The organism is Saccharopolyspora gregorii, from assembly GCF_024734405.1.
Taxonomy (GTDB): Bacteria; Actinomycetota; Actinomycetes; order Mycobacteriales; family Pseudonocardiaceae; genus Saccharopolyspora_C; species Saccharopolyspora_C gregorii.
In genome coordinates, this window is record NZ_CP059556.1 from 4467111 (window position 1) to 4697796 (window position 230686).

The following is a 230686-nucleotide window of genomic DNA, read 5'->3' on the forward strand; positions in this document are numbered from 1 at the left end:
CTGGACACCAGGTGCTCGTCCAGCGGATCCGCCCCGTCCGGCGCGGCGAACGAGTCCAGGTAGCCGCCGGTGAGCCGCACCGCGCACAGCGGCAGCCCGCGCAGCCGCGCCACCTCGCGGTGGTCGTGGCCGAAGTCGTGCACGCCCAGCGTCAGGCCCATCTCGGCGAAGATCTCCAGCGCGTCGATCGGATCGCCGTACTGGTCGAACAGCGCCGCCTCCGGCACCCCGATGATCAGCTTGCTGGCCGGCAGCCCGCTGTCGGCGAGGATGCGGCGCATGTCGCCGACCAGCTCCGGGTCCCGCAGCTGCCGCGCCGACAGGTCCACGGCCGCCACCGGCCCCCGATCGCCGAACCGCTCCTGCCAGTGCACGGCGTGCGCGCACACCTGCTCCAGCATCCAGGTGCCGAGCCGGGTGATCAGGCCGGTTTCCTCCGCCAGCCCGAGGAAGTCCTCCGCGTCGAGCTCGCCGAACTCCGGGTGGTCCCAGCGCAGGTGCGCCCGCACCCCGACCAGCGAGGCGTCGTCCCACCACAGCACCGGCTCGTACTCCACGTACAGCTCGTGCTCGTGCAGCGCGCTGGGCATCGCCGCCGACAGGTGGAACCGCTCCTTGGCCGCCGCGTTGTGCTCCGGGTCGAACAGCGCCCACTGCGCCCGGCCCTCGTTCTTGGCGCGGTACAGGGTGATGTCGGCGTCCTGCAGCAGCTCGTCCGGCCCGGTGGCGGCGACCGCGGTCTCCACCACGCCGACGCTGGCGGAGGCGGTGAGCAGGTGACCGCACACCGACACCGGGCGGGTCACCTCCGAGAGCATGTGCTCGACGATCTCCACCAGCCGCGCCGCGCCCTGCGAGTCGGGGACGAGCACCACGAACTCGTCGCCGCCCATCCGCGCCGCCAGCCCCGACTCCAGGGTGGCCAGGGCGTTGAGCCGTTGCGCCATCGCGCGCAGCAGCTCGTCCCCGACCGGGTGCCCGAGGCTGTCGTTGATCGCCTTGAACCCGTCCAGGTCGAAGTAGCACAAGCCGACCCGGCGGCCCGGGTACGCCGGTTCCAGCGCCGCGTCCAAGGTGGTCTTGAGCAGGGTTCGGTTCGCCAGCCCGGTCAGCGGGTCGTGGGTGGCCTGCCTGCGGAACTGCTCCTGGAGCATGTGCCGGTGGGTGATGTCCTCGTAGAGCAGCACCTGGTAGTCCGGCGTGCCGTGCGAGTCGCGCACCAGCGAGGCCGACACCTGCGTCCAGATGTGCGCGCCGTCGGCGCCGCTGAGCCGCGTCTCGGACTGGAACCGGTCCACCTCGCCCACCGAGAGCGATTCGACGTTCTCCACCAGGTCGTCCACCCAGTCCGGGTCGGCGAGGTCGAAGACGCTGCGGCCCACCAGGTCCTGGCAGACCGGTTCGAAGATGCCCTCCATCGGGGAGTTGACCTCCTCGATGATGCCGTCGAGCGTGACGATCGCGATGCCCAGCGCGGAGGAGGTGAACACCGCGCGGAACGAGGCCTCGCTGGCGCGCAGCGCCTCCTCGGCGGCGTCCCTGGCCTGCAGCACGGCGCGCTTGATGACCTCCTGCTCGTCGAGCGTCTGCTCGCGCAGCTGCCCCGCGTAGGCGGCGGCGACGGCGCTCAGCACCGGCACCAGGTCACCGCGCCCGAACCGCGCGGACCGCAGCTCCGGCAGCCCGGAGCCGAGCACCCGCAGCGTGCGGTCCAGCGCGGCGGGACCGGTGAAGTGGATGCGCACCAGCCGCGCGCCGAGCTCGGCGGCGGCCTCCAGCAGCCGGTCCGCCTCGCCCGCGGCGTCCAGCAGCGCGTCGAGCCGCTCCAGCAGGAAGTCCTCGATGTCGGCGCGCGCCATCGGCACGTAGCTGGTGCGGATGATCTCGCGGGTCCAGCGGCGGACCAGCGCGGCCCGTTCCGCCCCGGGGCCGTCGCCGGGCCCCTCGGAAGACTCCGTCATGACCCGGCACCGCCGATTCGGCCGCGGATTCCGCCATTTCCGAGGATTTCGGGACGACTGTTCGCGCATGGGCATATTCCCCGGAGGAATGAGGGCGGGATACCACCCCGGGCGCGGCTGGGGCGAGGCCCGCGGCGGCCCGCGGGGCGCTCCGCGGGCTGGTGCTCGACGCGGTCGGCGGACCGCCGGGCGACGGCTCCCGGAACGGACCGGGACCGACGCCGCGCGGCGCGTTCTTCGAGGTGAACACCATCAGGCAGCCGTTCCGGCCGCTGGTGCATCGTTGCCTCCCGAGTGCCGGTGTCCACGATGGTCGACCCGACTAAAGTCGGTACTCTACAAGATCTTTTTAAGGTACAGGCACCAACGCCGAACGTGATCGTACTGTGACGGTCCGCGCCCGGTCATCCATCGATTTCGGGGACGCCACCCGGTCGAGCGAGAAGCGCTATGAGGCTTCTCACCGTCCGCATTCCGGGATTTCCGGTAAGGGGAACCTAAGCTGGAGGGTGGTCGGATCGCGCCGCACGCGACGGGCACCCTAGAACGGAACGCCCGGCACCCGCCGCGGCACATCCACGACGGCCCGGGGCCACCCCCGGCGCCACCTTTGAAGTCGAGCAGGAGGACACGCATGACCCGCCCACTGCGAGTTGCGATCGTCGGGGCCGGCCCCGCCGGCGTGTACGCCGCGGACATCCTGACGAAATCCGAGACGCCAGTGGACATCGACCTGCTCGACCGGATGCCCGCCCCCTACGGGCTCATCCGCTACGGCGTCGCTCCCGACCACCCGCGCATCAAGGGCATCGTGAACGCGCTGCGGCGCATCATGGAGAAGCCGGAGATCCGCTTCCTCGGCGGCGTGAACTACGGCGAGGACATCAAGCTCGAACAGCTCCGGCACCACTACGACGCGGTGATCTTCTCCACCGGCGCCGACAAGGACCGGGCGCTGGACATCCCCGGCATCGACCTGGCGCACAGCCACGGCGCCGCCGACTTCGTCTACTGGTACGACGGCTACCCGGAGGCGACCCGCGACTGGACCTTGGACGCCAAGGAGGTCGCGGTCGTCGGTGCGGGCAACGTGGCGCTGGACGTGGCGCGGGTGCTCGCGAAGCAGGCCGACGACCTGCTCAGCACCGAGATCCCGGACAACGTCTACCAGGGCCTGAAGAACTCGCAGGTCACCGACGTGCACCTGTTCGCCCGCCGCGGTCCCGCGCAGGCCAAGTTCACGCCGCTGGAGCTGCGCGAGCTCGACCACCAGCCGGGCGTGGAGCTCATCGTGCACCCGGAGGGCTTCGAGCTCGACGAGGCCAGCGAAGAGGCCATCCGCAGCAACAACCAGGTCAAGACGATCGTCAAGACCTTCCAGGACTGGGCGCTGCGGGACCCGAAGAACGACACCCCGCGGCGGCTGCACTTCCACTTCCTGCGCGCGCCGGTCGAGGTCCAGGGCACCGACCGCGTCGAGGGCCTGCGCACCGAGATCATGGAGCTCACCGGCGACGGGAACGTGCGCGGCACCGGCGAGTTCGAGACCACCCCGGTGCAGGCGATCTACCGCGCCGTCGGCTACCTGAGCTCCCCGGTGCCGGACATCCCGTTCGACCACGGCACCGGCACCGTCCCCAACGACGGCGGCCGCGTGCTCGACCTCGACGGCGAGCACATCACCGGCGTCTACACCACCGGCTGGATCAAGCGCGGGCCCGTCGGCCTCATCGGCCACACCAAGGGCGACGCGCTGGAGACCATCGGCAACCTGCTGGACGACCTGGACTCGATGCCGACCGCCGAGGAACCGGACCGCGAGAGCGTGCTGCGGCTGCTGGACGACAACGGCGTCCGCTACACCACCTGGGACGGCTGGAACCTGCTCGACGCGCACGAGCAGGCGCTCGGCGAGGCCCAGGGCCGCGAGCGCATCAAGGTCGTCGAACGCGACGACATGATCAACATCTCCCGCTCGGAGAGCTGATCCCGCAACCAGAACGGCCCGCCGGAGTTCCGGCGGGCCGTTCCGCGTTTCAGGGGGTGTAGTCCGGGAAGAACTCGGTGACCTTGCAGGTGTCGCAGTGTCCGAGCAACCGGTACCAGCGGCAGGTTGCCGGCCAATCATCCGAACGACGCGATCTTCCACCGCCGCCCGATTCGAACAGCTTCACCAGTCCGCGCAGCGACGTCCCGTATTCCTTAATGCTACTCACACTCGGATAGACGAAGTTGGCATGACTGGAGTCATTCAGTAAGTAATCCTTACTCTTGCTGATCACGTCGAGAACTTCCGCGATTCGCAGATTCGATTCCCGATGCTTGATACTATTGCATTGCTGGTACATTTCGCTAATCGTGGAGATACATAACTCCACCTTTTTTGCGCGATCACCAAGCGGCTCAGACCTAGCTCTCAGCACGATCGACACGTCATCGATGTAGCCGCGACCATGCGGCCCCAGGACCTCGATCAAATCCCCGGTGATAGATTCCAGAACCTGCCTGGCCAGGTTTCCGGCGGCACTCCGCAACCACATTCGGTTGTGATCACCACCGTTCCTCGCAATGAGCTCGTTGAGCCGGTCGAGGTAATCACGCGGCGAGCGCGGCTTCATCACCGTCCGCGCCTCGCACTCATCCGAAGACTCGATCTCGAGGTACCACTGCGCGGTGCAGGGAAGACGGTTTCCATGATGCTCCCAGAGCCGCTTCACGAGCTGCTGGTCATGGGTGAGGATGACAACCTGCCGCCTCGGATCCTGCCCGGCAGGACCGAGGAGTTCACCGATCCCATCGCTCGCGAGCTTCTTCGCGGTTTCCACGTCGAGCATGTCCGTCGGATCGTCGAGGATCAACGGTGCCCCGACGTGCTCCCGCTCGATCGTCGCGAGGTGACAGGCGAGTCCGAGCATGTCGAGCTGCGAATCGGACAACCGGCCGATGGCCGTCACCTTGCCGCCTTCGATCAACACGTTCAGCCGCGGAGCTCCACTCCCCGACGCGACCTTCAAACTGATCGGCGGAGTGCGCTCCGGGGCCAGCTTGCGAATCCACGAGTTGATCGGTTCCGCCAAGTCGACGAGCTTCGCCTCCAGCACGTCAGTACGCCGGGCTTTGAGGTGACCAGCAGCAGCTCTGAGGGCGGCTTCACGATCCCGGTCCTTGCCGTGTTCGACGATTGCTTCAGCCACGTGACGAGCATCCTTGACCGCTTGCTCCGCAGACCGCAATTCGTCCCCACGGCGTGCGTGCACCGCTTCCGATCGCTGCACTTCCAGCTCGTTCGCCCGATCTTCCGCAGCAGGGCGGACAACGAGCAGTTCACCCAAGCTCCCAGCGACATCGTGCAGGGCCCCCTGGGAGAGCTGGTTCTTCGCCAGCTCGATCGACTTGCACAGCCTCGCCCGATGCTCGGCCCACGCACCTGCGAACTGCTGCAGCTCTCGATAACCGGCTTCGAAACCAGCACCGCCAGGAAAGGGACGCAAGGCCTGCTCGTCCCACACCGGCAGATGCCAGGCCAGATCCCGTCCTGCGAGCCTGTTCAGCTCATCGCGGATCTCGTTGCGGAGCTGTTCGTGCCGACGCAGGCGCTCGCGTTCGGCCGCGGTGGCGGCCAGTAACCGTTGCACCTCGCCGATCCGGGTGGTGGTCACCGTGCCTACCGCACATGCGGGGCACAGCTCCCCATCTCCCGCAACGGCCAGGAACGACTCGAACAGCGCTAGGAAGCCATCGCCGCCGATCACGGCCTCCGAAGCACTCGCGTCGTATTCAGCAAGGCGTTCGGCGAGACCATTCACATGCGTGACATCGGGGACCGATGGAGGCGGATCGAACCTGTGGTTCCAGACATCGGGGAGAGCTCGATCTCCGAGAGCTCGACGGAGATCGTCCACCCTGATCTGCGCTTCCGATTCGATCAGTTTCGCTATCTCGTCGACTTCTCGCCCCAGCCGGGACCCCCTCTCCTCTAGAAATTTCGCGACCGCGTCTTTGATGGAATTGGTGGCAGCGGAAATTCCGGACGACTTCAGTTGGTCAGCCGCACCACCCACGGCCTTCTGGGCTTTCGCCCACTTCTCGTCCGTGGGCGCCAATCCGACCGCGTCCCCGAGGATGACTGCTCGATCAACACCCTTCGAGTGGATGATCTCCCGGAGGCGACGTCGAGCTAGGAGCTGAATCGAAGGGACGTCGACTACCCCAACACCCCATGCACCCGTCCAACTCGCCCCCAACTTGCGTTCCCCGTCAACCCAGTTCACGGACACGTGCGGATCGCAGAGCGGCTTCCCATCCAGCGTGGCGTGCGGGATGTGGTCCTCGTCCTTGACCTCGTTCTTCAGGTCGGGCGTCTGCCTGGCACGAGTTGTCACTCCTGCCGTGAGCAGCTCGACCGCATCGACGAAGCTGGTCTTTCCGGTTCCGTTCTCGGCGTAGACGATCGTGAGGCCGCGGGAGAGCTCCAGTTCCTGTTCTTCACCGAAGGAGCGGATGCCCTGCACTCGGATGGATTCGATGTGCCCGTCGAATGGTGGCTGCGGCTGCGCTTCGTCCTCGGCAGTGAGCTCGTCGACGATCTTCCTCGCCTCGTCATCGTTAGGATCGTCGAGCTCCTCGATCCGCCGGATGATCTCGCGCCCCAGGTCTTCTTCCACGGACACCGCACCTCGTTTCAGCATTCGACACACTGATTGCGACGAATGCGAACACTACTGGTGCCGACGGCCTAGGTTTTCATTTCCCCATTCAGCCGAATGAAAGGAATATGCCGACGCAGACCGTGCCCGGGTCGGCGGAACGGATTGCTCCGTCAGCGGCGCCGGTACGTCGACAGGGTGATGGAGGCGGTGACCGGGAACGGGGTGGGGAGCTCGGCGATGCGGGCCGGGAGGGTGCCGGCGGTGTGCCAGGCGTTGGGGCCCATGCCGACGAGGGTGGCGAGCTCGGCCGGGCCCAGGTGCAGCGGGAACTCGCGGGTGGTGGTGGCGATCGGGTCGAAGTGCCCCGCGAGCTGCTCGGCGAGCCGCTGCGGTTTCCGCTCGTCCACGCTGAGCAGGCCCAGCGCCGAGACGAGTTCGCCCAGGTGACCGGAGTTCGGGGTGACCACCAGCAGGTGCCCGCCGGGGCGCAGCACGCGGTGCGTCTCGGCGGGGTTGCGCGGGGCGAACGCGTTGAGCACCGAGCCGACGGCGGCGTCGCGCAGCGGCAGCCCCTGCCAGGCGTCGGCGAGCACCGCGGACGCGCGCGGGTGCGCCTTCGCGGCACGGCGGGAGGCGAACTTGGAGACGTCCAGCGCCACGCCGACCTCGCCGGGGACCCGGTCCAGCACCCGCGCCAGGTAGTGCCCGGTTCCGGCGCCCAGGTCCAGCAGCGGCCCGCCGGTGTGGACTTCGGCCGCCGCGTCGGCCAGCGCCGCGGCGATCGGGTCGTAGTGGCCCGCGGCGAGGAAGTCCGCGCGGGCCGCGATCATCGGGGCGGTGTCGCCCGGCGCGGGGGCGCCCCGGCCGCCCAGCAGGCTCACGTAGCCCTGCTTGGCCAGGTCGAAGGAGTGGTTCGCGGCGCAGCGCAGCGCAGCACCATCCGGTTCCAGGCCCGCCCCGCAGTGCGGGCACGCCAACAGGCGCGCGATTTCGTCCAGCACTCGTTCCCCGCCTCCCCGACGCGGAATTCTAGGCGGCGCGCCGGGGCGCGATGACCGGGCCGCTCCCCCGTCGGCCGGCGCTCGGGTGCCGGGCCGCCGCGGTCCGGCGGCGGAGTAGGTTCCTCGGGACCGGGGAGGTGGGTGGGATGGGCAACGGCCTGCGTTGCGTCCGGCTCGACGACGGGTTCAGCTGCTACGTGCCGGAGAACTCGTCCGGCAGCACCGACGAGATCGGCTTCATCCACGCCGAGATCTTCCGCGACGAGTGCTACCTGCGCGGGGGCGCGGTGCTGCCCGCCGACGCGGTGGTCGTCGACGTCGGTGCCAACGTCGGGCTGTTCAGCCTGTTCGTGAAGCGGCGGTGCCCCGCCGCCCGGATCCTCGCGCTGGAGCCGATGCCGGAGACGTTCCGCGCGCTGTGGGCGAACCTCGCGGGTGTCGACGGGGTGCGGGCGGTGCGGCAGGCCGTGGGCGCCGGCGCCGAGGACGCGGTCGCGTTCACCTACTTCCCGGACCTGCCGGGCAATTCGACCCGCTACCCGGGCACCAAGAAGCTCGCCCGGCAGCACCCCACCGCGGGTGCCCTGCTGGCGGACGCCCGCGAGGTGGTGCTGCCGGTGCGGCGGTTGTCCGAGGTGCTCACCGAAGCCGGCCTGCCGGAGCGCATCGACCTGCTCAAGATCGACGTGGAGGGTGCCGAGGCCGACGTGCTCGCGGGGATCGACGACCGGGACTGGCCGCGGGTGCAGCAGGTCGTCGCCGAGGTGCAGGGGCATCGCGGCGAGGCCGAAGCCGTGCTGGAACTGCTGCGGGGCAAGGGTTTCAGCGCGGACGCGGGCGCCACCGAGGACGAGCTCGACGACCTCGGCACCCGCCTGATCACCGCCCGGCGACCGCCGTGCGCGTAGTCCTGACCTGCCTGCCGTTCCGCTCGCACCTGGTGCCGCTGCTGGCGCCGTGCGCGCACGCGCTGCGCCGCGCCGGGCACCGGGTGGCGGTGGCCTGCGCCGCCGGGATGGCGGACGTCGTCGCCGAGTGCGGGCTGGAGCACCTGCCGCTGCCGCGGGTGCGGACCCTCGACGCGCTGCTGCGCGATCCGGCGGTGTCCGGCAGCCCCGGCATGCCCGAGCACGCCGAGGCCACCGGTTCCGACCGGACCACCGTCGAAGCCCGCCGGGCTCCCGGCCCGCTGACCAGGACGTTCGCCGGTCCGCTCGCCGGGGTGCTCGCCGACGACCTGATCGGGGCCGCGGCCCGCTGGCGGCCGGACCTGGTCGTGCGGGAGTGCAACGAGTTCGGCGGCTACCTCGCGGCGGAACGGCTCGGGCTGCCGCACGCCGTGCTCGACATCGCCCCGCACAGCGCGCTGAACCTGCCGTTCGTGCGCGGTGCCGTCGACGAGCAGCGGGTGCGGCTCGGCCTGGACCCGGTGGACGACGTGCGGCACTCGTACCGGACGCTGGTCGCCGGGGTCGTCCCGCAGGAGTGGTACCCGCCGGAACTGCGCACCGCTCGCACCTACCGGCCGGTGCCCGTGGCAGGCGCCGACCGGCTGCCCGCCGAGTTCGCCGACCTGCCCGGGGACCGGCCGCTGGTGCTGGCCGGGTTCGGCACGCTGGCGCCGGTGCTGATCCCGGAACTCGCGGCCGTGCAAGGGCTGCTGGTCGAGGCGCTGGGCCGGGTGCGCTGCACGGCGGTCGTGGCGCTCGGCAGCGACCCGCGGGAGTGGCGCGGGCCGCGGCCGGGCAACGTGCGGCTCGTCGAGCGCACCCCGCAACGGGCGCTGCTGCACCGCGCGGACCTGTTCGTCTCGCACGGCGGGTTCGGCGGCGTGTTCGAGTCGCTGCTGGCGGGGACCCCGGTGGTGGCGCTGCCGCTGTTCTCCGACCAGCCGGACAACGCGCGCCGCACTGCCGAACTGGGGCTCGGCGCCGAAGTGGACCTCGGGACGACGAGCCCGGCGGCGCTGGCGCGGGTGTGCGCCGAGGTGCTGGGCGACCGCGCGGTGCGGGACCGGGTGGAGCGGATGTCCCGGTCGCTGCGCGCGGCCCCGGACCTCGACGCGCTCGCCGCGGACCTCGTCGCCCACGCCCGCTGACCGGCGGGGCCCGCATTCGGCCGCGGCCACGTGGGCACCCCGAGTGGGAGGAGGGAGCGCGATGGGTTCCTGGTTCTGGGCGCCGGAGTACGCGCAGGCGCGGGAGGTGTGCACCCGACTGGTCGGCCTGGCGTACCTGCTGGGCTTCGCGGCTGCGGTGCACCAGTTCCGCCCGCTGGCCGGGGAGCACGGGCTCACCCCGGCGCCGCGGTTCCTGCGCGCGGTGGGGTTCCGGCGCAGCCCGAGCCTGTTCCACCTGCACTACTCGGACCGCGCGTTCGGCGCGGTCGCCTGGACCGGGGTGCTGCTGGGCCTGGCGGCGGTGCTCGGCGTGGTGGCGGCGCTGCCGCTGTGGGCGTGGATGCTGGTGTGGCTGGTGCTGTGGGCGCTGTACCTGTCGATCGTGAACATCGGTCAGGTCTGGTACGGCTTCGGCTGGGAGTCGCTGCTGCTCGAAGCGGGCTTCCTGGTGATCTTCCTGGGCCCGGCGCACACCGCTTCCCCGGCGCCGGTGCTGTGGCTGCTGTGCTGGCTGCTGTTCCGCGTGGAGTTCGGCGCCGGGCTGATCAAGCTGCGCGGCGACTCCTGCTGGCGCGACCTGACGGCGCTGCACCACCACCACGAGACGCAGCCGATGCCGGGTCCGCTCAGCCGGTTCTTCCACCGGTTGCCCGGGCCGCTGCACAAGGCCGAAGTGCTGGCGAACCACGGGACGCAGCTGGTGGTGCCGTTCGCGCTGTTCGCGCCGCAGCCGATCGCGGACGTGGCGGCGGTGCTCGTCGTGCTCACCCAGTGCTGGCTGCTGCTGAGCGGCAACTTCGCCTGGCTGAACCTGGTCACGATCGCGCTGGCGTGCTCGGCGATGGACGACCGGCTGCTGCGGTTCCCCGCCCCGGAGATGCGGGATTCCCCGCTGTGGCACCAAGTCCTCGTGCTCGCGCTGGCGGCGGGGATGCTGGTGATCGCCCGCCACCCGGTGCGCAACATGCTCGGCCGCCACCAGGTGATGAACCGCAGCTTCAACCGGCTGCACCTGGGCGGCACGTACGGTGCGTTCGGTTCGGTGACCCGCACCCGCTACGAGGTCGTCGTCGAGGGAACTCCCGACCGCAGCGGGGAATCCGGCTGGCGCGAGTACGAGTTCCCCGGCAAACCGGGAGATCCGCGCCGCCGCCCGCCGCAGGTGGCGCCGTACCACCTGCGGCTGGGCTGGCTGCTCTGGTTCGTGGCGATCTCGCCGGGCTACGGCCGCGGCTGGATGCCCGCCCTGCTGCGCGGATTGCTGCGCGGCGACCGCGGGATCCGCCGCCTGCTGCGGCACGACCCGTTCCCGGACGAGCCGCCGGTGCTGGTCCGCGCGCGGCTGTACCGCTACCGCTTCGCGGACCGCGCCGAGCGCCGGGCGGGCCGCTGGTGGTCCCGCGAACCGGCGGGCGACCTGCTCCCGCCGATGTCGGCCGCGGACCTGCCCGGCTGACCGGTCACCAGGTGGGGCGCAGCGGCATGCCGGCGGCTCCGTCGTCGAGGCGGACGGCGAGCATCTGGTGCAGCTGGATGTTGTTGAGCTCGAAGCCCAGCCGCGAACCCGCCATGTACAGCCGCCAGATCCGCGCCCGCGCCGGGCCGACCTCCCGCACCGCCTCGTCCCAGTGCGCCTCCAGGTTCGCGCACCAGTCCCGCAGCGTGAGCGCGTAGTGCTCGCGCAGGTTCTCGGTGTGCCGGACCTCGAACCCGTTGTCGTGCATCGCCGACATGAGCGTCCCGGGGCCTTCCAGCTCGCCGTCGGGGAACACGTAGCGGCCGATGAACTTGCCGGGCTTGGAGGCCCGGGTGCCGTCGGGCCGGGTGATGGAGTGGTTGAGGAACCGGCCGCCGGGCCGCAGCTTCGCGCGCATCGCGGAGAAGTAGGCGGGCAGCTGCGCGAGTCCGATGTGCTCGGTCATGCCGATGGAGCTGATCGCGTCGAAGTCGGTCTCGGGCACGTCGCGGTAGTCCAGGTGCCGCACCTCGGCGAGGTCGGCGAGGCCGCGGTCCACGATGGCCTTCTGCGCCCACTGCGCCTGCTGCCGGGAGAGGGTGACGCCGATGGCCCGCACCCCGTAGTGCTCGGCCGCGTGCATCACCATGCCGCCCCAGCCGCAGCCGACGTCGAGCAGCCGCATGCCCTCCTGCAGCCCGAGCTTGCGCGCCACCAGGTCGTGCTTGCCGAACTGCGCCTGCTCCAGGGTGGCGTCGGCGTCCGGGTACACCGCGCAGGTGTAGGCCATCGACGGGCCCAGCACCCACTCGTAGAACCGGTTCGACACGTCGTAGTGGTAGGACACGGACTTGCTGTCCCGCAGCTTCGAGTGCCGCAGGCCGCCGCGCGGCCGGTACTCCTCCGGCGGCGGGCCGACCGGCCACCAGAACCGCTGCGCGCCGAGCCGCACCGCCAGGTCGAGCTTGGTGCGGGCGGGAACTTCCGCGATGGCGATCGACGGGAACCGGGACAGCGCCTCGTGCATGTCGCCGTGCACCTCCAGCGCCCCGGTGACGTAGGCCCTGGCGAGCCCCAGCTCGTCCGGGGAGGCCGCCAGGTGCGACAACGCCAGCGGAGAGCGGATCTCCACCGCGACGTCGGCTCCGGCCCGTCCCGCGCGGCTCCCGTCGTAGGCGCGGAACTCGACGTCGAGCCCTTCGCCGAGGATCCGCGGGAACACCTCTGCCCAACCCATGTTCGGTTCTCCTCCCTCTTGGCCCTATCGGTTGCCGACGCACTTCTCGTACAGGCCGGGAAGGCGGTCGTCGGGGTCGTAGCGCCGCTTCAACTCCTCGTAGGCGGGACGGTTGTAGAGCCGCCAGAACTCGTCCCGTTCGTAAAACGAGTCGGAGTACAGCGACTTGTGCCCGTCCAGTTCGCCGACCACGTCCTCGATGGCGCGGTTGTACTCGCCAGGGACGTCGCCCGGTTTGGTGTCCACTGCGGACCAGAAGCCCACGTTCACGTAGAGCTCCGCCGGATCCATCGGGTACAGCGACCAGCCCTGCGGGTCGCGCAGCCGGACCGGGCACAGCCAGATCGGTTCGATGCCGATCTCGCGGTGGAAGAACTCCAGGAACTCGGGCAGCCGGCGCACCGGGATCTCCACGTCCTGGATCACCGGTTCGCTGCCCGCGGCGCCGCGGGCGCGGGCGAGCCGGTCGGAGAACCCGGCGCGGCGGTCCCAGGCCACGATGCGGCGGTACACGTCGGAGCGGCGGTACTTGCGCGGCCACAGCGCGCGGACCGCGGGCCGCTGCACGCCGAACGCGCGGGAGCACCAGAACCAGTCGGTGTCCCAGCGCCACAGGTAGTCGTGGGTCGTCAGGTGGTCGGTCTGCTGCTCGCGCAGCGACCGGTAGTAGATGCGCCGGCCGGTGTAGTCGCTGGTGCCGGGTGCTTCGTCCACGTAGGTGCCGACGGTGAGGTACTGCTCGTCGGCGGCGAACACGGTGCCGTCGACGAAGTCGACGCGGTGGCCTTCGAACTCGCCGTCGCGGCAGATCTCCTCGATGGCGGCGGTGCACTCCTCGGCGGTGGAGAACCGGATGTGCCGCAGCCGCACGTAGGGCCGGGTGCGTTCGACCTCCACTTCGAGGCGCAGCGCGTAGCCGAGCGTGCCGTAGGAGTTCGGGAAACCGCGGTAGAGGGCGGCGTGCTCGTTGTCCGGCCGGGCCACCACGACCTCGCCGGAGCCGGTGAGGATCTCCATCTCGCGCACCGATTCGTGCGGCAGGCCGCTGCGGAACGAGCTGGACTCGATGCCGAGCCCGGCGACCGCGCCGCCGAGGGTGATCGTCTTGAGCTGCGGGACGACCAGCGGCATCCGCCCGGTGGGCAGGTGCGCGGCGACGACGGTCTCGTAGGTGGCCATGCCCTGCACCTGCGCGGTGCCCGCGTCGGGGTCGACGGACAGGACGCGGTTCAACCTGCCCACGTCGAGGCCGGTGGTGCTGCTGGGGGCGCGGAACCGGAACAGGTTGCTGGTGGGCTTCGCGAGCCGCACCTGCTGTCCGGGCGGGATCTTCGCGTACTGGTCGACCAAGGCGGCGACCTCGTCGGAGTGGTTCGCTGACACGGCTCCCGAGGTACCCGGATCGACTCCCATGGCTTCGACCCTATTGCTCCGGCCGGGACCCGGCATCCCACTTCTGCCAGCTCGTCGGCCTGCGAGCACCGGCGCGTCCGGGCAAATCGCCCATTTCCCGATCGGCCGGCCTGCGGCGGGCGGAACCCGATTCAGTTGCGCCACGCAACCGATTTCGCAGGTCACCCGACCATGCGAGACCCGGTGCCCCCGGCCCGCGGCAGTCGCCCGACCAGGCCCGTTGCGCCGATCGAGCGATCTCGATCACACCGGTCGCCGCGGCCGCCCGAACGGCCCAGCCCGTGCCCGCCCGGCCACCGAGCGTGCGCCGGACGGCGGACCCGCGCGGACGGGCCGTCCGCGGCGGGGTCAGCGGGCGCGGCGCAAGGCGTAGGCGCGCAGGCCCCGGAAGCTCTGCACCTTCGTCGGGCCGATCGAGGTCAGCGAGTACGCCGGGTGCGCCCGCAGCGAGGTCGCCAGCTCCCGGTCCACCAGCGCCGACGCCGGCCGCGCCACCGAGGTGAGCCTGCTGGCGATGTTCACCGTGGACCCGTAGACGTCGCCGAACCGCGCCAGCACCGGGCCCTGCGCCAAGCCGATCCGCAGCGGCGGCAGCTTGCCCGAACCGGGGATCCGCTCGTTGAGCGTCAGCGCGATCTCGGCCGCCTCGGCCGCGGTGTCGGTGACGAACAGGACCTCGTCGCCGACGGTCTTCACGATGCGGCCGCGGTTCTCCGCGACCACGGCGGTCGCGGTCTCCTCGAACTCGTCGATGAGCCTGCCCAGCTCGACCTCGCTGAAGTCGCGGATCAGGCGGGTGTAGCCGACCAGGTCGGCGAAGCCGATCACCTGCAGCCGCTCGTCGCCGTCCCCGACCTGCTCGGTCAGCTCGCGCGCCGCGGTCGCCGCGAGGTGCCTGCGCCACACGTAGCCCTGCAAGTCCTCCATCACCGGCGTGATCGCCTCGGCGAACTGCGCGGTCACGTCCAGGTCCTCGGCGAAGCGGTCGCCGAGCACCGAGCGGAAGATCGCCACCTGCCACTCGGCGAGCCGCGACATGGTCTGCGCCAGGGTGCGGGCGACCGCCGTCTCCAGCTCCGCGGTGATCACGTCGGCGGAGACGAGCTGCACGAGCATGCGCACCGCCCGCACGTCCGCGTCGGTGAACACGACCTCGTGGTCCTCGACGTGGGCGAAGCCCATCGCCTGCCACAACCGCTCCGCGCGGGCGAGCTCCACGCCTGCCGCCTCGGCGACGGCCGCCTTGGTGTACTTCGGTTCGCCGCCTAGCAGCGCCTTCTCGACCTCGTGGCCCAGCGGGGATTCCGCCTGGCCGCGAGGCCCGTCCTCATCGCGAGGTCCGGACAACGAGCACATCACAATCCGCCCGGCGGGAGACCTCGGAAGGCACCGAGCCGAGCAATCGGCCTTTGAGCGTGTTCAAACCCCTGCTGCCCACCACGAGCAGATCCGCCGACACCTTGCCCGCGACCTCCACCAGCGACGTCACCGGCGCGCCCACCACCGCGACCGTCTCCACCTCGGTGGCGCCGGTCTGCGCGGCCAGGTCGGCGGCCTCCAGCAGCGTCTGCTCCGCCGGGGCCGAGCCGATCACCTGGAACGCCTCGCCGCCCAGCTCGTCCTGGGCCTGCTCGACCTCGCGCTCGCTGCTCGGGTAGTAGGCGCACACGATGACCAGTGTGGCCGACGTGTCGGCGGCCACCGCCGCCGCCTTCGTCACCGCTCGCAACGAGGGCGTCGACCCATCCGTTCCGACGACGACACTCCGGTAGCTGGACATCAGCCGATCACCCTCCATCGCGTGACGCGCGCGGCGCGCGGACGTGAACACTAACGACCGGGCGGCGCGCGCGTCACGCCGTTCGGGCAAGACTTCCCCAGGAGCACGCGCGCGCTCGCGCGAACGCGTCGAATCGTGATCTCGATCGATCATCGTGTGGGTCGACAACGGGCGGCCCGGAACGTCGTCGCGCCCCACAACCACCCGGGTGGTGCGGGGCGCGTACGTTTTCCGCCAACTTCGAAGATGATCAGGAGGACGCGATGGCGGAACCTGGGCTCAGCCCCGGCAAGGGGATGTTGCGGCGCAAACCCATCGACGCGATCAGCGAGGACGACGGCGAGTCCGGCGGGCTCCAGCGCACCCTCGGGTTGTGGCAGCTGACCGCGATCGGCGTCGGCGGCATCATCGGCGCGGGCATCTTCTCGCTCGCCGGGGCCGTCGCCCACGGCAAGGCCGGCCCCGCGGTGCTGGTCTCGTTCCTCATCGCGGGGATCGCCAGCGCCGCGGCGGCGTTCTCCTACGCCGAGTTCGCGGGGATGATCCCGAAGGCCGGTTCGGCCTACACCTACGGCTACGCGGTGCTCGGCGAGATCGTCGGCTGGCTCATCGGCTGGGACCTGCTGCTGGAGTACACCGCGATCGTGTCCGTGGTGGCCATCGGCATCTCCGGGTACTTCACCGAGCTGCTCGGGTTCCTGCACGTCGAGCTGCCGCTGTGGATGGTCGGTGCCCCGGGCACCGAGGGCGGGGACGCGCCACCCGGCAGCTACAAGATCAACCTGTTCGCGGTGCTGCTGTGCCTGCTCATCGCGTTCGTGCTCAACCAGGGCATGAAGAACGCCGCCCGGTTCGAGACCGCGCTGGTCTACCTCAAGGTCGGCGTCGTGCTGCTCGTCGTCATCGTCGGCGCGTTCCACATCAACGCGGGCAACTACACGCCGTTCTTCCCGTTCGGCATCGGCGGTGCCATCACCGGCGCGGCGACCGTGTTCTTCGCGGTGTTCGGCTACGACGCGATGTCCACCGCGGCGGAGGAGTCCAAGGACTCGCAGAAGCACATGCCGAAGGCGATTCTGTACTCGCTGATCATCTCGATGGTGCTGTACGTGCTGGCCTGCCTGGTGCTCACCGGCATGATCCCGTACCAGGAGATCAGCGAGGAGAGCGCGTTCGCCACCGCGTTCGCCGACGTGGGCCTGCCCGTGGTCGGCGCGATCATCGCCGTCGGCGCCATCCTCGGCATCCTCACCGTGCTGTTCACCTTCATGCTCGGCGCCACCCGCGTCGGGTTCGCCATGTCCCGCGACGGGCTGCTGCCGAAGTGGTTCTCCCGCACCCACCCGGTGCGGAAGGTGCCGTCCCGGTTCACCTGGCTCATCGGCATCGTCTCCGCCGTGTTCGCCGGGCTGCTGCCCATCGAGGAGGCCGCGGAGCTGACCAACATCGGCATCCTGCTGGCGTTCGTCGTGGTCTGCGCCGCGGTGATCGTGCTGCGCTACAAGCGGCCCGAGCTGCCGCGCGGCTTCCGCACGCCGGGCATGCCGGTGGTACCGCTGATCGGCATCGTGTTCTCGCTGTGGCTGGTGACGTTCCTGGCGCCGGAGACGTGGCTGCGGTTCGCCGTCTGGTTCGCGATCGGGCTGGTGGTGTACGCGGCGTACGGCTACCGCCACTCGAAGCTGAACCAGCCTTCCGACGACTGACAGGCGGTCTCCCCCCCGCTTCTGGTGCGTAGGGGTGGGGTGGCGGAACCTCAGCCGCTTCCTCGCTGCGGGATCTTTTTCCCGAGTGGCTCCGCCACGAGGGAAAAAGCTGTCCTCGCGAGGAAGCGGCTGAGAACCCGCTGGTGGTCCGGTTGCTTGCTGGGTCGCCGCTCAGCGGCTTCGCCGCTGACAGGAGACAGGCACGGCCTGCCCGGCGGGTTCGCGAGCCGGCGATGAGTCGGGCTTCCGGTGGGTGGTGAGTCGACGATCACCTGATCGGCCCCGGGTGCGGTGCAGTGCGTCACAGCGCGCCCGGGGGGCCGAGATCTAGGGTTGCCGGTGCCGTCGAGCTCGGCGGCACCGGTGCGGACCGGCCGAAGCAGCCGAGAACCGGCCGGTCCTCAACGTCGAGGGGTGTGCGCCGTGACGCGAGTCCGCGAACTGAGCCCGTACGTCGAACTGCACCGCAAGCAGTGGCGGGAGCTCAGCGACTCGCTGCCGCTGCCCCTCACCCACTCCGAGCTGGAGGCGCTGCGCGGCCTCGGCGAACCCGTCGACCTCGACGAGGTCGCCGACGTCTACCTGCCGCTGTCCCGCCTGATCAACCTCCAGGTCGCCGCGCGGCAGCGGCTGCACGACAGCACCACCACCTTCCTCGGCGAGACCGCGCCGAAGGTGCCGTTCGTGATCGGCCTCGCCGGCAGCGTCGCCGTCGGCAAGTCCACCACCGCGCGCATCCTGCGGGCGCTGCTGGCGCGCTGGCCCGACCACCCGCAGGTCGACCTGGTCACCACCGACGGGTTCCTGCACTCCAAGGCCGAACTGGTCCGGCGCGGCATCATGCACCGCAAGGGCTTCCCGGAGAGCTACGACCGGCGGGCGCTGCTGCGCTTCGTCACCGAGGTCAAGTCCGGGGCCGAGTCGGTGACCGCGCCGGTGTACTCGCACCTCGCCTACGACATCCTGCCCGGGCACGAGCAGGTGGTGCGGCAGCCGGACATCCTCATCGTGGAAGGGCTCAACGTCCTGCAGCCCGGGCCGAGCCTCGCCGTGTCCGACCTGTTCGACTTCTCCATCTACGTGGACGCGCACACCGACCACATCGAGCGCTGGTACACCGACCGGTTCCTGGCGCTGCGCTGCACCGCGTTCGCCGACCCCGAGTCGCACTTCCACCACTTCGCCGGCCTCTCCGACGAGGACGCGCGGGCCGAGGCGCACCACCTGTGGCACACCATCAACCGGCCCAACCTGGTGGACAACATCCTGCCGACCCGGCCGCGCGCCACCCTGGTGCTGCGCAAGGACGGCGACCACGCCATCAACCGGGTGCGGCTGCGCAAGCTCTGATCAACGGCCCTGCCTGCGGTGCAGGAGCAGGTGCAGCTGCGTCGTCAGGCGTTCGGCGGGGTCCGCGAGGTCGATGCCGGTGATCTCGCCCGCGCGGCGGATGCGGTGCCGCAGCGTGTTCGGGTGCACGTGCAGCGCGGCGCTCGCGGACCGCACGTCGCCGAAGTGCTCCAGGTACGCCAGCACCGACCGCGCCAGCGCCCCCGAGTGCTCGGCGTCGTGGGCGAACAGCGCGTCCAGCCGCGGGTCGCGGAACCGCTCGTTGCCGCCGAGCACCGTCAGCAGCTCGCTGAGCACCACGCGGGAGCGCACGTCGGCGATGGTGGCGATCGGCGCGTCCAGGTCGTGGCCCATCGCGTCCAGCACCCGGTCCGCCTCGGCGCGCGAGTGCGGCACCTCGTCCAGCCCGGCCACCACCGAACCCACCCCGGCCTGCACCGCGGCCCGCAGCTGCTGCCCGGCGGCGGCCGCGATCTCCCTGGTCATGCCGAGCACCCCGGGCAGCGCGTGCACCGGCAGGTCCGGCAGCAGCACGTACACCCGCGAGCCGAGCGTCGTCACCAGCGCGCTGCGCCGGTAGGCGGCGGCGTGCACCGAGATCAACCCGGTCATCTCGGCGCGCTCCAGCTCCAGCTCCGGCCGGTTCGACACCCCGGCCCGGCCGCGCAGCGCGAACACCACGACCACCGCGGGCCGGGACGCGTCGGCGCCGATGTTGCCCGCGACGCTGGCCGCGTCGACCTTGCCGTCGAGCAGCCCGATCAGCAGGTTCTCCCGCAGCCGGGGGGCGGCGCTGGCCTCGGCGCGCTGCCGGATCAGCTGCACGGCCGCGACCCGGGCGGCGCCGAGCAGCGCGCGCCGGGACCGCTCCTCCAGCGGCCGCGAGCCCTCCTGCACCCAGATGGTGCCCAGCGGCTGCGCGCCCGCGTGGATGCCGACCGCCATCCGGCGCCGGATGCCCAGGTCGGGGCGTTCGTCGACGCCCACGACCTCCTCGCCGGAGCGCAGCCGCTCGTACACGCCCCACTCGCGCAGCATCGCCAGGTACGGCTCCGGGCCGCGGCGGCCCAGGATGGACAGCCTGCGCAGCTCGTCCACCTCGTCGTCGGAGCGGGAGTAGGCGAGGACCCGGCTGGCGGTGTCCTCGATGCTGACGCTGCCACCGGTCATGGCGGCGACGGTCTGGGCGAGCGCGAACAGGTCGCCCGGCGCCTCCCCCGCGTCCGCTTCGACGGTGAGCCGCGCGTTGTCCACGACGGTGCGCACCAGCGATTCCAGCTGCTCCCAGCGCACCTCCGGCCACACCCCGAACAGCGCGATGCCGGCGTCCAGCGCGGCGTCCCGCAGCACGGCCGCGTCCTGCTCGGCCTGGGTCTTCACCGCCACCGCGGCCGCCCCGTCCCGCGCGGCGGACCGGACCTGGCGCAGCGCGGAGCGGCCGCGGGCGCCGATCACCAGCACCAGGTCGCCGGGGTTGGCCGCCGCGTCCTCGTCGGGTTCGGCGATCACCACGTCCCGCACGTCCACGTCCAGGCCGGCCGGGGCCGCGAGCAGGTCGATCAGCGGTTCGCCGACGGCGACGAGCAGCTGCCGCAGCGGCGCTCCGGGCGCGGCCGGGCCACGCGGGTCCTCGTCCAACCGAACAACACGCTCCCCTCAACGATGGCCGATCGTACAGCCGCAGCGGCCCGTCCCGCTCCTACTGTTCTGGGTATTCCAAAACCCCAGCCGACCCGCGAGGAGGCGACAGGCATGGACGCCATCACCACCGTCCCGGCCCCGAGCAACGAACCGGTCAAGTCCTACGCCCCCGGCTCCGCCGAGCGGGAATCACTGCACAAGCGCATCGCCGAGCTCGAATCCGAGCGCCTCGACCTCACCTCGACGATCGACGGCGTGCAGCGGATGGCGGGCGGCGACCGCTTCGACGTGGTGCAGCCGCACGACCACGCGCACGTGCTCGGCACCTCCGCGCAGGCCACCCGCGAGGACGTCGCCGACGCGGTGCGCGCCGCCAAGAACGCCGCCCCCGGCTGGGCCGCCACCCCGTTCGACGAGCGCGCCGCGGTGCTGCTGCGGGCCGCCGACCTGCTCGCCGGGCCGTGGCGGGACACCATCAACGGCGCCACCGTGCTCGGGCAGTCCAAGTCGGTGCAGCAGGCCGAGATCGACGCGGCCTGCGAGTTCATCGACTTCCTGCGGTTCAACGTGCACTACGCGCGCCGCATCCTCGCCGAGCAGCCCACCTCGGTGCCGAACGAGTGGAACCGGATGGAGTACCGGCCGCTGGACGGCTTCGTCACCGCCATCACCCCGTTCAACTTCACCGCCATCGCCGGGAACCTGCCCACCGCGCCCGCGCTGATGGGCAACACCGTGGTGTGGAAGCCGACGCCGTCGCAGCAGTTCGCCGCGCACTTCACCATGCGGATGTTCGAGGCCGCCGGGCTGCCCCCGGGCGTGATCAACCTGGTCACCGGCGACGGGCAGGCCGTCAGCGAGGTCGCGCTGGCCGACCCGGACTTCGCGGGCCTGCACTTCACCGGCTCGACCGGCACGTTCAAGAAGCTGTGGCGCACCGTCGCCGAGAACCTCGACTCCTACCGCAGCTACCCGCGGATCGTCGGCGAGACCGGCGGCAAGGACTTCATCGTGGTGCACCCGTCGGCGGACCCGGCCCCGCTGGCCACCGCGTTCGCCCGCGGCGCCTTCGAGTACCAGGGGCAGAAGTGCTCGGCGGCGTCCCGCGCCTACGTGCCGCGCTCGATCTGGGAGGGCGGGCTGCGCGACGAGCTGGCGGAGCTGACCCGGACGATCAGCTTCGGCGACGTCACCGACTTCGGCCACTTCGGCGGCGCGGTCATCGACGCGCGGGCGTTCGCGAAGCACAAGACCGCGCTGGAGCGGGCCCGCACCACCTCCTCGATCGAGGTGCTGGCCGGTGGCGGCTGCGACGACTCGGTCGGCTACTTCGTCGAGCCGACGGTGCTGGTCTGCGACGACCCGGCCGACGAGGTGTTCACCACCGAGTACTTCGGGCCGATCATCGCGGTGCACGTCTACGACGACGCCCGCTACGCGGAGATCCTCGACGTGGTGGACGCGTCCAGCCCGTACGCGCTGACCGGCGCGGTGTTCGCCACCGACCGGTCCGCGATCGAGCTGGCGCACCGGAAGCTGCGGCAGGCGGCGGGGAACTTCTACGTCAACGACAAGCCCACCGGGTCCATCGTGTCCCGCCAGCCGTTCGGCGGGGGCCGTGCCTCCGGCACCAACGACAAGGCCGGGTCGATGTTCAACATCCAGCGCTGGACCAGCCCGCGCGCCATCAAGGAGACGTTCGTCGCGCCCACCGGGCTCGGCTACCCGCACATGGACTGATCCGATCCGCTTCGCACCTGAGGAGACCCGATGCTGCGCTCTGCTCTGCTGGCTGCGGCGCGTTCCACGAACGTGCGGCGGATCGTGGAATCCAACCCGCTGACCGGCCCGGTGGTGGACCGGTACGTGGCCGGGACGACCGCGCTGGACGCGGTCGCGGCCACCCGCGCGCTCGCGGCGCGCGGCATGCGCACCACGCTGGACCACCTCGGCGAGGACACCCTCGACGCCGGGCGGGCCGCGGACACCGTGAACGCCTACCGGGCGGTGCTCGGTTCGCTCGGCGACGCGGGCCTGGCCGACCGGGCCGAGGTGTCGGTGAAGCTCTCCGCCGTCGGGCAGTCGCTGCCGGTGGACGGGGAGAAGATCGCGCTGGACAACGCGCGGCTGATCTGCGAGGCCGCCGCGGCGGCGGGCACCACGGTCACCCTCGACATGGAGGACCACACCACCACGGACTCCACGCTGGGCATCCTGCGGGACCTGCGGGTGGACTTCCCGTGGGTGGGCGCGGTGCTGCAGGCGTACCTGCGGCGCACCGAGCAGGACTGCCGGGACCTGGCCACGGCCGGTTCCCGGGTGCGGCTGTGCAAGGGCGCCTACGCCGAACCCGCCTCGGTCGCGTTCGCCGAACGGTCCGAAGTGGACAGGTCGTACGTGCGGTGCCTGCGGGTGCTGCTGGAAGGCGCGGGCTACCCGATGGTGGCCACGCACGACCCGCGGATGATCGAGATCGCGCTCGACCTGGCGGCGCGCGCCGGGCGGTCCGCGGAGGGCTTCGAGTTCCAGATGCTCTACGGGATCCGGCCCGACGAGCAGGAGCGGCTGGCCGCCGAAGGCCACCGGCTGCGGGTGTACGTGGCCTACGGCGACCAGTGGTACGGCTACTTCATGCGACGGCTGGCCGAACGCCCGGCGAATCTCGCGTTCTTCGCCCGGTCGTTGCTCGGCCGCGGCTGATCCATGCTGTTCCACTCCTCTTGTGCAGCACTGGGGTGGCGGAACCTCAGCGGCCCTCTCGCTGCGGGATCGTTTTCACAGGTGGCTCCGCCACATGAGAAAACGCTGTCCTCGCGAGGGGGCCGCTGAGAACCCGCGGGTGGTCCTGCTGCGTGCGTGGTCGGCGGCTCAGCGGCTTCGCCGCTGACGAGCAACGGACACGACCCGCGGCGCAAGTTGAAGACGAGCAGTGTGGTTCCGCTACCCGAGTGCTCCGCAAACCGAGCTGAAAGCTCCGGAACCCGTTTTCAGACCCAGAACTCCTGGTGTGCGAAGTGGTGTCCGGGCACCGGGATCGGGGTTCCGGTTCCCGTCCGCCGCCAGCCGACGGGGATTCCGCGCACGTGCAACCAGGCCAGCACCCGTTCCAGCGCTTCGGGCCCGCCGTGCTCCGGCAGTGCGATGACGTCGGCGTTCCCGGCGAGCTCTCCGCCGGTGCCGAGCACGACCGCCGAGCAGGTGCCGGACCGGGTCCGCTCCCGGACGGCCCCGGCGCAGTCACCGGTCGTGGTGACCGCGTCCGGTCCGAGCCCGGCGGCCGCGGCGACGTCCGCCGCCACCGACCCCGCCTCGACGGCGGCGACCACGTGGTCCGGGCGGACGCCCCAGTCGGCGAGTTCCGCGGCCAGCTCCACCTGGGCCTTGCCGGGCAGCGCGACCGGCAGCACCAGCACGACGTCCCGCGCGGTGCGGTCGCCCACCGGCACGTCGGCGGAGTCCGCGCCCGCGGCGAGCGCCCGCAACGCGCGCACCCCGTCCGGGGTGCTGCGGGGCAGGATCGCCGCCCGCCACGGGAATCCGCGTCGCGGCGTGATCGAGACGGCGACGTCGGCGGTCAGCGGATCGCCCGCGTCCTCGATCGCCCCGGCCAGCGCGCCCGCCTGCGCGCGCAGGCCCCGCTCGGTGCGCGCGTGCAGCAGCCACGGCGTGGTGCCCGCGGGTGCCGTCGACGCGGGCACGTCCTGCTCCTCGGCCTGCTCGACGATGACGTGGGCGAGGGTGCCGCTGATGCCGAATGCGGAGACCGCGGCGCGGCGCGGCCTGCCGACCTCCGGCCACGGCCGCGATTCGTGCAGCAGCGCCACTCCCCCGCCGTCCCACGCCACGTCGGTGGAGGCCCGCTCCACGTGCAGCGTCTTCGGCAGCACGCCCTCCCGGATCGCCCAGATCATCTTGATCAGGCTCGCCGCGCCGGCGGCGGCCTGGGTGTGGCCGAGGTTGGACTTCACCGAACCGAGCCACAGCGGGTGCTCCGCCGCGCGGCCCCGGCCGTAGACGGCCTGCAGGGCGTGCGCTTCGATCGTGTCGCCCAGCGGAGTCCCGGTGCCGTGCGCGTCGATCGCGTCCACGTCGGCGGGGGTGAGCCCGCCGCGGCCCAGCGCCTCCTCGATGACGCGCTGCTGGGCGCGCCCGTTCGGCGCGGTGAGCCCGTTCGACGCCCCGTCCTGGCTGACCGCGCTGCCCCGCAGCACCGCGAGCACCCGGCGGCCGTTGCGGCGCGCGTCGGACAGCCGCTCCAGGACCAGCACCCCGACGCCCTCGCCCCAGCCGATGCCGTCGGCGTCGGCGGAGAACGCCTTGCAGGTCCCGTCGGCGGCGACGCCGTGCTTGCTGAACTCCAGGAACATCGACGGCGAGGCCATCGACGTGACCCCGGCGGCCAGCGCCAGCGAGCACTCCCCGCCGCGCAGCGCGTTGCTCGCCAGGTGCACCGCCACCAGCGACGAGGAGCACGCCGTGTCCACGGTGACCGCGGGCCCTTCCAGGCCGAACGCGTAGGCCACCCGCCCGGAGGTGACGCTCCTGGTCACGCTGGTCAGGTAGTTCTCGTCGTGGTTCAGGCCCGCCGCGTCGATGCGCGCGGTGTAGTCGTTGTACATCACCCCGACGTAGGCGCCGGTCGAGCTGCGCCGCAGCGAGGTCGGGTCGACTCCGGCGTGCTCGAACGCGTGCCAGGACGCCTCCAGCACGAGCCGCTGCTGCGGGTCCATCATGCGGGCCTCGTCGGGCTCGATGCCGAAGAACTCCGGGTCGAAGCCCTTGATGTCGATGAACCCGCCGCGTTCGGTGTTCGACTTGCCGGGGCGCCCGGGCACCGGGTCGTACAGGTCCGCCGGCCAGCCGCGGTCGGTGGGGAAGTCGCCCACGGCGCACCGCTCCCCGGCCACCAGGTCCCACAGCTGCTCCGCGGTGCCCACGTCACCGGGGTAGCGGCAGGCGACGCCGATCACGGCGATCGGCTCCTCGGCGGGTCGCGCCCGTTCGGCGCGCAGCCGTTCGTTCTCCAGCAACGCGGCCCGGAGGGCTTCGACGAGCTGCTCGGTCATCAGCGATCACCTTGTTTCAGCGCCATGGCGACGAGTTGGTCGGCGGTCATCTCCGCGATGGCCGACACCGGTTCCGGTTCCGCCGGTGCGGGCGCGGGGGCCGGTTCCGGGGCGAGCAGGTCGAGCACGTGCTCGGCCACGGAGGTGATGTCGGGGTGGTCGAACAGCAGCGTCGGCGGCAGCGACGTGCCGGTGGCGGTGGCCAGCTCGTTGCGCAGCTCCACCGCGGACAGCGAGTCGAAGCCCATGTCGAAGAACGCGGTGCCCACGTCCACCTGGGAGCCCGAATCGTGCCCGAGGATGCGCGCGACGTGCCTGCGGACCACGTCCACGACCGCGGCCAGCCGGGCCTGCCCGGGCAGCCCGCGCACCCGCTCCGCGAACGACGCGGCCGATCCGTCCGCGGCACCGGCGGGGGCGATGCCGCGCATCAGCGCGGGGAGCCCGCCGCTGCCCGCGAGCCTGCGCAGCTGCGCCCGCTCCACCGGCACCGGCAGCAGCACCGGCAGGTCCGCGGAGATCCCGGCGCTGAACGCGGTCACCGCCTCGGCGGTGGTGATCGGCCGGAACCCGGAGCGGTGCAACCGGGCGATGTCGGCGTCGCCGACCCGCCCCCGCATCCCGTCCTCGGTGGCCCACATGCCCCACGCGAGCGCGGTGCCCGCGAGCCCGCCCGCGCGGCGCTGCGCGGTCACCGCCTCCAGGAAGGCGTTGGCGGCGGCGTAGTTGCCCTGCCCGGCGGAGCCGACGGCGGCGGCCGCGGAGGAGAAGGTCGCGAACATCCGCAGGTCGGCACCCGCGGTCAGCTCGTGCAGGTGCACCAGCGCGTCCACCTTGGGCGCGACGACCCGGTCGATCTGCTCGGCGGTCATCCCGCCGACGGTGGCGTCGGCCAGCACCCCGGCGAGGTGCACGACGCCGATCAGCGGCTGCGCCGGGTCGATCGAGCCGAGCAGGTCCGCGACCTGCTCGCGCCGGGTCACGTCGCAGGACGCGAGGTCGACCCGCTGGGCGCCGAGCTCCAGCAGCCGGGCCCGCAGCTCCTCGGCCCCGGCGGCGCGCGGACCGCGGCGGCTGGCCAGCACCAGGTGCGTCGCCCCGCAGGCCGCCACCAGGTGCGCGGCGATCTCCGCGGCGAGTCCGCCGGTGCCGCCGGTGAGCAGCACGGTGCCGCCGTCCAGCCGGACGTCGCCGCCACCCCCGGCGGTGCGGGCGAGGCGGGCGGCGTGGAAGCGGCCGTCGCGGACCGCCAGCTGCGGTTCGCCGTCGGGCAGTTCCGCGAGCACGTCCGCGAGCCCGTCGTGCTCCTCGACGTCGACCAGCACGAACCGGTCGGGGTGCTCCGACTGGGCGCTGCGGACCAGCCCGGCCGCGGCGGCGTGCGCGGCGTCGCCGACGGTTCCGCCGCCGACGTCCGCCGCTCCCCGGGTCACCACCACCAGGCGGGAGGCCGCGGCGCCGGGCGTGGCCAGCCAGGCCCGCACCAGTTCCAGCGCGGAGCCGATCGCGGCGCGGGTCGCCGCGGCGAGCCCGTCGTCGCCGATCCGGGCCGCGCCGAACTCCGGCAGCGCGACGGCCACCAGTTCCGGCAGCACGCCGTCCGCGCCGAGCGCGGCGAACGCGACCGCCGGATCTCCGCCGACCTCGACCACGGCGGGCCGGCCGGACGCGGGCCAGGAAGCGGGTTCGACGGCCACCCACTCCTGGGCGAACAGCACGTCGCGCAGGTTCACCCCGGGGTCGGCCTGCAACGAGCGGAAGGTCAGCGCGTCCACCGCCAGCAGCAGCCGCCCGGAGAGGTCCTCGACCACGAGCGTCGCGGTGTCCGGCCGCACCTTGGTCAGGCGCACCCGCACTTCGCCGGCGGGCGGGCCGTCCACCGCGGTGACGCCGCTCCACGCGAACGGAACCCGCACGTCGTCGCCGTCGTCGAGCACGCCCATCGCGTGCAGGCAGGCGTCCAGCAGCGCCGGGTGCAGCACCAGTTCGCCCGCGTCCCGGGCCACGTCGGCGGGCAGCGCCACCTCGGCGGCGACCTCGTCGCCGGTGCGCCAGGCGGCGCGCACGCCGCGGAAGGCGGGCCCGTACTCGTACTCGCGCTCGGTGAAGCCCTCGTACATGGCCGCGACGTCCACGGCTTCCGCACCGGGCGGCGGCCACTGCACGGACGGGACCTCGACCGGTTCGACGTCGGGTCCGAGCTCACCGGAGGCGTGCAGCGTCCACTCCGATCCGCCCGCCGCCGCGGAGTGGATCTTCAACGGCCGCCGCTCCCCCGCGCCGGGGGCGCCTACCGACACCTGGATGCGGCGGTGCCCGTCGCCGGGCAGCAGCAGCGGGCTGTGGTGGGTCAGCTCGACCAGGCGCGGGCAGCCGAGCTCGCGACCGGCGCGCAGCGCCAGCTCCACGTGCCCGGTGCCGGGGAAGATCGTGTCGCCGCGCAGCACGTGATCGGCCAGCCACGCCTCGGCGGCCACCGACACGCGGCCGTTCACGACCGCCCCGGACCCGTCGGCGAGGTCGATCGGCTCGTCCAGGAAGGGGTGCCCGGTGCTCGGCTCGCCCGCGTCCAGCTCCAGCCAGTACCGCTGCCGCTGGAACGCGTAGGTCGGCAGTTCGTCGAGGAATTCGCCGGTCGGGAACACCGCCGTCCAGTCCACCGGCGCGCCGTCCACGTGCCGCTGGGCGAGGTCTTCCAGCGGCCCGGACGCGGTGGTGGCGGGCGCGTCGCGGCCCTGCCCGGACCACACGCCGTTCCCGGTGCGCCCGCGCGCCAGCAGCTCCAGGCCCTCCCGCAGCTGCTCGACCGAGGAGCCGACGACGACGCCGCGCCAGCGGAACGCGGTGCGCCGGGCGAGGGTGTGCGCCACGTCCGCGACCCGGTGCGCGTCCAGCTCGGGGTGCTCCAGCAGGTGCCGCGCCTGGTCCTGCAGGGCGGCGGCGGTCTGCCCGGACAGCACCCAGGCGACGGGACGACCGGCGGGGGCCGGGCGGGGCCGCTGCGGTGCGGGCGGCTCCTGCAGGATCGCGTGTCCGAGGGTGCCGCCGATGCCGAACCCGGAGATCGCGGCGCGGCGCGGACCGTCGGTCGCGGGCCAGGACCGCTGCTCGGCGAGCAGCGACAGTCCGCTGCTGGGCCAGTCGATCAGCGGCGTCGGTTCGTCCGCGTGCAGCGTCTTCGGCAGCACCCCGTGGCGGAACGACTCCACCAGCTTGATCACCCCCGCGACGCCGGCGGCGGTCTGCGGGTGCCCGATGTTCGACTTGATGGAGCCGACGAACAGCGGCCGGTCCGGGGCGCGGTCGCGGCCGTAGGTCTCGACCAGCGCCTGCGCCTCGATCGGGTCGCCGAGCTTGGTGCCGGTGCCGTGCGCCTCGACGACGTCGACGTCCCGGCCGGAGATGCCCGCGGTGCGCAGCGCGGTGCGGATGGTGCGCTGCTGCGCGAGCCCGTTGGGGGCGGTGAGCCCGTTGGAGGCGCCGTCGGCGCCGACCGCGGTGCCCAGCACCACCGCGTGGACCTTGTGCCCGTTGCGCTGCGCGTCGGAGAGCCGTTCCAGCAGCAGCACGCCCGCGCCCTCGCCCCAGCCGGTGCCGTCCGCGTCCGCGGAGAACGACTTGCACCGGCCGTCGGGGGACAGCGCGCGCAGCCGGGAGAACTCGACGAACGGCTGCGGCGTCGGCATCACCGTGGCGCCCCCGGCGAGGGCGTACCCGCACTGCCCGCCGCGCAGCGCCTCCACCCCGAGGTGCAGCGACACCAGCGAGGACGAGCACGCGGTGTCGATGCCGATCGACGGGCCCTCGAAGCCGAAGAAGTACGACAGCCGCCCGGTGGCGATGCTGCTGGCCGTGCCGCTCTGCAGGTAGCCCTCGTGGTCGCGGACCGCGCGCGGCCGGTCCACCCAGCGCGGCGTGTAGTCCTGGTAGGTGATGCCGACGAAGACGCCGGTGTCGCTGCCGCGCAACGAGATCGGGTCGATGCCGGCGCGTTCGAAGGCCTCCCACGAGGTCTCCAGCAGCAGCCGCTGCTGCGCGTCGGTGACCAGCGCCTCCCGCGGCGCGATGCCGAAGAAGTCGGAGTCGAACATCGCCGGGTCGCGCAGGAACCCGCCGCGGGTGCAGTAGGTCTTGCCGGGCCGGTCCGGGTCCGGCGAGTGCAGGCCGGTCGGCCAGCCGCGGTCGGTGGGGAACTCGGAGACCACGTCGCGGCCTTCGGCGACCAGGTCCCACAGCTCGCCGGGGGTGGTGACCCCGCCGGGGAAGCGGCAGCCCATGCCGACGATCGCGATCGGTTCCGGCCCGTCGTCGGCGGGCCGCGGCTCGACGACCTCGGTGCGGGCGACCGGTTCGGCCCGCTGCCGGACGGCCGGGTCGAGCCGGCCCAGCTGCTCGGCCAGCGCGCGCGGCGTCGGGTGGTCGTAGGCCGCGGCGGCGGGCAGCTCCAGCCCGGTGGCGGCGACCAGCCGGTTCCGCAGCTCCAGCAGCCCGACGGAGCCGAGCCCGGTCTCGGCGAACGTCAGCCCCGGTTCCACCTGGTCCCGCTCGCTGGTGCCCAGGCACGCGGCGGTCTGCTCCAGCACCAGTTCCAGCAGCCGGGCGCGCCGCTGCTCGCCGGTGAGGCCGTCGATGGCGGGAACGCGCGGCGCGGGCGGGAGCTCGGTGACACCGGTGCTCCGGCCCGAGGAGGTGAGCCAGAAGTGCTTGCGCTGGAAGGCGTACGTCGGCAGCTGCGGCAGCGCGGTGCCGCAGCCGGGGCCCGCGACGGCGTCCCAGTCGACCGGCTGCCCGGCCACGTGCAGCTGCGCCACGCCGTGCAGCAGCGCGGTGGTCTCGTCCCGGCCCTGGCGCAGGGTCGCGGCCACGACCGCGGCCGGATCCAGCTCGGCCAGGCACGCGCGGGCCTGCACGGTGAGCGCCGCCCCCGGCCCGACCTCGACGAAGGTGCGGGCACCGAACTCGCGCGCGGTGCGCACCCCGTCGGCGAACCGCACCGCCCCGAGCACGTGCTCCAGCCAGTAGTCCGGTGCGGACATGCGTTCGTCGGCGAGCTCCCCGGTGACGTTGGAGACCACCGGCAGGTTCGGCCGCCGGAACGTCGCGGTGCGCAGGACGGCGCCGAACTCGTCGAGCATGCCCGCCATCAGCGGCGTGTGGAACGGGTGGCTGACCCGCAGCGGCCAGATCTGACGCCCCTGCGCGGAAAAACGCCCGGCCACGGACTCGACGAGCTCGCGGCGGCCGGACACGACGGTGCTGCGCGGCGCGTTCACGGCGGCCACGGCGATCCCGTCCGGGTGCTCGGCGAGCACCGCGCGGACCTCGTCCTCGGTGGCTTCCAGCGCGGTCATCGTCCCGTCGACGTCCACGGCCTCCATCAGCCGGGCGCGGGCGGCGACGACGCGGACCGCGTCCGGCAGGTCGAGGATCCCGGCGACGTGCGCGGCGACGAGTTCGCCCAGCGAGTGCCCGAGCACCACGTCCGGGCGCAGGCCCCAGGACTCCAGCAGCCGGAACAGCGCCACCTCGATCGCGAACAGCGCGGGCTGCGCCCAGCCGGTGCGGGTGAGGGCGCGTTCGTCGTCGGCGATGACGGCGCGCAGATCACCACCGGTCTCGGCGTCGAACAGCGCGCACACCTCGTCGAAGGCGGCCGCGAACACCGGGTGCTCGGCGTGCAGCAGCCGTCCCATCCCGACGCGCTGGCTGCCCTGCCCGGAGAACAGCACCGCGGTGCGGCCGTCCAGGGCGCGACCGGACCACGCGCCGGGCGCGGGCCGCTGCTCGGCGAGCGCGGTGAGCCCGGTGACGAGCTCCGCCGCCGAGCCGCCGACGGCGACCGCGCGCCACGGGAACGACGAGCGCCGGGCCATCGCCCGGGACCACTGCCGCAGCGCCGGGCGGTCCGCGGCGGCGAGGTGCGCGGCGAACCGGCGCGCCTGCTCGGCCAGCGCGGGCGCGGTCTTCGCCGACAGCGGCAGCGCCACCACCCCGTCGTCGTCCGGTTCGGGCCCGGCCTCGACCGGCGGCGCCTCCTCGATGATCACGTGCGCGTTGGTGCCGCTGATGCCGAACGCGGACAGCCCGGCCCGGCGCGGGGTGGTGCCCCGCGGCCACGGGGTGCGCTCGGTGAGCAGCGCGATCCGGTCCGCGTCCCAGTCCACGTGCGGCGAGGGCGCGTCGACGTGCAACGTGCGGGGCAACACCTCGTGCTGCAGCGCCAGCACCATCTTGATCAGCCCGGTGACGCCGGCCGCGGTCTGGGTGTGCCCGACGTTCGACTTCACCGAGCCGAGCCGCAGCGGGCGTTCCGGGGCGCGGTCGGCGCCGTAGGTCGCCAGCAGCGCCCGCGCCTCCACCGGATCGCCGAGCCGCGTCCCCGTGCCGTGCGCCTCCACCGCGTCCACTTCGGACGGTTCGAGCCCCGCCCCGGCCAGCGCGGAGCGGATCACCTCCTGCTGGGCCAGCCCGTTCGGCGCGGTCAGCCCGTTCGAGGTGCCGTCCGAGTTCACCGCGCTGCCGCGCACCAGCGCGAGCACCGGGTGCCCGTTGCGCCGCGCGTCCGAGAGCCGCTCCAGCAGCAGCACCCCGGCGCCCTCGCCCCAGCCGGTGCCGTCCGCGTCCGCCGCGAACGCCTTGCACCGGCCGTCCGGGGCGAGCCCGCGCTGCCGCGCGAAGGTCACCAGCATCCCCGGCGTGGCGAGCACCGCCGCACCACCGGCCATCGCCATCGAGCACTCGCCCCGCCGCAGCGACTGCACCGCCAGGTGCAGCGCGACCAGCGACGCCGAGCACGCGGTGTCCACGGTCAGCGCCGAGCCGTGGAAGCCGAACTGGTAGGCCACCCGCCCGGAGAGCACGCTCGGCGTGGTGCCGGTGAGCACGAACCCGTCCAGCGCACCCGCCGGCTCGTCCAGCGCCGGCCCGTACGGCTGCGCGGTCGCGCCGAGGTAGACGCCGGTCCGGCTGCCCCGCAAGGATTCCGGGACGATCCCGGCCCGTTCCACGGCCTCCCAGCAGACCTCCAGCAGCAGCCGCTGCTGCGGGTCCATGGCCTGCGCCTCGTACTCGGAGATGCCGAAGAACTCGGCGTCGAACAGGGCCGCGTCGTGCAGGAACCCGCCCGCCGACGCGTAGGTCCGGCCGCCGCGGTCCGGGTCCGGGTCGTAGAGGTCCTCGGTCCAGCCGCGATCGGTCGGGAAGGACGACACCACGTCCCGCTCCGCCAGCAGCGCTTCCCAGAACTGCTCGGGCGAGGCGATGCCGCCGGGCAGCCGGCAGCCCATCCCGACGATGGCGATCGGCTCGTCGTCGGCGTCGGTGCGGTCCGCGGTGCGCGCGCCGGTCACCGCCGGGACGCCGTCGCGCAGCCCCGCCACGTGGTCCACCAGGGCGGCGGGGGTGCTGTGGTCGAACAGCGCCGCCACCGGCAGGTCGAGGCCCGCGTCCCGGTTGAGCAGCGCGCAGAACTCGACGGCGGCCGCCGAGTCGAAGCCCTGCTCGAAGAAGCTGGTGGTCGCGTCGACCTCCTCCGGGGTGGCCTTGCCGAGCACTCCGGCGGCGTGCGCGCGGACCAGCTCGGCGAGGTCGGCGGCCCCGGCCGGGCCCGGTTCGGCATCGGCGTGCCCCTCCGGAAGCGGGCCGCCGTGCAGCCAGAACCGCGCGCACCGCAGCGCGTGCCCGGACGGTGCGGGCGGCTCGGCGAGCGGGGCGAGGTCGACGCCGCGCACGTGCAGCTGCGCCGCGGCAGCGGCCAGCGAATCGGCGACGGGCCGCCGCTTGCGCAGCAGCGGCACCGCCGCCACGTCGTCGTGCGCGGGCACGCAGTCGGCGAGCATCGAGCTCAGGACCGCATCCGGCCCGATCTCCACGAAAGTGCGCACGCCCTGCCCGTGCAGCCAGCCGATGCCGTCGGCGAACCGCACCGGCTCGCGCAGGCTGCGCACCCAGTAGCCGGGGGTGGCGACCGCGTCGTCGGCGGCACCGGCGACGGCGGAGACCACGGGCACGCGCGGGGCGGTGAAGGTCAGGTCGCTGATGTCGTCGGCCAGCTCGGCCAGAATCGGGTCGACCCGGTTCGAGTGCACCGCGACGTCCACGTCGAGCCACTTGACGCCGCGGCCCAGCTCCTCGAACCGCGCGGCCACCTCCAGCACCGGGTCGGCGGCTCCGGAGATCACCGTGGCGCGGGGGCCGTTCACGACGGCGATGGAGACCTCGTCGGCAAGCTCGCCCAGCTCGGCGGCGACCTCCGCCGCCCCCGCCTGCAGCGACACCATCGCGCCGCCGCCCCGCAGGGTGCGCATCAGCCGGGCCCGGGCCACCAGCAGCCGGGCGGCGTCCTCCAGGTCGAGCACGCCCGCGACGTGCGCCGCGGCCGGTTCCCCCGCCGAGTGGCCGAGCACGTGCGCCGGTTCGAGGCCGCGCTCGCGCAGCACCGCGCACAAGCCGACCTGCACGGTGAACAGCGCGATCTGCGCCCAGTCGATCCGGCGGAGCAGCTCCGCCTCGTCCGAGCCGCCTTCGAGGACGGCGCGCAGCGACCGGCCCAGCGCGGGCGCCACCACCGCGTCCACCCGGTCCACGACCGCCGCGAACTCGGGGTGCGCGGCGATGAGCGGGGCGGCCATGCCCGCCCACTCCACGCCGATCCCGGTGAACAGGAAGGCGACCGGCGAGGGACGCACGACGCCGGTGCTCAGACCGGGGAACGGCCGGCCCGCGCCGAGCGCCGCCAGCCCGCGCACGGCCTCCGCGCGCGTGGCGGCGACCAGCGCGGCGCGGGCGGGACCCGCCGGGGCGGACGCGAGGGCCGCGGCGACGTCGTGCGGCTCCAGCTCCGGGTCCCGCAGGCACGCGCCGATGCGCGCGGCCCGGTCGCGGACGGAGTCCAGGTCGGCACCGGTGAACAGCAGCGGAGTCGCGAATGTCTGGTCCAACGTCGGTCGTTCCCCTGTCGAATAGGAGGAGGGATGTCTCTGGGTGCACCGGCCGGGCGCGTTCGCGCCGCACGACCGGGATGGCGAATCCCGGTCGTGGCAGCACGAGACCACGCGCTCTCAGCCCGCGGTGTTCGACGACCACTGGCGCGATTTCAGGAGTCGAGCACAGGATCGGGCGGTGACGTGCCGCGCCGAACCGCGCGACGACACGATGCGGGAACGGCGATCGGACCGGTCGGAGAGCTCACCCGCACGTCTCCCCCTCCGGCCGAAGATCGCTGGTCGGGGCCCGGTCGAACGGTTTCCGACATCGCGGCGGGCGGAACTCCGACGATACGAGGACATTCTGATCGAGAAGCGGAAAACCATTCGAGGAATCGATCGCCGACGACTCCCGGTCCGCGATCCGGGACGAATTCGGGTTTCGGCCCCGTCCCGATGCGGGCACCGCAGCCGAAATGGCGGATGATTGCGCGGAGAACGATGCGCCCCACCGCCCGGACCACTTCCGCCGGGGCGCGCCCGGCAGCGGCACCGCACGCCCGCGGGCGTGCGGCACCCGGCCCCGGACCGCTCCGGCGCCCCGACGGCACCCGAGCGCCCGCCGCGCCGCGGCCTTCCTCAGCGGCCCGGCGCGGCCGGACCGGGAGCCCGGCGGACCGACGGGGCCGACCTCGCCCGGAGAAAGCCCCGACAGCTTTCCCACCAGCGCGAAACGATCCACGACGACGAACTCCGGCAATCCCGTCCGACGAACGCCACCGCGCGCTCGTCCCGCTCACGCGGCGTCCGCACGAGCCGCACCACCCACCGGCGGCGCCCGGAACACCGCCGTGCGGGCTCGGCGAGCCCCTCTCACACATGTCACAACCCTCCGCCGCCGAGAACGGCTGGCACACCGCGAGCGGACGCACCCGAATCGACCCGCAGCAGCGCGGATGCACGCGTCCGCAGGTCCGACCAGGCGCCGCCCGTTCAGGCGCTGGACGAACTGCGAACACCAACTAATCATTCGATCGGACTACCCCATTTGTCAAGCACGAAATTATCGTCCGAGTTGTTGCGCACCGGCCGTCACAACCCCACCGAAGCAACCTCCATCCGGGTAATCGCCCACCATTTCACATGTGATGATCAGCACCTCATCCAGAGATGTGAGCGAGCCCAGCGGAGAGGTGGCCCGTGCACCATTCGGACCAAAGCGATCAGAACTCGCAGTAACACAGAAACTGATTCTCTGAGCCGTTCCCGAACCGGGGCTGATCCGAACGGAGCAATGGCATTGATCTCGGAGCAGTGGAATGCAGGAATCGCAACTGTGAGCACACGCCGAGACCACCAGAACTGCGCCCCGCGCCCGGCCCCGGAAAGCACGGGAGGGATGGGGCCGAGGTCCGGCCCCATCCCTCCCGCCCATCCCTCCCGCCCAGCGCCTCAGCCCGCCGCGGCGGCCAGGTCCCGCTGCTGCAGGGCGTGCTTCACGAGCGTGACGAGCACCTTCTTGCTGGAGTCCCGGTCCCGCGCGTCGCAGAACAGGATCGGGGTCTCCGGTCCCATCGCGGCGGCGGTGCGGACCTCCTCCTCCGTGTACGAGAACTCCGTGTTGTCGAAGCAGTTCACCGCCACGACGAACGGGATCCCGCGCCGTTCGAAGAAGTCGATGGACGGGAAGCCCATCGCCAGCCGCCGGGTGTCCAGCAGCACCACCGCACCGATGGCGCCGGTGGACAACTCCGTCCACAGCGAACCGAACCGCGCCTGCCCCGGGGTGCCGAACAGGTACAGCACGATCTCCTGGGAGATCGTGATGCGCCCGAAGTCCAGCGCGACCGTGGTGGTGCGCTTGGTCTCGGTACCGGTGAGGTCGTCGACGCCGACGCTCGCCTCGGTCATTTCCTCTTCTGTGCTCAGCGGCGTGATCTCGCTGACCGACCCGATGAAGGTCGTCTTGCCGACGGCGAAGCCACCGGCGACGACGAGCTTCACCGAGTCCGGCATCACGGGCGTGGCGCCGTCAGAGCCTGTTGAGTCCGGCAAGCACTGCCTCCAAGATGTCGCGGTCGCGCGGCTGCACCATGCGGGAACGCGCGAGTGAGCCGTGTTCGAGCAGGTCGGAGCAGAGCACCCGGATGACGCCCAGCGGGAGGCCCAGCCCGGCGGACAGCTCCGCCATCGACTGCGGAGCGCCGCAGCGCTCCAGGATCGCCTCGTGCTCGGGCGTCGCGGCGGCGCTGCGGCCGGTGTCGGCCAGCGTCGCCACGACCTGGGTTGCCCGGTCCAGGTTGATGGCCGCGTCAGGGGTGCGGCCGCCGGTCAGCGCGTACGAACGCACCATCCGGCCGGCGTCGTCGTCGTACCACGCGTCGGGATCGGGGCCGGTCAATGCTTCTCCGCACCGACGGGGTTCCGCGCGCCCTTGCCGAGCCGCTCACCCACGTTCTTGATCAGGCGGCGCATCTCGTACTGCAGCTGTTCGGCGTCGACGCTGCGGCCCGCGACGACGAGCACGGAGTTCCGCGGGTCGACGGCCAGCACGTACATGGACATCGTCTCGGTGGCGAGCAGGTTCATGTCGATGTCCCCGCCCTCCAGCTCGTAGCTGAGCGCCTTGCTGGTGGCGCGCAGCGTGCCGCAGGCGGCCGAGATCTTGTCCGCCTGGTCCTGGTCGAGGTTCTTGGAGAACGCCGCCGGCAGGCCGTCATGGGTGAGCACCAGCGCGTGCAACGTGTCCGGCACGTTGTCCAGCATCTGATCGAGGAGCCAGGCCAGGTCCAGGTCCGGCTTCCGGGAGTTCATCAGTTCGTTCACGCTTTCCTCACTGCATGTCGTCGTCGGAATCGGGCTTGTTGCCGGACTCGTCGCGCGAGCGCCGGTCGGCGTTGAAGAAGGTCATCAAGCCCGGGGCGAACTCGGGAGCGCTCTGCCGGTCGGTCGGCTCGTCCTCGCCGAAGCCGGCGGGCAGATCGGCGTAGGGAACCCGCTGCGGCAGCGGCGGTCGTTCCATGTCCTTGCCTTCCGTGCTCGCGCTGGGGGCCGCGTCGGGTTTCGGCTGCCGCACGGCTGGTTCGGCGACGGCGGTGCTCGCCGAGGCCGACGGCACCCGGGTGGGCAGCGGCTGCGCCGGAGCGCCCGCCTTGGCCACAGGCACGTCCCCGCTCCACGAGTCGCGGCGCTCCTCGTCCTCATCGGTGACGATGTGGGCCTGCGGGATGAAGATCTCGGCCCGCACGCCCTGGTAGATCGAGGTGCCGAACTCGACGACCCACTCGTTGCGCTCGGCGAGCTGGGCGACGGTGAACAGGCCGAGCTGCTCGCCGCGGTCACCGAGCTTCACCAGCGAGGCGAAGCCGGGCGGGTTCTTCATGGTCTCGTTGGCGTTGCTGCGCGCCTCCGGGGTCATGCCCACGCCGCGGTCGGAGATCTGCACGACGAGACCGCTGCCGACGGAGACCGCTTCGACGTGCACATCGGTGCCGGGCGGCGAGAACGACGCCGCGTTCGCGAACAGCTCCGCGAACATGCGCAGCATGTCGCCGATGACGCCCGGGGTGACGCTGACGTTGGGCACGTGGCCCAGCCGCAGCCGGTCGTGGTGCTTGGTCTCCGCGGCGGAGGCCCGGAGGATCTCGGTGAGGTCCCGCGGCCTGCTCCAGCGGCGGCCGGGGGCGGCACCGCAGAGCACCAGCTGGTTCTCCACGACGTGCCGGGCCTGCGTGACCGATTCGTCGAGCGCGAACAGGGCGCCGAGCCGGTCCGGGTCCTCCTCGTTCTGCAGCAGCGCGTCGAGGCGCTGCGGCAGCGGGCCGAGCGCGGACTGCACGCGCCGGGTCTGTCCGATGTAGAACGTGAGGGCGCCCTGCTGGGTGTCGGCCTCGTTCACCGCCGCCTGCAGCGCTTCCTGCTGGAACGCGCGGAAGGCGTCGGCGACCTGGCCGATCTCGTCGCCGCCGTAGCCCTGCAGCGAGGTGGACTCGACCTGGACCCGTTCGCCCGCGCGAACGCGGGACATCATCGAGGGCAGCGTCTTCTCGGCCAGTTCGCGGGCCTCCGCGCTGAGCCGCTGCAGACGCGGCAGCAGCGAGCCGTCGATGACGGAGCGGTACCGGCGGCGCGTCCAGAAGAAGAAGCCGAGGGAGAACAGACCGGCGGCGATGGCACCGGCGACGGCGATCGTGATCGCCTGGTCACCGTTCTCGACGGTCTCCGCGGACAGCAGGTCGACCTGCTCGCTGGTGATCGAGGTGAGCTCGCGGTTGACCGCTTCGGTGAGCCGCTGCCACTCCTCCAGCGAGACGCCCGCTTCGGTGAGGTCGGCGCCCGGGCCGCCCTGCATGAGGGAGTTCTCGATCGAGACGAGCCGGGCCCAGTCCGGGTTCTCCGTGATGAGCTTCTGGTAGCGCGCCTGCACCGAAGGCTTCAGGTACGAGACGTTCTTCTCGATCTCGGAGTGGTACGAACCGTTGAGGCGCAGCAGTTGCAGGTGCTGCTCCGGCGTCAGCTGCCCGGCGGTGAGGCCGCTGGAGATCAGCGCCGCTTCCCGGGACATCAGGTCGGTCGAGCGGAACAGCGCGGTACCCGCGATGCCGCCCTGCGCCGTCGTCGAGTCCGGCACCAGTCGGGACTGGGTGTCGAACAGGTCGGTGGCGATGTCGAAGACGTTGTCGTAGTAGTCGGTGACCTCGCCGGCCGAGATCTGCCGGTTCGCGAGCCTGCCGCGGATCTGGTCGAGCTTGCCCAGCTCGCCGCTGAGCTCGTCGACCGGGCCGGCGATCTCCGCCGGGGCGGTGCTCATCGCGGCTTGGACGGCCTCGTTCATCCGGTCCAGCAGGACGTCGGTCCGGGCCTGCTGCTCGCTCAGCTCCGCCTGGTCGGTGGTCCCGCCGGAGGCCAGGTCCTGGCTCAGCCGCCGTTCGGACTGCAGCGCGTCGAGCGCGGCCACCGCGGGCAGGGAGACCTGCCGGACACCGGAACCGATCACCCGGGTGTAGACGCCGTCGGTGACGAACGTCGCGCACCAGACCAGCCACAGCACCAGCACGACGATCCAGGGGATCGTGACCGCCAGCGTCAGGCTGGAGCGGATCGATCTCTCCGAGGTGCTCTGCGGCTCACCAGGTGGCTTGGTGACGTTGTCGGGATCTGTTGTACTCACAGCGCTCCACGTTGTCGGTCATCTGACTGGTGTGTTGCGGGAACGCGCGCGTCCCGGCGGGCGCGGCCTGGGCCGCTGGACTCGTCCGCCCGGATGGCAACGGGCAGGAGGTCTCGCCGATGGATGGCCTGAACAGGCGTCTTCCCGGGGACACGGCTCCTTCCACACACCGTCGTCTTCCGCTCTTGCCGAGCACGAGCGGAAGTGCATTCCCCCCCTGCGCGAGACACTTTAACGGAAGATGATCAGAGCACCGGTGTTCGGCCCCGGAGTCGTCCACCATTTCCGCGCCGACCGACGTCACGCTCCGCTTTCGGTTGGCAGCGCGGCGAAAACCCCCTACCGCACCGGGCGCGCGAAAAGCGGTCCCGGACCCGTCGAGAACCCGGGACCACCACCCGGTCCGCGACCACCGCCGCTCGGCCCACCCTTCCGGCGGAGCCGGACACGGAATGCACATCCGGAAAGGAAGCGGGTCGTGCGGCCCATTTCCGCATTCGGTCCAACGGAATGCGTCCCACCATTTCACCCGTACGGCCGCAGCCGGCTTCGCACGATCGGCGGCAGGGAGCCGGCGCGCCGGCCATTCCGCCACGAACTCCGGCGCAGCGGCGCGCGCGGCGCGGCGCGGCAACCGTCCGGACGAACCAGGAGCAGTCCGGGCCGCGCCGCGAGGTCGCGGACGGTCGCTGAATCGGTCCCGCGGCCGCTCCGGCTCCACCGCGATCGCACCGCCGTCGACGGACACGTGGTCGCAGATCTCTTGCAGCTCCCCGTTCTCCGGCGGGACGGCGCCCTCGCAGCATGGCCGGCTCCTCGGCGCACGAGTCAACCGTTGGCGACCTGCTCCGCAGCCACGCCAGCCGGACCAGGTCAACGCGCGGTGACTTAGGCTGGGGGCATGGCCGCACCGCGTTCCCGCAACGCCGAGCAGACCCGCGCCGAGCTGCTGGCCGCCGCCCGCGCCCGGTTCGCCGCCGACGGCTACGAGCGCACCACGCTGCGGGCGGTGGCCGCCGACGTCGGCATCGACCCGGCGCTGGTCATCCGGTACTTCGGCGGCAAGCAGGAGCTGTTCGCGGCCGCCGCCGACTTCACCCTCGACCTGCCCGACCTCACCGGCCTCGCCCCCGACGAGCTGGCCGGAGCGCTGCTGCCCCGGTTCTTCGCCGCGTGGGAGCGGGACGGCACCTTCCTCGCGCTGCTGCGCGCCGCCACGACCAGCCCCACCGCCGCGGAGAAGATGCGCGAGGTCTTCACCGCGCAGGTGGCCCCGCGGCTGACCGCCATCGCCCCGGACCACCCGCGGCAGCGCGCCGGGCTGCTCGGCGCCTTCGTCATCGGGCTCGCCACCAGCCGCTACGTGCTGGCCGACCCGGGCGTCGCCGAGATGGGCCACGAGGAGCTCACCGCCTGGGCCGCGCCGATCGTGCGCCACGTCCTCACCGGCCCCGCGCCGGTCGGCTGATCGAGCGGGTACCCGCGGTCAGCGGCGGAAGGGCTGCACGTCCCACCAGGTGAAGCAGCGCCAGGCCCATTCGAGGGGTCCCTGCCGGAACCGCGCGAGCCAGAACCGGCTCCACAGCAGCTGGAGCAGCAGGATGCCGGTCGCCAGCAGCGCCATCGCCCCGTACGCGCTGGACCCGTGCAGCCCGGCCAGGTGCCCCAGCGGGATCAGCAGCAGGGTCGCGGTCACGTAGTTCGTCAGCGCCATCCGCCCGAGCGGCTCCAGCACCGCCCCCAGCACCCCGCGCAGCGGCGTGCGCAGCAGCAGGAGCAGCCCGGTCGCGTACGCGGTGGCCAGGCAGATCCCGGCCACGCCGGAGGGGGTGGCGAACCCGGCCATCAGCGGATCCCGCTCCTGCACCGGCAGCGCCACCGCCGCGCCGAGCACCGCGAGCGCGAACACGGCGCCGATCCACCCGCCGAGCCGCGGCAGCGCCTCCGGGACCCCGAGCTGGGCGAGGGCGAAACCGAGCACCAGCAGCCCCGGGATCAGCGGCAGGCCCCCGCCGAACAGCACCAGCGCGGTGCTCACCCCGCCCAGGCCGAGCACCAGGTTCACCCACCGGTTCGCCCAGCTCAGCGGCAGCAGGAACACCAGCCCGAACAGCGCGTACGGCGTCAGCGCCTCCCCCGGGTGCAGCAGGGAGTGCAGCAGGCCGACCCCGAACAGCGCCAGCAGCCTGCGGACCAGCAGCACCCGCGGCCGCGGGTGCCGGGAGCCCGCGCTGCGCAGGAACAGCCCGAAGCCGACGCCGAACAGCAGCGAGAAGATCGGGAAGAACCGCTCCTGCACGAACAGGTCGAGGACGTGCCGCCCGGGCAGCACCTGCTGGTCGACGATGCCGCTCATCTCCATGATCGGCGGGATGTTCACGAAGAGGATCCCGCACAGCGCCAGGCCGCGCACCGCGTCGATCTCGCCGATCCGCCGGCGCGGCGCGGTGCTGGCAGGTGGGGCGGTGCGGGTGGGAGAGGACATCGTGGTTCGCCTTCGAGGTGCGCAGCGGGTGCCGGGAGACCCCGGCTCACCATCGATCGTCACCCGGGCGTCCGGTCGGGCGGATCGGCCATCCGGCCGGGCGGTCCGGCTGTTCGGCCGGAACCGCCCGGCCCGGGAGCCGTCATTCCGATGTGGACTTCGGCGGCCTGCCGCGCTTGGCGGGCCCGCCCGCGTCGGAGGGCAGCCGGCCCGCGTCGGCGAGGGCGCGCCGGAGCAGGAACTCGATCTGCGCGTTGGTGCTGCGCAGCTCGTCCTGCGCCCAGCGGGCGAGCGCGTCGTGGATCGCCGGGTCCAGCCGGAGCAGGAAACCCTTGCGTGCGGCCATGTTCCCGCCTTCACCTCTCTCGGCCGTCCGAGGATTCGGGCCGCACCGGCGGCCCCGCGCCCGATCAGTGGTAGAGCGAACCCGTGTTGACGACGGGCTGGGTGTCGCCGCAGAGCACGACCAGCAGGTTGCTGACCATGGCCGCCTTGCGCTCCTCGTCGAGCTCGACGACCTCGCGTTCGGACAGCCGCTGCAAGGCGAGGTCGACCATGCCGACGGCGCCTTCGACGATGCGCTGCCGGGCGGCGACGACGGCTCCGGCCTGCTGCCGCTGCAACATGGCTTGGGCGATCTCGGGGGCGTAGGCGAGGTGCGTGAGCCGGGACTCGACCACGTCGACCCCGGCGGCCCGCACCCGGGCCGCGATCTCGGCGGAGAGCTTGCCGGTGATCTCGTCGGCGTTGTCCCGCAGCGAGAAGGGCTGCTCCCCGTCGCCGTCGTAGGGGTAGCTGGTGGCGATGTGGCGCACGGCGGTCTCGGTCTGGGTCTCGACGAACTCGACGAAGCTGTCGACCGCGAAGGTGGCCTGCGCGGTGTCGGCGACCTGCCACACCACGACGGAGGCGATCTCGATCGGGTTGCCGTCGGAGTCGTTGACCTTCATGACGGCGGTCTCGTGGTTGCGGATCCGGGTGGAGACCTTCGTCTTGCTGCTGAACGGGTTCACCCAGTGCAGCCCGGCCGGGCGCACGGTGCCGGTGTAGCGGCCGAGGAACTGCAGCACCCGCGCCTCACCGGGCGCGACGGCGACGAGCCCGCCGGAGAGCACCAGCCCGACGACGCCGAGCACCACCCCAGTGGCGATCAGGGCGGCGGCTTCGTCCGCGAGCCCGGGGACCAGCACCCCGGCACCGCCGAGCACCAGCACGAGCGAGAGCACGGCCATCAGCACGCCGGGCAGCCGGAACGCCTGCTGTTCGACGACCGGGGATTCGGGCATCCGCACCGGCCTGGTCTCCGCCTCGCGGTCTTCGAGTTGAACGGTCATGAGTCCCCCTGACGTCGGTGATCGTTCTCCTGGCAACACAGTAGCACAGTGATATCACTTTTCATCGGCACGAGCCCCCGCCCGATCCGATCCACAATGGACGATCACCGGAATCCCCCACCCCCGCGGGGATGTCCGAGACGGCCAGTTCCCGGGAGCGTCGTACCGGTTCTGCCCGCGGCGAAGCCGCTGAGCCGCCGACCACCCGATCAACCGGGCCGCCCGCGGGCTCTCAGCGCGGACAGCGCCGCCGCCGTAGCCGAGCCACCGGTGACAACGATCTCGCAGCGAGGAAGCGGCCTCAGCCCTCCAGGGCCAGCTTCGCCTCCGGACGGGGCGTGCTCCAGGCCTCCCACAGCCGCGCGTAGTGCCCGCCCGCGGCGAGCAGCTCGTCGTGCGCGCCGGACTCGACGACGCGCCCGTCGTCCATCACCAGCACCCGGTCGGCGATCGCGGCCTGCCGCAGCCGGTGCGCCACCACGAGCCCGGCGCGGTCGCGCAGCACCGCGGCCGCGGCGTCCTCCAGGCGGCCGGCTTCGCGGCTGCTCGCCTCTGCGGTCGCCTCGTCCAGCAGCACCACGGCCGGGTCGGCGAGCAGCGCGCGGGCCAGCGCCACCTGCGCGACCCGGTCCGGGCCGAGCGGGTGGCCGAGCTCGCCCACGGCGGTGTGCACGCCCTCGGGCAGCTCCTCGATCCAGTCGGCGCCGACGACCTCCAGCGCGTGCCGGACCTCCGCCTCCGTCGCGTCCTGCCGGGCCAGGCGCAGGTCCTCGATCAGCGGGCCGCTGAACACGTGCGCCTCCTGCGGCACCAGCAGCACCGCGCCCGTCCCGGCCACCGGGCCTCCGCCGAAGGTGACGGTGCCCTCGTCCGGCTCGACCAGTCCCGCCAGCAGCGTCGCCAGCGTGGACTTGCCCGCACCGCTCGCGCCGACCAGCGCGATCGTCTCCCCCGGTTCGATCCGCAGCGACACCTCGTGCAGCACCGGCTCCGCCGAACCCGGGTAGCGGTAGGTCACCCTGTCGGCGACGAGCGCGGCGGGCGCGCCGTCGTGGGCCCCGGCCGGCCGCTCGCGCGGGATGCCGAGGACGCCGACGATGCGCTGCAGGCTCGCGAACGCGGACTGGACCTGGTCGAAGCTGGCCACCAGGAGGCTCAGCGGGTTGAACAACCGGTGGAAGTACAACGCCGCCGCGGTGACCGCGCCGACGGTCGCCGCACCCACGTCGACCAGCACGAACCCGGCGACGACGATGGCGGACAACCCGACGAGCTCGGCGATGTTCATCCACTTGCCCCAGCGGGTGGAGAACCACACGACGCTGCGGGACAGCCCGCGCGCCCGGTCCGAGGACCGCTCCACGAGCCCGACGTGCTCGGCTTCGGCGCCGTAGGCGCGCAGCGTGGGCAGCCCCTCCAGCGCGGAGACCAGCGACTCCGCCCGGTCGGCGAACGCGGCCCGCTCCGCGGAGTAGCGGCGCGCGGCGCGCGGCAGGTACCAGCGCAGCGAGAACCCGTACACCGGCAGCGCCAGCATCCCCGCCACCATCAGCCACGGGTCGAGCGCGAACAGGCCGCCCATCGTCAGGGCCACGGTCAGCAGGGCGGTGATCCACGGCGCCAGCAGCGCGGCGACGACCTGGCTGATCACCGCCACGTCGTCGCCGACGCGGCTGAGCAGGTCGCCGCGGCCGGAGCGCTCGATCACCGCCGACGGCAGGTGCAGCGCGGCGGAGACGGTGTCCTCCCGCATCCGGGCCAGCACCCGCTGCCCGAGCTTCGCGACGAGGGCGGCGCTGACCGCGGTGAGCACCGCGCTGAGCAGGCCGGCGACCGCGACGACGGCGGTGCGCACGACGATCTCCGCCGGCGTGGTGCCCGCCAGCACCCCGTCCACCAGCCCGCCGATCGCCCACGGCGCGACCAGCCCGGCGAGCGCGGCGAGCACGGCCGTCGCCACCATCGCCGCGGACAGCCCGCGGTGCGGGCGCAGGTAGGCGGCGACGGTGCGCCGCACCTCGACGGCCCCGGCGAGCGGAAGTGCGCGAGTGGTCCCGCTCATCCCACGACCTTTCGGTAGTAGTCGGCGTGCTCGTCCAGCAGGGTCCGGTGCTCGCCGGTGACGACCTCCCCGTCCGCGGTGAGGAACCGCACCCGCTCGGCGCGCGCGAGCAGCACCGGGCTGGTGGTGATCAGGACGGTGGTGCGGGGTTCGCCGTCGCCGTGGCGCAGCGCGTGCAGCCCGTCGGCGACGGCCTCCTCGGTCACCGAGTCGAGCGCGGTGGTCGGGTCGACCAGCACCAGCACGTCGGGGTCGGCGTGCAGCGCGCGGGCGAGCGCGAGCCGCTGCCGCTGCCCGCCGGACAGGCTCAGCCCGCGCGCCCGCACGTGCTCGTCGAGGCCGTCGGGCTGCGCGTCGACGAACGGCGCCGCGCCGGAGGCGACCAGCGCGGGCCGGGGTTCGCCCGCGGTGTCCCGGCCGAGTGCGAGGTTCTCCGCGATGGTCCCGGTGAACAGCTGCGCCTGCCGCGGTTCGACGTGCACCGCGTCCGGTTCGCCGCCGGTCCAGGTGACGGTGAGCCCGTTGCGCGCGCCCGCCGGGTCGCCGCGCAGCACTTCGAGGATCCGCTCGACGTCGCGGCCCTCGGCGACGACGCCGGTGCAGCCGCCCCGGTCCAGCCGCAGCTCCACGCGCGGTCCGGTCGCGGGCCCGGTGTCGCCCGCCGCGTCCTCCTGCTCGTCGAGGACGGCGTCGACGCGCCGACCGCTGGCCAGCGCGGCCGCCCCGATCTGCAGGTACATCCCGGCGGCGGAGAGCGGTTCGGCGATGAACTGGGCCGCGCCGACGGCGGCGACGAAGGACCCGACGGTGATGACCTGCTCGACGGCGAGCAGCCCGGCGGCACCCACCGACACCGCCAGCACCAGCGTCCCGGCCAGCACCGTCGCCCCCAGCTGCAGCGACCGCCCGACGCCCGCGCGGATCGCGGCGGCTTCCGCGCGCCTGCTGACCTCCCGGTACCGGGCGACGGCGCCGTCCTGCGCGCTGAGGCCGCGCACCACCCGCATCCCGGTCACCAGGTCGGTGGCGAGCGCGGAGGCGGCGGCGAGGCCGTCCTGCTGCCCGGAGACCCGGCGGGACAGCATCGGCGAGACCATGTTCAGCCCGAGGGTGGTGACCACCGCCGTGACGATCAGCAGCACGCCCAGCCGCACGTCGATGCCGAGCAGCACGACGCAGCTGACGCCGAGCGCCGAGATCGACCCGGCGAGCCCGGCCACCCAGATCACCGCGCGGGAGACCTGGTCGGCGTCGGAGGAGGCGATCGCCAGCAGCTCACCGTGCCTCCGGCGCGTCCCGGAGCCCAGCAGCGACCGGCCGGCCAGCTGGACCCGCAGCGCGTGCGACTCGTCGATCGCCGCGGCCCGGCCGAGCCGGGAGAACCAGCGGTAGCAGGTGGTCAGCGCGGTGAACAGCAGCACCAGCCCGCACACGCACCACAGCAGCGCCCGCGGTTCGCCGGTGGCCACGGCCTCGTCCACGGCGAGCCCGATCGCCAGCGGGACCAGCGCCTCGCAGGCTTGGTGCCCCATCAGCAGCAGGGAGGCGATGAGCACCCGCACCCGTTGCCTGCGCAGCACGAGGCGGCGTGCGCGCGACGTCCCGCCGCGTTCCTTCGCGTCCACGCTTGCGGTCCCGATGATCGGCCCCCTTCTCACGGCCAGTAAGGCTTACCTAATTCGGACGCGGAACGCCAGGTATCGCTGATCACACGTCCGCGGAACTCGCCTCAGCGGGGGCGCACGGCGTCGAGCACCAGGTCGAGCACCCGGTCAGTCCGCTCCGGCGCCCCTTCCGCGACGGCGGAGTGGAAGGCGCCGAGCAGCATCGCGAGGACGTCCTCGGCTTCGACGTCCGCGCGCAGCGACCCGTCCCGCGCCCCGGCGTCGAGCAGGGTGACGAGGGCTCCGGTGATCCGCTCCCGGGTGGTCGACACCGACATGCTCCCGGCGGACCAGCTCGCGGAGAGCGCGTCGAACATGCCCCGCTTGGTGGCGACGAAGGCCGCGTACCGCCGCATCCAGGCGCGTAGCGCCGCGTCGGGCGGAAGTTCGGCGAGCAGCGCGGCGGCACTGCTCGCGACGTCGTCGAGCTCGGTGGCGTAGACGGCCTCGACCAGTGCTTCGCGGGTCGGGAAGTGGCGGTACAGGGTACCGATCCCGACTCCCGCCTCGCGGGCGACCGCTTCCAGGGAGACGGTGCCACCGGCGGCGAAGGCGGCGGACGCGGCCGCGAGGAGCCTCTCGCGGTTGCGGCGCGCGTCGGCGCGGGCGGGTCTCTCGGATCCAACCAAAGCGGAGGCACCTCCGGTCGTGCTACGGTCGCCATACCGGAGGCCCCTCCGCCTCCGTGCCCCCATCTTCCCACACGGACAGGAACCCCCATGTCAGCGTCCACACCCACCCCCGGCGGCCGCGCCGAACTCGCCGGCCGCACCGTCGCCCGGGTCGGCTACGGCGCGATGCAGCTCGAACGACTGCACGACGACCGGGCCGCGGGCCGCGCCGTGCTGCGCCGCGCGCTCGAACTCGGCGTCGACCACATCGACACCGCAGAGTTCTACGGCCACGGCCTCGCCAACGAGCTCATCCGCGACGCGGTCGGCGACGGCGCGCTCGTCGCCAGCAAGGTCGGCGCCACCCCGAACCCGGACGGGCCGATCCCGCTGCGGCTCGCGCAGCGCCCCGAGGAGCTGCGCGCCGACCTGGAGGCGAACCTGAGCAGCCTCGGGCTGGAGCAGATCGCGCTGGTCAACCTGCGCCGCGCCGAACGCGGCCCCGGCCTGATCGCCGAGGACGACCAGCGCGTCGACCTCGACGACCAGCTCGCCACGATGATCGCGCTGCGGGACGAGGGCAAGATCGGCTCGTTCGGGATCAGCAACGTCGGCCTCGACGAGCTGCTGCGCGCGCTGCCCGCGGGCATCACCTGCGTGCAGAACGCCTACAGCCTGCTCTCCCGCGACGACGAGGAACTGCTGCGGCTGTGCCGCGCCGAAGGCATCGCGTGGGTGCCGTACTTCCCGCTCGGCGGCTCGTTCGCCGGGATGCCGAAGGTGACCGAGGAACCCGCCGTGCTCGACGCGGCCCGCGCGCTGGACGCCACGCCCGCGCAGATCGGCCTCGCCTGGCTGCTGCAGCACGCGCCGAACGTGCTGCTCATCCCCGGCACCGCCACCCTCTCCCACCTGGAGGAGAACGTGGCCGCCGGCTCGGTCGTGCTGGACGAGCGGACCATCGCCGCGCTCGACGCGATTCCCGGCCGCTCCGGCGACATCGTCGTCGACTGACCGGTCCCGGCGCGGTCCGCGGCTGCGCGAGCCGCGGGCCGTGCCGGACGGGAACCCCGGCACTAGCGTGGATCCGGGGGGGGCGGACGACGTCCGCGGTGGTGCATCCGCGCAGGTCCTGTTCGGCCCCGATGTTCCGGAGGAACGGAGGAGCCGTGGCCAGGATTCCGACCGCGCTGCGCGACCCGCTGCACAACCGCGGCACCGCGTTCACCCCGGCCGAACGCGCCGAGCTCGGGCTGACCGGCCGGCTGCCGTCGGCGGTGGAGACCCTCGACCAGCAAGCGGCCAGGGCCTACGCCCAGCTCGGCAGGCAACCCACGGACCTGGCGAAGTACATCTACCTGGACACGTTGCACGACCGCAACGAGATGCTGTACTTCAAGCTGCTGGTGGACCACCTGCCGGAGCTGCTGCCCGTGGTCTACGACCCGACCGTGGGCGAGGCGATCCAGCAGTGGAGCCGCGACTACCGCCGGTCCCGCGCGGTGTACCTGTCCATCGACCGCCCGCAGGACGTGGCGGCCTCCTTCGAGAACCTCGGGCTGGGCTCGGAGGACGTCGACCTCATCGTCGCCTCCGACGCGCAGCAGATCCTCGGGATCGGGGACTGGGGCGTCAACGGCACGGACATCTCCATCGGCAAGCTCGCCGTCTACACGGCCGCCGTGGGGATCCACCCGGGGCGGGTGCTCGCGGTGAACCTCGACGTCGGCACCGACAACCAGCTGCTGCTCAACGACCCGATGTACCTGGGGAACCGGCACGCCCGCACAACCGGCCAGGCCTACGACGACTTCATCGAGCTGTACCTGTCCACCGCCACCGAGCTCTTCCCGCGCGCACTGCTGCACTTCGAGGACTTCGGCCCGGCCAACGCCCGGCGCATCCTGGTGGACAACGCGAGCACCCGCCGCATCTTCAACGACGACCTGCAGGGAACCGGCGCCATCGTCCTGGCCGCCGTCCTCTCCGCGCTCCAGGTGACCGGGCAGCCGTTCGCCGAGCAGCGGCTCGTCGTCTTCGGCGCGGGCACCGCGGGCACCGGCATGGCCGACCAGATCTCGGCCGCGATGGTCCGCGACGGCCTCACCCCGGAACAGGCGAGAGCGCGCGTGTGGCTGGTCGACGAGCACGGCCTGGTCACCGACGACATGGCCGGCCTGCCCGAGCACCAGTCCGCCTACGCCCGGCCCGCGGAGCAGGCGCGCGACCTCGACCGCGTCGACGGCGAGATCGACCTGCTCAGCACGGTCCGGCAGGTCCGGCCGACGATCCTCATCGGCACCTCCACCGCCCACGGCGCGTTCACCCGCGAGGTCGTCGAAGCGCTCTGCGCCGGGGTCGACCGGCCGATCCTGCTACCCCTGTCCAACCCCACCTCGCGCATCGAGGTGCTGCCGCAGCAGGCGATCCCGTGGTCCGGGGGCAAGGCCCTCATGGCGACCGGCATCCCGGTGGACCCGGTGACCTACGAGGGCACCACCCACACCATCGGGCAGGCCAACAACGCGCTGCTCTACCCGGGCCTCGGGCTGGGCACCGTCGTGGCCCGCGCCGGGCGCATCACCGACGGCATGCTGCTGGCGGCGGCGAAGGCGGTCGCCGACCAGACCGACGTCTCCGAACCGGGCGCCTCGCTGCTGCCCCCGGTCCGGAACCTGCGCGCCTCGTCGGCCGCCGTCGCCGTCGCGGTCGCGGCGGCGGCCATCCAGGAGGGCGTCGCCACCACCGAACCCGACAACCTCGTCCAAGCCGTGCAGGACGCGATGTGGCAGCCCACCTACGGACCGCCGGTGACCCGCTGATCCCGCGCGGCACCGGGCCCGGACTCCACCGCCCGAAGCAACCACCCGACCTGGAGTGACGACGTGAGCGAGCGCAGGCACGGTCCGTGGACGGCGTTCCGGAACTCGCCGTTCCTGCCCGCGACCGTCCTGGTCCTCATCCTCGCCGCCGCGGCCGGCCTGTTCGCCGGGACGTACACGTTCGCCATGGCCGACCCCACTCCGCACCGCATCCCGGCCGCGGTGGTCGACGGCCCCGCCCCGCCCCCGCAGGCCGGGTTCGTCGCCGGGATGGAGGACGCGCTGAACGCAGGGATCGAACTCCACCGCTTCGCCTCGCACGCCGAGGCCGTCGCCGCCGTCGAGCAGCAGAAGGTCCTGGCGATCCTCAGCGGACAGGACGGCGGCATCCGGCTCGACGTCGCCGGCGCCGCCGGCTCGACGGTGGCGCAGGTCCTCGCCGGCGCGGGCCCCCGGGTCGGCGCGTCGATCGGCGTGCCGGTCACGGTGGTGGACCTCAAGCCGCTGCAGCGCGGCGATCCGCGCGGGCTCGCCCTCTTCTACGTGTCGCTGGCCGCCGTCATCATCGGTTTCGTCGGGGCCATCCAGCTCAGCGTGCACGCGCGACGGCTCGACCCGCTCGAACGGATCGGGTTCACCGCGGCCTACGCGTTGCTCGGCGGCTTCTCGATCACGGCGACCGTGGACTGGTTGCTCGGCGCGGTCTCGTTCCCGTTCGTGGAGTCGTGGTTCATCCTGGCGCTCACCATGTTCTCGTCCGGCATGGTGTTCACGATGTTCAACACCCTGCTGGGGCGCTGGGCCATGCTGCCGACCTGGGGCCTGATGGTGCTGATCGGCAACCCCTCGTCCGGCGGGGCGGTGTCCTGGCCGCTGCTGCCGTCGGTCCTCGGCTGGATCGGCCGCTGGCTGCCGCCGGGAGCCTCGGTCAACGCCCAGCACACCGCCGTCTACTTCGGCGAGTACCAGCACGCCCAGCCCTTCCTCGTGCTCGCGGCGTGGGCGCTGGTGTCCTGCGCGGTCTTCTGGACGTGGCGCCACCGCCACCCTGGCGGGCGGGACACCGCCGACGCGACCGACCGCGAGTAGTCCCCCTGAGCACTCGGCGCCTGAGGCCGGGACGCCCGGACGTGCGAAAGCCCCTGCCGGTGATGACCGACAGGGGCTCGGAACCGCTAGTGCGCGCTACGGGAAATCTGGTGCGCGTACTGGATTTCTGGTGCGCGATACTGGGATTGAACCAGTGACCTCTACCGTGTCAAGGTAGCGCTCTCCCACTGAGCTAATCGCGCGAGGCGGAGGCGGGAATCGAACCCGCGTACAGGGCTTTGCAGGCCCTTGCCTAAGCCACTCGGCCACTCCGCCGGGTTGGGCCGCTGGGCCGGACTCCGAGCGACCGGGTGCCGATACCCGGAAACCCGAGTTCGACCCGATCGGTTTCCCAGAGCGGATGACGGGACTCGAACCCGCGACCCTCACCTTGGCAAGGTGATGCGCTACCAGCTGCGCTACATCCGCGTGCACCGCGGTGAACCCTCCGGCTCGGCTCCGGAGTCACCGCCGCGTTGCACGGAGAACTTTAGACCACGCCGCCCCCGGCGATCAAAGGGGGGTCGATCGCCGCCCGCGCCGGCCCGCGCCGAGCCGGACCGCGCAGGTCACGGGCGTGATCGTCAGGACAGGTCGTGCGGCAGCAGCCGGGTCAGCGCGTCGTCGACGTTGACCCACAGGTTCTCGTTCCCGGGGACCACGACGTCGTAGGTGCGGTCCAAGAAGTCCGCCAGCTCCTGCGCCGAGGCCTCGAACACCGCGTGCCCCGACGGCGAGCTGAGCTCGATCGCGACGACCTCGGGGTCGTCCACCGCGGGCCGGATGCTCACATCCCCCTCACCGGCGTGCGCGATGAGCCCGTCCGCGAGCAGGTCGCGGGCGAACACCCACTCGACCCAACCGGCACGGCCGGTGCGGAACGCGGCCACGACCGCGTAGGGGTCGCGGGTGTCGTAGCGCAGTTCGACCTGGACCGGCACGGCCGGCGTCTGCGGGGCCAGCAGATCGAACACCGCCGTCGAACGGAGTGTCACGTGATCGTTTCGCATTGTCCTCGCCTTCCTAACTCCCTCCCGGTCCGCTTATCGACCGAGCAACACAGTTGTGACGCCTCTGCGGGGTCATCTGCTCGCCACCGGGCCTTACATCACCCGGTCGGGGCATACTGAACTTCGGAACGCGGTCGGTGAACTGCGCAGCGTGGCCACATCGCACCCCCCGATCGAACATCGGTCCGAGTCATCGGCACCGGTTCCCGGCGCCGTCCGGAGCACCGGTCGGACCATCCCCACAACGCTTCCGGCACCGTCGTCGAACTCCCGCTCCGCCGCTGCCGGGCACGGTTTCCAGGATAGGCGATGAGCCTGCGCCCACAGGGGTTTCCGCGGGTCGTGCTGAGACACTCGCCACGAGCGTTCGCCGAGACGGACTAACCCCGACATCCGGACGCGGAAGCCCTCACGCCTGGCCGCCACCCGGTCGAGGAGAGCGGTGCCACAGTGTGACCAGGCTCGAAGCGGCGCGGCCGATCCCGGTGCCAGAACTGGGAAAAACCACGTCATGACGCACGTCACATTCTGTCGGCCCGCGCAACCCTTCTCGGACCTGCGCCGACCGGGCCGCCGGGAGCACGGCCCGTATCCTGGTCCCGCGACCCGGCGCCGCGCCGCATCCGCGGACGCGCTGCGGCGAACCCGCAGATCACAGCCCCGCCGGGCCGCGCAGGCGCCCGACACGACGTGGCAGGTGGACTCTGAGCAGGACAGCCGAACCGGGAGCGAGCGAGACCGACGTGGCCCGAGCCGACGACTCCCCGCGCGATGCCCCGCAGCCCCGCCGCAGGCTCCACCGGCTGCGACGCGCGCTCCGCGCCCGCCGCGAACGCATCCGCGCCAACCCGACGCTCAACACGACCTACCGGGTCGGGCTCGGCGCCTTCGGCACCCTGGTGCTCATCGTCGGCATCATCGCCATCCCCTACCCCGGTCCCGGCTGGCTCATCGTGTTCGCCGGGCTCGGCATCCTCGCCACCGAGTTCCACTGGGCGCACCAGGTGAACGTCTTCACCAAGCGCCACTACCGCCGCTGGAGCAACTGGGTCTCCCGCCAGCACTGGACCGTCAAGCTCGGCATCGCCGCCCTGACCGGCATCGTCGTCGTCCTGACCCTCTGGTTGCTGGGCATGTACGCCACCATCGGACGCTGGTTCGGAGTCGACTGGCCGTGGTTGACCTCCCCCCTGCTCGGACCCTGAAACGGGTGTTGTAGAGTTCTCCACGTCGCCGGGAACGGCGGCACCGGGCGATTAGCTCAGGGGGAGAGCGCTTCGTTCACACCGAAGAGGTCACTGGTTCGATCCCAGTATCGCCCACAGTCCGGATGTGGCCCTCGACCAGCATGGTCGTGGGCCACATCCGTTTTTCATGCGCGGCGCTAGTCCTGGAATTCGCCTCGCGGTGCCTGAAACGGTGCCTGACCGGCCGCAGAAGCCCCTCTCTCCGGTCGCTGTCGAGCCGAGGCGGGGAGAGCCCGCCGGGCACGAAGGTCCGAAGTGGTCGAAGACCGCTCGTGCTCCACGACTCGCTGCGCCACGTCGGCGGCTGACGCGCCGCGTCGGTGATCACGGACGCCGAGTCGAGGTTCGCCGGTTCGGCGTTTCGCTCCGAAGGCGATCAGAGCTCTTCCTCGAACAGCCTGGCGCTGAGGAGTCCGTCGGTGAAATCGCGACGCCCGACCTCGCGGAAACCGAGGTCGCGGCAGGAGGAGCTGGTTCGATTCGCCGCAGTCGAGCCGCAGGGCCCGCACCTGTTCCGCCCGGCCCCGGTCACCGGCCCGCTGCGGCAACGAAGAGCCGAGCCCTCCCCCGGTACTCGTGTCGAACAGGCCCTGTCGTCCCGGAAAATCCGGCTTCAGCGCGACCGACGGGGTCGGCAGCAGATCAGCGGCGCCCCGAAGCGCTGTAGGGTTCCGGTGGGAGCCCGAGGGGCGCTGCAGCGGGTTCGACCTGTCACGCTCGGGTTCCTGTTTCCGGCCAAGGGCGTCTTCCGTGGTGGAGGAGACCGCTGTGGCACTGCGCTCGAACGAGATCACCTACTCCGCTCCCGAGGTCGGCGAGCACGCGGCGTTGCGCGCGATGGCCCGGGAGTCGTTCGCCGCGACGTTCGGGGCGCGGTACGACGCGGGACCGTTCGGGGAGTTCCTCGACGAGACCTACGGGCCCGGTGGGTCGATGGATCGAGATCTGGGGAACCCGGACGTGCGGTGGCTGGTGGCGTTCCACCGGTCGGCGCCCGTCGGGTACGCGAAGGTGACGCCGTTGCGGGCGCCCGCGGTGGACCCCGCGCCGGGCGCCGTGGAGCTGCAGCAGATCTACGTGCTCGCGGAGTGGCACGGTCGCGGGGTGGCCGTCGAGCTCGTGGAGTGGGCGCTGCGGACCGCGGTCGCGCGGCGGGCTCCGGAGATCTACCTGACGGTGTTCGACCACAACGAGCGGGCGAAGCGGTTCTACCGGCGGTACGGGTTCGCGGAGGTCGGGCGCTGCACGTTCACGCTCGGCGACCGGGTCGACGACGATCGGATCTGGCGGCGCGAGCTCTGACGTCCGGGCCGGGCCGCGGTACCGCACGGCCGAGCGGAGCGGCCGGGGAAACGCGCTGCCGAACCCCTTCGCGACTCCGACCCCGGCTCGACCGGGGCTCCGCCCGCGACTCCGACCCCGGGTCGACTGAGGCTCCGCCGCGACTCCGACCCCGGCTCGACTGAGCCGCCGCGATTCCGATACCCGGCGCGGCCCGGCCTCCGCCGGCGATCCCGGATCCGGCACGACCCGACCCGCACCCGCGATCCGGCGCTGCCGGGCCGGGCCCCCGTTCGCCGGGGCTCGTGCCGATGGGGGAAGGGCGGTTCGCGGACCTGCACCGAGCGTGCTCACCAATCCAATCCGCGCATCACTCGATGCGAAACAAGTCTTGGACGGGATCGTTCGCTGCTCCTTACGCTCACCTGCAATCGCAGTCCGCTGTCAGCCAGGAGGAACGCACATGCCGGCCATCGCTCCCAGCGAGCTCGCCCACCGCCTCGGTTCGGGGCTGTTGTCGTTCCCGGTCACCCACTTCACCGATGATCTCGCGTTCGACGAGGCCGCGTACCGGGACAACATCGCCCGGTTGGCGAAGTACGACGTGGCGGGGTTGTTCGCGGCGGGCGGCACCGGCGAGTTCTTCTCGCTCACCCCGGCCGAGGTCGGCCGGGTCGTGCGCGCCGCCGTCCAGAGCGCCCCGGAGAGCACCCCGGTGCTGGCCCCGGCGGGCCACGGCACCGCTCAGGCCGTCGCGTTCGCCGAAGACGCGGAGGCCGCCGGGGCGGACGGCGTGCTGCTGTTCCCGCCCTACCTGACCGAGGCGTCCGCGGCGGGCCTGGTGGCGCACGTGCGCGCGGTGTGCGCGGCGACCTCGCTCGGCGTGGTGATCTACAGCCGGGCGAACGCGGTGTACACGGCGGAGGCGGTCGCGGAGCTCGCCGACAGCTGCCCGAACCTGATCGGGTTCAAGGACGGCGTGGGAGATCTGGAGAACATCACCCGCATCCACTCGCGGCTCGGCGACCGGCTCGTCTACATCGGCGGGCTGCCGACCGCGGAGACGTTCGCGCTGCCCTACCTGGAGCTGGGCGTCACCACCTACAGCTCGGCGATCTTCAACTTCCTGCCGGAGTTCGCGCTGGCCTTCTACGCGGCGGTGCGCGCGGGCGACCGCCCGCGGGTGCGGCGGCTGCTCGACGAGGTCGTGCTGCCGTACACGGCGATCCGGGACCGCAGCCCGGGCTACGCGGTGAGCATCGTGAAGGCGGGCCTGGACCTGACGGGCCACCCGGCGGGCCCGGTGCGGCCGCCGCTGACCGACCTGGACGAGCAGGAGCGCGCGCTGCTGTCCGAGGTGATCGCGGTGTCGCGCACGCTCGCCCCCTGAGCCGCGGGGCCGGGCGTCGACGCGGATCCCGGCCCTGCCCCCGCTCCGTGCACCTTCCAACGCTGTGAGGAACGCATGACTCCACCCCCACCCCCGGAGACCGGCCGGTCCGTGCTCGACCCGCCCGGCACGGGGCGCCCCGGTCAGCACGAACGGGGCGCCCCCGACGCCGCACCCGCGCGGCGCCGCCGCGGTCCGGACCGGGAGTCCGTCCTGGCCGCCGCGAAGGCCGTCGCGGGCATCGTCGGGCTGTTCGCGCTGTGGGAGATCGCCGTGCGGGTCTTCGACCCGCCGGAGTACCTGATGGTCGGCCCGCTTTCCGCGTTCGTGGAACTGGCCGAACGCCCCGGCTACTTCGCGGAGAACACGTTCATCACGGTGCAGGAGGCGCTGGCCGGGTTCGCGCTCGGCACCGCCCTGGGAGTGCTGTGCGGGGCGGCGCTGCACTACTCGACGACGGTGCGCAGCTTCCTGTACCCGGCGCTGATCGCGATCGACACGGTGCCGAAGGTGGCGCTGGCGCCGCTGTTCATCGTGTGGTTCGGCTTCGGCTTCGAGTCGAAGGCGTTCGTGGCGATGGCCATCGCGTTCTTCCCGCTGGTGATCAACACCTACGACGGGTTGCGCTCGGTGCCGCACGAGCTGCAGGAGCTGGCGCGGATCAACAAGGCCTCGCAGTGGAAGAAGATGACGAAGATCGAGTTCATCCACGCGATCCCGTCGATCCTCTCCGGCGCGAAGATCTCCATCTCGCTGGCCGTCGGCGGCGCGGTCGTCGGCGAGTTCATCGCCGGGTCGAAGGGCCTCGGCTACGTGATCATGCTGGCGAACAGCCAGATCGACCTGCCGTCGATGTTCGCCGCGTTCATCGTGCTGGCCGCGATCGCGCTGGTGCTGTTCTTCCTGGTCGACCTCGCCGGGCGCAAGCTCGTCCCGTGGAAGCAGCACACCCGATGAGGCCGCGGACGCTGCTCGCGCTGGGCTCGGTGCTGGCGCTGCTGGCGCTGGTGTCCTGCGGCGCCGATACCGGGCGGGAGCGGATGTCGCTGATGCTCGACGTCAGCTGGCTGCCGAAGCACGCGCCGTTCGTGTCCGCCGTCGAACGCGGCTTCTTCGCCGCCGAGGGCATCGACCTGGAGGTCATGCCGGGCTCCGGCTCCACCAACACCGTCACCGCCGTCGACACCGGCAAGGTCGACTTCGGCTGGGCCGACTACGGCTCCTCGGTGCTCAGCCAGGGCCGGGGCGCCGAGGTCAAGCAGGTCAACCTGGTGCAGGCGCGCTCCGCCTACGCGGTCATCGCGCTCGCGGGCACCGGCATCGACGACTGGCAGGACCTCCGGGGCAAGACCGTCGCCACCGAAGCGACCGGCGCGATGACCGCGATGTGGCCGTACGCGCTGAGCAAGCTCGGCATGGCCGTCGAGGACGTGAACGTCGTGCACGCCACCGGAGCCGCGAAGATGCCCGGCCTGGTCGCCGGGCAGTGGGACGCGAACCTCGCGCTCTACGTCTCCGACCAGCCGACGCTCGACGCGCTGGACCGGGAGGCCACCGTGCTGAAGTGGTCCGACCTGGGCATCGACCTGTACGGCAACGGCATCGTGGCCTCCGACGAGAAGCTGCGCACCCACCCGGACCAGGTACGGCGGTTCAACCGCGCGATGCAGCGGGGCTTCCTCTGGGCCTGCGAACACCCGGAGCAGGCGGCGCAGGACTTCGGCGAGGAGGTCAGCGGGTACGAGGACCGCACCGTCGTGCTCGCCATCGACGAGCAGTGCGAGCTGAACTGGGGCGCGGGCGACGCCTACGGCGAGATGGACGACGCCGGCGTCCAGCAGATGATCGACGTCGCGCGGGACTTCCTCGGGCTCAGCCCGGACGCGCACCTCACCCCCGCCGACGTCTACAGCAACGACTACCTCGAACCGCTGCACCGCGGCCAAGCGATCACAACGCCGTGACGGAGAGCCAGATGAGCCACGAATACGCGATTTCGGTGAACGACGTCGGCAAGACCTTCCGGTCGCGGGACGGGCAGCACAACACCGTCCTGCGCGGCATGGACTTCCGCGTGCGGCCAGGGGAGTTCGTCTCCATCGTCGGCCAGTCCGGCAGCGGCAAGACGACCCTGCTCAAGACCATCTCCGGGCTCCAGGACCCCACCGAGGGCGAGATCCTGGTGAAGGGGCGCCCCATCAAGGAAGGGCTGGAGGACATCGCGATGGTGTTCCAGAGCCCGGTGCTGCTGCCCTGGCGCAACAACCTCGACAACGTGCTGCTGCCGCTGGAGTTCCGCGGCACCCGCGACCGCGCGGCCGAGGACTACGCGCGGGAGCTGCTGGAGATGGTGGGCCTGGGCGACCGCGCCACCCGCTACTCCTACGAGCTCAGCGGCGGCATGCAGCAGCGCGTCGCCATCTGCCGCGCCCTCGTGTCGCGGCCCGAGCTGCTGCTGATGGACGAACCGTTCGGCGCGCTCGACGCCATGACCCGGGACTCGATGAACTTCGAGATCCAGCGGATCTGGCGCAACACCGGGTGCAGCGTCCTGTTCGTCACGCACAGCATCCCGGAAGCGGTGTGGCTGGCCGATCGCGTCGTCGTGGTCGGCGGCAAACCGGGCCGCATCGTCGCCGACGTCGGCGTCGACCTGCCGCGGCCGCGCGGCAAGGAGCACCGCTTCTCCCCCGACTTCTCCGAGTACGCGACCGAGATCGAGTCGCACATCGGCGTCACCACCGGCATCAGCTGATCACCACCCAGGAGGAACACATGTTGCACCTCACCGCGGACGAGGCACTGGTCGAGCAGCACTACGGGCTCGACGCCCGGCGCAGCCTGCTGTTCTCCGCGATCCGCCTGGACTCGCACCCGCTGGTGAGCCCGCTGATCGCCGAGCGCGACGGCGAGCGCCACCTGCTGGTGCGCCAGCAGGAACAGGGCAACGCGCTGTCGGCGGGCGTGCCCGCGGAGCAGATCCGCTTCTACGCCCCGTGGGTGACGATCGATCCGCGGGTCGTCGAAGGCACCCGGGTGGCGGGTTCGCTGCCGGAGCTCGTCGCCGAGCTCGCCGGGGACGGGCGGGTGCACCTGGCCGCGGACGTCGTGCTGGCCCACCACCGGGCGTTCACCGCCACCGGCGCGCTGGAGGTCACCGCGGACGCCACCACGCCGCGACCGGTGGTCGCCCACGAGGTGGACACCGCATCCGTGCTGGGCCGGTTCGCCGAATGGCGGTCCGAGGGCGCGCGGGTCGCGGAGAAGCTCATCGACGGGGTCGAGCACCTCGACGGGCTCGCCGCGGAGATCCCCGACGGCACGGACACCCGGTACGCGGCGCTGACCGAACTGGCCACCGAGCGCGCGCTGGACGCGGTGCTGCTGGCCGCCACCCCCAACCACACCGAGGTAACCGGGCACGAGCAGCCGGCCGGCGCGGTCGCCGTGTGGCTGCCCGCCGCCGGGCGCCTCCTCGTGCTCGCCCCGGAAGGCACCTCCGGGCTGCCCGGCACGCCCGTCGGCCGGTACGACTCGTTCGGGGCCGCGGTCGCCGAGCTGAGCCCCGGCTCGCGCGTCGGCGTCGAGGAGGAGTTCGTCGGCATCGGCTTCGCCCAGGAGCTGGAGCGGGCGGGCAGCGAGCTCGTCGGCGTCTCCGCGGCGCTCGGGCACTGGCGCGACGTCCGGGACCACGAGGACCTCGCGTTCCAGATCATCGCCGCGCGGACCAGCGTGTTCGCCATCGAAGCCGCGCTGGCCTGGGCGGAGCGGGGCATCGAGGAGGGCCGCGAGTTCACCGAGCTCGACATCTACGCCGTCTACCTCGACAAGATCGTCGAGTTCCGCACCGAGCGCGACATCCCGTTCGGCATCGAGCCGTACTTCACCAACCTGCACTCGTCGAACCGGATGCTGTTCCCGGGACCGCCGGTGGACTTCCCGATCAACCGGGACACCACCTGCATCCAGCTCGACGCGGGCGTGCGGATCGTGGCGGGCGGCGTCACCGTCGCCACCTCCGACATGGCCCGTTCGCTGCCGCGCACCGCGGGCGCGAAGGAGGCGTACGCGTTCTTCTTCGACGTGGTGCGCGAGGGCATCATCGGGCAGCTGCGCCCCGGCGTGGTGTGCCAGGACGTGCACGAGGGCACGTTGGAGTACTTGGCGCCGCACCTGGACCGGATGCGCGAGATCGGCGTGCTCGGCACCGAGGTCGACTTCAACACCGAGTACCGCAAGCGCAACGTCGGGCACCTGATGGGCAAGCAGGAATCGTTCGCCAACGAGCTGCGGCCCGGCTACGAGCACGTGCTGCGGGTCGGTTCGTTCGGCGCCGCCGAGATCCCGTGGCGGTACGACGACGTGGCCATCGGCACCGAAGACCTCTGGTACATCGGCGCGGACCGGACCTACGTGGTGAGCAAGTGGTGAGCGCCGTCCGCAGCAGGCTCGCCGAGCTGTCCCTGGAACTGCCGGTGCTCGGCCCGCCGAAGTACGCCTACGAACCGGCGGTGCTGTCCGGGGAACTGCTGCACGTGTCCGGGCAGATCTCCCGCACCGCCGCCGGCGAGGTCCTCGGCGGGCGGCTCGGCGCGGACGCCGACGTGGCAGCCGGGGTCGCCGCCGCGCGGGTCAGCGCGCTGAACCTGCTGGCCCGGGTCGACGACGCGGTCGGGCTGGAGAACGTGGTGCGGGTGCTCAAGCTGAACGCGTGGGTGAACAGCACCCCGGACGCGATCCAGCAGCCCGAGGTGGTCGACGGCGCCTCCCGGCTGCTGATCGACGTGCTCGGCGACGCGGGCAGGCACGCCCGCACCGCCCTGCCCGCACCGACCCTCCCGCAAGGAGCCCTGGTCGAGCTGGACGCGACCATCACCGTCCGCCCCTGATCGCCCGATCCACACCCGAGGTCCGGTTCGGGAGGCGGAACCCCGCCCCCTGGGCCGGGCCTCGGCACGTCCGTCCACGATGGACACCCGGTCCGCCGGACGCGGGTCCGCGTTCAGTCCTCCGCTGCCGGGGACGGTGCCGGGTGCGCCGCCCGGCGTCGCCCGGTGACGAGCCGCGGGCGGGTTCCGGGCGTCGGGGCGGTGAGCACGACGAGGCAGCCGAGGACGAGGGCGATGCCGCCCCAGCCCGCGGCGGGCAGCCGTTCCCCGACGACGAGCACGGCGAGCACCGCGGCGACCGCCGGTTCCAGCAGCGACAGCGTGGTCGCGGTGCTCGCGGCGACGTGCCCGAGCCCCCAGCCGAACAGCAGGTAACCCAGGAACATCGGCACCAGCGCCAGGTACGCGCCGACCGCCGCGTTCGCCGCCGACGCGAGCAACGGCGCCCCGGTCGCCACCAGCACCGGCAGCAGCAGCACTCCGCCGAGCCCGAAGATGCCGCCCATCGCCACCGCGGACGAGACACCGCCGCTGATCAGCCGGTGCGCGGCCCACGAGTACGTCGCGTAGGTGCCCCCGGCCACCAGGCCGAGGACCACGCCCAGCGCGCTCCCCCACCCGGGCGCGACCGCGGCCGCGCCGCCTTCGGCGGCGCACAGCAGCACCGTCCCGGACAACCCGAGCCCCGCGCCGAGCAGCCAGCGGCGGCTCAGCCGCCGCCCGTCGACCACGCGCTCGACCAGCGCGGACGCCAGCGGCGCCGACCCGATCGACACCACGGTGCCCGCGGCGACCCCGGCCAGGTGCATCGAGCTGTAGAACGCCAGCGGGTAGACGGCGACCGCCACCGCGCCCAGCAGCACCGGTCCCGGCCGGGCGCGCAGCAGCCGCGCCCCGCGCACCAAGCGCGGGCCGGCGACCAGTGCTTGCAGCAGGCCGCCGGTGCCCATCGCGACGGCCCCGATCGCCAGCGGCCCCACGTCGGGCGCGAAGCTCGCCGCGGTCCCGGTCGTCGCCCACAGCACCGAGGCGAGCAGCACGGCCACCACTCCGAGCGAGCTGCCGTTGCGGCTCACAGCCGGTCCACCAGGTCCGCCGCCATCGTCCGCGCGTGCCGCAGCCGTTCCCCGTCGCCTTCGAGCCCGGCGCGGGCCATCGCGCCTTCGAGCAGGAACGCCAGGTGTTCGGCGGCGGCGCGCGCGTCCTCGGGCCGGTCGGGCAGCTGCTCGCCGAGGGCGTCGGCGAGCAGCGACTCGACCTCTTCCTTGTGCCTGCGCACCACCGCCCGGCCGTCGTGCCCGGCGGGCAGCTCGGCGGCCGCGTTGAGCAGCCCGCAGCCGCGGAACCCGTGCTCGTGGGCGAGTTCCGCGTGGTCCGCGTACGCGTCGAAGACGGCGAGCACCCGGCCGCGCGCGTCCGCGGCCCGCGCCAGCCGCCGCCGGTGCAGCTCCCGCCACTCGTCGTGCCGCGCTTCGAGGTAGGCGCGCACCAGGTCCGCCTTGGAGGAGAAGTTGTTGTAGAGGCTCATCTTCGCGACACCGGCTTCGGTGGTGATCGCGTCGATCCCCGTCGCGGACACCCCGTCCCGGTAGAAGCGGCGCGCCGCCGCCGCGAGCAACCGCTCGCGCGCGCTGTGCCGAGCACCCGCACCGACCACCGCGACCTCCTCGCCACCGCGACTGGGTAGACCAGTCTACCCAGCCAGTTGCCGAGGACCAGCTCGCCCCGGACGGCCGAGCACTCGACCGGACGACCTCGCGACGACCCGGACGATCGGCGATCAGCACAGGTCGTAGCGGGGGATGGTGCCGAGCAGGTGGGTCAGGTCGGTGCCGGGCGCGAGGTCCCGCGCCGGGGCGCGGCGGGTGAACAGCCGGGCCGCGTCGGCGCCGCCCAGCTCGGCGCGGCGACCGCGGACCCGCAGCCAGGCTCCTTCCCGCAGGGCGAGCACCGGGACGTCGTTGTGCTCCAGGAACTCGGCGATGCGCTCGTCGCGGGTCTCGCCGCGGTGCGTGCTCGCCGGGTCCGGCGGCAGGTAGTGCGGGTTGATCTGGAACGGCACCAGGCCGAGCGCGGCGAACGAGGCCGGTTGCACGATCGGCATGTCGTTGCTGGTGCGCAGGCTCGGGCAGGCCAGGTTGGTGCCCGCGCTGGAACCCAGGTACGGCACACCCGCCAGCACGGCGCGGCGCAGCGCGCGGACCAGGCCCTGCCGCTGCAAGGTCGCGAGCAGCCGGAACGTGTTGCCCCCACCCAGGAACACGGCTTCCGCCGACGCGATGGCGCGCACCGGATCGGTGGCGCGGTGCAGGCCGTCGACCTTGATCCCGGCGGAGCTGAGCACCGAGTGCGCGATGCGCGCGTAGTCGTCGAAGTCGCGGCGGGCGTAGGGGATGAACAGCATCCGCTCCCGGCCGGCCATCAGCTCCGCGATCGCGGGCAATGCGTGCCCGAGGAAGCCCGGCGACCCGTGCACCCGTGAGCTCGACAGCAGGAGCAGCTGCACCACGGCATTCCCTCCCCGCACCCGTGAACCGGAGCGAACCCTACCGCCGCCGCTGGAACCGGTGGGGCGGGACGGGCAGGATGACCGGCATGGCCGGAGACGAGGACGTGACGATCATCGGCGGCGGCATCGTGGGCCTGGCCACGGCGCGGGCGCTGGTCCGCGGGGGCGCGGCCGGGCGGATCGTGGTGCTGGAGAAGGAGCCGGCCGTGGGCGCGCACCAGAGCGGCCACAACTCCGGTGTGCTCCACAGTGGACTGTACTACCCGCCGGGCAGCGCGAAGGCGCGGTTCGCCCGCACTGGAGCGGAAGCGATGCACCGGTTCTGCGCCGAGCACGGGGTTCCGGTGCGGCGCACCGGCAAGCTCGTCGTGGCCACCCGGCCGGAGCAGCTGCCGCGGCTGGCCGAGCTCGCCCGCCGCGGCACCGCCAACGGCGTTCGCCTGTCCGAAGTGGACGGTTCGGCGATCGCCGAGCGGGAACCGCAGGTGCGCGGGCTGCGCGCGCTGCTGGTGCCGGACGCGGGGATCACCGACTTCGGCGCCGTCTGCGCTGCGCTGGCCGCGGAGCTCGCCGCCGACGGCGTCGAGGTCCGGGCCGGCTGCGAGCTGCGCTCGGTGCGCCGCGACGGCGACCGGCTCGTGCTGGGCACCACGACCGGCGAGGTGCGCACCCGGTTCGCGGTGAACTGCGCCGGGCTGCACAGCGACACCGTGGCGGAGCTCGCGGGCACCCGGCCGGCCGCGCGGATCCTGCCGTTCCGCGGCGAGTACTACGAGGCCGCGCCGGGGCGCCGCGACCTGGTGCGCGCGCTGGTCTACCCGGTGCCGGACCCGGCGTTCCCGTTCCTCGGCGTGCACTTCACGCGGATGGCCGACGGCGGGCTGCACGTGGGACCGAACGCGGTTCCGGCGCTGGCCCGCGAGGGCTACGACTGGCGGACCTGGTCGGCACCGCACCTGCGGCGGCTGCTGCGCGACCCGGCGTTGCGGGCGCTGGCGAAGCGCTACTGGCGGACCGGTGCGGCGGAGATCGCGCGCTCGGCGGTGAAACCGCTGTTCGTGCGGGCCGCGCGGGAGCTGCTGCCGGGGTTGCGCGGGACGGACCTGGTGCCCGCGCCCGCGGGGGTGCGGGCGCAGGCGGTGCGCCCGGACGGCACCCTCGTCGACGACTTCCTGGTGCACGAGGACGACCGCTGGGTGCACGTGCTCAACGCGCCCTCCCCGGCGGCGACCGCGTCGCTGCGCATCGGCGAGGACATCGCGGACCGGGTCGGCGCCAAGCTCGCCTAGGCCCGGCCCGCCGGACGCGTGCGGATCAGTAGTAGCCGCGATCCCGGTAGTCGCGGTACTCGCGGTACTCGCGCTCCCGGTTCTCCGCGGCGTTGATGCTGATCCGGCGCACCACGCCGTGCAGCACGCTGCTGACGATCGTCACGACCAGCGCGCCCCAGAACGCGGCCCAGAACCCGTCCACGTGGAACGGCATGTTCAGCTCGCCCGCCACGTACCCGGCGAGCCAGAACAGCAGCGCGTTCACCACCAGCCCGAACAGCCCGAGCGTGACCAGGTACAGCAGGCAGCCGAACGTCTTCGCGATCGGCTTCAGCACCGCGTTGATCACGCCGACCACGACCGCGACCACCAGCAGGGTGACGATCTTCGTTCCGGCGTCCGTGCTCGCGTCGCCGAGCTCGATGCCGGGCAGCGCGGTCGTCGCCCACACGGCGACCGCGGTGATCAGGATGTGTAGCAGGACCGTCACGAAGTGGCCTCCCGAGTTCGCCGTGGAGCCTTGCACGCTACCGTTCCGGCCCCGCCCGGGAACCGCCCACCGCGAGACGCGGGGATGCACCTGTTCAGGCGAACATCTCGTCGGTCAACCGGCGGATCGCCTCGGCGCGGGTGCACTGCCCGGCCCGCTCGTAGGCCTCGACGAAGCGGAAGACGAGCCCTTCGCGCAGCCCCCACGGGCACAGGTCGATCTCGTCGACGCCGAGGGCGCGCAGCAGCGAATCGGCGGTGATCGCGCCGGCGAGGATGCGCCGCGCCCTGCTGCGGGAGACGCCGGGGAGCTTGGCGCGCTCGGCCTGGCCGAGTTCGGCGAGCTGCGGGATCCACCGGGTCAGGTTCGTGCGCGCCAGGGTGTCCGGGTGCCGCACCAGCCGCTTCGACGAGCTCGCGGCGAGCACCGCCAGCTGCCGCAGCACCTTCGACTGGCCGACGGGCTGGCCGAGCCTGCGCCCGCGGAACGGGGCCAGCTCGACCGGGGCGACCGCTTCGACGGCCGCGTACAGGGCGGCGACCTGCTCCGGCGGCGGCGGGTCGGCGGGCAGGTGTTCGCGGGTGAGCCGGGCGGCGCCCAGCGGCATCGACACCACTTCGTCCGGGTAGGGACCGGATCCGGTGGCGACCTCGGCGGTGCCGCCACCGATGTCGATGGTGGTCAGCGGGGTGTCCTCGCGGCCGTGCCAGCGACGGGCCGCGTGGTAGCAGAGCGCGGCTTCGGCGTGCGGGGTCATCGAGCCGATGCGGGTGCCCGCGGCGTCGGCGAGGCGGGCGCGCAGCTCGGTGCCGTTGGTGGCGTCGCGCACCGCGGCGGTGCCGAACGCGACGAGCGGTCCGCGCAGGTCGGTGCCGACGGCGCGCACGCAGCACGCGACGGCGCGAGCGGCCTGCTCGATGCCCTCCTCGGTCACCGAGCCGTCGGCGAGGGTGTTCTCGCCGAGGCGGGTGCGCTCCTTGTGGCTCCAGGAGGCGCGGGGCAGCCTGCCGCGGTCGAGGTCGACCAGTTCCAGCCGCGCCGCGGTGGAACCGATGTCGAGGAGTCCGAGCTTCATACCACCCTCACGTGTAGTCCGGACGGGCCTTCGAGGCGTAGGACGTTCCTCCAGGAGCAGCAGCGCAGAACCATCGGCATGGCCGAATCATGCCGTATGCACAGGTTTTGTTCATCGCCCGTTCGGACTTTCTTGATCCGTAATTGATGTCACTGGTACATGAGCACTTCCGATGTCACACCAGGTGGTGTTACAAAGGAGTCACCCCTGACCGCTACCAAGCGGTAACCTCGGGGCGACCAGGTGCTGCGGCTGGAACGCGAGGTGCGCCCACCCGCAACGTCAGCGACGGAGAGGACCACCATGCGCATCGGGATGCCGCTGAACTACAGCGGAGGCTTCAAGGAGACCGTCGACGAACTGGCCACCTACGAGAAGGCCGGACTCGACATCGTCTACGTAGCCGAAGCCTACTCGTTCGACGCGGTCAGCCAGATGGGCTTCATCGCCGCCCGCACCGAACGGCTCCAGATCGCCTCCGGGATCCTGCAGATCTACACCCGCACGCCCACCCTCACCGCGATGACCGCGGCCGGGCTGGACTTCGTCTCGGACGGCCGGTTCACCCTGGGCATCGGCGCCTCCGGGCCGCAGGTCATCGAAGGCTTCCACGGCGTGCCCTACGACGCGCCGCTGGGCCGCACCCGCGAACTGGTCGACATCTGCCGCCAGGTGTGGCGCCGCGAACGCGTGCAGCACGACGGCAAGCACTACCAGATCCCGCTGCCCGAAGGCCAGGGCACCGGGCTGGGCAAGCCGCTGAAGCTCATCAACCACCCGGTGCGCCCGAACATCCCGATCATGGTCGCGGCGATCGGCCCGAAGAACGTCGCGATGGTCGCCGAGATCGCCGAGGCGTGGGAACCGATCTTCTACGTCCCCGAGAAGGCCCACGAGGTCTGGGGCGAATCGCTGGCCGCCGGCAAGGCCAAGCGCGACCCCGAGCTCGGCGAGCTCGACGTCGTCGGTCAGGCCCCGCTGGCCATCGGCGACGACGTGGAGGCGCTCGTCGACTCGATGCGCCCGATGCTCGCCCTCTACATCGGCGGCATGGGTGCCAAGGGCAAGAACTTCTACAACGACCTCGCCCGCCGCTACGGCTACGAGGCCGAGGCCGAGGAGATCCAGGACCTCTACCTGGACGGCAAGAAGGACGAGGCCGCGGCGAAGGTGCCGGACGAGCTGGTCGCCGCCAGCACCCTCATCGGCTCCGAGGGCCACGTGCGGGAACGCCTCGCCGCGTTCAAGGAGTCGGGCGTGACCACGATGAACGTGACGCCGCTCGCCGGGTCCTTCGAGGAGCGCACCGAGCTGATCGAGAAGATCCGCGGCATCGCCGACGACCTCTGATCCGCCCCGCGGCCGGGCGCACCCGCCCGGCCGCGGCCCGGTCAGCCGTTGAGCACCCGCACCGGCGCCCCGTCCAGGAAGGCGCGCACGTCGGCCACCGTCTCGGCGTAGAACGTCCGGTAGGTGCCCTCGGTCACGTAGCCGACGTGCGGGGTGAGCACGGTGCGCGGCGTGGTCCGCCACGGGTCGCCTGCGGGCAGCGGCTCGGTCCCGTACACGTCGAGGCCCGCCCCGGCGAGCCGTCCCGCGTGCAGCGCCTCGCGCAGCGCCGCCTCGTCCACGATCGGCCCGCGCGAGGTGTTCACCAGGTACGCGGTGGGCCGCATCAGCGCCAGCTCCGCCGCGCCGACCAGTCCGCGGGTGCGCTCGCTGAGCACCGTGTGCACGGTGAGCACGTCGGAGCCGCGGAACAGCTCCTCCTTCTCCACCCGGCGCGCCCCGGCCTCCGCGGCGGCCTCCGCGGTGAGGTTCCGGCTCCACGCGATGACGTCCATGCCGAACGCGGCGCCGACCTTCGCGACCTGGCTGCCGAGCCTGCCCAGCCCGAGCACGCCCAGCGTGCGCCCGGCCAGCTCGAACCCGACGCCGCGCTGCCAGCCGCCGTCCCGGATCGCGCGGTCCTGCTCCGGGATCTGCCGGGTGACCGCGATGATCAGGCCCCAGGTGAGCTCCGCCGTCGGTCCCCACGCCCGGTCCGGTGCGGCGCCGCTGCCCGTCCCGCACACGGTGATGCCGAGCTCGGCAGCCGCGTCCAAGTCGATCGACGCGTTCCGCATGCCGGTGGTGACCAGCAGCTTCAGCTGCGGCAGCGCGGCCAGCACCTCCCGCGGGAACGGGGTCCGCTCCCGCATCGCGGCGATCACGTCGAACGGGGCGAGCCGCCGCACCAGCTCCGCGCGATCAGCGGGGGTGTCGTGGAAGAACTCGACCTGCGCGGGCAGCGAGTCCCAGTCCGCGTAGTCCCGCGCGACCTCCTGGTAGTCATCGAGCACCGCGATGCGCATGCACTCCTCCTTCGACGGCGTCCGGCGCGATCGTAGTGCGGCCGCCCGGCGGGGTGATCGACCCGCGGGGCGGGGCGCGCGACCTGACAACGCGCGGTGCGGACAGGCAGACTGCCGACGTGACTCGATCCAGACTGCTGCACCTGCTGCCGTTGAGCGCGTTCCACGCGGCCGCGGACCACATCGGCTCCCCCTCGCTGGAGACCGACGGGTTCGTGCACTGCTCGCCGGACATGGCCACGGCGCTGGCGGTCGCCAACGCGCTGTACGCGGACGCGGACGAGCAGCTGGTGGCGCTGGAACTCGATCCGCGGCGGCTGTCCGCTCCGGTGCGCTGGGAGGCGGCGGCACCGCACCCGCCGGCCGGGGTCGCCGCCGACGTGCTGTTCCCGCACGTCTACGGCTCGCTGGAGCGCTCGGCGGTGATCGGCCTGCACTACGCGCGGCGCGACGTGCGCGGCCGGTTCGCGGCGCTGGAGACGCGCAGCCGCACCGCGGAGGAGCTGAACCTGCTGCCGCACCCGGAGGGCGGCTGGTTCCGGCGGACCTGGACCAGCGACGTCGAGGTGACGCCCGACGAGCGGGGCACCCGGCCGACCGCGACGGCGATCTACTACCTGCTCTCCGCCGGGCACACCTCGGAGTGGCACCGGATCGGTTCGGCCGAGCTGTGGCTGTGGCACCGGGGCGGCCCGCTGACGCTGGTGCTGGGCGGGGACGGCGACGCGCCCGCCGAGCAGCCGCGCAACCACGTGCTGGGCGCGGGCGCCGGGCAGGACCCTCAGGTCCTGGTGCCCGCCGGGACGTGGCAGCGGGCGGTGGCCTCGGCGACGGTGGAGTCGCTGGCGACCTGCGTCGTCTCGCCCGGGTTCGACTTCGCGGACTTCAGCACGCCCGGCTGAGGCTCGGCGGCGGCCTGCGCGGGCACCCGCTGCTCCGGTTCGGGCCGCAGCACGGCGACCCGTTCGGGCGTGGTCTCGGCGGGCTCCGGTTCGACGCCGAGCCGGCGGTCGGGCACCGGACGCGGTCGTCCCCCGAGCAGGTGTTCCTCGAACCAGCACAGGGCGATCAGCGATCCGATGATCGTTCCGATGGCCACCGAAGCCACCAGCGCGAAGACCGCCAACGTGTTCAGCACCGACCTCACCCCCGAGAGAAACGCGTGCACGGCACCGGGTTCTCGTCCGGCGCGCGCCGGCGACGAGGACCTCGCCGGAATTCACCGTAGGGCGGGGCCCCGAACGGTGCCGGACGCCGGACCGGGTGCCCTCCGATCGAGGGAATTAAGTGCCGGGGAGGTGTCGGGTGCGCCCCTCTCCCGAGCGATCAGACGAACGTGGCGAACGCCCTTGATCAGGCAATTCGACCATAGGCGGCGCTACTATCGGGTGAAGGTGCGCGCCTTGCGGTGCCGCGGCGACCCGTAGTCACCGCTTCCACCCGAAGTCGTGATCGTTGCGCGGTTCGGGACAACGGGAACCGGGTGGCGCGCGTGCGCACAGTGGTCGCCACGATCGGACAGCAACGCGTCGGGAGGTAGCGGTGAAGGGCTACGCGGTGCACCTGCTCTTCCACGCGCTCGCCGTGCTCTGCGGCGCGGCGCTGGGGATCGCCGGCACGTTGTGGTGGGTCGGCGGCGCCCCGCCGGTGCTGTGGGCGGCGCTGGCCGCGCTGGTGCTCGGCGTCGTGGTGCTGGTGGTGCAGGGCCGCCAGCTCGCCGCCGAGCCCCGTCCGGCCCGCCCGGCGGCGGAACCCCGGCCGCGGCAGGGCACCCGGCCGGAGCTGGCGGCGACGGCCGTTCGCGACCCCGACGACCGCTGGCGCGGCTGACCCGGCACCGTTCCGCACGAGGTGCCGGCCCGACCGACCGCGGGGCCGGCGGGCCGCCCACCCGCGCGGTGGATCAGCGCAGCGGGGCGTGGGCCCAGCCGACGGCGGTCTTCACCCCGTCCACGTTCTCCACCCAGACCTCGCTCTCCAGGTGCCGCTGCCCCTCGTGCTCGATGGCGCCCAGCACCGCGCCGCGGGCGGTGACCTCCTCGTCCACGTAGAACGGGTGCACGAACTTCACCGCCAGGTGCCCGCCGTCGATCCACGCGCCGCCGTGGAACGCGGTGAGCATCTCGGAGAGGTAGCCGACCTGCTGCATCGCCTGGGCGACGGTGCGGTCCATCCCGGAGCGCCGCGCGCCCGCCGCATCGGTGTGGATGTTGGAGAACCCGCGGCCGCCCCAGGAGAAGACGTACATCTGCTCCTGCGAGATCTTCTTGCGCACCGGCCGGATCGGGGTCCGCTCGTCGAGGTCCCCGCTCGCCGCGGCGGCCGGGGCGACGTCGAGGAGCTCACCGGTGACCAGCCGGGACGGGGCCGGCGCGGTGCTGCCGCCCACGACGTCGGCGGCGTGCACCCGCATGATCTCGGTGCCGCGGTGGCGCAGCAGCAGCCTGCCGTCGGCACCGCGCGCTTCGGCCTCCATCACGACGTAGCCGTTGCCGCGCCGCACCTCGGTGTGCACGTACCGGCCGCTGAGGGTGACGGTCTCGCCGATCACGACCGGCGAGTGCAGCGAGAGCTCCTCGTGGGTGTGCAGCCCGCGCGCCGTGTTGCCGTCGTAGGCGGCGTAGAACAGGAACAGCAGCTCGTTGGACAGCACCGCGGGACTGGCCGCCGGTCGCCCGTCCGCGTCGGTGAGCCGCCCGGCTCCGTCGTCGTCCTGGGCGAAGGCGTAGTTGCGCACCATCCGCTCGTCGACGACCACGTCGAACGGGCCGAACACCTCCGGGACCTCGATGTTCTCGAAGATCGCTTCCTTGGTTCCGGTCCACCACCGGTTCATGGCCAGCTCCTCTGGGCGTGGGGCATCGCCGTCCCGCGGCGGGCGGGACGTGGCGACGGGGTGCGCGGCTCGTGCCGCGAAGGGTCAGGTGTCGAGCCGGACGACGAACGGGAATTCCGGCCGGGTCCAGCTCCGGGCGTGCTCGACGGCGCGCCCGGTGTCGTCGTGCGTGGTCCGGTGCGCCTCCACCAGCGGGGCGCGCACGGCCACCTCCAGCAGGCCGGCGAGCTCCTTCGTCGCGGCGCAGGCGGTGATCTCCTGCTCGGCCCAGCTGACCGCGATGCCGCAGCGCTCGGCGAGGGTGCGGTACAGCGAGCCCGCGACCAGCTCGGCGCGGGCGAGCCCGGGAGCGGCGGCGACCGGCACCCAGGACTCCTGCACGGCCGCGGGCGTTCCGTCGACGGTGCGGAGCCGGAGGAGCCGGACCGCTTCCGCCGCATCGTCGAGGTCGAGGACCTCGGCGATCTCGCGCGGCGGGACGAGCACGGCGCGGCGGATCTCGGTGGTGACCACGTCCTCGGTGACCTCGTCACCGAAGGGCACCAGCCGGTTCAACCGCCGGGACCGGGCGCGCCGCGGGGCCACGAAGCTGCCCGCGCCGCGCCTGCGCACCACCAGCCGTTCCCGCACCAGCGCGTCGAAGGCCTGCCGGACCGTCATGCGGCTGACGCCGTAGCGCTCGGCGAGTTCCTTCTCGCTCGGCAGCCGGCTCTCGGGGGCGAGCGCGCCGGTGTTGATCCGGTCGAGCAGGTCGTCTCGGATGACCTCGTACATCGGGCGCGTGGCCACGGCGGGGAACTCCTCGGGGTGGTGTGATCGGCTCTCAGGGTATCCGCCCGGTGCGGACGCTCAGGTCCGCCGCGGGGCGGTTGCGGGTGCTTCGGCGCGCGCCCAGCCGACGGTGCTGAGCTTGCCGTCGGCGCGGCGCACCCACACCTCGACGTCGATCGCGAGGCGCCCGGGGCCCGCTTCCCGCACGGCCGTGACGGCACCGCCCACCTCCAGGGGTTCGAAGACCTCGACGGGATTGATGAACTTGACCCGCAGCCATCCACCGGTGAACAGGTCGGCGCCGAAGAAGCGGGTGAGCATCCCGGTGATCAGCCCGCACTGCTGCTGGCCCTGCACGATGGGGATGCGCAGCCCTGCCTCCCTGGCCACGGCCAGGTCGCTGTGGGTGTTGCGGACGTACTCGCCGCAGCGGGAGAACACCGACGCCTGCTCCTGCGTGATCGTGACGTGCAGCGGCGGCAGCGGCGCCCCGGGCCGCACGGTCGGCGTTCCGGCGACCGCGGTGGGGGCGTCCGGGTCGAAGGTGCCGTCGACGGTCCCGGCCGTGCCGCCGCCACCGGTCCGGTTGCGGCCTGCGACGTCGCCGGGCCGGGTGCGCAGGATCTCGACGCCGCGGTGCCGCAGGATGCCGCGTCCGTCGGCGGCGGTGGCGCTCGCCTCCATCACCACGTAGTCCTGGCCGCGCCGGGTGTAGGAGTCCACGTAGGACCCGGCCAGCACCACCTCCTCGTCGAGGTGCGCGGGCCCGTCGAACCACAGCTGCTCCTCGGTGTGCAGCCCGACGGTGCGGCTCGCCCGGTAGGCGGTGGTGAACAGCTGCACGAGGTCGTTGGACAGCAGCCCCGCGTGCGCGATGCGGCCGCCGAACGGGCTCGGGCCGAAGTGCCACGGGTGGTGGTCGTCCTGGGTGAACGCGTACCGCTTGATCTTGTGGTCGTCGACGAGGACGGTGACGGGCCCGAAGTGCTCCGGGATGCTCAGGTTCTCGAAGACCGGTTCCTTGAGCCCGGCCTCGTGGTCCACGCCGTGGGCGACCGCGCGCGGATCGGTCAGATCTCGCCAGGTCATGCGGTTCTCGCTTCCTGTCGGGGGTCAGATCACGCCGTCGGCGCGCAGCGCGGCGAGCTCGTCGGCGTCCAGGCCCAGCAGTCGGGAGTAGACCTCGGCGTTGTCCTCGCCGGGCAGCGGCGGTGCTTTGCGGACCGAGCCGGGCGTGCCGCCGAGCTTGAGGGCGAGCCCGGGCAGCACGAGGGTGCCGAGCTCGGGGTGCTCCACCTCGATCATCATGTCCCTGGCCCGCACCTGCGCCGAGTCGGTCGCCTCGGCGACGCTGTTGACCGGGGAGTACGGCACGCCCGCCGCGGCGAGCAGCGCCCCGATCCGCTCCGAGGTGTGCCGCCGGGTGAAGCCGCGCACCACGTCGTCCAGCGCTTCGACGTGCACCAACCGGGCTTCCTGGTCGGCGAACCGCGGGTCGCCGGTCAGCTCGGGCATCCCCATCGCGGCGGCGAGCCGCGGGAACAGCGCGTCGGTGCCCGCGTGCAGGTACAGGTACCCGTCGGCGGTGGGATAGGCGTTGGCGGGCACCGTGATGTGGTCCCGGTTGCCGGTGCGCCCGACCTCCTCGCCGAGCATCCGCCAAGCCGCGGGCAGCGTGCCCATGCAGGAGAACAGCGCGTCCAGGCAGGAGATGTCGACGTGCTGCCCGTCGCCGGTGCGGGCGCGGGCGGCGAGCGCCATCATCGCGCCCATCACGCCGTGGAAGGCGGCGATGTGGTCGGCGACGAACGCCCCGGCCATCGTGGGCGGGCCGTCGGGGGTGCCGGTCATGCTCATCAGCCCGGAGGCGGCCTGCGCGATCGCGTCGAACAGGGCGCGCTCCCGGTTGGGGCCGGTCTGGCCGAACCCGGAGATCGACACGAGGACGGCGCGCGGGTTGAGCTCGTGGATCCGCTCCCAGCCGAGTCCCATCTTCGCGAGCGTTCCGGGCCGGAAGTTCTCCACCACGACGTCGCTGCCGCGCACGAGTTCGTCCAGCACTCCCAGCGCTTTCGGGTGCCGGGTGTCGAGGGTGACGCCGTGCTTGCTGCGGTTGTAGTTGAGCGTGTAGAGGCTGTGCCCGCGGTGGTGCGGCACGTTGCGCCGCGAGTCCTCGCCGCCGGGCCGCTCGACCTTGACGACCTCCGCCCCCATGTCGCCGAGGATCTGGCAGCACAGCGGTCCGGCAATGAACCGGGACAGGTCGAGCACGCGCAGCCCGTCCAGCGGTGGCGCGGTCATCGCACTCCTCCCCCGTAGACGGCGGGAGCGGCGGCGGGTGCGTCGGTGCCGCCGGTGCCGTCGATGTCGAGCCTGCTGGTCTCCGGCGCCAGCCACGCGCACACCAGTCCGATGAGGACGAAGCCGCCGGTGATCGCGGCGACCGGCCACGGGTCACCACCGGTGGCCAGCAGCAGCGCGGTGGAGGCGGCGGGCCACAGCCCGATCAGGATGCCGGGCAGCTGCGCGGCCAGCGAGATGCCGGTGTAGCGGACCTTGGTGCCGAACAGCTCCGCGAAGAACGCCGGTTCCACCCCGTACATCGGTCCGACGGAGAGCACGTAGAAGCCCACGTAGACCACGAACATCAGCGCGACCGACCCGGTGTCGAGCGCCCAGAAGAACGGGAACACCAGCACCAGCCCGGCGACGGCGCCGAACGCGAACACGGCGCGCCTGCCCCAGCGGTCGGAGGCGAGGCCGGAGGCGCCGTAGCCGAACAGCGCGAGCACCGCGGCGACCGTCCCGGCCAGCAGCACGTCGGTCTCGGGCAGGTCGGTGTAGCTCTTGGCGTAGGCCAGCCCGATGGTGAGGATGAGGTACCCGGCGAAGACCTCGCCGAGCCGCATCCCCATCGCCAGCAGCAGCGGCCGCCGGAAGTGCCGCAGCACCTGGCCGAGCGGCGGCTTCTCCGCCGCGTCGGCGTCGGCGTCGAGGCTGCGCTGCGCGGCCTGGAAGGCGGGCGTCTCGGTGAGCTTGAGCCGGATGACCATGCCCAGCGCGATCAGCACCCCGCTGAGCAGGAACGGCACCCGCCAGCCCCAGGACAGCAGCTGCGGTTCGGGCAGCGTGGACACCCAGGCGAAGACGCCGGTGCTCAGCACGAGTCCGACGGCGTTGCCGATCTGCGGGAAGGTGCCGTAGAGGCCGCGCTTGCCCGGGGGCGCGAACTCGACGGCGACCAGCGAGGCCCCACCCCACTCGCCGCCGACGCCGAGCCCCTGCACCAGGCGGCACAGCACCAGCAGCACCGGTGCCCAGATCCCGATGACCGCGGCGGTGGGCAGCAGCCCGATGAGGAACGTCGCCGTCCCCATCATCAGCAGCGTGGTGACCAGTGCGGCCTTCCGGCCGATCTTGTCGCCGAGATGCCCGAACACGATGCCGCCGACGGGGCGGGCGAAGAAGCCGACGCCGAACACCGCGAACGCGGACAGGGTGCCGACGACCGGGTCGTCGCCGGGGAAGAACAGCGTGCCGAACACCAGCGCGGAGGCGGTGCCGAAGATGAAGTAGTCGTACCACTCCACGGCGGTCCCGACGAGGCTGGCGAACGCCGCGCGCCGCGCCAGCCGCCGCCGGTCGGGGGCGTGCTCCGGTGGGGAGGTGGGTGGTGGGCCACTGACCATGTGCTGACTCCGTTGTCGCTGTGGTTCAGGTGTCGTCGGCCGGTCCGGTCGCGGCAGGCGCGCGCGTCCGGTGCCTGCGCCGCGGAGCGCGCCGGGATCTCCGCTGGTCGTGCGCGGGGTGCTCGACGATGCCCGGTCATCGCACCGAACAAAAGACTAGACAACTAGCCGTTTCGAGCTACAGTAAAGCCCGGCGCACCGCCCCGGTCAAGAGGCGACCCGCCCGGCGCGAGCCGGCCGAGGAGGAACCCCGCGCACCCCCTGGAGATCCGGACACCGGCCGGGGCGGAGCCGGGACGCGAACCCGCCGCGCGCCACCGGCGGACCTGCCCAACGCGAAGTGAGGATGCACGGATGTCGGACAAGCCCACCGGCGGTCAGCTCGTCGTGACGATGCTCGAATCGCTCGGGATCACCCACGTCTTCGGCGTGGTCGGCGGCCAGACCCTCGCGATCACCGACGCGCTCATCGACACCCCGTCGATCGAGTTCGTGCACACCCGGCACGAAGGCGCCGCCGCGGTCATGGCCGACGCGCACGGCCGCCGCACCGGGCGGCCCGCGGTCGCCATCGCCACCACCGGCCCGGGTGCCACGAACCTGCTCACCGGGGTCGGCGGGGCGTTCCGCGACTCCAGCCCGGCGATCATCATCACCTGCAACAACAACGGCGAGAACATCCACAAGGACGACGCGCAGAACGCCGACCACGTGCAGATCTTCGCGCCGTTCACCAAGTTCTCCCGGCTCGTCGCGCACGGCTCCTCGATCAAGCAGGCGATGGAGGAGGCCTACGTCAACGCCATGACCGGCAATCCCGGGCCGGTGCACCTCGACTTCGCCCGGGACACCATCGAGCAGGTGCTCGCCGACGCGCCCGAGGTGCCCGCGGTGCACCCGGCGCGTTCCTGGGTCGAGGACCGGCCGGTCGTCTCCCCCGCCCGCATCGCCGAGATCGCCGAACGGGTGCTCGCCGCGGAACGCCCGGTGATCTGGCTCGGCAACGGCGGCAACCGGTCCCGCGGGGGAGCCGAGGTGCTGGCGCTGGCCGAGGCGCTCGGCATCCCCGTCGTCACCACCTTCAACGGGATCGGCGCGGTGCCCACCACGCACCCGCTGGTGTTCGGCGCGCTGTCCCGGATGGGCACCAACCTCAGTTCGCGGGTCGTCGCCGAGTCGGATCTGGTGCTGGCGCTGGGCAACAGCCTCAACGCGGTGTCCACCGGGCGCTGGCGGCTGCGGCTGCCGCAGGTCGTCCAGGTGGACGTGGACCCGGCGATGATCGGGCGCTACTACGCGGAGAGCACCACCGGCGTCGTCGGCGACCTCGCCGCGTTCAGCCGCGACCTGCGCACCGCCACCGCCGACCGCGCCGAGCAGGCGCGCGCCGGCCGCGCCGGCTGGCTCGACGAGCTGCAGGGCGCCGAGCGCGAGTGGTGGGCGCGCTCGGAATCCCGCGCACCGGTCACCGCGGGCACCATCGCGCCCGCCGCCGCGGTCCGCGCGCTGCGCGAGGTCGCGCCCGCCGAAACGGTGCTGATCCCGGACGCGGGCAACCCCGGCGTGTGGTCGTTCCTGTGGGAGATGGACCTGCCGCACCGCTACCTCAAGCCCGTCGGCTTCGGGAACATGGGCTTCGCGCTGCCCGCGGCCATCGCCTGCGCCGCCGCCGACCCGGAATCCCCGGTGCTGGCGCTGATCGGCGACGGTTCGCTGGGCATGAGCCTCGGCGAGCTGGAGACGCTGGCCCGCACCGGCGGCCCGGTCGTGCTGGTCGTCCTCAACGACTCCAGCTACGGCAACATCCGCCAGGAGCAGGAGCTGCACTTCGACGGGCGCACCACCGGCGTCGACTTCGGCGACGTGGACTTCGCCCGGGTCGCGGCCGGGATGGGCGTCGCCGCCGCGCGCGTCACCGAGGTCGACGAGCTCCTGACCACCGCGAAGGACGCGTTCGCCGCGGGCCGCCCGTTCCTGATCGACGTGGTGCTGGACCGGGCCGCCAACGCCTGGACCTACCCCGCGTTCACCCCGCACCGATCGCAGAGCTGAGCCGACCGGACCGCGCGCTCGCTCCGGCGGAACCGCCGCGCGGAGGGCGGCGCACCATGGGAACGCCGGGCGATGCGGCCCGGCGGCACTGAGGAGGAGGGCGACGATGCCATCCGGATCACCCGGCCCGCTCGACGGGCTGAAGGTCCTGGACCTGTCCAGGTTCATCGCGGGACCGATCTGCGCGCAGATCCTGGCGGACTTCGGCGCGGAGGTCGTCAAGGTCGAACGGCCCGGCGGCGAGGACGCGCGCCACCACGAGCCCTACTACGAGGGCGAGAGCGTCTACACGATGCTCTACAACCGCAACAAGCACGGCGCCACCCTCGACACCCGCCACCCCGAGGCGCTCGCCGTGCTCGAAGACCTGGTGCGGTGGGCCGACGTGGTGGTGGAGAACTACCGGCCCGGCACGGTCGAGCGGATGGGCCTGAGCTACGAGCGGATGGTGGAGCTCAAACCGGACGTGATCCTGGTGTCGATCTCCGGCTACGGCCAGACCGGTCCGATGTCGCAGCGGGCGCTGTTCGACGCGATCTCGCAGGCCTCCTCCGGACTGATGTCCATCACCGGGGAGGCCGACGGGAAACCGACGCTGACCGGCACCTACATCGCCGACTACGTCACCGGTTACCAGGCGGCGATCGGCGCGTTCGCCGCGATCGCGCACCGCAAGGCCACCGGGGAGGGCCAGCGGGTCGACGTGGCCTCGCTGGACTCGATGTTCGCGACGCTGGGCACCCGGTTGATCGCGCACCTGATGCTGGACCTGGACATGCCGCGCAGCGGATCGCGGGACCTGCTCACCGCACCGGTCAACGTGTACCCGGCGCTCGACGGCGACATGTACGTGCAGGCCGGCACCAACGGCCTGTTCCCGAAGCTGTGCCGCGCCATCGGCCGGGAGGACCTGCTGGAGGTGCCCGAGTACCGCACCGTCGCGGGCCGGATGGCCGATCAGGAACCGCTGGAGCGGGCCGTCGCCGAGTGGGCGGAGCACCGCAGCTGCGCCGAGATCGGTGCGGTGCTCGGCGACGCGGGCATCCCCTGCGCCAAGGTGGCGACCGTCCCCGAGGTCGCCGCCTCCCCGCAGATCGCCGCCCGCGACATGGTCGTGGACGTCGAACACCCGGAGCTGGGAAGGCTCCGGCTGCCGGGCAACCCGGTGAAGATGGACAAGAGCCCGCCCACCACTCGCAAGGCACCGCCGACGGTCGGCGAGGACAACGACTACGTCTACCGGGAACTGCTCGGCCGCAGCGCCGAGGAGCTGGCGCGGCTGCGGGACGGCGGTGCGGTGTGAGCGAGCGCCGATGAACCGGGGTGCGCGCTGCATCGTCGCCGTCGACGTGGGCACCTCCGCGATCCGCGCGGCCGCGGTCGGCGAGGACGGCGCGATCCGCGGCCGCGCTCGGGTGGAGCGGCCGGCGGGGAGCGGGGAGCGGTTCGACGCGGAGCGCTTGTGCGCCGACGTGGCCTCGGCGCTCGCCGCCCTCCCCCGCTCGCCGGTCTCGGCGCTGGTGGTCTCCGCCCACCTGGGCGTGGTCGCCGTGGACGAGCGGCTGCGGCCGGTGGACGAAGCGGGCGGCTGGTCGGATCCGCGCGGACTCGACGAGCTGCGCGCGGTCGACCCGGAGCTGCGGGACGCGCTGCTGCGGGCGGCGCGGCGCCCGGCGCTCACCGGTGGCGCACTGGCCCGCGCGCTCGCGCTGCGCCGCGATCCGGCGGTGGCCTCCCGGGTGCGCCACCTGCTGAGCCCGAAGGACTTCCTGGTGGCGCGGTTGACCGGCCGGGTCGGCACGGACCCGGTGCACGCCGCGTACACGCTGCTCGCCGACGTGCCGGGCCGGACGTGGAACCTGCCCACGGTGGAGGCGCTGGGCATCGACCCGCGCTGGCTGCCGGAGCAGGTCCGGGCGACCGACGTCCTCGGCGAGGTGCACCGGGAAGCCGCAGAGCGCTGCGCGCTGCCCGCGGGGACCCCGGTGCTGGCAGGCGGGCCGGACGGGTCGATCGGCATCGGCTTGCTGCTCGGGTCGCACGTCGGGGGCATCGCCGACGTCGCGGGCACCACCGATGTCGTGGGGCGGCTGCTCGACGACACCGCGGCTCCGCCGTCGGCGCTGCTCAACCCGGCGCTGCTCGGGGATCGCTGGGTGGCCGGGGGCGCCACCGGCATGACGGGCGGTGCGGTCGCCGGGTGGCGCGAGCTGGTCGGGCCGGTGGCGGACGAGGACGTGGCCGCGGTGCCGCCCGGCGCCGACGGGCTGCGGGTGCTGCCCGCGACCACCGGCAGCCGGTTCCCGCGCTGGCGGCCCGAGGATCGTGGCGCGCTGCTCGGTCAGGAACCGGCGCACTCGGCGGCGCACCTGGTGCGCGCGGCCCAGGAAGGCGCCGCGTTCGCGGTGCGCGAGGGCGTGGACCTGCTCGACCCGCCGGGGTCCGGGCGGCTGCCGGTGCTGCTGGCCGGTGGCCTCACCCGCTCACCGGTGGCGACGCGGCTGCGCGCGGACGTGCTGGGGCGGCCGGTGCTGGTGTGCGCCGAACCGGACGTGACGCTGCTCGGGGCCGCGGCGGTGGGCCTGGTCGGCACGGGCGCGACCGCGAACCTGGACGAAGCGCGGTCGCTGCTGGGCTGCGAGCTGCGGCGGGTCGAGCCCGATCCGGTGCGGGCGCGCCGGTACGAGGAGCTGTTCGCCGGGTGGCTCGCCGACCGGGAGGGCACGCCGAGCTAGCCGGCGCGGCCCGCTCACCCGGTCGGCACCGGCTCGGCGGTGAGGGCCCGCGCGGTCTGCCGGGCGATCTCCAGGTCCTCGCGGGATTCGACGACGACGCTGCGCACCCGGGCACCCGCCTCGCCGATGTCGGCGTCCGCGTCGGCCGCCGCGTTGCGCTCCGGGTCCACCGCCACCCCGAGGAAACCGAGCCGGTCCGCGACCTCGGCGCGCAGCCGCGGCTGGTGCTCCCCCACGCCGCCGGTGAACACCAGCAGGTCCAGCCCGCCCATCGCCGCGACCATGGCGCCCGCGTGCCGCACCAGCGAGTGCACGTACACGTCGTAGGCGAGTTCGGCGTCCTGGTCGCAGTCGGCGCTCGCGGTCAGCACGTCCCGCAGGTCGCCGGACCCTCCGGCGAGCCCGGCCAGCCCGGACCGCTTCCGCAGCGCGTCGCACAGCTCGTCCACGCCGACCTTCCCGCTGGTCAGCAGCCACTCCAGCAGTCCCGGATCGACCGAGCCGCTGCGGGTCGCCATCACCAGCCCCTCGTCCGGGGTGAAGCCCATGGTGGTGTCGACGCAGCGCCCGTCGCGCACCGCCGCCAGCGACGCGCCCGCGCCGAGGTGGCAGCTGAGCACCCGCCCGCCGGTGAGCCCGGCCAGTTCGGCGCCGCGCCGGGACGCGTAGCCGTGGGAGAGGCCGTGGAAGCCGTACCGGCGCAGCCCCCACCGCTCGTTCCACTCCTTCGGCAGCGCGTAGGTGCGGGCCGCCTCCGGCAGCGTGGTGTGGAACGCGGTGTCCACGCACGCCACCGCCGGGGTGCCGGGCGCGCACTCGGCGGCGGCGCGCATCGCGTCGAGGGCGCGCGCCTGGTGCAGCGGCGCGAGCTCGGTGAGCTCGGACAGGTAGCGCAGCAGCGCGTCGTCGAGCACCGCGGGCCCCTGCAGCTTCGGGCCGCCGTGCACCACGCGGTGCCCGATGGCCTGCGCGCCGTGCTCGTGGAAGAAGTCCCGGACCGGGTCCGGCTCGCCCCGCCAGTGCTGCACGTCGTGCCCGGCGACCTGTTCGTCGTCGTGCAGCAGGCGCAGCTTGAGGCTGCTGGATCCGGCGTTGACCGTCAGCACCCGCATGATCAGCTCCACTTCCAGTCGCGGACTTCCGGCAGGTCCTCGCCGTGCGTGGTGACGTACCGCCGGTGTTCGACGAGCTTGCCGAGCAGTTCCTCCCGCGCGTGCGCCGCCCGGTACCCGAGTCCGGGGACGCGGTCGATGACCTCGATGGCGAGGTGGAACCGGTCGATCTCGTTGAGCACGCACATGTCGAACGGGGTCGTGGTGGTGCCCTCCTCCTGGTAGCCGCGCACGTGCAGGTTCGCGTGGTTGTGCCGCCGGTAGGTCAACCGGTGGATCAGCCACGGGTAGCCGTGGTAGTCGAAGATCACCGGCTTGTCGGTGGTGAACAGCGCGTCGAACTCCACATCGGACAGTCCGTGCGGGTGTTCCCGCGCGTCCTGCAACCGCATCAGGTCCACCACGTTGACCACCCGCATCCGCAGCTCGGGGAACCGGCGGCGCAGCAGGTCCACCGCGGCGAGGGTCTCCATCGTCGGCACGTCCCCGGCGCAGGCCAGCACCACGTCCGGTTCGCCGTCGCGGTCGGTGCTCGCCCACTCCCAGATGCCGATCCCCTTGGTGCAGTGCACTTCCGCGTCGTCCACGCCGAGGTACTGCGGGGCGGGTTGCTTGCCGGCGACGACGACGTTGATGTAGTCCCGGCTGCGCAGGCAGTGGTCGGCGACCGACAGCAGCGTGTTGGTGTCCGGGGGCAGGTAGACCCGCACGATCTCGGCCTTCTTGTTCACCACGTGGTCGATGAACCCGGGGTCCTGGTGCGAGAAGCCGTTGTGGTCCTGGCGCCACACGTGCGAGGTGAGCAGGTAGTTCAGCGAGGCGATCGGCTGCCGCCACGCCAGCCCGGTGCTCACCTTCAGCCACTTCGCGTGCTGGTTGAGCATCGAGTCCACCAGGTGCGCGAACGCCTCGTAGGAGGAGAACAGCCCGTGCCTGCCGGTGAGCAGGTAGCCCTCCAGCCAGCCCTGGCAGGTGTGCTCGGACAGCACCTCCATCACCCGCCCGTCCGGGGCGAGCGAGTCGTCGCCCGGGTCGGGCTCCCCCATCCACGCGCGGGAGGTCGCCGCCAGCACGGCGCCGAGCCGGTTCGAGTTGTTCTCGTCCGGGGAGAACAGCCGGAAGTTCGCGGCGAGCCGGTTGCGGGTCAGCACGTCCCGCAGGAACCCGCCGAGCACCTGGGTGGCCTGCCCGCTGGTGGCGCCCGGTTCGGGCACCGGCACGCCGTGCTCGCGGAAGTCCGGCAGCCGCAGCCCGCGCAGCAGCAGCCCGCCGTTGGCGTGCGGGTTGGCGCTCATCCGCCGCGTGCCGCTCGGGTTGAGCCGCCGGATCTCCTCGACCGGCGCGCCGTCGGCGGTGAACAGCTCCTCCGGCCGGTAGCTGCGCAACCAGTCCTCCAGCTGCCGCAGGTGGTCCGGGTCGCCGCGCGGGTCGGAGAGCGGGATCTGGTGCGCCCGCCAGGTGCCTTCGACCTGCTGCCCGTCCACCACGTCGGGCCCGGTCCAGCCCTTCGGGGTGCGCAGCACGATCATCGGCCAGCGCGGGCGCTCCACCACGCCCTCGTGCCGGGCGCGGTAGCGGATGCGGTCGATCTCGTCGAGGCAGCCGTCGAGGGCCGCGGCGAAGGACCGGTGCATCACCGCCGGGTCGGACCCGGACACCACGCGCGGTTCGTAGCCGTAGCCGCGCAGCAGCTCCAGCAGCTCGTGCTCGGGGATGCGGGCCAGCACCGCCGGGTTCGCGATCTTGTAGCCGTTGAGGTGCAGCAGCGGCAGCACCGCGCCGTCCTGCGCCGGGTCGAGGAACTTGTTGGAGTGCCAACCGGCCGCGAGCGGCCCCGTCTCCGCCTCCCCGTCGCCGACCACGCAGGCCACCGTCAGGTCCGGGTTGTCGAAGGCGGCGCCGTAGGCGTGCGCCAGCGAGTAGCCGAGCTCGCCGCCCTCGTTGATCGACCCGGGCGTCTCCGGTGCGGCGTGGCTGGGAATGCCGCCGGGGAAGGAGAACTGGGTGACCAGCCGCTGCAACCCCGGCACGTCCTGCGCGACGTCCGGGTAGATCTCGCCGTAGGTGCCTTCCAGCCAGGTCGCGGCGACCACGCCCGGCCCGCCGTGCCCCGGACCCGTCACGTAGATCATGTCCAGGTCGCGGCGGCGGATGGCGCGGTTGAGGTGCGCGTACAGGAAGGTCAGTCCGGGCGTGGTGCCCCAGTGGCCGAGCAGTCGCGGCTTGACGTGCTCGGGTCGCAGCGGTTCCCGCAGCAGCGGGTTGCCCATCAGGTAGATCTGCGCCGCGGACAGGTAGTTCGCGGCCCGCCACCACTGGTCGACGCGCTGCAGTTCGCGCGCGTCGAGATCGGCGGGTGCGTCGGCGGTGCGGGTGGCCATCCGGAACCTCCGGGGAACGCCGTGCGGGATCGCTTCACCCCGCAGCGTTCCCAGCCCGCCGCCACCGCAATCCCCGCTCCCGCCGGAGATCGATCAGGACGGTCGGGCCGCGGCCCGGTCAGAGGTGCACGACTCGGCCTTCGGCGGCGGAGCGGCGGGCCGCTTCGATGATCTCCAGCCCGGTGATGGCGTCGGCCGGGTCCACCGGCGGTGCCGAACCGTCGCGCAGCGCGGTGCCCAGCAGGTCGTAGAACTCCGGGTAGGCGCCGGGCGCGGTCGGCACCCGCCGCGACTCCTCGACGGTGCCGAGCTCGCCCCACAGCGACTCGGCTTCCACGCCCCAGTCCGCGCCGGGCAGCGCCCCGGCCTTCAGCGCCGCCTCCTGCGGGTCGAGCCCGTACTTCGTGTAGCCGGCGCGGTCACCGAGCACCCGCAGCCGCGGGCCGTGCTGGGCGCTGAACTTGCCGACCCACAGGTGCGAGCGGACGCCGCCGGTGTGGGTCAGCGCGAGGAAGGTGTCGTCGTCCACCGCGCTGCCGGGGCGGCGCGCGTCCACTTCGGCGTAGACGCTCGCGACCGGGCCGAACAGGGCGAGCGCCTGGTCGATGAGGTGGCTGCCCAGGTCGTAGAGCACGCCGCCCGCCTCCTCGGGCCCGCCGGATTCGCGCCAGCCGGTCTTCGGCGTCGGCACCCAGCGTTCGAACCGGGACTCGAAGCGGTGCACCGCGCCGAGTTCCCCGGCGTCGATCAGCCCGGCGAGGGTGCGGAAGTCGTTGTCCCACCGGCGGTTCTGGAACACGGTCAGCAGCAGGTCGCGGCGCCGGGCCTCGGCCACGAGCTCCCGCGCCGCCGCCGCGGTGGGTGCGAACGGCTTGTCCACCACCACGGGCAGCCCGGCGCGCAGCACCTCGGTGGTGTGCTCGACGTGCAGCCGGTTCGGGCTGGCCACCACCACGAGGTCGAGCCCACCGCGGTCGAGCAGCGCGGGCACGTCGTCGACGACGGCGGTGCCGGGGTGCGCGGCGTCGAGCGCGGCGCGCCGCTGCGGGTTCCGGGTGACCACAGCGGACAGTTCGAGCCCCGGGTTCGCCGCGATCAGCGGTGCGTGGAACACCGCCCCGGCGATGCCGTACCCGACCAACCCCACCCGCAGCGCAGCACTCATCCCCCCATTACACCGCGCGCCAGCGGTGACGCGGCGCCCGGCCTCACCCCACCAGCGAACCGCCCGGCAAGTCCTACCGCCTTCCTGTCAGCGGCGAAGCCGATGAGCTGACGACCACGCACGCAACGGGACCACCCGCGGGTTCTCAGCTGTTCCCTCGCGAGGACAGCTTTTTCGTATGTGGCGGAGCCACATGCGAAAAAGATCCCGCAGCGAGGGAACAGCTGAGGTTCCGCCACCCGCCCCACAACGCAGCAGAAGAGCCGAAAAGTCCTAAACCGAGGCCTCGGGACCGTTCACCTGGCCCGGCGAGACGAGCCCCGTCTCGTAGGCGGTGATCACCAGCTGGGTCCGCGAGCTCAGGTGCAGCTTCTGCATCACGTGGTACAGGTGCGATTTCACCGTCAGCTCGGCCAGCCCGAGGTTCCGCGCGATGTCGGCGTTCGAGCCGCCGCGCGCCACCTCCAGCAGCACGTCCAGCTCGCGGTTGGTGAGCCCGCTGAGCTCGGTGGAGGCGTCCCGGACGCCGAGCGAGGCGAACCTGGTCAGCAGCCGCCGCGTCACGCGCGGCGCCAGCAGCGCCTCCCCGGCGGCGACGGTGTGCACCGCGCGCACCAGCTCCTCCGGCGGGGCGTCCTTGAGCAGGAACCCGCTGGCCCCGGCGCGCAGCGCCGCGTACACGTACTCGTCGAGGTCGTGCACGGTGAGCATGATGACCGAGGTCCCGCCCTCGGTGGCGGTCATGATCTCGCGGGCCGCGCTGATGCCGTCCATCCCGGGCATCCGCACGTCCATCAGCACCACGTCGGGGCGCCGCCTGCGCACGGAGGCCACCGCGGCGGCACCGTCCTCGGCTTCGGCGAGAACTCGCAGGTCGGGCTCGGCGGACAGCAGCGCCACCAGTCCCGCGCGGATCATCGCCTGGTCGTCGGCGACGAGCACCGTCGTCTCCGCGGGGTGCTCCACCACGGACCTCCTCGGTTCGGGCCGCCGCGCACCGGCCGGAACCGGCTTCAAATACGGGTCAGGCAAGGTCCGAATTTTCCGGGCACGGTAGCACGGCCGCCAAGTGGAACCCGTTCGAAACCGGGTGCGCGGTGAACGTCCCGCCCAGCAGCGCGACGCGTTCCCGCAGGCCGATGAGCCCGCGGCCCGATCCACCGCCGCGCACCGGGGACAGTCCGGGCACCTTCTCGGCGAGTCCGCGCGCGAAGCTGTCCGGCCCGGTGGCGTGGTTGGTGACCTCCAGGCGCAGCGCGCCGCTGCCGTAGTCCAGCAGGACCCGGGCGTAGCCGCTGCCCGCGTGCTTGAGCACGTTCGTCACGGCTTCCTGCACGATGCGGTAGGCCGCCATCTCCACGCCGGGCCCGAGTTCGCGCACCTCGCCGCGGCGGTCCAGCCGCCACACGACACCGGTGCCGCGCACCGATTCCACCAGGTGGTCCACCCGGTGCAGGCCGGGTGCGGGATGCCGACCGGGATCGTCGCCGGAAGCGGCGCCCTGCTCCGCGGGTTCTTCGCGCAACCTGCCGAGCAGGCCGCGGAGTTCGCCGAGCGCGGCCCGCGAGGTGTGCTCCAGTTCGCGCAGCGTCTGCTCCGCGTGCCCCGGGTCCCGGTCCACGAGCGCCCGGGCGACGCCGGCGCGCAGCGCCACCACGGACAGGTTGTGCGAGACGATGTCGTGGAACTCGCGGGCGATGCGGGCCCGCTCCCCCGCGACCGCCTCGGCCGCGAGCTGGTCCCGAGCCTGGTCGAGCAGTTCCACGGTGTGCTCCAGCTGGGCGGCCCGCTGCCTGCCGAAGCGGACGGCGTAGGCGAGCCCGACGACCATGAACAGGTCGATGGACGCCATCACGGTGCTCACGAACGCGGACAACGGCGGGTCGTACCACGAGTACAGCACCGGCCAGAGCATCGCGAGCACGGTGGCCGTCACGGCCCCCACGGTCCCACTCCGCTGGCAGACCGAGTACACGCCCACCAGGATCGTGAAGTTCAGCGGGTTCTCCGGCACTCCCACCAGGGTCAACGTGGTCGCCGCGGCCAAGCCCGCCAGCAGCGACACCCACGGCCACCTGCGCCGCACCAGCAGCAGCGCGAAGGCGGGCACGGTGACCAGCATCATCGACCACCAGGGCCGCCCGGGCGGCCCTGGTGATTCGAGATGCAGGATCAGGGCGTGCATGACGGTGAACAGCACGACCATGGCGAGGTCGAGCAGGAACGCTCGTTTCACCAACGCATTCGGCACGCCCCGCAGTATGCGCACACCGAGTGCCCGAAATCAGTAGCCGCGGGCGACCCATTCATCGAACTGGGGCAAAACCTCGGCAATCGTCGTGCTCTCTCCGTGACCGGGGTGCACGGTGGTCACCTCGGGCAGCGTGAGCAACCGGTCCCGGATGGACTCGACGAGCACGCCGAAGTCCGAGTAGGACCGTCCGGTGGCGCCGGGTCCGCCCGCGAACAGGGTGTCGCCGGTGAACACGGTGCCCAGGTCCGCCGAGTACAGGCACACCGAGCCAGGCGCGTGCCCCGGGGTGTGCAGCACCTGCAGCCCGGTGCCCGCGACGCCGATGACCTGCCGGTCGGCGAGGGTGCGCTCGGGTTCCCGGTCCGGGTGGGTGAGCTGCCACAGCACCTGGTCGTCGGGGTGCAGGAAGATCGGGGCGCCGACCTCCGCCGCGAGCTCGGGTGCCTTGCGCACGTGGTCGTCGTGGGCGTGGGTGGCGAGGATCGCCAGCACGGTGCGCCCGTCGATCAGCTTCTTGATCGCGTCGACGTCGTGCGGGACGTCGATGACGACGCACTCCTGGTCGTCGCCGACGACCCACGCGTTGTTGTCCACCTGGTGGGTCTCGCCGTCGAGCGAGAAGGTGCCCGACGTCGTGGTGTGGTCGATGCGGGCGCTCATCAGAACACCACCACCGAACGGAGGACCTCTCCGTCGTGCATCTTGGTGAAGGCGGACTCGACCTGGTCCAACGAGATCTCCTCGGTCACGAACTTCTCCAACGGCAACCTGCCCTGCAAATACATCTCCACCAGCATGGGGAAATCCCGGCTCGGCAAGCAATCCCCGTACCAGGACGACTTCAACGCACCACCCCGCCCGAACACCTCCAGCAACGGCAACTCCAGCTTCATCTCCGGAGTCGGCACCCCCACCAGCACCACCGTCCCGGCCAGATCCCGCGCGTAGAACGCCTGCTCATACGTCGCGGGCACCCCCACCGCGTCGATCACCAGATCCGCCCCGAACCCATCGGTGAGCTCCCGGACCGCCGCCACCGTGTCCACCTCGGCCGCGTTCACCGTGTGCGTGGCACCGAACTCCTCCGCCCACGCCAACTTCGCCGGATCCTTGTCCACCGCGATGATCCGCCGCGCACCCGCGAAACTCGCCCCCGCGATCGCACCATCACCCACACCGCCGCAGCCGATCACCGCGACCGAATCACCCGGACCCGCACCACCGGTGTTCACCGCCGCACCGATCCCCGCCATCACACCGCACCCCAGCAACCCCGCCACCGCAGGCCGCGCCGCCGGATCCACCTTCGTGCACTGACCCGCATGCACCAACGTCTTCTCCGCGAACGCACCGATCCCCAACGCCGGCGACAACGCAGTCCCATCCAGCAACGTCATCGGCTGCGCCGCGTTGTGCGTGTCGAAGCAGTACTGCGGACGACCCCGCCTACACGCCCGACACACCCCGCACACCGCACGCCAGTTCAACACCACGAAATCACCGGGTTCGAGATCCACCACCCCGGCCCCCACCGACTCCACCACACCGGCCGCCTCGTGCCCCAGCAAGAACGGGAACTCGTCATTGATCCCGCCCTCCCGATAATGCAGATCCGTGTGGCACACCCCGCACGCCTGCACCCGCACCACCGCCTCACCCGGACCGGGGTCGGGGACGATGATGTCGACGACCTCGACCGGTGCTCCCTTGCCGGTCGCCACGACGGCGCGAACCTCGGACACGTACACCTCCAGGAGTGGGTTTCCGCCGCCCGAACAGCCGCAGTCGCGCGGCCGCGGGCGCTCTTAAGAACAGGGCCGGACATGCGCATACCGGCATCTCCGGACGATCACGACCATACCCCCCGATCGGCCGTAGCCACCGGGTGCTCGACTGCGGTTCCGTCTGTGAGGGCCCCGCTCGGACCCGCCCCGCTTCGACACGGTGTGTGAACCAACGACTACTGTAAGGTGTCGCCGACGGAGGAACGAGGAGCACATCATGGTCGACGCGCAACGCCTGTTGTCCAGGGAGATGGACATCGACCGGCCTTGCGCGGCGAGGATCTACGACGCGTTCCTCGGCGGTGGCCACAACTTCGGCGTGGAACGCGAATTCGCCGAGCGGCTGCAGAGCGCGATGCCCGGCGTCGCCGGGGTGTTCCGGGACAACCGGGCGTTCCTGCGGCGCACCGTGGAGCACCTGCTGGCGCGCGGCGTGCGGCAGTTCCTGGAGCTCGGCTCCGGGATACCGACCATCGGGCACGTGCACGAGGTCGCCGCCCGCCGCACCCGCCGGTTCAGCGTGCTGTACGTGGACAACGAGCCGCTCACCGTCGCGCACAGCAGGCCGCTGCTCGACGCCGAACCGCGCGCCGCGATCATCCACGCCGACATCCGCGAACCCGACGCGGTCCTCGGCTCCCGCGACGTCGCGAACCTCATCGACTTCTCCGAGCCGGTCGCGCTGGTGATGTCGGCGGTGCTGCACTTCGTGCCGGACGACGACGATCCGATGCGGCTGGTGCGCGCCTACCAGGACGCGGTGGTGCCCGGCAGCGCGCTCGTGCTCTCCCACCTGTGCGCCAGCGAGGAGCCGGAGCCGATGAACCTGCTGGCGGCGTTCTACGAGGAGACCGCGGACCCGGTGGTGGCGCGCCCCGCCGAGTGGATCACCGAGTGCTTCGGCGCGTTCGCACGGCAGCCGCCCGGCACCTGCTACATCGGCGACTGGCGGCCGGAACCGGACCAGCCGCCGCACCGCCACCCCCGCTACCGCATCCTCCACGGCGGCCTCGCCCGCAAACCCTGATCGAACAAGCACCCCCGGCCCCAAGGCGACGCCTCCGGGCGAGTGGGGCCTCGGCCCACGTCCGTCGGGCGGGTGGGCCGTTCACCTGGATGCGGGGCGGACGAAGAGGAGCAGGATTCCGGCGATGATCGCGGCCGCCCCCGCGGCGAGCCACGCCGCGGCGAGACCGGCGTGTTCGCCGAGGAACCCGAACAGCAGCGGTCCCGCGCTGCCGCCGAAGTAGATGCCGGTCTGGGTGAACGAAGTCGCGCTCGCCACCCGATCCGGAGCGATCTTGGCGACGGAGAAGTTCAGCAGCCCCGGCCACGCCCAGCCCGCGCCGAACCCGATGGACACGCCGATCAGGAACAACGTCGTCGACCCCGCCGCCATCAGCGCGTACCCGAGCGAGCCGACGACCAGCATGATCGTGATCACCCGCAGCAGGTTCACCTCCCAGCGGTCGGCGACCACCCCGGCCAGCAGCCGGATCGTCAGCCCGGCCGCCGACGCCAGCGACAGCACCAGTCCCGCGGCCGACGGGCTGAACCCGACGTCCACGGCGGTGGTGGTCACGAACGCGCCCTGCGCGTTGGCGGCGGCCGAACCGAGCCCTCCGGCGATGGCGATCAGCAGCAGCGCCACGAACCGGGATTCCCCGCCCGATCCGGCCGCCGCGGGACGGGTGGAGCGCTCCGCCTGCGGCAGCGAGGGCACGAACGCCGCGGCCAGCAGCCCGGCGATCCCGGCGAACACGAACACCCAGCGCCAGCCGATGGTCAGCGCGATCGCGGGCACCGCCGCCCCGGCGAGCAGCGTGGCGAGCGGGATCGAGGACTGCTTCACGCCGAACCCCGTGCCGCGCCGGTGCGCGGGCACGCCCTGGGTGATCAGCAGGTTCGCCGCGGGCTGCGCCAGCGAGTTCGGCAGCCCGGACAGGCACAGCAGCACCAGGAGCCAGCCCGCGTCGCGCACCGTGGCGATGCCCAGCAGGCACACCGCACTGCCCGCGGCGCCCAGGCGCATGCCCAGCCGGGAGCCGATGCGCTCCACCACCCAGCCCATGAAGCGGGAGGCGAGGGCCGCGACGGCGAAGAACGCGGCGGCCGAACCGCCCAGCAGCGCGGCGCCGAATCCGAGTTCCCGCTGCAGCTGGACGCCGAGCCCGCCGACGAGGAACACCGGGAACACGCCGACGGTGACGACCGCCGCGACCGAGCTGAGCACCCGGACGGGCCCGACCTGGCGTACCTGCGGGGGACCGCCACCGACCACCGCTGCCGCCATCGGTCCTCCTCCGTTCGTCGGCCGCCACCGGCGGGCAAGCCCGCCACCAGCGTGTGAACCGCGGAACCGTTTAGCAACGCTAACGTGACGCATCCCTCCGGAGCGCCACGCGAATGCGCTCGTCCGCCGTCTTGACGTCGCGCCCGCCACCCGCCACGGTCGATCAGGTGGCCATCGACGGCCACGTGTGGACGCGGACTGGAGGCGGGCCGGGTGGGCGCCGAGTTGAGCGGGATCCCGTCGGCGAACGTGCCCGAGCCCGTGCGGCTCGACGCGGTCGAGCTGTCCTGGTCGATCCGGCAGCGCGAGCTGAGCTGCGTGCAGGTCGCCGAAGCGTTCCTCACCCAGATCGACCGGTTCAACCCGCTGGTCAACGCCATCGTCTCCCGCGCCGACGAGGAGGACGTGCTCGCGCAGGCCCGCGCCCGGGACGCCGAGCTGGACCGCGGCGAGTGCGCCGGGTGGATGCACGGGTTCCCGATCGCGGTGAAGGACCTCAGCGACGCGGCCGGTTTCCCCACCACGCAGGGCTTCCAGCGGCAGGAACCCGCCACGGCGGACGCGCTGTTCGTGCGCCGGATGAAGGAGGCCGGCGCGATCGTCGTGGGCAAGACGAACGTCCCCGAGTTCGGGCTCGGCTCGCACACCTTCAACTCGCTGTTCGGCACCACCACCAACCCGTACGACCTGTCCCGCACCGCCGGGGGCAGCAGCGGCGGCGCCGCGGCGGCGCTGGCGATGCGGATGCTGCCGGTCGCCGACGGCAGCGACTTCATGGGTTCGCTGCGGACGCCCGCCGCGTTCTGCAACGTGCTGTCGCTGCGGCCCGGGTTCGGCCGGGTGCCCACGCCCGGGTTCCTCGGCGAACCGTCCGTGGTGGGGCCGATGGCGCGCACCATCCGGGACCTGGCGATGCTGCTGTCCACGATGGCCGGTCCGGACGAGCGGGCGCCGTTGAGCCTGCCGCAGGACCCGGCGCTGTTCACCGGATCGCCGCGCCGCGACGTCGCGGGCCTGCGCATCGGCTGGATGGGCGACTTCGACGGCTACCTGCCGACGGAGCCGGGCGTGCTGGAGCTGTGCGCGGACGCGGCACGGCTGTTCGAGCGGCTGGGCTGCGTGGTGGAACCGGCGCCGCGGCTGCCCGTCGAGCAGGCGTGGGAGACGTTCCTGCTGTGGCGGCGGTGGATGCTCGGCGAGTCGCTGCACGAGGTGCACCGCTCCCCCACCGCCCGCGCCCGGATGAAACCCGAGGCGCAGTACGAGGTGGACGGCTACCTGGAGCTGGGGGTGCGCGACATCGCGGCGGCGCGCGCCGGCCGGGACGCGTGGCGCGAGTCCGTGTCGGACCTGTTCGACCGCTTCGACTTCCTGCTCGCGCCCAGCACCCAGGTGTTCCCGTTCGACGCGGACCTGCGCTGGCCCGCGGAGATCGACGGCACCGCGATGGACACCTACCACCGGTGGATGGAGGTGTCGGCGCCGTGGACCTTGTCCGGGCATCCGGTGCTGAACCTGCCCGCCGGGTTCAACGACGCGGGACTGCCGACCGGGGTGCAGCTGATCGGTCCCGGGCACGGCGAGTGGCCGCTGCTGCAGCTCGGTCACGCCTACGAGCAGGCGAGCGACTGGACGCACACCGTGCTCCCGCCGCCGTTGACCTGACGGGCTGCCCCCTCCACTGCTGCCGCGCGGCACCGCTGCTCCGGTGTTCCGCTCGCATTGCTCCGATCTTCCGCGATTTCCGGGTGGTGCGGGGGAATTCTCGGGTCCGGGATGGCGCCGGGCCGATGATCAGTGCGAACGTCCGTTCCGCGGTCCTCCCGGCGGCGCGCACGTCGCAATTTCTCACGAACTCGGCCCTTGTTTGATATCTGCGGCGGGGTTCGCCGACCGGGCGCGAACGTGTGCAAGGCTGCACCCGTCAGGTCGGTTTTTCGGGAAGGTGACAAGTTGGGTACCGAGGTTTTCTCCCTCCAGGACAAAGTGGCGCTGGTGACCGGTGCCGGGCAGGGAATCGGTCTGGAGATCGCGAAGGCGCTGCGGTCGGCGGGAGCCCACGTGGTGATCGGCGAGATCAACCCGGAGACCGGCAAGGCGGCCGCCGAGCAGGTCGAGGGCGATTTCCTCCCGCTCGACGTGACGGACTCGGCCGCGGTGGCCGACGGGGTGGCCCGGATCGTGGCCGACCACGGTCGCATCGACGTGTCCGTGCACAACGCGGGCATGGTGCGCAACGAGCCCGCCGAGGAGATGAGCGACGAGTCCTGGCGTCGCGTCGTCGGGTTGAACCTGGACGGGGTGTTCTACTGCTCCCGCGAGGTCGGCAAGCAGATGCTCGCCCAGGGGGCCGGCTCGATCATCAACATCGCCTCGATGTCGGGCATGATCTCGAACCACCCGCAGCCGCAGGTCTCGTACAACGCGTCCAAGGCCGGCGTCATCATGCTGACCAAGTCGCTCGCCGGTGAATGGGCTCGCCGCGGCGTCCGGGTCAACTCGATCTCGCCGGGCTACACCGGGACCGATCTGCTGCTGGGCGTGCAGAACACCCAGCCGGAGTGGTTCAACGGCTGGATGGAGCAGACCCCGATGGGCCGCGCCGGTCGTCCGGAGGAGCTGGGCCCGGTCGCGGTGTTCCTCGCGTCCGAGGCCAGCAGCTTCGTCACCGGCAGCAACGTCGTCGCCGACGGCGGCTTCACCATCTGGTGAGCCGGCCTGGCTGAGCCCCGGCCGGTCCTGATCACCCGTCACGACCGGCCGGGACGGCACTACCGGAACGCGTTGCTCCCGGTGAGGGCTTGGCCGATGGTCAGGGCGTGCATCTCGCCGGTTCCCTCGTAGGTGAGCACCGATTCCAGGTTCGTCATGTGCCGGATCACCGGGTACTCCAGGGAGATCCCGTTGGCACCGAGCACGGTGCGCGCGGAACGGGCGACCTCCAGCGCGCCGCGCACGTTGTCGAGCTTGCCGAAGCTGACCTGCTGCGGCAGCAGGGTTCCGGCGTCCTTGCGCTTGCCGAGGTGCAGCGCGAGCAGCCGCGCGTTCTGCACCCGCACCGCCATGTCGGCGAGCTTCTGCTGGGTGAGCTGGAACCCGGCGATGGGCTTGCCGAACTGCTCCCGGCCGCGCGCGTAGTCCAGCGCGGTCTCCAGGCAGTCGCGAGCCGCGCCGGTGGCGCCCCAGACGATGCCGTAGCGGGCTTCGTTCAGGCAGCTCAACGGCCCGCGCAGGCCCACGGCCCCGGGCAGTGCCGCGGAATCCGGCAGGCGCACCTCGTCGAGCACCAGCTCGCTGGTCACCGAGGCGCGCAGCGACAGCTTCTTCTTCAGCTCCGGTGCGGCGAATCCCGGGGTATCGGTGGGGACGACGAAGCCGCGCACGCCCTCCTCGGTCTGCGCCCACACCACGGCGACGTCGGCGATGCTGCCGTTGGTGATCCACATCTTGCGGCCGTCGAGGACCCAGTCCGAACCGTCCCGCCGGGCTCGGGTGGTCATCGACGCCGGGTCCGAACCGTGGTCGGGTTCGGTGAGCCCGAAGCAGCCGATGGCCTCGCCCGCGGCCATCTTCGGCAGCCACTGCTGCTTGTGCTCCTCGGAGCCCCAGCGCCAGACGCCGTACATCGCGAGCGAGCCCTGCACCGACACCAGCGAGCGCAGCCCGGAGTCCGCGGCCTCCAGCTCCTCGCACGCCACGCCGTAGTCGACGGCGGAGGCACCCGCGCACCCGTAGCCCTCCAGGTGCATGCCGAGCACGCCGAGCTTGCCCAGCTCGCGGGCGAGTTCGCGCGCCTGCGGGAACTCGCCGCGTTCGAACCAGTCCGCGACGTGCGGCCGCACCAGGTCCCGGCACAGGGCTCGCACGCTGTCGCGCAGCGCGAGCTGCTCGGTGGTCAGCTCGGCGTCGATGCCCAGCGGATCGCGGGGATCGAAGTCGGGTTTGGCGCTCATCGGTGGCCTCCTCGGGCTGGGTCGTCGGACAGCGGTGGCAGCGGGCTCGGGTCCGCGGCGAGCCAACCGCGCACCTCGTCGGTGTGCTCGCCGAGCTGCGGCGGGGCGAGCGGGTCGGCGACGTCGAGGTCGGAGAACTCGATCGGCATCCGGGCCTGGGCCACGCCCCCGTCGCCGGGGTCGACCACCGGCCGCAGGCCGAGCGATTCGGCGTAGTGCACCGCGTGCGAGAGGTCGTTGACCTGGCCGCAGGCGATGCCGGCCCGGTGCAGCCGGTCCTGCCAGTCGCCGGCCCGCCGGGCGCCGAGCACGTTCTCCAGGCGCCGCACCAGTTCCGCCCGGTTCGCGACGCGTTCGGCGTTCGCGGCGAACCTCGGGTCGTCGGCCATCCCGATCAGGCCGAGCGCCTCGGTGAACCGGCGGAACTGCGCGTCGTTGCCGACGGCCACGGCGAGCAGCCCGTCCTCGCAGCGCAGCGTCTCGTAGGGGGCGATGCTGGGGTGCCGGTTGCCCATCCGCTCGGGCGCGATGCCGGTGGTGAGCAGGCCGCTCATCTGGTTGACCAGGGCGGCGAGCAGGCTGGAGAGCAGGTTGACCTCGACGTGCTGCCCCAGCCCGGTGGCGTCCCGCTGCCGCAGCGCGGCGAGGATGCCGAGCGCGAGGTCCTTGCCGGTGAGCACGTCGACGACGGCGACCCCGACCTTGGTCGGCGGCCCGTCCGGTGCGCCGGTGATGCTCATCAGCCCGCCGACGGCCTGCACCACGAAGTCGTAGCCGGGCAGGTCGGCGCCGGGCCCGCTGCCGAAGCCGGAGACGGAGGCGTAGATCAGCGCGGGGTTGAGCTCGCGCGCGCCGTCGGGGTCGAGCCCGCAGCGCGCCAGCACGCCGGGCCGGAAGTTCTCCACCAGCACGTCGGCGCGCCGCACGAGCTCCCGGGCCGCGTCCCGGTCCTGCTCGTCGTCGAAGTCGAGCACCACGCTGCGCTTGCTGCGGTTGACCGATTCGAAGTAGGCGGAGCCGCGGTCTGTCCACGGTGGACCCCAGCCGCGGGTGTCGTCGCCGGTGCCGGGCCGTTCCACCTTGATCACGGTGGCGCCGAGGTCGGCCAGCGACATCGTCGCGTACGGACCGGCCAGCACCCGGCTGAAGTCCGCCACCACGATGCCGTCCAGCGGCAGTGCCCGCCCCATCACCGACCCACCCTTCCGGTTCCAGGCCCGTTCGGACCGGGGAAATCCGCGCAGCGATCCGGAAATCTCCGCACGACGGCCCCGGCCGGGCCCGTCCCGCGGTCCGCGCGGAACACCGGAGTCCGGCACCTGGGACGCGCGGCGAGCCGCCTTGCGCTCTTCCCGGATTGGATCCAATATACAGTGATCGGATGCCGGGTCAACACGGTTCGCGCCTCTCGAACGAGTGATCGCGTGCCCGGCGCCAGGGGACCATCCGCGCACGAGCGACCGGCGGGAGCCGATGCCAGCAGACCCGAACCCGCGACCGCCGACGCCGCCCGACCTGCGCTGGCACGACCTGGGCGGGAACGACCGGCCACCGACCACGCAGGCGTTCGTGCTGGACGCGCTGCGCCGGGCCATCACCACCGGCTCGCTGGCCCCGGGCAGACCGATCCGGCAGGACTCGATCGCCCACGAGCTGGGCGTCAGCCGCGTCCCGCTGCGGGAGGCGTTGAAGACGTTGGAGGCGGAAGGCCAGGTGGTCTACCGGCCGCACCGGGGCTACGCGGTCGCCGAGCTGTCGCTGGACGACCTGCTGGAGGTGTACCGGCTGCGCGCGCTGCTGGAATCGGAGGCCGCGGGGGTCGCGGCCGGCCGCTTCGCGGAGGCGGACCTGCAGCGGATCGAGGAGGCGGCGCGGGACGTGGAACGCGCGGCCGAGGCGGGCGACCTGGTCGGCATGATCACGGCGAACCGGCGGTTCCACTTCGCGCTGCTGGAACCGTGCGGGCTGCCGCGGCTGCTGCGGATCGTGCGCACGCTGTGGGACGCGACGGACGCCTACCGGGCGGTCTACTACAACGAAGGCGCGAACCGGGAGCGGGTCCGCGCCGAGCACGAAGCGATCGTGCGCGCGGCCACCGCGGGCGACGCCGAACGCCTGGTGGCCCTGCTCGACGCCCACCGCGACCACGCCGTCGCAGCACTCCGCAACACCATCGACTGACCGGCGAGAGCCCGAAACCCGGCTCTGCCTTGTCAGCGCGAAGCGCTGAGCAGCGACCACGCACGCAACGGCACCACCCGCGGGTTCTCAGCGGGATTCTCGCGAGGACGGCTTTTCCTCCTGTGGCGGAGCCACCGGTGAAAAAGATCCCGCAGTGAGAATCCCGCTGAGGTTCCGCCACCCCACCCCCTGGGCAGCGGCGACCGCTCAGGACGAGTACTCGTAAAACCCGCGGCCGGACTTCTTGCCGTAGTGGCCCGCGTCCACCATCCGCTGCAGCAGCGGCGGCGCGGCGTACAGCTGCTCCTTGTACTCGCCGTACATCGAGTCGGCGATCGCCTTGAGCGTGTCGAGGCCGACCAGGTCGGCCAGCGCCAGCGGCCCCATCGGGTGGGCGCAGCCCAGCACCATGCCGTTGTCGATGTCCTCGGCCGCGGCCACGCCGCTCTCGAACATCCGGACCGCGGAGAGCAGGTAGGGCACCAGCAGCGCGTTCACCACGAACCCGGAGCGGTCCTGGGCGCGGATGGTCTGCTTGCCGAGCCCGTCGGTGGCGAACTCGGCGGCGCGGCGCACGGTCTCCTCGGAGGTCACCAGGGAGGGCACCAGCTCGACGAGCTTGAGCACCGGCACCGGGTTGAAGAAGTGCACCCCGATGACCTGCGCGGGCCGCGAGGTGGCGGCGGCGAGCTTGGCGATCGGGATGGAGGAGGTGTTGGAGGCGAGGATCGCGTCCGGGTCGGTGAGCACCCGGTCGAGTTCGGCGAACACCCCGGTCTTGAGCTGCTCGTTCTCCGCGATGGCCTCGATGACCAGCTGGCGGTCGGCGAGCTCGGCGAGCTCGGTGGTGAACCGGAGGCGCCCGAGTGCGGCGTCCCGGTCGGCTTCGGCGAGCTTGCCGCGGCCGACGGCGCGGTCCAGGGACTTGGTGATGCGGGCCCGGCCCGCTTCGGCGGCCTGCTCGCTGACCTCCGAGACGACGACGTCCAGCCCGCTGCGGGCGCTGACCTCGGCGATGCCCGCCCCCATGAGCCCGGAGCCCACCACGCCTACGCGTTCGATTCCCGTCACCACACCGATCCTTCCGTCCGACTTCGTCGTCGGGTCGCGCTCGACCGACGCGGCGATGATGCCAAAGCGGGCGGTTACCTACGGGTACAAGGTGCTGTAGGACACGGCGGGAGCGATCGGCGGACCGGTCGTGCTCGACGCGGGTCCCGCCGGGAGGCGCGTGGCTCGCCGACGCGGGACCGGCTCGAAGAAGTCGGGCCGCAGTTCCCGGCCCGACTCCTCCACTCCCCGAAGCCCCCCACTCCCCGAAAGCCCCCCGACTCGCACCCCGACCCCCAGGGTTCCGTCATCGTATATCAACAGCGGTGGACAGATCCACTCCCATCGACCACCGGTGTGGACGAGATCGTCATGACATCGGCGGTGTCGCGGAGATCGCGACCCCTTACAGTCGAGACGTGCCCCACCCATCCGACTCCGCCGGCACCGGCGCCACCGACCTCCCCGAGGACCAGGTCTCGGGGAGCTCCATCAGCGTGCACGTGTTCGCCGAGCGGCTGACCGAACTGCTGGCGGCGCAGCCCGACCCGGAGACCGGGAAGCCCTACGGCAGCGAGCGGATGGCGGGGTTGCTGACCGCGCGCGGCGTGCGGATGTCCGGCACGCACATGTGGCACCTGCGCACCGGCCGCGCGGTCCCGCGGCTCACCGAGGTGGTCGCGTTCGCCGAGTTCTTCGGCGTGGGCCTGGACTTCTTCGACCCGGCGATCGCACCGGAGCTGCTGGCGCAGTGGCGGCTGGCCGGGCAGCTGCGCAGCCACGGCGTCGAGGAGGTCGCGCTGCGCCAGCTCACCGACCAGTTCCCGGAGCAGGACCGGCAGCACGTGGCGGACGCGATCCTCGGGGTGCTGCACGGTTTCAAGGCGCTGCGCGCCGCGGACCAGCAGCCGGAGCAGCGGTGAGGCTGCTGGTGTGGGACGGGGGCCCGGACCGGAGTTCGCGCTGGTTGCTGCGGCGGCGCAGCGGGAAGCGGCTGGACGCGCTCGGCCTGCCGCGCCGGTTCACCGCCCAGCAGCTGCTGGAACGGGCGCGGGAGCACCTGGGCCGGGACATCTACTTCGCGGCCGTGGAGCTGCCACCGCGCGCACCGAGCGGGCTGGCACTGCTGCCGGAGGGCTGCGTGATCATCATCGCGGACGCGCGCACCACCCGCTGGCACCGCTGGCACATTTGGTTGCATGAGCTGATGCACCTGCTGTGGGGCCACGTGGGCCGCCCGCTGTCGGATCCGGCGCCGGCGCTGCGCTCCCTGTTCGGCGAGCTGCCGCCGGAGGTGCTGGACCGGGTGCTGACCCGCACCGGCTGCTCGGCGCAGGAGGAGGCCGCGGCGGAGATGATGGCGTCGGTGGCGATGCGCCGGATCAGCTCGTGGGAATCGCCGCAGGCGCAGCAGGTTCCCGACGAGGCGCGGGAGATCCTGCGCCGCTTCCAGTCGACCCTCGGGTGATCGGGTGTTCGCCGTCCTCTACCCGCTGGCGCTGCTGCTGCAGTTGAGCGCGTTCGCGTGGAAGCTGCGCGATTTCCTGCGCGATCCGCGGGATCCGCGGCTGGGTGCGATCACGCTGGCGCTGCTGTTCGTGGCGTGCGGGTTCAACTTCGCGATCCCCGGGGTGTACCTGGCGGTCGGCGCGGCGTCGGGGGTGCCGAACCTGTCGACGCTGGCGGTGTACTCCTCGATCGTGCTATGCACCGCCTCGTTGCAGGTGTGCTCGGTGAACCTGGCGCGGCCGCGGGAGGAGGCGCAGCCCGCGGGCCGGGTGCTGGTGCTCGGCACGGCGGCGGCGCTGCTGGTGATGGCGGGGGCGTTCGCGCTGGCGCCGGTGCACGACGAGCCGCACGTGCTGGACTTCGACGCGCACTACTCGGGCGTGCCCGCCGTGGTGCTGTTCCTGGCGGTGTACCTGGGCGCGTACTCGCTGGGGCTGGTGCGCAGCGCGCTGATCTGCCTGCGGATCCGGCCGCACGCGCGGGAGCGGTGGCTGCGGTGGGGCGTGTCGCTGGTGCCGGTGGGCGTGGTGTTCGGCCTGGGCTACTCGGTGCTGAAGGTGGTCGCGGTGGCGGCGACCTGGCTCGGCGCGGACCTGGACGTGGTGAGCACGGTGGTGGCGCCGTTGAGCGCGACGGCCGGGGCGAGCGTGATGGCGGTGGGGTACGTGCTGCCGTCGGTGCCGCGGCTGCTGCGGCGGTGGCGGGCGCGCCGCTACCTGCGTCCGCTGCTGAAGGCGCTGCGGCCGCTGGATCCGGAGCTGGTGCGCAACACGCGGCTGGAGTCGGCGGAGTACCGCTGGCTGATCGCCACCGACGACCTGCTGCGCGAGCTGCGGCCCTACCTGGACCCGGCGGTGGTGCCGGTGGCCGAGCGGCACGCGGACCGCGCGGACCTCACCGGGGAGCAGCGGGCGGCGACGGTCGAGGCGGCCCGGATCGCGGCCGGGTTGCGCGCGCACGCGGCCGGGCGGCGCCCCGGGTCGGGCAGCGACATGATCCGCGAGGAGTCCGGGATGGACGGTTCGGCGGCGGCGGTGTGGCGGTTCCCGGAGCAGGACCCGCACCGCGACTTGGCGGAGGAGTTGCACTGGTCGTGCCTGATCGGCAAGGCGTTCCAGGAACCGCACCCGGTGGTGCGGGAGGTGCTGGCGGAGCTGGACGAGGACCGGAGCCCGGCGCCGTGACCGATCCGTTCACCGCGCCCGATCCGTTCGCGGCGCTGGCGGAGCTGCGCGCGGCGGGCCCGGTGCACCGGGTGTCCACTCCGGACGGCCCGGGCGCGTGGCTGGTGACCCGGTACGCGGAGGTGCGGGCGGCGCTGGGCGATCAGCGGCTGGCGCTGGACCGGTCGCGCTCGCACGGCGGGGACTACGCGGGGTTCGACCTGCCGCCGCAGCTGGACGCGCACCTGCTCAACAGCGATCCACCCCGGCACACCCGGTTGCGGCGGCAGATCGCGCCGAGCTTCACCGCGCAGCGGGTGCGGGAGCTGGCGCCGCAGGTGCGGGAGGTCGCCGAGCGGCTGGCGGCGGCGCTGCCGGACGAGGTGGACCTGGTCGCGGAGTACGCGGTCCCGCTGCCGGTGCGGGTGATCGCGGAGCTGCTGCCGCTGCCGGAGCAGGCGCGCGCGGAGTTCACCGGCTGGGCGGATTCGCTGCTGCGCCACTCCCCCGGCGCGGAGCCGCGGGCGCGGGACACGATGCGGGACATGCGCCGGATCATCGGCGGCGCGCTGGGGTCGACGCCCCCGGCGGAGTCGCTGCTGGCGGGGCTGCTGGCGGCCCGCGCCGGTGGCCGCCTGGACGACGACGAGCTGACCAGCATGGTGTTCTACCTGCTGTTCGTCTGGTACGAGATCATGGTGCACGCGGTGTCCTCGGCGGTGCTGCGGCTGCTGGGCGCGGAACCCGCGCTGCTCGATCCCGGCGTGGAGGAGGTGCTGCGGTTCCACCCGCCGCAGCTGCTGGCGGCACCGCGCTACCCGCTGTCGGACCTGGAGATCGGCGGGGTGCCGGTGCGCGCCGGGGACACGCTGCTGCTGTCGCTGGCCTCGGCGAACCGGGACGAGCGGGTGTTCGCGGACGCGGCGGTGTTCCGCCCGGAACGCTCGCCGAACCCGCACCTGAGCCTGGGCCACGGCATCCACTCGTGCCCGGCGTCGGCGTTGACGAGGGTGATCGCGGCGAGCGCGGTGCGAGCGCTGCGGGCGCGGCGGCCGGAGTTGTCGCCGGCGGCTCCCGCGGATTCCGCGGCGTGGCGCGGGAACTTCCGGCACCGGGGCCCGGCGGAACTGGTGGCGCGAGTGCGCCGCTGACGCGGGTCGTCCTCCCCGCCTGCTTCAACGTATAGCGCACCCCGGGGCTTGTGGCAAGACCCCGGCGCCCCCGCACACTGTGCCCCTCAACTGGGAAGACGGGGGTTTCGATGATCGACGTCATCGTGGTCGGCGGGGGTCCGGCGGGCTTGTTGCTGGCGGCGGAGCTGCGGCTGCGCGGGGTGCGCGCGGTGCTGCTGGAGCGGCACGCGGAGCCGGCGGGGGAGGCTCGGGCCCTGGGCCTGCACGCGCGCAGCGCGGAGGTGCTGGACCAGCGCGGGATGCTGGAGCCGTTCCTCGCGCACGGCGAGCGGGTCACGGCGGGCGGTTTCTTCGCGGGCGTCGGCACCCGGTGGCCGGCGGGCCTGGACACGGCGCACCCGTACGTGCTGGCCATCCCGCAGGACGTGACGGAGCGCCTGCTCACCGAGCACGCCGAACGGGTGGGCGCGCAGCTCCGGCGCGGTCGCCAGCTCGTGGGGCTGGTGCAGGACGCGGACGGCGTCACCGCCGAGCTCGCGGACGGCGAGCGGCTCCGCGCCCGGTACCTGGTGGGGTGCGACGGGGGCCGCAGCACCGTGCGCAAGCTGCTCGGGATCGGCTTCCCCGGGGAGCCGTCCCGGGTGGAGACGCTGGTGGCCGAGTGCGAGCTGACGGCCGCGCCGGAGGAGCTGGCGACGACGATCGCGCGGGTGCGCCGGACCGAGTTCCGGTTCGGCGCCATCCCGCGCGGCGCGGGCCTGCACCGGGTGATCGTGCCGTCCGGGGGCGTGGCGGCGGACCGGTCGGTGCCGCCGACGATGGCCGAGCTGCGGGAGCGGTTGCGCGCGGTCGCGGGCACCGATTTCGGGGCGCACTCGCCGCGTTCGCTGTCCCGCTTCGGCGACGGCACGCGGCTCGCCGAGCGGTACCGCGACGGCCGGGTGCTGCTGGCGGGCGATGCGGCGCACGTGCATCCGCCGACGGGCGGGATGGGCATGAACACCGGTTTGCAGGACGCGTTCAACCTGGGTTGGAAGCTGGCGGCCGCGGTGGGCGGGCGAGCTCCGGAAGGCTTGCTGGACAGCTACGAGGCGGAGCGGCGCCCGGTGGCCGCCGAGGTGCTGGAGCTGTCCCGCGCACAGACGGAGCTGCTGCTGCCGGAGCCGGGCCCGCGAGCCGTCCGGAAGGTCCTCGCGGACCTGATCGAGTTCGAGGAGGTGAACCGGTACCTGATCGAGAAGGTCACGGCGATCGGCATCCGCTACGACTTCGGAGATTCCGCCGCGGGGCGAGGAGAACGCGCAGCCGCGAGCGGGAACCCGTTGGTGGGCGGGCGGTTGCGCGACGTCGAGCTGGGGCGGGGCCGGTTGTACCGGCTGCTGCACGGCGGGCGCGGACTGCTGCTGGACCAGACCGGCGAGTTCTCCGCGGCCGGCTGGGCGGATCGGGTCGACCACGTCGTGGACGTGAGCGAGGAGCTGGACGTGCCCGCGCTGCTGCTGCGCCCGGACGGCCACGTCGCGTGGGCGGGCGACGATCGGGACGCCCTGCGCGCGGCCCTCGGCCGCTGGTTCGGCGACCCGGCCTGACGGGGTTCGGGGGCCGGCGCGGTGCTCCGGTCCGAGGGGGCGCCCCGGTGCGTTCACCCTCGGGGCTGGCAGTGCGGGCAGTGGTAGGTGGTCCGCCCGGCGGTGGTGGTGCGGGCGAGCCCGGTGCCGCAGCGCGGGCAGTGCGGGTCGGGTTCGTCGCGGTGCCCGGTGAGCCAGCTGGGGCGGTCCGGCACGTGCCCGACCTTCGCGGACCCGCGCAGCACCGCGTGCGCGCGGCGGCTGAGCCGGTCCAGTTCGCCCCGGTCGAGGTCGCCGGTGCCGCGGGCGGGGTGCAGCCGCGCCTGCCACAGCGCCTCGTCGACGGTGAGATTTCCCAGCCCGCACAGCACTTTCTGGTCCATCAGCGCGGATTTGAGCCCGCGCCGGCGCCGGGTGAGCTGCCGCCGGTAGTCGGCGGCGGTGGCGGCGAGCGCATCGGGGCCGAGGTCGCCGAGCAGCGCGTCGAGGTCCTCTCGGTCGCGGGCGAGGTGCAGCCCGGTGAGCTTGCGCATGTCCCGGTACCGCAGCTGCCCGTCGTCGAGGTCCAGCAGCACGCGGTCGTGCCGGTGCACCTCGTCCCCGGGTTCGCACCGCAGCAGTCGCCCGGTCATGCCGAAGTGCAGCAGCACCTGCGGGAACTCGTCCCCCAGCGGGAGCGCGAGCCACTTGCCGAGCCGCCACGGCGTGCCGAGCCGCTGCCCGCGCAGCGCGTCCCGGAACTCGCCGGTCCGCACCCCGCGCAGCACCTGCGCGTCGCGCACCTCGACGTCCCGCACGACCAGCCCCGCCGCCCGCTCCGCGACCCGGCGGAACCCCTCCACATCAGGCAGTTCCGGCACCACCCCGGACTACCCCCCACCACCCGCCGCACACCTCGGGTCAGGGGTGGGTGGTGAACCAGGTGGTGGTGGCTCGGGCCACTTCGGCGAGGGCGCCGGGTTCTTCGAAGAGGTGGGTCGCGCCGGGGACGACCTGGAGTTCGTGCTCGGCGGTGAGGTGGCCTGCGGTGCGCCGGTTGAGTTCGAGGACTTCCGGGTCGCTGCCGCCGACCAGCAGCAGGGTGGGGGCGCGCACCTGGTCGAGCGGTTCGGTGGTGAGGTCGGGCCGCCCGCCGCGGGACACCACGGCGCGCACCGAGTCCGGCCGGCGCGCGGCGGCTCCGAGGGCGGCGGCGGCACCGGTGCTGGCGCCGAACAGGCTCAGCGGGCCGCGCCACCAGTCGAGCACGCCGAGGACGCGCACGGTGAGCAGCGGGATGTTGAACCGCTGCTCACCGTGCGCGTCGCGTTCGCACTCGTCGTCGGTGAGCAGGTCCAGCAGCAGGGTGCCGAGCCCGGCCTCCTGCAACCGGGCCGCCACCCACCGGTTGCGCTCGCTGTGCCGCGAGGAGCCGCTGCCGTGCGCGAACACCACCAGCGGCGAATCCGGTTGCGGCAGCACCAGGTCCGCGGCGAGCGCACCGCTGCCGTGCGCGGCCGGGACGGCGACCTGCTCAGGCTCGGCCATCCTGCACCCGTTCGGCGTTCTCCTCCGGGGAGGCGTTGCGGGCGGGGGCCGCGGAACCTTCGTTGGTCACCGCGGACAGGCCGGTGTCCTCGACCTCCTCGCCTTCGACGACGGTGCCGGTGCCGGTGGACCGCTCGGCCTGCTCGGCGACCTGCTCGCCGCTGACCCCGTCGGCGACCTCCTCCGCGGCCTGCTCGTCGACGGTGTCGTCGAGCTCGTGCAGGCGGGTCTCGGCGAGCGGTTTGCCCACCTCGTCGTCCGGGTCGGGGCGTTCCTCGGCGAGCCGTTCGTCGATGGTCTCGCCTTCCCGCTGCTCGCGGGGCGTGGGCCGGTCCACGACGTCCCGAGACCAGTGCTCGGGCGGTTCGACACCCTCTTCCAAGGGGTCCACGCCCAGTTCGTCCTCGTCGAGATCGCCCGCGGATTGCAGCTCGGCCGGGTCCTGCGGGTCTGCGGGATCGGGGCCGACCTCGTCAGCCGAGGGCGTCTCGGCGTCCAGCGGGTCCGACATCGTGCGCGTCTCCGTTCCTCGTGCGGACAAAGCACTTCCGCACCACGGCTACCCGCACGCGCGCCGCTCAATCCCCCGATGGGGTCACGGGGAGGTGGTGATGCTCCGCAGGAACGCGCGCCAGTGCTCGTGGGGCACGACGAGGGTGCCGCCGGCGCGGTCCTTGGTGTCCCGCACGCCGACCACCGAGGCCGTCATCGCCACCTCGACGCAGCCTTGGGAACTCGTCGAATAGCTCGCCTTGCGCCAAGAGGATTCCGCGAACCGCTGCATGATCCTCATCGTAGCGACTGGAGCACCGTCCTGATCAGCGCTTCGGATTCGGTCCGATCCACGGATCGTTCCAGTGCTTCGGCGAACGAGAGGCAGTACTGGTGCACCCGGACCTCGGTGTCGATCAAGCCGAGCGAGGTCACCGTCTCCTGCCACGCCAGTCGGCCGAGCCTCGCGCTGGGGAAGGTGAGCAGGTGGAACGTGGATCCGCCCATCGCTCCGTAGCTACCGGCGGTGAACGGGATGATCCGGACTTCCAAGGTGTCCGCGAACCGATCGATCAGATCGAGCAGATGTTCCAGCTGCTCCGCGAGGACGTCCGCTCCACCCACCTGCTGCCGCAACGAGCCTTCGGTCATGACCACCGTGGCCCGCAGCGGATCCGCTCCGCTCATCCGCCGTTGACGACGCAGCCGGGCTTCGACCCGTCGCTCGATCTCCGAGCCGCGCAGGTTGGCGCGGTCACCGGCGTGGATCGCTCGGGCGTAGTCCTCGGTCTGCAACAGCCCGGAGATCGCACCGCTCTCGTAGCTGCGCACTTCCTCCGCCCCGTGCTCGAACCCGAAATAGCGGAGGAGTTCCGGGGCGAACAGCCCGCTGTAGCGGGCCCACCAGCCGCGACCGTCCGAAGCCTTGCGCAGTTCCACCAGTTCACCGGCTTCGTCGGCGTCGAGCAGGTAGGTCCCGATGAGGGTCGTCAGCTTCTCCTCGGCGATCTTGCGGCGCCCGTGCTCGATGTTGCTCAAGTAGTTCTGCGTGACGCCGATCGACTCCGCGGCCTCGGTGCCGGTGAGGTCCACCTGTTCGCGGGCTTCCTTGAGTCGCACGCCCAGTTCCCAGGCTGCGACCAGTGGTGATGCGGGCGCCATCTCGTTCCTCCGCTGACTCCGGCTGCGTGGCCCCAGGTCTACCAGATCGATCAGAACCCGTTCGAGTGATGCCGTCAGAAATATTTCTAGTCTAGATTCTGGATCAGCGGCGGCCCCGCGCCTCCCCGACCCCCGGCGGGGCCGCCGCACCCCCGAGGACGACGAAGGAGGACGACGTGGGATCGCAAGTGGTGTTCGGTTCCCGCTGGCCCGTCGCGTACTGGCGGCCCGTCGAGGGCGTGCGGCACGCGGTGGACTCCGCGGAACGCCCGCACCCGGGGCAGCGGCGGACCGCGCTGTGCGGCGTCGCGCTCACCATCGCGAAGGCGAGCGACGAGCAGTGGCTCGCGCCCACCTGCGCGGCCTGCTGGGACGTGGCCCGCGCGCTGCGGGACGCCGCGCAGCGCGGGATCAGCGCACCGCACCCGCCGTGACGCCGCGGACCAGGTGGCGTTGCAGCAGCAGGAACCCGGCCGCGACCGGCAGGCTCACCACCAGCGACGCGGCCATCACCTCGTTCCAGTGCACCGACGACTCCGCGGCGTACTCCCGCAGCCCGACCGCCAGCGTCCGCGAGCCCGAGCTCGTCAGGATCGACGCGAACAACGCTTCCCCCCCACGCCGTCATGAACGCGTACATCGCCACCGCCGCGATCCCCGGCCGCGCCGCGGGCAGCACCACCCGCAGCAGCGCCCCCAGCGGTCCGGTGCCGTCGAGCAGCGCCGCCTCGTCGAGCTCCACCGGCACCGCGTCGAAGCACCCCACCAGCAGCAAGATCGAGAACGGCAGCGAGAACGTCAAGCAGGTGACGACCAAGCCGAACAGGTTGCCCTGCAACAGGATTCCGGTGACCCGCCCGATCGACGCGTAGAGCAGAGCGGCACCGACGCCGGCGGCCGGCCCGGCAGTCCCGTCGAGCGCATGCTGCCGTCCAGGAACCGCTCCCGGCCGCCCAGCCGGTCCAGCAGCTCCGCGTCGAACTCCACAAACGCGCCCGTCGCCTGCAACGACGCCGACCAGGTGTTGCCCACTCCACCACGTCCGGGCCGGTGCCGGAGATCGCCGCGCCCAGGACGCGGTCGAGCAGATCGCTCCACGGGACCACCTCCACCTCGACCGGAACACCGGTCTCGCGGGTGAACGCGGCCAGCCGGGTGCGCAGCAGCTCGCGATCCCGCGCGGTGCTCGCGCCCTGGTTCGCCGCCCAGTACACGAGCCGCCGCGGCGGCGGCCCGCACCCGGCGAGCACGCCCAGCATCACCAGCAGCACCAGGCCCAGCACCGGGCCGCGCGGACGTGGGGGCACCGTCGTCTCCTCGTCGCGAGAGGTCGCGGAGCGCGCTCAGCCCGCCCCGCCCGTGCTCGCCCGCGGCATCAGCACGCGCGGCGGCACGTCCAGGTCGTCGGCGGCCCCCGTCTCGATCAGCTCCAGCAGCAGGTGCACCGCCGCGGCGGCGTCGTCCTCGACGTCCCGGGACAGCGCCGTCACCGGCGGGGTCACCACCCGACACAGCATCGAGTCCTGCCAGGACAGCACCGCCAGGTCGGCGGGTACCCGGACGTCGAGCTCGGCGGCGCGCGCGACCGAGGCCACCGCCGTCACGTCATCGTCGTAGACGATCGCCGTCGGCGGCGGGTCCGCGGCGAGAAGTCGCCAGGTCGCCCGCACCCCGCCGTCCTCGGTGACCGCCGCCTCCGCCTTCACCAGGTCGGTGCCGAGCCGCTCCCGCACCTCGGCGCGCAGCAGGGCGCTGCGGCGCTCGGTGTGCTCCAGGTCGACACCGCCCTGCACGTGACCGATCCGCCGGTGACCGAGCTCGGCCAGGTGCGCCACCACGGCGCGGACCTCCTCGGCGACGGCGAAGCGCAGCACCGCCACGTTCGCGACCCGCTCGTGCTCGCCGATCACGACCGCGGGCAGCTTCAGCTCCCGCAGCAGCGGTACGCGCGGGTCCTCGGTGCGCAGGTCGGTGACGATCACGCCGTCCACCCGGCGCTCGGCGGCCCAGGACCGGTAGGTGCCGAGCTCGGCCTCCTCGTCCGGCGGCAGCGCCAGGTGCAGGCTCAGCCCGTACTCGGCCAGCGCCGCCTCCAGCCCGGCCATCCAGTGCACCACCGACGGCTCGGCGCGGATCTGCTGCGGCGGCCGGGCCAGCACCAGGCCGATCGTGCCGGTGCGGTCGGCGGCGGGCGTCCGCGCCGGCCCCGCCGCGTCCCAGCCGAGCTGCGCGGCGACGTCGAGGATGCGTTCCCGGGTGGCCGCCGAAACCCCGGCGCGGCCGTTGAGGGCGTAGGACACCGCCGCCTTCGACACGCCGACCCGGCGCGCGATGTCGATGATCGTGGGCCGTTTCAACCGCGGGTCCCCTCGTAGCCGTCCAGCGAGACGCCAGCGTAGCGAAACCCGCCGCCGAGTCCCACGAGGCGAACGACCCGGTCGGGCGGGCTCAGCCGAGGTGCCGGAGCAGCGGCGCCGCGGCCTCGGTGACCACCTCCGACGCCTGCGAGTAGCTCTTCGACGACGGCTGGGTGGACAGCACCGCCACCGCGTAGCGCCGGTCCGGCCCGATCAGCCCCGCGCTGTGCACCGAGCGGCGGCCGTCCGCGCAGCACATCCAGCCCGCCTTCACCGCCGCCCGCCGCGCCCCGGCCTTCAACCCGTACTGCTGGTCGAAGCCCTCGGCGGCGGTCCGCGGCGCCTCGTCCAGCGGGCCGAGCACCAGCGCCCGCTCCGCGGCGGGCAGCGCCGGGACCCGCGCCAGCACCGCCGCCACGTCCCGCGCCGACGTCCGGGTGTCGCCCCACCGCCCCGGCACCTCCGGCGGCAGTGTGCGGGTGAGCCCGTAGCGCACCGCCACCCGCGAGATGGCGCCCGCGCCGTCGAACCGGTCCCAGAGCTCGTTCATCGCCCCGTCGTCGCTGAGCGCCAGCGCCCGGCGGATCAGCTCCACGTCCGAGGACGACACCGGCAGCCCCTCGCGGCGGCGCTCCACCACGTCCAGCGCCACGAACAGCTTCGACACCGAGGCGGTGGTGAACTCGTCGTCCGCGTGCTCCCCGCCGACGACCGCGCCGGACCCGCGGTCCAGCACCGCCACCGCCACCGTGCTGCCGGAGAGCCGGTCCGCGTAGTCGTCGGCCTGCCGCACCGCGGTCCGCAGCGCCGGGTTCGGGGCCTGCCGGGCACGCGCCGGTGAATCCGGGTAACCGGAGCGCGACACCCACCACTGGCCGGACTCCTCGTGCGCGGTGCGACCGCCCGGCTCCCCGCACCCCGAGGTGGGCACCGCCAGCAGCAGCGAACAACCGAGCAGCGCGAGCGCGCGCCGGAACCGACGATCGGAACGATCCATGCGGGACCCCATGACTCCGAGGCCCGGCGGGAAGGCCGGGCCGTCGGACGTGCCCCCAGCACGCTAACGCCGTCCCGAGCTCGATCGCAGAACTCGGCCCGGCGCGCGCGAACGCCCCCGCTGCGGGCGGGGGCGTTCGGCGATCGTCGTGGTTGTCGGGTTCAGCCGCCCTTGCGGTTCTCGCCGAGCTCCTCCGCGATCGGGTTGGCCGGGGTCTCGCGCTGGTGCTCGGCCAGGCCGGGCCGGACGTGCTGCCGGTCCTCCGCCGCCTTGTCCGCGGCGGACTGGCCCTCCTCGTCGGCCTTGTCCAGCGGCACCGAGCGCAGCACCTCGCCGACGTTGTCGTAGTCGGCCAGCGGCAGCGCCCGCAGCGCGTCCACCGTGTCCTGGTCCACGCCGTTGTTCCGGGCGAAGTCGACCAGGTCCTCCTTGCTCGCGGGGAAGTCGATCGTGGACAGCGAGTTCTTCACCGTTTCCCGCGTCGTCGTCATGCTCCTCCTCTCACGCGTCGGTGTAGCGCAGCACCGCGCCGATGCCGTCGGTCAGCTTCACCTCGTCCGGATCGACCAGCACCAGGTCCGCATCGGTGCCCGCCGCCGACCACACGACCGCCGCGCTGGCGGGCGCACTGCCCGGGCTGGACACGCCCATGTCGGTGAGTTCCCGCGCGTCCAGCGCCACCTGGTTCGGCACCGGGCCGACGTGCAGCCAGGACGGCGACTCCGGGGAACCCCACAGCACCGTGCGCACCTGGCCGCGTTGCAGGGCGGCGAGCACCGCGCTCCACCCCTCCGCGGCGCGCTCGTCGCGGCCGCGCTGCTGCTCGAATTCGCGGACCGCCTCGTCCACGTGCGCCGACACGGCGGCCGCCACCGTGTCCTCGACCTCGTCGCGGAGCCCTTCCGCGGAGGCGCCCCGGTCCAGGTGGCCCGCGTCGGTCTGCACGGTGCGCTCCCGGACGCCGCCGGGCAGGTTCTGGTGCACCAGCGTCCGCTGCTGCGGATCACCGGCGAGCACGACCAGTTCGGCGCCGATCCGCATGGCCTGCTTGCCGATCTCCTCGGCCGCCTCCTTGGCGTTGCGCAGCCACTGCTCCTCGACCCGGTTCTGGAAGCGCTGCTCGTTGAGCTCGTCGGCGCCGGGCGGGGACTTGTGCACCGGGTGGTCGCCGCCCTGCACCCGCCGGGTGCGCGGTTCGGCACCGGCCGCGACCACGGTCAGCTCCGCGTCGACGTGGTCGACCAGCGCCACCACGTGCGGGATCCGCGACGCCCGCAACCGCAGGTACGGCAGCAGGTGCGGCAACGTCCCGAAGTGCACCTTCTCGTCGTCGGAGGCGTCCTCCGGCGGCGTCGGCAGCTCCTCGCCGAACACCACCTCGCCCGCGGTCGCCACCAGCACCTGGCCGCGGCGGCCGATCCGGTACTCGTGCCGGTCCACGGTCTCGTCCAAGGCGCGCAACGTCGCCTCGTCCGCCCCCGCGTCCGCCAGCTGCTCCCGGGCCGAACGCCACCGCAGCTGCACCGCCTTCGCGGCGTCCTCGGCGTCCGCCGAGGTGTCCAGGTACACCGTCGCGAACGGGCCCTGGTACCCGTAGACGTCTTGCAGGAACGCGAGTTTCATCGACTCCTCCGCTCTGCCACCCCGATCACGCGCTGCGCGCCTGGGCGCGGTGCTTCCCCTCGGCGACCTCTTCGACGACCTTCGCGCAGAACGCGGGGAGGTCGTTCGGGTTCCGGCTCGTCACCAGCCCCGAGTCCACGACGACTTCCTCGTCCACCCACTCGGCGCCCGCGTTGCGCAGGTCCGTGCGCAGGCTCGGGTAGGACGTGAGCCTGCGGCCGCGCACCACGTCCGCCTCGGCCAGCAGCCACGGGGCGTGGCAGATCGCGGCGACCGGCTTCTGCCTCGCGAAGAACTCGCCGGCGAAGCGCACCGCGTTCGGCACCTGCCGCAGCGCGTCCGGGTTCGCCACGCCACCCGGCAGCACCAGGCCGTCGTAGTCGTCCGGCGACACCTCCGTGACGACCTTGTCCACGGTGAACGTGTCGGCCTTCTCCAGGTGGTCGCGCCCCTGCACCGAACCGGGCTGGATGGACACCAGCTCCGGCCGGCCGCCCGCCTGCTCGACGGCCTTCCACGGTTCGGTCAGCTCCACCTGCTCGATGCCGTCCGGGGCCACCAGGAAGGCGACCTTGGCACCGTTCAGTTTCGCGGTCATCGTGCACACCTCCTGCAGATCGTCGCGGCGGGCCGGTTCGCGCCTCGCCGCTCAGCCGTGCCGTACCCGGCGCGCGGAGGCGGCAAACGGACAGGTCTGCCGCGGCGGCGTGCCGGGGCTTAAGGTGATTTCGCCGGCCACGATCAAGGAGCCCCCGATGCGTCCAGGCGACACCGTCGACGACTTCGCACTGCCCGACCAGCACGGCACCGAGCGCAAGCTCTCGGAACTCCTCGACGGCGGGACCGTGGTCCTGTTCTTCTACCCGGCGGCGATGACCTCCGGGTGCACGGCGGAGAGCTGCCACTTCCGCGACCTGTCCGCGGAGTTCGCCGAACTCGGCGCGCACCCCGTCGGCATCAGCACCGACCCGGTCGCCAAGCAGGCCACCTTCGCGCGGACGAACTCCTTCGAGTACCCGCTGCTGTCCGACCGGGAAGGCGTCGTGGCGCGGCAGTTCGGGGTGAAGCGCCGGTTCGGTCCGCTGCCGGTGAAGCGGCACACCTTCGTGATCGGGCCGGACCGCACCGTGCTGGAGGTGGTGCGCAGCGAGTTCAACATGGCCTCGCACGCCGACACCGCGCTCGCCTTCCTCCGCGAGCACCGCAGCGCCTGACCCGAGCGGACAGCACCCGCCCCACGCGAGTCCCGTCCCCTCCTGTCAGCGGCGAAGCCGATGAGCGGCGACCCAGCACGCAGCTCGACCACCCGCGGGTTCTCAGCGTTCTCCTCGCGAGGACAGCGTTTTCTCCTGTGGCGGAGCCACCGGTGAAAACGATCCCGCAGCGAGGAGAACGCTGAGGTTCCGCCACCCGAGCCCCGAGCAACGGGTGGGGGATTCCTCAGCGAGGCGGGTCTGCGCAGGACGGGTTGAGGAGCTTCTGGATCTCCGGGGTGCCCAGGTTCTCCTTCGTCACCACCGACGAGCCGGTGTTCGTCTCCGGCGCGCCGCGCTGCTCGCCGCGGATCTGCTCGATCGCCGAGTTCACCGACGCGAAGCCCATCTTGAACGGGTTCTGCGCGATCAGGCCGGTGATCACGCCGTCGCGCAGCGACTCGATCTGCCCCTCCGAGGTGTCCCACCCGATGATCTTGATCTGACCCTGCTTGCCCGCCTGCCGCACCGCCTCCGCGGCGCCCAGCACGCTCGGCTCGTTGCCCGCGTAGATCCCGTTCAGGCCCGGGTTCGCCGTCAGGATGTCCTGGGTGACCTGCAACGCCGTGTTGTAGTCGCTGTTCGAGGACTGCCGCGCCACCAGCCGCAGCCCCGGGTTCTTCGCCAGCCCGCGCTCGAAGCCCTCCGCGCGCGTCTCGTTCGTGCTGGTGCCGGGCAGGAACTCGATGAACGCCACCTCGCCGCGGCCGCCCAGCTGGTCCGCCAGCAGCTGGGTGCCCTCCTCGGCGGCCGCCACGTTGTCGGTGGCGAACACCGGCACCTCCGGCGGCTGCGGGCTGGTGCCCGAGTCCATGTTCACCACCGTGGTGCCCTGCTCCCGCGCGGACTTCGTGACCTCCGCCAGCGCCTTCGCGTCGGTCGCCGCGAACACCAGGCCCTGCACGCCCTGCGCCAGCGAGTCCTGCAGCAGGCTCTGCTGCCCGCTCACGTCGTCCTCCGAGGTGACGCCGTCCCAGTGCACGTTGACGTTCGGGTGCTTGGTGGCCGCGCACTCGGCGCCGACCCGCACCTGCTCCCAGAAGTCGAAGCCGATCGCCTTCGGGATCACCGCCAACCGGATCGTGCCGCCCTGCTGCGCGTTCGTCCCCGTGGGCCTGCGGATCTCCAGGCCGCACGCCGAGGACAGCAGCAGCACCGCCAGGCACACCAGCGGAAGGACCTTCTTCATCGCAGCGAACTCCCTCGTCCCCGGATCACGCGTCGCCGGCGAGCTTGCGGCGCTGGTAGAAGTCCCACCACACCGCCAGCCAGATGATCACGCCGATGAGCACGTTCTGGTAGAAGGTGCCGATGTTGAGCTGCACCGCCCCGTTGCGGATCACCGCCACCAGGAACGCGCCGATCAGCGACCCGAGCACCGTGCCGCGCCCGCCGAACAGGCTCGCCCCGCCGATCACCACCGCCGCGATCACGTCCAGCTCCAGGCCCTCGCCGAAGTTCGGCTGCCCCGAGTTGATCCGCGAGGCCGCGATCATGCCGCCCAGCCCGGCCAGGCTGCCCGCCACCACGTACACCCACGTGGTGTGCTTGCGCACCGGCACGCCCGACAGCCGCGCGGCCTCCATGTTCGAGCCCATCACGTACGCGTAGCGGCCCAGGCGCGTCCGCGTCAGCACCAGGTGCCCGGCCACCGCGACCAGCACGATCAGCAGCACCGGCACCGGGATCGGCCCCAGCACCCCCTGCCCGAGCAGCCGGAACGACTCCGGCGCGCCGAACACGGCCACCGCGCCCGTCGCGATCAGCACCAGTCCGCGCGCCACGCTCAGCATCCCCAGCGTCGCGATGAACGGCGGCAGCCCCACCGTCGACACCAGCAGCCCGTTGACCAGGCCCGCCGCCGCGCCCACCAGGATGCCGCCGAGGATGCCCAGCAGCGGGTGGAACCCGAAGTCCGCCATCAGCATCACGCCCAGCACCCCGGACAACGCCGCCACCGAGCCGACCGACAGGTCGATGCCGCCCGTGATGATCACCAGCGTGACGCCGACCGCCATCACCGCGTTCACCGAGGTCTGCGAGCCCAGGTTGAACAGGTTGTCCGCGGTCAGGAACGACGGTGCCACGATCGACAGCGCCACGAACACCACGATCAGCGCGCCGGCGGCCGCGACCTGCGACACCGCGCCCTGCATCCGGTCGGTCAGCCCGCCCAGCAGCCCGGGCCGGCCCGCGGCGGCCTCCACCGCGGTCGCGCCGCCGTCCTGCGGGGCCCCTTCGTCCTTGCCCGGCTGCTCGCTCACTGGCCCTCCTTCGCTCCGGTCGCGAGCGCGACGATCCGTTCCTCGGAGAAGTCCGCGCGCTCGACCTCACCCGTGATCCGGCCCTCGCGCAGCACGAGGATCCGATCGCACATGTTCAGCAGCTCCGGCAGGTAGCTGGAGATCAGCACGATCGCCTTGCCCTGCGCGGCCAGCGAATCCAGCTGGCTGAACATCTCCGACTTCGCGCCCACGTCCATGCCGCGGCCCGGCTCGTCGAAGAACAGCACCTCCGCTTCGGTCTGCAACCAGCGCGCCAGCACCACCTTCTGCTGGTTGCCGCCGGAGAGCGCCTGCACCGGCCTGCCGACCCACGGCACCCGGATCCGCAGCCGGTCGCGCTCCCGCTCGGCGATGCGCCGCTCGGCGCCCAGGTCGATCAGGCCGGAGGCCATCGGCAGCTTCGCCAGCGTGATGTTCTTGTCCACGCCCAGCTGCAGCGCCAGCCCGTCGGCCTTGCGGCTCTCGGTGAGGTAGCCGATGCCCGCGGCGATCGCGTCCGCCGGGCCGCGGATCTTCAGCTTCGCCCCGTCCAGCGACACCTCGCCCGCGTCGGGCGGTTCGGCGCCGAACACCGAGCGGGCCAGTTCGGTGCGGCCCGCGCCGACCAGCCCGGCCATGCCGACGATCTCCCCGGCCCGCACCTCGAAGCTCGCGTCCCGCACCGCGTCGCCGCGGCTGAGCCCGCGCACCCGCAACCGCACGTCGCCGGGGGTGCTGTAGGTGCGCGGGTACAGGTTCTGCACGTCGCGGCCCACCATCAGCGTCACCAGCCGCGACTCGTCGAGCTCGGCGACCGGCCGGGTGGCGACGACGGCGCCGTCGCGCAGCACCGTGACCCGGTCGCCGATCTCGAAGATCTCGTCCAGCCGGTGCGAGATGTAGAGCACGCCGATGCCCTGCGCGGTGAGCTCGCGGACGATGCCGAACAGCTCCGCGGTCTCCCGCTCGGTCAGGGTGGCGGTCGGCTCGTCGAGGATGAGCACCTTCGCGTCCACGGCGAGCGCCTTCGCCAGCTCCACCCGCTGCTGCTCGGCGGTGGACAGGCGGCCGACGCGGCGCCCCGGGTCGACGTCCAGGCCCACCCGGGCGAGCAGGTCGCGGGCCGCCCGGCGCTCCGCGGCGCGCGAGATGAGGCCGCCGCTGCCGGGTTCGTGCCCGATGAACAGGTTCTCCGCCACCGACAGGTCCGGGGCGAGGGCGAATTCCTGGTGCACCATCGAGATGCCCAGCCGCCGCGCCGACGCGGGCCCCTGGTAGCTCACCCGGCGGCCGTCGACCTCGATGCGGCCGGAGCTCGGCGGCTCCACCTGCGCGACGAGCTTCATCAACGTCGACTTGCCCGCGCCGTTCTCGCCGGCCAGCACGTGGACCTCACCGGCCAGCACTTCCAAGTCCACATCGGACACCGCGACGACCCCGGGAAATCGTTTGCCCACCCCGGAAAGCCGGACCACCGCCGGTGCTTGCACCGATCCCGCATCATCCGAACCGGACTGCAAGGATTGCGACACGCCGCCTCCTCGATCACCATCGATCGCCCGCCGCAGCGGTGCGCCGGAGCATACTCACAACATCACGAGCCCGAAAGGCTCGCAGCGAAGCCGAGTAACCGATTACCGATCGTTGCACGCGAACGGCCGCGGCGGCATCCGCGAACGACGCAACCACCACCTCCGTAAGCTCGGGGATGGCACCGCAGCAATCCAAGAGGGGGACGAGACGTGCAGCCGCTGCTGGCCGGCGAACCGAACAGGGTCGGGGACTACCGGCTGCTCGCCAGGATCGGCGGCGGCGCGATGGGCGCCGTGTACCTGGCCCGGTCCCGCGGCGGCCGCGGCGTCGCGATCAAGATCGTCCGCCCCGAACTCGCCGACGACGGCGAGTTCCGCGAGCGGTTCCGCCGCGAAGTCGAGATGGCCCGCTCCGTCGGCGGCTTCTGGACCGCCACCGTCATCGACGCCGACACCGAAGCCGACCAGCCGTGGCTGGCCACCGAGTACGTGCCCGGCCCCACCCTGCACCGGGCCGTCGCCGACCACGGACCGCTGCCCGAGCAGACCGTGCGCTCCCTCGCCGCCGGGCTCGCCGAAGCGCTCGGCGCCATCCACCGCGCCGGACTCGTGCACCGCGACCTCAAACCCGGCAACGTGCTGCTCGGTCCGGACGGCCCGCGGGTCATCGACTTCGGCATCTCCCGCGCCATGAGCAGCAGCGCGCTCACCGCCACCGGCATCTTCCTCGGCACCCCCGGCTTCTTCTCCCCCGAGCAGACCGTCGGCACCGACGTCGGACCGCCCAGCGACGTGTTCTCCCTCGGCGCGGTGCTCATGTTCGCCGCCACCGGCGCCGGACCGTTCGGCAACGAGAACACCGCCGCCATGCTGTACCGGGTCGTGCACAACGAACCGGACCTCGACGCGCTGCCTCCCGGGCTGCGGCCGCTCATCGGCGGCTGCCTCGCCAAGGACCCCGCCGCGCGGCCCACCCCCGGGCAGCTGCTCGACCAGGTCGGCGAGGCCTCCCCGCAGAACGACAGCTGGCTGCCCGCCGAGATCACCGCCGTCATCACCGAGCACACCTCGCAGCTCAAGCAGGCCTCCGAAGCACCATCGGCCCCGCCCGCCGCACCGCCCCGGCCCACCCGGCAGCGCGGTGGCGGCGACTGGTCCGCGGCCCCCGCCGCACCGGCGAAACCGATCATCCCGGCCCGGCCGAAGCCGACCGCGCAGCAGCCCGAAGCGGGCCGGGGCACCGCCGCCCCCGCGCGCATCGCGCCGTCCCGGCCCGCCGTGCCGGTCGACCGGGTGCGCGCCGACGGGCCGGGGCCGGTGTTCACCACCGGCGGGCGGCTCGGCGCGCTCGTCTCCGCCGCCCTCATGTTCGGGCTGATCCACCTGGTGCTGCGGATCGGCCCGACCGCGGACGACGAGCTGTGGGCGCTGACCAGCTTCGGCATGCTGCTGCTGACCATCAGCGGGGCGTTGTCCCTGGCCAAGGCGCTGCTGCCCGGACTGCGGCTCAAGGTCAACGCCGAAGGGCTGCGGATCTCCCGCTCCCCGCTGCTGACCCGCGAGATCCCGTGGAGCCACGTCAGCCGCGTCGCCGTCGTCGGCACCGGCAAGGGCCAGTCGGTCACCGTGTGGACGCGCCCCGGCAGCCCCGCCCTCCGCTGGCGGATCTGGAACCCGACCCGGCCGTACCACGGCGGCGTGCGCGTGTACCCGGTCGGCTCCGCGGGCGGGCCCCTCACCCGCAGGCAGGAAGGCCGCCGGATCCGGCAAGCCCTCCAGCAGTACGCCCGCGGCACCTACGACAACCGCATGGTCTGACCCGAGCGACCGGCCCGGTCCCCCGGCGGCTCAGGCGGGCAGGAGGCACACCGGCGACGGGGACGGCACGGGATCGCCGATCGGGGTGAGCGCGCCGTCCGCGGCGACCGCGAACGCCTGCACGGTGTCGCTGAGCTCCCCCGCCGCGTACAGCACGTCCCCGCGCGGGGACAGCGCGACGTGCCGCGGCCCGCGCACCCCCGCAGGCACCACGCCCAGCTGCGCGAACCCCTCGGCGGAGAACACCGCGATGCTGTCGTGCCCCCGGTTCGAGGCGAACACGAACCGCCCGTCCGGCGACACCACCACCTCCGCGGCCAGGCTCCGCCCGGTGAAGTCCGCGGGCAGCAGCGGCAGCACGAGACCCGGCCGCACCTCACCGGTCTTCGCGTCGAAGGTGAACTCGGTGATCGTCGAGGTCAGCTCTCCCACCAGGTAGCCGCGCTCGCCGTCCGGGTGGAACGCCAGGTGCCGCGGACCCGTCCCCGGCTCCCAGCCGACCTCGTGCTTGAGCACCAGGTGCCCGGTGTCCCCGTCGAACGCGTACACGTAGACCGAGTCGGTGCCCAGGTCGGCGGCCAGCGCGAAGCGGCCGTCCGGGGACGGCACGATCTGGTGCGCGTGCGGCCCCTCCTGCCGGTCCTTGTCCGGGCCCTGGCCGGAGTGGTCCACCACGTGGCACGCCTCCCGCAGCACCCCGCCCTCGCCGATCGGGTGCACGACGACGTTGCCGGACAGGTAGTTCGCCGTGAGCAGGAACCGTCCGCCGGGGTGCACGCTCAAGTGGCACGGCGCCGACCCGTGCGTGGGCTGCGAGTTGATCTCGGTGAGCCGGCCGTCCGGCCCCACCTGGAACGACACCACCCGGCCGCGCGCCACCTCGTTCACCGCGAACAACGTCCCGCCGTCCGGGGACAGCGCCAGGAACGACGGGTCGTAGGAGTCGGCGACGGTGTCGGTGCAGCGCAGCCGACCCGCGTCGTCGGCGAACGCGAGCCGGATCCCGTTCGCCGCCGACTCCGGGCCCGTGTAGGCCCCCAGGTACACCCGGTACTGCGCGTCCTCGGACATGAAGCGACCTCCACCCGACCTCGACCTGCACGGCGCGCGCCCGCCCGGCTCCGGGACCGACCTCCCGCCGGGCACGCCGAGTCACCGGTGGCGCACGCGCCGTTCATCCGAACCTCGCCGACGGTAGCGCGCGCGGCGGCCCGCGGACAGCCCCGGCCGTCCCGAGCCCGTGGAGGCGGAATGTTGCGCTCGAAGATCGGATCGCGCAACGATCCGCCGAAAGAAGCAACAGCTCGCGGCTGAAACGAAGGCGCGGGCCGCTTAGCCTGAGCAGCATGACCTCCGCTTCGACCGCGACGACGTGCCCGGCCGGGACCACCCGTTCCGCCGAATACCTGCGCCTGGACGAGACCTACAGCGCGCACAACTACCACCCGCTGCCGGTCGTGATCGCCGAAGCGGACGGGGCGTGGATGACCGATGTGGACGGTCGCCGCCACCTGGACTTCCTCGCCGGGTACTCGGCGCTGAACTTCGGGCACCGGCATCCGCGGCTGGTCGCCGCCGCCACCGAGCAGCTGGGCCGCGTCACGCTGACCAGCCGGGCGTTCCACCACGACCGGTTCGGCCCGTTCTGCCGCGAGCTGGCCGAGCTCACCGGCACCGAGCAGGTGCTGCTGATGAACTCCGGCGCCGAAGCCGTCGAATCCGCCATCAAGCTCGCCCGGAAGTGGGCCTACCAGGTCAAGGGGGTGCCCGCGGACCGCGCGGAGATCGTCGTCGCCGGGTCCAACTTCCACGGCCGCACCACCACGATCGTGTCGTTCTCCACCGACGACACCGCGCGCGCCGGGTTCGGGCCGTTCACGCCCGGGTTCACCATCACCCCCTACGGCGACGCGGACGCGGTCGCGGCGGCGATCACCGAGCGCACCGCGGCGGTGCTCGTCGAACCGGTGCAGGGCGAGGCGGGCGTCGTGGTGCCGCCAGCCGGCTACCTGCGCAGGCTGCGGGAGCTGTGCGACGAGCACGGGGTGCTGCTCGTCGCCGACGAGATCCAGTCCGGCCTGGCCCGCACCGGCGAACTGCTGGCCTGCGACCACGACGGGGTGCGCGCCGACCTGTACGCGCTCGGCAAGGCGCTCGGCGGCGGCATCCTGCCGGTCTCCGCGGTCGTCGGCAGCCGCGAGGTGCTGGGCGTGCTGCGGCCCGGCGAGCACGGCTCCACGTTCGGCGGGAACCCGCTGGCCTGCGCCGTCGGGCTCGAAGTGGTGCGGATGCTGGCGACCGGCGAGTACCAGGCGCGGTCCCGGGAGCTCGGCGCGCACCTGCACGCGCGGCTCGGCGAGCTCGTCGGCCGCGGCGCCGCCGAGGTCCGCGGGCGCGGGCTGTGGGCCGGCGTGGAGCTCGCCCCCGGCGGGCCCACCGGCCGCCAGGTCAGCGAACGGCTCGCCGCGAACGGCGTGCTGTGCAAGGAGACCCAGGACACCACGCTGCGCGTCGCACCCCCGCTCACCATCACCCGCGAGGAGCTGGACCAGGGCATCGACGCCATCACCGACGTCCTCGCCCGCTGACCCGTCAGGACTTGACGGCGTCCCGGGACAGGGCGGTGAGGCGGGACAGGGCGCGGAGGTACTTCTTGCGGTAGCCGCCGCGGAGCATCTCCTCGGTGAACAGCTCCGAGAGCGGCGCCCCCGACACCCGCACCGGCACCGCCCGGTCGTAGAGCCGGTCGGCGAACGCCACCAGCCGCAGGCCCACGTTCTGGTTCGGCGCCGCGCGCAACCCGCGCAGGTGCACCGCGCTGACGTCCGCCACGAGCCGCCCGTACTTCGACGGGTGCACCGAGGCGAGGTGCTCGCACAGCGCGTCGAAGTCGTCGAGCGTGGCACCGGGCATCGACTCGGCCTCCGCGGTGAGCTCCGCGTCGTCCACCGGTTCCGGCGGGTCGGGCAGGCCGCGGTGCCGGTAGTCGGGGCCGTCCACCCGCAGCACCTCGAAGCGCTCCGACATCGCGTGGATCTCGCGCAGGAAGTCCACCGCGGCGAACCGGCCCTCGCCGAGCTTGCCGGGCAGCGTGTTCGACGTCGCCGCGATGTGCACGCCCGCGTCGGTGAGCTTCGCGATCAGCTGGGTGACCAGCATCGTGTCGCCCGGGTCGTCCAGCTCGAACTCGTCGATCGCCAGCAACCGGTGCTCGGAGAGCCTGCGCACCGTCTCGTTGAACCCGAGCGCGCCGACGAGGTTCGTCACCTCGACGAACGTGCCGTACGACTTCGGCCCGGGAACGGCGTGCCACAGCGAGGCCAGCAGGTGGGTCTTGCCGACGCCGAAGCCGCCGTCCAGGTACAGGCCGGGCTTGCCCGCCGGGGCGCGGCCGCCGCCGAACAGCGAACGCCACCACGAACCGCCGCTCCCGCCCGCGGCCGACGCCCGCTCGGCGAACGCGCGGCAGGACTCGACGGCGGCGGCCTGGCTCGGCTCGTCCGGGTTCGGCACGTAGGTCTCGAACCGGGCCTCGTCGAACCGCGGGGGCGGAGTCATCGCGTCGACCATGTCGGCCGGGCTGAGCTCGGGTCGGCGGTCGGTGAGGCGCGCGGCGGTCATGCGCCGACTCTATAACCGCTGTTCCCGCCGCAGCCGGTGGCAGTCATCACCCGCGGCGCCCGGGCGAACACCGGCCCTGCCCGCGCGCACCGCGCGCGCCGTGCTGGGATGGACGGGTGCACAGGTTGTGGCCCTCAGACGGCGATCCTCCCGGTGCTGCGGCTCCGGTGGAGGTGACGCCGGAGATCGAAGCGTTCTACGACTTCCCCTCCGACCTGGCCCGTCCCTGGCTGCGCACGAACTTCGTGTCCAGCCTCGACGGGGCGGTGAGCGTGCGCGGCAGCTCCCGCGGCCTGTCCTCCCCCGCCGACCAGCTGGCGCTGGCGCTGATCCGCGACCTGTCCGACGTGGTCCTCGTCGGCGCGGGCACCGCGCTCACCGAGGGCTACCACGGGGTGCAGCGCCACGAGGTGGACGCGGACCGCCGCGCCCGGTTCGGGCTCTCCGAAGTACCGCCGATCGCGGTCGTCACCGCCCGCTGCTCGCTGGAGCCGGACTCGCCGCTGCTCACCGACACCGTGGTGCCGCCGATCGTGCTCACCTGCGCGTCGGCCCCGGAGGCGCGCCGGATCGCGCTGGCCGACGCGGGCGCCGACGTCGTGGTCGCCGGGGACCGCACCGTGGACCTGGCCGCCGCGCTCACCGAGCTCGCCGCGCGCGGGTTGCTGCGGATCGGCTGCGAAGGCGGACCGCACCTGTTCGGCGACCTGCTCGCCGCGGACCTCGTCGACGAGCTGTGCCTGACCGTCTCGCCGCTGCTGGCGGGGGGCGGGGCCGGGCGCATCGCCGCCGGACCCGGCCTCCCCGACCCGCACCGGATGCGGCTGCTGTCGGTGCTGCGGGCGGAGGAATCGCTGCTGCTGCTGCGGTACGGGAGACTTCGGGCGTGACCGGGCGGGGCGACAGCGACGCGGACCTGATGGCAGCCGCCCAGCGCGGCGACGGGGTGGCCTTCGACGAACTCGTCCGCAGGCACACCCGATCGATGTACCGGGTCGCGTACCGGATCCTCAACGACCAGGCCGAAGCCGAGGACGCCGTGCAGGACGCGTGGGTCTCGGCGTGGCGCTCGCTGGCCCGGTTCCGCGGCGAGTCCGCGCCCACCACCTGGCTGTACCGGGTGGTGACCAACGCGGCCCTCGGCCAGGTGCGGCGGCGCAAGAACACGGTGGCCCTGGACGTCAGCGACGACTCGATGGACCACCTCGTCTCCGATCACGACTCCGGCAACCCCGAGGGGCACGCGGTGCGCGCCGAGGAGGCTGACCTGGTGCACCGCGCCATCGCCACCCTGGAACCCTCCCAGCGAGTGCCGCTGGTGCTGCGCGAGTTCGAGGGGATGTCCTACGAAGAGATCGCAGAGGTGCTAGAGGTGAACGTCGCCGCGTTGCGATCGAGGCTGCACCGGGCGCGGCTGACCCTGCTGTCGAGGTTGAAGGAGATGCACCGTGGGTGAAGCTCCCCTCGACCCCGAGCACGCGCTGCCCTGCGGCCGCACCATCGGCGAACTCCTCGACCACCTCGCCGGGGAAGCGCCGGAGGACTTCGGCGCGCACGTGCGCACCTGCCCGCACTGCCGGGCCGCGCTCGCCGAGCTGGCGCCCACCGGCTGGGAACCGGTGCGCCGCGCCGCCGAACTCGCCGTCGAACCGCCGGAGGGACTGGTGTCCCGCGCGCTGCTCACGGTCCGCGGCGCCCGCGCCGCCGCAGGCGGCGAACCGGCCGAGGTCGCCCAGGAGTTCGGCACGCTGCGGATCTCCGCGCAGGCCACCCTGGTGCTGGCCCGCAGGCTCAGCGCGGAGCTGCTCGCCGACGTGCCGGAGGCGCGGCTGCTGTCCTGCACCGGCGACGTGCGCGAAGTGCGGGTGGACGTCGTGATCGGCTACGGCGTGCCTGCCCCTGCGCTGACCGCCCGGTTGCAGGATGATCTGGGGCGCGCGCTGCGGGAGCACCTCGGCGCGGCGGCCCCGTCGGTGTGGGTGCGGGTCGCCGATGTCGCGCCCCCGCAGGGCTCGTGATTAGCTCATTCATGTGACCTAGGTCGCAGTCCCGCGATGTTCCGGGATCACTCGCATCGGATCTTGCAGTCCCGGAGATCGCAGGCGACTGCGACGCCCAGGGCGACAACGAGATCTTCAGGGGAAGGAGCCCTTTCATGGCCCAGTCGAGTGGTACCTCCGCCCAGAGCACCGAGACCCAGAGCGGGTCCACGACCGGCGGCAAGGGCCTGAGCACCAGCGGCAGCGCCACCCCGGCCCGGCTCGCCGACGACACCTCGCAGGGCAAGACGACGATCGCCGCCTCCGTGGTGCAGAAGATCGCCGGCATCGCCGCCCGCGAGATCTCCGGCGTGCACGCCATGGGCGGCGGCGTCTCCCGCGCCTTCGGCGCCATCCGCGAGCGCATCCCCGGCGGCAGCGGCACCACGACCACGCAGGGCGTGACCGTCGAGGTCGGCGAGAAGCAGGCCGCGATCGACCTGGACATCGTCGTCGAGTACGGCGCCTCCATCGTCGAGCTGGCCCGCGCGGTGCGGCGCAACGTGATCAACGGTGTCGAGCGGATGACCGGCCTCGAGGTCATCGAGGTCAACATCTCCGTGAACGACATCCACCTGCCCTCCGAGGACGACGAGGACGGCGGCAACGGTGGCAGCACCCCCGCCTCCTCCCGCGTGGAGTGAGACGGCGCGTGGTCCCGGCTGCCCCGACCGGGGCCACGCGCTCCCATCCCGGCCCGCTCTCGAAGGACACCGACATGACCGAATCCGCGCCCGGTGACCACGGCCGGGACGATCCCGAAGTCGAGGAGCAGCTCGCCGACCGGGTCGCTCGGGCGGTGCTCACGCACCCGTCCGTCACCCGGTTGCACGGCGGCGCGTACGGCACCATCGCCGCCTACCTGCCCGGCAGGCAGGTCACCGGCGTCCGCGTCGGCGAGCCCGGCGAACCCGTCGAGGTCGGCGTGGTGCTGCGGCTGACCGAGCCGCTGCCGGGGATCGTGGCCGCGCTGCGCCAACGCGTGCTCGCCGTGACCGGCCCGGCGCCGGTCGACATCACCGTCGTCGACGTGATCACCTCGGACGAGGCCGATGCCCCCGGCCAGGACGAGGCGGCACCGCGATGACGGGCTCGCCGGACGACGACGCGCGGGTCCGCCTGCGCGCGTTCGTCCGCGCGCACCACCCCGATGTGGGCGGTGATCACGAGGCGTTCGTGGCGGGCCTCGCGGAACTGCGGGCCCGCCGCGACGCGGCCGACCGGAAACCCGCGCTCTCCCGTCCCGAACGCGGCGAACCCCGCAACCGGCCGCCGGACCGCTACGACGCACCGGTGGTCGTGGTCGCCGACCCGCGCGGACTCGGCGGCGTGCTGCGCCGGGTGCGGGCGTGGCGGCTGCGGAAGCGCCGCAGCCGGGTCCGGTGACCGTTCAACAGCCGACGCACGGTCTCCCAGTCAGGAAGGTTTCTCCCACGATGAACGCAACGCAGACCGGCCTGTTCGCCGGGCTCCTCCTCGGTGTCGCCGCCGCAGCCGGGGGCTTCACCGGTTTCCTCATCGCCCTGGTGATCGGCGCCATCGGCCTGATCGTCGGCCGCGTGCTGGACGGCGAGCTGGAGATCGGCGACTTCCTGGGCCGGGGCAAGGACCGATGAGCGCCCCCGCCACCGAGCGGGCCGAGGCCGCGACCGAACGGACCTCCGCGGCGGGCGACCCCGCCGAACGCGGCTCGCTGGACATCGACCGAGCGGTGCTGCGCAAGATCGCCGAACACGCCGCGGACTGCGTCTCCGGCACCACCCGCGCGCCGCGCCGCATCGTCGGCGTGGGCGTCGGCACCCAGGGTTCCAGCGCCCGGCTCACCGGCCCGGACCGCGAGCTGCGGGTCCGGCTCGACCTGGCGCTGCGCTACCCCGCCCCGGTGCGCGACGCGGTGCGCGAGGTGCGGGAACGCGTCCGCGAGGAGCTGTCCCGGCAGGCCGGTTGCCGGGTGACCGCGGTGGAGGTCACCGTGTCCGCCCTGGTGCCCGCCCCGAAACGAGACCGAGTGGAGTGAGCCCGTGCGTGCCCTAGTCCGTTTGATCACCGCCGCGGCCGGGTTGATCGCCCTCGCCGCCGGGGTCCTGCTGGTGGTGGAGGCCATCGGCGCCTGGGCGAACCCGGGCGGCCGCGGCGTGCTCGTGCCCTGGTCCGACGCCGGGTCCTCGATGCGCGACCTGAGCTGGCAGGACCTGCCGGTGCGCCTGGTGGCCGCCGCTGCCGTGCTCGTCGGGTTGATCCTGCTGCTGGCCGCGTCCCGCGCCGGGCGCAAGGAGGTGCGGCTGGCGGACCCCGCCCCCGAGGTCACCGTCACCACCGACCCGCGCTCGCTGGCCCGCCTGGTCGGCCACCAGGTCCGCGCCGAGGACGGGGTCGCCGCCGCCACCGTCACCGCCGACCGCCGGAAGGTGAAGGTGAAGGCCCGCGGCCGGTTCCGCAGCGTCGGCGACCTGCGCGACCGGGTGTCGAAGAAGGCCGCCGCCGCCGTCGAAGACCTGCCGTTGCAACGCCGGCCCCGGGTGTCGGTGTCGGTCTCCCCCGCGAAGGAGCGGTGATGTCGACCCAGGACACCACGACCCGCCCCGCCGAAGGCTCCGGGAACGGCTCCACCGCCCGCAAGGCGCCCGCGCGCCCGAGCCGCACCGCCGTCGGCCGGTCGCTCGGCTTCGAACGCTCGCTGCTCGGCGTGCTCGGGCTGGTGCTGCTGCTCGCCGGGGCGCTGGCGCTGGTCGTCGGCGCCGGTTGGCTCGGCCGGTTCCGCGCGCAGCGGCCCGTGCTGGACCCGCTGCTCACCCAGTGGGTCGGCGGCAACCGGCCGCTGGCCTGCGGCGTCGCGATCGTGGTGGGTGTCGTGCTGGCGCTGCTCGGGTTGTGGTGGCTGCTGCGCGCGCTGCGCCCCGAAGGCCGTCCCGACCTGCGGCTGCACGGGGACGCGGAGAGCTCGGCGACCATCACCTCGCACGCGCTGACCGAGGCGGTGCGCGCCGACGCGGAGAGCGTCACCGGCGTGACCCGCGCGCGGGTGCGGATGGCGGGCACCGACCAGCGGCCCAACGTGCGGCTCACCCTCGCGCTCCAGGAGGGCACGAACGTGCGGCACGTGTGGGAGGAGTTGGACGCGAAGGTCCTCGCCCGCGCCCGCCAGGCGCTCGACGTGGAGGCGTTGCCGACCGCCATCCGGCTCCAGCTGGACCGCGCCGCCCGGCAACGCGTCCGCTGAACCGACGACGTCGATGGCCCGTCCGCCCGTCCACCGGGTGGGCGGGCCATCGGCACGTCGGGCCCGCAGCGGCACCGAGCGACATACTCGGGCTCCGAGCTGCGGGAGGTCCAGGTGGCGTTGAGCGTGCAACCGCCGGTGAAGCCGATGCTGGCCGCCCCGGTGGACGGCATCCCGGACCGGCCGGGGCTCTGCTTCGAACCGAAGTGGGACGGCTTCCGCTGCCTGGTGTTCGCCGACCCGGGCGCCGCCGAACCGGTGGTGCTGCAGTCCCGCACCGGCAAACCGCTGAACCGCTACTTCCCCGAGGTGCTCGACGCCGCCGGACGGCTGCGCCGGCCCGCGGCGCTGGACGGCGAACTCGTGGTGGTCCGCGCGGACTCGGACGGGCAGCGGCTGGACTGGGACGCGCTGTCCGAACGCATCCACCCCGCCGCCAGCCGGGTGCGCGAGCTGGCCGAACGCACCCCGGCGCTGTTCATCGCGTTCGACCTGCTCGCCCTCGACGACGCGGACCTGCGCGGCGAACCGTTCACCGCGCGCAGGCGGCGGCTGGAAGAGCTCGGGGTGACCGGCCCCGGCCTGCGCACCACCCCGTTGACGACGGATCCGGCCACCGCCGCCGCATGGTTCCGGCTGTTCGAGGGCGCGGGCCTGGACGGCGTGATCGGCAAGGACGCCGACGGGCCCTACGCGCCGGGCAAGCGGACCATGCTCAAGATCAAGCACACGCGCACCGCGGACTGCGTGGTCGCCGGGCTGCGCTGGCACACCGGCACCGAGCCGGGCACCGCCGTCGGTTCGCTGCTGCTCGGCCTGCACGACGACCGGGACGTGCTGCACCACGTGGGCGTCGCCGGGGCGTTCTCCGCGGAACGGCGCCGCGAACTCGCGGCCGAGCTGGCGCCGCTGCGCACCGACGCGGAGCACCCGTGGCTCGGCGAGCACGTCGACGACGGGCGGCGGCTTCCCGGGTCGATCAACCGCTGGCGAAGCACGGTGCAGCCGTGGCAGCCGCTGCGTCCGGAACGGGTGGCCGAGGTCGCCTACGACCACACCGAAGGCGCCGTGCCCGCGCGGTTCCGGCACACCGCGCAGTTCGTGCGGTGGCGCCCGGATCGCGCGCCGGAGTCCTGCCGCTACGACCAGCTCGACGAGCCCGCGCGCTACGACTTGGACGCCGTCCTCCGCGGCGAAGCGGCTGATCATCGGCGACCGTGATCCACTCGCTATTAGCAGCCGATCTTGGGCCTGCCCGGCGTGAGATCCGCAGGTGAACGCGGTGCGGCAGCTGGACCGCGCCCGGTTCACGTGCTCCGGGTGGCACCGATCGAGGCGAGCACGACGCAACCGATCGCGACCCACTGCAGCACGCCCAGCGCCTCGTGCAGCACCAGCAAGCCCGCCAACGCGGCCACCGCCGGTTCCAGGCTCATCAGCACGCCGAACACGCGGGGCGGCATCCGCCGCAGCGCCTCGAGCTCCAGCGAGTACGGCACCACCGACGACATCAGCGCCACCACGAGCCCCGCCACCAGCACCGCCGGGGACAGCAGCTGCGCCCCCGCCCCGGAGATGCCGAACGGCAGCGCCACCAGCGCACCGACCGCCATGCCCAGCGCCAGCCCGGAGCCGCCGCTGGTGCGGCTGCCCAGCTTCGCACCGACCAGGATGTAGGAGGCCCACAGCACCGCCGCGGCGAGCGCGAACCCGACGCCCACCAGGTCCAGGCCACCGTCCACCCGGGACAGCAGCAGCACGCCGAGCCCGGCGAGCACCGCCCACAGCAGGTCCAGCTTCCGCTTCGACCCGAACACGGCCACGCCCAGCGGCCCCAGGAATTCGATGGTCACCGCCACGCCCAGCGGGATCCGGTCGATCGCCTGGTACAGGCAGATGTTCATCCCCGCCAGCACCGAGCCGTACCCGACGACCACGAGCAGCGTCGTGCGGTCCAGCCGCACCGACGGCCGCCACACGACCACCAGCACCAGCGCGGCGAACAGCAGCCGCAGCGTGACCACCCCGGACGCCCCGGCGAGCGCGAACAGCTGCTTGGCGAACGCGGCCCCGACCTGGAGGCTGATCACGCCCAGCAGCACCAGCACCGGCGGCGGGACGGCGCCGAACCCGCGGGCCAACGCCGGTTGCACCCCGGACCGGAGGGGCCGCCCGCGCGACGACGCACCGTCCATGTTGACCGCGACCACGCCTGCTCCTCCTGATCCCGGGTCGACCACCCGTTCCGCTCCGCTGTACCCGGCACCGGGGCGGCGCGCACGTCCGGCCCGAGTGCCCGGCGAACCGTAGCCGCCGCGGCGGGCGCGCCCAACCGGATTGCGACGAGGCACGCACCGCTCCCCCTCACCCGGTGCTCACGCCGATCATGCGATGCTCAGCGCAGATCCCGACCACGCAGAGGAGCAGTCGTGCCGCGCACCAGCCACCGCATCGGTGCTCTGCTGCTGCTCACCGCGCTGGTGGCGGGGTGCTCCGCGGGTCCGTCGCAACGGCCCGCCGTCGCCTACCGGGACGCCGAACAGCCGGTGGCGCCCGCCCCCGCGCCACCCGGACCGGCACCGCTGCCGGGGCTCGGCCCGTCCGCGGGCAGCGCGCTGAACTGGGCGGACTGCACCGGGGAGACCCGCGAGGAGCTGGCGTTGCCCGCGACCGGCCCGTCGTTCTCCTGCTCGCAGCTGCTGACCACGTTGGACTCGCCGGAGGCGCCCGCCGAGGGCACGACCCGCGCGGCGCTGCTGAGCACCGGCACCGGCGGCGTCCCGCTGGTGGTGCTGGGCGACGTGCACGGCGAGCCGGGCACCTCGGTGGCCGCGCGGCTGGCGCTGAAGCTGCCGCCGGAGGTGCTGCGCACCTTCCGGATCATCGGCATGGACCGACGCGGCACCGGCCAGTCGGATCCGGCGGACTGCATGCCGCCGACGCAGCGGGAGAACATCATCGGCTTCGACCCGCAGGCCACCGACCGGGCGTCGCTGGACCGGCTGCTGACCTCGGTGCGGGTGTCCAGCCAGGAGTGCCTGCTGGACCTGGACGACCGGTTGCAGGCCTACGACTCGTGGCGCACCGCGGCGGACCTGGAGGAGCTGCGGCTGGAGCTCGACGTGCCGAAGCTGCACGCCGTCGGGATCGGCGAGGCGACCCGGGTGCTCACCACCTACGCGCAGCGCTACCCGGATTCGGTGGGCCGGATGGTGTTCGACGGCGGGCTGGACCCGCAGCTGGACGCGATGGCCGTCGCCGGGGCGCAGGCGCAGGGCGCGGAGCAGACCTTCGACGCGTTCGCCGCCGACTGCGCCGCCCGGGGTTCCTGCCCGCTGGGTCCCGATCCGCGCCGCACCGTGCAGGAACTGGTGCAGCGGACGCGGGCGACGTCGCTGCCTGCCGCCGACGGGCCGGTGAGCGCGGGCAAGATCGTGCGGGTGCTGCTGCACGGCCTGGGCGAACCGGAGCGCTGGCCGCGGCTGGCATCGGCGCTGGCCGCGGCGAACTCCGGGGACGGGGCGCGGATCAGCGCGCTCGCCGCCCCGCTGGTGCGGGAGACCGGGGCCGATCCCGCGCGGCTCGACGGCGACCTGATCACCAGTTGCAACGACACCAGGCTGCGGCTGCCCGCCGAGCGGCTCGTGCACGTGGCGACCGAATGGACGGGGACGAACACGCTGTTCGGCGGCCTGTTCGCGCAGCGCCTCGCCTGGTGCGCGCAGTGGCCGGAACCGCAGGAGGAACCGCCGCCGCCGTCCGCGCCGGGCCTGCCGCCGATCCCCGTGGTGACCACCGAGAACGATCCGCTGGTGCCGGCGCAGGGCAGCAAGCACCTGGCGGAGCAGCTGCCGACGGGCGTCGCGGTCAACTGGCAGGGCACCGGGCACGGCGCGATCGGCCGCTCGGACTGCGTGACCGACGCGGTGAGCCGGTTCCTCGTGCAGGGCGCCTTGCCCGCCGAGGGCAAGGCCTGCCCCGCCTGATCACCCGTGCGCGCGGGTTCCGGGGGTGCGGAGTCCGCTGCCCCCGGAACCCGGTGCGTGCGATCAGCAGCCCGAGCAACACCCGCAGGAAGGACCGCTGCAACTCGCGCAGCAGCTGCAACCGCCGCTGGCCTGCGGGGTCGTCTCGTTCTCGGTGGGAACCATGGCGTTCTCCTCACGTGCTTGAGCACCAGCGGTAGCGAGCATGCGCGCCCGAACACCGCGGGTGACACCGCCGAGCGAGGGATCGGCCGTCCGCCGACCTGCTGAACAGGCGACATGCACCCATTGCAATCCGTCACCATCCCGCTCGGTGACCAGCACGCGGCCCCTCGTCCCGGTGTCGCCCGTTCCGGGAAGGCCGCGCATCGCGCTCCCGCGGCGTCCGACCGGCGTCGCGAGCGCGCCGGACGTCGCCGGCGGGAGCGCTCACCCGGCGCTCTCGTCGCCGCGCCGCGCTTCCAGGGACGCCTTGCGGGAGCGGGTGGGTTCGCCGGGCATCTTGGGGTGGTCGGGCGGGTAGGGGAGTTCGCCGAGGCCGCGGTCGCGGCGGTCCCGTTCGAACCAGTCCAGGGCGAGGTCCAGCTCGCCGGACGAGTCGTCCAGCCCGCGGTGCGGGTCGCCGCGTTCGGCCAGCAGACCGGGAACCGTGCCCAGGTCGAAGTCGTCCGGTTCCGCGTCCGGCAGCTGCTCCCAGGTCAGCGGCATCGACACGGTGGCGCGCGAGGTGCCGCGGATCGACCACGACGAGGCGACGGTGCGGTCCCGCGCGGCCTGGTTGAAGTCGAGGAAGACCCGCCTTCCGCGGTCCTCCTTCCACCAGGCGACGGTCGCCTGCTCGGGGATGCGGCGCTGCACCTCGCGGGCCAGCGCGATCACCGCGCGCCGCACCTCGATGAAGTCCCAGCGCGGCTCGACGCGCACCAGCACGTGCACCCCGCGGCCACCGGAGGTCTTCGGGAAGCCGGTGAGGCCGGCCTCCGCCAGCACCTCCCGCAGCACCTGCGCCACCGCCACGGCCTCCGGATATCCGGTGCCGGGCTGCGGATCCAGGTCGATGCGCAGCTCGTCGGGGTGCTCCACGTCCGCCGAGCGCACCGGCCACGGGTGGAAGTCCAGGGTGCCCAGCCCCGCCGCCCACACCAGCACCGCGGGCTCGGTCGGCAGCACGCTGTCCGCGGTGCGCCCCGACGGGAACGTCACCCGCACCGACCGCACCCACTCGGGGGCGCCCTTCGGCACCCGCTTCGCGTAGAACGGCTCGGACCCGACCCCGCCGGGGAACCGCTTCAACGTCGTGGGCCGGTCCCCCACCGCCCGCAGCAGCGGTTCGGCGACCGCCAGGTAGTACTCGGCGACCTGGAGCTTGGTGAACCCGCGCTCCGGGAAGTACACCTTGTCCGGGTGCGACAGCCGCACCGCCCTGCCCGCGACGTCCAGTTCCCGCGCTGCCTCCGCCATCCGCGCAGCGTAGGTCGGCGGCTCCGGCACTGCCTGCGACCGCCGTCCGCGGGCTACCGTGGGGCCATGGCGCCAGCAGGCCACGACCCCGACGCCCCGCGGGACCGGTTCGCCGACGACCTCGTCGGGCTGGACCCGCACGACCCGGAGGCGCGGGCCTTCGCCGAACACCTGGACCGGATGGAACGCCCCGGTTCGAAGGCCACCGTCGAAGGCATGCTCATCGGCGTCGACGACTTCGCCCGCTGCGCGAACCGGACGCAGGGGCACCGGCGCGTCGTGGTGGTGTTCGTCGTGCTGCTGATCCTGCTCGGCGTCGGCGTCACCGTGTGGAACGCGGTGGTCTTCATGCTCGGCGCGTTCCTCGGCGGGTGAGCGGGAGCACGCGGGCACTCGATCTTGCGAAGGGTTAGCGTGGACGCATGGATCCGGTCGTGGGCGCCACCCCCAAAGTCGTGAAGTCCGAGCAGGAATGGCGGGAGCAGCTCGGCCCGCAGGAGTACGCGGTGCTGCGGCAGGCCGCCACCGAAGCTCCGTGGACGGGCGAGTACACCGAGACCAAGTCGGTCGGCGCGTACGACTGCCGCGCCTGCGGGGCGGAGCTGTTCCGCAGCACCGAGAAGTTCGAGTCGCACTGCGGCTGGCCGTCGTTCTTCGACGCCCGCGACTCCGACGCGGTGATCCTGCGCGAGGACCGCTCGCTCGGCATGGTCCGCGTCGAAGTGCTGTGCGCGAGTTGCCTGAGCCACCTGGGCCACCTGTTCGAGGGCGAGGGCTACGACACCCCCACCGACCAGCGCTACTGCATCAACTCGATCGCCCTGCGGCACGTCCCGGAGAGCTGACCGGCCACACCGCCCGAGCGCCGCGGGAGCCGCGGCCGGGTCAGCCGAACGCGGGCATCAGGTGCTCGGCGATGAGCCGCAGCTGATCGGCCGCGCTCGGCACTCCCGGCACGTCCACCCCGGAGAAGGCGCGGACCAGCTCGGCATCGGTGACCGCCAGGACCAGGTGGTTCACCTCGGTCGGCGCGATGTCCCGCTGGATGCGCTCCAGGCACTCCTGCGGCGTCCCGGCGACCGACAGCTTCTCCGCGAGCTCCGGCGGGGTGAGTTCGTAGGCCCGCGCGAGGTCACCCGCGCCGACGGCGGCGACGACCTCGGCCAGCGAAGCCGGATCCACCCCGTTGCGGCGCAGCTGCTCAGCGGGCATCGCCGAGGCGTACAGGCCGATCATCGCCCGGGCCGCCCGCTTCGCCGCCGCCCCGTCCGGGCCGGTGGCGAACACGATCCAGGCGCCGATGTCCAGCCGCCGCCAGTCCCGCCCGGCCCGCTCCGCGCCGAGCCGGACGTTCGCGACCAGGTAGTCGTAGGCGTCGCGGGTGCAGCTCAACGCGTGGTGCACGCCGTCGGAGATCTCCCCCGCCAGCTGGAAGGACTTCGGGCCGCGCATCGCGCCCAGCAGCACCGGCAGCCGCTGCTGCACCGGGGTGGCGAAGGTGAACAGCCCGTCGTAGCGGAAGAACTCGCCTTCGAACGTGATCGCCCGCTCGTCCAGGAAGGTGCGGATCACGTGGTGCGCCTCCCGCACCCGGGACAGCGGCTTCGTCCGTGCCCAGTCGATGCCGTACTGGGCGAGCAACCCGAAGTTCCCGCTGGAGATCACCACCTCGGCGCGCCCGCCGGTCAGCTCGTCCAGGGTCGCCGCGGCCTGCGCGATCAGCGTCGGTTCGCGCAGCGTCACCGGTGAGACGCTCGGCCCGAACCGGATGCGGCGGGTCCGCGCGGCGGCCGCGGCGAACAGCAGCCACAGGTCCTTGTGCCAGGTCTCGTCGGCGGCGTACGCCGCGTGGAAACCCAGTTCGTCGGCCAGTTCGATCGTCGCCAGCGAGTCGGCCACCGGGTGGTCGGGCAACATCACGTAGCTGAACCGCATCCCGCTCCCCTCGACCAGTGCCCCGTGCAGTCTGCGCCGCCGGGTGATCCGGCCGAACCCGCCGGACGGGTAGATCCGGCCGGTGCACGGGAATCCGTCGTGGATCATGTGGAACGGTTCAGCATCACATCGTGGAGGGAGGTGCCGTGCCCGTCGACGAGACGCTGCGTTCGCTCCGGCGGTGGTCGCGGACGCCCGGGCCCGCCGACGCGGCGGGCGTGGCGGGCCGGATCGCCGAAGCCATCGTGCTGGGGCTGCTCCCCGACGGGGAGCGGGTTCCCGGCGGCGCGGAGCTGGCCGCGCTGCTCGGCTGCCGGGCCGAGGTGGCGCGGGACGCGCTCGGCAGGCTCGCCGGGGACGGCCTGGTGATCACCTCGGCGGTCGGGCCGCTGATCCGGCGCCCCGCCGATCCGCTGCTGGTAGCGGGCACCGCGCGGCTGCGGGAGCTGGACGCGCACGCGCTGCGGGAGATCTCCGACCAGCACTCCGCGATCGCGGGCACCGCCGCGCTGCTCGCCGCCGAACGCGCCACCGCCGACGAGCTGACCGCGCTGCGCGCGCTCGCCGCCGAGTTCGCCGCCGCCACCGGCACCACCGACCGGCGCAGGCTCGACGGGAGGCTGCACATCGAGATCGGCGCCGCCGCGCAGTCCTCCCGGCTCACCCACCAGGAGATCGCGTTGCAGACCGAGACCGGCGCGCTGCGCTGGCTGCCGTGGGCCGAGGCGATCCCGCACGGCGCCGAGACCGCCCAGCACGCGGCGATCCTCGACGCCATCGAGGCCGGCGCGGGCGACCGGGCCCGCGCCCTCGCCGAGGACCACGTGCGGGCCGGCATCCGGCGGCTCGTCGAATTCCGGCTGTGGTCCGGCGACCAGAGGTGCGGGCGATGAGCGCCGACGCGGCCGCCGCGCACATCAGCGGGATCCTCGACGACGCGGCGCGCTGGTGCACCGAGCTCGGCGAACGGCTGCGCGCCGCGCACGACGGCACGCCCGCGCTGAGCACCGAGGACCTGTCCGCGCTGTGGCAGCCGATCTTCGACCGGCTCGACGCGGAACCGGCGGTCCTCGCGGGCACCGGCGTGATCCTCGCCGACGACGTGCTCACCGACCGGGCGCACTGGCTGGAGTGGTGGCAGCACCGGCCCGCCGACACGCCCCGGTTCCTGCAGGTCGACCACGACCCGGACAGCGTCGGGTTCTACGACTACGCCGCGGCGCCCTGGTTCACCGCGCCCCGCGACACCGGGGCCGGCGTCGTCGTCGGGCCGTACGTGGACTTCGCCGGCACCGACGAGTACCTGGTGACGCTGGCCGTGCCGGTCCGCTCCGGGGACCGCTTCCTCGGGGTGGCCGCCGCCGACCTGCGCACCGGCGAGTTCGAGCGGGCGCTGCTGGCGCGGGTGGGACCGCTGCGGCCGCCGACGGCGCTGATCAACGGCGCGAACCGGGTGGTCGCCTCCAACACGCCGCTGCGGCTGCCCGGCACCCTCGTCACCGCGGGTCCGCTCGCCGCCGACCCGGGCCGGGAGATGCGCGCCGCGGCACCGCTGGGCGGGCTGCCGTGGCGCGTCGTCCGCGAACCGGGGTGACGGCGTCCGATCAGGGCAGGCGGGGCAGCAGCTCGGCCGGGGTGACGCGCTTGCCGGTGAAGAACGGCGTCTCCTCGCGCACGTGCCTGCGGGCCTCGGTGTAGCGCATCTTCCACATCAGGTCGACAATGCGGTGCAGCTCCGGCGCCTCGAACGCGAGGATCCACTCGTAGTCGCCGAGTCCGAACGAGGGCACCGTGTTCGCCCGCACGTCGGGGTAGTCGCGGGCCGCCATGCCGTGGTCCTTCAGCATCGTGCGGCGCTCGCCGTCGGGCAGCAGGTACCAGTCGTAGCTGCGCACGAACGGGTAGACGCAGAGGAAGTCGCCCGGGTCCTCGCCCATGATGAAGGCGGGCAGGTGGCTCTTGTTGAACTCGGCCGGGCGGTGCACCGCCACGTTGCTCCACACCGGGTCGGAGGCCTCGCCGAGCGTCGTCTCCCGGCGGAAACCGGCGTAGGCCTCCTGCAGGGCCTCGATCTTCTCGGCGTGCCACCAGATCATGAAGTCGGCGTCCGACCGCATGCCCGCCAGGTCGTAGACACCGCGCACCACGACCCCGGAATCCGCCAGGCCGTCCAGGTACTCCTGGGTCGCCGCGGCCGTCTTCTCCCGGTCCTCGGGCAGCGCGCCCGGTTCGACCTGGAAGACCGACCACATGGTGTAGCGGATGGTGTCGTTGAGTTCGGAGTAGTTCAGCCGCGCCATGCCCTCATCGTCCCACCACGGTCCGGTCATCCGGTCGCGAGGTGGCGTGTGATGCCGGTCGCGGCCGCCTCCCCGGTCGCCGCGCACGCGGGCACCCCGACGCCGTGCAGCGCCGCTCCCGCCAGTTCCAAGCCGTCGAGCTCCCCGACGGCGCGTTCCAGCCCGGCGACCAGGTCCAGGTGGTCCACGCCGTACTGCGGCAGGCCGCCGCCCCAGCGCACCACCGCCGCGTCCACCGGTTCGGCGTCGACCCCGGTCACCTCGCGCAGGTCGGCGAGCACGCCGCGCAGCAGTTCCGCGTCGGTGCGGCGCAGCAGCTCGTCCTGCCCGGTGCGGCCCACCGAGCCACGCACCAGCGGTTCGCCGCCGGTGCCGGTCAGGTGCGGCCACTTGCGGCTGGTGAAGGTGAACGCCTTCGCGGTGAACGGGGTCCCGTCGGCGTGCACCTCACCGCGGGCGACCAGCGTGCCGGAGGCCGCGGGCAGTTCGGTCCCGGCGGGCAGCGCGAGGCCGAACACGGCCATCGACGCCACCTCCACCCGGCCGAGCAGCTCCGCCGCGGCCGGGGACACCTCGGCCAGCAGCTTCCGCGCGGCGGGGGCGGGCACCGCGAGCACCACCGCGTCGGCCGCCAGCACGTCCGGTGCGGGCGCGGAACCGATCTCCAGGCGCCACCCGGCGCCGTCGCGGTGCAGGGCCCGCACGGGAGCGCCCAGCCGCACCTCCACGGCCGCCGAGTCGGCGAGCGCGGCGACGAATTCGCGGTAGCCGTGCCGGAACGCGCCGAACACCGGCCGCTTCCGCCCGTCCGGTGCCGGTGCGGGCAGCGCTGCCGCGGCCGCCTCGGTGATCGACTTCGCGCCCGCGTCGAGCGCGGCGGCCAGCGCCGGGATCGTGGCGCGCAGGCCGAGTCCGTCCGCGCTGCCCGCGTACACCCCGCCGAGCAGCGGCTCCACCAGCCGGTCCACCACCTCGTCGCCGACCCGGGCGCGCAGCAGCCCGCCGACGGAGGCGTCCGCACCGCCCAGCTCCAGCGGCGGCAGGTCGGCTTCGGCGCGCACCGCGGCCACCCCGGCCGGGGACAGCACGCCCGCCACCGACTCCGGGTCGGCGGGCACGCCCATCACGGTGCCCGCGGGCAGCGGGTGCAGGGCGCCGCCCGCGCGCACCCGCGCGGCGACCGGACCCGGGTGCACCACGTCCGCGGCCAGCCCGAGCTCTTCGGCGAGCCGCAGCACTTCGGGACGCCGGGCGAGGAACGCCTCCGCGCCCAGGTCCAGCTCCACCCCGGCCAGCGGCAGCGAGCGCAACTTGCCGCCCAGCGCGCCGGTCTGCTCGACCAGCACGATCTCCGCGTCCGGGCCCAGCGAGCGGCGCAGCCGGTGCGCGGCCACCAGTCCGCTGACGCCGCCGCCGACGACGGCGACGCGGGTCACGAGCGGGCGCTCTCGGCGTGCACCTGCCGCACGACCTCGGTGAGCACCCCGGGGTCGGTCGTGGGCAACACGCCGTGGCCCAGGTTGAACACGTGACCGGCGGCTTCCCGGCCCTCGGCGAGGATCCGGCTCACCTCGGCGCGGACCGCGTCCGGCCCGGCGAACAGCACCGCCGGGTCCAGGTTGCCCTGCACCACCGGCTCGCGGTCCGGGTCCGCGGCGCGGAGCCGGCGCACCGCCTCGTCCAGCGGGACCCGCCAGTCCACGCCGACCACGTCGGCGCCCGCCGAGCGCATCGAGCCGAGCAGCTCGCCGGTGCCCACCCCGAAGTGGATCTTCGGCACGTCCGGCGCCACCTCGGCGACGCCCTCGAAGATGCGCTTGCTGTGCGGCAGCACGAACTCGCGGTAGTCCCGCAGCGACAGCGCCCCCGCCCAGGAGTCGAACAGCTGCACCGCGTCCACCCCGGCGGCGAGCTGGGTGCGCAGGAAGGTCAGCGTCGTGTCGGCCAGCTTCTCCAGCAGCGCGTGCCAGGTGGCCGGATCGGAGTGCATGAGCGCCTTGGTCCGCTCGTGGTTGCGGCTCGGCCCGCCCTCGACGAGGTAGGACGCGAGGGTGAACGGCGCGCCCGCGAACCCGATCAGCGGGGTCTCGCCGAGCTCGGCCAGCAGCAGCCGCACCGCCTCCGCGACCGGCGCGACCTGCTCGGCGTCCAGCTCCGGCAGCGCGGCGACGGCGGCTGGGTCGCGCACCGGTTCGGCCACCACCGGCCCGGTGCCCGCGACGATGTCCAGCCCGATGCCCGCGGCGTACAGCGGCAGGACGATGTCGCTGAACAGGATGGCCGCGTCCACCCCGTGGCGGCGCACCGGCTGCGCGGTGATCTCGCAGACCAGGTCCGGCGTCAGGCACGCCTGCAGCATCGGGGTGCCTTCGCGGACCTTGCGGTACTCGGGCAGCGAGCGCCCCGCTTGGCGCATGAACCAGACGGGCGTGTGCCGGGGCGCGCCGCCGCGGGCGGCCACGAGCAGCGGGGCGTCGGCGAGGTCCCGGCGGGCCGAGACCGAAGCGGGTGAGGGCATCGGGGGCGCATCCACAAGGTCGAGGTGTCGGAGCCCGGCGCGGTTCCGCGGACGTCGGGCGGGCCACCGCGGCGCGGGCCGACGGCCCTGTCGGGGCCGTTCCGGACATCTTCGCAGACGCTCGCGGCGCCGGACGCGCGGGCAAGATCACGATCGGCCGCGGCGCCCGGCGTGGCGCCCACCCCGCGCCGATCCGGCGGCCTACAGTCCCGGTCCGTGACTGAGATGGCGGCGATCCCCGAGGAGTTCCGGCAGGCAGTGGCCGCGCTGGCCGCGCCCGCTCCGCGCGCCGAGATCGAGGTGACGGAGGTCCGCCCGCCGAAGCGGCTCGCGCCGTGGGCGTATGCGGTGGCGGCGGAGGCCACCGGCCCGGCCGACGAGCTGGCGACCGCCCGCCTGGTGCTGCTGCACGACCCGGACCGCCCGGCGGCGTGGGCGGGGTCGCTGCGGCTCGTGGTGTACCTGCGGGCCGAGCTGGACCCGGAGCTGGCCGCCGATCCGCTGCTGCCCGCGGTCGGCTGGTCCTGGCTGACGGACGCGCTGGAGGAGTCGGGGGCCGCGGCCGACGTGCTGGGCGGGACGGTCACGCTGACCTCCTCGGCCCGGTTCGGCGACATCGCGGGCCCGCCGCGCAGCCACGACCTCGAACTCCGCGGTTCGTGGACGCCGCGGGAGGCGGACCTGGGCGCCCACGCGACGGCCTTCCACCAGTTGATGTCCAGCGCAGCGGGCCTGCCGCCGGTCGGGGTGGCGGTGCTGGACCGGCGGTCGGCGCTGCGCGGAGAGGCTTGAGCCGCGATCTTTAACGATCGGGATTCCCCTCACGAGATCGCGAAAACCTCGCACAATTGGTTGCCCGGGCAACTTTCTCACGATGTGCAATCAAGGTCTGTCGCACGGACCCGCCAAGGCGTTACGCCAAACACCGAGACCCACCCAAATGAGTGACAAAAACGAACCGCAGTGACAACTCGATCGGGATAGATACCCGATTGATCGTCCCGCTGACCCGCTTGGGCGGTTACGCTGCCCCCGACGACACCACTTTCGGTCGATCAGTGGCGCGGCTGATTGGTCGAGAGTCCCGGTGCCGGTCGGGGGGCACGACCGACTCCAGGGAGGTAGTGACGTGGCTGCCGTCGGCTTAGGTCAGGCCGCTCGAACCACGCCCGCCGGCGCTTTGCCGGCCAACATGGTCCCGCACCCGCGGGAAGAGCTGTTCACGGTGCTCGTGGTGGACGACCATCCGCTGCTCCGGGAGGCCATCGCCGCCCGGTTGCTGCAGATGGGCGCCGGCACGGTGCACGAGGCCGCATCGATGGCCGAGGCCAGGGCTCGCGCTCTGGCCACCGGTCCGTGCGACCTCGCGATCCTCGATCTCGGACTCCCCGACGGGACCGGCATCGACCTGGTGACGGAACTCCGTACCCAGGGCTGGCCGCGAATCGTGGTGCTCGCTTCGTCCGACGACCCCTATGCGGTCCGGGCCGCCTTCCAGGCAGGCGCTCAGGCGTACCTGCTGAAGTCGGCCTCGCCGATGGTCGTCACCGACGGGGTGCGCCGCGTGCTCGACGGCGGCGTGTATGCCGATCCCAGCGTGGCTCCGGTGCTCGCAGCGGGCACTCGGGTCCCGGGAACCGACAACACGCCCCGGGAGCTGTCCGGACGTGAGGTCGAGGTGCTGCAACTGGTGGCCGATGGCCGATCCAACAAGGAGATCGGTGAGGCGCTCAACCTCTCCGCTCTCACGGTGAAGAGTCACCTGTCTCGGATCGGCCGCAAGTTGGGCACCGGAGATCGGGCGCAGATGGTCGCCCTGGCCATGCGGGCCGGGGTGATCAGATGACCGGATGATCCTGATCGGGTGAATCGAGGTCCCACCGCGATCGTCGGGTCCGGTCGGGCTTGACGACCTCGGGCTGGTCGCACCCGCGGGCGGACCGCAACACGTAAGGTCTGATATCCGTGGAAGCTGCTTGCCCCGAGTCCGTCGAGCCCGACCGCCCCGAGCCGGTGCTGCTCACCGAGCCCGCTGACGGCGTCCCGCCGGTGGTGGAGACTCCTGAAGCGCTGGAGACCGCCGCGGCCGCACTGGCCGCGGGGAGCGGTCCGGTCGCGGTGGACACCGAACGCGCGTCCGGATACCGGTACTCCCAACGTGCCTACCTGGTGCAACTGCGCCGGGAAGGCGCGGGGACGGTGCTGGTCGATCCGGTCGCGCTGAACGGTGCCCTGGAACCCCTGAAAGCGGCGCTGGCCGACACCGAATGGGTGTTGCACGCCGCGTCCCAAGACCTGCCCTGCCTGTCCGAGCTGGACCTGCATCCGCAACGGCTGTTCGACACCGAACTCGCCGGGCGGCTGGCCGGGTTCGACCGGGTCTCGCTGGGCACCCTCGTCGAGCGCATGCTCGGCTACCGGTTGGAGAAGGGCCACAGCGCCGCCGACTGGTCGCGCCGGCCGTTGCCCGCCGATTGGCTGGTGTACGCCGCGCTGGACGTGGAACTGCTGATCGACCTGCGCGCCGCGATGCACGACGAGCTGACCCGGCAGGGCAAGCTCGAATGGGCGTGGGAGGAGTTCGAGGCGGTGCGCACCGCCGAGCCGCCCCGCCCGCGCGCCGAACCGTGGCGCCGCACCTCCGGGATCCACCGGATCCGCAACGCCCGCCAGCTCGCCGCCGTCCGCTCGCTGTGGACGGTGCGCGACCGCATCGCCGCGGAGCGGGACATCGCACCGGGCCGGATCCTGCCGGACTCCGCCGTGGTGCAGGCCGCGCAGAGCGGCCCCGGAACCGAAGCCGAGCTGACCGCGCTGCCGGTGTTCGGCGGCAGGCAGCAGCGCCGCCGCGCCTCGACGTGGCTGGGCGCGCTGCGCGCGGCCCGCGAACTCCCCCAGGACGAGCTGCCGGTGGTCTCGCCGCCGCAGGACGGACCGCCGTCGCCGAACCGGTGGGCGGACCGCGACCCGGCGGCCGCCGCCCGGCTGTCCGCGGCCAAGTCGGCCATGTCGGCCATCGCCGAGGAGCACGGGCTGCCGGTGGAGAACCTGCTGCTGCCGGACCTGCTGCGGCGGCTGTGCTGGACGCCGCCGGAGGACCTCGGCGTCGAGTCGGTCGCGAACCGGCTGCGCGAACGAGGCGCCCGGGAGTGGCAGATCGGGCTGACCGCGACGCCGTTGAGCACCGCGCTGGAGGCGGAACCGGGCAAGTAGTCCTGGCGCGTTCGGGCCGCCGCCGCTCCCGGTGCGCGGAGCGGCGGTGCCCGACTGGACGCGGGATCGGCGGCGCAGCACGCCGATGAGCCGTCGGACGCCGGTGCCGTGGAAACCCGCGTTCCTCCTCCCCGGACGAGCTCCGGTCGCGGAACTCCACGGCCCGATCCGTCGACGGCCGCGGACGTGCGGCGACCGGACGCGGTCCGAGTCGCCGAGCTGGGCACGAGCCGTCGAGGTGGGCCCGATCCGTCGAGGTGGGCGGCGAACGCGTGCGCGTGCTCCGCCGCGGGTCGCTGCCGGGACCGCCGCGAACCGGTGCGGCCGATCTTCGCCGCGTCGTCGTCACCGAGCGCGCGGCAGCGGGGTGCGTAGGCTGGCCGCGCGATCTCCCGGCAGCCGAACCCGCAGGTGGGGCTGTGAGCGAACAGACATGGGCGCACCGCCCCGCACCCGGTGGTTACCGGTGGGTAATAAGCGCTAGAGTGGCTGTTACCGACCAGTAGCGGCGGGGCCGGCGCCCACTCCCGGACGATCGCCGCCGGGGCCGGTCCGGAACCCGCACAACGCAGGACCCACACAGTGAGGAGCACGCCGTGGTCGCACCCGCGTCGGCACCAGCCGACCCGCGCAGCGCACGTGCCGTACGGGACGTGGTCTTCGTCGACGGCGTCCGCACGCCGTTCGGCAAGGCAGGCAAGAAGGGGATCTACGCCGAGACCCGCGCCGACGACCTGGTCGTCAAGGTCATCCGCGAACTGCTGCGGCGCCACCCCGAGCTGCCGCCGGAGCGCATCGACGAGGTCGCCATCGCCGCCACCACCCAGATCGGTGACCAGGGGCTGACCATCGGCCGCAGCGCCTCGCTGCTGGCGGGCCTGCCGCAGTCCGTGCCCGGCTTCGCCATCGACCGCATGTGCGCGGGCGCGATGACCGCGGTGACCAGCATCGCGGGCGGCATCGGCTTCGGCGCCTACGACATCGCCATCGCGGGCGGCGTCGAGCACATGGGCAACCACCCGATGGGCGAGGGCGTCGACCCGAACCCGCGCTACGTCGCCGACAGCGTCGTCGACCCCTCCGCGCTGATCATGGGCTCCACCGCGGAGAACGTGCACGACCGCTACCCGAGCCTCACCAAGGAGCGCACCGACGCCTACGCGGCGCTGAGCCAGCAGCGCTACGAGGCCGCGCAGCTCGCCGGCAAGATCGCCGCAGACCTGGTGCCGGTCTCCACCCGCTCCGCCGAGCAGGGCTGGGGCCTCGCCACCGCCGACGAGCCGCCGCGCCCCGGCACCACGACCGAGGCGCTGGCCGGGCTCAAGACCCCGTTCCGCCCGCACGGCCGGGTCACCCCGGGCAACGCCGCCGGGCTCAACGACGGCGCCACCGGCTGCGTGCTCGCCGACGCCGAGACCGCCCGCGAGCTGGGCCTGCCCGTCGGCATGAAGCTCGTCGGCTACGCCTTCGCGGGCGTCGAGCCGGAGGTCATGGGCGTCGGCCCGATCCCGGCGACGGAGAAGGCCCTCAAGCGCGCCGGGCTCGACATCTCCGACATCGGGTTGTTCGAGATCAACGAGGCCTTCGCGGTGCAGGTGCTGGCCTTCCTGGAGCACTTCGGCATCGCCGACGACGACCAGCGGGTCAACCCGTGGGGCGGCGCCATCGCCTGCGGCCACCCGCTCGCCTCCTCCGGGGTGCGGCTGATGACGCAGCTGTCCCGGCACTTCGCCGAGCACCCCGAGGTGCGCTACGGCCTGACCACCATGTGCATCGGCTTCGGCATGGGCGGCACGGTCATCTGGGAGAACCCGAACTTCGACACCGCAGGGGGCGCGAAGTGAGCACGCAGACCGACTTCGCAGCGCTGTTCCCGGACGAGGTCGTCACCCAGGCGCACACCAGGCTGCTGAACGTGCCCGGGCTCGGCGGCGAGCTCGCGCTGATCACCATCGACAACGGCCACGACCACACCCGGCCGTCCACGTTCGGCCCCGGCGGGCTCACCGCGCTGAACGCCGCGCTGGACGAGGCGTTCGCCGCCGAGCCCGCCGCGATCGCGGTCACCGGCAAGCCGTTCGTGTTCGCCGTCGGCGCCGACCTCTCCGGCGTCACCCAGATCGCCGAGCGGCAGCACGCCCACCAGGTCGCGCAGACCGGGCACGACGTGTTCCGCAGGCTCACCGAGTCGACCATCCCGACCTTCGCGTTCGTCAACGGCGCGGCGCTGGGCGGCGGCCTGGAGCTGGCGCTGTCCTGCCACTACCGGACCGTCTCGGAGAGCGTGAACGCGATCGCGTTCCCCGAGTGCTTCCTCGGCCTGTTCCCCGGCTGGGGCGGCACCCAGCTGCTGCCGAACCTGATCGGCGCGGACGCCGCGGTCAGCGTGATCATCGAGAACGCGCTGAACCAGAACAAGATGCTCAACGCGAAGAAGGCCACCGGACTGGGCATCTTCGACGCGCAGCTGGAGAGCGCCGACTTCCTGGAGGAGTCGATCCGCTGGGCGGTGCGCGTGGTCGGCGGCGAGCAGACCGTGCAGCGCGCCGAGATCGACCGCGGCCAGGCCTGGGACGACGCGATCGCACGCGCGAAGGGCATCGTCACCGCCCGCACCCAGGGCGCCTCGCCCGCGGTCACCAAGGCCGTCGAGCTGCTCGAACTGGCCCGCGGCAACGACCTCGACGCCGGGTACGCGGCCGAGACCGAGGCGCTCGCCGACGCGCTGATGTCCGACGAGCTGCGCGCCGGGCTGTACTCCTTCGACCTCACCCAGAAGCGCGTCAAGCGGCCTGCCGGTGCGCCGGACAAGTCGCTGGCCCGCGAGGTCAAGAAGGTCGGCGTCGTCGGCGCCGGGCTGATGGCCGGTCAGCTGGCGCTGCTGTTCGTGCGCCGCCTCAAGGTGCCGGTGGTCATCACCGACGTCGACCAGGAACGCATCGACCGCGGCGTCGGCTACATCCACGGCGAGATCGACAAGCTGCTCGGCAAGGGCAGGCTCTCCCCCGACGGCGCGAACCGGCTCAAGGCGCTGGTCACCGGGTCGCTGGACAAGGCCGCGTTCGCCGACGCCGACTTCGTCATCGAAGCGGTCTTCGAGGAGATGACGGTCAAGCAGGAGGTGTTCGCCGAGCTGGAGCAGCACGTCTCCCCCGAGGCGATCCTGGCCACCAACACCTCCTCGCTGTCGATCACCGAGATGGCGTCGAAGCTGACCAACCCCGAGCGGGTCGTGGGCTTCCACTTCTTCAACCCGGTCGCGGTGCTGCCACTGCTGGAGATCGTGCGCGGCGAGAAGACCGACGACGCCTCGCTGGCCACCGCGTTCTCGGTCAGCAAGCAGCTCAAGAAGTCCAGCGTGCTGGTCAAGGACGCCCCGGCGTTCGTGGTGAACCGGCTGCTGACCCGCTTCATGGGCGAGATCATCGCCGCCGTCGACGAAGGCACCCCCTTCGACGTCGCCGACCGCGCGCTGACCCCGCTGGGCCTGCCGATGAGCCCGCTGGTGCTGCTGCAGCTCGTCGGCCCGGCCGTCGCGCAGCACGTCAACGAGACGATGCACGCGGCGTACCCGGACCGGTTCGGCATCAGCGAGAACCTGCAGCGGTTCGTCGAGGCCGGCAAGACGGCCGTGTGGCAGCAGGACGAGCAGGGCGGCCAGGTCGTCGACCCCGAGGTCGTCGCGCTGTGGGAGCAGGGCTCGAACCCGTCGACCTCCGAGCAGGTGCGGGACCGGGCGCTGCAGGCGCTGGCCCAGGAGATCCGGCTGATGCTGGACGAGGGCGTCGTCGCCGAGGCGCAGGACATCGACCTGTGCATGCTGCTCGGCGCGGGCTGGCCGTTCTGGCTGGGCGGCATCACCGCCTACCTGGACCGCTCCGGCATCGCCGAGCAGGTCAACGGCGCGCGGTTCCTGCCGAAGGGCGTGGCCTCGGTGCCCGCCTGATCGCGTAGGTCGCAGGAAGGGCCGGGGTGGGCACGTCCACCCCGGCCCTTCGTCGTCCGATGCGGTGGATCTTCACCCGTATCCGGTCATCGCTGCGGCTGCGAAGAACCGGTGTTCTCACCGGCGGTGATGTAGTCCCCATCTCCGATCGTGCCTAAGCTGGAGCTGTCACGATGGAGCCCGTCCCCAGGGAAACGAGGTGATGACCGGTGGTCGCGCCGATGCAGCACGAGCTCGGGCCGTTCACGGTCGCGGACTGGCACGCGCTCCCCCCTCGTGAAGACGGCTCGCGCCTTGAACTGATCGAGGGCTACTGGCTCGTGACACCCGCACCATCCGGACAGCACCAATGGGCCGAGAGCGAACTCATCCGCATCCTGAAATCCGCCCTGCGCCGAGCGGGACGCTCGGACCTCTACGCGCTGGGCGGAGTCGGCGTCGAGATCAACGTCGCGCAACAGAGCGCGCTGATCCCGGACTTCCTCGTCCTCCGCACTCCCCCGGTCGGCAACTCCTTCAGACCGGAGCACGTGCTGCTGGCAGGCGAGATCTGGTCTCCCGGCAACACCTTCCGCGAGAAGCAGGACAAGTTCACCCACTTCGCCGCCGTCGGCGTGCCGTTCTTCTGGAGCATCACCCAGGACCGGCGCGGGCCCGACGAGCTGACCGCCTACCGCCTGGAAGACGGGCACTACGAGGTGAGGGAACAGGTCCTGCTGGGCTCGGGCAGGAAAGCCGTGACCGCCGCTCCGGTACCCGTCGAACTCGACGTCGCCGACCTCCGCCTCTGACGGGGCACCTGATCAGAACGTGGGCAGCTCAACGGCGACGGTGAGCCCGCCGCCTTCGACGGGCAGGGCGGTCACCCTCCCGCCGTGGGCGGTGACGGCGGCGCGGACGATGGACAGGCCCAGGCCCGCGCCGGTGCGGGCGGTGCGCTGCACACCCGCTCGACGGAACGGGGCGAAGAGGGCGTCCACCTGATCGGGGTCGATCAGCGGGCCCGAAGACGACACCCGCAGCAGCGCCGAACGCCCGGCGATCGTCGTCACGACCTCGACCCAGCCACCGTCGACGTTGTGGCGCACGGCGTTCTCCAGCAGGTTCTCCGCGATCCGTTCCAGCAACGCCGGATCGCCCAGCACGAACACCGGCTCGCCGTGGCAGGTGATCCGCACCGACCGCGCCTGCGCCTCGGCCTCGACGCCGCGCCGGGCTCGGACCGCGACCTCGTGGAGGTCCACCCGCTCCCGCTCGGCCAGCTCCGCGCCGTCGGTGCGGGCCAGCAGCAGCAACGCCTCCACCAGCCGTTCCGCCCTGGCCGCGGCCTCGCGCAGCACCTCCGCCATCCGGCGCAGCTCCTCGGCGTCGGCGTCCGGGTCGCTCAACGTCACGTCCAGCTCGGTGCGGATCACCGCCAGCGGGGTGCGCAGCTCGTGGCTGGCGTTGGCGACGAAGCGGCGCTGCGAGTCGAACGCGGCCTGCAGCCGGTCGAGCATCGCGTCGAAGGTGTCGGCCAGCTCCGCTACCTCGTCGCGCGGACCGCCCAGCGCGATCCGCTCGTCCAGCGACTCCGCGGACAGCCGCCGCGCCGAATCCGTCACCTCCTGCAGCGGGCGCAGCACCCGGCCGGTCACCGTCCACGCCAGCACCGCCGCCGCCAGCACCACCGCCACGAACGCGGCGCCGCCGGCGGTGAGCACCTGGTGGCGGGCGGAGGCGCGCAGCGCGGCCCCGAGCTGCTCGGCGGGCACCAGCGCCTCGCCGACCCGGACCAGGCCACCGGGTGGAAGGCGCGGCACTCCCGCGACGACGTTGCCCACCAGCAGCCAGCCCAGCCACAGCAGCAGGGCGCTCACCGCGGCCACCAGTCCGGTGGCCAGCAGCGTCAACCGCGCGCGCAGCCCGGGACCGCGCCGGATCAGCGGGCGCAGGCCGGGTGGCACCGCCGGACGGCCCACGCTCACGCCCCGGTGTGCTCGGCGCGGCCCGCCGACGGCACCCGGTAGCCGGAGCCGACGACGGTGTCGATGACCGCGGGCTCGCCGAGCTTCTTGCGCAAGGTCATCATCGTGACCCGCACGGTCGTGGTGAACGGGTCGGCGTGCTCGTCCCACACCCGCTCCAGCAGCTCCTCCGAGCTGACCACCGCGCCACCGGCCGCCAGCAGCACCTCCAGCACGCCGAACTCCTTGCGGGTCAGCTCCACCTCCGAGCCGTCGCGCCGCACCACCCGCCGAGCCGGGTCCAGCTCCAAGCCGCGCGCGGTCAGCAGCGGCGGCACCGCCGGAGTCGCGCGCCTGCCCAGCGCCCGCACCCGCGCGATCAGCTCCGGGAACGCGAACGGCTTCGCCAGGTAGTCGTCGGCGCCCAGCGACAGGCCGTCCACCCGGTCCTGCACGGTGCCGCTGGCGGTCAGCATCAGCACCCGGGTGAGCTCGCCGGAGGACACGACCTCGCGGCACAGCTCGTCCCCGGACATCACCGGCAGGTCCCGGTCCAGCACGATCACGTCGTACCGGGTGATCGACGCCTTCTCCTGGCCGCTCTCGCCGTCGTAGGCGACGTCCACGGCCATGCCTTCCCTGCGCAGCCCGCGGGCGACGGCGTCGGCCAGCGGCTGCTCGTCCTCCACGACAAGGATTCGCACCGGTTCACCGTGCCACAACCGGCGCGGGCGGGGATCACCAGCGGGCGCACGGCTGCCCCGCCACCACGCGGGTGGCGGGGCCGCCGGTCGTGCTGCTCAGGCCTCGCGGCGGGCCGGACCGTCCAGCTCGGCGACCTGCTGCTTGTCGCGGAGCCGGTTCGCGACCCACTCGGTGACGCGGCGCGCCACGTCCTGCTCGGTGAGGCCCAGGTCGGCCAGCACCTGCTCGCGGGAGGCGTGCTGCAGGAACTCGTTGGGCACCGCCAGGTCGCGCAGCGGCACGTCCACCCCGGCGTCGCGCAGCGCGGCCGCCAGCGCCCAGCCGAATCCGCCGTGCCTGCCGCCGTCCTCCAGGGTGACGACCAGCTCGTGCTCGGCGGCCATGGTCACGACCTGCTGCGGCACCGGCGTCACCCAGCGCGGGTCGACGACGGTGACGCCGATGCCCTGCGCGGCCAGGCGCCGCGCCGCGGCCACCGCGGTCTCGCCGAACGCGCCGACGACGGCCAGCAGCACGTCGCTGCGCTCGCCCCGGTCCGGCCGGTGCAGCACGTCGACGCCGCCGACGCGCTCCAGCGCCGGGACCTCCTCGATGACCGAGCCCTTGGAGAACCGCACCACCGTCGGCCCGTCGTCGACGGCGACGGCCTCGCGCAGCTCCTCCCGCAGCGTCACCGCGTCGCGCGGCGCCGCCACCCGGATGCCCGGGATCAGGCCGAGGATCGACATGTCCCACATGCCGTTGTGGCTGGCGCCGTCGTCACCGGTGATGCCGGAGCGGTCCAAGGTCACCGTCACCGGCTGGCGGTGCAGCGCCACGTCCATCAGCAGCTGGTCGAACGCGCGGTTCAGGAACGTCGAGTACACCGCGAACACCGGGTGCAGCCCGCCCATCGCCATGCCCGCGGCGGAGGTCATCGCGTGCTGCTCGGCGATGCCCACGTCGAAGCAGCGGTCCGGGTAGGCCTTCGCGAACTTGTCCAGGCCGGTCGGCCCGAGCATCGCGGCGGTCATCGCCACCACGTCGGAGCGCTCGCCACCGATGCGCACCAGCTCGTCGGAGAACACGTTCGTCCAGCTCTTCGGCGTCGGCGAGGTCGGCAGCCCGGTCTCCGGGTTGATCACCTTCACCTGGTGCATCTGGTCGGCCTCGTGGTTCTCCGCCGGGGCGAAGCCGTTGCCCTTGCGGGTGACGGCGTGCACGATCACCGGGCCGCCGAAGGAGCGCGCCATCGCCAGCGCCTGCTCCATGGCCTTCATGTCGTGCCCGTCGACCGGGCCGAGGTACTTGATGCCGAGGTCGGAGAACATCACCTGCGGGCTGAACGCGTCCTTGAGCCCGGACTTCGCGGCGTGCAGGCCGGTGTAGAGCGGCCTGCCGACCACGGGCAGGTTGCGCAGCGTGCTGCGGCCGCGCTCCAGCGCCTTCTCGTAGCCCGGGTTGAGCCGCAGCGCCGAGAGGTGCTCGGCGAACCCGCCGATGGTGGGCGCGTAGGAGCGGCCGTTGTCGTTGACGATGATGACCAGCGGGCGCTCCTGGTCGGCGGCGATGTTGTTCAGCGCCTCCCAGCACATGCCGCCGGTGAGCGCGCCGTCGCCGACGATCGCCACCGCGTGCCTGCCGCCACCGGTGAGCTGGAACGACCGGGCCAGCCCGTCCGCGTAGGACAGCGAGGTGGAGGCGTGCGAGTTCTCCACCAGGTCGTGCTCGCTCTCGGCGCGCGACGGGTAGCCGGACAGGCCGTCCCGCTTGCGCAGCCGGTCGAAGCCCTCCTGACGACCGGTCACGATCTTGTGCACGTACGCCTGGTGCCCGGTGTCGAAGACCACCGCGTCCCGCGGTGAGTCGAACACCCGGTGCACCGCCAAGGTCAGCTCCACGGCGCCCAGGTTCGGGCCGAGGTGCCCGCCGGTGCGGGACACCTTCTCGATCAGGAAGGAGCGGATCTCAGCGGCCAGCTCCACCAGCTCACCGTGCTCCAGGCGTTTCAGGTCGGCCGGACCTTGCACGGATTCCAGCAGCGTCACCGCTCCACCTCGTTCGTCATCCCGCATCACATGCCTTCACCACCGGGGCGGGGCGCCTCGCGACGGCCGGGCTCACCCTCGGGGAACCGCGACCAGTCTACGGAGCACGACCACCCGCTCCGGACAAGGTACGCACGCCACCGGGGAGGCCGGATCACCGGTCAAGGCGACGCCCGCACCGGTCTCACCGGCCACAACGAACACCCGGCGACAACTGGGAACGGCTTGCCCAGCGGGATTTCCTCCAGTCGAGCGGACCAGCACCACCCGTTCCGACCAACGCGACCACCCACCGCACACACTCCACCTTCGAGGAGCAGGCCCGCCCGGCCCGGAGATCCCACCCAGCAGCCCGAACCGCCGACCTCCGCGGGAGTTCCCGTCTGTTTCCTGTCAGCGGCGAAGCCGCTGAGCAGCGACCACCTGATCAACCGGACCACCCGCGGGTTCTCAGCTGTTCCCTCGCGAGGACAGCGATTTCCCTCGTGGCGGAGCCACTCGGGAAATCGATCCCGCAGCGAGGGAACAGCTGAGGTTCCGCCACCCCACCACTACGCAGCAGAAGACAGCGGAGAAAAGGCGTCACCCCCGGGTCAGCAGGGCTATGCATTCCATGTGATGAGTCATCGGGAACGCGTCGAACGCCTCCAGGTCCGCGAGCCGGTAGCCCTGCTCGGCGAACAGGCTCACGTCCCGCGCCAGCGCCGCCGGATCGCAGGCCACGTGGACCACGCGCTCCGGTCCCGCCGCGCACACGGCCTCGACGATGCGGCGCCCGGCGCCCTTGCGCGGCGGGTCCAGCACCACCACGTCCGGTGCGGGCAGCTCCTCGTCGGCCAGCACCTCCTCCACGGCGCCCGCCCGGAACGACACCTGCGGCAGGTCGCGGAGGTTCGCCACGGCGTCCTCGGTGGCGCGCCGCGAGGACTCCACCAGCAGCACGTCCCCGGCGGGCCCGGCCTGCTCGGCGAGCACCGAGGCGAACAGCCCCACCCCGCCGTAGAGGTCCCAGGCCACCCCTCCCGCCGGCACCTGCGCCATCCGGGCGACGACCCGCGCGAAGGTGTCGGCGGCCGCCGGGTGCACCTGCCAGAAGCCGTCCGCGGACACGTCCCAGGAGCGGCCGGCGGCCTGCTCCCGCGCCGTGGCGGAACCGTGCACCGGCGTGCTCACGACGGCACCGCGCTTGCCGCGGCGGCGCTGCGGGGCGCGTTCGCGCAGGGTCACGTGCACGGCGGCGTCCGCGTCGGTGGCGACCTCCAGTTCGGCGCCCTGCGGCCACTCCCGGTCGGCGAGCCCGTCCAGCGCGCCGCGCACCGTGATCGGGCAGTCCTGCACCGGCAGCACCCGGTGGCTGCGGTGCGGGTGGAACCCGGGCCGCCCGACCCGGTCCACGGACAGCCGCACCCGGGTGCGCCAGCGCAGCGGCCCGCCGGGCAGCTCCTGCACCTCGACGGACCGGTCCAGCCCGGCGAGGCGCTGCAACTGCTCGTGCAGCACCGCCGCCTTCAGCTCCCGCTGCGTGCCGTGGTCGGCGTGCTGCCAGTCGCAGCCGCCGCAGCGGTCGTGGCCCAGCGCCATGTCGGCCAGCGGGCACGGCGGCGCGACGCGCCCTTCGGCCGCGGTGAACACCTCGACCGCGTCCGCCCGGCAGAAGCCCTTGCCCGGGTCGTCGGTGACCTCGGCCAGCACCACCTCACCGGGCAGCGCGTGCCGCACGAACACGACACGTCCCTCGTGCCTGGCCACGCAGTGGCCGCCGTGCGCGACCGGCCCCACGTCCAGCTTCAGGCGCCTGCCGGTCCAATCCAACTTCGCGGTCACCGACGTTCAGTCCCCTTCGATTCGCCCAAACCGCGGCGCAACGCGCCCGGCATCACCCGGGTCTTGGCACGCTGCTTCGCCCGGGTCGACGACGCGAGCTGCCACGGCACGCTCGTCACCATCACCCCCGGCTCGAACAGCAACCTGCCTTTGAGCCGCAACGCGCTCTGGTTGTGCAGCACCTGCTCCCACCAGCGCCCCACCACGTACTCCGGGATGAACACCGTGACCACGTCGCGGGGGCTGTTGCGGCGGATCCGCTTCACGTACTCGATCAGCGGCCGGGTCACCTCACGGTACGGGGACTCGATGACCTTCAGCGGCACCGGCATGTCCTTCGACTCCCAGGTGGCGGTGAGCTTCCTGGTCCCGGCGTCGTCGACGTTCACGGTGACCGCTTCGAGCGTGTCGGGGCGGGTGGCGCGCGCGTAGGCCAGCGCGCGCAGCGTCGGCAGGTGCAGCTGCGAGACGAGCACCAGGGCGTAGTTGCGCGACGGCAGCACCGCGGGCTCGGCGTCGTACTCCGCCAGCTCCTCCTGCACCGAGTCGTAGTGCCTGCGGATCGCCGTCATCAGCAGGTAGATCGCGCCCATCGCCGCCAGCGCGATCCACGCGCCCTTCGCGAACTTCGTCACCAGCACGATCACCAGCACCGAACCGGTCAGCACCAGCCCGAACGCGTTGATCGCCTGGGAACGCCGCATCCGGCGCCGCGCCGCCTGGTCCTGCTCCTTGCGCAGCAGCCGGTTCCAGTGCCGCACCATGCCGGTCTGGCTCACCGTGAACGACACGAACACGCCCACCACGTACAGCTGCACCAGCCGGGTGACCTCGGCGTCGAAGGCCAGCACCAGCACCACCGCGAACGCGGCGAGGAACAGGATCCCGTTGGAGAACGCCAGCCGGTCGCCTCGGGTGTGGAACTGGCGCGGCAGGTAGCGGTCCTGGGCGAGGATCGAGCCGAGCACCGGGAAGCCGTTGAACGCGGTGTTCGCCGCCAGCACCAGGATGATCGCGGTCGCCGCCGTCACGAAGAACGCGCCGGGCGGGAACACGTCGAACACCGCGCCCGCGATCTGCGCCACCATCGTGTGCTGCACGTAGCCGGGCGGCGCCGAGGTGATCTGCGCCGCCGGGTTCTCCGCGAGCCGCACCCCGGTGAGCTGCGCGAGCCAGATCAGGCCCATCAGCATCGCCACCGAGATGGCGCCCATCATCAGCAGCGTCGTCGCCGCGTTGCGCGACTTCGGCTTCTGGAACGCGGGAACGCCGTTGCTGATCGCCTCCACCCCGGTCAGCGCGGCCGCGCCCTGCGAGAACGCGCGCATCACCAGGAACACGAACGCGAGCCCGGCCAGCTGGTTCTCGTCCGGCATGACCTCGACGCCCGCGCTCTCCGCGCGCATCGGCTGGTCCAGCACCACGGCCCGGAACAGGCCGAACACGATCATCCCGAGCACGCCGAGCAGGAACGCGTACACCGGCACGGCCAGGAAGCCGCCGGATTCGCGCAGGCCGCGCAGGTTGATCGCGGTGAGCACCACGATCGCCGCGACCGCGAACCACTCCTTGTGGGTGGCCACGAACGGGATCAGCGCGCCGACGTTCGCCGCCGCCGAGGAGATCGACACCGCGACGGTCAGCACGTAGTCGACGAGCAGCGCGCTGGCCACCGTCAACCCGGCGTGCCTGCCGAGGTTCACGGTCGCGACCTCGTAGTCGCCACCGCCGGACGGGTAGGCCCGCACGTTCTGCCGGTAGCTGGCCACCACGGTGAGCATCACCAGCGCGACCAGCGCTCCCACCCACGGCGTCCACGCGTACCCGGACAGGCCCGCCACGGACAGCACCAGGAAGATCTCCTCCGGCGCGTACGCCACCGAGGACATGGCGTCGGAGGCGAACACGGGCAGCGCCAGCCGTTTCGGCAACAGCGTGTGCGACAACCGGTCACTGCGGAACGGACGCCCTACCAGCAGGCGTTTCGTCGCGGTCGCGAGCTTGGACACGGGCATGAGCGTAAGTGCTCCGCTCGCGCGCGCCGCCGGGCCCGCCCGTGGCGCAGGTCTCCCCGCCCCCGGCCGCGTGACCGGCGCCGTCGGCCTCGGCTACCGTGCACACGCTGAGAGCGGCGGTTCCCCGTCGGCGAGCGTGCGGCAGCCGCGCAGCCACCTCGCCGGGTACCGTCACGCTGGCGCGGCGGTCGGCCGCCGTGCCGCCGACCGCCCGTGATGAGGAGACAAGGCCGTGCACGTCGTGATCCTGGGCTGCGGCCGGGTGGGGGCATCCCTCGCCGCCGCCCTGCAACGGCTCGACCACACCGTCGCCGTGGTGGACAAGGACGAGGGCGCGTTCCACCGGCTCGGCAAGGACTTCACCGGCCGCCAGGTCACCGGCAACGGGTTCGACCGGGACGTGCTGACCGAAGCGGGCATCGAATCCGCCGCGGCGTTCGCCGCCGTCTCCAACGGCGACAACTCGAACATCATCGCCGCCAGGGTGGCCCGCGAGACGTTCGGTGTGGAGCACGTCGTCGCCCGCATCTACGACCCGAAGCGCGCCGCCGTGTACGAGCGGCTCGGCATCCCCACCGTGGCCACCGTCCCGTGGACCACCGACCGGTTCCTGCGGATGCTGCTGCCCGAAGGGGTCGCGACCGCCTGGCGCGAACCGTCCGGCGCCGTCGCCGTGCTGCAGCTGCCGCTGCACGAGGACTGGGTCGGCAGGCGCGTCGTCGAGCTGGAGGACACCACCGGCGCCCGGGTGGCGTTCGTGATGCGCTTCGGCGGCGGCGTGCTGCCCGACCGCAAGACCGTCATCCAAGCCGACGACGACGTCTACGTCGCCGCGCTGTCCGGCACCGTCACCGACGTCACCGCGGCGGCGCTGCGCGCACCAGAGGAGACCGAGTGATGCGCATCGCGATCGCCGGCGCCGGGGCCGTCGGCCACTCCATCGCCGGTGAGCTGCTCGACGGCGGCCACCAGGTCATGCTCATCGAGCGCGGCACCGAGAACTACCGGCCGAAGACCCTCCCCGACGTGGAGTGGGTCCTCGCCGACGCCTGCGAACTCGCCTCGCTGGAGGAGGCCGGGTTGCAGTCCTGCGACGTGGTCATCGCGGCCACCGGCGACGACAAGGTGAACCTGGTGGTCTCGCTGCTGGCGAAGACCGAGTTCGCGGTGCGCCGCGTCGTCGCCCGGGTCAACGACCCGCGCAACGAGTGGCTGTTCACCACCGCCTGGGGCGTCGACGTGGCCGTGTCCACGCCGCGGATGCTCGCCGCCATGGTCGAGGAGGCCGTCAACGTGGGCGACCTGGTGCGGCTGATGACGCTGCGCCAGGGCCAGGCGAACCTCGTGGAGATCACCCTGCCCCCGGACACCTCGCTCGCGGGCCGCCGGGTGCGGGACCTGGCGCTGCCGCCGGACGCGGCGCTGGTGACGATCCTGCGCGGCGGCCGGGTCATCGTCCCGCAGCAGGACGACCCGGTGGAGGCCGGCGACGAGCTGCTGTTCGTGGCGGCGGCCGAGGTGGAACCGCAGATCCGCGAAGCGGTCCACGGCCGCTGAGCGACTGGTCGCGGAATCCCGCTGCGGGAGCGGCCACCACCTGGGCAGCAGGGCCCCGCGGGTGCTCAGCGCCGCCCTCGCGGGGAAGGCGCTCCCCCGACCGACGATCCCGCGGCGAGGACGCGCCTGAGGTTCACCCGTCCCCGCGGCGAGCGGCGGCGGGAGGAGCTCAGTTCTCGCCTTCGGGCAGGGTGTGGCGGGCGTAGGCGGCCCGGTCGGCCGCGTCGCGCTCGGCCTGCTCGCGGTCCGCGGCCTCCTGCGCGATCTTCGAGGCGCGGCGAACGGCCCACACGGTCACCAGCAGCGCCAGCACCGTCAGCGGGTAGCCCATCGCGATCCGCGCGAACCCGAGCCACGCGGTCTCGTCCGCGTTGTACAGCCACTGCTGCACCACGTACTTGGCGGCGAACACGACCACCCACGCGAGCGTGGCGATGTCGTAGGCGCGCAGCGCCGCCCGCTGCTTGCGCCAGCCGAAGCCCAGCGAGTTCAGCGCCGACCAGGCCACGCCCACCAGCGGCCAGCGCGCCAGCACCGACAGCAGGAACACGCCGCCGTACACCAGGCTGGTCCAGATGCCCAGCAGGAAGAAGCCCTTGGCGTCCCCGGAGCGGTAGGCGATGAACGAGCACACCGCCACGCCCAGCACCCCGGAGATCGCGGGCTGCAGCGGCTCCTTGCGCACCAGGCGCCACACCGCGATCGCCACCGCCAGGCCGATCGCCGACCAGATCGCCGGCATCATACCGGTGAACGCGTTCACCAGCACGAACACCACGATCGGCACGGCCGAGTAGGCGAGGCCGGAGACCCCGCCCATCTGCTCCAGCAGGGTCTTCTCGGACAACGGGGTCGCGGCGTCGTCCGCGGCGCCCGGTGGCACCTGCCCGGTCTCGGGCTCGGCGGCGGGCCGCTGGTGGTCGGCCGCCGGTGTCTCGCGTTCGCTCATGCGGTGTTCTGCAACTCGTAGTAGGGGTTGTACAGCACCTTGCAGCCGTCCCGGACCGCGATCCGGCCGCGGGCCTTGATGGTGCGGCCCGGTTCGATGCCGGTGATCCGGCGCCTCCCCAGCCACACCAGCGTCACGCCTTCGGTGCCGTCGAACAGTTCGGCTTCCAGCGTCGGAGCGGAGTTCTTCGGGGACATGTCCACGCTGCGCAGCCTGCCCAGCACCACGGCCTCCTGGCCGCACCGGCAGTCGCAGGCGCGCTGCGCCCCGTCCGCCTGCGCGCGCTCGGAGAGGTCGTCGGCGTCGAGCTCGGCGACGTCGCTGGTCAACCGACGCATGAGGCGGCGCCAGTAGCCGCCCCCGGTGTTGCTCATCGCTAGCGCTCCACGTACGCCTGGGACTGAACACGATCGGCGGAGGCCCGTCGGAACGGCGGGCCACCGGGTCTTCCGATGACTTCTCGGGGCACTGCTGCGCGCTCCGAACACCAGCGTAGCCCGTGCTCAGCCGCGCGTCGCCACCCTGGCGCCAAAACGAAGTCGATCACTCGAAAGCGTGATCAACTTCGGAATCAGGCCTGCTGCTGCTCGCCGTTCTGCGCCTGCTGGATGTGCCGCGCGATGGATTCGGGCAGCTCGATCGGCAGCGGCGTGCGCACCGGCAGCGGGTCCTCGCCGCGGACCACCACGGTCTCGTCGAGCACCGTGTACAGCAGCTTCGAGCAGGCCTCCGCGGTCTCCGCCGGGCCGGCGGCCACCCCGCGGACCATCCAGCGCGGGCCGTCGACGCCGACGAACCGCAGTGCGGCGCGCGGCGAGTCGCCGACCAGCTCGCGGCCCCACTCGCCGTCCTCCTCGTGGACCGTGGCGCCGTCCCGGCGCAGCTGCGCGGTCAGCTCGGCGCGGACCTCCGGCCACAGCTCGGCGCTGCGCGGCGCGGCGAACGCGCTGATGGTCAACCGGCCCACCCGGGTCACCAGGTGCACCGCGCGCACCGGGCCCGCCGGGTCCACCTCGACCTGCAGCTGGCTGCCCTCCGGTACCGGCAGCCGCACCGAACCCAGGTCCAGCCGCTCGACCTCGTCGCCCGCGGGCAGCTCACCGAGGTCGTAGGGCCCCAGGCCCGACTCCGACCCGGCGGCCTCCGCGCTCTCCGCCGGCACGCCCTCGTCCTGCCGCGAGTCCCGCCCGCGACGGCCCAATCCGAACATCCCCTCAGACCTCCGTCCTGTGCTCGGAACCGGCGGACGCCGGTCCCGTCAGCACCTCGTGCCCGCCGGTGGATCCGTGGCCACCGGTCCCCCGCTGCGATTCGGGCAGCGCCTCGACCTCTTCGAACACCGCGCACTCCACGCGCTGCACGACCAGCTGGGCGATGCGGTCGCCGCGCCGCAGCGACAAGGTCTCAGCACGATCATGATTGATCAAGCAGACCTTGATCTCACCGCGGTACCCGGAATCGATCGTGCCCGGGGAGTTCACCACCCCCAACCCGGCGCGCGCGGCCAGCCCGGAACGGGGGTGCACGAACCCGGCGTACCCCTCGGGTAACGCGAGCGAGACGCCGGTGCCGACGAGCGCTCGCTCGCCGGGGCGCAGCACGAGGTCGCTGGTCGTCACCAGATCGGCACCGGCATCACCGGGCCGGGCGTACGACGGGATCGGCACTTCGGGGTCGAGACGGGTCAGCAGGACCTTCACGTTCGGCACGGGCGGCGAGACTACCCTGGAGGCGTGTCGGAGAGCGCAGAAGCAACCAGCCCCGCCGCGGACGCCCCCGGTCAGGGGAACGTCGGCGAGTCGCGGACCTACCGGGAACGGCTGTACGCGGCCTGGTGGACCTGGCCGTTGCCGCTGGTGATGGCGGGCCTGCTGGCCGCCGAGGTGCACATGGGCTATCCGGGGATCCGGGCGTGGCTGCCGTACGTGCTGCTGCTGCCGATCGCGGTGGCGGTCCCGCTGTGGCTCGGCCGGACGAAGATCGAGGTCACCGGCGGGGAGCTGTGGGTCGGCGACGCGCACGTGCCGCTGCGCTTCATCGAGGACGCCGAGGTGGTGCCCGCCGCGGAGAAGCGGCGCGCGCTGGGCCCGGAACTCGATCCGGCCGCATTCGTGGTGCACCGGCCCTGGGCGCCCGCATCGGTGCGGATCTGGCTCGACGACGAAGACGACCCCACCCCCTACTGGGTGGTGAGTTCCCGCCGTCCGGAGCAATTGGCCGCCGCATTGCGGAGTTGAGCGGATCCGCAGAGCACACCGCGCCGCCGGCGGCGGTCGGCCGGCGAAAACAACAAACCTGGGCGCACGACCACTCGTGAGCCCAGGTCCGTGTTCGGTCTTCGCCGTTCCCATTCGCCGCGTCCGCCGACTCGCCGCAGCCGATCAGCCCGCCCCGGACCGGTGGCCCACCGGTCCGAAGCCGCCGGGTCGTGCTGCGCCCGGACAGCCGTGGCCCGACCGCGAGAACGCCCCTCCAGGTCGCCCTCGCCACCAGGCCCGTCCGGGCGTCACCGCAGGCCACCCCGCCTGCGGACCCCCGTCCGGTACTGCTCAGGCAGCGCAGTCGCGGCAGATCAGGCCGCCGTTGCGCTCCTCGGCCAGCCTGCTGCGGTGGTGCACCAGGAAGCAGCTGGAGCAGGTGAACTCGTCGGCCTGCTTGGGCAGGACCTTGACGGTCATCTCCTCACCGGACAGATCGGCTCCCGGCAACTCGAAGTTCTCCGCGATCTCCGATTCATCGGCGTCGACGACGCCGGATTGCGCTTCGTTGCGCCGCGCCTTGAGCTCCTCCAACGAGTCTTCCGTCATTTCCTCGGACTCGCTGCGGCGCGGAGCGTCGTAGTCGGTCGCCATCGTGATTCACCCCTGCGATAGTGGAGACTGCAATGGTGTGCCGCTGGTAAACGTTCCAGGGCTCTCATTTGTGCCCGGAGGCATGCGTGACGGTGATCTCGCCTGCTGCGCCCCAAGTTCCCCCTGAAACGAGCCGCTCTCGCTCCCCGTCACTGCCCGAGGCGCCGAGAGGGTAGCCCATCCTCGAACCGCAGACGCATGAGGTCACCCATATGTGTGGTGTGCACTGCACCGAGGCATCCGACAAGATCACCCGAACGTCTGCTTCAGCAGACGCAACGAGTGCGACACGACGGCCTGTCCGGCGACGCGGAACCGACCGCCAACGCCTAGGCTGATCGCGCAACGTCCGATCCGATGACGGCAAGAGGAGAGTGGCAGGACGTGTCAGCCGCGACTTCACGCTGGGGCGCCCAAGGCCCCCGATACCGGCGACGGCGACCGCTGCCAGCTCTGCTCGTGCTGGGGCTGCTGGTCGTCCTGTCCGGTCTGATGTGGACCCGGGTCTTCGAGACCACCGAGGACGTCGAGACCGCCACCCGGTGCACCGTCCCGGGCGCGCCGACCGCGCCGCCCGAACCCGACGCCGATCCGCAGCAGGAACCGCCCGCGCTGGGCCAGATGCTGCCCCGCGACGCGCTGGACCGCACCAACCCCATCCCGGCCCACGACGTGAAGGTGCGGGTGCTCAACGGCAACGGCGAGGCCAACCAGGCCGGTCTCATCAGCCAGGAGCTGACGAACTACGGTTTCGCGCCCGGCGGTGAGCCGGACAACGACCCGGTCTACCCGAACTACGACCTCGACTGCCACGGCCAGATCCGCTTCGGCGCGGCCGGGGCGAGCGCGGCCCGCACGCTGAGCCTGATGGTCCCGTGCGCGCAGCTGGTGCGCGACGACCGCAACGGCGACACGCTGGACCTGGCGCTGGGCAAGGACTTCCGGGACATCCGGAACAAGCCGGAGGCCCGGCAGATCCTGCAGGAGCTGAAGAACCGGGAGCCGCAGGGCGCCGCCGAGCAGGAGGTCCGGGCGCCGCAGATCGACGAGGAGCTGCTGGAAGCCGCCCGCGACGTGGCCTGCTGAGCCGGCACCGGCTCCCCGAACGCGGCGATGCCCGCCTGCCGTCCCGGACGGCAGGCGGGCATCGTGGCGTTCACACCTCGAACGCCCCCACTTCGCGCAGCACCGCGGTCAGCCGGTCGGCGAGGCCCGGCGCCGCGCAGACCATCGCCTCGTCGCCGAGTCCGTCGGACGTCCCGGCCGCGGGCAACCGCAGCAGCGCACCGGCCTCCTGCGCGATGAGCGCTCCGGCCGCCCAGTCCCACCGCTTCAACCCGACCTCGTAGTAGGCGTCGAGCCAGCCCGCCGCGACCGCGCACAGGTCCAGCGAGGCCGCGCCCGAACGCCGGATGTCGCGCACCCGCCCCAGCAGCCTGCCGGTCGCCGCGGCCTGGCCGCGGCGCCGCTCGACGTCGTAGGCGAACCCGGTGCCCACCAGGGCCAGGTCGAGCCGGTCCGCGGCGGAGGCGCGCAGCCGCTCCTCGCCGCAGAACGCACCGCCGCCCTCGGCCGCGCTCCACACCCGGCCCGAAACCGGCTCCACCACGGCCCCGGCGACGGATCGGCCGTCGACCTGCGCGGCCAGCGACACGGCGTACCAGGGGTAGCCGTAGAGGTAGTTCACGGTTCCGTCGATCGGGTCCACGACCCAGCGCAGCCCGTCCAGCGCTCCCGCGCCGCCTTCCTCCTCGCCGAGCACCGATTCGCCGGGGCGCAGCTCGGCGAGCCGGTCCCGCACGAGCCGCTCGGCCGCCCGGTCGGCCTCGGTGACGACATCGGTCTCCGTGCTCTTGGTCCGCACCGCACCGCCGGTCACCGATTCGTCACGAATCGTGCTCGCCAGCTCGGCCGCCTCGCCCGCGACCTGCGTCGCGACGGCGCGGAGGGTTTCGTTGTCCATGTCAGCTGTCAATCCCACGTTCACATCGCAGCACAGCGCGGATAAGGTCTGCACACCTCGTTCTGAATCGAATAGGAAGGATCGGGCATGGGCACTGCCCGCGGTTTCGGCGTGGATATCGGCGGGTCCGGCATCAAGGGGTGTCCGGTGGACATCGACGGTGGTGTGCTGGCCGAAGAACGCATGCGAATCCCCACCCCCCACCCCTCGACACCGGACGCGGTGGCCGACGCGGTCGCGGAGATCGTCGAGAAGTTCGGCTGGTCCGGCCCGGTCGGCGTCACCCTGCCCAGCGTGATCAAGGAGGGTGTCGCCCATTCGGCGGCGAACATCGACAAGAGCTGGATCGGCACCGACGCGCAGGCGCTGTTCGCGGAACGGCTCGGCAAGTCGCGCGATCAGGTGGTCGTGCTCAACGACGCCGACGCCGCCGGCCTCGCCGAGATGCGCTCGGGCGCAGGGGCGGGCCGGAACGGGCTGGTGGTCGTGCTGACCTTCGGCACCGGCATCGGCAGCGCGATGTTCCTGGACGGCAAGCTGGTCCCGAACACCGAGTTCGGGCACATCGAGGTCGACGGGCACGACGCGGAGAAGCAGGCCGCCGCCTCGGTGAAGGACGACCTGGACCTCAGCTACCCGGAGTGGGCGCCGCGGGTGAGCCGCTACGTCCAGGGCCTGGAGAAGTTCCTCTGGCCGGACCTGTTCATCGCGGGCGGCGGGGTCAGCAAGAAGGCGCACAAGTGGCTCCCGCTGCTGGACGTCCGCACGCCGATCGTGGCCGCGACGTTGAAGAACGACGCGGGCATCGTCGGCGCGGCCACGGCCGCGGCGGCGCTCGGAGACTGATCTCGACGGCGGCCGGGGCGATGTCGTGGCGTTTCCCCGGTACGTCCGTCCGAGTGATCTCGGAAGGACCGCGTTGCGCTGGGACGGGACCGATCTCCGCCTTGCAGCGGAACCGCACTCCACCGTCGCGGTTACAATGGAACACGACCGACCTCATCCGGAACCTCCGGCACGGCGCCGGAACAGGCGTTCAGCCGAAATCGACTCCGCTTCGGAAGTTCTGGCAGGTGGGTCGTCCCCGACCTCTGGCGGCCGAGGTTTCGCGCCCTCCGGCCTGCCCTGATCGACCGTCGCGAAAGGGCGTACGTGGCAGCCGCAGAAACCGCAACCCGACGCTCCAGCTCCGCTGCAACCGCCGGCGGTGGCCAGTCTTCGTCGGCCAAGTCCGCATCCCAGTCCCAGACCGAGGCGTCCGCGCAAGAGACCGGCCAGGCCGGTACCGGCGCGGCGAAGGCCAAGTCCGCGACAGCCGCGAAGTCGGCGGGTCGCAAGACCGCCGCGAAGCCGGCGGCCAAGAAGGGCACCAAGGCCGCTCCGGCCAAGTCCGGCGCGGGCAAGGCCGGTGCGAAGAACACCGCCAAGAACGGCGAAGGTCTGGAGATCGACGAACCGATCGAGACCGACCTGACCTCGCCCGACGTGGGTGACCTCGCCGAGGTCGAAGTGGAGATCCCGGAGGAGCCGACCGTCCCCGAGGACGAGGACGGCAAGACCGACTCCGACTTCGTCTGGGACGAGGAGGAGTCCGAGGCGCTGCGGCAGGCCCGCAAGGACGCCGAGCTCACCGCCTCCGCCGACTCGGTGCGCGCCTACCTGAAGCAGATCGGCAAGGTCGCGCTGCTCAACGCCGAGGAGGAGGTCGAACTCGCCAAGCGGATCGAGGCCGGCCTCTACGGCGCCGAGCGGCTCCGCCAGGCCGAGGAGGCCGACGAGAAGCTCACGTTCCAGATGAAGCGCGACCTGCGCTGGATCGTCCGGGACGGCGAGCGGGCCAAGAACCACCTGCTGGAGGCCAACCTCCGGCTCGTGGTCAGCCTCGCCAAGCGCTACACCGGCCGCGGCATGGCGTTCCTGGACCTGATCCAGGAGGGCAACCTCGGGCTGATCCGCGCGGTGGAGAAGTTCGACTACACCAAGGGCTACAAGTTCTCCACGTACGCCACCTGGTGGATCCGGCAGGCCATCACCCGCGCGATGGCCGACCAGGCCCGCACCATCCGCATCCCGGTGCACATGGTCGAGGTCATCAACAAGCTGGGTCGCATCCAGCGCGAGCTGCTGCAGGACCTGGGCCGCGAGCCCACGCCCGAGGAACTCGCGAAGGAAATGGACATCACCCCGGAGAAGGTGCTGGAGATCCAGCAGTACGCCCGGGAGCCCATCTCGCTGGACCAGACGATCGGTGATGAGGGCGACAGCCAGCTCGGCGACTTCATCGAGGACTCCGAGGCGGTCGTCGCCGTCGACGCCGTGTCGTTCACCCTGCTGCAGGACCAGCTGCAGTCGGTGCTGGCGACGCTGTCCGAGCGGGAGGCGGGCGTGGTGCGGCTGCGCTTCGGCCTCACCGACGGCCAGCCGCGGACGCTGGACGAGATCGGCCAGGTCTACGGGGTGACGCGCGAGCGCATCCGGCAGATCGAGTCGAAGACGATGTCGAAGCTGCGTCACCCGTCGCGGTCCCAGGTGCTGCGCGACTACCTGGACTGAGTTCCCGAACCGCATTGGAGGCCGGTACCCCGCGGGGTACCGGCCTCCTGTGCGTTCGAGGCGGGTCCGGGTCTGCTCCCGCTCAGCGGAGCCGGTCGGCGAGGTGCTCGGCGAAGGCGTCGCCGAGCAGCCGGGTCCGTCCGGCGAACCCCCAGGTGCGGTAGCGCAGCGTGCGCCCGTCGGTGGTGCGCAGCAGCACGACGGTGCGGCGGAACCGGTGCAGCACGCGGCCTTCGACGACGGAGTCGTAGCGGTGCGCGGCGACCGGCGCGGACGGTTCGCCGGGTGCGGACTTGCGGCCCCGGGCGGCGCGCAACCGCTGCAGCCAGCGCGGCGGGTTCCGGTGGAAGTGCCCGAGGGTGACAACGGCGAACACGATCGACAGGACCTCGGCGAGCAGGTTCACCAGCCAGTACAGCAGCAGGCCGACCAGGATCAGGAACATGGGCATCCCGATGATCGCGGCGACCAGCTGGGCGGTGTCGTCGTGCTTCAGCCGTTCGCGGAACGGCATGGCCAGCACCGCCAGCACCCAGGTGCCGACGACCACCCAGATCATCAGCCGTTTGAGGTCGGGCCAGGCGAAGGCGGTGCGGTGCAGGGTCCAGCCCTGCTGGTCGAAGCGCAGCACTCCCCGGCCACCGGGGCGGGCGTGCACGTGGGTCAGCGCCGACACGCCGACATGTTCGGTGATCACCCGCGGAGATTATCGAGACGCCGCGGTCCGGCGGGGTGGTTCGGCGAATCCGGGAGCGCGGTCACCCCGCGCGGTCGTCGCCGCGCATCCGGGTGGCGTCGGGTCGTTCGGTGGCTCGACCGCGCGCCGGAGCCACATGATCGAGTGGTGAGCGAACGGCGGAGCGCGCAGCGGCCCGAAGTGCTGTCCAACGCGGCGATCGCGGGCTGGGGGATCGGGCTGGTGCTGCTGGGCTTGATCTCGATCATCGCGCTGTGGGGGCTGGTGAGCAGCACCGGGCCGGAGGCCGGGACTCGGCTGGACGCCATTCGCACCGCGTTCAGCATCGTCCTCGGCGGTGGCGGGGCGGCCGGCCTGCTGCTGACCGCGCGCAAGCAGCGGTCCACCGAGCTGGACATCGAGATCAAGAGCCACGACTCGGCCGAGGCCAGGGTGACCGAGCTGTACGGCCGGGCCGCGGACCAGCTGGGCAGCGACAAGGCACCGGTGCGGCTGGCCGGGATCTTCGCGCTGGAACGGCTCGCCCAGGGCGACCCGGAGCACCGGCAGACCATCGTGGACCTGCTGTGCGCCTACTGCGGATGCCCGCCGCCACGTCGGGCGCGGACGACGCCGACCCCGCCCTGGAGCGGGAAGTGCGGGACACCGCCCAACTGGTGCTGACCGCGCACCTGCGCGCCGACGAGGACACCGCCGAGCTGTTCTGGCCGGACATCCGGCTGAACCTGGCGGGCGCGGTGCTGAGCACGTTCCGGTTCACCCGCTGCCGGGTGCGGCGGGCGACGTTCGCCGGGGCCCGCTTCGACGGTCCCGGCGTGTTCCGCGGCGCCGTGTTCGAGCAGCAGGCCGACTTCCGGTCCGCGCGGTTCACCGGGCTGGCGGACTTCCGGCGGGTGAGCTTCGACGGTCAGGGCGCGAACTTCCGCGGTGCCCTGTTCGCGGGCGAGGTCGACTTCGGCACGCACACCGAGGCCGCCCTGACCGGCGCGTGCGCGACGCCGCCCGCCGACGGGGTCCGCCGCAAGTGGCCCGCCGGCTGGTGCGAGGAACCGGACGGGGAGCGGCACGTGCTCGTACGATCGGGTCATGGATCTTCCGGCTCGGTCACCGTTCGTGACAGCATGAGCCGGTCGGAAGACTGAACCTCCGAGATGCGTGGAAGTGGGTGAACCACCATGTCCAGGATGTACGCACGACTCTCCGGTGCGCGCTGCACGTGCGCGAACCGCTCGATGCGGACGACACGGCCGTTGCTCGGCCGCGGTGGTTCGCCCACGGACCCGCTCGGTTAGGTGATCGCGGCGGCCGTGGGCCGACCGCGGTCGCTCTCCCGGCCGGAGCAGTCCGCCTCGCCCGGAGCTCGGACGCCCGGATTCGTCGGGGCGATCCGCGCGATCGGTCGACGGCACCGGTGCGGCTTGGTGGCCGCTCAGCGCGATCGATCCGCACGGTCCCGCCGCGGAGATCCTGGCGGACCGAGACCGGAACGTTCCGCCGCGGAGGCTCCTCCACGGCGGTTCCACGCCGGATTCGCCGGAATTCGCGGGGAATCGGAACGTGATTCATCACACAGCGAATCTCGGGAATTCGACGCATCCCAGGCGTGCGGGTCGTTCGCTTGCAGCAGAACGGTTCGCGCCCGGAGCCGGGAATGCGCACCGCCGGTACGCACGAAACGCCGGTCGGCGCAATTCGAGGTTCACCATTTTCCCTGGTCAGTGGACTCGAAAACGGCTCCGTGCCGGGATTGCCACGCTCCGCTACCGATGCTGCGGCAAGCGGGTACTTCGACGTGACGACGGTCGCCACTCCGCTCGGGAACACTGACGTACGGCTGTGCGTCTGCAAGAGTGGGGTAAGCGAGCACCGGCCCCGCCGCCAGTGGGCCACCGGTGGTCGCAGCAGGATCGAGGGCGTCGGGGTACGACCCGGCGCCGGGACGGAGGGAGATCACGATGCCTGGAACGCTCACCCGCCCCGAGCTGACCGCCGCCGACCGCTGCGACCGCTGCGGGGCCGCTGCGAAGCTTCGCGCCGTACTGCCATCCGGTGGGGAGCTGTTGTTCTGCGGGCACCACGGCCGGGAGTTCGAGCCGCGCTTGCGGGAAATGGACGCCGAACTCCAGCAGGACGAGCAGTAACGACACCCGACCCGAGGGCCCCGGAGAACCTGGTTCTCCGGGGCCCTCGGCGTTCCGGGGCGGCCACCCCGACGCGCGGTGGTCAGGCCAGGTCGCCGAGCGCGGCCAGCAGACGCCGCACGTCGGCCTCCTCGCTGTAGTGGCACAGCGCGGCGCGCACCGCGCCCGCCTCGCCGAGGCCGAGCGCGCGCACCGCCTGCCACGCGTAGCCGTGTCCGGCGGACACGTTGATGCCCCGCTCGGCGAGCGATCCGGCGACCTCGGTCGGGGCGCGGCCGGGCACGGTGAACGCCGCGATCGGCGTGCACCGACCGGTGGGCCGGCCGACCCGGCGCACGTGCGGCAGCTCGGCGAGCCCGTCGAACAGCAGCGCGGCCAGCCGGTCCTCGTGGGCGACGACCGCACGGCGGCTCGCGAGCAGCCGCTCCCGGCGGGTTCCGGTGGCCGCCGGGTCCAGCTCGGCGAGGTGGTCGACGGCGGCGGTCACCCCCGCCAGCAACTCGAACGGCGCGGTGCCCAGCTCGAACCGGGTCGGGATCGCGTCCGGCGAGGGCAGCAGCTTGTCCGGGTTCAACGTCTCCAGCGACCACGGGTCGGCCGCCACCACGGCCGCCAGGTGCGGGCCGGACCACTTGTAGGCGCTGGTCGCGTAGAAATCGGCACCGAGCGCGGCGAGGTCCACCTCGGCGTGCGGGCAGTGCTGCACGCCGTCGACGAAGCTGGTCGCCCCCACCTCGCGGGCCCGCCGGGTGATCGCCGCGACGTCGGGAACGTCGCCGACCAGGTTCGACGCCGCCGTGACCGCGACCAGCCTGGTCCGCTCCCCGATGAGCTCCACCACCCGCTCGGCGGCCAGCGCCCCCGTGTCGGGGTCGATCGGGGCGAACCGCACGGTCGCCCCGGCCCGCTGCGCATGCTGCACCCACGGGCGCACGTTGGAGTCGTGGTCGAGCTCGGTCACCACCACCTCGTCGCCCGGGCGCCAGCCCGCCGCGAGGACCCCGGCGAAGCGGTAGACCAGCGCCGTGGTGCTCGGCCCGAACACCACGCACTCCGGGCCGGGCGCGCCGGTCAGGTCGGCCAGGGCGGCGCGCGCCTCGGCCACGACGGACACCGCCCGGCGGCTGGAGGCGAAGGCCCCGCCCACGTTCGAGACGCCGCGCGCCAGCAGCTCCGCCACCGCGTCGATCACCTGCTGCGGGACCTGCGTCCCGCCCGCCGAATCGAGCCAGGACCGGCCGTCGGACAGCGCCGGGTACCGGGCCCGCACCTTCTCCACGTCGAATGCCATGGGGAGCAGGGTAGGCACGGGCGATCACACCGGGGTCGCGATCGGACACCGTCCGCAGCGGGTCCTCACCAGGACCGCAGGGTGGCGATCCGCTCCTCCAGCTGCTCGACCGTGGCCATCGCGGTGGGCGGGCCGCCGCAGATCCGGCGCAGCTCGTTGTGGATCTTGCCGTGCGGTTTGCGGGTGCGGTGGTGGTGCAGCGAGACGAGCGTGTTGAGCTCCTTGCGCAGCCCCTTCAGCCGTTCCTGCACGCTCTGCGGGCGGCGGGCCTGCTCGGCCTGCTCGGCGCGTTCCGCGGCCTTCTGCTCCTTGTCCGCGGCCTCGCGCTTGCCGACGGTCTCCAGCTGCTGCTCCTGGCGCTGGCGCAGCAGCGCTCGCACCTGGTCCGGTTCGAGCAGCCCGGGCAGGCCCAGGTAGTCCTGCTCGTCCTCGCTGGTGCCGAACGCGGCGGTGCCGAACGAGGAACCGTCGTAGATCACCTGGTCGAGCTCGGCGTCGGCACCCAGCGAGGTGAACGCCTTCTCCTCCTCGCCCGGCTCGTCCTTGGTGCGGTTCGCGTCGGCGAGGAGCTCGTCCTCCCAGCCGTCCTTCTCCCGGTGCGGTTTGCCCAGCACGTGGTCGCGCTCGGCTTCGAGCTGGCTGGCCAGTTCCAGCAGCACCGGCACGCTGGGCAGGAAGATGCTCGCCGTCTCCCCCGGGCGCCGGGCGCGGACGAAGCGGCCGACGGCCTGCGCGAAGAACAGCGGGGTGGAGGCGCTGGTGGCGTAGACGCCGACGGCCAGCCGCGGGACGTCGACACCTTCGCTGACCATCCGGACCGCGACCATCCACTCGCCGTCGGAATCGGCGAACTCGGCGATGCGGCCGGAGGCCTTCGGGTCGTCGGAGAGCACCACCGTCGGCGTCGTGCCGGTCATCCGCTCCAGCGTCTTCGCGTACGCCTTCGCCGTGACGTGGTCGGAGGCGATCACCAGCCCGCCCGCGTCCGGCACCCCGCCGTTGCGCAGCTGCTGCAGCCGGGTGTGCGCGGCCTGCAGCACCGCGGGGATCCACTCCCCCGCCGGGTCCAGCGCGGTGCGCCAGGCCCGCGCGGTCTGCTCCGCGGTGAGCGGCTCACCGAGGCGCGCGGAGAACTCGTCGCCCGCGTTGGTGCGCCACCGGGTCTCCCCCGAGTACGCCAGGAAGATCACCGGGCGCACCACGCCGTCGCGCAGCGCGTCCGAGTAGCCGTAGGAGCTGTCGGCCTTGCTGCGCATCGACCCGTCGGCGTCCGGCTCGTAGTTCACGAACGGGATCGGCGTGTCGTCGCTGCGGAACGGGGTACCGGTCAGGGCCAGGCGCCGCACCGCCGGGGTGAACGCCTCGCGCGTCGCGTCGCCCCACGACTTCGCGTCGCCCGCGTGGTGGACCTCGTCCAGGATCACCAGGGTCTTGCGCCGCTCGGTGCGGACCCGGTGCAGCGTGGGGTGCGCGGCGATCTGCGCGTAGGTGACCACCACGCCGCGGTAATCGCTGGAGGTGAAGCCGTCGGAGTTGCGGAAGTCCGGGTCCAGCGGGATCCCGGCGCCGCCCGCGGCCATCGCCCACTGGTGCTTGAGGTGCTCGGTGGGGGCGACCACCGTCACCGACTCCACCGTCCGGTCCGCCAGCAGCTCCGCGGCGATGCGCAGACCGAACGTCGTCTTGCCCGCACCGGGCGTGGCGACGGCGGTGAAGTCCTGCGGGTTGCTGGAGAGGTACTTCGCCAGCGCCCGGCGCTGCCAGGCGCGCAGCGGGCGCTGGGCGGCCTGCGACGGGTCGCTGAGCACAGATCGGACTGGATCGAGTTGTGCCTCGGACACGCTTGCTCGCCGCTCCTTCCTGAGCCTTCTCCCCCTCGCGATGCGCGCGGCGCGTACCTGCGGATCACCGGCCGGGCGCGAGACGCCCCGGCGGCCCGGTGGAACCCGTCCACCCGTCCCGCCGCGCGGCTCCGCGCCGAGCGGGAGATCCGCCGAGGGCGACTCGCAGCCTACCGCCCCGCCTCCCGTGACCGGGCGCACCGACCCGCGAGCCGGATCGAGATCGCGCTGACACTCCCGGTTCGCCGGGTCCACGCCCGCTCGTCGTTCGCATGCAGCATCCTTGTAGCCGCGATGGGTTCCTCAGGTCCGACCGGTAACAGCCAGCGGCCCGGCCAGCACGGCCGACGGCCGGAGCCCTCCGATGCGCGCGCGCCGGAGGAGGACGCCCAGTCGCCGCCCGAGCAGGGCTGGGCCGCCACCGCCGGCACCCGCCCGCGACGAGGGCCGTTGCAGCTGATCTGGCGCACCATCGACAAGGCGTGGTGGGACAACATCTTCTCGGAGTCGGCGGCGGCCGCGTTCTGGCAGACGCTGTCGATGCCGCCGCTGCTGCTGGGGCTGCTGGGCAGCCTCGGGTTCCTGGGGGACTGGTTCGGGCCCGCCGTCGTGGACGCGGTGCACGGCAAGATCCTCGCCGGGGCGCGCGCGGTGTTCAGCGGCAACGTGGTGGACCAGATCATCGGGCCGACGGTGGAGGACATCCTCACCAAGGGGCGCAGCGAGATCGTGTCGGTGGGCTTCCTGCTGTCGTTGTGGGCGGGGTCCTCGGCGCTGGCCTCGCTGGTGGACTCGATCACCATGGCCTACGACCAGTACACGGTGCGACACAGCGTGTGGCAGCGGATCTTCGCGCTGCTGCTCTACTTGGCGGCGCTGCTGCTGGCCGTCGTCGGACTGCCGGTGATCGCGCTCGGCCCGGAGTGGCTGCCGACGGTGTTCCCGCCGTCGATGCAGGACGACGTGGCGTGGCTGATCCAGGTCTTCTACTTCCCCGCCACCGGCCTGTTGCTGGTGCTGGCGCTGGCCACGCTGTACAAGGTGGCGCTGCCGCGGAAGCTGCCGTGGCACCGCGGGGTGCCGGGCGCGCTGGTGGCGATGGTGGTGTTCCTGTGCTCCAGCGTCGGGCTCCGCTGGTACATCACCTGGGTGACCGGCACCGGCTACACCTACGGGGCGCTGGCCACGCCGATCGCGTTCCTGCTGTTCGCGTTCTTCATCGGCCTGGCGATCATCATCGGCGCCCAGTTCAACCAGGCGCTGCAGGAACTGTGGCCGGCGAAGATGACCCGCCGGGAGCGGCGCAAGTGGCGGCGCCTGGAGATGCGCCGCGCCGAGCAGCAGCTGCGCACCGAGGAGGGCTACCGGGCCTGGCGGGCGAAGGACGAGCGGCCACGCGCCGCCGTCGACCCGCCGACGACGATCGTGACCACCGCGCTCGCGCAGGAGAAACCGGACCCCGACGAGGAGTCCTAGCCGGTCCGGCTCTCAGCGGCTCCCCGGCACCGGCGAGCCGCTGAGCAACCCGGCTCAGTCGTCGTCGCCACCACCGGGGGGCAGGCCTTCGAAGACCTTCTTGCAGTCCGGGCACACCGGCGAGCCGGGCTTCGCCGACTTCGTCACCGGGAACACCTCGCCGCACAGCGCCACCACGTACGTGCCCATGACCGCGCTCTCGGCGATCTTGTCCTTCTGCACGTAGTGGAAGACCTCTGGACGGTCGTCCTGGGTCTGGTCCGTGGTCTCCGGCCGGACGTCGGTCTCCGGAAGCGTCATCGTGCTCATCACCCCATGATGCCGCACCGCGCCCGGCGGGCGCCGCGCACCTCGGGCGCCGGAACCGGTTCAGGAATCGTCGATCACCCGGTGGTCGCGGGATTCCAGCGCGCGCGCCGACTGCTGGTAGCGGTTGACCTGTTCGCTCTTGCGCGGCGGGCGGTCGTTGGCGATGAGCACCGCCATCCACGGCAGCGGGATCGAGATCGCCACGATGATCAACGCCAGCCACCAGATCTGGTAGCACGCCGCGCCCGCGATCAGGCACGGGATGCGCATCGACATCATGATCGCGTACCTGCGGCGGCGCTCCGCCTGCTGATCGTCGTAGGACGGCTGCGCCTCGGTGATCAGCACCGGGGTGTCGTCGCCGTGCCGAGTGCTGCTCACGACACCACCTCCACGTCCTCCATCGTCCCACTCGGCCCGCGGCTCCGACACCCTGGTCGCGGGGTGACCGCCGCCGCACCCGATCCACGGGTTTCACGTGGACTTGACCCGGCGGCGACCGCGGCGACCTGCGGCGGCGGTAGGTTCTGGGGTGGCGGGAGAGACGGACGGGGAGGCTGCGCGATGTTGTACATGCTCACGAAACGGGTGCTCGGTTCGGTGGCGCGGGCGGTGTACCGCCCGAAGGTCACCGGTGCCGAGCAGGTTCCTGCCGATGGCCCGGTCATCTTCGCGGTGAACCACCTGTCGGTGGCCGACAGCTTCATCGTCCCGCTGGTGGTCCCCCGGCCGGTGGCGTTCCTGGCGAAGGCCGAGTACTTCCAGGGCGGCGGGGTCAAGAACCGGCTCGTCGGAGGCGTGTTCCGGTCGCTCGGAGCCATCCCGGTGGAGCGCGGGCGCGGGCGGGCCGCGAAGGAGGCGCTGGGCGCGGCCGAGCGGGTCCTCGCCGACGGCGGCGCGTTCGGCATCCACCCCGAAGGCACCCGCTCCCCCGACGGACGCCTCTACCGCGGCCGGACCGGAGTGGCCCGGCTGGCGCTGAGCGGGGCGGCGACGGTGGTGCCGGTGGCGCTGCACGGCACCGACCGGCTGCTGCCCATCGGGGCGAAGGTGCCGCGGCTCACCCGCGTCGAGGTCCGGTTCGGCGCACCGCTGGACTTCTCCCGCTACCACGGCATGGAGGGGTCGCTGCCGGTGCTGCGGTCCATCACCGACGAGATCATGTACGCCATCTCGGAGCTGTCCGACCAGGAGTACGTGGACCGCTACCAGTCCCCGTCCTCCCAACAAGCGGCTTGATCGGTCCGGACACCTGTTCGAACCCGCCCGTCGGGTCGTATCCCTTTCCTGTCAGCGGCGAAGCCGCTGAGCCAACGCCCACCCGATCAACCGGACCACCCGCGGGTTCTCAGCGTTCTCCTCGCGAGGACAGCTTTTTCCCTCGTGGCGGAGCCACTCGGGAAAAAGATCCCGCAGCGAGGAGAACACTGAGGTTCCGCCACCCGAGCCCTACCCGACCCGAGTTCGAAGACCCGGATCACTTCTTCTTGGCGGCTGCTTTTTGGGCCTTCTTCCAGGAGCGGACCTCGTCCAGGGTCTCCTGGTCGACGACGTCGGCGATGGAGCGGCGGGCTTCCGGATCCCCGTAGGCGCCCGCGGCCTCCCGCCAGCCGTCCGGGTGCACCTGCCACTGCTTGCCGAGCAGCGCCAGGAAGATCCGCGCCTTCTGGTCGCCGTATCCGGGCAGCGCCTTGAGCCGGGCGAGCACCCGGGCCCCGTCCGGGTCCCCGTCGGTCCAGATCCGTTCGGCGTCGCCGTCGTAGTGCTCCACCAGGTACGCGCACACCGCCTGCACCCGCTTGGCCATCGAGCCGGGGAACCGGTGGATCGCGGGCGGGGTGGCGCAGGTGGCCGCGAACTCCTCCGGGTCCATCTCGGCGATGCCGCGGGCGTCGAGCTCGCCGAGGCGATCAAGGAGGACCTTGGGGCCGGCGAAGGCCCACTCCATCGGCACCTGCTGATCGAGGAGCATCCCGAGCAGCAACGCCAGCGGGTCTTCCGAGAGCAGCGCGTCGGCCTCGGCGTTCTGGGTCAGGTGCAGCGTCCGGCTCATGCGGCCAGGATCGCACGCGGGGTTCCGCGCGTCCCTGCGCAGGCCGTTCCGCGGGGCGTGTGAGGATCGGGCGCGTGATTCCGGATCTCTCGAACGACGTCCTCGACCGCCTCCGCGCCGCCTTCCAGGAGGTCGGCTACGACGCCGACGGCGTCATGGACCTGCTCGGGCCGCAGGCCCACGCCGCGCTCGGTCGGGGCGAACCCGTACCCGCGCTGCGGGCGACCGCGGACGGCGGGCCGCTAGGCACGCTGGTGCGGTTGTTCCTGCTCGGCGAGGCCGAACCGGCCGCCGAGGTGGCCGCGGCGCTGCGGCCGCTGCCGGTGGCCGACGCCGTCGCCGGTGGCGTGCTGGCCGCCGAAGGCGATGCGCTGCGCGCGGCGCTGGACATCCGCCCGCACAGCGCGGGCGAGGACTCGTGGTGGGTGGTCTCCGACCTCGACGCCGACCTGCGCCCGGAGGGCTGGGCGACCGGCGTCGACCACGTGCTCGGGGTCGGGCACGCCTCGCTGAGCCTGGTGCGGGCGACCTCGCGCAGGCAGGTCGGCTCGGTGCTGGACGTGGGCACCGGCTGCGGCGTGCAGGCCCTGCACGCCAGCACGCACGCGCGGCAGGTCACCGCGACCGACGTGTCCGCGCGAGCGCTGGCGCTGGCCTCGGCGACGTTCCGGCTCAACCGGATCGACGTGGAGCTCGCCGAGGGCGAGTGGTTCGAACCGGTGCGCGGCCGGCGGTTCGACCAGATCGTGTGCAACCCGCCGTTCGTGGTCGGTCCGCCGCGCACCGACTACGTGTACCGGGACTCCGGGCTCGCCGGGGACGACGCGAGCGCGCTGGTGGTGCGCCAGCTGCCGTCGTTCCTCGACGAGGGCGGCACGGGGCAGCTGCTCGCGTCCTGGCTGCACCGCAAGGGGGAGGACTGGCAGGACCGGGTGGCGCGCTGGCTGCCGCCGGGCGGGGTGGACGCCTGGTTCGCGCAGCGCGACGTGGCCGATCCGGCGCTGTACGTCGGCACCTGGCTGCTCGACGCCGGGTTCGACCCGCGCTCGCCCGCGGGCAGGCGCAAGGCCGCCGAGTGGCTGGACTGGTTCGACGCCAACGACGTGGACGGCGTCGGCTTCGGGTTCGTCACGCTGCGCCGCAGCGGCGCCGAGCGCGGCGAGGTGGTGTGCGAGGACCTCCGCCAGGCCTTCGACGACCCGCTGGGCCCGGAGAGCGACGGCTGGCTGCGCCGGGTGGAGTGGCTGCGCGAGCACGGCTCCGGCGACGGGCTGCTGGACGCGCGGCTGGTCACCGCGCCCTCGACGGTGCTGGAGGAGGTCGCCGCGCACGGCGAGGAGGGCTGGGAGCGCTTCGTGCACCGGCTGCACCGCACCGACGGCCCGGGCTGGCAGCACGAGGTCGACGAGCTCGGCGTGCGGCTGCTCGCCGGCTGCCAGGGCGCGCTGCCGGTGCGGGACCTGGTGGAGCTGCTCGCGCTCGGCGCGGGCGAGGACGCCGCGGAGCTCTCCCGCGCCGCGGTGCCGGTGCTGCGGGAACTGGTGCGGCACGGAATGGTGATCCCGGCGGAATGGGCGGACGGCGAGTAATGCGGGCGGTGGTCAGCCGGGTCACGCGGGCCTCGGTGCGGGTCGGCGGGGAGACCGTCGGCAAGATCGAAGAACGCGGTCTGCTGGTGCTATTGAGCGTGACCCATTCCGACGGCTCCGAACAGGCGGCGAATATGGCGCGCAAACTGCACGAGATGCGGGCGTTGCGCGATGAGGAGTCCTGCGCCACCACCGGAGCCCCGCTGCTGGTGGTGAGCCAGTTCACCCTCTACGGCTCGACCCGCAAGGGCCGCCGCCCGTCGTGGACCGAGGCGGCCCGCCCTGAGCAGGCCGAACCACTGGTGTCGGAGGTCGTCGAACGCCTGCGCGAGCGGGGCGCGCAGGTGGCCACCGGGCGCTTCGGCGCGATGATGGAAGTGGACAGCGTCAACGACGGACCATTCACGTTGTTGATCGACGTGTGAATGTAACGCCGGTTCTCAGCTGATCCTCAGACTTCGCGGAGCAACGGATGTGACCGCCGCGACGTCTCACGGTCGAGCAGTTCGGGAACGAATTCAAGGGTGCGTTCGTTTTCCAGGTATCCAAGCTTCGACAGCCCGGTCCACCGAGCCGCCACCGCAACGCGGCGGCTCGACGGCGAGTCGAGTGGAGTTCCGATCAGAACGGCCGTTCTCGCACCGGAACCACACGAGGCACGTCGTGGACACGCACCAGTCCTACCCGACAGCACGACACCAGACAGCACAACCGTCACATCCGGACGGCGTGGCATTCGGCCCGCAACACCGAGCGTACGCGTCCTCCACAGCGCCAGTCCGCGCCGTGGGCACGCCCCGCAAGCCAGCCCGTCAGGGAGGGAGCTCAATGACCGTCCCGCAGACCAACACCATGACCGCCACCGACGCCGACCTCGACAACCAGGGCCCCTCGGCCGACCTGGTGCGGGTCTACCTGAACGGCATCGGCCGGACCGCGCTGCTCACCGCGCAGGAGGAGGTCGACCTCGCCAAGCGGATCGAGGCGGGCGTCTTCGCGAAGCACATGCTGGAGACGGACGGCAAGATCTCGCCCGAGCGGCGCAGCGACCTGCGGGCGGTGGTGCGCGACGGCCAGTCGGCCAAGAACCACCTGATGGAGGCCAACCTGCGGCTGGTGGTGAGCCTCGCCAAGCGCTACACCGGCCGCGGCATGCCGCTGCTGGACCTGATCCAGGAGGGCAACCTCGGGCTGATCCGCGCGGTGGAGAAGTTCGACTACACCAAGGGCTTCAAGTTCTCCACGTACGCCACCTGGTGGATCCGGCAGGCCATCACCCGCGGCATGGCGGACCAGTCCCGCACCATCCGGCTGCCCGTCCACCTGGTCGAGCAGGTGAACAAGCTGGCCCGGATCAAGCGCGACCTGCACCAGAAGCTGGGCCGCGAGGCGACCGACGAGGAACTGGCCGCCGAGAGCGGGCTCACCCCGGAGAAGGTGTCCGACCTGCTCGACCACTCCCGGGACCCGGTGAGCCTGGACATGCCGGTCGGCGCCGAGGAGGACGCCCCGCTGGGCGACTTCATCGAGGACGCCGAGTCCGCCGACGCCGAGAACGCCGTGATCTCCGGCTTCCTGCAGGACGACCTGCGCCGCGTGCTGGGCACGCTGGAGGAGCGGGAGCAGTCGGTGATCCGGATGCGCTACGGCCTCGACGACGGCCAGCCGCGCACCCTGGACCAGATCGGCAAGGCCTTCGGGCTCTCCCGCGAGCGGGTCCGCCAGATCGAGCGGGAGGTCATGTCCAAGCTGCGGCAGGGCGACCGCGCCGACCGGCTGCGGGCCTACGCCAGCTGACGCTCGGCACCCGCGGCGACCCGAAGGAACGGACGTGCGCGTCCGGCCGGGCGACCGGCCGGACGCATCCCAGGGGAGGTCGGACTCGCCCACCGAGGCAGGTCCGGCCTCTCGCCCTGTCCGCGCCGGTCATCGCACCGGGTGCGTCCGTGCTCCGGGACCGTCCGTGCTCCGGGCGGGCCGCGGCAGGGCCGTCCGTGCGGCGGGCCACCCGGTGTCCGGGCCGGCCCCCGTCAGTCGCGGAACTTGCGGCGCCAGCGGTCGATCTCGTCCGCCGTGACGCCGTGCGCGCGCAACCAGCCCGCCGCGTGCTCCTCGTGCTCGGCCCACGTCGCCAGCACGCCCTCGATCGCCTCCACCGGCGTCGAGATCAGGTGCCGCACGTCCTCCTCGCTGACGCCCGGCGGCAACGCGGGCGCCATCTCCAGGCGCTGCAGCACCCGGAACATGTTCCGGTCCGTCCGCACGTAGTCCGCGATGATCGCGTCCGACCGGACTCCCGCCGCGCTCAGCAGCATCGCCGAGACCACACCGGTGCGGTCCTTGCCCGCCGCGCAGTGCACCAGCACCGGCCCCTCCGCCGCCAGCACCAGGCGGAACACCCGCACCAGCTTGTCCGCCGCGTTCCGCAGCGCCAGCTGGTAGAGCTCCGGCAGCGGATGCGCCACCTCAGTGGAGTGGATGCCGGCGAGCAGCTCGATCTGGTGCACCTCCGCCACCTGCGCCAGCGGGTGCGCGGTGCCGTTCAGCTCCGACGCGTCCCGCAGGTCCAGCACCAGCCGCGGCGGCCACGCCACGTCCTCCGGGTCCCGGTCCCCCGCGCGCGGGGCGTCGCTGCGCAGCACGATCCCCTCCCGGGTGGTCCCCGGTTCGGCGGGCAATCCGCCGAGATCGCGCAGGTTGACCAACCCGTCGAGGGCCTCGGAGGTCGGATCCGTCGTGGACAAGGGCGTCTCCCATCGGCTCGGTTACCGTCCGACAGCCTCGCAGGTGTCCGACCCCTGCCGACAGACCCGGTCCGGCTCCGCGCGCCGTTGCGTTAACGTCACCGCATTCCCGAACGCGCAAAGGAGCGGCGTCGTGACCACCACGTTCGACCACACCGAGATCCTTCCGCTCGGTCCGGACGACACCGACTACCGGTTGCTCACCACCGAGGGCATCCGCACCGTGGAAGCCGCCGGGCGGCGCTTCCTGGAAGTGGCGCCCGAGGCGCTGACCGCGCTCGCGAGCGCGGCGATCAAGGACATCCAGCACCTGCTGCGCTCCTCGCACCTCGCGCAGCTGCGGGCCATCGTCGACGACCCGGAGGCCAGCGCCAACGACCGGTTCGTCGCCACCGACCTGCTGCGCAACGCCTGCGTGTCCGCCGGTGGCGTGCTGCCGATGTGCCAGGACACCGGTACCGCCATCGTCATCGGCAAGCGCACCGAGACGATCCTCACCGGCGGCGAGGACGAGCAGCGGCTGGCGCGCGGCGTGTTCGACGCCTACCAGGAGCTGAACCTGCGGTACTCGCAGATGGCGCCGCTGAACTTCTGGGAGGAGCGCAACACCGGCAGCAACCTCCCGGCCCAGATCGAGCTGTACAACAAGGCGGGCACCGACCCGCACTACGAGTTCCTGTTCATGGCCAAGGGTGGCGGCAGCGCCAACAAGACCTTCCTCTACCAGGAGACGAAGGCGCTGCTGAACCCGACGCGGCTCGCCCGGTTCCTGGAGGAGAAGCTGCGTTCGCTGGGCACCGCGGCCTGCCCGCCCTACCACCTGGCGATCGTCGTCGGCGGCACCTCCGCCGAGCACAACCTCAAGACCGCCAAGCTCGCCTCCGCCCGCTACCTCGACGGCTTGCCCCGCGAAGGCTCCCCGTCCGGGCACGCGCTGCGGGACGTCGAGCTCGAAGCGCAAGTGCTGGAGATGACCCGGCAGTTCGGCATCGGCGCCCAGTTCGGCGGCAAGTACTTCTGCCACGACGTGCGAGTCGTCCGGCTGCCCCGGCACGGCGCTTCGCTGCCCGTCGGCGTCGCCGTGTCCTGCTCCGCCGACCGCCAGGCCAAGGCGAAGATCACTCCCGAGGGCGTGTTCCTCGAACAGCTCGAACGCGACCCCGCCCGGTATCTGCCGGAAGTCGGCGACGAGCAGCTGTCCAGCGACGTGGTGCGCATCGACCTGAACCGGCCGATGGCCGAGATCCGCGCGGAGCTCTCGAAGTTGCCGGTGAAGACCCGGGTGTCGCTGACCGGACCGCTCGTCGTCGCCCGCGACATCGCGCACGCCAAGATCGCCGAGCGGCTGGACGCGGGCGAACCGATGCCGCAGTACCTGCGCGACCACCCGGTGTACTACGCGGGTCCGGCGAAAACGCCGGACGGCTACGCCTCCGGCTCCTTCGGGCCCACCACCGCGGGGCGGATGGACTCCTACGTGGAGCAGTTCCAGGCGGCCGGCGGCTCGCTCGTCATGCTGGCCAAGGGGAACCGCTCGTCGAAGGTCGCCGCCTCCTGCCGCGAGCACGGCGGGTTCTACCTCGGCTCCATCGGCGGCCCCGCCGCGCGGCTCGCGCAGGACTGCATCCGGTCGGTCGACGTCCTGGAATACCCGGAGCTGGGCATGGAAGCGGTGTGGCGCATCGAGGTGGAGGACTTCCCGGCGTTCGTCGTCGTCGACGACAAGGGGGAGGACTTCTTCGCGGACTCGACGCAGCCCACGCTGCAGATCTCCTTCGCCCGCTGAGGAACGAGGCCCCCCGCAACGGCGACGGCCGGCGGCTCCCTTCCGGGAACCGCCGGCCGTGGCACACCACAGTGGGGAAACGCACTTTCTCCCGTAGGAGCCCCACCTCCTACGGGAGAAGTGCCTGCGAAGCGCAGGTCAGCACGTCGAACTCATCAACGCGGAACCTTCACCTCGCGCTTTTCGAGCACGACGGTGCGCTCGCCCAGCGGCTCGTCCAACTGGACGGCCACCGGCGGGTAGCGCAGATCCATCGTGCAGATCCCCGGCGGATCCGGGGTCTCGTTCACCAGCACGACCTTCACCTGCTGGGCGTTCTGGTCGGCGACTTCGGCGTGGACCTTGCTGCAACCGCCTTCCTGGCCGTTGGTGACGACGGCCGAACCGCCGTCCTGGGTCCACACCCGGGGCACCGTGGTCCCGGACTGGCTCTCGGCCTTGATCAGGTTCTCCGGCACGGGAGTTCGTTCCTGCTCGGGCTTCGGCTGCACCGGGGCGGCCGGCTCAGGGGCGGGCGGCTGCCCGCCGAATCCGACGTCTTCTTGCTGTCCGGCGCAGGCGGTGAAAGCGAGGAGCAGCACGCCCGCGCCCACTGTGGTGTGTAGGCGTTTCATGCCCGGTAGACGGAGCCCGGTCCGCGCCGGGTTGCGCGGATCCGGGATCTTTTGGGCGGACACTGTGGAATCCGCCGCCAGGGCCACCGTTTTCGCTGGTCAGGAGCATTCACTGTGAACGGTCCGCGTCGAACCGGCCCGAGTCACCGCACGTCGGCACCCGCGGAACCGGGCCGGGTGGTCCCGGTCGCCGCTGCCGCCCAGCTCGTGATCCAGTCCGCCAGCACCCCGCTGGTGTACACCCACGCGTAGTGGCCGAGCTTCGCCGCGCCCGCCACCTCGCAGGAGTAGTGCCGCCGGGTGCGCGGCGCCGCCACCGCCTTCGCCGCCAAGTGATCCACTGAGGACGCGGGGGCCAGCTCGTCGCCCTCGACGCTCACCGTCAGCAGCGGGACGTCCAGCTCCCGCAACGCCCGCTCGTAGTCGAAGTCCGACCCGCCGAGGCGGTAGCGGCCGGTGCGCCCCTGGCGGGCCCAATCCGCCATGATCCCGGCCGGCTGGCGGCCGCCGAACCCGAGCCGCTCCCCCGGCCAGAAGCCGAGCAGCGAACTCACCGCGGCGACGAACTGGGTCGCCACCAGGTTCTTCCAGCCCTGCACTCCGGCGAAGCTGCGGAACCACACCGAACCGGAGGCCAGCAGCGTCACCCCCCGCACCCGGCTCGGGTCCGCGGCGGCGAGCAGCAGCGCGATCTGCCCGCCGAGGCTGTGCCCGACCAGGAAGCGCGGCGCGGCGGGGAACTCGCGCGCCACGAGGTCCACGACGGCGGCGGCGTCGTCCACCAGGTCCTGGTACCCGAAGCGGATCTCGCGGTCGGCGCGCGGCGGCGCGGTGCCCTGGCCGCGCCAGTCGACGCTCACCACCGTGCAGCCGCGCTCGTGCAGCTCGCGCAGGAACGGCGGGTAGTAGGAGGCGGGGACGCCCATCGCGGGCAGCAGGACGACGGCCGGGGCGGCCGGGTCCTCGGCGGCGCAGGCGCGGACGGTCAGCCGGTGCTCGCCCACGGGCAGCTCGCCCAGCTCGGTCAACATCAGGTCGGCCATTCCGGAGCTCCCGTCCTCGCGTCCACGGCGCGCACAGAATAACGGTACGGATGAGTCTCGGAGAGGTGGGCGCCGGGAGTCAGGCGCGCGATCCGCGATCCCGTCCCGGACCCGCGTGCCCCGCCGCGGAATCAGCGCAGCCTGCGCGGACCCGTGTCCGGCACCGCGGCCGAACGCCCCACGCTGATCCGCGCTCCCGTCACCCGCACGCCGAGCGCCGAGGCCAGCACCGGCTGCAACGTCAGCTCCCGCACCTCCGGCAGGTCCTCCACCAGCGTCGCCACCCGCAGCACCAGGTCCTCCAGCGCCGCCAGGTCCGCGGGCTCATCACCCCGGTAGCCCGCCAGCAGCGGTGCCGCGCGCGGCGAGCGCACCAGCGCCGCCACGTCCACATCGGTCATCGGAACCGCCCGGTACGCCTTGTCCCCCAGCAGTTCGCTGGCCACACCGGACAGTCCGAACGAGACCAGCGTGCCGAACGACGGGTCGTCCATCAGGTCGATCACGCAGGAATGCCCGCGCCCTGCCATGTTCTGCACGTACACCTCCGCGGTGTCCGACACCCGCAGCAGGTCCGCGTACGCCGCCCGCACCGCGTCCGCGTTCACCAGGTCCAACCGCACGCCCACCAGGTCCGCGCGGTGCCGCAACTGGTCGTCGGCGGCCTTCAGCACCACCGGGAAACCGAGCTCGGTCGCCGCGGCCACCGCGTCCGCCTCGTTGCACACCCGGCGGAACGGCACCAGCTCGATCCCGTAGTGCCCCAGCAGCTCCACCGACTGCTCGTCGCTGAGCCGCACCTCACCGTCCCCGAGCGAGGCCTCCACCAGCCGCCGCGCCCGCTCCGGCGCGATGCCCTCCGGCCGGGCGAAGTGCCCCTGCGGCGCGGCCCGCCACCGCGCGTAGCGCGTCGCCCTGGCCAGCGACAGCACCGCCCGCTCCGGGCTCGGGTAGGACGGCACCGAACCCCAGCCGGCCGAACCGTCCGGCCCGGGCACCGCCAGCTCGTCCGGGACGCCCTCGGCGGCCAGGAACGTCGTGACCACCGGTTTCGTCGCCGCGACCTCGGCCTCCTGCAAGGCCTCCCGCAACGCCCTCGCGTAAGCGGTGCCCGGCACCGCGACCGGCGGCACGAACACCGTCACCAGCGCGTCCACGTCGTCGGAGAGCGCGGCCGCGCGCACCGCGGCGGCGAACTCCTCCGGGCTCGCCGACGCGCCGACGTCCACCGGCTCACCCGCCAGCCGCAGGCCCTCCGCCTGCGCGACGTCCGCCGCCAGCATGCCCAGCGCCGAGGAGTTGCCGACGATCGCCACCCGCTCCCCCGCGGGCAGCGGCTGGTGGGCCAGCAGCAGCGCCGTGTCGAACATCTGCGCCACCGACTCGACGCGGATCACCCCGGCTTGCTCGAACAGCGCCTGCACGCTCGTCTCGTCCACCTGCACCGACGTGGCCGCGAGCCCGGGGCGCACCGCGTTGCGGCCCGACTTCACCACCACGATCGGCTTGGTCCGGGCCAACCGCCGGGCCAGCCGGGCGAACTTGCGCGGGTTGCCGAAGGACTCCAGGTACAGCAGCACCACGTCCGTCGCCGGGTCCGTCTGCCAGTACTGCAGCAGGTCGTTGCCCGAGACGTCGGCGCGGTTGCCCGCCGAGACGAACGTGGACAGGCCCAGGCCCCGCTCGGTCGCGGTCGCCAGGATCGCCACGCCCAGCGCCCCCGACTGGCAGAAGAACCCGGTGCGCCCGGACCCCGGCAGCCGCGGCGCCAAGGTCGCGTTGAGCCGGTAACCGGCATCGGTGTTGACCACGCCCAGCGCGTTCGGGCCGACGACCCGCATGCCGTGCACCCGCGCCGCGCGGACCATGCGGCGTTCGATCGCGCGACCGTCCGGTCCCGACTCGCTGAACCCGGAGCTGACGATCACCAGCGCCTTCACGCCCTTGGCCAGGCAGGCGTCCAGCACCTCGTCCACGCCCGCCGCCGGGATCGCCACCACCGCCAGGTCCACGTCGTCCGGGATGTCCAGCACCGACGGGTAGGCCCGCACGCCGCGGACCGCCCGGTGCTCCGGGTTCACCGGGTACACCGGGCCGGCGAAGTCCGCGGTCAGCAGGTTGACGAGCACCGCGTGCCCGATCTTGCGGTGGTCGGTGGAGGCGCCGATCACCGCCACCGACCGCGGGTGCAGCAGGTTGTGCACGCTGCGCGCCTCCGCAGCCTGCTCCCGGGCCCTGGCCACCGCCAGCGACTCCTCGGTGGGGTCGATGTCGAACTCCAAGTGCACGACGCCCTCTTCCATCGCGCGCCGCACCTGGTAGCCGGCGTCCCGGAAGACCCGTACCATCGCCGAGTTCTCCGCGAGGACCTCCGCGACGAACCGGCGCAGCCCGCGTTCCTGGGCGGCCGCCGCCAGATGCTCCAGCAGGATCGAACCGAGGCCGCGGCCCTGGTGCTGGTCCTGCACCACGAACGCCACCTCGGCCGAGTCCTGGTCGTCGAGCCGGTCGAAGCGCCCCACCGCCACGATGTCGTCGCCCAGCAGCGCCACCAGCGCCACCCGGTCCCGGTGATCGACGGTGCTGAACCGCTCCACGTCCCGCTTCGGCATCCGCGGATACGGGCCGAAGTAGCGGAAGTACCGGGTGCGGTCGCTGAGCCTGCTGTGGAACGAGATCAGCTGGTCGGCGTCGTCCGGTGAGATCGGCCGCAGGTGCACGGTGCCGCCGTCGGAGAGCACGACGTCGGCCTCCCAGCTGCGCGGGTACGGCTTGCCGTCGCCGGTGGGCGGCGCGTCCGGCCGGTCCGAGTCGCCTCGCTGACCCGCGCGGGGCGGCTCGCTCGGCCGGGCGGGCTGGCCGGACGGGGCGGCGCCGGCCGCCGAGGCGGGGTGGCCGGCTGGGCGCGGCTGGGCGGGCTGCTCCGCCCGGCCGGGCTGGTCGGGCGATCCGGGTTTGCCGGGCTGGTCGGGCTTGCCGGGCTGGTCGGGCGGGGTGCGCTGGTCGGCTGAGCCGGACTGGTCGGGCTCGGACTGGTCCGGCCGCTGGTCGCCCGTCCCGAGGTCCGCCCGCCGGCCGGGCTCCGGCCGAGCACCGCCCCGGTCCGCGGCCGCACGACCGCCGCCGCTCGTCCCGCGTCGCTTCGACCCGCCCATCAGCCAGCACCCTCTCAACCGCACCGGCGTCGAGCAGGCCGGGCGCACTGCGCCGCCGGTGCGGGTGCGCGTGCGCCGCCGAGGTCAGTCGCGGACATCGGCCGGGTCCAGACCGTGCAACGGGAACAACGCGTGCCGCGCATCCCGGATCGCAGTGTCCACCGTGGACTCGGTCACCCCGGTCCAGGGTACGAAGGTCGGGTCCTCCCCATCCGTCAACGATGTCGGCAGCGGAACGTTCCCCGCCACCCGCAGGGCGTGCGCCAGCCACTCCGGCGGCAACGCCGTCGCCGGATCCAGGTCCCGGTCCAGCGCGGTCGCCAGCAGGTGGGTCCAGCTGCGCGGCACCACCCGGTGCAGCGCGTAGCCACCACCACCGAGCGCCACCCACTTGCCACCGGCGCACCGCTCCGCCAGGTCCCGCAGCGCGCGGTAGCTCTCGCGCTGGCCGTCCACCGACATCGCCAGGTCCGCGAGCGGGTCCTCCCGGTGCGCGTCGGCTCCGGCTTGCGTGACCAGCACCTGCGGGCGGAATTCATCCAGCAGCGACGGCACCACGGCGTGGAACGCCCGCAACCAGTCCGCGTCTCCCGTACCCGGCGGCAGCGCCACGTTCACCGCGGTCCCCTCCGCCCCGGGGCCGCCGGTCTCGGTGGCGAAGCCGGTGCCCGGCCACAGCGTGATCGGGTGCTGGTGCAGCGAGACGGTCAGCACCCGCGGGTCGTCGTAGAACGTCTTCTGCACCCCGTCGCCGTGGTGCACGTCCACGTCCACGTAGGCGACCCGCTCCACGCCCTGGTCGAGCAGCCAGGCGATGGCCACGGCGCAGTCGTTGTAGACGCAGAACCCGGCGGCCCGCTCCGGCATCGCGTGGTGCAGCCCGCCGGCGAGGTTCACCGCCCGGTCGGCCTTCCCGGACAGGACCTGCTCGGCCGCGGTGATCGACGCTCCGGCCACCAGCGCCGAGGCCTCGTGCATCCGGTCGAAGATCGGGTTGTCCTCGGTGCCGAGCCCGTACCCGATGTCCCAGGCCGCGGTCGGTGCGGCGCGCACGGCCGCCAGGTAGTCCGGGCGGTGCACGCGGAGCAGCTCCTCGTCGGTGGCCGGCCGCGGCGGCACCGGCGTCACGCCGTCCAGCACCCCGAGCGACCTGGCCAGCCGCATCGTGAGGTCCAGCCGGATCGGGTGCAGCGGGTGCTCACCACCGAGGTCGTAGCCGAGGACCGACTCGTCCCACACCACCGCGCACTGGTTGCCCATGCGCCGGACGCTACCCGGCCCGTGGCGGCGCTCACAGTGTCCCGGGACACACCGCGGCACCGCCGTGCTCGCCGTCCCGGACGTCAGCCCGGAGCGTCCCCCGTCTTCGCCGGCCGGTTCGGGTCGGACGACCAGTGCGACCACGAACCCGCGTAGAGCGCGGCCGGATTCCCCGGCCCGCTCAGCCCCGCGTGCTCCAGGGCGAGCAGGGCGGAGCAGGCCGTGATCCCGGAACCGCAGTAGGCGCCGACCGGAGTCTCCCGGTCCACCCCGAGCTCGCCGAACGAACGCGCCAGCTCCGCCGGCGTCCGCCAGGTCCCGTCCGCGGTCACGTTGTCGGCGAACGGGGCGTTGCGCGCCCCGGGGATGTGGCCGGGCCGCGGGTCGACCGGTTCCACCTCACCGCGGTACCGCTCCGGGGCGCGGGCGTCGAGCAGCCGCCCCTCCGCGGCCAGCCGGGCCGCCTCGTCGGCACCGATCACCGGCAGCGAATCCGGCACCACCTCATAGTCGGTGGGCACCACCTCCGGCACCTCGGCGGTGACCGGGTGGCCGCCGTCGACCCACACCCGGTACCCGCCGTCGAGCACCCGGACCCGCGGGTGCCCGGCCCAGCGCAGCAACCACCAGGCCCGCGCCGCCGCGGAACCGTCCGCGGCGTCGTAGGCCACCACCTCGCGGTCCGCGGTGACCCCGGCCCGCCGCAGCACCACCTGCAGGTCCGCGGCGGCGGGCAGCGGGTGCCTGCCGCCGGGGCCGGGAGGGGCCGCGAGTTCGGTGTCCAGGTCCACGAACACCGCGCCCGGCAGGTGGTCGCGCTCGTAGTCCTCCCGGCCGGGTGGCCCGAGCAGGCTCCACCGCACGTCCAGCAGCACCGGTGGGCGCGTGCCCGCCAGCGACTCGGCAAGATCATCTGCACTGATCAGCGGATCCATCGGACCTCCTGGACTGCTCGGGGACGGAACGGCTCGGGAAAGGGGCCGAAAGCATGCTCCGGCGGCGGAAACGCCTGCTCGGAAGCCACCGACCGGCGGTACGGCACCGGGACTAGAATCACAGGTGGGACCGCAAATCGGGGAGCCAGCGTGAACGATCTCATCGATACCACCGAGATGTACCTTCGCACCATTTACGACTTGGAGGAGGAGGGCGTCGTCCCGCTGCGCGCCCGCATCGCGGAACGCCTGGAGCAGAGCGGGCCGACCGTGAGCCAGACCGTGGCCCGGATGGAGCGCGACGGCCTGCTCACCGTTGCCGAGGACCGGCACCTGGAGCTCACCGAGGCAGGCCGCACCCGCGCCGTCCGCGTGATGCGCAAGCACCGGCTCGCCGAACGGCTGCTCGTCGACGTGATCGGCCTGGAGTGGGAACACGTGCACGACGAGGCGTGCCGCTGGGAGCACGTGATGAGCGAGGCGGTCGAGCGCAAGCTGGTGGCGCTGCTCGGCAACCCGTCCACCTCCCCGTACGGCAACCCCATCCCCGGCCTCGAAGAGCTCGGTGCCGAACCGGCGACCGCGGCGATCGGTGAGTCCGACCTGAAGCGGGTCGACGAGATCGCCCGCAACGGTGGCGGCCAGGCCGTGGTGTGCCGGATCGCCGAGCACGTCCAGCTGGACCCCGACGTGATGAGCGAGCTCAAGGAAGTCGGCCTGATGCCCTCGGAGAACATCGAGATCGTGCCGGTCACCGGCGTGAACAAGCCGATCCAGGTGAACGGCCCCAAGGGCAGCACCCAGCTCGCGCCCGGCATCGCCCACGCCGTCCTGGTCCGCGCCCGGTGAGCCCCGCCGAGACCGCCGCCGAGGCCTTCACCGCCGAGCACGGACGCGCTCCCGAGGTCGCCTGGTCGGCACCCGGCCGGGTCAACTTGATCGGCGAGCACACCGACTACAACGACGGGTTCGTGCTGCCGATCGCGTTGCCGCACCGGATCGCCGTGGCCGCCGCGCCGCGCACCGACGGAGTGCTGTCGGTGGCCACGCTGGGCGACGACGGCGTGCTGCACCGGGCCGAGCCGACCCCGCTGGACGCGCTCGCGCCGGGCGCGCAGACCGGGTGGGCCGCGTACCCCTCCGGCGTCGCGTGGGCGCTGCGCGGGCAGGGCGTCGAGGTACCCGGGGCGGACCTGGTCATCGCGGGCGACGTTCCCGCCGGGGCCGGGCTGTCGTCGTCGCACGCGCTGGAGTGCGCGGTGGCGCTCACGCTGCTCGACCTGGCCGGGCGCCCCGCCGACGGGCCGGAGGCCCCGGCGACCGCCGACATCGCCCGCTGGGTGCAGATCTCGGAGAACGACTTCGTCGGCGCCCCCACCGGCCTGCTGGACCAGACCGCCTCGTTGAGCTGCACCGAATCGCACGCGCTGTTCTTCGACGTGCGCTCCGGCGAGCTGGAGCAGATCGCGTTCGACACCGCCTCCGTCGGCCTCGAACTGCTCGTGATCGACACCCGCGCCAAGCACTCGCACAGCGAATCCGGCTACGGCGAGCGCAGGCGCGGCTGCGAGCACGCGGCGGACCTGCTCGGGGTCAAGGCGCTGCGCGACGTGTCGATCGGGGAACTCGACGGCGCGCTCGAGGTGTTGCCGGAGGAGCTGCGGCCCCTGGTGCGCCACGTCGTCACCGAGAACGAACGGGTGGTGTCCACCGTCGCCGCGCTCGACGCCGGGGAGCTCGCCTCGATCGGACCGCTGCTGACCTCCTCGCACGTGAGCATGCGCGACGACTACCGGATCTCCTGCCTGGAACTGGACGTGGCGGTGGACGCCGCGCTGGAGGCCGGTGCGCTGGGCGCCCGGATGACCGGCGGTGGTTTCGGCGGCTCGGCGATCGCGCTGGTGCGCGCGCAGGACCGGGAGGCGATCGGGCAGGCCGTGCTGGACTCCTACGCCGAGCAGGACCTGCCGGCGCCGCGGCTGTTCACCGCGATTCCGGCCGCCGGAGCGGGCCGCGACCGCTGATCCGGCCCCGCGGCACGGCGGGGCCTTCGAGTTGGACGTACCAGGAAAGGCAGAACCTCCGTGAAGCTCCTCGTCACCGGTGGTGCGGGATATGTGGGCAGCGTGTGCGCGGCACGGCTGCTGGAGAACGGTCACCAGGTGACCGTGGTCGACGACCTCTCGACGGGACACGCCGACGCGGTGCCGCCGGGCGCCACCTTCGTGCGGGCCGACATCGCGGAAGCGGCCGGTGATCTGCTGGCCGAGGGGTACGACGGCGTGCTGCACTTCGCGGCGAAGTCGCTCGTCGGCGAGTCCATGGAGGACCCGCACAAGTACTGGCAGGGCAACGTGGTCACCTCGCTGCGCCTGCTGGAGGCGGTCCGCGAGCACGGCACACCGCGGCTGGTGTTCTCCTCCACCGCCGCCACCTACGGCGAGCCGGACGTGGTGCCGATCCCGGAGGACGCCCCGGCCCGGCCGACGAACACCTACGGCGCGACGAAGCTGGCCATCGACCACGCGATCAGCTCCTACGCCACGGCGCACGGACTGGGCGCGGTGAGCCTGCGCTACTTCAACGTCGCCGGCGCGCACGGCTCGTTCGGCGAGCGGCACGCCGTGGAGACGCACCTGATCCCGATCGTGCTGCAGGTCGCACTGGGCAAGCGCGAGCAGGTGCAGATGTACGGGACCGACTGGCCCACCGAGGACGGCACCTGCGTCCGCGACTACATCCACGTCACCGACCTCGCCGACGCGCACCTGCTGGCGCTGGAGAACGCGCGGCCCGGCGAGCACCGGATCTACAACCTGGGCAACGGCACCGGCTTCTCGGTGCAGCAGGTGATCGAAACCTGCCGCGAGGTGACCGGCCACCCCATCCCGGCGGCGGTGGCACCGCGGCGCGCCGGTGACCCGGCGACGCTGGTGGCCGCCAGCGACCGCGCCCGCGAAGAACTGTCCTGGAAACCGAAGCTGGCCGACCTGTCGGTCATCGTGCGCGATGCCTGGGAGTTCACCCGGGCCCGCGAGCAGAGCTGACGCCCGCCGGTGCCCGGTCGCCGCACGATCGGGCACCGGCCGGCCCGGCCGCGGGCGCGCCGCCGAGCGGTGCCGGGTCGCGGCGCTCATCAGGACTCCTCCGCTTCGATCATGAGCTGGGCATCGCTCATCGCGTCCTTGGCCACTTCAGCCAGTTCCTTCGGTGAAATGCCCCGTTCGAGGGCCTGCCGCAGCAGGGACCCCAGGGAGTGCTCGGGCCGGGCGGCCTCCACGCGCTCCAGCGCGACGCTCGCCAAGGCCCCCTCGCCGCGCAGGTAGGCGGAGAAGGCCAGCAGCGCGGCCACGTCGGCGACCTCGGGTTCCGGTGCCTTGCGCACCAGGCTCAGCCACAGCTGCTCCGCGGCCATCGCCTGCTCGCCCAGCGCCACGCCGAGGCACAGGTCGCGCACCCGCTGGTCGTTCAGCGCGAGCAGGATCCTCAGCTGGTCCTCCTCGGTCAGCGCCTCCCCCGCCGCCGTCCGGCGGATCCCGGCGAGCGCGGTGGCCACGTCCTCGTGCACGTCGCCCCCGTCCCGCTCGGAGTCGTCGAGCATGCCGTTCAGCCGGGCCGACCAGCGGGCGGTCGTCCGCTCGGATTCGGGGGCGACCAGGCCCTGCAGCTCGTGGCGGCTGTCGAAGGTGACCGAGCCGGACGCGGCCATCGCGGCGCCGAGCGCGGTGCGCTTCGGGTCCGGTACCTCGCCGCGGCAGGGCGGATCGTCGTAGCAGCGCCACGGGCTGCCCGCGACGAGCCGGTCGGTCCAGATCTCGTGCAGCACGTCGATGCCCGCCGCGGCGAACCCGTCCCGCAGCAGCAGGATCAGCTCGCGGTGCGGGACCGCTTCGTCCACTTCGGACCCCGACAGGGCTCGCGCGCCGCCGTCCGGTTCGGGGCCCGCGTCGGCGGCGGACGGCTCGGCTTCACCGTCCGGCGGGCCGTGGCCACCTCCCCCGCCCGGTCCTACGGCCACGACGATGACGCGGGTCGCGCCCCGCCGCACCATCGGACCGGCCGAGAGGTATTCGATCACCGACCTGCGGTGTTCGGGCGGTGGCAGGTCGATCCGCAGCGTGAGGCAGAACGTCCCGGTGTCTCCCTCGGTGCGCAGGCCCAGCAGCACCAGGGAATCGGTGGGCGTGAACCCGAGCAGGTGGGGAACGGCGGCGAGGATCTCGCCCGCGTCGCCGAGGTGGATGCGTGCGTTCAGCGGAGTGGTCATACCCAGAACATCGGGAGACCCGGCGCGGCCGCCGCAGGGTGGATTTCAGATCTGTGGACGAACCGGCGCCCTGTGGAAGAACTCCCCGGCAGAGCGGGAGAAACTCACCTCCGGGTGACAGCGAATACGGTGGACTTCTTCACCCCGTTGATCATCACGCTCAGTTCCGCCCGCCCCGGACGCAGCCCGGTGAGCACCCCGGTGCCCGGATCGAACGCGGCCACCGCACCCGGCCCCGCCTCCGCGGCAGGTCCGATGTGGACGGACCGGCCCGACCAGTCCGCGCTCACCGGGTACCGGACGGGCACCACCCGGTCCTCCTGCAGCAGCGTGGCCGCCACCGGCGCCGCACCACCCGCCACCACCGGCGGCACCGGCAGCTCGATCCGGTCGACGCGCGGCCTGGTCTCCCAGCGCACCGGGCCGCGCCGGTCGCCGGGATCGATCCGCAGCAAGCTCCACCCGGTGAAACCACCCGCGTCCGGGGCCGTGGCGGGCCGCTTGCCCGCATTGCCGTTCACCTGCCGCGGCACCCCGTCCACGGTGGAGGAGTGGAAGGTGCCGGCATGTCCGGCCACCAGCACGGCGGGCTTCCCCGAATCCCGCCGGAAATCGGCCAGCCACCGGCCGAGCAGCTCCGCCTCCTTCGGATCCTCCAGCTGGGAGGCGTCCGTCGGGCCCGGATCGCGCGGCGGGTGGTGCAGGAACACCGCCACCGAACGCACCGCCGGATCCCGCGCAGCCTCGTCCAACGCCGACCGCAGCATCCGCACCTGGCCAAACCCGCCGCCCAGCAACGAGCCCGCCGACGAATCCAGCAACACCGCCCGAGTCCCGGCCACGTCCGCCACCTGGTGGGTGGCCCCGAACTCGGCGGCGAACTCGCGCAGGTCCCCCGGCCCCGAGGCCTCGTGGTTCCCCGGCACGTAGTACCAGGGAACCCGATCCCCCACCTCCGACTCGATCACCCGGCGGGCCAGGTCGAAATCGGCCGCGGTCCCCCGATCCACCAGATCACCGTTGATCACCAGCGCATCCGGCCGCGCCGCCACCGCCTCGCGCAACGAACGCCGCGCGGCCGCCACCAGCGGACCGTCCGGCTCGTCGGCGGTGAACTGGGCGTCGCTGACCACCGCGATCCGGGACGCGCCCGGCACAGGCGGCAACGTCCCGTCCCGCACCACCGACGGGTCCTGCGGTTCCGCGTCGACCGGCACCTGCACCTCCGGAGCGACCAGCGCGGTCAACTCGTCGAACACCAACCGCCCCGAGTACTGCCGCGCACCGTCCGGCTCGACCGCGTAGATCCGCTGCAACCGGAGCGATCCGGACACCCCGGCGGGCAGCGGTGCCTCGACGTAGCGCCACCCCGTCCAGTCCACGTTGCGCGCCCAATCCACCGTCGTGACCACCCCAGCGGAATCGACGACGGAACCGCGCAGCCACGCGCCGCGGCCATCGCCGTTCACCCACATCCCGAGCCGCTGCGTTCCCGGTCGCAACGGGAGCTGCTCGGTGGCGTTCACGTACGCGGCTCGGGTCGTCGTGGCGCCCGTCAACGCGTAGTCCAAGGCCAGACCGGGAGTGCCCGCGTGCCCCGGTGCCTCGTGCAGCGACGCCGCCACCTGCTGCGGGAACACCGACACCTCCCACCCCCCGGGACCGTCCAGCGGCGCCAGCGGCTCCGGTCGAGAACCGGTGGTGACGCCGAGGTGCGCGGTCAGGTCACCGACGCGGACGGTCACCACCGAAGTCGCCGAGTCCGACAGCGCCGTCACCGCGAACCCGGCACCGTCCGGTTCGATCCGCACCGCGTCGCGGTCGTAGTCCAACCGCACGTCCACCGGTTCCACCCAGGTCCGGAAGCCCTCGGCGTCCTGGCCCAGCACCTGGAAACGCCCCCGCGCGCCCGCGTCCGGCAGCTCCACCCGCCGCACATCGGTGCTGATCGACGCCGGCGGGCCCAAGACGGTCAGCTCCGCCGAACCGCGTGCGCCGGGAGCGCTCGCCGTCACCGTGGCCGTGCCCGGGTGCCCCGCGCGCAGCACTCCCCCGTCCACCCGGCCGGCCGCGGCCGGCGACACCGACCACTCGGGGTCCGCGGCTACCGGTGCCCCGGTCTCGTCGTGGCCGTGCGCCGCCACCGCCCTGGACAGCCCGGACAACACCCGTTCCTCATCGGGCTCGACCCGGAACCCGCGCAACCGGCCGCTGCCCGCGGCGGTCGCGAACCCGATGCCGTTCGGCACCGGGCGCAGCTCCCCGTCCGACGGCGCGTTGCGCACGTCCGCCTCGTCCGCGCCGCGCTCGCGCGCCAGCAGCGTCGACGAACCACCGCCGTCCAAGTTGATCGCGTCCGACGCCCCCAGCGCCCGCAGCCGTTCGGCCAGTTCCCGCTCCGTCGCACCGCGGCTGTCGGCCTGCCTACCATCGATGGTGACCAGCCACATCCGGGTTCCGTCAGCGGAGAAACCCGCCGCGGTGCGGGGGTGCAGGGCGGTGTCGTCGACGGGCTGCACCTCCCCGTTCCGCAGCAGCACCTCGTTGCCGCCGATCGCCACGTCCACCGGGCCGTCCGTCCGCGGCCGGTACCGCACGGAGACCCGATCGCCCGGCCGCAGCGAGCCGAGCGCGGCGGCTCCGGCGCCGGTGCCGAGCAGCCGCACCGCACCCGGCGGCACCGGCCCCTCCGCCGGGGCGGGTCGCACCTGGGCCACCACGTCGCCCGCGAGCTCCACCTCCAGCACCGGCGCCGAACCGTCCACTGCGGACTTCCGGGACGCCGCGCCCCAGTACGGCGTGTAGAGACCGATGCCGCCGGTGGCGACGCGCGGGGAGTTCAGATCGGTGATCGGCACTGTCCCGCCGTCCGGGCGGGTCAGCTCGGCGGCCAGGAACACCTGCATCAGGCGCCCCGCCGAGCCGCCGACCGCGGCGACGTCGTTGTGCCCGCCGGACGGCGCGGAGAGCAGCTCACCACCCGACATCGCGGCACCGAGCGGAGCTCCGGACGCGTCGATGTCGAAGAAGTCCCCGTTCACCCCGGCGACCGCGCCGCCGAGCTGCTCGGTCAGCGGAGCGCGCGCCGATGCCGAACCAGGGCTCAAGTACTCCGGTCGCAACCCGGACCCGGCCAGGTCCGCGGCGAGCACGTCACCGCGCACCCAGCCCTCCGGCTCGTACCGGTCGAACTCGGTCAACGTGAGCCCCGGGGCCACCTCGGACGTCTCCCGCGACGTGTCGAAACCGTCCGGGCCCGCCGCCCTCGCCGTGGCGGAGCGGACGCTGACCGGGCCGCGTTCGGTCGTGGACGCGCCGGGAAGGTCCTCCACCGGTGGTGGACCCAGCAGCGGCGCACCGCTCGCGGCAGGTGCGGTCAACGCACCCGCCAGCACCGCACCGGACAGCCCCAGCACCAGACCGCGCGACCTCATGCGCCCTCCCGATCACCCCGGAACCTCAGCGCACCAGCAGACCGCACCGGCACGACCGGGGGCGAGCGCCGAGCTGAACAGCACTCGAACAGCCCACACCGATCACCGGACCAGGTTCCGGCGACGATCCGTCCCGGGCACGTCCGCCGGTAGAGTCGGCGCACGACGATCCGGACCAGCAGGAGGATTCGGCCATGCGCAGCGTTCCGCCCGCCCTGCTCAGCTCAGCCGGGCTGATCGGCGGCTTCGCCGTCACCCGGGTGCAGCGGCACCGCTCGTGGAGCGGACTGGTCGCCGGGGCCGGCGGGCTGGCCGCGGTGGAGAGCTGTCGACGGCGCGGCGGTGCCGGTCGCGCGCTGCTGCTCGGCGGTGCCTACGCCGCCGGGCTCGCCGGGTCGCACCCGTTGGCCCGGCGCATCGGGGCCTGGCCCGCGGTCCTCACCGCGACCGCGGGAGTCGCCGCCGCGGCGCACCTGCTCTCCCGCCACGGCTGAGTCCGGAACCCAGCCGCTCGTACGCGCGAAAAGGGTGGCCCGGCATCGCGCCGGACCACCCTCCGCGTCGGTGAGGCGCCGCTACCGGCAGGTCGGCACCCCGTCACGAGGTCAGCTGCACCCCGAGGTGGAACCGCAGCCCTCGCACAGGTAGCAGGAACCGGACGGACGCATCTTCGTGCCGCAGGTCATGCACAGCGGCGCGTCCGCGGCCTTGCCCAGCCGCAGCTCCAGCAGCTCGGTGGAGCTGCCCGCGCGGGGCTCCTCGTCCTCGCGCCGCGACTCGGCGACCGAGGAGTCCACCGTGGACCGCATGGTGTCGAGGTCGACCTCACCACCGCCGGTGGAACCCGAGTCGTACTCCGCGGTCTGCGCGGTGCGCTCCTCGGAGGTGAAGATGCCCAGCTGCGCGCGCTTCTCGTAGGGCAGGTAGTCCAGCGCCAACCTGCGGAACAGGTAGTCGAGGACGCTGCCCGCCATCCGCACGTCCGGGTCGTCGGTCATGCCCGCCGGCTCGAAGCGCAGGTTCTGGAACTTCGAGACGTAGAACTCCAGCGGGATGCCGTACTGCAGACCCACCGAGATCGACATCGAGAAGGCGTCCATCACGCCCGCCAGCGTCGAGCCCTGCTTGCCCAGCTTCACGAAGATCTCGCCGAGACCGTCGTCCGGGTACGAACCGGCGTGCAGGTAGCCCTCGGCACCGCCCACGGTGAACGAGACCGTCTGGCTCGGGCGCTTCTTCGGCAGGCGCTTGCGGACCGGGCGGTACTCGATCTGCTTCTCGACGGCCTTCTCCGCGGTGCCCTTGTCGCCCTTGCCCGCGGACAGCGGCTGGCCGACCTTGCAGTTGTCCCGGTAGATCGCCAAGGCCTTGAGGCCGAGCCGCCAGCCCTCGAAGTAGATCTCCTCCACGTCGGCGACCGAAGCGGCCTCCGGCATGTTCACCGTCTTCGAGATGGCGCCCGACAGGAACGGCTGCACCGCGGCCATCATCCGCACGTGGCCCATCGGCGCGATGGAGCGCTCACCCATCGCGCAGTCGAACACCTCGTAGTGCTCGGGGCGCAGGCCGGGCGCGTCCACCACGTGGCCGTGCTCGGCGATGTACTCGACGACCGCCTCGATCTGCTCTTCCTGGTAGCCCAGCGCCTTCAGCGCGCGCGGGACCGTCTGGTTGACGATCTGCATCGAGCCGCCGCCGACCAGCTTCTTGAACTTCACCAGCGCGAGGTCCGGCTCGACCCCGGTGGTGTCGCAGTCCATCATCAGGCCGATGGTGCCGGTCGGGGCCAGCAGCGAAGCCTGCGCGTTGCGCCAGCCGTTGCGGGCACCGAGTTCCAGGCCGTCCTGCCACACCTTGGTGGCCAGCTTGTGCACGGCCACGTCGTTGCGGTGGTAGGTGCGGACCAGGTCGTTGGCCGCGGCGTGCTTGCGCATCACGCGCTGGTGCGCGTCGGCGTTGCGGGCGTAGCCCTCGTACGGGCCGACGGCGCCGGCGAGCTCCGCCGAACGCTTGTACGCGGTGCCGGTCATCAGCGAGGTGATCGCCGCCGACAGCGCGCGCCCGCCGTCGGAGTCGTAGGCGTGCCCGGTGGCCATCAGCAGCGCACCCAGGTTCGCGTACCCGATGCCGAGCTGGCGGAACTTGCGGGTGGTCTCGCCGATCGCCTCGGTCGGGAAGTCCGCGAAGCTGATCGAGATGTCCATCGCGGTGATGACCAGCTCAACGGCCTTCTCGAACAGTTCCGCGTCGAAGGTCAGGTCCGAGCGCAGGAACTTCATCAGGTTCAGCGAGGCGAGGTTGCAGCTGGAGTTGTCCAGGTGCATGTACTCCGAGCACGGGTTGGAGGCCGAGATCCGGCCGCTCTCCGGCGCGGTGTGCCAGTCGTTGATCGTGCCGTCGTACTGGATGCCCGGGTCGGCGCTCTCCCACGCCGCCTTGGCCATCTTCCGGAACACGTCGCGGGCCTGCACGGTGTCCACGACCGAGCCGTCGGTGCGGGCGCGCAGGTTGAACGGCCCGTCGCTCTCCACGGCGCGCATGAACTCGTCGGTGACGCGCACCGAGTTGTTCGCGTTCTGGTACTGCACCGAGGACATGTCGGCGCCGCCGAGGTCGACGTCGAAGCCCGCGTCGCGCAGCGCGCGGATCTTGCCCTCTTCCTTGGACTTGGTCTCGATGAACTCCTCGACGTCCGGGTGGTCCACGTCGAGGATGACCATCTTCGCCGCCCGGCGGGTCGCACCGCCGGACTTGATGGTGCCCGCGGAGGCGTCCGCACCCCGCATGAACGACACCGGGCCCGAGGCGGTGCCGCCGGAGGACAGCAGCTCGCGGGAGGAGCGGATCCGGGACAGGTTCAGGCCGGCGCCGGAACCGCCCTTGAAGATCAGGCCCTCTTCCTTGTACCAGTCGAGGATCGACTCCATCGTGTCGTCCACGGACAGGATGAAGCAGGCGGAGACCTGCTGGCGCGAGCTGGTGCCCACGTTGAACCACACCGGCGAGTTGAAGCTGAACACCTGGTGCAGCAGCATCCAGGTCAGCTCGTGCTCGAAGATCTCCGCGTCCGCCTCGGTGGCGAAGTAGCCGTGCTCGACGCCGGCGCGCACGTAGGTGTGCACGACCCGGTCGATCAGCTGCCGCAGGCTGCTCTCCCGCTGCGCGGTGCCCTGCGCCCCCCGGAAGTACTTGCTGGTCACGATGTTGACCGCGTTCAGCGACCAGAAGTCGGGGAACTCGACCCCGCGCTGCTCGAAGTTGACCGAACCGTCGCGCCAGTTGGTCATCACCACGTCCCTGCGCTCCCACGACACCTCGTCGTAGGGGTGCACCCCCTCGGTGGTGTAGACGCGCTGCACCCGGATGCCCTCGGTGCGGGCATCTGAATCCGGCTCCCCCGCGGCGCCGGCCGGGCTGCCCACGGTCTCTGTCATGACCTGTCCCTCTTCCCTGTTGCTCGCTCGTGCGTTCCCGGCGTCGTCCGGGGTGCTCCCCGGGCGGCGCTGGTGCATCCCACCCGCATTCGACGGCTCGCGCCTGACGTGCCGCCGCTTCGACCTAGCCACCGGTGCTCCCCTCGGCGACCTGCGGGACCGCGCCTGCGCCGGCGGCGGCCCGGAGGTCGGCGATCTCCTCCTCGAAGTCCTCGACGGAGGAGAACGCCCGGTACACGCTCGCGAACCGGAGGTACGCCACCTCGTCGAGCTCCCGCAGCGGCCCCAGTATCGCGAGTCCCACCTCGTGGCTGGACAACTCCGACACACCTCGGGAGCGGACCGCGTCCTCGACGCGGTGGGCGAGCTGCTGCAGCGCGTCCTCCTGCACCGGGCGGCCTTGGCAGGCGCGCCGCACGCCCCGCACCACCTTCTCGCGGCTGAAGGGCTCGGTGACGCCGGAGCGCTTCACCACCGACAGCACGAGTTCCTCGATCGTGGTGAACCGGCGACCGCACGACGAGCAGGATCGCCTGCGCCGGATCGCCTGGCCCTCCTCGACCTCGCGCGAGTCGACCACTCGCGAATCATCGCCCCGGCAAAACGGGCACCGCATCGGACTCACCCCCTCCCCGGCATCATCGTCATCCACACCATCGAGCTCACCGGCGCGACTCACGGTCCGTGGATGCGCGAACACTCCGCGATCCCAACCCGTAGAGTAACTACACCGGCGTAACTACTAGATGTTGTGGTCGACTCTAATCCGCCCCCACACGGGAAGCAAACCGACCCACCCCGTCTTCCCCGGTCGAGTGACACCGAACCCGACGACCTGCGGAAGCCCTCCCGGGACGCCCGCGAACCACCCTCGAACGCGCCCGGGCGGTCAGCCCCGCTGCGCCGGCACGACGAGCGCGCCACCCAACGCGGGCGCCGCCGGGTCGAGCCGGTTCAGCTCCACGATCCGGTCAACGACCGCACCCTGGTCACTGTCCGGAGCGAACCGGGCGGCCATCGACCACAGCGTGTCGCCCTCGGCCACCCGCACGACCGCAGTGGCGTCCGGCACCGGCCGCGCACCCGAGTCCAGCGCGAGCAAGCCGAACAGGAGGACCCCGACGAACGCGCAGGCACCCACCGCGGCGAGCCAGGCGCACTCGCGGGCCAGGCGGAACCACCGCGCCCGCGCGGCCACGAGGACCGGGGCGGACGGGGCCGCCGCCACCTCGACGGGGAGCACCGCATCCCCGCGCTCCGCGCGCGGCCGACCGATCGGAGCCGCGGACGGCTCCATCGTCGCAGCGCCGGATCGCGACCGGGACACCGCACCGGACATCGCCACCATGAGCACCTCCAGACACCAGGACCTCGGGACGGCCTGGTGATCGTTCCATGATCGAAAAGGTGTTCGATCGAACCTGCGTGCGATTGTGTACCAGCAGCGCCGGAAAAGGCCAGAGCCGCGGCCAAATTAACTCGAACAGGTGTTTGATCTTCCACTTCAGCCCGTCTACTGTGGAAATCGGAGTCACGAGCAGTCCCGTTCACGAGGACAGGAGGCAGTGGTGGTCAGCAACACGACCGAATCGATCAACGGCGAACTCGGCGGCACGTCCGGCGACGCCGGGTCGGCGAACGGTTCTCGCGGCGCGGAGGCGATCGTGACCGACATCAAGGGCGGCATCGCGGCGGAGTCGACGAGCGCCCCGGCGGTCCCCGAGCAGCCCGGTACCGACGAGCTCAGCGACCGGCAGCTCAAGGTGCTCGAGGCGATCCGCAGCTGGATGCGCGAGCACGGCTACCCGCCGAGCGTGCGGGAGATCGGCGACGCGGTGGGCCTGACGTCCACCTCGTCCGTCGCCTACCAGCTGCGGGTGCTGGAGCGGAAGGGCTTCTTGCGGCGCGACCCGCACCGCCCGCGCACGGTCGGCGTGCTGGTGGCCGATTCCGAGCAGACCGAGCTCGCCGGGCGCCCCAAGCCCGCCTACGTCCCGGTGGTGGGCCGGATCGCCGCGGGCGGCCCGATCCTCGCCGAGGAATCGGTCGAGGACGTCTTCCCGCTGCCGAAGGAGATCGTCGGCGAGGGCTCGCTGTTCCTGCTCCAGGTGGTCGGCGACTCGATGACCGACCTGGCCATCACCGACGGCGACTGGGTGGCGGTGCGCCAGCAGCCGGACGCCGAGAACGGCGACGTGGTAGCGGCGATGATCGATGGCGAGGCCACGGTCAAGACCTTCAAGCGGACCGACGAGCACGTCTGGCTGGTGCCGCACAACGAGGCCTACCAGCCGATCTTGGGCGACGACGCGACGATCCTCGGCAAGGTGGTCGCGGTGCTGCGCCGGCTCTGATCCGGGGCGCCGTCCGGCCGGTGGACCGCCGGGCCGCGGGCCCGAGACGGGTTGTCAGCGGCGGCGCATCCGGACCAGGAAGTACAGCAGCAGGGCGGCCAGCCCACCGGCGACGACGAGCGCGGGGGCGGTGGAGAGCACGGACCCGTCCGCCGCGTCGTCCGGTTCGGGAGCCGGTTGTTCGCCCTCGGCGGGTTCCGAAACGCCGGGGGCGGGTGTCCCGGGCGCCGTGGAGGGGTCGGGTTCGGCACCCGTCGCCAGCAGGGACGCGGCCCCGGGCAGCACGTACACCGGTTGAAGTCCTTCCGAACTCGTCACGAGCGACCCGTCCGGATCCCACGCGATCGCCTCGCCCTGCGGTTCCGACGGCAGCCGCAGAGCCACCGGCGGGCGCCGCAGCGCCGCGGGCACGTCGCCGTCGGGTGCGTGGAACAGGTAGGCCTCGGTGTAGGTGCGCAGCGCGATCAACGTGCCGTCCCGGCTCACCGAACCACCCGTCACCAACCGGGTGCCGATGCCCTTGATCGGGCCGTCCGGGGAGTCGGTGGTGGGCAGCGCGAGCTCCCCGACCCGCTCCCACGGCACCGTCCCGCCGGCGACCAGGGGCTCTGCCGGGCGGTACACGAAGGCCATGCCGAACGGTTCCTTGGTGACCACGTGCGGTGTCCCGGCCCGGTCCAGCAGGAGCGCCTCGGCGTCGTGCGGACCGTCCGGGTAGCTCAGCCGGTACAGCTGCGAGTCGCCGTCCGCCGTCAACCGGTGCAGGGCCACGGTGGAGCGAGCCCGCCGGTTGTCACCGGTGTCGGCCAGCCACGCCGCACCGTCCGGGGCCAACGCCAAGTCCTCGACGTCGTAGGGGTCGGTCGGCGAAGTCCACTCCGCCCCCACCTCGCAGCTGTCGCGGTCGAGCAGGGCGACCCGCAACGAGCTGCCGCCATCGTCGACCGCGTACCAGTACCGGCCGTCCGAGGCCAGGCCGGACAACTCGGTCAGTCCCGGGTCCGTCACCCGGCAGCGCTGCACGGGAGCAGGCAGCTCCGGTGCCGCGGCCGCACCTGGAGCCCCGGTGCCGAGTCCGCACAGCACCACGACCGCGGCCAGTGCGCTCCCCCGCCGCACCGACCGGGCCGGGGCTCGGCGCCGCCGACGCAGGCCGCTCACCGCACGGGTGGGGTGAGCCGCACCGCGAGCACGCGGCCGCGGGCGGAAGCCGGCCGCACGCCGCTCATCCGACGGCCACGAACGGCTGCAGCGCTCCCGCCAGGTCGGGCCGGACCTTGGCCCGCACCCTGGTGCCGTCGGCCGTGTGCTCCTCGGCCACCAGCTCGCCTTCGGCGTGCACCCGGGCGACCAGCTCACCTCGGGTGTACGGCACCAGCGCGTCGATGAACACGTCCGGCCTCGGCAGCCGGTCGGAGATGATCTCGCGGAGTGCGGCGATGCCCTCGCCGCTGTGCGCCGAGACGAACACCGCACCGGGCAGCAGCTGTCGCAGTTCGGCGAGGCGGGTGGCGTCGACCTGGTCGACCTTGTTCACCACCAGCAGCTCCTCCGGCACCGGAGCGCCGTGTTCCTCGGCGATGTCGGAGACGACGGTGCGCACCGCCGCGACCTGCTCGTGCGGCTGCGGTTCGGAACCGTCCACCACGTGGACCAGCAGGTCGGCGCCGGTGACCTCCTCCAGCGTGGAGCGGAAGGCCTCCACCAGCTGGTGCGGCAGGTGCCGGACGAACCCGACGGTGTCGGTCAACGTGTAGGGCCTGCCGTCGGGGGTCTCGGCCCGGCGGGTCGTCGGGTCCAGGGTCGCGAACAACGCGTCCTCGACGAGCACTCCGGCACCGGTGAGCGCGTTGAGCAGGCTGGACTTGCCGGCGTTGGTGTACCCGGCGATGGCCACGCCCGCCACCCGCTGCGCCTCGCGCCGCCCGCGCTTGGTGCTGCGGATGGTGCTCATGGCCTTGAGCTCGTTGCGGAGCTTGCTGATGCGCTTGTGGATCCGCCTGCGGTCGGTCTCCAGCTTCGTCTCACCGGGACCGCGGGTGCCGACGCCGCCGTTGGCACCACCGGCACGACCGCCCGCCTGCCGGGACATCGCCTCGCCCCAGCCGCGCAGCCGCGGCAGGAAGTACTGCAGCTGGGCGAGCTCGACCTGCGCCTTGCCCTCCTTGGAGCTGGCGTGCTGGGCGAAGATGTCCAGGATCAGCGCGGTCCGGTCGATGACCTTGACCTTCAGCTTGTCCTCCAGCTGGCGCAGCTGGCCCGCGGAGAGCTCGCCGTCGCAGATGACGGTGTCCGCACCGGTGGAGATGACGACTTCGCGCAGCTCCTTGACCTTGCCGGAACCGACGTAGGTAGCCGGGTCGGGCCGCGGCCTGCGCTGCACCAGCCCGTCCAGGACTTCCGAACCTGCCGTCTCGGCGAGGCGGGCCAGTTCGGCCAGCGAGCTCTCGGCGTGCTCGGCGTCGCCTTCGGTCCACACCCCGACCAGCACCACGCGCTCCAGGCGCAGCCGCCGGTACTCGACCTCGGTGATGTCCGCGAGCTCGGTGGACAGCCCGGCGACGCGGCGCAGCGAGTTGCGCTCTTCGAGCTCCATCTCACCCGCGGACGGGTCGTCGGAGTAGGAGTCGGCGGTGAAGTCGACCTCACCGTCGTCGAAGCGGTCGTCGAACGGACCGTCGTCGAAGGAGTCGAAGTGGCCGCCGTCGTAGCGGGAGTCCTCGGGGAGGTCGTCCCGCCCGACGTCGGATGCCGTGCGAGCGTTCCCGTCGCGGGTGCCCGCCTCATGTGACCACAGTGCGGATTTCTTCATATCGACACCATTGTCCCACGGCACGCGAGTGGTTTTCACCCTTCGACCGGGGTGACCGCGTCCGGATGCGGATCAGCCGCCCGCGAGCTGCCGCCACCAGCCGGCGTCGATCCGGCCGCCGCCGACGAGCACGGCGGGCCCGGTGAGCAGGGTCGTCACGCCGGTCACCTCGACCTGCACGGTGCCGCCGGGGACGTCGACGGTGCGGCTCCCGGTCGTCTCGCCGTCGGCGCGGAGGGCGGCGACGGCGGCCGCGACGGTGCCGGTGCCGCAGGAGCGGGTCTCGCCGACGCCGCGCTCGTGCACCCGCATCCGCACCCGCCCGGGCCCGGTGGGGCGGACGAATTCCACGTTGACGCCGTTCGGGAACACCTCGGAGTCGTGCGCGGGGCTTTCGGCGAGGTCGAGCGCGTCGAGGTCGGCGTCGGTGACGCACGCCAGGTGCGGGTTGCCGAGGTCCATGGCCAGACCGGAGAAGTCCCGCCCGGCGAGGGTCGCGGCGGACTCGCCGAACACGTTCGCGGCGCCCATGTCGACGGTGCTGCCGCCGTCCGAGTGGGTGCGGACCTGCCGGAGCCCGGCGCGGGTCCCGACGGGGAACTCGGTGCCGGTGACCAGCCCGGAGTCGACGAGGTACCGGGCGAAGACGCGGACCCCGTTGCCGCACATCTCGGCGATCGAGCCGTCCGCGTTGCGGTAGTCCATGAACCACACGTCCGGGTGAAGGTCGGCGGGTGCGTCCGGGATGGCGGCGGTGGGGACGACGCGCAGCACGCCGTCGGCTCCGAACCCGCGGCGCCGGTCGCAGAGGGCGCGCACGTGCGCGTCGGTGAGCTTCAGCTCGCCGTCCGGGTCGGGCAGCACGACGAAGTCGTTCTGCGTGCCGTGGCCCTTGGCGAACTCTGGTCCTTCGGAAAATTGCACGTCGACGAGTCTACGTGCGCAGCAGTGCGCGGACGGCGGACACCGCGCTCGCCGGTTCGGGCGCCAGCCACCGGATGCGGTCGTCGCGCCGGAACCAGGAGCGCTGCTTGCGCACGAACCGGCGGGTGAGCCGGGCGGTCTCGGCGGCGGCCGCGGCCATGTCCCCGGAGCCGTCGAGTTCGGCGAGCACCTGCTGGTAGCCGAGGGCGCGGGAGGCGGTGCGCCCGTGGCGGAGGCCCTGCTCGCAGAGTTCGCGGACCTCGGCGGCCAGCCCGTCGTCGAACATGCGGGTGACGCGCCGGTCCACCCGGTCGTCGAGTTCCGCGACGGGCCGGTCCAGCCCGACGAGCACGGTGCCGTAACGCGGTGGTCCGGGCACCGGCAGGTTCGCGGAGAACGGTTCGCCGGTGATCTCGATGACCTCCAGCGCCCGCACCAGGCGTCGCCCGTTGGAGGCGAGGATGGCTTCGGCGGCGGACGGGTCGAGCTCGGCGAGTCGGCGGTGCAGCGCGTCCGGCCCGCGTTCGGCGAGTTCGGCCTCCCAACGCGCCCGCACCTGCGGGTCGGTGCCGGGGAACCGCAGGTCGTCGAGCACGGCCTGCACGTACAGCCCGCTGCCGCCGACGAGCACCGGGGTGCGGCCGCGGGCGAGGACGTCCTCGACGGCGGCGCGCGCGTCCCGCTGGTAGGCGGCCACCGAGGCGGCTTCGGTCACGTCCAGCACGTCGAGCAGGTGGTGCGGAACGCCGTGCCGCTCCCCCGGCGGGAGCTTCGCGGTGCCGATGTCCATGCCCCGGTAGAGCTGCATCGCGTCGGCGTTGACGACCTCACCGCCGAGTTCGGTCGCGACCTCGACGGCGAGGTCGGACTTGCCGGTGGCGGTGGGCCCGACGATCGCCACCGGTCGAGCTGGGGATGCGGCGGACACGGTGGGGACTGTAGTGCCACCGGCCGGGGTCGCGGCGGGCCGTCAGCCGGTCCGGGTCCAGACGCCGACGTGGTAGGTGATGCCCAGCGGCGTGTCGGAGTACAGCGGTTCGGACTGCCAGGTCCCGCGCGCGGCGGCCCCGGCGGCGACCTGCCACGCGGCGCGGCTGTGCACGCCCAGCTCGGCGCATTCGCCGGGGTCGAGGCCCAGCAGGGCGGCGCGGTCCACGTCGCGCAGCGCGCGGCGCAGCACCTCGTCGAGGACTTCGGCCCGCGGGTCCGGCGGGTGCGGGGAACGCTCGTCGCGGTGGCTGCCGCCTTCGGCCAGCACCAGCAGCGCGGTCTCCGTCCCGGCGGCGTCCAGCCGTTCACCCAGTTCAGTGGCCTGCTCGGCGGGCGCGTCGGGATCCAGCAGGCGCATCCGCACGGACCGGGCCCCGGCTTGCGCGCGCAGCAGTCCGGCGACGAGCGCCGGCAGCGGCAGGTCCGGGTCGGGGGTGGTGCGCTCGCTCTCGTGCAGCGAGACCGGGACGTCGACGCCGTACCCGGCGAAGGTGCCCGTCGTGCCCGGCCCGAGTTCGGGAGGACCGGAACGATCTACCCCGACCGCCACCCATTCGGTTGCGGATTCGGTCAAAATGGTGGTGGCGCGCAGGCACGCGTTCCGCACGGGCTCGATCACCGAAGTGGACCGCACGGTCAGTTCGGGGACGAGCAGCGGCGGGTAGGGCACCACGGCGATGCGGGTGATCACACCCGTGCACGGTAGAGGTCACGGTCAGCGGTGAGCGGAGCAGGCATCCGATCGGCGGAGGCGGGCGTTCGAGGCACCCGCCGGCGGCCGCTCCGCGCGACCGGGCGAACCGCGCGGAGGAACGCCGGAATTCCGGCGCGGGTGCCGACCTGTTTGAATGCGCCAGCGGAGATCGGACTCGTCACCCGGGTCCGGATCGCCGCGCACCGGCCCCGCACGTGCGGGGCGCCCGTGCCCGGCACGGGCACCGAAGCGGGTACCCGAGGAGGATTCCGGTCATGACGCACCAGGACACGACCCCCGACAGCACTGCGGGCGCCACGCCCGACGCGGCCGCGGCCGCCGCTGGGACCGGGTCCACCTCGACGGCCCCCTCCGTCCCGACGGCGTCGACGCACCCGGAGCGGTGGGGTCGCGTCGACGAGGCGGGCACCGTGTGGGTGCGGACCGCCGACGGGGAGCGCGAGGTCGGTTCCTGGCAGGCCGGCGAGCCCGCCGAGGGCTTGGCGCACTTCGCGCGGAAGTTCGACGACCTGCGCACCGAGGCGGAACTGCTGGAGAACCGGCTCAACAGCCGGTCCGGGGACGCGAAGCAGTCGCTGACCAGCGCCAAGCACCTGCGCGACGGCTTGCCGGACGCCGCCGTCGTCGGCGACTTGGCCGCGCTGGGCGCGCTGGCGGAGCACCTCGTGCAGCACGCCGAGCAGGCGGTCGAGGAGGCGAAGGCGCACAAGGAGCAGGCCCGCACGGACGCGGTGGCCCGCAAGGAGGCGCTCGCCGCCGAGGCCGAGGAGATCGCCGCGGAGGCCACGCACTGGAAGTCCGCCGGTGACCGGCTGCGCGCGATCCTCGAGGAGTGGAAGTCGGTGCGCGGCGTGGACCGCAAGACCGACGAGCAGCTGTGGCGCCGGTTCTCCAAGGCCCGCGACGCGTTCAACCGCAGGCGCGGTTCGCACTTCGCCGACCTGGACCGGCAGCGGGCCGCGGCGAAGGCCCGCAAGCAGGAGCTCGTGGAGGCCGCCGAAGCGCTCACCGAATCCACCGACTGGGGAGCGACGGCGGCGCGCTACAAGGAGCTCATGGCCGAGTGGAAGGAGAGCGGCCGGGCACCGAAGGACAGCGACGACGCGCTGTGGCAGCGGTTCCGGACCGCGCAGGACGCGTTCTTCGCCCGCCGGTCGGCGGCGTTCTCCGAGCGCGACGCCGAGTTCGCCGAGAACGCGCGGCACAAGGAAGCGCTGCTGGTCGAGGCGGAAGCGATCGACCCGGGTGCCGACCTGAACGCGGCGCAGGCGCAGCTGCAGCGCATCCAGCAGCGCTGGGACGAGATCGGGAAGGTCCCGCGCGAGCGGATGCGGGAGCTGGAGGGGCGGCTGCGCACGGTCGCGGACCGGGTGCGGTCGGCTTCGGACGCGCAGTGGCGGCGCACCGACCCGGAGGCGCAGGCGCGCGTCGACCAGTTCCGGGAGCGCGTCGAGCAGTTCGAGGCGCAGGCGGAGAAGGCGCGCGCCGCGGGCGACGCGAAGCGGGCGAAGAAGGCCGACGAGCAGGCCGGCCAGTGGCGGGTGTGGCTCGCCGCTGCCGAGCAGGCGCTGGCCGATCGGTGAGGTCGGCGCCCGCCCCGATCAGCGGGGCGGGCGGACACCCGGGCAGCGGTTCCGCCTCGTCAACGGCAGGACCGCCGCACCGCGGACCACCTGATCCCGGGAGCAGTGCTCAGGCACCGCCGCTCCGGGCGCCGGCCCGCACTCGATCCCCCACCTCACGGCCGGGTGAGGACGACCCGGAGCCACTGGATCGCCAGCACCACCATGCACAGCGCCGCGAGCACCAGGCCCCAGGACGGGCCACCGGTGGGCGCGGTCTGCCGCGACCAGATGGCGATCATGCCTTCGAAGGACACGATGATCGCGGCCATGCCCGCGACCCAGGCGACCGCCCAGCGGCGGGTGACGAGCGCGAGCGCGCCGATGAGCACGCCGACGATGGTGGCGTTGATCGAGAACAGCCGGGGCAGCAGCCCGACCTGCAGCACGGGGTCGGCGTGGCCGAGCAGGATCTGCAGCCCGGTGGCGTCGCCGATCCACGGCAGCAGCGAGCTGGCGATCAGCACGAGGATGACGCCGGCGATGGTGACGGCGGTGCTGCCGGGGTCGATGCGGCGCAGCAGGTCGCGTTCGGCCTGGGACAGCTGCCGCCGGTCGGCCTGCTGCTCGGGGGCGTTCACCGGGTCGGTCGGTTCGGCGCGCTGCACGTCGGTCCCTTCTCGCGGGTCCTGGTCCCGTCCGGCCTCGTCGGGGCCGGGGGTGTCGTCCGGTTCGGGGCGCGGGCGCTCGTCGTCGCTCAACAGCCGCATCCTCGTTCGGCGGCGGGCTGCGCCGCGGGGGCTCCGAAGGAGGGCAGTCCGAGGCTGACCCCGGAGGTCTTGGGCTTGCGGCCCTCTTCCCAGTGGTCGCCCGCCCGGGTGCGCCGGTGCGCGGTGATCTCGCCGTCGGCGACGAGGTGGTGCGGGGAGGCCTGGGTGATGGCGGTGTGCACGATGTCGCCGGGCCGGATCTCGCGGTCGATGGCGCCGCCGGGGTGGAAGTGCACGAGCCGCCCGTCGCGGGCGCGGCCGGAGAGCCTGCGGGTCGCGGTGTCCTTGCGGCCTTCGCCTTCGGCGACGAGGAGTTCGACCTCGCGGCCGACGAGTTCCTTGCCGAGCTCCCAGGACATCTCGTTCTGCAGCGCGACGAGCCGTTCGTAGCGCTGCTGGACGACCTCCTTGGGCAGCTGCCCGGGGAGGTCGGCGGCGGGTGTGCCGGGCCGCTTGGAGTACTGGAAGGTGAACGCGGAGGTGAAGCGGGCGCGGCGGACGACGTCGAGGGTCGCTTCGAAGTCCTCCTCGGTCTCGCCGGGGAAGCCGACGATGATGTCGGTGGTGATAGCGGCGTCGGGCATCGCTTCGCGGACCTTGCTCAGGATGCCGAGGTAGCGCTCGGAGCGGTAGGAGCGGCGCATCGCCTTGAGCACCCGGTCGGACCCGGATTGCAGCGGCATGTGCAGCTGGTGGCAGACGTTCGGGGTCTCGGCCATCGCGTCGATGACGTCGTCGGTGAAGTCGCGCGGGTGCGGCGAGGTGAACCGGACGCGTTCGAGCCCGTCGATCTCGCCGCAGGAGCGCAGCAGCTTGCCGAACGCGTAGCGGTCGCCGAACTCGGCGCCGTAGGCGTTGACGTTCTGCCCGAGCAGGGTCACTTCGAGCACGCCTTCGTCGGCGAGCGCCTGCACTTCGGCGAGCACGTCGCCGGGCCTGCGGTCCTTCTCCTTGCCGCGCAGCGCGGGCACGATGCAGAACGTGCAAGTGTTGTTGCACCCGACGGAGACGGACACCCAGCCGGAGTAGGCGGATTCGCGGCGCGCGGGCAGCGTGGACGGGAAGGTGTCGAGGGCTTCGAGGATCTCGACCTCGGCCTCCTCGTTGTGCCGGGCCCGTTCCAGCAGCGTCGGCAGCGAACCGAGGTTGTGGGTGCCGAACACGACGTCGACCCACGGGGCGCGGCGGACGATCTCGCTGCGGTCCTTCTGCGCGAGGCAGCCGCCGACGGCGATCTGCATCCCGGGGCGTTCCTGCTTGGCGGGCCGCAGGTGACCGAGGTTGCCGTAGAGCCGGTTGTCGGCGTTCTCCCGGACCGCGCAGGTGTTGAACACGACCACGTCGGGGTCGTGGTCCTTCGCGGCGCGCACGTAACCGGCGTCTTCCAGCATCCCGGACAGCCGCTCGGAGTCGTGCACGTTCATCTGACACCCGTAGGTGCGGATCTCGTAGGTCCGGGAAGTGCTCGTCGTGCTCACCCCGCCACCATATCGGCTGCTCAGGACTGGTCGGCGAGTACCCGGAGGCGAGGGCGGCGACCTGGCCGGAGATCGTCGCCGGGCGCTCGCGGCCGTGGGCCGGGCACGGCGGGCCGCTTGCGGCGTTCGGCGGACCGGATGCGGCCGTCCGGACCGGTGCCCGGAATCCGGATGAACGGCATTCGGTGATTCTTCTCGAGCAGTCGAGTCGAATCGAGCGAAACCGCGTCCGCGATCGGTCCGGCTCATTCATGGTGGGCATTCGCCGGTGCTCGCGGGATGGGCGGGAACGGCGCGAGAACACCGCGGAGGTGCACGTGGCACGACCCGAAGGCGTTACTACGGGTCACACCCAGACGGTCCATCCGGGCGGGGCCGAGCGGGCACCGACACGGACGGTCACCCCTCGGGTGCGCGCCGCGGAGGTCGCCGGAAAGCGGCGAACTCCCCTACCAGAACGGGTTCGCGCAGTTGGGAGGCCGATCGGAGTCCGTCGTGGCAATGGGGAAGCCCCCCACCGACCCTCCGATCCACCCGCGTAACCGAGTTGCAACCTGAGTTGACCCGCACCATATGGACTAATCGGTACGAGCAGCTTAAATTTTCGCCATCAGATCCGGACATTCTCGGGCTAGGAGTGTGCATGACCGCCGGTTCCCCGGATTCGCCGATGATCCGCATGTCCTCGGTGGACAAGCACTTCGGTTCCCTGCACGTGCTGCAGGACGTGGACCTCACCGTTCCGCCCGGCCAGGTCGTGGTGGTGCTCGGGCCGTCCGGCTCGGGCAAGTCCACGCTGTGCCGCGCGATCAACCGCCTGGAACCCATCGACTCGGGCACGATCGAGATCGACGGCAAGCCGCTGCCCGCCGAAGGACGCGCGCTCGCCGAGCTCCGCGCCGACGTGGGCATGGTGTTCCAGCAGTTCAACCTGTTCGCGCACAAGACGATCCTCGAGAACGTGCTGCTCGGGCCGATCAAGGTGCGCAAGACCGACAAGGCCACCGCCGAACGCGAAGCGCTGGCCCTGCTGGAGCGGGTGGGCATCGCCAACCAGGCGGAGAAGTACCCCGCGCAGCTCTCCGGCGGGCAGCAGCAGCGGGCGGCGATCGCCCGCGCCCTGGCGATGAAGCCCAAGGTCATGCTGTTCGACGAGCCCACCTCGGCGCTCGACCCCGAGATGGTCAACGAGGTGCTCGACGTGATGGCCGGGCTCGCCGCCGAAGGCATGACGATGCTGGTCGTCACGCACGAGATGGGCTTCGCCCGCCGCGCCGCGCACCGGGTGCTGTTCATGGCCGACGGACGCATCGTCGAGGACTCGACGCCGAACCGGTTCTTCGACGAGCCGGAGAGCGCCCGCGCCCAGGACTTCCTCAGCAAGATCCTCACCCACTGACCTCCCTCGCGTCGTCCCCGCACCCGCGCGGGGACGCAGGAGCCGTACACCTCCAGAGAGGGGCATCCGAGATGAAAGCGCGCAGCGTGCGCTGGGGCGTGCTGGCGGCGTCGATGGCGCTGGCGCTGACCGCCTGCGGGGGCAACAGCGAGAACCGCCTCGAAACCGGCACCGACGTGCCCGTCGACCCGAACGCGCAGTTCGAGCCCGGCACCACGATGGCGAAGCTGAAGCAGTCCGGCACGATCCGCATCGGCACCAAGTTCGACCAGCCGCTGTTCGGACTGAAGGGCCTCGACGGCAACCCGCAGGGTTTCGACGTCGAGATCGGCAAGATCGTCGCCGCCGGGCTCGGCCTCCCCGCCGACCGGATCGAATGGGTGGAGGCGCCGAGCAAGACCCGCGAGGAGCTCATCGAGCAGGGCCGGGTCGACATGGTCGTGGCCACCTACACGATCAACGACAAGCGCAAGCAGCGGATCAGCTTCGCCGGCCCGTACTACGAAGCCGGCCAGGACCTCATGGTCTCCGCCGACGACGACACGATCACCGGCCCGGAGTCGCTGCGGCCCACCGGCGCCAAGGTCTGCTCGGTCACCGGCTCCACGCCCGCCGAGCAGATCAAGCAATACGTCGACCCGGAGAACCTGACGTTGTTCGACGTCTACTCCAAGTGCGCCGACGCGCTGCGCACCGGCCAGGTGCAGGCCGTCACCACGGACAACGTGATCCTGATGGGCCTGGTCCAGAAGGGCAACGGCCGGTTCAAGCTCGTCGACCGGCAGTTCACGAAGGAGCCCTACGGCGTCGGCGTCAAGAAGGGCGACACGGCGTTCTGCCGGTTCATCGACGACACCCTGACCCGAGCCGAGGCCGACGGCCAGTACGCGAAGTCCTGGGGAGCCACCGCGGGCAAGGTCTCGCCGGAGACCCCACCGCTGCCGCAGCTGGACCCCTGCAGTTGATCGCCTCCCGGTGCGGGGCGCCCTCCAGCGGCGCCCCGCACCGGACCTCCCTGTCCGCAGAGCCGGAGAGAACCGTGCACGTCATCACCGACAACCTGCCCCTCTACCTGAGCGGGCTCCTGCGAACGCTGCAGATATGCCTGTACGCCGGGCTGATCGCGCTGGTCCTGGGGACCGTGATCGCGGCCTTCCGGGTCGCACCGCTGCCCCCGCTGCGCGCCACCGGGACCTCCTGGGTCACCGTGTTCCGCAACTGCCCGCTGACCGTGGTGCTGTTCTTCATGGCCTTCGGGCTGCCCGAACTGGGCCTCAACGGCTCCTACTTCTGGTTCGGCACCATCGGGCTCGCCCTCTACACCTCCGCCTTCGTGTGCGAGGCGATCCGCAGCGGCATCAACGCCGTGCCGCCCGGCCAGGCCGAAGCGGCCCGCGCCATCGGTCTCGGCTTCGGCCAGGTCCTGAGCCTGGTCGTGCTCCCGCAGGCGATCCGCACCGTGGTGCCGCCGCTGGGCAACGTCTTCATCGCGATGATCAAGAACTCGGCGATCGTCGGCGCGTTCGGCGTCGGCGGGGACCTGTTCGCCGTCGGCGACACGCTGACCTCGGCGCGCGGCGAGGCCGTGCTGCCGGTGCTCATCGGCGTGGTGCTCGGCTACCTGGTGATCACGATCCCGGCCGGGCTGCTGCTCGGCGCCCTGGAGCGGAAGGTGGCGATCGCCCGATGACGAACTCCGTGCTCTACGAAGCCCCCGGGCCCGCCGCCAAGCGGCGTTCCCTCCTGCTCAGCGTCGCCGTCGGCGTCGTGCTGGCCGCGGTGCTGGCCTGGGTGCTCTACACCCTCGGCGCCAACGACCAGCTGACCGTCGACAAGTGGGGTCCGCTGATCGACCCGACCGACGGCACCTTCGCCCCGCTGTGGACGTTGATGGGCGTCGGGCTGGGCAACACGCTGCTGACCGCCGTGCTGGCGATGGCGTTTTCGCTGCTGGTCGGCACGCTGCTGGCGGTGTCCCGCATCGTCGCGGCCCGCTGGTACCGGTGGGCCGTCGTCGGCGTCGTCGAGCTGCTGCGCGGCGTGCCGGTGGTCATCGCGGTGTTCTTCGCCAGCCGGGTGCTGCCCTCGTTCGGGCTGGACATGTCGGTGATGTGGTACCTGGTCATCGGCCTCACCGCGTACAACTCGGTGATCATCGCCGAGATCGTGCGGGCCGGGATCCAGTCGTTGCCGCGCGGCCAGGGCGAAGCCGCCTACGCGATCGGGATGCGGCGCTCGCAGGTGCTGCGCACCGTGCTGCTGCCGCAGGCGTTCCGGGCGATGCTGCCCGCGCTGATCAGCCAGCTCGTGGTGATCGTGAAGGACACCTCGCTGGGCTTCATCATCTCGTACGTCGACGTGGTGCGGCAGGGGCAGATCGTCATCCAGAACCTGAACAACCCGATCCAGACGTACTTCGTCATCGGCGTGCTGTTCGTGGTGCTCAACTACGCGCTGAGCCGGGCGGCGGTCTACACCGAGCGCAGGCTCAGCCAGGGCCGCAAGGGTGGCGGCACCGCCGCCCGCGCCGCCCAGGCCCAGGCCGCGGAGTGATCCGGTCCCGCCCCGTCCCGCCTCAGCGCGGGGCGGGGCGGGCCTGCACGCCCTCCGCCGCGAGGGTCTCGTCGTAGGCGCGCTGCCAGGTGCCGTCGCGCACCGCGGCGTCGAGCGCGGCGGTGATCCGGTCGTGCAGCGCTTCATCGCCGGACTTGATGCCCAGGTAGTGCTCGGTCCCGTCCGCGGTCACCGCGTACGGGCCGACCGCGTCGACACCCGACTCGCCCGGTTCGGCACCGCCGACCAGCAGGTCCACCTCGCCGCGCGCCAGCGAACCGTCGCGCAGCGTCGGCGGCAGCATCCGGTAGGAGATCTGGGTCCGCGGGTCCAGGCCCAGCCCCTGCGCCACGAGCTCGGCCACCTCCACGTCGAAACCGCGGTAGCGGCTGCCGTCGCGGGTGGCGAACCGGGGTTCCTCGGCGCGCAACCCCACCAGCAGCGAGCCGCGCTGGCGCACCTCCTCCAGCGTCGCCGAGCCGCCCAGCTCGACCGGCGGCGGGGGTGCGGCGCCGGGCCGCGGGGACGCGGCCGGCGGGGCCACCGGGGCGGGAGCGCTCGGCGGCGGCTGCTCCGGTTCACCGGTGCCCGCCGAACATCCGGCCAGGGCCATTCCGCCAGCGAGCACCACTGCCACCACTCCCGTGCGCATGCGCACCATCCTGCCAGCCGAGCGGATCACGGCGGGACGCGTCGGCGAACGCGCCGCCACTCGTCCGAGGCGCTGGGGAAAACCCCAGAACCCGGTTCGGGACGGCGGGGCGACGGGGCCTGCCGGGTGCTCCGGCAGCACTGCCACGCGGTGTGGAGCACCGCAGCTCAACGGCACAGCGAACGGTGAGTACATCCGCTAGTCATCCGAACGACAGGTAGTGTTCACACTCGCAACGAATTCTGGATCGGTTTTGACTTCCCCGTCACACCCGTTAGTGTGGCTGCCGTCACGAAGGCGCCAACGTCGTCGCCCCGCACAGCGCTCATCAGCACTGATCGCTCAGGAGGCGAGGAATGGCGACGCACGCGGCCATCCATCCCGTCGTTGCTCGGGTCACCGAGCGCATCGCGCAGCGCAGCGCGCGCACCCGGCGCGAGTACCTCGAACGCATCGACTCCGCCGCCGCTGACGGCCCGACCCGTGCCGGGATGCCCTGCAGCAACCTGGCCCACGGCTTCGCGGGCTGTAGCGGCGCCGACCGGATCGCGGTGCGCGGCGAGACCAAGCCGGGCGTGGCGATCGTGTCGGCGTACAACGACATGCTCTCCGCGCACCAGCCCTACGACGAATACCCCGCGTGGATCAAGGACGCGGTGCGCGACGCGGGCGGCGTCGCCCAGTTCGCCGGCGGTGTCCCCGCCATGTGCGACGGCATCACCCAGGGCCGCGCGGGCATGGAACTGTCGCTGTTCTCCCGCGACGTGATCGCGATGGCCACCGGAGTCGCGCTCTCCCACGAGATGTTCGACGGGGCGCTGCTGCTCGGCGTGTGCGACAAGATCGTGCCCGGGCTGCTCATCGGCGCACTCGCCTTCGGGCACCTGCCGACGATCCTGGTGCCGGCCGGGCCGATGCCCTCCGGGCTGCCCAACGGCGAGAAGAGCCGCGTCCGGCAGCTGTTCGCCGAGGGCAAGGCGACCCGGGAAGACCTCCTCGAAGCCGAGTCGGCCTCCTACCACTCCCCCGGCACCTGCACCTTCTACGGCACCGCGAACTCCAACCAGCTCGTCGTCGAAGTGATGGGGCTGCACCTGCCCGGCTCCAGCTTCGTCGCGCCCGGCACCCCGCTGCGGCGTGCCCTCACCGACGAGGCCTCGCGGCGCGTCGTGCAGCTCGCCCGCGGCGAGGAGCGCACCCCGATCGGCCGGTTGCTCGACGAACGAGCCCTGGTCAACGGCGTCGTCGCGCTGCTCGCCACCGGCGGCTCCACCAACCACACGCTGCACCTGCCCGCCATCGCCGCCGCCGCGGGCATCGAACTCACCTGGGACGACTTCGCCGAGCTCTCCGCCGTCGTGCCCTCCCTGTCGCGGGTCTACCCCAACGGCTCCGCCGACATCAACCACTTCGCCGCCGCCGGAGGCGTGCAGACCCTCATCGGCCAGCTGCTCGACGCCGGACTGCTGCACCCCGACGTGCACACCGTCGCCGGGTACGGACTCGACCGGTACCGGCAGCAGCCGTTCCTCGAGGACGGCGAGCTGGTGTGGCGCGATGCCCCCGCCGAGAGCCTCGACCCGGACGTGCTGCGCGGCGTCGACGACCCGTTCGCGCCCGACGGCGGGCTGCGCGTGCTGCGCGGCAACCTCGGCAGCTCGGTCATCAAGGTCTCCGCGGTCAAGCCGGAGCACCGCGTCGTCACCGCGCCCGCGCGCGTCTTCGACGACCAGCACCGGTTCACCGAGCTGTTCCGCACCGGCGAACTCGACCACGACGTCGTGGTCGTCATCCGCAACCAGGGGCCGCAGGCCAACGGCATGCCCGAGCTGCACGGGCTCACCCCCGCGCTCGGCGTGCTCATGGACCGCGGACACCAGGTCGCGCTGGTCACCGACGGACGCATGTCCGGGGCCTCCGGCAAGATCCCCGCCGCCATCCAGCTCACCCCCGAAGCCACCGCGGGCGGACCGCTCGCGCGGGTGCGCGACGGCGACATGGTCCGGCTCGACGCCGAGAACGGCACCCTCGAAGTGCTCGTCGGCGACGACGACTTCGCCGCCCGCGAACCCGCCCCCGGCGCCGCCGCCACCCAGCACGGCACCGGCCGCGAACTGTTCGCCGCCTTCCGCCACGCCGTCGGCCGCGCCGACCAGGGCGCTAGCGTGTTCGCACCGCAGCAGCGCACCGACGCGCCGAGCGACCTGCCCGTCTGATCCGCCCGTCCGAAGGACCGCGGGCGGCGCCGGACGACCGACCGCCTGCACCGGCGCTTACCGAGAACAGGTGAACACCGCCATGAACACTGCCTCCGAAGTGCTCGAGCTCAGCCCCGTCGTGCCCGTCGTCGCCCTCGACGACGTCGCCCACGCGGTGCCGCTCGGCCAAGCCCTGCTGCGCGGCGGCATCCGCACCATCGAAGTCACCCTGCGCACCCCCGCGGGCCTGCCCGCCATCGAACGGCTCGCCGCGGAAGTTCCGGAGATCGTCGTCGGGGCGGGCACCATCACCGAGGTCGGCCAGGCCGACAAGGCGCGCGAAGCCGGCGCCCGGTACATCGTCACGCCCGGCGCCACCGACCGGCTGCTCGACGACGTGGACGCCACCGGACTGCCCTACCTCGCGGGAGTCAGCACCGTCGCCGAGGCGATGCGGCTCGCCGAGCGCGGGGTCACCGCGATGAAGTTCTTCCCCGCCGAACCCAGCGGCGGGGTGCCGTACCTCAAGTCCATCGCCGGGCCGCTGCCGCAGCTGCGGTTCTGCCCCACCGGCGGCATCAGCGTCGACAACGCGGGCCGCTACCTGGCGCTGCCCAACGTGGGCTGCGTCGGCGGCTCGTGGCTGGCGCCGAAGCAGCTGCTCGCCGCCGGGCAGTGGGGACAGGTCGAAGCGCTGGCGCGGCAAGCCGCGGCGCTGGGTTGATCCGGTCGGCGCTGGGTTGATCAGGTCCGCGCTGGGCTGATCCGGTCGCCTCGGGGCTCGGGTGCTGATCCGGTCGCCTCGGGGCGGCTCTGGTGCTGGTCCGGCGCCGCAGCGATCCGTGGCCGGGGCCGATCCGCCCGGGACGTCCCCGCCGACCGGCGCGGTCCTCCCGCGAACGCGGTAGCCGCCGTCCCCTCCGCAGGCGATCCGGTCCGCCCGCGGCGGCTCGTAGCGTCGGGAGGACCTCGACGCTGGGACGGTCACCGAATGCACCTGCGCGCCAACCGACACCGCTCGCCGGAGCCGCACCGCCGGCCCCGGCGAGCGCTCGGCGCCCTGCTGCTCGCCGCGCTCCTCGGCATCGCCGGGGCCAGCCCCGCCAGCGCCGAACCGGACCGCACCCCCGGCTCGGGGACCGTCGTCAGCTTCACCTTCGACGACGGCAGCGTCTCGCAGACCTCCGGCGCCGAAGTGCTGCAGCGGCACGGCATGCGCGGCACCTTCTACATCATCTCCGGCGCCATCGGCAGCCCCGGCTACCTCGGTCACGACGAGCTGCGGCGGATCGCCGACGCCGGACACGAGATCGGCGGGCACACCGTCACCCACCCCGACCTCACCTCCGTCAGCCCCGACGAGATGCGCAGGCAGATCTGCGACGACCGGGCCAACCTGGAGCAGTGGGGCTACCAGGCCACCTCGTTCACCACGCCGTTCAACGAAACCGACCAGAACGTGCGGAAGGCCGTGCAGGACTGCGGCTACAACAGCGCCCGCACCATGGGCGGTCTGCGCGCGCCCGGCGACTGCGCCGACTGCCCCGCCGCCGAATCCACCCCGCCCGCCGACCCGTACGAGATCCGCTCCCCCGGCATGATCCGGCGCGAGACCACCGTCGACGACCTCAAGGAGGCGGTGACCCGCGCCGATGACGCAGGTGGCGGGTGGGTACCGCTGGTGCTGCACCAGACCTGCGAGATGTGCGGGCCCCTCGGGCTCAACCCCCGGGTCCTCGACGAGTTCGCGGGCTGGCTGCACGACCGCGGGACCCCGGTGCGCACCGTGCACGAGATCGTCGGCGGCCGGGTCGCACCCGTGCACCGGGCGTCCCCGCCGCAGGACCGGGACCGGCCGGTCAACGCGTCGCTCGAACACGCCGGGCCGGACGGGCTCCCGATCGGCTGGGAGACCGGCGGCTGGGGGACGAACACGCCGGTGTGGACCAGGACCCGCGACGCGCACGAAGGGCGGTGGGCGCAACGCCTGGACATGACCCGGTTCACCGACGGCGACGCGAAGCTGATGTCGACGCTGGACCTCGGCGAGTACTCGCTGCCCGCGCACACCGGGCACAACTACACCCTCAGCACCTGGTACAAGTCGACGGCGCCCACCCAGCTCGCCGTGTACTACCGGGACCGGGTCGGGCAGTGGCGCTACTGGGCGGCCGGACCGACCTTCGCGCCCGCCGAGCAGTGGTCGAGGGCGCACTGGACGACCCCGCCGGTTCCGAAGGAGGCGACCGGGCTCAGCTACGGGCTCGCCCTGTTCTCGCCGGGTTCGGTCACCACCGACGACTACCAGGTGCGGGTCGACGCGAAGGCCACCAACGAGAGCTCCTGCCGCGAACTGGACTGGTGGGTCCCGCGGCGGTGGCTGTGCCCGTGACCGGCCGGGGAACGGGGTGAGCCCGCATGCCGCTGCCCCGGACGCGCGCGGTGGCGGCGCTGACCGCGGCCCTGATCACCGCTTCCTGCGCGGGAGGTGAGCAGGTGCCCGGCCGCCAGTACCCCTGGCACACCGGCATCGTGGCGACCACGTTCTGGGTCGGTGAAGTGCTCGACCCGGACGCCTCCGACGGCAGCCAGGTGATCTCCACCTACGACGCGGCGTGGCAGGAGCACTACGGCGGCTGCGACGGGGTGCTGGTCGACGGGCGGTGCGAGACGGAGCCGCGGACGGCGCACAACGGGTACTTCCCGACCCGGATGGCACCGCGGGAGAACCCGTTCTACCTGGACCTGCCGTTCGACGACCTGAACGATCCGATCGCCTTCGCGCAGCGCGCCGACGTGGTGCCGTGGAGCCGCGATCCGGGCTACGCCGGGCGCGAGCGGGACCGCGCGTTCAGCTACCTGAAGAACCGCTGGGTGCAGCTCACCAGGGGCGACGCGGTCTGCTACGGGCAGGTGCAGGACGCGGGGCCCGCCGAGTACCACGACGCCCGCTACGTGTTCGGGCCCGACGACGCGCGACCGGTGAACACCCGGTTCAACGGGGCGGGACTGGACGTGTCGCCCGCGTTGAACGGCTGCCTCGGGTTCACCCGGCTCAACGGCGCGCAGGACCGGGTGAACTGGCGCTTCGTGGAGGAGTCCGACGTGCCCGGCGGACCCTGGCGGCGCATCGTCACGACGTCACCGCCGACGCTGTACTGACCGGCGTGCGACCCGACCGGGGTCAGGCGGCGAGCTCGTCGGTGATCAGGGCGAGGGCGTCCGGGATGGAGTCGACGACCGGCACCCCCGCCGGTTCCAGCGCGGACCGGCTCATCACGCCCGTCGTCACCAGCACGCAGCCGGTGCCGACCTTGTCGGCGGCGAGCGCGTCGTCGAGGACGTCGCCGATGAGCACCACGTCCGCCGGCCGCAACCGCTGCGCGGTGAGGTGGTGGTCCAGGTGCTCGGCCTTGGCGCCGCCGCCCACCTCGGTGCGCAGCCCGTCGACGCGCTCGAACAGCGGCAGCAGCTCCAGCTCGGTGATCAGCGGGACCAGTTCGTCGTGGAACCACATCGACAGCAGCGACTGGGTGCGCCCGGCCGCCGACCAGCTGTGCAGTTCGTCCGGCACGCCCGGGGCGAGCCGCGCCGTGTGCAGCAGTTCCCGGTAGTGCTCGTGGTAGAGCACGTCCAGCTTGTTCCAGTCCGCTTCGGTCAGCGGACGCTCCAGCAGCCGCTCGTAGCACTGCTGCAGCGGGCGGCTGAACACCGTCCGCCAGTGCTCCAGGTCGATCGGGTCCCTGCCGAACTCGGCGCAGACCGCGTTCACCGCCGCGACCACGGCGTCGTTGTCGTCGAGCAACGTGCCGTTCCAGTCCCACACGATGTGCCGTGCCGCCGTTCCCGCGCCACCACCGACTCGCATGTCACCCCTGTCGATCGACTCCGGACGTCCGAGCGGGCAGCCTAGCGAAGACCGGTGATCTCCGAATCCACCCGCCGGGCGCGTGCTGCGTCAGCTCAGGTGCCGTCCGGACCTGGCCGCCCCCGCTCAGGACAGGTCCGGGTCGTCCGCTCGCCCGAGTTCGTCCTTCGCGACCCGGAAGGCGAGGCCTTCGGAGTAACCCTTGCGCGCGAGCATGCCGACGAGCCGGCGCAGCAGCTTCTCCTGGTCGTCGACCCGGGCGGAGCGGAGCTTGCGGCGCACCAGTTCCCGCGCCCGCTCCTCCTCGGCGTCCGGGTCCACCGCGGAGAGCGCCTCGGCGACGAGGTGCTCCTCGACGCCCTTGCGGCGCAGCTCGTAGCCGAGCGCCTTGCGGCCCAGGCCCTGGTTGCGCTGGCGCTCGTTGACCCAGGCCTCGGCGAACTCGGCGTCGTCGACCAGGCCCGCGTCGACGAACTTCTGCAGCACCGCGTCCGCGACGTCCTCGTCGATCTCCTTGCGCAGCAAGGCGTTCCGCAGTTCGGACCGGCTGCGGGCGCGCACCGCCAGCAGCCGGTACACGATGTCGCGGGCCGAGGCCTCCGGGGACTGCGGCACGCCCGGCGGACGTTCCTCGCGGCGCTGCCCGCCACGCCGACCGCCACGCCGACCGCTCGGTGCGGGTTCGGGTTCGCCGGGTTCGGGTTCGCCGGTGGTCAGCTCGCTGCGGCGACGGCGTTTGCCGGTGCGCGCGGCGGAACCGTCCGCCGACACGAACTCGGCGGACGCGCCGGTGTCCGGCGAGCGCGCCGCACCGGAGCCGGATTCCGCGGCATCGTCCGGCGAACGGGGCGCGTGGTCCGTGCTGCGCCACACACCTCGCCCGCCGGAACCGCTGCGCCGTCGAGCCACCGAGCCGGCCCGCTGCCCGCGGGAACCGGCCCGGGAGGACTCGTCGCCCCAGGGCGAATGGGCGGAGTCGTCGTCTTCCGGCACGAGCGGGCTCAGAACTCGACGGGAGCCGGTTCCGCGGCCTGCTCGTCGTCGAGCTTGGCCCCGATGCCGAGCTTCTCCTTGATCCGCTTCTCGATCTCGTTCGCCACGTCCGGGTTCTCCCGCATGAACTTGCGGGCGTTCTCCTTGCCCTGGCCCAGCTGGTCGCCCTCGTACGTGTACCAGGCACCGGACTTGCGGATGATGCCCTGCTCCACGCCCATGTCGATCAGCGAACCCTCGCGGCTGATCCCGATGCCGTAGATGATGTCGAACTCGGCCTGCTTGAACGGCGGCGCGGTCTTGTTCTTCACCACCTTGACCCGGGTGCGGTTGCCCACCGCGTCGGAGCCGTCCTTGAGCGTCTCGATCCGCCGCACGTCCAGCCGCACCGAGGAGTAGAACTTCAGCGCCTTACCACCGGTGGTCGTCTCCGGGCTGCCGAACATGACGCCGACCTTCTCGCGGAGCTGGTTGATGAAGATCGCGGTGGTCTTGGCGTTGTAGAGCGCGGAGGTGAGCTTGCGCAGCGCCTGGCTCATCAGCCGGGCCTGGAGGCCGACGTGGCTGTCGCCCATCTCGCCCTCGATCTCGGCGCGGGGCACCAGCGCGGCCACCGAGTCGATCACGATGCAGTCCAGCGCACCGGAGCGGATCAGCATGTCCGCGATCTCCAGCGCCTGCTCACCGGTGTCGGGCTGGGAGACCAGCAGCGCGTCGGTGTCCACCCCGATCGACTTGGCGTACTCCGGGTCCAGCGCGTGCTCGGCGTCGATGAACGCGGCGGTGCCGCCGAGCTTCTGGGCGTTGGCCACCGCGTGCAGCGCGACCGAGGTCTTACCGCTGCTCTCCGGGCCGTAGATCTCCACGATGCGACCCCGTGGCAGGCCGCCGATCCCCAGCGCCACGTCCAGCGAGATGGACCCGGTGGGGATGACCTCGACCGGCGCCCGCGACTCGTCGCCGAGCCGCATCACCGATCCCTTGCCGTACTGCTTGTCGATCTGGGCGAGGGCCAGTTCGAGCGCCTTGCCCTTGTCCGGTGTCGCTGCCATCGGGGGTCCACCTCGGTCAAGTCGGACTTCGTCGTGTGCGCACGACGCTACGGGTTGGGACCGACACTCCGGTGGATGCCCTGGCCACCCGGTCGCCCGTTCTCCGGCGACGGGGCCCGGTCGAACACCGAGGTCCGGTCCGCGCATCCGATCATAGGCGAACGGATGTTCGATCACCGGGCCGACACGCCAACCTCGTCACCCTTGCGTGTGAAGAACGGGTTCAGCGGCGCGCGGCCGGGACCTCGAAGACGTCGCACAGCGCCAGCCACACCTGCTTCGGCGAGTACCCGGCCTCCAGGGCCTGGTCCGCGGTGCGGCCGCCGAGCGTCGACAGCACGTGGTCCTCGGCGAGCATCTCGGCGCGCAGCCTGCCGAACTCCTCGGCCATGCGTTCGCGGAAATCGGTGTGTCGCATCGCGACCAGCCTACCGAGCGCACCGCCGGGTACCGTCGAGGTGTGCTGCCGATGCAAGCGGATCCGACCGGCCTCTCCAGCCCGCTGGGCCAGCTGGTGATCGCCGCGATGCTGCTGGTCGCGATCGTCGTCACCCTCCGCTGGCTCTGGCAGAACCGCCGCCGCTGAGGCCCCCGCGCGGCGACCGGCGCCGGCTGTCGGTCCGCTGGTCCAGCATGGAGGGGTGGACGACGTGCTGGACCGCTTCTCCCCCGCCACCCGCGACTGGTTCCGGGGCGCCTTCGACGCGCCGACGCGGGCGCAGGACGGGGCGTGGCGGGCGATCGGCGCCGGGGAGCACGCGCTGGTCGTGGCGCCCACCGGCTCCGGCAAGACCCTGGCCGCGTTCCTGTCCGCGCTGGACGGCCTGGCCACCGCACCGCTCCCGGAGGACCCGAAGCGGCGCTGCCGCGTGCTGTACGTGTCGCCGCTGAAGGCGCTGGCGGTGGACGTGGAGCGCAACCTCCGCGCCCCGCTCGCCGGGATCCGGCAGGCCACCCAGCGCCGCGGCGCGGCCCCGCCGGAGATCCGGGTGGGGATGCGCACCGGCGACACCCCGGCCGCCGAGCGGCGCACCTTCAACCGCACTCCCCCCGACGTGCTGGTGACCACGCCCGAATCGCTGTTCCTGCTGCTCACCTCGGCCGCGCGGGAGTCGCTGCGCGGCGTGGAAGCGGTGATCGTCGACGAGGTGCACGCGGTGGCGGGCACCAAGCGCGGTGCGCACCTGGCGCTGTCGCTGGAGCGGCTGGACGAGTTGCTGGCCGCGCCGGCGCAGCGCATCGGGCTGTCCGCGACGGTCCGCCCGGTCTCGGAGGTGAGCACGTTCCTCGGCGGCGGCCGACCGGTGCGCACCGTGCAGCCCGAGCACCCCAAGCAGGTCGAGGTGACCGTGGAGGTGCCGGTCCCGGACCTCGCCGAGCTCGGGCAGCCGGCAGGCGAGGTGGACGGCCCGGCCGCCGGGGAGCAGCCGCGCACGTCCATCTGGCCGTCGGTGCAGGAACGCGTCCTGGACCTGGTCGACCAGCACCGCTCCACCATCGTGTTCGCCAATTCGCGGCGGCTCGCCGAGCGCCTCACCGCGGGCATCAACGAGCTCGCCACCGAACGCGCCGGGGAGGCCGCCGAACCGGACCGGTTCCCCGCGGAGGCGGTCGGCGGCTCCGGGATCACCACCGGCGCCGCCGTGGTGGTGGCGCGGGCGCACCACGGCTCCATGTCGAAGGACCAGCGCTCCGTCGTGGAGGAGGAGCTCAAGTCCGGCCGGTTGCCGTGCGTGGTGGCGACGTCCTCGCTGGAGCTGGGCATCGACATGGGCGCGGTGGACCTGGTGGTGCAGGTCGAGGCGCCGCCGAGCGTGGCGTCCGGGATGCAGCGCGTCGGTCGCGCCGGGCACCAGGTGGGCGCGGTCTCGCGCGGGGTGGTGTTCCCGAAGTTCCGCGGTGACCTGGTGAGCTGCGCGGTGGTGGCGGAGCGGATGGCGGCCGGGCTCATCGAATCGCTGTCGTTCCCGCGCAACCCGCTGGACGTGCTGGCCCAGCAGGTGGTGGCGATGGTGGCGGTGGAGCCGTGGCCGCTGGAGTCGCTGGCACGCGTGGTGCGGCGGGCGGCCCCGTTCGCGGGGCTGCCGGATTCGGCGCTGCACGCGGTGCTGGACATGCTGGCGGGCCGCTACCCGAGCGAGGAGTTCGGGGAGCTGCGGGCCCGGGTCGTGTGGGACCGGGTGCAGGACGAGCTGCGGGCCAGGCCGGGGGCGCAGCGGCTCGCGGTGACCTCCGGCGGCACCATCCCGGACCGCGGACTGTTCACCGTGACGACGCCGGGCGACGAGGAGGCCGGGCGCGGCGGGGTGCGGGTCGGCGAGCTCGACGAGGAGATGGTCTACGAATCGCGGGTGGGCGACACGTTCCTGCTGGGCACCTCGTCGTGGAAGGTCCAGGACATCACCCACGACCGGGTGATCGTGGTGCCCGCGCCGGGGCAGGCCGCGCGGATGCCGTTCTGGAAGGGCGATTCGCCGGGGCGCCCGCTGGAGCTGGGCCGGGCGCTGGGCGCGTTCGTGCGGGAGCTGGTGGCCGCGGACCGGGACGACGCGGTCGAGCGGATGGCGCGGGCCGGGCTGGACGAGTGGGCGCGGGACAACCTGCTGGCGTACCTGGCCGAGCAGCGGGAGGCGACGCGGCACGTCCCGGACGACCGCACGATCGTGGTGGAGCGGTTCCGCGACGAGCTCGGCGACTGGCGGATGGTGGTGCACTCGCCGTTCGGCGCGCAGGTCAACGGCCCGTGGGGGCTGGCGATCGGTGCCCGGTTGCGGGAGCGGCGCGGGATCGATCCGCAGGTGGCGTCCTCGGACGACGGGATCGTGGTGCGGCTCGCCGACGCGCTGGACGAGGGGGGCGCGGACGTGCTGCCCAGCGCCGAGGACGTGCTGCTGTCCCCGGACGAGGTGCAGCAGGTCGTCACCGAGGAGGTGGGCGGTTCGGCCCTGTTCGCCGCCCGCTTCCGGGAGTGCGCGGCGCGGGCGCTGCTGCTGCCGCGGCGGGATCCGGGGAAGCGTTCCCCGCTGTGGCAGCAGCGGCAGCGGTCCGCGCAGCTGCTGGCGGTGGCCGCGCAGTACGAGCAGTTCCCGATCGTGCTGGAAGCGCTGCGCGAGTGCGTGCAGGACGTCTACGACGTCCCCGGGCTGGTGGAGCTGATGTCGCAGGTCGCGTCCCGCCGGGTGCGGGTGGTGGAGGTGGAGACGCCGTCGCCGTCGCCGTTCGCACGCAGCCTGCTGTTCGGCTACATCGGCATGTTCCTGTACGAGGCGGACGCGCCGCTGGCGGAGCGGCGGTCGGCGGCGTTGAGCCTGGACCCGACGCTGCTGGCGGAGCTGCTCGGTTCGGAGGCGCTGCGCGAACTGCTCGACCCGGAGGTGGTCGCCGAGGTCGAGCGGCAGTTGCAGCGGCTCGCCCCGGAACGGCGGGCGAAGGACGCCGAGTCCGCGGTGGACCTGCTGCGGTTCCTCGGCGACCTGTCCACGGCGGAGGCCGAGGAACGCGGGATCCGCCCCGAGTGGCTGGCGGAGCTGCGGGCGCAGCGGCGCGTGCTGGAGGTGCGCATCGCCGGGGAGGCCCGGTGGATCGCGGTCGAGGACGCGGGCAAGGTCCGGGACGCGCTGGGCGTCGCGCTGCCGGTGGGGGTGCCGGAGGCGTTCACCGAGCCGGTGGCGGACCCGCTGGGGGAACTGCTGATCCGGTTCGCGCGCTGCCGCGGCCCGTTCCCGGCCGAGGCCGCAGCGCGGCGGTTCGGCCTGGGTGTCGCCGTGGTGCACGACGTGCTGGACCGGCTCACCGGCTCGGGCCGGTTGGTGCGCGGCGAACTGCGCCCGCTGGAGGCCGGGGGTGGTGGCGCGCTGGAGTACTGCGACGCCGAGGTGCTGCGGCGGTTGCGGCGCGGCTCGCTCGCCCGGCTGCGGGCCGAGGTGGAGCCGGTGGAACCGGCGGCGCTGGGCCGGTTCCTGCCCGCGTGGCACGGCGTGGGCGCCCGGCTGCGGACGGCTCCGACGGTGGACGACGTGTACGCGGTGGTCGAGCAGTTGGCGGGGGCGCCGATCCCGGCGAGCGCGCTGGAGTCGCTGGTGCTGCCCGCCCGGTTGCCCGGGTACTCGCCCGCGCTGCTCGACGAGCTGACCTCCACCGGTGAGGTGTCCTGGGTCGGTTCGGGGGCGCTGGCCGGTGGGGACGGGTGGATCGCGTTCGCTCCGACGGACGTGGCGGACCTGCTGCTGCCCGATCTGCCGGAGGCCGCGGCGGAGAGCGCGCTGCACGACGCCCTGCTGTCCACGTTGGACGGCGGCGCGCAGTTCTTCCGCACGTTGGCCGACCGCGCGGGCGCGGTCCTGGTGGAGCGCGGCGAGCAGGCTCCGGCCGACGACGCGGTGATCGCGGCGCTGTGGGACCTGGTGTGGTCCGGCCGGGTCACCAACGACACGTTGGCACCGCTGCGGGCGCTGGTGTCCGGGAAGGGTGCGGCGCACAAGCCGCGCCGCAGCGCGCCGCGCGGCCGGTACGCACGGTTGCGCACCGGCCGGCCCGCGATGCCGAGCCGCAGCGGCCCGCCCGCGGTGTCCGGGCGCTGGTCCCTGGCCCCGGCACCGGCCGCGGAGCCCACTCGCCGGGCGCACGCCAGGGCGGAGTCCTTCCTGGAGCGGCACGGCGTGCTGACCCGCGGCGCGTTGGAGACCGAGCGGGTCACCGGCGGTTTCTCCGCGGTGTACAAGGTGTTGCGCGCGATGGAGGAGTCCGGTCGCTGCCGCCGCGGCTACGTGGTGGAGGGCCTGGGGGCGGCGCAGTTCGCGGTCCCCGGGGCGATCGACCGGGTGCGCGCGCTGTCCGGTTCGGACGGCCGGGGGTCCGTGGCGGCCGACGCGGTGGTGCTGGCCGCCGCGGATCCGGCGCAGCCCTACGGCGCGGCGCTGCCCTGGCCGGACGCCGTCGGCGACACCCGGCACCGCCCGGGCCGCAAGGCCGGTTCGCTGGTGGTGCTGGTCGCGGGTGCGGCCGTGCTGTACGTGGAGCGCGGGGGCAAGTCGCTGCTGTCGTTCACCGAGGACGAGCAGGTGTTGCGCGCCGGGGCGGACGGGCTCGCGCGCGCGGTGCGGGACGGTTGGCTGGAGCAGCTGGTGGTGCAGCGCGCGGACGGCGAGGGCGCGTGGGGGTCCCGGTTGGCCGAGGTGCTCACCGACGCGGGGTTCCGCCCCACCCCGAAGGGCCTCCGCCTCCGCGCGTGATCACCCGTCGGATCGTGGCGGGCGGCGGAGCCGGCGAGGCGACCGCTGCGGTCCCGCCGGCCGAGCCCCGCGCGGGAAGGCGGGCGGGACGGTTCCGCCGCCTGCCCCGCCGCGCGGGACGAGCCCGCGCACGCGGTCATCGCGTCGCCAGGCGGAGCAGTCCCCAGAGCTGGGCCACGGCGTCCTGGTCCCCCGATGTCGTGATCTCCCGGTCCGGCAGCCGTCCCCACAGCCACAGGTAGAGCGCTTCCGGGTCGCCGCCGAGCACCGCGTCCGCGGACACGTGCGCGCCGGGACCGGTGCGGTGCACGACGGTGCGGTTCGGTTCGGCGTGCACCGACCAGTCGGCGCCGGTGGTGGACACGCCCAGCACGCACGGCCGGGTGGCGTGGATGCCGAGCGCGTGCAGCCGGTAGCCGAGCCACAGCCGCAGCGCCTCGTCGATCCCGTCGAGCGCCACGTCCGCGTCGATGCCGGTGCGCGGCACTCCGGCCGCGCCCTGCACGTCGACCCGGTGCACCGCCGTGGCGTGCAGCATCCGGCGGATCCAGAACCGCACCGAGTGCTCCTCCGGCCACCAGGTGGGACAGGCGTCGCCGGGTGGCCGGGTACCGAACTCGGCGAGCAGTTCGGCGAGGCGGGCGGTGAAGCGGCCGGTGACCTCGCGCAGGCTCGCCGGATCGGGCACCACCCAAGCGCTCGCGTCCTGCTCGGAGGCCCCCATCCA

Annotated in this window: 197 protein-coding genes, 4 tRNA genes and 2 pseudogenes (2 of these 203 only partly in view); 93 read left to right on the top strand and 110 right to left on the bottom strand. The window is 72.8% G+C overall.

Features of this window, described 5'->3' with window-relative positions:
* Positions 1 to 1961, bottom strand: partial view of a putative bifunctional diguanylate cyclase/phosphodiesterase gene (locus H1226_RS19410; protein WP_258341972.1) — the 5' portion only. 178 nt of this gene lie to the left of the window's left edge; only the first 1961 of its 2139 coding nucleotides appear in the window; the start codon lies at positions 1959 to 1961; its stop codon lies off the left edge, out of view.
* A gap of 634 nt (positions 1962 to 2595) precedes the next feature.
* Here H1226_RS19410 and H1226_RS19415 point away from each other — a divergent pair.
* Positions 2596 to 3948, top strand: a complete 1353-nt coding sequence (locus H1226_RS19415) for an FAD-dependent oxidoreductase (RefSeq protein ID WP_258341973.1) — start codon at positions 2596 to 2598, stop codon at positions 3946 to 3948.
* Positions 3949 to 3997: 49 nt separating this feature from the next.
* Here the strand turns inward: H1226_RS19415 and H1226_RS19420 are convergent, their stop codons facing one another.
* A complete protein-coding gene (locus H1226_RS19420; protein ID WP_258341974.1) occupies positions 3998 to 6625 on the bottom strand; it encodes an AAA family ATPase in 2628 nt (875 codons plus the stop codon).
* 155 nt (positions 6626 to 6780) lie between these two features.
* On the bottom strand, positions 6781 to 7611 hold the full coding sequence (locus tag H1226_RS19425) for a putative RNA methyltransferase (RefSeq protein WP_258341975.1): 831 nt from the start codon (positions 7609 to 7611) through the stop codon (positions 6781 to 6783).
* A 146-nt stretch (positions 7612 to 7757) separates the two neighbouring features.
* Here H1226_RS19425 and H1226_RS19430 point away from each other — a divergent pair, with 146 nt between their 5' ends.
* From H1226_RS19430 to H1226_RS19440, 3 genes are all read left to right on the top strand, one after another.
* A complete protein-coding gene (locus tag H1226_RS19430; protein WP_258341976.1) occupies positions 7758 to 8519 on the top strand; it encodes an FkbM family methyltransferase in 762 nt (253 codons plus the stop codon).
* Positions 8510 to 9709, top strand: coding sequence for a glycosyltransferase (locus tag H1226_RS19435; protein ID WP_258341977.1), 1200 nt, complete (start codon positions 8510 to 8512; stop codon positions 9707 to 9709). Before H1226_RS19430 ends, H1226_RS19435 begins: the two co-directional genes overlap by 10 nt.
* Positions 9710 to 9770: 61 nt before the next feature.
* Entirely contained in the window at positions 9771 to 11186 is a 1416-nt protein-coding gene (locus H1226_RS19440; protein ID WP_258341978.1) for a lipase maturation factor family protein, read from the top strand.
* 4 nt (positions 11187 to 11190) lie between these two features.
* On the opposite strand, the gene H1226_RS19445 is transcribed toward H1226_RS19440, so the two are convergent.
* The 4 genes from H1226_RS19445 to H1226_RS19460 form a co-directional block, all read right to left on the bottom strand.
* Complete coding sequence (locus H1226_RS19445; protein ID WP_258341979.1) at positions 11191 to 12423, bottom strand: SAM-dependent methyltransferase; 1233 nt, start codon at positions 12421 to 12423, stop codon at positions 11191 to 11193.
* A 24-nt stretch (positions 12424 to 12447) separates the two neighbouring features.
* The gene (locus H1226_RS19450; protein ID WP_258341980.1) at positions 12448 to 13836 is read right to left on the bottom strand and encodes an FAD-binding oxidoreductase; all 1389 of its coding nucleotides are present in this window, start codon (positions 13834 to 13836) and stop codon (positions 12448 to 12450) included.
* Positions 13837 to 14184: 348 nt separating this feature from the next.
* Positions 14185 to 15183, bottom strand: coding sequence for an adenylate/guanylate cyclase domain-containing protein (locus H1226_RS19455; RefSeq protein ID WP_258341981.1), 999 nt, complete (start codon positions 15181 to 15183; stop codon positions 14185 to 14187).
* Positions 15164 to 15616, bottom strand: a complete 453-nt coding sequence (locus tag H1226_RS19460) for a universal stress protein (protein ID WP_224956216.1) — start codon at positions 15614 to 15616, stop codon at positions 15164 to 15166. The genes H1226_RS19455 and H1226_RS19460 overlap by 20 nt, the downstream gene beginning before the upstream one ends.
* 263 nt (positions 15617 to 15879) lie before the next feature.
* Between H1226_RS19460 and H1226_RS19465 the strand changes: the two genes are divergently transcribed.
* Together H1226_RS19465 and coaA are read left to right on the top strand one after the other, a co-directional pair.
* The gene (locus H1226_RS19465) at positions 15880 to 17322 is read left to right on the top strand and encodes an amino acid permease (RefSeq protein WP_258341982.1); all 1443 of its coding nucleotides are present in this window, start codon (positions 15880 to 15882) and stop codon (positions 17320 to 17322) included.
* A 423-nt stretch (positions 17323 to 17745) separates the two neighbouring features.
* Positions 17746 to 18672 carry a type I pantothenate kinase gene (coaA, locus tag H1226_RS19470; protein WP_258341983.1) on the top strand — a complete coding sequence of 309 codons (927 nt, stop codon included), beginning with the start codon at positions 17746 to 17748 and terminating at the stop codon, positions 18670 to 18672.
* Here coaA and H1226_RS19475 read toward each other — a convergent pair whose 3' ends face one another.
* Positions 18673 to 20310, bottom strand: a complete 1638-nt coding sequence (locus H1226_RS19475; protein WP_258341984.1) for a PucR family transcriptional regulator — start codon at positions 20308 to 20310, stop codon at positions 18673 to 18675. It abuts the gene before it with no gap.
* Between the two features lie 114 nt (positions 20311 to 20424).
* Here H1226_RS19475 and pruA point away from each other — a divergent pair, with 114 nt between their 5' ends.
* Together pruA and H1226_RS19485 are read left to right on the top strand one after the other, a co-directional pair.
* Positions 20425 to 22053 (top strand): L-glutamate gamma-semialdehyde dehydrogenase, encoded by a 1629-nt coding sequence (gene pruA, locus H1226_RS19480; protein ID WP_224956220.1) that lies wholly within the window; start codon positions 20425 to 20427, stop codon positions 22051 to 22053.
* Positions 22054 to 22083: 30 nt separating this feature from the next.
* On the top strand, positions 22084 to 23013 hold the full coding sequence (locus H1226_RS19485; protein WP_224956221.1) for a proline dehydrogenase family protein: 930 nt from the start codon (positions 22084 to 22086) through the stop codon (positions 23011 to 23013).
* 287 nt (positions 23014 to 23300) lie between these two features.
* Here H1226_RS19485 and H1226_RS19490 read toward each other — a convergent pair.
* From H1226_RS19490 to H1226_RS19515, 6 genes and pseudogenes are all read right to left on the bottom strand, one after another.
* A pseudogene (locus H1226_RS19490) lies at positions 23301 to 25349 on the bottom strand (type I polyketide synthase); the annotation flags it as partial.
* A gap of 29 nt (positions 25350 to 25378) precedes the next feature.
* Positions 25379 to 34318, bottom strand: coding sequence for a type I polyketide synthase (locus H1226_RS19495; protein ID WP_258341985.1), 8940 nt, complete (start codon positions 34316 to 34318; stop codon positions 25379 to 25381).
* Between the two features lie 1437 nt (positions 34319 to 35755).
* Positions 35756 to 36319 (bottom strand): GTP-binding protein, encoded by a 564-nt coding sequence (locus H1226_RS19500; RefSeq protein WP_258341986.1) that lies wholly within the window; start codon positions 36317 to 36319, stop codon positions 35756 to 35758.
* Between the two features lie 16 nt (positions 36320 to 36335).
* Positions 36336 to 36704, bottom strand: coding sequence for a DUF742 domain-containing protein (locus H1226_RS19505; protein WP_258341987.1), 369 nt, complete (start codon positions 36702 to 36704; stop codon positions 36336 to 36338).
* Positions 36701 to 37129 (bottom strand): roadblock/LC7 domain-containing protein, encoded by a 429-nt coding sequence (locus H1226_RS19510; RefSeq protein ID WP_258341988.1) that lies wholly within the window; start codon positions 37127 to 37129, stop codon positions 36701 to 36703. Before H1226_RS19510 ends, H1226_RS19505 begins: the two co-directional genes overlap by 4 nt.
* 7 nt (positions 37130 to 37136) lie before the next feature.
* A complete protein-coding gene (locus tag H1226_RS19515) occupies positions 37137 to 39473 on the bottom strand; it encodes a nitrate- and nitrite sensing domain-containing protein (protein WP_258341989.1) in 2337 nt (778 codons plus the stop codon).
* A 901-nt stretch (positions 39474 to 40374) separates the two neighbouring features.
* On the opposite strand from H1226_RS19515, the gene H1226_RS19520 reads away from it, so the two are divergent.
* A complete protein-coding gene (locus H1226_RS19520; protein WP_258341990.1) occupies positions 40375 to 40941 on the top strand; it encodes a TetR/AcrR family transcriptional regulator in 567 nt (188 codons plus the stop codon).
* Positions 40942 to 40959: 18 nt separating this feature from the next.
* Here H1226_RS19520 and H1226_RS19525 read toward each other — a convergent pair whose 3' ends face one another.
* From H1226_RS19525 to H1226_RS19550, 6 genes are all read right to left on the bottom strand, one after another.
* Entirely contained in the window at positions 40960 to 41958 is a 999-nt protein-coding gene (locus tag H1226_RS19525; protein ID WP_258341991.1) for a DUF418 domain-containing protein, read from the bottom strand.
* 142 nt (positions 41959 to 42100) lie between these two features.
* Positions 42101 to 42304: a hypothetical protein gene (locus tag H1226_RS19530; protein WP_224967351.1), complete on the bottom strand. Its 204-nt coding sequence runs from the start codon at positions 42302 to 42304 to the stop codon at positions 42101 to 42103.
* Between the two features lie 64 nt (positions 42305 to 42368).
* A complete protein-coding gene (locus tag H1226_RS19535; RefSeq protein WP_258341992.1) occupies positions 42369 to 43292 on the bottom strand; it encodes an SPFH domain-containing protein in 924 nt (307 codons plus the stop codon).
* 301 nt (positions 43293 to 43593) lie between these two features.
* Complete coding sequence (locus H1226_RS19540; protein WP_258341993.1) at positions 43594 to 45354, bottom strand: ABC transporter ATP-binding protein; 1761 nt, start codon at positions 45352 to 45354, stop codon at positions 43594 to 43596.
* A complete protein-coding gene (locus H1226_RS19545) occupies positions 45351 to 46979 on the bottom strand; it encodes an ABC transporter transmembrane domain-containing protein (protein ID WP_258341994.1) in 1629 nt (542 codons plus the stop codon). Before H1226_RS19545 ends, H1226_RS19540 begins: the two co-directional genes overlap by 4 nt.
* A gap of 104 nt (positions 46980 to 47083) precedes the next feature.
* A complete protein-coding gene (locus H1226_RS19550; RefSeq protein ID WP_258341995.1) occupies positions 47084 to 47647 on the bottom strand; it encodes a TetR/AcrR family transcriptional regulator in 564 nt (187 codons plus the stop codon).
* A gap of 90 nt (positions 47648 to 47737) precedes the next feature.
* On the opposite strand from H1226_RS19550, the gene H1226_RS19555 reads away from it, so the two are divergent.
* From H1226_RS19555 to H1226_RS19565, 3 genes are all read left to right on the top strand, one after another.
* Complete coding sequence (locus H1226_RS19555) at positions 47738 to 48643, top strand: aldo/keto reductase (protein ID WP_258341996.1); 906 nt, start codon at positions 47738 to 47740, stop codon at positions 48641 to 48643.
* A 155-nt stretch (positions 48644 to 48798) separates the two neighbouring features.
* Entirely contained in the window at positions 48799 to 50451 is a 1653-nt protein-coding gene (locus H1226_RS19560) for an NAD-dependent malic enzyme (RefSeq protein ID WP_258341997.1), read from the top strand.
* A gap of 63 nt (positions 50452 to 50514) precedes the next feature.
* Positions 50515 to 51540, top strand: coding sequence for an ABC-2 transporter permease (locus H1226_RS19565; protein ID WP_258341998.1), 1026 nt, complete (start codon positions 50515 to 50517; stop codon positions 51538 to 51540).
* 128 nt (positions 51541 to 51668) lie between these two features.
* On the opposite strand, the gene H1226_RS19570 is transcribed toward H1226_RS19565, so the two are convergent.
* The 4 genes from H1226_RS19570 to H1226_RS19585 all read right to left on the bottom strand — a co-directional run bounded on the left by H1226_RS19570 (position 51669) and on the right by H1226_RS19585 (position 52550).
* Positions 51669 to 51743 (bottom strand) — tRNA-Val (locus H1226_RS19570).
* A gap of 1 nt (position 51744) precedes the next feature.
* Positions 51745 to 51816, bottom strand: a tRNA-Cys gene (locus tag H1226_RS19575).
* 80 nt (positions 51817 to 51896) lie between these two features.
* Positions 51897 to 51969: transfer RNA gene (locus tag H1226_RS19580), tRNA-Gly, on the bottom strand.
* 155 nt (positions 51970 to 52124) lie between these two features.
* Entirely contained in the window at positions 52125 to 52550 is a 426-nt protein-coding gene (locus H1226_RS19585) for an SsgA family sporulation/cell division regulator (protein WP_184478055.1), read from the bottom strand.
* Positions 52551 to 53293: 743 nt separating this feature from the next.
* Between H1226_RS19585 and H1226_RS19590 the strand changes: the two genes are divergently transcribed.
* The 9 genes from H1226_RS19590 (at position 53294) to H1226_RS19630 (ending at position 61357) form a co-directional block, all read left to right on the top strand.
* Positions 53294 to 53755 (top strand): TIGR02611 family protein, encoded by a 462-nt coding sequence (locus H1226_RS19590; protein ID WP_224956242.1) that lies wholly within the window; start codon positions 53294 to 53296, stop codon positions 53753 to 53755.
* A 45-nt stretch (positions 53756 to 53800) separates the two neighbouring features.
* Positions 53801 to 53872: transfer RNA gene (locus H1226_RS19595), tRNA-Val, on the top strand.
* 693 nt (positions 53873 to 54565) lie between these two features.
* Positions 54566 to 55099, top strand: coding sequence for a GNAT family N-acetyltransferase (locus H1226_RS19600; RefSeq protein ID WP_258341999.1), 534 nt, complete (start codon positions 54566 to 54568; stop codon positions 55097 to 55099).
* Between the two features lie 442 nt (positions 55100 to 55541).
* On the top strand, positions 55542 to 56468 hold the full coding sequence (kdgD, locus tag H1226_RS19605) for a 5-dehydro-4-deoxyglucarate dehydratase (RefSeq protein WP_258342000.1): 927 nt from the start codon (positions 55542 to 55544) through the stop codon (positions 56466 to 56468).
* 75 nt (positions 56469 to 56543) lie between these two features.
* Positions 56544 to 57425: an ABC transporter permease gene (locus tag H1226_RS19610; RefSeq protein ID WP_258342001.1), complete on the top strand. Its 882-nt coding sequence runs from the start codon at positions 56544 to 56546 to the stop codon at positions 57423 to 57425.
* Positions 57422 to 58432, top strand: a complete 1011-nt coding sequence (locus H1226_RS19615; RefSeq protein ID WP_258342002.1) for an ABC transporter substrate-binding protein — start codon at positions 57422 to 57424, stop codon at positions 58430 to 58432. The genes H1226_RS19610 and H1226_RS19615 overlap by 4 nt, the downstream gene beginning before the upstream one ends.
* An 11-nt stretch (positions 58433 to 58443) precedes the next feature.
* Positions 58444 to 59223 carry an ABC transporter ATP-binding protein gene (locus H1226_RS19620; protein WP_258342003.1) on the top strand — a complete coding sequence of 260 codons (780 nt, stop codon included), beginning with the start codon at positions 58444 to 58446 and terminating at the stop codon, positions 59221 to 59223.
* Positions 59224 to 59243: 20 nt separating this feature from the next.
* Complete coding sequence (locus H1226_RS19625; protein WP_258342004.1) at positions 59244 to 60899, top strand: M24 family metallopeptidase; 1656 nt, start codon at positions 59244 to 59246, stop codon at positions 60897 to 60899.
* Complete coding sequence (locus H1226_RS19630) at positions 60896 to 61357, top strand: RidA family protein (RefSeq protein ID WP_258342005.1); 462 nt, start codon at positions 60896 to 60898, stop codon at positions 61355 to 61357. The genes H1226_RS19625 and H1226_RS19630 overlap by 4 nt, the downstream gene beginning before the upstream one ends.
* Before the next feature lie 113 nt (positions 61358 to 61470).
* Here H1226_RS19630 and H1226_RS19635 read toward each other — a convergent pair whose 3' ends face one another.
* The 3 genes from H1226_RS19635 to pepE form a co-directional block, all read right to left on the bottom strand.
* Complete coding sequence (locus tag H1226_RS19635; RefSeq protein WP_258342006.1) at positions 61471 to 62433, bottom strand: DMT family transporter; 963 nt, start codon at positions 62431 to 62433, stop codon at positions 61471 to 61473.
* Positions 62430 to 63014, bottom strand: a complete 585-nt coding sequence (locus H1226_RS19640) for a TetR/AcrR family transcriptional regulator (RefSeq protein ID WP_258342007.1) — start codon at positions 63012 to 63014, stop codon at positions 62430 to 62432. The genes H1226_RS19635 and H1226_RS19640 overlap by 4 nt, the downstream gene beginning before the upstream one ends.
* Before the next feature lie 123 nt (positions 63015 to 63137).
* Entirely contained in the window at positions 63138 to 63866 is a 729-nt protein-coding gene (pepE, locus tag H1226_RS19645) for a dipeptidase PepE (RefSeq protein WP_309148744.1), read from the bottom strand.
* 86 nt (positions 63867 to 63952) lie between these two features.
* Here pepE and lhgO point away from each other — a divergent pair, with 86 nt between their 5' ends.
* Positions 63953 to 65155: an L-2-hydroxyglutarate oxidase gene (gene lhgO / locus H1226_RS19650; protein ID WP_258342008.1), complete on the top strand. Its 1203-nt coding sequence runs from the start codon at positions 63953 to 63955 to the stop codon at positions 65153 to 65155.
* 25 nt (positions 65156 to 65180) lie between these two features.
* Here the strand turns inward: lhgO and H1226_RS19655 are convergent, their stop codons facing one another.
* Positions 65181 to 65627 (bottom strand): phage holin family protein, encoded by a 447-nt coding sequence (locus H1226_RS19655; protein ID WP_224966848.1) that lies wholly within the window; start codon positions 65625 to 65627, stop codon positions 65181 to 65183.
* 94 nt (positions 65628 to 65721) lie between these two features.
* On the bottom strand, positions 65722 to 66702 hold the full coding sequence (locus tag H1226_RS19660; protein WP_258342009.1) for a Ppx/GppA phosphatase family protein: 981 nt from the start codon (positions 66700 to 66702) through the stop codon (positions 65722 to 65724).
* Positions 66703 to 67005: 303 nt separating this feature from the next.
* Here H1226_RS19660 and H1226_RS19665 point away from each other — a divergent pair, with 303 nt between their 5' ends.
* Positions 67006 to 68052: an LLM class F420-dependent oxidoreductase gene (locus tag H1226_RS19665; RefSeq protein WP_258342010.1), complete on the top strand. Its 1047-nt coding sequence runs from the start codon at positions 67006 to 67008 to the stop codon at positions 68050 to 68052.
* Between the two features lie 41 nt (positions 68053 to 68093).
* Here the strand turns inward: H1226_RS19665 and H1226_RS19670 are convergent, their stop codons facing one another.
* A complete protein-coding gene (locus H1226_RS19670) occupies positions 68094 to 69056 on the bottom strand; it encodes a D-2-hydroxyacid dehydrogenase family protein (protein ID WP_258342011.1) in 963 nt (320 codons plus the stop codon).
* 119 nt (positions 69057 to 69175) lie between these two features.
* Here H1226_RS19670 and H1226_RS19675 point away from each other — a divergent pair, with 119 nt between their 5' ends.
* Both H1226_RS19675 and H1226_RS19680 read left to right on the top strand, forming a co-directional pair.
* Positions 69176 to 69958 (top strand): cupin domain-containing protein, encoded by a 783-nt coding sequence (locus tag H1226_RS19675; RefSeq protein WP_224956260.1) that lies wholly within the window; start codon positions 69176 to 69178, stop codon positions 69956 to 69958.
* A gap of 640 nt (positions 69959 to 70598) precedes the next feature.
* The gene (locus H1226_RS19680; protein ID WP_258342012.1) at positions 70599 to 70886 is read left to right on the top strand and encodes a hypothetical protein; all 288 of its coding nucleotides are present in this window, start codon (positions 70599 to 70601) and stop codon (positions 70884 to 70886) included.
* 73 nt (positions 70887 to 70959) lie between these two features.
* On the opposite strand, the gene H1226_RS19685 is transcribed toward H1226_RS19680, so the two are convergent.
* The 5 genes from H1226_RS19685 to H1226_RS19705 all read right to left on the bottom strand — a co-directional run bounded on the left by H1226_RS19685 (position 70960) and on the right by H1226_RS19705 (position 76352).
* On the bottom strand, positions 70960 to 71892 hold the full coding sequence (locus H1226_RS19685; protein WP_258342013.1) for a MaoC family dehydratase: 933 nt from the start codon (positions 71890 to 71892) through the stop codon (positions 70960 to 70962).
* Between the two features lie 84 nt (positions 71893 to 71976).
* Complete coding sequence (locus tag H1226_RS19690; RefSeq protein WP_258342014.1) at positions 71977 to 72681, bottom strand: GntR family transcriptional regulator; 705 nt, start codon at positions 72679 to 72681, stop codon at positions 71977 to 71979.
* A gap of 60 nt (positions 72682 to 72741) precedes the next feature.
* Positions 72742 to 73752, bottom strand: a complete 1011-nt coding sequence (locus H1226_RS19695) for a MaoC family dehydratase (protein WP_258342015.1) — start codon at positions 73750 to 73752, stop codon at positions 72742 to 72744.
* 24 nt (positions 73753 to 73776) lie between these two features.
* Positions 73777 to 74964: a CaiB/BaiF CoA transferase family protein gene (locus tag H1226_RS19700; protein ID WP_258342016.1), complete on the bottom strand. Its 1188-nt coding sequence runs from the start codon at positions 74962 to 74964 to the stop codon at positions 73777 to 73779.
* Positions 74961 to 76352: an MFS transporter gene (locus H1226_RS19705; RefSeq protein ID WP_258342017.1), complete on the bottom strand. Its 1392-nt coding sequence runs from the start codon at positions 76350 to 76352 to the stop codon at positions 74961 to 74963. Before H1226_RS19705 ends, H1226_RS19700 begins: the two co-directional genes overlap by 4 nt.
* 354 nt (positions 76353 to 76706) lie before the next feature.
* Here H1226_RS19705 and H1226_RS19710 point away from each other — a divergent pair, with 354 nt between their 5' ends.
* The 3 genes from H1226_RS19710 to H1226_RS19720 all read left to right on the top strand — a co-directional run bounded on the left by H1226_RS19710 (position 76707) and on the right by H1226_RS19720 (position 81139).
* Complete coding sequence (locus H1226_RS19710) at positions 76707 to 78404, top strand: thiamine pyrophosphate-binding protein (protein WP_258342018.1); 1698 nt, start codon at positions 76707 to 76709, stop codon at positions 78402 to 78404.
* Positions 78405 to 78510: 106 nt separating this feature from the next.
* The gene (locus H1226_RS19715; protein ID WP_258342019.1) at positions 78511 to 79707 is read left to right on the top strand and encodes a CaiB/BaiF CoA transferase family protein; all 1197 of its coding nucleotides are present in this window, start codon (positions 78511 to 78513) and stop codon (positions 79705 to 79707) included.
* A 10-nt stretch (positions 79708 to 79717) separates the two neighbouring features.
* Entirely contained in the window at positions 79718 to 81139 is a 1422-nt protein-coding gene (locus H1226_RS19720) for a xylulokinase (RefSeq protein ID WP_258342020.1), read from the top strand.
* Between the two features lie 14 nt (positions 81140 to 81153).
* On the opposite strand, the gene H1226_RS19725 is transcribed toward H1226_RS19720, so the two are convergent.
* The 7 genes from H1226_RS19725 to H1226_RS19755 form a co-directional block, all read right to left on the bottom strand.
* Entirely contained in the window at positions 81154 to 82251 is a 1098-nt protein-coding gene (locus tag H1226_RS19725; RefSeq protein ID WP_258342021.1) for an acetate/propionate family kinase, read from the bottom strand.
* A gap of 2 nt (positions 82252 to 82253) precedes the next feature.
* Entirely contained in the window at positions 82254 to 84632 is a 2379-nt protein-coding gene (locus H1226_RS19730) for a phosphoketolase family protein (protein ID WP_258342022.1), read from the bottom strand.
* A gap of 118 nt (positions 84633 to 84750) precedes the next feature.
* A complete protein-coding gene (locus tag H1226_RS19735; RefSeq protein ID WP_258342023.1) occupies positions 84751 to 85797 on the bottom strand; it encodes a Gfo/Idh/MocA family oxidoreductase in 1047 nt (348 codons plus the stop codon).
* 273 nt (positions 85798 to 86070) lie between these two features.
* The gene (locus H1226_RS19740; protein ID WP_258342024.1) at positions 86071 to 86763 is read right to left on the bottom strand and encodes a response regulator; all 693 of its coding nucleotides are present in this window, start codon (positions 86761 to 86763) and stop codon (positions 86071 to 86073) included.
* A 58-nt stretch (positions 86764 to 86821) separates the two neighbouring features.
* Positions 86822 to 88048 carry a sensor histidine kinase gene (locus H1226_RS19745; RefSeq protein WP_224956274.1) on the bottom strand — a complete coding sequence of 409 codons (1227 nt, stop codon included), beginning with the start codon at positions 88046 to 88048 and terminating at the stop codon, positions 86822 to 86824.
* A gap of 33 nt (positions 88049 to 88081) precedes the next feature.
* A complete protein-coding gene (locus H1226_RS19750; RefSeq protein ID WP_224956275.1) occupies positions 88082 to 88711 on the bottom strand; it encodes an MBL fold metallo-hydrolase in 630 nt (209 codons plus the stop codon).
* Positions 88711 to 89793, bottom strand: a complete 1083-nt coding sequence (locus tag H1226_RS19755) for an S-(hydroxymethyl)mycothiol dehydrogenase (protein ID WP_258342025.1) — start codon at positions 89791 to 89793, stop codon at positions 88711 to 88713. The genes H1226_RS19750 and H1226_RS19755 overlap by 1 nt, the downstream gene beginning before the upstream one ends.
* Before the next feature lie 259 nt (positions 89794 to 90052).
* Between H1226_RS19755 and H1226_RS19760 the strand changes: the two genes are divergently transcribed.
* Positions 90053 to 90862, top strand: coding sequence for an SAM-dependent methyltransferase (locus H1226_RS19760; protein WP_258342026.1), 810 nt, complete (start codon positions 90053 to 90055; stop codon positions 90860 to 90862).
* A gap of 81 nt (positions 90863 to 90943) precedes the next feature.
* Here the strand turns inward: H1226_RS19760 and H1226_RS19765 are convergent, their stop codons facing one another.
* Positions 90944 to 92128 carry an MFS transporter gene (locus H1226_RS19765; RefSeq protein ID WP_258342027.1) on the bottom strand — a complete coding sequence of 395 codons (1185 nt, stop codon included), beginning with the start codon at positions 92126 to 92128 and terminating at the stop codon, positions 90944 to 90946.
* 213 nt (positions 92129 to 92341) lie between these two features.
* On the opposite strand from H1226_RS19765, the gene H1226_RS19770 reads away from it, so the two are divergent.
* Together H1226_RS19770 and H1226_RS19775 are read left to right on the top strand one after the other, a co-directional pair.
* On the top strand, positions 92342 to 93793 hold the full coding sequence (locus H1226_RS19770; RefSeq protein ID WP_258342028.1) for an amidase: 1452 nt from the start codon (positions 92342 to 92344) through the stop codon (positions 93791 to 93793).
* A gap of 288 nt (positions 93794 to 94081) precedes the next feature.
* Positions 94082 to 94840 carry an SDR family NAD(P)-dependent oxidoreductase gene (locus H1226_RS19775; protein WP_224961666.1) on the top strand — a complete coding sequence of 253 codons (759 nt, stop codon included), beginning with the start codon at positions 94082 to 94084 and terminating at the stop codon, positions 94838 to 94840.
* 59 nt (positions 94841 to 94899) lie between these two features.
* On the opposite strand, the gene H1226_RS19780 is transcribed toward H1226_RS19775, so the two are convergent.
* Both H1226_RS19780 and H1226_RS19785 read right to left on the bottom strand, forming a co-directional pair.
* Complete coding sequence (locus H1226_RS19780; protein ID WP_258342029.1) at positions 94900 to 96081, bottom strand: acyl-CoA dehydrogenase family protein; 1182 nt, start codon at positions 96079 to 96081, stop codon at positions 94900 to 94902.
* Positions 96078 to 97271 (bottom strand): CaiB/BaiF CoA transferase family protein, encoded by a 1194-nt coding sequence (locus H1226_RS19785; protein ID WP_258342030.1) that lies wholly within the window; start codon positions 97269 to 97271, stop codon positions 96078 to 96080. The genes H1226_RS19780 and H1226_RS19785 overlap by 4 nt, the downstream gene beginning before the upstream one ends.
* A gap of 283 nt (positions 97272 to 97554) precedes the next feature.
* On the opposite strand from H1226_RS19785, the gene H1226_RS19790 reads away from it, so the two are divergent.
* Positions 97555 to 98262, top strand: coding sequence for a GntR family transcriptional regulator (locus H1226_RS19790; protein ID WP_258342031.1), 708 nt, complete (start codon positions 97555 to 97557; stop codon positions 98260 to 98262).
* Positions 98263 to 98469: 207 nt separating this feature from the next.
* Here the strand turns inward: H1226_RS19790 and H1226_RS19795 are convergent, their stop codons facing one another.
* Complete coding sequence (locus H1226_RS19795) at positions 98470 to 99333, bottom strand: 3-hydroxybutyryl-CoA dehydrogenase (RefSeq protein WP_309148745.1); 864 nt, start codon at positions 99331 to 99333, stop codon at positions 98470 to 98472.
* Between the two features lie 398 nt (positions 99334 to 99731).
* On the opposite strand from H1226_RS19795, the gene H1226_RS19800 reads away from it, so the two are divergent.
* From H1226_RS19800 to H1226_RS19825, 5 genes are all read left to right on the top strand, one after another.
* Positions 99732 to 100235: a hypothetical protein gene (locus H1226_RS19800; protein WP_258342033.1), complete on the top strand. Its 504-nt coding sequence runs from the start codon at positions 99732 to 99734 to the stop codon at positions 100233 to 100235.
* On the top strand, positions 100232 to 100780 hold the full coding sequence (locus H1226_RS19805) for a hypothetical protein (protein ID WP_224961677.1): 549 nt from the start codon (positions 100232 to 100234) through the stop codon (positions 100778 to 100780). Before H1226_RS19800 ends, H1226_RS19805 begins: the two co-directional genes overlap by 4 nt.
* 4 nt (positions 100781 to 100784) lie before the next feature.
* Positions 100785 to 102005, top strand: a complete 1221-nt coding sequence (locus H1226_RS19810) for an MAB_1171c family putative transporter (protein ID WP_258342034.1) — start codon at positions 100785 to 100787, stop codon at positions 102003 to 102005.
* Positions 102002 to 103135, top strand: coding sequence for a cytochrome P450 (locus H1226_RS28195; protein ID WP_309148746.1), 1134 nt, complete (start codon positions 102002 to 102004; stop codon positions 103133 to 103135). The genes H1226_RS19810 and H1226_RS28195 overlap by 4 nt, the downstream gene beginning before the upstream one ends.
* A 110-nt stretch (positions 103136 to 103245) precedes the next feature.
* Positions 103246 to 104706, top strand: coding sequence for an FAD-dependent monooxygenase (locus H1226_RS19825; RefSeq protein ID WP_258342035.1), 1461 nt, complete (start codon positions 103246 to 103248; stop codon positions 104704 to 104706).
* A 53-nt stretch (positions 104707 to 104759) separates the two neighbouring features.
* On the opposite strand, the gene H1226_RS19830 is transcribed toward H1226_RS19825, so the two are convergent.
* The 5 genes from H1226_RS19830 to H1226_RS19850 all read right to left on the bottom strand — a co-directional run bounded on the left by H1226_RS19830 (position 104760) and on the right by H1226_RS19850 (position 107823).
* Entirely contained in the window at positions 104760 to 105545 is a 786-nt protein-coding gene (locus H1226_RS19830; protein WP_258342036.1) for a DNA-formamidopyrimidine glycosylase family protein, read from the bottom strand.
* A 40-nt stretch (positions 105546 to 105585) separates the two neighbouring features.
* Positions 105586 to 106212, bottom strand: a complete 627-nt coding sequence (locus H1226_RS19835; protein ID WP_258342037.1) for a dienelactone hydrolase family protein — start codon at positions 106210 to 106212, stop codon at positions 105586 to 105588.
* On the bottom strand, positions 106199 to 106723 hold the full coding sequence (locus tag H1226_RS19840) for a hypothetical protein (RefSeq protein ID WP_258342038.1): 525 nt from the start codon (positions 106721 to 106723) through the stop codon (positions 106199 to 106201). The genes H1226_RS19835 and H1226_RS19840 overlap by 14 nt, the downstream gene beginning before the upstream one ends.
* Positions 106724 to 106807: 84 nt before the next feature.
* Positions 106808 to 106996, bottom strand: coding sequence for a DUF397 domain-containing protein (locus tag H1226_RS19845; RefSeq protein WP_258342039.1), 189 nt, complete (start codon positions 106994 to 106996; stop codon positions 106808 to 106810).
* Positions 106997 to 107001: 5 nt separating this feature from the next.
* Positions 107002 to 107823: a helix-turn-helix domain-containing protein gene (locus tag H1226_RS19850; RefSeq protein WP_258342040.1), complete on the bottom strand. Its 822-nt coding sequence runs from the start codon at positions 107821 to 107823 to the stop codon at positions 107002 to 107004.
* A gap of 218 nt (positions 107824 to 108041) precedes the next feature.
* On the opposite strand from H1226_RS19850, the gene H1226_RS19855 reads away from it, so the two are divergent.
* On the top strand, positions 108042 to 108299 hold the full coding sequence (locus H1226_RS19855; protein WP_258342041.1) for a zinc finger protein: 258 nt from the start codon (positions 108042 to 108044) through the stop codon (positions 108297 to 108299).
* Here the strand turns inward: H1226_RS19855 and H1226_RS19860 are convergent.
* The 7 genes and pseudogenes from H1226_RS19860 to H1226_RS19890 all read right to left on the bottom strand — a co-directional run bounded on the left by H1226_RS19860 (position 108277) and on the right by H1226_RS19890 (position 113440).
* Positions 108277 to 108471: an ABC transporter permease family protein gene (locus H1226_RS19860; RefSeq protein WP_258342042.1), complete on the bottom strand. Its 195-nt coding sequence runs from the start codon at positions 108469 to 108471 to the stop codon at positions 108277 to 108279. The genes H1226_RS19855 and H1226_RS19860 overlap by 23 nt on opposite strands.
* Positions 108472 to 108526: 55 nt before the next feature.
* Positions 108527 to 108991 (bottom strand): annotated as a pseudogene (locus tag H1226_RS19865) (ABC transporter permease subunit); the annotation flags it as partial.
* A 217-nt stretch (positions 108992 to 109208) separates the two neighbouring features.
* Positions 109209 to 110222 carry a LacI family DNA-binding transcriptional regulator gene (locus tag H1226_RS19870; protein ID WP_258342043.1) on the bottom strand — a complete coding sequence of 338 codons (1014 nt, stop codon included), beginning with the start codon at positions 110220 to 110222 and terminating at the stop codon, positions 109209 to 109211.
* Positions 110223 to 110313: 91 nt separating this feature from the next.
* The gene (locus H1226_RS19875; protein ID WP_258342044.1) at positions 110314 to 111219 is read right to left on the bottom strand and encodes a class A beta-lactamase-related serine hydrolase; all 906 of its coding nucleotides are present in this window, start codon (positions 111217 to 111219) and stop codon (positions 110314 to 110316) included.
* 161 nt (positions 111220 to 111380) lie between these two features.
* The gene (locus H1226_RS19880) at positions 111381 to 111710 is read right to left on the bottom strand and encodes a DUF2795 domain-containing protein (RefSeq protein ID WP_258342045.1); all 330 of its coding nucleotides are present in this window, start codon (positions 111708 to 111710) and stop codon (positions 111381 to 111383) included.
* Positions 111711 to 111720: 10 nt separating this feature from the next.
* Positions 111721 to 112842, bottom strand: a complete 1122-nt coding sequence (locus H1226_RS19885) for a baeRF2 domain-containing protein (protein ID WP_224955455.1) — start codon at positions 112840 to 112842, stop codon at positions 111721 to 111723.
* Between the two features lie 25 nt (positions 112843 to 112867).
* Positions 112868 to 113440: a type 1 glutamine amidotransferase domain-containing protein gene (locus H1226_RS19890; RefSeq protein WP_258342046.1), complete on the bottom strand. Its 573-nt coding sequence runs from the start codon at positions 113438 to 113440 to the stop codon at positions 112868 to 112870.
* A 157-nt stretch (positions 113441 to 113597) separates the two neighbouring features.
* Here H1226_RS19890 and H1226_RS19895 point away from each other — a divergent pair, with 157 nt between their 5' ends.
* Positions 113598 to 114056, top strand: a complete 459-nt coding sequence (locus H1226_RS19895) for a peroxiredoxin (protein WP_224977552.1) — start codon at positions 113598 to 113600, stop codon at positions 114054 to 114056.
* Positions 114057 to 114282: 226 nt separating this feature from the next.
* On the opposite strand, the gene H1226_RS19900 is transcribed toward H1226_RS19895, so the two are convergent.
* Genes H1226_RS19900 through H1226_RS19910 form a run of 3 tightly spaced genes read right to left on the bottom strand, consistent with a single transcriptional unit; the run spans position 114283 to position 117891 of the window.
* Complete coding sequence (locus tag H1226_RS19900; protein WP_258342047.1) at positions 114283 to 115284, bottom strand: sugar ABC transporter substrate-binding protein; 1002 nt, start codon at positions 115282 to 115284, stop codon at positions 114283 to 114285.
* Between the two features lie 25 nt (positions 115285 to 115309).
* A complete protein-coding gene (locus H1226_RS19905) occupies positions 115310 to 116359 on the bottom strand; it encodes an ABC transporter permease (RefSeq protein ID WP_224955451.1) in 1050 nt (349 codons plus the stop codon).
* Entirely contained in the window at positions 116356 to 117891 is a 1536-nt protein-coding gene (locus H1226_RS19910) for a sugar ABC transporter ATP-binding protein (protein WP_258342048.1), read from the bottom strand. The genes H1226_RS19905 and H1226_RS19910 overlap by 4 nt, the downstream gene beginning before the upstream one ends.
* A gap of 210 nt (positions 117892 to 118101) precedes the next feature.
* Here H1226_RS19910 and H1226_RS19915 point away from each other — a divergent pair, with 210 nt between their 5' ends.
* Positions 118102 to 119709 carry a serine/threonine-protein kinase gene (locus H1226_RS19915; RefSeq protein ID WP_258342049.1) on the top strand — a complete coding sequence of 536 codons (1608 nt, stop codon included), beginning with the start codon at positions 118102 to 118104 and terminating at the stop codon, positions 119707 to 119709.
* A 30-nt stretch (positions 119710 to 119739) separates the two neighbouring features.
* Here H1226_RS19915 and H1226_RS19920 read toward each other — a convergent pair whose 3' ends face one another.
* Positions 119740 to 120780, bottom strand: coding sequence for a lactonase family protein (locus H1226_RS19920; protein WP_258342050.1), 1041 nt, complete (start codon positions 120778 to 120780; stop codon positions 119740 to 119742).
* A 275-nt stretch (positions 120781 to 121055) separates the two neighbouring features.
* On the opposite strand from H1226_RS19920, the gene rocD reads away from it, so the two are divergent.
* Positions 121056 to 122297 (top strand): ornithine--oxo-acid transaminase, encoded by a 1242-nt coding sequence (gene rocD, locus H1226_RS19925; RefSeq protein ID WP_258342051.1) that lies wholly within the window; start codon positions 121056 to 121058, stop codon positions 122295 to 122297.
* A gap of 4 nt (positions 122298 to 122301) precedes the next feature.
* Here rocD and zapE read toward each other — a convergent pair whose 3' ends face one another.
* The gene (zapE, locus tag H1226_RS19930) at positions 122302 to 123330 is read right to left on the bottom strand and encodes a cell division protein ZapE (protein WP_258342052.1); all 1029 of its coding nucleotides are present in this window, start codon (positions 123328 to 123330) and stop codon (positions 122302 to 122304) included.
* Positions 123331 to 123497: 167 nt separating this feature from the next.
* Between zapE and H1226_RS19935 the strand changes: the two genes are divergently transcribed.
* The 11 genes from H1226_RS19935 to H1226_RS19985 all read left to right on the top strand — a co-directional run bounded on the left by H1226_RS19935 (position 123498) and on the right by H1226_RS19985 (position 129810).
* A complete protein-coding gene (locus tag H1226_RS19935; protein WP_258342053.1) occupies positions 123498 to 124220 on the top strand; it encodes a pyrimidine reductase family protein in 723 nt (240 codons plus the stop codon).
* Positions 124217 to 124786: an RNA polymerase sigma factor gene (locus H1226_RS19940; protein WP_224955444.1), complete on the top strand. Its 570-nt coding sequence runs from the start codon at positions 124217 to 124219 to the stop codon at positions 124784 to 124786. Before H1226_RS19935 ends, H1226_RS19940 begins: the two co-directional genes overlap by 4 nt.
* Positions 124779 to 125348 carry a hypothetical protein gene (locus H1226_RS19945; RefSeq protein WP_258342054.1) on the top strand — a complete coding sequence of 190 codons (570 nt, stop codon included), beginning with the start codon at positions 124779 to 124781 and terminating at the stop codon, positions 125346 to 125348. Before H1226_RS19940 ends, H1226_RS19945 begins: the two co-directional genes overlap by 8 nt.
* Before the next feature lie 137 nt (positions 125349 to 125485).
* A complete protein-coding gene (locus H1226_RS19950; RefSeq protein WP_224955442.1) occupies positions 125486 to 126013 on the top strand; it encodes an Asp23/Gls24 family envelope stress response protein in 528 nt (175 codons plus the stop codon).
* A gap of 74 nt (positions 126014 to 126087) precedes the next feature.
* The gene (locus tag H1226_RS19955) at positions 126088 to 126456 is read left to right on the top strand and encodes a hypothetical protein (RefSeq protein ID WP_258342055.1); all 369 of its coding nucleotides are present in this window, start codon (positions 126088 to 126090) and stop codon (positions 126454 to 126456) included.
* Positions 126453 to 126755 carry a hypothetical protein gene (locus tag H1226_RS19960; protein WP_224955440.1) on the top strand — a complete coding sequence of 101 codons (303 nt, stop codon included), beginning with the start codon at positions 126453 to 126455 and terminating at the stop codon, positions 126753 to 126755. Before H1226_RS19955 ends, H1226_RS19960 begins: the two co-directional genes overlap by 4 nt.
* 50 nt (positions 126756 to 126805) lie before the next feature.
* Positions 126806 to 126985, top strand: coding sequence for a hypothetical protein (locus H1226_RS19965; protein WP_224955439.1), 180 nt, complete (start codon positions 126806 to 126808; stop codon positions 126983 to 126985).
* Positions 126982 to 127386, top strand: a complete 405-nt coding sequence (locus tag H1226_RS19970) for an Asp23/Gls24 family envelope stress response protein (protein ID WP_224955438.1) — start codon at positions 126982 to 126984, stop codon at positions 127384 to 127386. The genes H1226_RS19965 and H1226_RS19970 overlap by 4 nt, the downstream gene beginning before the upstream one ends.
* Positions 127387 to 127390: 4 nt before the next feature.
* On the top strand, positions 127391 to 127924 hold the full coding sequence (locus H1226_RS19975; protein ID WP_224966447.1) for a DUF6286 domain-containing protein: 534 nt from the start codon (positions 127391 to 127393) through the stop codon (positions 127922 to 127924).
* The gene (gene amaP / locus H1226_RS19980) at positions 127924 to 128589 is read left to right on the top strand and encodes an alkaline shock response membrane anchor protein AmaP (RefSeq protein WP_258342056.1); all 666 of its coding nucleotides are present in this window, start codon (positions 127924 to 127926) and stop codon (positions 128587 to 128589) included. The genes H1226_RS19975 and amaP overlap by 1 nt, the downstream gene beginning before the upstream one ends.
* Before the next feature lie 114 nt (positions 128590 to 128703).
* Positions 128704 to 129810, top strand: a complete 1107-nt coding sequence (locus H1226_RS19985) for an ATP-dependent DNA ligase (protein WP_258342057.1) — start codon at positions 128704 to 128706, stop codon at positions 129808 to 129810.
* Between the two features lie 86 nt (positions 129811 to 129896).
* Here H1226_RS19985 and H1226_RS19990 read toward each other — a convergent pair whose 3' ends face one another.
* On the bottom strand, positions 129897 to 130799 hold the full coding sequence (locus tag H1226_RS19990; protein ID WP_224955434.1) for an EamA family transporter: 903 nt from the start codon (positions 130797 to 130799) through the stop codon (positions 129897 to 129899).
* 219 nt (positions 130800 to 131018) lie between these two features.
* On the opposite strand from H1226_RS19990, the gene H1226_RS19995 reads away from it, so the two are divergent.
* Entirely contained in the window at positions 131019 to 132575 is a 1557-nt protein-coding gene (locus tag H1226_RS19995) for an alpha/beta fold hydrolase (RefSeq protein WP_224955433.1), read from the top strand.
* 429 nt (positions 132576 to 133004) lie between these two features.
* Here H1226_RS19995 and ligD read toward each other — a convergent pair whose 3' ends face one another.
* Positions 133005 to 134036, bottom strand: coding sequence for a non-homologous end-joining DNA ligase (gene ligD / locus H1226_RS20000; RefSeq protein WP_258342058.1), 1032 nt, complete (start codon positions 134034 to 134036; stop codon positions 133005 to 133007).
* A gap of 66 nt (positions 134037 to 134102) precedes the next feature.
* On the opposite strand from ligD, the gene H1226_RS20005 reads away from it, so the two are divergent.
* Together H1226_RS20005 and msrB are read left to right on the top strand one after the other, a co-directional pair.
* Positions 134103 to 134411, top strand: coding sequence for a hypothetical protein (locus H1226_RS20005; protein WP_224955431.1), 309 nt, complete (start codon positions 134103 to 134105; stop codon positions 134409 to 134411).
* Between the two features lie 47 nt (positions 134412 to 134458).
* On the top strand, positions 134459 to 134881 hold the full coding sequence (gene msrB / locus H1226_RS20010) for a peptide-methionine (R)-S-oxide reductase MsrB (protein WP_258342059.1): 423 nt from the start codon (positions 134459 to 134461) through the stop codon (positions 134879 to 134881).
* Between the two features lie 40 nt (positions 134882 to 134921).
* Here msrB and H1226_RS20015 read toward each other — a convergent pair whose 3' ends face one another.
* Positions 134922 to 136079, bottom strand: coding sequence for an LLM class flavin-dependent oxidoreductase (locus H1226_RS20015; protein ID WP_258342060.1), 1158 nt, complete (start codon positions 136077 to 136079; stop codon positions 134922 to 134924).
* 23 nt (positions 136080 to 136102) lie between these two features.
* On the opposite strand from H1226_RS20015, the gene H1226_RS20020 reads away from it, so the two are divergent.
* Together H1226_RS20020 and H1226_RS20025 are read left to right on the top strand one after the other, a co-directional pair.
* The gene (locus H1226_RS20020) at positions 136103 to 136864 is read left to right on the top strand and encodes a FadR/GntR family transcriptional regulator (RefSeq protein WP_258342061.1); all 762 of its coding nucleotides are present in this window, start codon (positions 136103 to 136105) and stop codon (positions 136862 to 136864) included.
* Positions 136861 to 137565 carry a PDC sensor domain-containing protein gene (locus H1226_RS20025; RefSeq protein ID WP_258342062.1) on the top strand — a complete coding sequence of 235 codons (705 nt, stop codon included), beginning with the start codon at positions 136861 to 136863 and terminating at the stop codon, positions 137563 to 137565. The genes H1226_RS20020 and H1226_RS20025 overlap by 4 nt, the downstream gene beginning before the upstream one ends.
* 10 nt (positions 137566 to 137575) lie before the next feature.
* On the opposite strand, the gene hemQ is transcribed toward H1226_RS20025, so the two are convergent.
* The 3 genes from hemQ to hemE are packed head-to-tail and all read right to left on the bottom strand — an operon-like array spanning position 137576 to position 140789.
* Complete coding sequence (gene hemQ / locus H1226_RS20030) at positions 137576 to 138271, bottom strand: hydrogen peroxide-dependent heme synthase (protein ID WP_258342063.1); 696 nt, start codon at positions 138269 to 138271, stop codon at positions 137576 to 137578.
* A gap of 26 nt (positions 138272 to 138297) precedes the next feature.
* Entirely contained in the window at positions 138298 to 139707 is a 1410-nt protein-coding gene (gene hemG, locus H1226_RS20035; protein ID WP_258342064.1) for a protoporphyrinogen oxidase, read from the bottom strand.
* Positions 139704 to 140789 (bottom strand): uroporphyrinogen decarboxylase, encoded by a 1086-nt coding sequence (hemE, locus tag H1226_RS20040; RefSeq protein WP_224955424.1) that lies wholly within the window; start codon positions 140787 to 140789, stop codon positions 139704 to 139706. Before hemE ends, hemG begins: the two co-directional genes overlap by 4 nt.
* Before the next feature lie 216 nt (positions 140790 to 141005).
* Here hemE and H1226_RS20045 point away from each other — a divergent pair, with 216 nt between their 5' ends.
* The 6 genes from H1226_RS20045 to H1226_RS20070 all read left to right on the top strand — a co-directional run bounded on the left by H1226_RS20045 (position 141006) and on the right by H1226_RS20070 (position 148739).
* Complete coding sequence (locus H1226_RS20045) at positions 141006 to 141581, top strand: DUF3000 domain-containing protein (RefSeq protein WP_373689966.1); 576 nt, start codon at positions 141006 to 141008, stop codon at positions 141579 to 141581.
* Positions 141582 to 141918: 337 nt separating this feature from the next.
* On the top strand, positions 141919 to 142635 hold the full coding sequence (locus H1226_RS20050; RefSeq protein WP_037304891.1) for a response regulator: 717 nt from the start codon (positions 141919 to 141921) through the stop codon (positions 142633 to 142635).
* Positions 142636 to 142748: 113 nt separating this feature from the next.
* On the top strand, positions 142749 to 144002 hold the full coding sequence (locus H1226_RS20055) for a ribonuclease D (RefSeq protein ID WP_258349464.1): 1254 nt from the start codon (positions 142749 to 142751) through the stop codon (positions 144000 to 144002).
* A gap of 596 nt (positions 144003 to 144598) precedes the next feature.
* Complete coding sequence (locus tag H1226_RS20060; protein ID WP_224955422.1) at positions 144599 to 145846, top strand: thiolase family protein; 1248 nt, start codon at positions 144599 to 144601, stop codon at positions 145844 to 145846.
* Positions 145843 to 147948, top strand: coding sequence for a 3-hydroxyacyl-CoA dehydrogenase NAD-binding domain-containing protein (locus tag H1226_RS20065; protein ID WP_258342065.1), 2106 nt, complete (start codon positions 145843 to 145845; stop codon positions 147946 to 147948). The genes H1226_RS20060 and H1226_RS20065 overlap by 4 nt, the downstream gene beginning before the upstream one ends.
* Before the next feature lie 209 nt (positions 147949 to 148157).
* Complete coding sequence (locus tag H1226_RS20070; RefSeq protein ID WP_258342066.1) at positions 148158 to 148739, top strand: Uma2 family endonuclease; 582 nt, start codon at positions 148158 to 148160, stop codon at positions 148737 to 148739.
* Between the two features lie 12 nt (positions 148740 to 148751).
* Here H1226_RS20070 and H1226_RS20075 read toward each other — a convergent pair whose 3' ends face one another.
* The 5 genes from H1226_RS20075 to H1226_RS20095 form a co-directional block, all read right to left on the bottom strand.
* Positions 148752 to 149909 carry a sensor histidine kinase gene (locus H1226_RS20075; RefSeq protein WP_258349465.1) on the bottom strand — a complete coding sequence of 386 codons (1158 nt, stop codon included), beginning with the start codon at positions 149907 to 149909 and terminating at the stop codon, positions 148752 to 148754.
* Between the two features lie 2 nt (positions 149910 to 149911).
* On the bottom strand, positions 149912 to 150598 hold the full coding sequence (locus tag H1226_RS20080; RefSeq protein ID WP_224955420.1) for a response regulator transcription factor: 687 nt from the start codon (positions 150596 to 150598) through the stop codon (positions 149912 to 149914).
* 96 nt (positions 150599 to 150694) lie between these two features.
* The gene (dxs, locus tag H1226_RS20085; RefSeq protein WP_258342067.1) at positions 150695 to 152626 is read right to left on the bottom strand and encodes a 1-deoxy-D-xylulose-5-phosphate synthase; all 1932 of its coding nucleotides are present in this window, start codon (positions 152624 to 152626) and stop codon (positions 150695 to 150697) included.
* Between the two features lie 582 nt (positions 152627 to 153208).
* Positions 153209 to 154450: a class I SAM-dependent RNA methyltransferase gene (locus H1226_RS20090; RefSeq protein WP_258342068.1), complete on the bottom strand. Its 1242-nt coding sequence runs from the start codon at positions 154448 to 154450 to the stop codon at positions 153209 to 153211.
* Complete coding sequence (locus tag H1226_RS20095) at positions 154447 to 156459, bottom strand: APC family permease (RefSeq protein WP_258342069.1); 2013 nt, start codon at positions 156457 to 156459, stop codon at positions 154447 to 154449. Before H1226_RS20095 ends, H1226_RS20090 begins: the two co-directional genes overlap by 4 nt.
* 238 nt (positions 156460 to 156697) lie before the next feature.
* Between H1226_RS20095 and H1226_RS20100 the strand changes: the two genes are divergently transcribed.
* Positions 156698 to 157363, top strand: coding sequence for a potassium channel family protein (locus H1226_RS20100; protein WP_224955415.1), 666 nt, complete (start codon positions 156698 to 156700; stop codon positions 157361 to 157363).
* Positions 157363 to 158022: a potassium channel family protein gene (locus H1226_RS20105; protein ID WP_258342070.1), complete on the top strand. Its 660-nt coding sequence runs from the start codon at positions 157363 to 157365 to the stop codon at positions 158020 to 158022. Before H1226_RS20100 ends, H1226_RS20105 begins: the two co-directional genes overlap by 1 nt.
* Positions 158023 to 158191: 169 nt before the next feature.
* Here the strand turns inward: H1226_RS20105 and H1226_RS20110 are convergent, their stop codons facing one another.
* From H1226_RS20110 to dut, 4 genes are all read right to left on the bottom strand, one after another.
* Entirely contained in the window at positions 158192 to 158971 is a 780-nt protein-coding gene (locus H1226_RS20110) for a DUF3159 domain-containing protein (protein WP_373689967.1), read from the bottom strand.
* Positions 158968 to 159345, bottom strand: a complete 378-nt coding sequence (locus tag H1226_RS20115; RefSeq protein WP_258342072.1) for an OB-fold nucleic acid binding domain-containing protein — start codon at positions 159343 to 159345, stop codon at positions 158968 to 158970. Before H1226_RS20115 ends, H1226_RS20110 begins: the two co-directional genes overlap by 4 nt.
* A 197-nt stretch (positions 159346 to 159542) precedes the next feature.
* Entirely contained in the window at positions 159543 to 160181 is a 639-nt protein-coding gene (locus H1226_RS20120; RefSeq protein WP_224955412.1) for a DUF3710 domain-containing protein, read from the bottom strand.
* A 4-nt stretch (positions 160182 to 160185) separates the two neighbouring features.
* Positions 160186 to 160680, bottom strand: coding sequence for a dUTP diphosphatase (gene dut, locus H1226_RS20125; protein WP_224955411.1), 495 nt, complete (start codon positions 160678 to 160680; stop codon positions 160186 to 160188).
* Positions 160681 to 160704: 24 nt separating this feature from the next.
* Here dut and H1226_RS20130 point away from each other — a divergent pair, with 24 nt between their 5' ends.
* Positions 160705 to 161208 (top strand): DUF3093 domain-containing protein, encoded by a 504-nt coding sequence (locus tag H1226_RS20130; RefSeq protein ID WP_258342073.1) that lies wholly within the window; start codon positions 160705 to 160707, stop codon positions 161206 to 161208.
* Between the two features lie 312 nt (positions 161209 to 161520).
* Here H1226_RS20130 and H1226_RS20135 read toward each other — a convergent pair whose 3' ends face one another.
* Positions 161521 to 161823, bottom strand: a complete 303-nt coding sequence (locus H1226_RS20135) for a DUF4193 domain-containing protein (protein ID WP_224955409.1) — start codon at positions 161821 to 161823, stop codon at positions 161521 to 161523.
* A gap of 357 nt (positions 161824 to 162180) precedes the next feature.
* Here H1226_RS20135 and cei point away from each other — a divergent pair, with 357 nt between their 5' ends.
* Positions 162181 to 162909, top strand: a complete 729-nt coding sequence (gene cei / locus H1226_RS20140) for an envelope integrity protein Cei (protein WP_224955408.1) — start codon at positions 162181 to 162183, stop codon at positions 162907 to 162909.
* Between the two features lie 70 nt (positions 162910 to 162979).
* Here the strand turns inward: cei and H1226_RS20145 are convergent, their stop codons facing one another.
* Entirely contained in the window at positions 162980 to 163786 is an 807-nt protein-coding gene (locus H1226_RS20145; RefSeq protein ID WP_258342074.1) for an inositol monophosphatase family protein, read from the bottom strand.
* 87 nt (positions 163787 to 163873) lie between these two features.
* On the opposite strand from H1226_RS20145, the gene ppgK reads away from it, so the two are divergent.
* Both ppgK and H1226_RS20155 read left to right on the top strand, forming a co-directional pair.
* Positions 163874 to 164632: a polyphosphate--glucose phosphotransferase gene (ppgK, locus tag H1226_RS20150; RefSeq protein WP_224955406.1), complete on the top strand. Its 759-nt coding sequence runs from the start codon at positions 163874 to 163876 to the stop codon at positions 164630 to 164632.
* 306 nt (positions 164633 to 164938) lie between these two features.
* Positions 164939 to 166339: an RNA polymerase sigma factor gene (locus H1226_RS20155; protein ID WP_258342075.1), complete on the top strand. Its 1401-nt coding sequence runs from the start codon at positions 164939 to 164941 to the stop codon at positions 166337 to 166339.
* Positions 166340 to 166421: 82 nt separating this feature from the next.
* Here H1226_RS20155 and H1226_RS20160 read toward each other — a convergent pair whose 3' ends face one another.
* Positions 166422 to 167036 carry a hypothetical protein gene (locus H1226_RS20160; RefSeq protein WP_258342076.1) on the bottom strand — a complete coding sequence of 205 codons (615 nt, stop codon included), beginning with the start codon at positions 167034 to 167036 and terminating at the stop codon, positions 166422 to 166424.
* A 147-nt stretch (positions 167037 to 167183) separates the two neighbouring features.
* On the opposite strand from H1226_RS20160, the gene H1226_RS20165 reads away from it, so the two are divergent.
* From H1226_RS20165 to H1226_RS20175, 3 genes are all read left to right on the top strand, one after another.
* Positions 167184 to 167699: a hypothetical protein gene (locus H1226_RS20165; protein WP_258342077.1), complete on the top strand. Its 516-nt coding sequence runs from the start codon at positions 167184 to 167186 to the stop codon at positions 167697 to 167699.
* Positions 167618 to 168178, top strand: coding sequence for a pentapeptide repeat-containing protein (locus H1226_RS20170; protein WP_258342078.1), 561 nt, complete (start codon positions 167618 to 167620; stop codon positions 168176 to 168178). The genes H1226_RS20165 and H1226_RS20170 overlap by 82 nt, the downstream gene beginning before the upstream one ends.
* 813 nt (positions 168179 to 168991) lie before the next feature.
* Positions 168992 to 169177 carry a DUF7455 domain-containing protein gene (locus H1226_RS20175; RefSeq protein WP_224955398.1) on the top strand — a complete coding sequence of 62 codons (186 nt, stop codon included), beginning with the start codon at positions 168992 to 168994 and terminating at the stop codon, positions 169175 to 169177.
* Between the two features lie 82 nt (positions 169178 to 169259).
* Here H1226_RS20175 and H1226_RS20180 read toward each other — a convergent pair whose 3' ends face one another.
* Both H1226_RS20180 and H1226_RS20185 read right to left on the bottom strand, forming a co-directional pair.
* Positions 169260 to 170468, bottom strand: coding sequence for a cysteine desulfurase-like protein (locus H1226_RS20180; RefSeq protein WP_258342079.1), 1209 nt, complete (start codon positions 170466 to 170468; stop codon positions 169260 to 169262).
* A gap of 65 nt (positions 170469 to 170533) precedes the next feature.
* Positions 170534 to 172276: a DEAD/DEAH box helicase gene (locus H1226_RS20185; RefSeq protein ID WP_224955404.1), complete on the bottom strand. Its 1743-nt coding sequence runs from the start codon at positions 172274 to 172276 to the stop codon at positions 170534 to 170536.
* 327 nt (positions 172277 to 172603) lie between these two features.
* Here H1226_RS20185 and H1226_RS20190 point away from each other — a divergent pair, with 327 nt between their 5' ends.
* Complete coding sequence (locus tag H1226_RS20190; protein WP_258342080.1) at positions 172604 to 173785, top strand: YihY/virulence factor BrkB family protein; 1182 nt, start codon at positions 172604 to 172606, stop codon at positions 173783 to 173785.
* A gap of 54 nt (positions 173786 to 173839) precedes the next feature.
* On the opposite strand, the gene H1226_RS20195 is transcribed toward H1226_RS20190, so the two are convergent.
* Entirely contained in the window at positions 173840 to 174094 is a 255-nt protein-coding gene (locus H1226_RS20195; protein WP_224955395.1) for a DUF3039 domain-containing protein, read from the bottom strand.
* Between the two features lie 60 nt (positions 174095 to 174154).
* Complete coding sequence (locus H1226_RS20200; protein WP_258342081.1) at positions 174155 to 174475, bottom strand: DUF3099 domain-containing protein; 321 nt, start codon at positions 174473 to 174475, stop codon at positions 174155 to 174157.
* A 183-nt stretch (positions 174476 to 174658) separates the two neighbouring features.
* Here H1226_RS20200 and H1226_RS20205 point away from each other — a divergent pair, with 183 nt between their 5' ends.
* Positions 174659 to 175333, top strand: coding sequence for a lysophospholipid acyltransferase family protein (locus H1226_RS20205; RefSeq protein WP_258342082.1), 675 nt, complete (start codon positions 174659 to 174661; stop codon positions 175331 to 175333).
* Positions 175334 to 175571: 238 nt separating this feature from the next.
* Here H1226_RS20205 and H1226_RS20210 read toward each other — a convergent pair whose 3' ends face one another.
* A complete protein-coding gene (locus tag H1226_RS20210) occupies positions 175572 to 176147 on the bottom strand; it encodes an HhH-GPD-type base excision DNA repair protein (RefSeq protein WP_258342083.1) in 576 nt (191 codons plus the stop codon).
* Positions 176148 to 176221: 74 nt separating this feature from the next.
* Here H1226_RS20210 and H1226_RS20215 point away from each other — a divergent pair, with 74 nt between their 5' ends.
* The 3 genes from H1226_RS20215 to H1226_RS20225 all read left to right on the top strand — a co-directional run bounded on the left by H1226_RS20215 (position 176222) and on the right by H1226_RS20225 (position 179533).
* Entirely contained in the window at positions 176222 to 177736 is a 1515-nt protein-coding gene (locus tag H1226_RS20215) for a DUF7782 domain-containing protein (RefSeq protein WP_258342084.1), read from the top strand.
* Positions 177736 to 178161: a D-aminoacyl-tRNA deacylase gene (gene dtd, locus H1226_RS20220; protein WP_258342085.1), complete on the top strand. Its 426-nt coding sequence runs from the start codon at positions 177736 to 177738 to the stop codon at positions 178159 to 178161. Before H1226_RS20215 ends, dtd begins: the two co-directional genes overlap by 1 nt.
* A 403-nt stretch (positions 178162 to 178564) precedes the next feature.
* Positions 178565 to 179533 (top strand): sigma-70 family RNA polymerase sigma factor, encoded by a 969-nt coding sequence (locus tag H1226_RS20225; RefSeq protein WP_224955389.1) that lies wholly within the window; start codon positions 178565 to 178567, stop codon positions 179531 to 179533.
* A gap of 233 nt (positions 179534 to 179766) precedes the next feature.
* Here H1226_RS20225 and H1226_RS20230 read toward each other — a convergent pair whose 3' ends face one another.
* Positions 179767 to 180480, bottom strand: coding sequence for a tyrosine-protein phosphatase (locus H1226_RS20230; RefSeq protein ID WP_224955388.1), 714 nt, complete (start codon positions 180478 to 180480; stop codon positions 179767 to 179769).
* A 133-nt stretch (positions 180481 to 180613) separates the two neighbouring features.
* On the opposite strand from H1226_RS20230, the gene H1226_RS20235 reads away from it, so the two are divergent.
* The gene (locus tag H1226_RS20235; protein ID WP_258342086.1) at positions 180614 to 182266 is read left to right on the top strand and encodes a fumarate hydratase; all 1653 of its coding nucleotides are present in this window, start codon (positions 180614 to 180616) and stop codon (positions 182264 to 182266) included.
* Between the two features lie 155 nt (positions 182267 to 182421).
* Here H1226_RS20235 and H1226_RS20240 read toward each other — a convergent pair whose 3' ends face one another.
* From H1226_RS20240 to H1226_RS20260, 5 genes are all read right to left on the bottom strand, one after another.
* A complete protein-coding gene (locus tag H1226_RS20240) occupies positions 182422 to 182943 on the bottom strand; it encodes a hypothetical protein (protein WP_258342087.1) in 522 nt (173 codons plus the stop codon).
* Positions 182944 to 183023: 80 nt separating this feature from the next.
* Positions 183024 to 183923, bottom strand: coding sequence for an alpha/beta hydrolase family protein (locus H1226_RS20245; protein ID WP_258342088.1), 900 nt, complete (start codon positions 183921 to 183923; stop codon positions 183024 to 183026).
* A gap of 131 nt (positions 183924 to 184054) precedes the next feature.
* The gene (locus H1226_RS20250) at positions 184055 to 187078 is read right to left on the bottom strand and encodes a bifunctional acetate--CoA ligase family protein/GNAT family N-acetyltransferase (RefSeq protein ID WP_258342089.1); all 3024 of its coding nucleotides are present in this window, start codon (positions 187076 to 187078) and stop codon (positions 184055 to 184057) included.
* A gap of 84 nt (positions 187079 to 187162) precedes the next feature.
* Positions 187163 to 188338, bottom strand: coding sequence for an acetoin utilization protein AcuC (locus H1226_RS20255; protein ID WP_258342090.1), 1176 nt, complete (start codon positions 188336 to 188338; stop codon positions 187163 to 187165).
* Between the two features lie 83 nt (positions 188339 to 188421).
* On the bottom strand, positions 188422 to 189273 hold the full coding sequence (locus H1226_RS20260; RefSeq protein WP_258342091.1) for a sulfurtransferase: 852 nt from the start codon (positions 189271 to 189273) through the stop codon (positions 188422 to 188424).
* Positions 189274 to 189423: 150 nt separating this feature from the next.
* On the opposite strand from H1226_RS20260, the gene H1226_RS20265 reads away from it, so the two are divergent.
* The 3 genes from H1226_RS20265 to galE are packed head-to-tail and all read left to right on the top strand — an operon-like array spanning position 189424 to position 192320.
* Positions 189424 to 190122 (top strand): metal-dependent transcriptional regulator, encoded by a 699-nt coding sequence (locus H1226_RS20265; protein ID WP_224955381.1) that lies wholly within the window; start codon positions 189424 to 189426, stop codon positions 190120 to 190122.
* Positions 190119 to 191297, top strand: a complete 1179-nt coding sequence (gene galK / locus H1226_RS20270) for a galactokinase (RefSeq protein ID WP_258342092.1) — start codon at positions 190119 to 190121, stop codon at positions 191295 to 191297. The genes H1226_RS20265 and galK overlap by 4 nt, the downstream gene beginning before the upstream one ends.
* A 60-nt stretch (positions 191298 to 191357) precedes the next feature.
* Positions 191358 to 192320, top strand: coding sequence for a UDP-glucose 4-epimerase GalE (gene galE, locus H1226_RS20275; RefSeq protein ID WP_224955379.1), 963 nt, complete (start codon positions 191358 to 191360; stop codon positions 192318 to 192320).
* An 89-nt stretch (positions 192321 to 192409) separates the two neighbouring features.
* Here galE and H1226_RS20280 read toward each other — a convergent pair whose 3' ends face one another.
* Positions 192410 to 193540, bottom strand: coding sequence for a DUF4192 domain-containing protein (locus H1226_RS20280; protein WP_258342093.1), 1131 nt, complete (start codon positions 193538 to 193540; stop codon positions 192410 to 192412).
* A gap of 104 nt (positions 193541 to 193644) precedes the next feature.
* Positions 193645 to 196974 carry a phosphodiester glycosidase family protein gene (locus tag H1226_RS20285; RefSeq protein ID WP_258342094.1) on the bottom strand — a complete coding sequence of 1110 codons (3330 nt, stop codon included), beginning with the start codon at positions 196972 to 196974 and terminating at the stop codon, positions 193645 to 193647.
* Between the two features lie 194 nt (positions 196975 to 197168).
* Here H1226_RS20285 and H1226_RS20290 point away from each other — a divergent pair, with 194 nt between their 5' ends.
* Positions 197169 to 197468 carry a hypothetical protein gene (locus H1226_RS20290; RefSeq protein ID WP_258342095.1) on the top strand — a complete coding sequence of 100 codons (300 nt, stop codon included), beginning with the start codon at positions 197169 to 197171 and terminating at the stop codon, positions 197466 to 197468.
* A 111-nt stretch (positions 197469 to 197579) separates the two neighbouring features.
* Here H1226_RS20290 and H1226_RS20295 read toward each other — a convergent pair whose 3' ends face one another.
* The 3 genes from H1226_RS20295 to H1226_RS20305 form a co-directional block, all read right to left on the bottom strand.
* Positions 197580 to 200408: a vitamin B12-dependent ribonucleotide reductase gene (locus H1226_RS20295; RefSeq protein WP_258342096.1), complete on the bottom strand. Its 2829-nt coding sequence runs from the start codon at positions 200406 to 200408 to the stop codon at positions 197580 to 197582.
* A 124-nt stretch (positions 200409 to 200532) separates the two neighbouring features.
* Complete coding sequence (gene nrdR / locus H1226_RS20300; RefSeq protein ID WP_224955374.1) at positions 200533 to 201024, bottom strand: transcriptional regulator NrdR; 492 nt, start codon at positions 201022 to 201024, stop codon at positions 200533 to 200535.
* Positions 201025 to 201297: 273 nt separating this feature from the next.
* The gene (locus H1226_RS20305) at positions 201298 to 201651 is read right to left on the bottom strand and encodes a LysM peptidoglycan-binding domain-containing protein (RefSeq protein ID WP_258342097.1); all 354 of its coding nucleotides are present in this window, start codon (positions 201649 to 201651) and stop codon (positions 201298 to 201300) included.
* A 442-nt stretch (positions 201652 to 202093) separates the two neighbouring features.
* Between H1226_RS20305 and lexA the strand changes: the two genes are divergently transcribed.
* Positions 202094 to 202762, top strand: a complete 669-nt coding sequence (gene lexA / locus H1226_RS20310) for a transcriptional repressor LexA (RefSeq protein ID WP_224955403.1) — start codon at positions 202094 to 202096, stop codon at positions 202760 to 202762.
* A gap of 54 nt (positions 202763 to 202816) precedes the next feature.
* Here the strand turns inward: lexA and H1226_RS20315 are convergent, their stop codons facing one another.
* From H1226_RS20315 to H1226_RS20335, 5 genes are all read right to left on the bottom strand, one after another.
* Positions 202817 to 203923 (bottom strand): NHL repeat-containing protein, encoded by a 1107-nt coding sequence (locus H1226_RS20315; RefSeq protein ID WP_258342098.1) that lies wholly within the window; start codon positions 203921 to 203923, stop codon positions 202817 to 202819.
* Between the two features lie 64 nt (positions 203924 to 203987).
* Complete coding sequence (gene hflX / locus H1226_RS20320) at positions 203988 to 205358, bottom strand: GTPase HflX (protein WP_224955402.1); 1371 nt, start codon at positions 205356 to 205358, stop codon at positions 203988 to 203990.
* A gap of 288 nt (positions 205359 to 205646) precedes the next feature.
* On the bottom strand, positions 205647 to 206498 hold the full coding sequence (dapF, locus tag H1226_RS20325; RefSeq protein ID WP_258342099.1) for a diaminopimelate epimerase: 852 nt from the start codon (positions 206496 to 206498) through the stop codon (positions 205647 to 205649).
* A gap of 10 nt (positions 206499 to 206508) precedes the next feature.
* Positions 206509 to 207426: a tRNA (adenosine(37)-N6)-dimethylallyltransferase MiaA gene (gene miaA, locus H1226_RS20330; protein ID WP_258342100.1), complete on the bottom strand. Its 918-nt coding sequence runs from the start codon at positions 207424 to 207426 to the stop codon at positions 206509 to 206511.
* Between the two features lie 42 nt (positions 207427 to 207468).
* Positions 207469 to 208179 (bottom strand): class III extradiol ring-cleavage dioxygenase family protein, encoded by a 711-nt coding sequence (locus H1226_RS20335; RefSeq protein ID WP_258342101.1) that lies wholly within the window; start codon positions 208177 to 208179, stop codon positions 207469 to 207471.
* Between the two features lie 278 nt (positions 208180 to 208457).
* Between H1226_RS20335 and H1226_RS20340 the strand changes: the two genes are divergently transcribed.
* Positions 208458 to 209786, top strand: coding sequence for a DUF349 domain-containing protein (locus H1226_RS20340; protein WP_258342102.1), 1329 nt, complete (start codon positions 208458 to 208460; stop codon positions 209784 to 209786).
* Positions 209787 to 209941: 155 nt separating this feature from the next.
* Here H1226_RS20340 and H1226_RS20345 read toward each other — a convergent pair whose 3' ends face one another.
* Together H1226_RS20345 and miaB are read right to left on the bottom strand one after the other, a co-directional pair.
* The gene (locus tag H1226_RS20345) at positions 209942 to 210526 is read right to left on the bottom strand and encodes an Rv2732c family membrane protein (RefSeq protein ID WP_224966427.1); all 585 of its coding nucleotides are present in this window, start codon (positions 210524 to 210526) and stop codon (positions 209942 to 209944) included.
* Entirely contained in the window at positions 210523 to 212013 is a 1491-nt protein-coding gene (miaB, locus tag H1226_RS20350; RefSeq protein WP_258342105.1) for a tRNA (N6-isopentenyl adenosine(37)-C2)-methylthiotransferase MiaB, read from the bottom strand. The genes H1226_RS20345 and miaB overlap by 4 nt, the downstream gene beginning before the upstream one ends.
* Before the next feature lie 670 nt (positions 212014 to 212683).
* Here miaB and H1226_RS20355 point away from each other — a divergent pair.
* From H1226_RS20355 to H1226_RS20370, 4 genes are all read left to right on the top strand, one after another.
* The gene (locus H1226_RS20355; RefSeq protein WP_224955401.1) at positions 212684 to 213412 is read left to right on the top strand and encodes an amino acid ABC transporter ATP-binding protein; all 729 of its coding nucleotides are present in this window, start codon (positions 212684 to 212686) and stop codon (positions 213410 to 213412) included.
* 71 nt (positions 213413 to 213483) lie between these two features.
* Positions 213484 to 214377, top strand: coding sequence for a glutamate ABC transporter substrate-binding protein (locus H1226_RS20360; RefSeq protein WP_224955365.1), 894 nt, complete (start codon positions 213484 to 213486; stop codon positions 214375 to 214377).
* A 74-nt stretch (positions 214378 to 214451) separates the two neighbouring features.
* Positions 214452 to 215102: an amino acid ABC transporter permease gene (locus H1226_RS20365; protein WP_224955355.1), complete on the top strand. Its 651-nt coding sequence runs from the start codon at positions 214452 to 214454 to the stop codon at positions 215100 to 215102.
* Entirely contained in the window at positions 215099 to 215965 is an 867-nt protein-coding gene (locus H1226_RS20370) for an amino acid ABC transporter permease (protein ID WP_224955354.1), read from the top strand. Before H1226_RS20365 ends, H1226_RS20370 begins: the two co-directional genes overlap by 4 nt.
* A gap of 22 nt (positions 215966 to 215987) precedes the next feature.
* Here the strand turns inward: H1226_RS20370 and H1226_RS20375 are convergent, their stop codons facing one another.
* Positions 215988 to 216617, bottom strand: a complete 630-nt coding sequence (locus H1226_RS20375) for a transporter substrate-binding domain-containing protein (protein ID WP_258342106.1) — start codon at positions 216615 to 216617, stop codon at positions 215988 to 215990.
* A 356-nt stretch (positions 216618 to 216973) separates the two neighbouring features.
* Here H1226_RS20375 and edd point away from each other — a divergent pair, with 356 nt between their 5' ends.
* The 4 genes from edd to H1226_RS20395 all read left to right on the top strand — a co-directional run bounded on the left by edd (position 216974) and on the right by H1226_RS20395 (position 221977).
* Entirely contained in the window at positions 216974 to 218833 is a 1860-nt protein-coding gene (edd, locus tag H1226_RS20380; RefSeq protein ID WP_258342108.1) for a phosphogluconate dehydratase, read from the top strand.
* A gap of 82 nt (positions 218834 to 218915) precedes the next feature.
* Positions 218916 to 219539: a bifunctional 4-hydroxy-2-oxoglutarate aldolase/2-dehydro-3-deoxy-phosphogluconate aldolase gene (eda, locus tag H1226_RS20385; protein WP_224966425.1), complete on the top strand. Its 624-nt coding sequence runs from the start codon at positions 218916 to 218918 to the stop codon at positions 219537 to 219539.
* A gap of 267 nt (positions 219540 to 219806) precedes the next feature.
* The gene (locus H1226_RS20390) at positions 219807 to 221207 is read left to right on the top strand and encodes a polysaccharide deacetylase family protein (RefSeq protein ID WP_258342109.1); all 1401 of its coding nucleotides are present in this window, start codon (positions 219807 to 219809) and stop codon (positions 221205 to 221207) included.
* A gap of 26 nt (positions 221208 to 221233) precedes the next feature.
* A complete protein-coding gene (locus H1226_RS20395) occupies positions 221234 to 221977 on the top strand; it encodes a hypothetical protein (protein WP_258342110.1) in 744 nt (247 codons plus the stop codon).
* Positions 221978 to 221999: 22 nt separating this feature from the next.
* Here H1226_RS20395 and H1226_RS20400 read toward each other — a convergent pair whose 3' ends face one another.
* From H1226_RS20400 to H1226_RS20415, 4 genes are all read right to left on the bottom strand, one after another.
* Positions 222000 to 222683, bottom strand: coding sequence for an HAD family hydrolase (locus H1226_RS20400; RefSeq protein WP_258342111.1), 684 nt, complete (start codon positions 222681 to 222683; stop codon positions 222000 to 222002).
* A gap of 126 nt (positions 222684 to 222809) precedes the next feature.
* Positions 222810 to 223556 carry a regulatory protein RecX gene (locus H1226_RS20405; protein WP_373689968.1) on the bottom strand — a complete coding sequence of 249 codons (747 nt, stop codon included), beginning with the start codon at positions 223554 to 223556 and terminating at the stop codon, positions 222810 to 222812.
* A 128-nt stretch (positions 223557 to 223684) separates the two neighbouring features.
* Complete coding sequence (recA, locus tag H1226_RS20410) at positions 223685 to 224728, bottom strand: recombinase RecA (protein WP_224955347.1); 1044 nt, start codon at positions 224726 to 224728, stop codon at positions 223685 to 223687.
* Between the two features lie 223 nt (positions 224729 to 224951).
* Positions 224952 to 225146 carry a DUF3046 domain-containing protein gene (locus tag H1226_RS20415; RefSeq protein WP_224955346.1) on the bottom strand — a complete coding sequence of 65 codons (195 nt, stop codon included), beginning with the start codon at positions 225144 to 225146 and terminating at the stop codon, positions 224952 to 224954.
* A gap of 223 nt (positions 225147 to 225369) precedes the next feature.
* Here H1226_RS20415 and H1226_RS20420 point away from each other — a divergent pair, with 223 nt between their 5' ends.
* Positions 225370 to 229959 (top strand): ATP-dependent helicase, encoded by a 4590-nt coding sequence (locus H1226_RS20420; RefSeq protein ID WP_258342112.1) that lies wholly within the window; start codon positions 225370 to 225372, stop codon positions 229957 to 229959.
* Between the two features lie 136 nt (positions 229960 to 230095).
* On the opposite strand, the gene H1226_RS20425 is transcribed toward H1226_RS20420, so the two are convergent.
* A protein-coding gene (locus tag H1226_RS20425; protein ID WP_224955344.1) for a maleylpyruvate isomerase N-terminal domain-containing protein crosses the window boundary here: on the bottom strand, positions 230096 to 230686 show its 3' portion. The gene runs 192 nt beyond the window's last position; the window shows 591 of its 783 coding nt (coding positions 193-783); the start codon falls outside the window, past its right edge — the gene reads right to left on this strand; it ends in the stop codon at positions 230096 to 230098.

Bases quoted from the DNA above. Each gene is read 5' to 3' on its own strand.
- H1226_RS19415 (WP_258341973.1), top strand. From the start codon at position 2,596: ATGACCCGCCCACTGCGAGTTGCGATCGTCGGGGCCGGCCCCGCCGGC.
- H1226_RS19765 (WP_258342027.1), bottom strand. From the start codon at position 92,128: ATGGCGGCAGCGGTGGTCGGTGGCGGTCCCCCGCAGGTACGCCAGGTC.
- ppgK (WP_224955406.1), top strand. From the start codon at position 163,874: ATGGGCACTGCCCGCGGTTTCGGCGTGGATATCGGCGGGTCCGGCATC.
- H1226_RS20135 (WP_224955409.1), bottom strand. From the start codon at position 161,823: ATGGCGACCGACTACGACGCTCCGCGCCGCAGCGAGTCCGAGGAAATG.
- H1226_RS19890 (WP_258342046.1), bottom strand. From the start codon at position 113,440: ATGACCGCGAAACTGAACGGTGCCAAGGTCGCCTTCCTGGTGGCCCCG.
- H1226_RS19715 (WP_258342019.1), top strand. From the start codon at position 78,511: ATGCCATCCGGATCACCCGGCCCGCTCGACGGGCTGAAGGTCCTGGAC.
- H1226_RS19445 (WP_258341979.1), bottom strand. From the start codon at position 12,423: ATGGGTTGGGCAGAGGTGTTCCCGCGGATCCTCGGCGAAGGGCTCGAC.
- hemQ (WP_258342063.1), bottom strand. From the start codon at position 138,271: ATGGCGCGGCTGAACTACTCCGAACTCAACGACACCATCCGCTACACC.
- H1226_RS19730 (WP_258342022.1), bottom strand. From the start codon at position 84,632: ATGGCCACCCGCACCGCCGACGCACCCGCCGATCTCGACGCGCGCGAA.
- H1226_RS19460 (WP_224956216.1), bottom strand. From the start codon at position 15,616: ATGTCCAGCTACCGGAGTGTCGTCGTCGGAACGGATGGGTCGACGCCC.
- cei (WP_224955408.1), top strand. From the start codon at position 162,181: ATGACGGCAAGAGGAGAGTGGCAGGACGTGTCAGCCGCGACTTCACGC.
- H1226_RS20175 (WP_224955398.1), top strand. From the start codon at position 168,992: ATGCCTGGAACGCTCACCCGCCCCGAGCTGACCGCCGCCGACCGCTGC.
- H1226_RS20170 (WP_258342078.1), top strand. From the start codon at position 167,618: ATGCCCGCCGCCACGTCGGGCGCGGACGACGCCGACCCCGCCCTGGAG.
- H1226_RS19840 (WP_258342038.1), bottom strand. From the start codon at position 106,723: ATGTCGGACCCGCTGGACGCCGAGACGCCCTCGGCTGACGAGGTCGGC.
- H1226_RS20375 (WP_258342106.1), bottom strand. From the start codon at position 216,617: ATGCGCACGGGAGTGGTGGCAGTGGTGCTCGCTGGCGGAATGGCCCTG.
- H1226_RS19725 (WP_258342021.1), bottom strand. From the start codon at position 82,251: ATGCGGGTGCTGACGGTCAACGCCGGATCCAGCAGCCTCAAGCTGCGC.
- H1226_RS19705 (WP_258342017.1), bottom strand. From the start codon at position 76,352: ATGGTCAGTGGCCCACCACCCACCTCCCCACCGGAGCACGCCCCCGAC.
- H1226_RS19465 (WP_258341982.1), top strand. From the start codon at position 15,880: ATGGCGGAACCTGGGCTCAGCCCCGGCAAGGGGATGTTGCGGCGCAAA.
- H1226_RS20015 (WP_258342060.1), bottom strand. From the start codon at position 136,079: ATGATCCACGACGGATTCCCGTGCACCGGCCGGATCTACCCGTCCGGC.
- zapE (WP_258342052.1), bottom strand. From the start codon at position 123,330: ATGACCGCCGCGCGCCTCACCGACCGCCGACCCGAGCTCAGCCCGGCC.
- H1226_RS20005 (WP_224955431.1), top strand. From the start codon at position 134,103: ATGGCGCCAGCAGGCCACGACCCCGACGCCCCGCGGGACCGGTTCGCC.
- edd (WP_258342108.1), top strand. From the start codon at position 216,974: ATGGCGACGCACGCGGCCATCCATCCCGTCGTTGCTCGGGTCACCGAG.
- H1226_RS20250 (WP_258342089.1), bottom strand. From the start codon at position 187,078: ATGGGCGGGTCGAAGCGACGCGGGACGAGCGGCGGCGGTCGTGCGGCC.
- H1226_RS19450 (WP_258341980.1), bottom strand. From the start codon at position 13,836: ATGGGAGTCGATCCGGGTACCTCGGGAGCCGTGTCAGCGAACCACTCC.
- rocD (WP_258342051.1), top strand. From the start codon at position 121,056: ATGACCTCCGCTTCGACCGCGACGACGTGCCCGGCCGGGACCACCCGT.
- H1226_RS20145 (WP_258342074.1), bottom strand. From the start codon at position 163,786: ATGGACAACGAAACCCTCCGCGCCGTCGCGACGCAGGTCGCGGGCGAG.
- H1226_RS20390 (WP_258342109.1), top strand. From the start codon at position 219,807: ATGCACCTGCGCGCCAACCGACACCGCTCGCCGGAGCCGCACCGCCGG.
- H1226_RS19610 (WP_258342001.1), top strand. From the start codon at position 56,544: ATGACTCCACCCCCACCCCCGGAGACCGGCCGGTCCGTGCTCGACCCG.
- H1226_RS19950 (WP_224955442.1), top strand. From the start codon at position 125,486: ATGGCCCAGTCGAGTGGTACCTCCGCCCAGAGCACCGAGACCCAGAGC.
- H1226_RS19785 (WP_258342030.1), bottom strand. From the start codon at position 97,271: ATGGGGCGGGCACTGCCGCTGGACGGCATCGTGGTGGCGGACTTCAGC.
- H1226_RS20415 (WP_224955346.1), bottom strand. From the start codon at position 225,146: ATGCGACACACCGATTTCCGCGAACGCATGGCCGAGGAGTTCGGCAGG.
- H1226_RS19660 (WP_258342009.1), bottom strand. From the start codon at position 66,702: ATGAAGCTCGGACTCCTCGACATCGGTTCCACCGCGGCGCGGCTGGAA.
- H1226_RS20105 (WP_258342070.1), top strand. From the start codon at position 157,363: ATGCGCATCGCGATCGCCGGCGCCGGGGCCGTCGGCCACTCCATCGCC.
- H1226_RS19845 (WP_258342039.1), bottom strand. From the start codon at position 106,996: ATGCAGCGGTTCGCGGAATCCTCTTGGCGCAAGGCGAGCTATTCGACG.
- H1226_RS19555 (WP_258341996.1), top strand. From the start codon at position 47,738: ATGTCAGCGTCCACACCCACCCCCGGCGGCCGCGCCGAACTCGCCGGC.
- hemE (WP_224955424.1), bottom strand. From the start codon at position 140,789: ATGCCCTCACCCGCTTCGGTCTCGGCCCGCCGGGACCTCGCCGACGCC.
- H1226_RS19920 (WP_258342050.1), bottom strand. From the start codon at position 120,780: ATGTCCGAGGACGCGCAGTACCGGGTGTACCTGGGGGCCTACACGGGC.
- H1226_RS20115 (WP_258342072.1), bottom strand. From the start codon at position 159,345: ATGAGCAACACCGGGGGCGGCTACTGGCGCCGCCTCATGCGTCGGTTG.
- pruA (WP_224956220.1), top strand. From the start codon at position 20,425: ATGGACGCCATCACCACCGTCCCGGCCCCGAGCAACGAACCGGTCAAG.
- H1226_RS19670 (WP_258342011.1), bottom strand. From the start codon at position 69,056: ATGCGCATCGCGGTGCTCGATGACTACCAGGAGGTCGCGCGGGACTAC.
- H1226_RS20260 (WP_258342091.1), bottom strand. From the start codon at position 189,273: ATGGATCCGCTGATCAGTGCAGATGATCTTGCCGAGTCGCTGGCGGGC.
- H1226_RS20225 (WP_224955389.1), top strand. From the start codon at position 178,565: ATGACCGTCCCGCAGACCAACACCATGACCGCCACCGACGCCGACCTC.
- H1226_RS19485 (WP_224956221.1), top strand. From the start codon at position 22,084: ATGCTGCGCTCTGCTCTGCTGGCTGCGGCGCGTTCCACGAACGTGCGG.
- H1226_RS19885 (WP_224955455.1), bottom strand. From the start codon at position 112,842: ATGAAACTCGCGTTCCTGCAAGACGTCTACGGGTACCAGGGCCCGTTC.
- kdgD (WP_258342000.1), top strand. From the start codon at position 55,542: ATGCCGGCCATCGCTCCCAGCGAGCTCGCCCACCGCCTCGGTTCGGGG.
- H1226_RS19750 (WP_224956275.1), bottom strand. From the start codon at position 88,711: ATGAGCGCCCGCATCGACCACACCACGACGTCGGGCACCTTCTCGCTC.
- H1226_RS20180 (WP_258342079.1), bottom strand. From the start codon at position 170,468: ATGGCATTCGACGTGGAGAAGGTGCGGGCCCGGTACCCGGCGCTGTCC.
- H1226_RS19780 (WP_258342029.1), bottom strand. From the start codon at position 96,081: ATGAGCGCCAAACCCGACTTCGATCCCCGCGATCCGCTGGGCATCGAC.
- H1226_RS19695 (WP_258342015.1), bottom strand. From the start codon at position 73,752: ATGACCTGGCGAGATCTGACCGATCCGCGCGCGGTCGCCCACGGCGTG.
- H1226_RS20210 (WP_258342083.1), bottom strand. From the start codon at position 176,147: ATGAGCCGGACGCTGCACCTGACCCAGAACGCCGAGGCCGACGCGCTG.
- H1226_RS19700 (WP_258342016.1), bottom strand. From the start codon at position 74,964: ATGACCGCGCCACCGCTGGACGGGCTGCGCGTGCTCGACCTGTCCCGG.
- H1226_RS20290 (WP_258342095.1), top strand. From the start codon at position 197,169: ATGCGCAGCGTTCCGCCCGCCCTGCTCAGCTCAGCCGGGCTGATCGGC.
- H1226_RS19440 (WP_258341978.1), top strand. From the start codon at position 9,771: ATGGGTTCCTGGTTCTGGGCGCCGGAGTACGCGCAGGCGCGGGAGGTG.
- H1226_RS19430 (WP_258341976.1), top strand. From the start codon at position 7,758: ATGGGCAACGGCCTGCGTTGCGTCCGGCTCGACGACGGGTTCAGCTGC.
- H1226_RS20360 (WP_224955365.1), top strand. From the start codon at position 213,484: ATGAAAGCGCGCAGCGTGCGCTGGGGCGTGCTGGCGGCGTCGATGGCG.
- H1226_RS19790 (WP_258342031.1), top strand. From the start codon at position 97,555: ATGCCAGCAGACCCGAACCCGCGACCGCCGACGCCGCCCGACCTGCGC.
- H1226_RS19665 (WP_258342010.1), top strand. From the start codon at position 67,006: ATGCGCATCGGGATGCCGCTGAACTACAGCGGAGGCTTCAAGGAGACC.
- eda (WP_224966425.1), top strand. From the start codon at position 218,916: ATGAACACTGCCTCCGAAGTGCTCGAGCTCAGCCCCGTCGTGCCCGTC.
- H1226_RS19960 (WP_224955440.1), top strand. From the start codon at position 126,453: ATGACGGGCTCGCCGGACGACGACGCGCGGGTCCGCCTGCGCGCGTTC.
- H1226_RS19875 (WP_258342044.1), bottom strand. From the start codon at position 111,219: ATGGATCGTTCCGATCGTCGGTTCCGGCGCGCGCTCGCGCTGCTCGGT.
- H1226_RS19710 (WP_258342018.1), top strand. From the start codon at position 76,707: ATGTCGGACAAGCCCACCGGCGGTCAGCTCGTCGTGACGATGCTCGAA.
- H1226_RS19530 (WP_224967351.1), bottom strand. From the start codon at position 42,304: ATGGCCGCACGCAAGGGTTTCCTGCTCCGGCTGGACCCGGCGATCCAC.
- H1226_RS20255 (WP_258342090.1), bottom strand. From the start codon at position 188,338: ATGGGCAACCAGTGCGCGGTGGTGTGGGACGAGTCGGTCCTCGGCTAC.
- H1226_RS19520 (WP_258341990.1), top strand. From the start codon at position 40,375: ATGGCCGCACCGCGTTCCCGCAACGCCGAGCAGACCCGCGCCGAGCTG.
- H1226_RS20245 (WP_258342088.1), bottom strand. From the start codon at position 183,923: ATGGCCGACCTGATGTTGACCGAGCTGGGCGAGCTGCCCGTGGGCGAG.
- H1226_RS19900 (WP_258342047.1), bottom strand. From the start codon at position 115,284: ATGAAGAAGGTCCTTCCGCTGGTGTGCCTGGCGGTGCTGCTGCTGTCC.
- H1226_RS19955 (WP_258342055.1), top strand. From the start codon at position 126,088: ATGACCGAATCCGCGCCCGGTGACCACGGCCGGGACGATCCCGAAGTC.
- H1226_RS19970 (WP_224955438.1), top strand. From the start codon at position 126,982: ATGAGCGCCCCCGCCACCGAGCGGGCCGAGGCCGCGACCGAACGGACC.
- H1226_RS20400 (WP_258342111.1), bottom strand. From the start codon at position 222,683: ATGCGAGTCGGTGGTGGCGCGGGAACGGCGGCACGGCACATCGTGTGG.
- H1226_RS19620 (WP_258342003.1), top strand. From the start codon at position 58,444: ATGAGCCACGAATACGCGATTTCGGTGAACGACGTCGGCAAGACCTTC.
- amaP (WP_258342056.1), top strand. From the start codon at position 127,924: ATGTCGACCCAGGACACCACGACCCGCCCCGCCGAAGGCTCCGGGAAC.
- H1226_RS20285 (WP_258342094.1), bottom strand. From the start codon at position 196,974: ATGAGGTCGCGCGGTCTGGTGCTGGGGCTGTCCGGTGCGGTGCTGGCG.
- H1226_RS20195 (WP_224955395.1), bottom strand. From the start codon at position 174,094: ATGAGCACGATGACGCTTCCGGAGACCGACGTCCGGCCGGAGACCACG.
- ligD (WP_258342058.1), bottom strand. From the start codon at position 134,036: ATGGCGGAGGCAGCGCGGGAACTGGACGTCGCGGGCAGGGCGGTGCGG.
- H1226_RS19585 (WP_184478055.1), bottom strand. From the start codon at position 52,550: ATGCGAAACGATCACGTGACACTCCGTTCGACGGCGGTGTTCGATCTG.
- H1226_RS19895 (WP_224977552.1), top strand. From the start codon at position 113,598: ATGCGTCCAGGCGACACCGTCGACGACTTCGCACTGCCCGACCAGCAC.
- H1226_RS20340 (WP_258342102.1), top strand. From the start codon at position 208,458: ATGACGCACCAGGACACGACCCCCGACAGCACTGCGGGCGCCACGCCC.
- H1226_RS19720 (WP_258342020.1), top strand. From the start codon at position 79,718: ATGAACCGGGGTGCGCGCTGCATCGTCGCCGTCGACGTGGGCACCTCC.
- H1226_RS19880 (WP_258342045.1), bottom strand. From the start codon at position 111,710: ATGACGACGACGCGGGAAACGGTGAAGAACTCGCTGTCCACGATCGAC.
- H1226_RS20295 (WP_258342096.1), bottom strand. From the start codon at position 200,408: ATGACAGAGACCGTGGGCAGCCCGGCCGGCGCCGCGGGGGAGCCGGAT.
- H1226_RS20280 (WP_258342093.1), bottom strand. From the start codon at position 193,540: ATGACCACTCCGCTGAACGCACGCATCCACCTCGGCGACGCGGGCGAG.
- H1226_RS20190 (WP_258342080.1), top strand. From the start codon at position 172,604: ATGGGTTCCTCAGGTCCGACCGGTAACAGCCAGCGGCCCGGCCAGCAC.
- H1226_RS19760 (WP_258342026.1), top strand. From the start codon at position 90,053: ATGGTCGACGCGCAACGCCTGTTGTCCAGGGAGATGGACATCGACCGG.
- H1226_RS19965 (WP_224955439.1), top strand. From the start codon at position 126,806: ATGAACGCAACGCAGACCGGCCTGTTCGCCGGGCTCCTCCTCGGTGTC.
- H1226_RS20355 (WP_224955401.1), top strand. From the start codon at position 212,684: ATGATCCGCATGTCCTCGGTGGACAAGCACTTCGGTTCCCTGCACGTG.
- H1226_RS20395 (WP_258342110.1), top strand. From the start codon at position 221,234: ATGCCGCTGCCCCGGACGCGCGCGGTGGCGGCGCTGACCGCGGCCCTG.
- H1226_RS20110 (WP_373689967.1), bottom strand. From the start codon at position 158,971: ATGAGCGAACGCGAGACACCGGCGGCCGACCACCAGCGGCCCGCCGCC.
- hflX (WP_224955402.1), bottom strand. From the start codon at position 205,358: ATGGAGCTCGAAGAGCGCAACTCGCTGCGCCGCGTCGCCGGGCTGTCC.
- H1226_RS19525 (WP_258341991.1), bottom strand. From the start codon at position 41,958: ATGTCCTCTCCCACCCGCACCGCCCCACCTGCCAGCACCGCGCCGCGC.
- lhgO (WP_258342008.1), top strand. From the start codon at position 63,953: ATGGCCGGAGACGAGGACGTGACGATCATCGGCGGCGGCATCGTGGGC.
- H1226_RS19685 (WP_258342013.1), bottom strand. From the start codon at position 71,892: ATGAACCGGTGGTGGACCGGAACCAAGGAAGCGATCTTCGAGAACATC.
- H1226_RS20120 (WP_224955412.1), bottom strand. From the start codon at position 160,181: ATGTTCGGATTGGGCCGTCGCGGGCGGGACTCGCGGCAGGACGAGGGC.
- H1226_RS19625 (WP_258342004.1), top strand. From the start codon at position 59,244: ATGTTGCACCTCACCGCGGACGAGGCACTGGTCGAGCAGCACTACGGG.
- H1226_RS20025 (WP_258342062.1), top strand. From the start codon at position 136,861: ATGAGCGCCGACGCGGCCGCCGCGCACATCAGCGGGATCCTCGACGAC.
- H1226_RS20370 (WP_224955354.1), top strand. From the start codon at position 215,099: ATGACGAACTCCGTGCTCTACGAAGCCCCCGGGCCCGCCGCCAAGCGG.
- msrB (WP_258342059.1), top strand. From the start codon at position 134,459: ATGGATCCGGTCGTGGGCGCCACCCCCAAAGTCGTGAAGTCCGAGCAG.
- H1226_RS19535 (WP_258341992.1), bottom strand. From the start codon at position 43,292: ATGACCGTTCAACTCGAAGACCGCGAGGCGGAGACCAGGCCGGTGCGG.
- H1226_RS19500 (WP_258341986.1), bottom strand. From the start codon at position 36,319: ATGCCGGACTCGGTGAAGCTCGTCGTCGCCGGTGGCTTCGCCGTCGGC.
- H1226_RS19735 (WP_258342023.1), bottom strand. From the start codon at position 85,797: ATGAGTGCTGCGCTGCGGGTGGGGTTGGTCGGGTACGGCATCGCCGGG.
- H1226_RS19540 (WP_258341993.1), bottom strand. From the start codon at position 45,354: ATGAGCGGGACCACTCGCGCACTTCCGCTCGCCGGGGCCGTCGAGGTG.
- H1226_RS19835 (WP_258342037.1), bottom strand. From the start codon at position 106,212: ATGGCCGAGCCTGAGCAGGTCGCCGTCCCGGCCGCGCACGGCAGCGGT.
- H1226_RS20205 (WP_258342082.1), top strand. From the start codon at position 174,659: ATGTTGTACATGCTCACGAAACGGGTGCTCGGTTCGGTGGCGCGGGCG.
- H1226_RS19615 (WP_258342002.1), top strand. From the start codon at position 57,422: ATGAGGCCGCGGACGCTGCTCGCGCTGGGCTCGGTGCTGGCGCTGCTG.
- nrdR (WP_224955374.1), bottom strand. From the start codon at position 201,024: ATGCGGTGCCCGTTTTGCCGGGGCGATGATTCGCGAGTGGTCGACTCG.
- H1226_RS19825 (WP_258342035.1), top strand. From the start codon at position 103,246: ATGATCGACGTCATCGTGGTCGGCGGGGGTCCGGCGGGCTTGTTGCTG.
- recA (WP_224955347.1), bottom strand. From the start codon at position 224,728: ATGGCAGCGACACCGGACAAGGGCAAGGCGCTCGAACTGGCCCTCGCC.
- dtd (WP_258342085.1), top strand. From the start codon at position 177,736: ATGCGGGCGGTGGTCAGCCGGGTCACGCGGGCCTCGGTGCGGGTCGGC.